Raw genomic sequence first — 230,686 nt, forward strand, 5'->3', positions numbered from 1 at the left:
CACAGGGTCTTGTCGCTGTCGAACAGGCCGCGCCCGGAGAAATGCTGCGCGGGCGTTGCGACGAAGCGCACGCCGTCGACGACGGTGCCCTGCCACCAATCGAACTGGCGCACCTTGGCCGGGTCGACGCCCCAGCCGATCAGGCGGTCGCCCACGCCGAGCGGCGTCAGGAACACCTCGGCGGTCTTCGCCAGGGTCAGCACGGCGTCGAAATCGAGATGGTCGAAGTGATCGTGCGAGAGGATCACCCCGCGCAGCGGCGGCAGATCGGCCAGGGCGATCGGCGGTGCGTGGAAGCGCTTGGGGCCGATCCACTGCACCGGCGAGGCGCGTTCGCTGAACACCGGGTCGGTGATCCACCAACCGCCGCGCAGCTTGATCAGCACGGTCGAGTGGCCGAGCCGGAACAGGCTGCGGTCCGGCGCCTGGGCCAAGTCCTCACGGGTCAGCGCGAGGACCGGCGGCGCGGCCGCCGGGACCGTGTCGGCCGGTTTGTTCCACAGGGCGTCGGCGATGATCCGCAGCATCTTGCGCAGCCCGGTGGCCGGGCGCGGGACCGGATTGCGGAAGCGGCCATCGGCGAACTGCGGCGAGGCGGCGTGTCCGTCGGCGGGGCGTTGGGGCTTGGCGAAGGAAAGCAGGCAGGCGCTCACGAGCGGGACTCCGGTGAACAGGCAGGTACAGCGGGGATGGGCAGCCGGACAGGCCGGCCTGAATGATTACACTGCCCAGTGTAGTGTACTTTTTGAAAAAGTAAACCCTGCGGTGTAACCTTGCCGCCATGAACCGCCCTGCCCCCGCCCGCCTGACCGACCGCAAGCGCGCGGCCATCCTCGACGCCGCCGAGGCCGAATTCCGCCAGGCCGGCTACGAAGCCACCAGCATGGACCGCATCGCGGCCAGCGCCGGCGTCTCCAAGCGCACCGTCTACAACCACTTCCCGAGCAAGGAAGTGCTGTTCGCGCAGATCCTGCAGCAGTTGTTCGAGCGCAGCCGCGAATCGCCGGAACTGGCCTATCGCGCCGACCGGCCGCTGCGTCAGCAATTGCTCGACCTGGTCCAGCAGAAGCTGCAACTGCTGCACGACGAAGCCTTCATCGACCTGGTCCGGGTCGCCGTCGCCGCGGTCATCCCCTCGCCCGAACGCGCGCAGCAGATCTTCAAGCGCGTCGGCGACAAGGAGGAAGGCCTGACCGTGTGGATCCGCGCCGCCGCCGCCGACGGCCGGCTCAAGACCGACGACCCGCAGTTCGCCTCGATGCTGCTGCAAGGCATGATCAAAGGCTTCGCGTTCTGGCCGCAGATCACCCTCGGCCATCCGATCCTGAGCGCGGACGAGCGCGAGCGCGTGGCGCATACGGCGACGGATATGTTCCTGGCGCATTTCGCCGCGCGCTGATTCGGCTGCGCGGCACGCATCGCCCGCATCGCGCCGGCCCGCAGACGATTCGCGCAACCGAGTCTTACGAACGCCGCGAAATGCCGATCTTCAGATTGTCGCGGATGTAGATCTCGACATACCCCGGCAGCCATCCCTCGAACGCCATGCGCACGAACGGTGCGAGCAGGCGGCTGTCCTGCTGCGGGGTCAGGAACACCACCGACCACAGGTTCAACGGCCGGGTTTCCTCGCCGCTGACGCCGTGGATCACATGGAAGATCGGTTGGCCTTCGCCGGCTTGCAGGGTAGCGCCGTCGGCACCGGGATACTCGGCGGCGCCGATGAAGGTCACCTTCTGCTGGATGTGATCGACCCGGGTCTGCTCAAGAATCAGTTCGTGCCGCTCCGGCTGCAGCCACAGGCGCTGGCGCGACTTGCGCACGAAACGCTCCACGCCCGCGTTTTCGCCGCGATCGTCCCACACTGCTGCGCTGCCGGGCTCGACCACGTAGGGAATGAAGAGGTCGGGCCGGCGCGCCTTGCGCGCTTCCATGTCCCACAGCTGCGCGCGGGTGAGTTGCAGCGGGCGTTCGAGCTCGTAACGTTCGGCCAGGATCCGGTTCACGTCCAGCGGCGGAATTTCGAAGCGGGTGTGGGCGGGGTCGTTCCAGGCCTGTTCGAAGAGCGGCTCGTGTTCGATGTTCGGGAAGGCGATGGCCATGCGTTTTCTCCTGGGGAGGTGGTAATGCGGCGGCGCTTGCGTTCGGTCGAGCGAAAGCGGCGGCGTGTGCGCAAACGCTATGACCTCAGCTTAGGTAGAGGTCAACGATTTCGCGGGCGAACGGACAGTTCCAGGCGGGCAACGCTGGGCGCGATGCGATCGCTGAACGATGTGAACGCTGGCGATGAATGAGGTGAACGCTGCACGCCGCGCCTGCGCATGAACGCGCGCGGAGCATCCCGGCATCGCGCTGTTCATGCGGATTCGCGCGCGAACGCACCCCGCTTTGTGCGTCGTGCCACGCACGCAGCGGCGCGGATGGGCGAGTATCGCGGCGTCGACAAGCGGTCGACGACGAATGAGGAAACGCGCATGAAGCGCAGCACCAAGACCCTGTGCCTGGCGATGACGCTGCTGTTGACGGCGGCCGCCAGCGGCCCGCTGCTGGCCAAGAACGACTATCTGCCCGCGCCGGGCGAGGTCCGCACCTATTTCGAAAACGGCGTCGAAGTCGGACGCGCGGTGCACAACCAGTGCACGGGCCAGATCAGCGTGCAGGGACGGGTCACGCCGCAGTACACCGGCTCGTTCACCGTCAGCTGTTGAGCCGGCGCCGCGGCGAGGCGCGCAGTGCGCGCCCCTCGCCGCGGTCTATGTCGCGACGCTCTCGGCGTATCGGCTAATCGCTGTCGTTGCAATCAGCGCGCACGAACGCCCTAAGCCCTGAGCTGCCAAAGCCCGCTGCGACGCGCTGCGATCCTCGGCAAGCGCGGAGCGCCGACATCGTCGCAACGAAAAATCGCGCGTCGCAACATTTGCGCTCGCATCGCGGATGCATAGCCTGCGCGGCTTCACGACCGCCGTCGCGCTTCGGCCGATTCGCCGCGCAATCTGTGTCCTCGTTCCATCCGCGTGCGCTCGCGCTGATCTAGCATCGCCCCGTCATTGCGGCTATCGCGCATCGCGCAGTCCGCATCGCCGACGCGGACACACCATCGTCCGCGCATTCCCGCCACCGCCCTGCTCGCCCGGTTCCGCTGCGCGGGACGCGGCGGAGCCTGCGCGGCGGCGCGCGACGCACCCGAGCTTCCCCACGCCTGAGGTAGTCATGACCGATCCGTCCCTGCCGGGTCCGCGCGTTGTCGGCGCGGCCTTGAGTCCGCTGCGCCTGAGCTTGATCCGCGGCTATTTCCTGCTCGATTTCGTCCTGCTCGGCGCTTACGCCTGGTCGACCATTCTCGGCCGCGACGCGCCCTGGCCGGCGCTGGACGGCGTCGCCTTCAGCTTCTGGGCCGCGGTGTCGCTGCTCAGCGGCCTGGGGCTGCGCTATCCGCAGAAGATGCTGCCGGTGCTGTTCGTGCAACTGGCCTACAAGCTGGTGTGGTTGCTGGCCGTGGCCGCGCCAATGGCCTTGCGCGGCCACGGCGGCGAGGTCGCGCCGATGGCGCGCGACATGGCGGTGGCGCTGGCGCTGCTGGTGGCGGCGATTCCGTGGCGTTACGCGCTGGACACGTATCTGCGCGCACCGGCCGAGCCGTGGCGCGGCACGCCTCGCGCGGCGCAGGCGGCCGAGCTGGAACCGGCCGCACGCCGCGGCGCTTGAAACCGACCGCGGCGGCGCGAGCGGCGCCGCGGTCCGTTGCCGGCGCGGCATCGACTGCGCGCCGGCGCTACGCCGCGCGCGCGGCTACAGCGCCGCGATCGCGTCGGCGTCGACTTCCACGCTGACGCAACTGCCGAGCATGTGCGCGTTGATGACCAGGTGCTCCTGGCTGCGCACCCGTACCAGTTCGCCGCACACGCCGGCGAACGGGCCGGCGATCACTTCCACGCGCTGGCCCGGCATCACCCGCGGCGCCACTTCCAAAGTCGCGCCGCTTTCGACCATGCGCTTGACCGCCTGCAGATCGCCTTCGGGCATGGTCGCCGGCTTGGTTCCCTGCAGCACCAGGCCGCAGGAACCGCGGATGTAGCGGATGTTCTCGTACTGCTCGGGACTGGGCTGGACGAACACATAGCCCGGAAACAGCGGCATCTCCACCACCGCCTTCTTGTCCTGGCGACGCGTGACCACGCTGCGCCGGGGCAGATACGCCTTGATGCTCTTCTGCTGCAGGCTGTCTTCCACCACGTTCTCGTGACGGCAGCGGGTGCGCAGCACCAGCCAGGGTTCGGAACTCGATTCGCTCACTCAACGGCCTCTTGGTCTCGTAGGACAGGCTCGCGTTGCGCCCGCAACGCGTATTGCCAAACGAACGACTGCCCTTCGCGCAACAGGCGCGGCCACGCGCCGGCGCCGGCGCAGGCCGGAACCGTTGGCGTGAGGGGAGCGCAGAGGGCTCGAGACGGCCTTGCGGCCGCGCGCGTCCCTGCCGTCCCCGTGCCGGCATCGATGCGGAAGTTGTGGTTGCTGCTGGATGTTGCGATACGGACACATCCGACGGTCCCAGCGCCGGTCGTGCCGAAGCCGATCCGTGCATCGACGAAACTACCGCGGCGGGCGATGCGAGTGGATTACCGCTTCGCCGCCGCCGTGCCCGTCGTGCCCGGTGGCATGTGCATACGGTGCCAGAATCGATTCGCAAGTAAACGAATCGTGGCGCGAATTGGGATGTGGAATCAGGAATTTAGTTTAGTTAATCGCGGCCGCGCGGAGCGATAAAGTTCCAATTTGACCGGAGTCACGACGCGGCGGTGATGTGTGGTGTGAATGCACCGAAATACCATGCTGAGCAGTACAAAAATTGCTCATTTCAGCTTATTTACAGGCACCTAATGCGCGCTAACCCAGGTCTGATGGGAATGTCATGACCGTTGGCCCAAAAATGCGTCCTGCACGCGTGTGAATACGCTTGTGCGGTCGATGGGCGACGGGCTCGGAAATCATCGGATACCCGCTCCCTGCTCGGCCGAGATTATCCGGCGCATTGCATCGACGACGTAGAACAGGCCGGAAAACGGCCATTAGCGACGCGCAGGGTCGCTTTTCACCGAAGTGAAAGCGCATCGAAACGGAATCGAAAAGAATGTAGCCGCGCGAAGGGCCGATATGGCGAAGATAATAGACAGCGCGATAAAGTATACCGGCGCGACTCGCACACGCCCGCTACCGATCACCGCGCGGCGGCCGCGCGGGCCGTTAAACTTGCGCTTCCAGGGCGCCTCCGGCGCCAGCCGAGACCGCCGATGCCGCCCGCCAGCACCGTTTTCATGTTCTCCGGGCAAGGCTCGCAGTACTTCCAGATGGGCCGACGGCTGTACCAGGACGACGACGTCTTCCGCCGCTGGATGATTCATCTGGACGATTTCGCGCGCGAGTGGTGCGGCGAATCTGTCATCGATGTCATCCATTCGCGCGGCAAGGCCGAGGCCTTCGACCGCACCGCCCACAGCCATCCCGCGATCTTCATGGTCGAGTACGCGCTGGCGCGTTGCCTGATCGAACGCGGCGTGCGCCCGGACTTGTGCCTGGGCGCGAGCCTGGGCTCGTTCGCCGCCGCGGCGGTGGCCGGGCACGTGTCGGTGGAGGATGCGATGCAGGCGGTGGTGGCCCAGGCAGAAGCCTTCGAAGGCCACTGCGAGCGCGGCGCGATGATCGCGATCCTGGCCGACCCGGCGCTGTACGCGCAGCCGTTCCTGAGCGAGCGCAGCGAACTGGCGGCGGTCAATTTCTCCAGCCATTTCGCCGTGGCCGCGCCGCAGGCCGCGCTGGCGCCGATCGAGGAGGAATTGCGCGCGCGCGCGATCAGCTTCCAGCGCCTGGCGGTCTCGTATGCGTTCCACTCGCGCTGGATCGAACCGGCGCAGGCGCCGTTCGCCGCGGCCACGTCTGTGCTGCCGCTGAGTCGCGGCGCGTTGCCGGTGGTGTGTTGCGAGCAGGCGGCGGTGCTGGACGAGCTGCCGCAGGATTTCTTCTGGCGCGTGGTGCGCCAGCCGATCCGCTTCGGCGAAGCGATCGCGCAGTTGGAGCGCAGCGGACCGCACCGCTATCTCGACCTCGGCCCGTCGGGCACGCTGGCGACCTTCGCCAAGTACCTGCTCCCGCAAGGCACGCGCTCCACTACGCAGGCGCTGATGACGCCTTACGGCCAGGACGAAAAACTGATGGCGGCGGTGCTGGCGCCGGCGCAGCCGGCCTGAAGTCTCCGCGGCGGTAGCGGCGCGGTCGCGCCTCAGCCTTCGTCCGAGCGCCGCGTAGGCGCCAGCGTCAACGCCTGCTCCTTCAGTCGCGCCGACAGCTCGCGCACGCACACCTGCGTGCCTGCCTCGCGGTGTGCGCACAGCGCCAGCAGGTATTCCGGCTGCGGCCGGTATTGCCACAGACTCCAGCGCGCCGCGTCTGCGTCGAGATCGGGCTGCGCGCTCAACCGCACCGAGCGCTCGCAGGGATAGTGGAAGCTGAAGCGCTCCAGCGGCAGCGACAGGCCCATGCCGCGCGCCTTGATGTAGGCCTCTTTGAAGGTCCAGTACTCGAAGAACCGGTCCTGCTGCCGATCGGCGGCGACCTGCGCCAGCGCCGCGACCTCGTCGGCGGCGAAGAACCGATGGGCAATGCCGAGCGACACGGCGCGGTGGCTTACGTGCTCCACGTCCACGCCGATCTCGCGATCTTGGGTCACCGCCAGCGCGATCAGGCCATGGGTGTGGGAGATATTGAAGCAGAGCCCCGGCGCAAACTGCGCCTGCTGCGCCGGATCGATATGCGGCCGGCCGTAAGCGTTGGCGCCGAAGCGCCATTGCGCCGGCGCCAGCGGCGCATAGCGCGACAGGGTGGCGCGGACCAGGGCGCGGGTCAGCAGATAGCGCTTGCGGTCGTCGGCGAAGTAGTAGCGCGGCTCCTGCGCCCGCTCGCCCGCATCCAGCGTCTCGCGCAGGCGCGCCAGCAAGGCTTCGTCGCCGACGCGGTCGTAGCGCAGCAGCCACAGGTCGATGCGGTCGCGGCGTGCGCGCAAGTCCGGCGCGGCGGCGCGTTGCGCGGCGAAGTCGTGGACGAAGCTGCTGCCGGCGTCGGCGGCCATGCTCAGATCTCCTCGACGCACAGCAGGCGCCGCGCGGCGATGCCCGTTTCCTGCGGATAGCCGAAGGCGTTGTTGACGTAGCGCACGCCGTCGAGCACGACGTCGCGGTTGATGTGGCTGTGGCCGTACACGTGCAGGTCGGCGCCGAGCGCGCGCAGCCGGCGTTCGATCCCGGCGCTGCCGAGCACCGGGTCGAGGATGCGGTGGCGCGCGGGCACGTAGTTTGGGATCAGGTCCAGGCGCGGCAGGAAGTGCGAGACGGTGATGGTACGTGTGATGCCCTCGCGCGGCGGCAACGGATCCAGCGCAGCCAGGTGCGCGGCGATCCGAGCGGCGTCGTAACCCGACGGCCAACGGCAGGCGCGGTAGTCCATCCACATTTGCTTGAGTTCTTCGCCGGGCTCGGCGAAGCCGTGGTCGTACCAGCCCAGCAGCGGCGCCACCAGGGTCGCGCCGTGGCGCCAGGCGCGGGTGGTGGCGCCGTGGTCGTGGGCCAGCCGGCGCACTTCGTCGAGCTTGTCCAGCGAGGTCTTGCCGGGATCTTCGCCGAGCACCCATAGGTCGTGGTTACCCGGCACGAACAGCACCCGGCCGAAACGCGCGGCCAGTTCGCCCAGACACGCGCCCAGCAACTGCGGGCGGTGGCTGATATCACCGGCAAGGATCAACGCGTCGTCGCGGTAATCCCAGCGCGACAGCGACTGCACCCACTGCGCGTTGTCCGGGTAGTCGACGTGCAGGTCGGAGACCGCGAACAAACGCATCAACGCGCGCCCCGGCGCAGGTGCGCCGCGTCCGCGCCGGCGCCGCTGCCGCCAAGCCGGTGCCCTGCTCTGCTGTTGGCTACGCTCAAGCCGGCACCACCTCGTCCAGATCGAAGTAGCCGTTATAACCCTTCATATAGACCGCTGCGCGATGGCCGAACAGCACCAGCGCCTCGCTGCGGGTCTCAAGGTCGGTGCGGTCGATCAGCAGCGAGCGCACCCGGGTGCCGACCGGGTGGGCGCGGTTCCAGGCCGCGACCTTGCCGGCGGCGTCGCCGCGGACCGCCTCGGCGGCCGCTGCGGCAGCGGGCTCGGCGGCGGGTGCCGCGCTCGCCTGCGCAGCCTCCGGCTCGGGCTTGCGGGTTTGCAGCTTGATCGTCTGCACCAGCCGGGTCAGCACGTCGCCGTGGCCGATCTCCTCGAACGTCATCTCCTCGCCGCGTTCGGCCGCGAGCCCGAGGAGGTACTGCACGCTCTCCGACCAGCGCACCGTGCTGGCGATCTGCGCCGACAAGGTCTGCGCCAGCTCGCCGGCCTCGTACTCGCGCGCGGTCACGTTGGAGATCACCGGGATCTTCGGCGCCGCCAGCTTGAAGGTCTTGAGGTATTTGGCGAACTTCTCCCGCGCCGGCAGCATGAACCTGGAATGGAACGCGCCGCTGGTGTTGAGCGGATAGAAGCGCATCTTGCCCTGGCGGAACAGCGGCTCGGCCTTGGCCAGTTGCTCGGCCGGGCCGGAGATCACGATCTGCGACGGCGTGTTGTAGTTGGCCAGACCGACATCGTCGAGCCCGTGCTCGGCCAGCAGCGCCTCGATCTGTTCCTTGCTGGCGTTGAGCACCGCCGCCATCGCCCCGCCGGACACCTGGCCCATCAGCGCGCCGCGCTTCTTGACCAGCTTCAGCCCGGTTTCGAAGTCGTAGCAGCCGGCGGCCATCAGCGCGTCGAACTCGCCCAGGCTGTGGCCGGCGAGGAAGTCCGGCGGCGCAGCGCCGTCGTCGATGCGGGCGAAATAGCTCAGCGCATTGACCACGTACAGCGCCGGCTGGGTGAACTGGGTGCGGCCGAGTTGGTCGTCGGGATCGTCCAGGCACAGCTGGCGGATCGAATAGCCGAGCACGGCGTCGGCCTGGCGCACCCGCTCGGGATAGCGCTCGAACAGCTCGCCGCCCATGCCCTTGGCCTGCGAGCCCTGGCCCGGAAACACGAAAGTCTTCATCGCTGGTTCTCCATCGTCGTTCGTAACGGCGGCGTGCGGCCGCCGGCGGCTAGTGGCGGCTCAGGCATACGGCGGTGTTGACGCCGCCGAAGCCCATGCTCAGGTTCAATGCGTGCTCGATGCGGTGGTCGAGCGCGCGTTCGCGCACCCACGACAGCGAGGGTTCCATGCAGTCGTCGAGATTGCGGCTGGGGTGCAGTTGCTCGGCGCGCATCTGCAACGCCACCGCGGCCAGTTCGACTGCGCCGGCGGCGCTGAGGCCGTGGCCGGTCACCGACTTGGTGGTGTTGAGCCAGGCATGGCCCAGGCCGCTGCGGCGCAACGCTTCGAGTTCGGTGACATCGCCGATGCCCGAGCCGGTGCCGTGCGGGTTGACGTAGTCGATCTGCGCCGCGTCCAGGCCGGCGCGCTGCAGCGCCTTGGCTATCGCCGCCATCTCGCCGTCGAGCGAGGGATTGGGATTGCGGTTGCCGTCCATGCCCATCGCCCATCCGGCGATGCGCGCATACGGCCGCACCCCGGCGTGGCCGGCGCTGGCTTCGCGCTCGATCACCAGCACCGCGCAGGCTTCGCCGTAGATGAAACCGTCGCGCTCGCGGTCGAACGGGCGGCAGGCGTACTCCGGGCGTTTGGCGTAGCGGTCCGACCCCATCGCGCCGAGCGAGCGCAGGCCCTGGCATTCCCAGTGCGACAGATCCATCAGCGTGCCGACCGCGACGCAGGCGTCGACGATGCCGGCCTGGACCGCAGCGATCGCCTGCACCACCGCGACCTGGCCGCTGGCCGAGGCGCCGCCGACGGTGTGGGCGAAACCGCGGATGCCGAACACTTCGGTGCACAGCCCGCACAGGTCGCTGTCCATGAACGACATCGCATAGGTCGGGCGCAGGAACTGCGGGCGCTCGCGATAGGCCTCGTGCAACTGCACGAGTTCGCGTTGCTGGAAGTTGGAGCCGCCGACCACCAGCCCGACCCGATCCGGGTCGAGCCGGTCGAGCGCGGCGTCGTGCCAGGCCTCGTAGACGCTGGCCAGCGCGACTTGAGACGAGAACGACGCGGTGCGCAGCAGGCTCGGCGGAATCTCCACCGGCAACCCGAGCGTGCCGATCTCGGCGCCGAGATACGCGGTGCCCTCGCCGCGTTCGTCGGCCTGACGCTGGCGCCCGGGTCGGCGCATGACCCCGAAACGATGGCGGCCCGCAAGCAAGGCGTCGAGAAAATCGGCCTTGCCCTGCCCGATCGCCGAGGTCACGCCGATGCCGCTGATGAGCAGGTCCGAGCGCATCGGATCGGCGCGCTCAGGCTTTGCCATGGATGATCGTGGCCAGTTCGCCGATGTTCTCGGCCTTGGCCATGTCCATCATCGGCAAGTTCAGGCCCAGCGATTCCAGGGTCATGATCAGGATGTCGGCGCGGTCGATCGAGTTGGCGCCGAGCGCGCGCAGCGAATCGGTGCGCTGGAACTCGTGGCGCTCCAGCTGCGGCAGCACTTCGCGGGTGTGCAGGACGATGGTGTCGAAGACGTGCTGCAGTTCGACGGCGGTCTGGCTCATGGGTCTCTCCCTGGGTGTGTGGCGTGGGTGGGTGACGACTGGGGCCCGCGGCGCGGGGCGATTGAAAGAACGAAAGAGCGATGCAGCGGTCGTGCGTAACTCAGCGCCCGAACGCGGCGTCGATGCGCGCGCGCACTTCGGGCTGGTGGAAGGTCAACTCGTGCAGGGCGACTTCCTGCTCGATATAGCGCGGCAGGCGCTGGCGCAGATCCGCGACCAGATGGTCCTTGAGCGCGACCAGCGACACCCGCGGTTTTTCGGCCAGGTTGCGCGCCAGTTCCAGCGCATGCGCCAGCACCTGTTCGCGCGGCAGCACCGGGAACGCGACGCCGCGGCGCTGCAATTCTTCGCCGCGGTAGGTCTGCGCGCCGAGCATCATCTCCGCGGCCAGCGCCGGGCCGAGCTTGTGCGGCAGGATCAGGGTCGAGCCCATGCCCGGGGTGAAGCCGTACTTCATGAAGTTGGCGGTGTACACGCTCTCGCGCGCCAGCACGACCAGATCGGCGAACAGGCCGAGCACGAAGCCGCCGCCGATGCCGTGGCCCTGCATCGCCGCGACCACCGGCACCGGGCAGTTCAAGGCCAGGCTGTAGAGGTCTTTGTCGGTGAACTTGAACCGGCCCTCGTACAGGTCGCGCAAGCCTTCCTGGGTGCCGCCGCTGGAAAAATAGGTGTCGTAGCCGGTCAGCACCACCGCCTTGCAATCCTGGCGTTGGCCGATGCGGGCGAAGACGTCGGTGAGGCCGGCGATCAGCGCGTCGCTGAAGGTGTTCTTGCTGGCGCGGTCCTGCATGCGCACCAGCAGCACGCCCTCGCCGGCTTCGCTGAGCGTTACCGGCGCGCCGTCGTCGATGCTTTCGGAGTTGGCGACAGTCGCGGACATCAGTCGGCCTCCCACGGGAACTTGCCGCTGCGAACAAAGCGGACGATCTTGGCGACGTTGTCGGCATCGCCGAACACCTCGCGGTTGGCCGCCAGCGCCTTGGGCTTGGCTGCGGCGAGGCTGTCGTCGAGCTCGGCCGCATAACGCTTGTAGCGGGCCACGCCGTCCTTGCCGAGCCGGCGCAGGCGCAGCAGGTGCTTGCGCAGCAGATTGGCGCTGTCGGCCTCGCAGGCGTCGACCAGGCCCCAGTCCAGCGCCTGCCGCGCCGATACGGGCTGGGTGGTCAGGGTCAGGTAGTTGGCGCGGGCGATGCCGGTGCGGCGGATCAGGAACGGCAGCACGCAGGCCGGCATCAGGCCGAACAACAGCTCGGACAGGCTGAAACTGGCGGCGTCCTCGGCCAGCACCAGATCGCAGGCGGCGACGAAGCCGATGCCGCCGGCGTTGGCGCGGCCGCGCACGTGGGCGACGCTGACGAAGGGGCCGCAGGCCAGGCGCCGCCACAGCTCGTACAGCGGCTCCGGGTCCTGGCCCTGGATGGTGCCGCGCTCGAAGCGCCCGCGGATCTCGTCGAAGTCGGCGCCGGAGCAGAACACCTCCGGCAGGCCTTCGAGCACCACCACCGTGGCCTGTGCTTCGCAAGCGCTCAGGGCGTCGCCGAGTTCGGCGATCAGGCGGTCGTCGATGGCGTTGTTGGCCTGCGGACGATGCATCTGCACGAAGACGATGCCGTCCTCGGCGCGGACCTTGATCGACTCGTAATGGCGGCTCATCAGACCCATTCGTACTCCCGATGGAATTCCTTGATCTGCTTGAGGAACAAGGTCTTGTGGCCGAGCGCGGCGCGGGCCTGCGGCACGAACGCGGTGTCGGCGTCGAGGTTGCGGGTGCCGAACTTCATGCTGCGGCTCTTTTCCAGCAGCGCGTCGTACTGCTCCATGCTGAGCTGGTGACGACGATCCAGGCGCTCGCCGATCTTCATCGCGCGCAGCCGCTCCTGGCCTTCCTTGCGCACGGTGCCGCTGAAGAATTCCGAGCAGCAGCCCGAGCCGTAGGAAAACACGCCGATACGCTGCGGCGCGTCGAAGTCGCCGTTGTCGATGGTGCTGGCCAGCGACAGCGCGGCGGTGGCGCCCATGATGTTGCCCACGCGCTGGCAGTGGACCAGGCCCGGATTGACCCGGCGCTGGAAGTCGACTTCGATCTCGTTCGGCTTGGCCTTGGCCAGCTTGCGCATCATGTTGCGGTGCGCGCCCTTGACCATGCCGCCGAACGGGGTGTGATACGCGATATAGCCGAAGGTGTCGGCGAAGCTCGCGCCGGCGACGCGCTTTTCGTATTCCAGGTACGCGTTTTCGCAGCAGTTGAGGTAGGACAGCAGCGACAGGTCGGTGTCGCCGGCGTCGGTGTCGGCCGAGGGCCGGCAGGTGTCCATCACCTCGTAGCCGTAATAGCCGTTGGCGCCGACGTCGATCTGGAACACGTGCGGGCGGTCGCTGATCAGCATCGCCACTGCGCCGGAGCCGCCGCTGGGCTCGGCGAACGACCAGTCCGCCGACAGCGCCTCGCCGCCCTCCTCGACCATGAAGCGCGACACGTCGGTGGCGATCACCAGCACCTTGGCCCCGGGCGAGACCTGCGAGAGCACGAAGTTGACCGCCATCTGCAGCCCGGCCACGCCCGAATAACAGGCGTTCTTGAGCTCGAACAGGCGGCAGTTGCGGTTGAGCCCGAGCAGGTCGTGGCAGTAGGTGCTCATCGACTTGCCGAAATCGAACGCCGACTCGGTGCAGGTGATGACCATCTCGATGCGGTCTTTCTCCTGCTCGCTGAGCGCGTCCACCAGCGGCTTGGCCGCGTTGACCGCGAAGGTGATCGGGTCTTCGTAGGGCAGCGCCACGCTCTTTTGCTTCATCAGCAGGTTCTCGAACCGGCTCATGTCCAGGCCGCGGTGGCGCGCCAGCTCGGTCACGTCCAGGCAGGCGGTGCCGGCGAATACGTTCATCGCTTCGATTCCAACAGGGCTCACGTTCTTTACCTCTGGCGATTGATGGGGCGCGCTGACGTCGGCGCGGGATGATGCGGCTGAGGCGCGGCGGCGCTCAGCGGAAGGCGACCAACTTGCGCGGGTCTTGGCCGCGCCGCAGGCGATAGGCGGCGAAGCTGCTCTGGTCGGGAAATTGCAGGTACATGTTCCAGCGCAGCAGCTCGGCGAACGGCACGCCGGGCCCACGCAGATAGGTATGGCCCGGATGGATGCGCGTGTCCGGCGCCAGTTCGCGCTTGAGCCGTTCCAGGCTGTCGAACATGGCGTGGGCGGCGGCTTCGTCGCGGCACAGGCCGCAGCCTTCGATGAACAGCACGTCGCCGGCGAACAGGTGCCCGCCGATGCGGTAGCACAGGCAGCCCGGGGTGTGACCCGGCGCCAGGATCGGCTCGATCCGCAGCGCGCCGAGCGTGCGCGGGGTCTCGTCGATGGCGAGCAGGCGCGGCAGGTCGAAGCCGCTGGTCTCGATCTCGCGCTGCGACATCCACACCGGGCAGTCGTGCGCGGCCGACAGTTCGCCGGCCAGATGCACGTGATCGAAATGGGCGTGGGTGATGGCGATCGCGCTCAAGGTCGCGCCGGCGCGCTGCAAGGCGGCTTCGAGCTTGTCGCGCTGCCAGGCCGGATCGACCAACAGCGCCTGGCGGGTGACCGGGTCCACGACCAGGTAGTTGTTGTTCTTCATCGCGCCGGCGGCGACTTCGATCAGGGTCACCTCCGGCGCGACCACGGCGTCGGCCTGCGCATGCGTCTGGGCGACGGCTGCGCTCATGCGTCCACCGCTTCGGTCGCCGCCGCCGCCGCGCCGGCGGCCGTCGCTGCCGTGCGCAAGGCACGCACGTAGAAGCCGTTCAACTCCACCAGCACCTCGCCGCCGAGGCTGAGCAGGCGCAGGTCGAAGCGACGCACGTCGCCGCCGGCCGGCGCGCCGCGGCTGGGCTCGGCGTAGGCGTAGCACTCCGGCAGCAGCGGGCGCCAGCGCTGGATCGAATCCAGCGCGAACGGCAGGTAAGGCACGTCGTCGCCGCCCTCGCCCGCCACGCCGAGCACGGTCTGCAGCGCCGCGTCGATCAGGCACGGATGCAGCAGGTACTGATCGAATTGCGCGCGCAACGACGGATCCAGGCCGATCCGGGCCAGGGCGTAGCCGGCGCCTTGATGCAGCGTACGCACGCCGCGGAAGCTCGGGCCGTAGTCGAAGCCGTAGCGGCGCAGGCGCTCGTAGCACTGCGCGCCGTCGACTGTGCGGGCGGCGGCGACGAGTTCGTCGACCGGCAGCGGCGCCGGCCGCGGCCGCGCGTGCGCCGGGCCGGTTTCGTGGAACAGGCGCGCTTCGCAATGCAGCACGCGCTCGCCGTGCGGGTCGAACGAGACCACCGCGCAATCCGTGCCGTGGCCGCTGGCGCGCAGCACCGTCTTGACCGGCTGCGGCACCGCACGCAGCTTCAGCGGCTGCGCCCAGACGATGTCCTCGATCCGCGCCACCGAACGCTCGCCGGCCAGGGTGCCGGCGATGCAGGCCAGTTCGACGAAGCCGGCACCGGGAAAGAACGGCTCGCCGTTGACGCGGTGGTCGCGGCCGTAGAACGCCTCGCCGGACAGGTGCGAGAGGAATCCGGTTTCGCGCAAGGTCGAGACGTTGCGGGTCAGCAGCGGGTGCAGCGCGGTTTGCGTCGCTGCGCTTTCCGCCGCGACGGCCAGCGCCGCGATGGGCCGCTGGCCGACCGCCGCATCCGAGACCCAATGGCGTTCGCGCGCGAAGCGGTAAGACGGCAGCGGCACACGCTGCGGGCGACGTTCGCCGTGCAGCGCGTCCCAGTCGGGTTCTTCGCCGCCGAGCCAGCGCTGCGCCAGTGCAGTCAAGTCGCCGCTAGCAAACAGGGCGCGGTGTTGCTCGCGCTGTTCGGGCTTGAGCGAACGCTGGCGCTGGTGCGGTTCGACCCGCGCCCGCAGCAGGCCCGATGCCTCGGCGCCGGCAGCGAGCGCATCCAGCAGTTCCAGCGCCTGGGCGCGGTCGGCGACGATCATCGCCGCGCGTTGTTCCATCGGTTCGCGGCCGCTTTGCAGGGTGTAGGCGATCGGGGCTAAATCGATGTGCTCGCGTTCGCGCAGATGCGCGGCCAAGGCTTGCGCGTTCTCGCCCAGGCGCTCGCCGTCGCGCGCCGACAGCACGATCAGCTGCGGCGCGGCGGTCGCTGCCACCGTAGCCGGCGCGACGTATTCCTCCAGCACCACGCAAGCATTGACCCCGCCCGCGCCGAACGAATTGACCAGCGCGCGGCGCGGCGCGCCGTCGGCCGCCGGCCACGGCGCCAGTTCGCGCTGCAGGCGGAACGGCGTGGCGGCGAAGTCGATGTCGGGATTGGGCTGGTCCGCATGCAGGCTCGGCGCCAACTGGCGATGGCGCAGCTGCAGAACCACCTTGGCCACGCCGCCGATGCCGGCGGCCGATTCGGCATGGCCGGCATTGCCCTTGACCGAACCGAGCGCGCACGACTGCCGCGCCGTCTCGCTGCCGAAAGCCTGGCTCAGCGAAAGCACTTCCAGGTTGTCGCCGAGCTGGGTGCCGGTGCCGTGGCCTTCGACATAGCCGATGCTGGCCGGCGCGGCGCCGGCACGCTGCAGCGCCTGCGCGATCAGCCGCGCCTGCGCCGCCGGATTCGGCGCCGAATAACCGTTGCTGCGGCCGCTGTGCTCGCAGGCGCTGGCGGCGACCACGGCGTGGATGTGGTCGCCGTCGGCGATCGCGCGCGACAGCGGCTTGAGCAGCACCGCGCCCACGCCCTCGCCCGGCACGAAGCCGTCGTCGCCGGCGCCGAAGCTGCGGCAGCGGCCGTGGCGGGCGAGCATGCGCTTGCGGCACAACGACTGGTACTTGGCCGGATGCAGGTACAAGTTGACGCCGCCGGCGACGGCGAGCTGGCACTCGCCGCGGCGCAGGCTTTCGCAGGCCAGGTGGATCGCCGCCAGCGACGAAGAGCAGGCGGTGTCGACCGGCAGGCTGGGGCCGACGAAGTCGAACATGTAGGACACGCGGTTGGCGATCGACCACGGCATCGCGCCGGGCGCGACCATGTTGCCGCGGCTCCATTCTTCCGGCGTGAGCAAATGATAGGAATTGGTGGTGACCCCGGCGAACACGCCGACGTCGCTGCCGCCGGCCTTGCCGTGGCGGCGCTTGAGCCGCTCACGGGTGTAGCCGGCGTCTTCCACCGCCGCCCACGCCGATTGCAGGAACAGCCGCTCCTGCGGGTCGATCAGGCGCGCGTCCTCGGCGGGGATGCCGAAGAACGCGGCGTCGAATTTGTCGTGGTCGTCGAGGAAACCGCCCTGATCGCAATAGATCTTGCCGGCCGCGGCCTGTTCGGGATCGGCGTCGTACAGCGCGGCCATGTCCCAGCGCTGCGCCGGCACCGGGCCGACCAGATCGTCGCCTGCGGCGAGATGGCGCCAGTACGCGTCGAGGTCCGGCGACTGCGGGAAGCGGCCGTGCAGGCCGATGATCGCGATGGGTTCGTCGGCGGCGAGCGGTGCTGCGGATGCGGATGCGACGACGGCCGGCGTCGCGGCGACATGGCGCAGCGGTGCGGGCGACTCAAGCGGTGCCTGCGGACGTAGATGCCGGCGCAATGCTGGCGCCGCTTCGCGCAGCAGGTACGCGGCCACCGCGGCTATGCTGGCGTGCTCGTAGAACAGCGTCTTCGGCAGCGCGCCGAGGTCGCGTTCCAGCGCGGCGTTGAGATGGCCGATCATGACCGAATCGACGCCGTAGGCTTCGAAGCGCTCTTCCGCGTCGATGCGCTCGGGCGGCAAGCGGATCTGTTCGCCAAGCAGCGCCTTGAGGTAGTCCAGCGCGGCGACGGCGAGCGCGTCGCCCGATTCGTGCGCGTCGTCGACGGCTTCGTCGTCGGTCTGCGCGAGCGCGCCCTCGCCCGCCGCGCCGAACTGCGCGCGCACGAACGCGGCGACCCTGCCCGGCGCGCCGTACAGCGGCAACACCGCGCCTTCCGCGCCGAACAACGCCTCGGCCAAGGCCAGTCCTTGCGCGTCGGGCAAGGGCTCCAGCCCCGACGCCCGACGCGCGCGCTCGATCTGATCCGCGTCCAGGCGCATGCCGCCCTCGGCCCAGTACGGCCACGCCAGCGACAAGCTGCGGCCGCTGCGTTCGCCGGCGCGCACGCGCTCGGCGCGGGCTTCGGCGAAGGCATCGAGGAAGGCGTTCGCATAGGCGTAGTCGCACTGGCCGGGATTGCCGAGCGCGCCGGCCACCGACGAGAACAGCACGAACAGATCGAGCGCGTCGCCCGCCAAAGCCGCGTCCAGGTTGAGCGCGCCGGCGACCTTGGCCGCGAGCACCGCCTCGATCTCGACGCCGCGCTTGTGCAGCGCATAGCCATCGCGATGGCTGCCGGCCGCGTGGATCAGGCCGTCGATGCGGCCGTGACGCGCACGCGCCGCTTCGGCCAGCGCCTGCGCCTGGACGGCGTCGGCGACATCGGCTTGCACGTACACGGCGTCGCCGCCGAGTTCGCGCAAACGCTGCAGGCGCGCGCCTTGCGCCGGGTCGGCCGGCGAACGCCCGCTCAGCACCAGACGCGCGTGATAGCGCAGCGCCAGGTGCTCGGCGAAGCGATAACCCAGGCCGCCAAGTCCGCCGGTGATCAGATAGACGCCTTGCTGCTTGATCGCACCGTCACCGGCCGGCGGCGCGAACACCGCGGCATCGCGCACTTGCCGCACGGAGCGTTCATCGCGCGTCAGGTAGCGCACTTCGCGCTCGCCGCCGGCCGGCTGCGCCAGTTCGGCGAGCACGCAGGCGGCGACCGCATCGGTTTCGGCGCCGGGCGCCAGGGCGAGGGTCTTGCCCTGGATCTTCGGGTTCTCCAGCGCCAGGGTGCGCAGGTAGCCGGCGAAACCGGCGTTGAGCGCGGTAGCGGTGTGTTCGTCTTGCCGCTGCAAGGCCAGCACGCGCAGCGCCCGGCTGTCGCCGTCGCCGAGCAGCGTCTTGAGCAGTCCGTGCAGCGCCAGCAGCGCTTGGGCCGGTTGCGCGGTATCGATGGCGTCCGCGCGCACCACTGCCTGCGGGCGGCGGCCTTGTTCGCTAAGGATCTGCAGCAGTTGCCGCGCTTGCGCTTCGTCGGCGAGGTCGGCGGCGAACAGATCGGCGTCGGGCTGGGCGAACGCCGCGCCTGCGGCGACCCGCACGACTTGATTCGAGCCGAGCCGGCGAACCAACGCTGCGCCTAGCGCCGGGTCGGAATCCAGCAACAACAGCGGGCCGCGCGGCGTTTCGGCCGATACCGGCAGCTCGCTGTCGCGCCATTGCAGGCGCAGCGACAGCGCATGCGCGGGTTCGGCCGGCGTTTGCATCGGCGACTGCGCCAGCGCGTGACCCGACGCGTCGATCGCCGCCGCTGGCAGCGACGCAGTGCGCACCCAGTAGCGCTCGCGCTGGAACGGATAGGTCGGCAACGATACCCGCCGCCCCGCGCCGGGCGCGTGCAACCGCGCCCAGTCGATCTCGACGCCGGCGATCCACAGCCGCGCCAGCTTGTCCAGGTCGCGCCGCTGCAAGGTCATTTCCAGGTAGGCCGCGCCGGCCTCGCCCTCGATCAGCGCCGCGGCGGCCTGCGCCTGGCGCGGATTGCCCTGGAACACCCCGTCTGTGTCGCCGTCCTGGCCCAGCCACTGCGCCAGACGCTCCGCCAGCATGGTCCGGTCGTCGACGATCAGCGCGAGCCGTTCGGCCAGCGGCGTGCGGCCGAGCTGGCTGGTATAGGCGATGTCGGCTAGCGTCTGCGCCGGCTCTCGGCGCAGGTGTTCGAGCATGCGCGCGCCGTACTCGCGCAGCGCGGTGCGGTCGCGCGCCGACAGCAGGAACAACTGCGGACCGGTCGCATCGTTGACCGGGCGCGCATCGTCGTATTCCTCGACGATCAGATGCGCGTTGGCGCCGCCGGCGCCGAACGAGCTGATGCCGGCGCGGCGCGGATGCGCGGTCGGCCGCGGCCATTCGCCCAGTTCGGTCTGGACCCTGAACGCGCTGGCGGCGAAGTCGATATGCGGGTTGGCCGGCTGCGCGTGCAGCGACGGCGCCAGCTGTGCGTGCTGGAGCTGCAGCAACACCTTGCTCAACGCGGCGATGCCGGCGGCCGATTCGAGGTGGCCGATATTGGATTTGACCGAGCCGATCGCGCACGGCGTGCGCTGCGCATCGGCGCCCGCGGCGAGGCCGAAGCCCTTGCTCAGACCGGCGATCTCGATCGGATCGCCGAGCGAGGTGCCGGTGCCGTGGGCCTCGACATAGCCGATGCTGTGCGCCGGCACGCCCGCCGCCGCCAGCGCTTCGCCGATCAGCTCGCCTTGCGCGAGCGGATTGGGCACGGTGTAGCCGTTGGTCTTGCCGCCGTGGTTGAGCGCGCCGCCGCGGATCAGCGCGAGGATCCGGTCGCCGTCAGCGAGCGCGCGCGACAGCGGCTTGAGCACGACTGCGCCGACGCCCTCGCCCGGCACGTAGCCGTCGCCGCCGGCACCGAAGCTGCGGCAGCGGCCGTCGCTGGCGGCGAAGTTGCCCTGGGCCAGGCTCAGGTACTTGTTCGGATGCGTGCACAGGTTGACGCCGCCGGCGATGGCCATCTCCACCGCGCTCTTGCGCACGTCCTCGGCAGCGAGCTGGATCGCGGTCAGCGACGATGAGCACATCGTGTCCAGGGCGAGACTGGGGCCGTGGAAGTCGAAGAAGTACGAGACCCGGTTGGCGATGGAGGCGAACGAAGAACTCGGCACGCCCTGCTCGCCGCCACCGACGCCGTAGAGCTCGTACTGGCCCCACATCGCGCCGACGTAGACGCCGACCTTGCGCCCGGCCACCGCTTCGCGGCGGTAACCGGCGTCTTCGAGCGCCTGCCACGCGGTTTCCAGGAACAGGCGTTCCTGCGGGTCCATCAACTCCGCTTCCTTCGGCGAGATGTTGAAGAACAGCGGGTCGAAGCGGTCGATCGCGTCGAGGAAGCCGCCCCACTTGCTGTAGGTCTTGCCGGGGCGGTTGCGCGCGGGATCGAAGTAGCGGGCGTGGTCCCAGCGGTCGGCCAGGATTTCGCCGATGCAGTCGCGGCCCTGACGCAGGTTGTCCCAGAACGCGTGCAGGTCGTCGGCCTGCGGATAGCGGCCGGCGAGGCCGACGATGGCGACCGGTTCGACGGCGTTTGCGCGCGCGGAGGGCGCGGCCAGACGCATCCGGCTGCGCGGCGACGCGGCGACGGTGGTCGTCGCGATGGTCGTCGCCGTTGCTGGCGTCGGCTGCACTGGCGCGGCGAGCTGTTCGGCCACCGCCTGCGGGAACGCGGCCAGCAGGTAATCGGCCACGCTGGCCAGGCTCTGGTGTTCGAACAGCAGCGTCTTCGACAGCGCGCCGAAGCGGCGCTCGAGCCGGTCGATCAACTTCAGGCTCTGCACCGAGTCGATGCCGTAGCGCTCCAGCGCCGCCTTGACCTCGACTTCCGCCAGCGGCAGCTTGAGCAGCGCGGCCAGTTCGCCGCGCAGGTAGCGGTGCAGCGGCTCCAGCAGTTGCGGCGCTTGAGCGTGCGATGTCTGCAGCTGCGGTGCGACGGCGCGCTCGTTCGGTGCGTTCGCCGCCGACTCAGCCCGCGCAGGCGAGACCGCCGGCTGCAGCGCCTGCGCCAGCCGCGCAGTGTCGCCATGCAGCACCAGCACGTGCGCGGCGCCGAGCGCCAGCGCGTGGTGGAACGCGCGCAGGCCAGCCTCGGTCGGCAACGGCGCCAGTCCCGACGCGGCGCGCAGCCGCCGCAGCGCTTCGTCTTCGATGCGCATGCCGCCGTCGCGCCACAGCGGCCAGCCCAGCGACAGGCTCAGGCCGTGACGTTCGCCGCGCGCCGCGCGCGCATGGCGTTCGCGTGCGAAGCGGTCCATGAAGCCGTTGCCGGCGGCGTAGTCGCCCTGCCCCGGATTGCCGAGCGCGGCGCTGAGCGAGGAGAACAGGACGAAGAAGTCCAGCGGCAGCGCGGCGGTCGCGGCGTCGAGCGCGCAGCAACCGGCGACCTTGGGCGTCAGCACCTGGGCGAAGTCGTCTGCCGACTTGCGCACCAGATAGGCGTCGCGGGTGGTACCCGCGCTGTGCAGCACGCCGTGCAGCGCACCGTGGCGGCGCAGCGTTTCGGCGACCGCGGCCTCGGCGCTGGCGCGGTCGGCCGGATCCAGTTGCAGATACTCCAGGCGCTTTGGCGCGACCGACCATTGCGCGCACAACTGCGCCAGTTCGGCCTCGCGCGCGGCGTCGGCAGCGGCGCGGCCGGTCAGCACCACGCGGGTGTCGGCGTGCGCGGCGAGGATCGCCTGCGCGAACGCGCGGCCAAGGCCGCCTAGCCCGCCGCTGATCAGGTACACACCGCCGGCCTTGAACGCCGGCGCGGCCGTGTCGGGCAACGCTTGCGGCAGCCAATGCAAGGCGGCGCCCGCACCGGCGGCGAAGCGCAGGCGCGTTTGCGCCGTATGCGCCGCGGCGGTGCGCAGGTGCGCGGCCAAGTTCGCGGCGTCGCTTGCGTCGCTGGCGATCAACTGAGCGCGCAGCAGCGGTTTTTCCTGGCGCGCGCTGGCGAGCAGGCCGGCCAGTCCTTCCAACAGGCTCGCATCGCCGTCGGCGATAACGCATTGCAGCAGCAGCGGCCGGGTCGACGCCGCGCTGAGCAAGGCCTGCAGCCTTGCGAACACCGCTTGCGCAGCGGCGGCGTAGCGTTCGGCCGGGTCGTTGTGTTCCCGCCAGTCGAGGCTTTCGATTTCGGCGCCCGGCAGCTGCGAACGCAACGCGTCGGCACCGAGACGCGACAGGTCCAGCAACATCACCGCATGGCGCGCTGCCGGCTCGGCATCCGCCACCGTAGCGTCCAGCGGCTGCCACTGCGGCAGCGCCAACAACGTACCCTCGCCCGCTTCGGCCTGCGCACGCGCCTGCCGCGACACCAGCCCGCGCAGCGCCACGCACACCTGGCCGAGCTCGTCGCACAGATCGATATCGAAGCGCGCCAGGCCCGCGCCGGCGCCGTCCACGCGCCGGGCCCAGGCGAACATGCGCGCCGAGCACGGCGCGTACAGCGTGGCGGATTCCAACGCGAACGGCACCAGCGCGGCCGTGGCGCCGGCATCGTCGCCGATGGTGCCGACAGCGGCCTGCAGCGCGCTGTCGAGCAATCCCGGATGCAGCCCATAAGCCGGATCGGCCGCGGCCGGCAGACGCAGCTCGGCCAGGGCTTCGCCGTCGCCGCGCAGCAAGCTCTCGATACAGCGGAAGCCGGCGCCGTAATGCAGGCCGAGCGCGGCGAAACCGGCGTAGACCTGCTCCGCCGAGCGCGGCTCGCGCTGCATGCGAGTGCGCAACGCGGCGAGATCCAGCGGCGCCGACGCGACCGGCGCGCCGAGCGCGATGAAGCCCTGGCAATGCGGCGCGGCCTCGGCATCCTCGCCGCTGCGCAGTTCGAATTGCAACGAATGCTCGTCGCAAGCTTGCAGCTCCAATTCCACCGTCACCGGTGCGGTCACTGCCAGCGGGCGGATCCAGGCGATATCGCGCAGTTCCAGCCCGCTGGACGGCGTCTGCGCCGGCAGCGCCAGCTCGGCCGCAGCGCGGGCCATTTCCAGGCAGGCCGCGGCCGGCAGCCACTTGCGCTCGCCCGCGCCGGCATCGACGCGGTGATGGTCGAGGAAGAATTCGTGGCCATCGAACTGCGAGCGATAGCGCTGGGCGTACAGGTCGGAGACGTTGGCGTGCAGCAGCGGATGCAAGACCGCACCCGTGCCCGCTCCGGCGACATGACCGCTGACGCGTTCGACCCAGTAGCGCTCGCGCGCGAACGGATACGCCGGCAGACTCAGCAGCGCCGGCCGCTGCGCGCCGTGCAGCGCGCGCCAATCCGGTTCCAGGCCCTTGACCCACAGTTCGGCCAGCTTGGCCAGCTTGCCGCGGGCGATCCAGCGCGCGATCGTTGCGGCCATGTCCTCGTCCTGGCCCAGCCGCGCCAGCCCGTCGGGGCCACCGTCGGCGTGGCCTTCGAAACAGACGGCTTCCACCGCTTCGCTGGCGCCGTAAGCACGCAGCGCCTGCGCCAACTGCGGCAGCGACTCGGCCAGCACGGCGAGACGATGCGGCATCGCCTCGCGGCCGCTTTGCAGCGTATGCGCGACCGCGCGCAAGTCGTGGTCCGCGCCGTCGCCGGCCAGGAACTCGCCGAGTTCGGCGGCCTTGCGCCGCAGTTGCGCGGCGGTGCGCGCCGACAGCGGGATCAGCGCCGCGCCGCTCGTCGCAGGTTCGATGGCCGCATCGTCGCGATATTCCTCGACAATCAGATGCGCATTGGCGCCGCCGGCGCCGAACGAGGACACGCCGGCCAGACGCGGGTGTTCGCGGCCGTCGAGCACCGGCGCGTCCCACTCGCGCAGGCTCTGGTTGACCACGAACGGCGTGGCGGCGAAATCGATATGCGGATTGAGCTTGGCCGAATGCAGCGACGGCGCGATCTGCTTATGCCGCAACTGCAGCAGAACCTTGGTAAGCCCGGCGATGCCGGCGGCCGATTCGCAATGGCCGATATTGGACTTGGCCGAGCCGATCGCGCAGAAGCCGCGCTCTTGCGTGTGCTGGCGGAACACCTGGGTCAGCGCGGCGATCTCGATCGGATCGCCGAGCTTGGTGCCGGTGCCGTGGGCTTCGATGTAGCCGATCCGGCGCGCATCCATGCCGCTTTCGGCCAGCGCCGCGGCGATCGCCGCGGCCTGCGCCTTCGGGCTCGGCACCGAGTAACCGTTGGTCTTGCCGCCATGATTGAGCGCGCTGCCGCGAATCAGGCCGTAGATGTGGTTGCCGTCGCGGCGCGCGTCGGACAAGCGCTTGAGCACCACCGCGCCGACGCCTTCGCCGGGGATATAGCCGTCGCCGCCTTCGCCGAAGCTCTGGCAATGGCCGTCGCCGGAAATGAACTGGCCGGCGCTGAGGATCAGGTACTTGTTCGGGTGGATGCTGACGTTGACGCCGCCGGCGATGGCGGCGTGGGTGCGACCCAGACGCAGATCCTGGCAGGCCAGGTGGATCGCAGTCAGCGACGAGGAACACATCGTGTCCAGAGTCATGCTCGGCCCGTGCAGGTTGAGCACGTACGAGACCCGATTGGCGACGCTGGCGTAGCTCAGCGGAATGCCCATGCGCTTGCCGCGCAGGCTGTTTTCCGCGCCGAACAACTGGTACTCGCCGTACATCACGCCGACGTAGACGCCGACCTGCCCGGCCGGGCCGCCGTCGCCGGCCTGCAACGCGGCGCGGGTGTAGCCGGCGTCCTCGACCGCCATCCAGGCGTGTTGCAGGAACAGCCGTTCCTGCGGGTCGATGAGTTCGGCGTCGACCGGAGGAATATTGAAGAACAGCGGGTCGAACTCGTCCACGCCTTCGATGAAGCCGCCCCACTTGCTGTAGTGGCGGCCCTCGGCGCTGCGGTCCTGGCTGTAGTAGTCGCGCCAGTCCCAACGCGAGGCCGGCACTTCGACGATGCAGTCGCGGCCGTCGCGCAGGTTGCGCCAGTAGGCAGCGACATCGATGGCTTCGGGATAGCGGCCGCTGAGGCCGACGATGGCGATGGGCTCGCGCGACGGCGGCGCGTCCGCGGCGCTCGCGGCGGCGCGGGCGCGGCGGCGGGCCGGGCGTAGCGAGGCCAGCGGCGCGGCGGCCGGCAGCGGCTGCGACGCGGGCACAGGTGCGGGCGCAGGCGTGGCGGCGGCCGACGCCGGCGCCAGCAGCGCGCCCAGCCGCGGGGCGTGGTCGCGGACGAAATAGCCGGCCAGTTCGGCGATGCTCTGGTACTCGAAGAACAAGGTCTTGGGCAGCGAGCCGAAACTGCGTTCGAGCTGGCCGGTCAGGTCCATCGCCAGGATCGAATCGATGCCGTAGCGCTCCAGCGGCGCTTGAGGATCGAGTCGATGCGCTGCCAGCTTGAGCACCTGGGCGAACTGGGCGCGCAGGAATTCGATGCAGCGCTCGTTGAGTTCGCCGGCGACCGGCGTCGCGGCGGCGGGAGCGGCCGCAGCAACGACTCGCGCAGTGCCCTCGCCGAACAGCCGCGCGCGCAGTTTCGCCGCATCGCCTTGCACGGCCAGCGCCTGCGCCGCATCCAGAGCCAACGCACGGTGGAACGCGCGCACGCCGTGCTCGCGGCTCATCGCACGCATGCCGACTTCGCGCTGCAGGCGCGCCTGGGTGGCCGCGTCCGGGGCCATGCCGCCGTCGCGCCACAGCGGCCACAGCAGCGACACGCAGCGACCGCGGCGCAGGCCTTGTCCGGCCAACGCGTTGCGGTGCGCGGCGAAGGCGTCGAGGAAGCCGTTGGCGGTGGCGTAGTCGCCCTGCCCGGCATTGCCGAACGCCGACACCGCCGAAGAGAACAGGACGAAGAAATCCAGATCGAACCCGGCGCTGGCGGCGTCGAGATGGACGGTGCCGGCGACTTTGGGTGCCAGCACCGCCGCAGCCTGCTCGGCGGTCTTCTTGAGCAGATAGTCGTCGGCGATGGCGCCGGCGCTGTGGACGATGCCGTCGAGGCGGCCGAAGCGTTCGCGCAGCGCCTGCAGTTGCGTGCTCACCTCGGTCGAATCTGCGAGATCGAGCGCGCAATAGTGCAAGCGCTCGCCGTGGCGCTCGCGCAGCGCGGCGAAACGCTCTGCGCGCTCGCCCGCCAGTGGTCCGCGGCCACTAAGCACGACTTGTGCGTGCGTGGTGGCGACAAGGATTTCGTCGGCGAACAAGCGGCCCAGGCCGCCGAGGCCGCCGGTGATGAGATAGACGCCGTGCTCCTTGAACGCCAGCGGCGCAGCGTCGGGCGCGTCGTCGAGCGCCTGCCAGCGCAGGGTTTCGCGGCGTCCGCCGAGGTAGCGCACTTGCGCGTCGGCGGCGCCGGAATCGGCTTCGGCGCGCAGGCGCGCGGCGAGCGCGACGGCGTCTAGACCCGCGCCGACCTGGATCAGTTGCACCGTCAGCGCCGGATTCTCTTGCGCAGCGGTGCGCAGCAGTCCGGCCAGGCCGGCGTTGAGTGCGCCCTCGCCTTCGCCCGCGACCACGCATTGCAGCAGCGCGCGGCCGCTGCGCTTGTCGCTGAGGATCGAACGCAGCCGTTCCAGGCAGGCCAAGGTCAGCGCGGTGTAGCGCTCAGCGGGGCCGCCGTCGGTGCGCAGCGCCTGCCAGTTCGCGCCATCGCCCGGATCCTGTTCGAAATCGGGCAGATCGCAGACCACCACGTGCCGCGCTGCGAACGCTTCGCCGTTGCCCGCGGGCAAGGCCTGCTCGCGCCAGTGCGGACGCGCAAGCAGGCAGGTCTCTTCGTCCTCAGCTAGGGCCTCGCTGTCGACGCCGCTGATCAGCTCGCGCGCCGACAGCCCGAGCAGGCGCACGCAGACGTCGCCGGCTTCGTCGCACAGGTCGATATCGAGCTTGGACACGCGCGCATCGGCGCCGCTGCCGGCGGCGTGACGAACCCAGGCGTACAACCGTTCGCCGGCGTCGCGATAGCGGCGCAGCGCATCCAGCGCGAACGGCAGCGCCGGGCGCCCGTCGCCGCGTTGCGCGATCAGCGCCATGCCCGCCTGCACCGCGCTGTCGAGCGCGGCCGGATGCAGCACGAAGCCTTCGCGTTCGCTCGCCTCGGGCAATTCGATGCGGGCCAGCAGTTCGCCGTCGCCGCACAGAACCTCGGCGACGCCGCGCAGGCTGGCGCCCAGTTCGATCCCGTGCGCGGCGATGGCGGCGTACAGGCGCTCGGCCGGCAGCGGCGCGGCGGTCATGCGCGCGCGCAACGCCGCCAAGTCCAGCGGCGCCGGCGCGGCATCGGCCAGCGGCGCCGCGTGGCCCTGAAAGTGCACGCGCTCGTCCTGGCTGTACAGCTCGAAGTCGATGCCCTCGCCCGCGGCGTTGGCGCCGTCGTCGTCGGGGTACAGCGCGAGCACCGCGGTGGTCGGCGCGTCCACCGTCAGCGGTTGCGCCCACACCAGATGGCGCAGTTCCCATTCGCGCGGCGCTTGCGGCGTAGCCCGCTCCAGCGCGGCTCGCGCCAGCTCCAGATAGGCCACGCCCGGCAGCACCCGCTGTCCGCGCACCCGGTGGTCGCGCAGGAAGAACTCGCTGCCGTCGAAGTCGCTGGCGAAGGCCAGCCGCTCCAGGTCGGAGACGTTGCGGTGCAGCAGCGGATGCAGCTTGGCCGCGCCGGCGCCGCGCGGGCGCGCGTACTGGCGGATCAGCGCCAGCGCGTCGGCGCGTGCGAGCTTCTTGCTCTTGAGCTGGGAAACCACGTACTCGACGAAATCGATCATGTCCAGTCCAGTGCGATCAGTGCGCCGGCGGCATGCGCCGGCATTGCGGTGGTGTGCGTGCGCAACCGCGGCCCGGTTCAGACCAGGGCACGCAACAGCTTCACGGCGTCGTCGGTGTCTAGCGCTTCGTCTTCGAGCCGGCCGAGGATGGCGTCGATGGAATCGGTGCCCGCGCTCGCTGGCCTCGCCGCGGCGGTGCTTGCGGCTACAGCGGTGCGGCTGCCGTCGCTTTCGAACGCCGAGTCGATCCAATAGCGCTCCTTAGCGAACGGATAGACCGGCAGGCGCATGCGCCGCGGCAAGTCGCCGCGCCACAAGCCCGTCCAATCCACCACCGCGCCCTGCGCCCAGGCCTGCAGCGTCGCGCCGGCCTCGGACGCTTCGACGCGAGCCGGTTGGCCGCGACGGGCGCGACCGCGCCAGCAACCTTCGGTGGCGCCGTCGCGCAGCCACTCGCGCAGGCGTGCGATCAGCTGCTGCGGGCTCGCGGCGAGAATGCCGAGCCGCTCCTCCATCGCCTCGCGTCCGCTCTGCAGGGTGTGCGCAGCGGCGCGCAGGTCGAAGCCGTCGCCGCGGGCCTCGACGAAGGCGAGCAGATCGCGCGCCTTGTGCAGCAACTGCTCCTCGCTGCGCGCCGACAGCGGCAGCGCCAGCGGCTCCTGCACCGGCCGCGGCGCGACGGCCTGCGCCACGTGTTCCTGCAGCACCAGGTGCGCGTTGGTGCCGCTGTGGCCGAACGAATTCAGCGCAGCCATGCGCGGCGCGCCGTCGAAGCCGCGCCAGTCGATGGCCTGGGTGTTAATGTAGAACGGCGAGCCGTCGAGTTCGATCAGCGGATTGAGCTCGCGGAAGTTCAGCAGCCCCGGCAGGCGGCCGTGGCGCATCGACAGCAGCACCTTGATCACGCCGATCACGCCGGCCGCCGCGGCAGCGTGGCCGACATGCGACTTGGCGCTGCCCAGCGCGCACCAGCCGGCGCGGCCGCCGCTGTCGCGGCCGAACGCGCGCACCAGCGCATTGGTCTCGACCGGATCGCCGAGGCGGGTGCCGGTGCCGTGGGCTTCGACATAGCCGATCTGACCGGCATCGATGCCGAAACGGCGGTACGTGTCGAGGATCAGCCGCTCCTGCGCGGCGCCGTTGGGCGCGGTGATGCCGTTGCTGGCGCCGTCCTGGTTCATGCCCGAGGCGCGCACGGTGGCGTAGATCGGGTCGCCGTCGGCGAGCGCGCGGTCCAGGCGCTTGAGCACCAGCATGCCCACGCCTTCGGAGATGATGGTGCCGTCGCCGGCGCGGTCGAAGGTGAAGCAGCGGCCGCTCGGCGACAGCATCTCGATCTCGTCCAGCCGCAGCAGCACCTTGCGGTTCATGCAGGCGTTGACGCCGCCGGCCAAGACCAGATCGCACTCGCCGTTGCGCAGGCTCTCGCAGGCCAGGTGGATCGCCACCGCCGAGGACGAGCAGCCGGTGTTGACGACGAATGCCGGGCCGTTGAAGTCCAGCGCGTAGGACAGGCGCGAGGCGATGATCGCATCCGACAACCCGGTGAAGCTGTCGCCGATGTAGCCGGCCGGTTCGGCACCGATGTAGATGCCGGTGCGGCTACCGGCCAGCGATTTGGGATCGTAGCCGGCGTCTTCCAGCGCCTTCCAGCTTTCCTGCATGACCAGGCGCTGGTGCGGATTCATCGACTCGGCCTCTTTGGGCGAGATATTGAAGAACAGCGGGTCGAAGCAGTCGCGCTCGGCCAGCACGCCGCCCCACTTGCAGCGGGTCTTGCCGCGGCGCTTGTCGGCGCTGAAATCCTCCGCGCGCAGATAGGCCGGCGGCAGTTCCTCGACGCCGTCGACGCCGCCGATCAGGTTGGCCCAGAACGTGTCGGCATCGCCGGCTTTAGGGAACTGGCCGGACAGGCCGATGATCGCGATAGGCATGTCGGCGGCCGGCGTGTCGGTGGACGACGCCGCAACGGGCGCTGCGACGACCGCAGACGGCGGCGCCACGACAGCGACCGATGTTTCGCTCGCGCTTGCTTCATTCGTCGCCTCGGCCTGCTGCGCCGTCGCCAGCGCAGCCTCGAGCTTGCCCGCATGCGCCTGCAACAGATGCGCGGCGAGGCGCTGGATCGAGGAGAACTCGAACACCACTGCGGTGTTGAGCGCGGTGCCGAAGCGCTGGTTGACCCGCTCGATGAAGGCCACGCCGAGGATGGAATCTATGCCGTAATCGGAGAAGGCGATATCGATTGCGACTTCGGCCGCGTCCATTTTCAGCGTGTGCGACAGGCATTCGACGATGCCATCGCGCACTGCAGTGGCGGGATCGCGCGGCGGCGAAGCCGTCCGCATCGTTGCCCGCGTCGGCGCCGCGGCGGCCACGGCCACCGACTGCGCCGGCGCCTCGGCCGCGCTCCAGACCCGGCGCACCGCGCCATCGCTGCGCGCAATCACGACCTGGTTTCCCAGCGCCTGCGCCTGCGGCGCCGGTAGTGCGACCTGGTCGAAACCTTCCTGTTCCAGCACTCGTTGCCAGGTCTCCGGCGCTAGCCCAGGACAGCCGGGCACACGCAGCTCGGCGTCGCGGAACAGCCACCAGCCATCGAGCAGACCGAAGCTGAGGTGGGTGGACAGCGATTTGTCGCTCATCTCGCTGACGATCAGTCGGCCGCCGGCGCGCAGCGCGGTCTTCGCGTGCCGCAAGGTGCGGCGGATGTCGCCGGTGGCGTGCAGCGCATTGGTGGCGATGACCAGATCGTAATCGAAGGCCGCGATGCCCTGCGCTTCCACCGGCTGCTCGATATCCAGACGCTGGCAGACGATGTAGGGATGCTCAGGCAGGTAGTTGCGCTGCGCGTGCAGGAAGAATGCCTTGGACAGGTCGGTGTAGCAATAGCGTTCCACCGCCTCGCGCAGCGGCCGCAGGCGTTCGAACACACGCTTGGAGGTGCCGCCGGTGCCGGCACCGATCTCCAGCAGGCGCAGGCGGAACGAAGGATCGCGCTCGCGACGGCGGCGCACGTAGGCGGCCACCGCCTCGGCGACCAGATCGTTGAAGGTGTCGGCGGTGGCGTTGTCGCGATAGAGCCCGGCGACCTTGTCCATCGAACCGTTCGGAAACAGCACGTCCGTGGCAAGCAGGCCACCGCGCAGTATCTCGGGCAGGCGCCGCAGGCATTCGTCGCTGAGCTCGGCCAGGGCGCGGCTTTGCGGATCGGCCAGATAGCCCGGCAGGCGCTCGCGCCACTGCGCCCACAGCGCGTCGGCGTCCAGCGGCGGGGACGGCAGCAGCGCGCCGTCGGCGTCCAACTCGGCCAGGTTGTGCGCGGCCAGCAGCTCCAGGCTGGCGCGCAGCCACGGCAGGTACTTGTCCTGGATCGCGCAGCGCCGCTGCAACTGCTCCGCGCTGTGCGCGGCCTCGGCCAGGGCTGGGCCTGCCATGCGCTCCAGCTGCGCCCGCAGCAGCCGCGCGAACCACGGCTCCAGCCCGCGCTCGGCGTGGGCGGCGACGGTCGCAGCGATCGCGCCGGCGTCGATCGCCAACGCGGCCTCATCCAGCGCCACTTCGCGCGCGGCCTGCGGCGCGTCAAGGCGCAGGTACTGGCTGGCGTCGCAGCGCATCAGCGCTTCCACCTCGGGCGAGGCGCGCATGCACAAGGCCTGATCGACGCGGCCGCGCTGCAGTTCGGCGATAAAGCGCTCGAAGCAGTCGAAGCCCTCGGCGTCGCCGAGCGCGTCGAGGCTGCGGGTGGAGACGCGCTCGAGCTTGCCAATGCGCTCGTCCACCGCGGCCTGCCAGAAGCCCCAGTTGAGGATGCCGACCGGGAAGCCGCATTCGCCGCGCACCGCGCGCACGAACGCATCGGCGTGGCCGATGCCGCTGGCGTAGGCGCTCAGCCGCGCCGCGCCGGAGAAGGCGTAGGCCTGGCCGGAGGAGAAGTAGCAGACGAAGTCCAGCGCCTCGCCGCGTACCGCGCGATGGAACGCGCGCACGCCCTGCGTCTTGACCGCGACGATGCGCGCGAACGCGTCTTCGTCGATGGCCTCGGCCGCGTCGTCGGCGCCGAACTCCATGCCGGAGAACACCGCGCCATCGATGCGCCCACATTCGCGCTGGATCCGCGCCAGCGCCGCGCGCAGCGCGGCCTCGTCGAGCGCGTCGGCCTGGACATAACTCAGCGCGGCGCCGAACTGATCGAACGCGGCACGGATGCGCGGCGCGTCGGCCGGGCTGCGGCCGATCCACACCACCTGGGCGCGATACCGACCAATCAGCTCGCGGGTGACGATGCGCCCGACGATGCCGCTGCCGCCGACGATCAGATAGACGCCGCCGTGCTTGAACGCAGCGCGCGCATCGCTTGCCGGCACGGCATCGCCCCAGTCCAGGCGCAGGAAGCCCTGGCGGTAGCGCTTGCCGGCCTGCAGGCGGATCAGTTCGCCGCGGTCGGAGGCCGGTTCGGCGAGGATTGCGGCGAGTGCGGCCGCACGCGTGGCGGGCGCGCCGGTGAGATCGTCGGACGACAAGTCGAGGTTGCGCACCCGCCAGCGATGCTGGCCCTGTGCCAGCGCATGCGCCAGCCCGGACGCACCGGCGCCCCAGCTGCGGCCCGCGTCGCCATGCGGCGGATGGTTGTCGAGGGTGAGCACGTACGCATCCAGCGAATCGCCGAGCTTGGCCTCGCTCCGCAGCGTCTGGCTCAACCGCAGCAGCGCGCGCTCATTGCGGCGCTGGCAGGTTTCGGCGTCGTCGTCGCTGTGCGCGGCGCGTTCGCTGGCGGCGAGGAAATACAGCGCATCGACTCGCGGCAGGTCGGCGAGCACGCGGGCGAAGCCCTGCGCGTCGTCGAGGCCGCACTGCCAATGTTCGGCGTCCAGCTGTGCGGTCTCGGCGCCGAAGCTGAGCAGGCGCACGCGTTCGGCGCCGTTGCGGCGATGGTGCTCGATCAGGTCGCGTTCCAGGCCGTGGCAAGCGTCGCTAAGCACGATCAGCACATTGGCCGCGGCGATAGCCGGCGCGGCCGAAGCAGCAGGCAATTCTTCCCATTGGCGCACGTAGCTCAGCGAATCGCGCGCCGGATGCGTCGCGGGCGGCGCAGCAACGGCCGGTGCGATGGCGGTTGCGGGACTGACGACGACCGGTGCGGCCACGGCTTCGGACTCCAGCCAATAGCGCTGGCGCGCGAACGGATACTCCGGCAGCTCGATCCGGCGCGGACGTTGCTCGCCGTACAGCGCATTCCAGTCGAGCTCCAGGCCCTTGCACCACAGCTCCAGCAGCTTGGACAGGCGGCCCTGCTCCAGCCATTTGCCGATCAACGTGGCGCGCAGATCGGCGTCCTGGCTGATCAGCTGCAAACCTTCGCGATGACGGCGGACCTGGGCCTGGAACAGGCCCGGGACATCGTCACGACCATCGAGGAAGGCCTCCAGCTTGGCGGCCAGCGCGTCGATCGAACCGGCCATGATCCCGAGCCGTTCGCCCATCGCCTCGCGCCCGGTCTGCAAGGTGTAGGCGATCTCCAACAGGTCCGGCGCCGGCGCGTCACTGCGACGCAGGAACCCAAGCAGATCGCGCGCGCGTTGGCGCAATTGTTCTTCGGTGCGAGCCGACAGCACCAGCGGATACTCGCCGCGCTCATCGAGCGCACGCGCTGGTGCGGCCGCACCAGCGACGTATTCAGACAGGACCAGATGCGCGTTGGTGCCGCTGAAACCGAACGAGCTGACCGCGCCGCGGCGCGGCGCCTCCGCCGCCGTGTCCCACTCGCGCAGGCGCTCGCTGACAAAGAACGGACTGCCATCCAGGCGGATGTGCTCGTTGCGCTGACGGAAGTTCGCGCTCGGCGGCAACTGCCGGTGGCGCAGCGCCAACGCCAGCTTGATCGCGCCTGCCGCGCCGGCCGCGGTCAGGCAGTGGCCGATATTGCTCTTGACCGAGCCCAGCGCGCAGTAACCGGCGCGCTGGGTGAACGGCGCGAACGCGGCCTTGAGCGCGGCCACTTCGATCGGATCGCCGAGCTTGGTGCCGGTGCCGTGCGCTTCGATCAGGCCGATGCTGCCGGGGTCGATGCCGAAACGACGGTACACCGATTGCAGCAGACGGGTCTGCGCGTCCTCGTTGGGCGCGGTGATGCCGTTGCTGCGGCCGTCCTGGTTGACGCCCCAGCCTTCGATCACCGCGTCGATGCGGTCGCCGTCGCGCTGCGCATCCTCCAGGCGCTTGAGCAGCAGCACGCCCACGCCTTCGCCGGGGACGAAACCGTTGGCGCGCTGGTCGAAACTGTAGCAACGCCCATCGGCCGAGAGCATGCCGGCCTGCGAGGTCATGATGTGCATCGACGGCCCGCCCATCACGTACACGCCGCCGGCCAGGGCCAGCTCGCTGTGGCCGGCGTTGAGGCTGTCGCAGGCGCTGGCGATGGCCACCAGCGACGACGAGCAAGCGGTGTCGACCGACAGGCACGGGCCGCGCAGATTGAGGAAATAGGCGATGCGCGCGGCCAGGATCGAAGTGGCCGCACCAGTAAAGCCTTGCGCGCTCAGGCGCTGGGCCTGCGATTGCTGGTGATAGTCGCTGGGACCGCAGCCGACGAACACGCCGCAATCGCGGCCGGCCAGGGTCTGCGGGTCGACGCCGGCGTTCTCCAGACTCTGCCAGCAGGCCTGCAGAAACAGGCGCTGCTGCGGATCCATGCTCTCGGCTTCGGTCGGCGAGATGTTGAAGAACAGCGGATCGAAGCGGTCGAAGTCGTCCAGCGCGCCGAGCCACTTGGCGTAGCTGTAGCCCGGCGTGGCCGCGCCGGGGCGGTAATGCGCGCCCAGGCTCCAGCGTTGCGCGCCGACTTCGCCGATGCAGTCGCGGCCTTCGGCGAGGTTGCGCCAGAACTGGGTGAGGTCGCGCGCCTGCGGGAACTGGCCCGCCATGCCGATCACTGCGATCGGGCGGGTCATCGGGTTCGCTGCGGGCGCCTTCGCGATTGCGGGGGCGACGGCGCTGCGGACGACGGCGCCGGTGCGGCGCCAGCTGACCAGTGCGTTGGACTTCGCGAACGCAGTGGCATCGCTACGCTGTGCAGCAACGGCCGCAGCAGGCGCGGCCATCGGCACCGTCGATACGGCCGGCGCGGCCAGCGTGCCAGCGCGCAAGGCCTCGGCCAGCACGTAGCGGCCGATGCCGGCCAGGGTCGGATGGCTGTAGACCTTGGTCGCTTCGATCTCGATGCCGTAGCGTTCGTTGATCTTGCGCACCCAGGTGACGCCGGTGATCGAATCCAGGCCCAGGTCGATGAAGGGCGTGGTTTCGCCGATCTCCTCGGCGTGCAGGTGCAGCTCGCGCGCAAGCAGGTCGCGCAGGCGTTCGATCACCTGCGCCAGCAAGGCGCCCTCGCCTTCGCCGCCTGCGGAGGCGGGCACAGCCGGCGCAACGGCCGCCGCAGCGGCCGGCGCGACGACCGACGCGGACACGGCAGCGCCTGCGCCGATGCCGGCGATCTCGGCGACGTGACCGGCGAGCGCGCGCAAGGTCGGCAGGCTGTAGACCTTGGTCGCCTCGATCTCGACGCCGTAGTGGGCGTTGATCTTGCGGATAAAGGTGACGCCGGTGATCGAGTCCAGGCCGAGATCGATGAACGGCGTGGTGTCGTCGATCTCCTGCGGTTGCAGGAACAGCTCCTGCGCCAACAACTGGCGCAGCCGTTCGACGACGGCGCCGATGTCGGTCGCCGCAACCTGCGCCGCGGCCGGTGCGGAAGCGGTCACTACGGCGGGCGGGGTTTGAGGCGCGGCCGCGCCGAACTTGCTTTCGATCAGGCCGAGCGTGCGCGCGTCGCCGACGAAGGTTGCCGCGTGCATGTCCAGCTCGCGCTGATAGACCGCTGCGCGTGCCGCGCGCAAGGCGCGGTTGGCGGCGCGCTTGACCGCGATCAAGCGCTCGCGCGGTTGCGCGGCCAGACGTTGCGCCAGCGCCAGCGCTTGGGCGACGGTGTCGCGCCGCGGCGCCACCGGCAGCGCCAGGCCGCGTTCGCGCAGTTCGCTGCCGGCGATTTCGCCGGCGCCGAGCAGGGTTTCGCGCGCCAGATCGTGGCCGATGCGCGCGGGGAACACCAGGGTCGAACCCGCGCCCGGGGTGAAGCCGTAGCCCATGTACGGGCTCAGGTAGCGGCTTTCCTCGCTGAGCACGGTGAGGTCGGCGAACATCGCGAACGCCCAGCCGCCGCCGATGGCGTGGCCCTGGACCGCGGCTACCACCGGCAGCGCGCACTCCAACGCCGCCTGGAACACGGTCTCGTCGGTGAAGCGGGCCTGGCCTTCCTGGATCGCCAGCAAGGTGTCGCGGGTGCCGCCGGTGGCGAAGTAGCTGTCGTAGCCGCACAGCACCACAGCGCGCGCTGAAGCGTCGGCGCCGATCGCGGCGACGGCGCGCTTGAGGCCGTCGACCAGCGCAGCCGAAAACATGTTGCGGGCCTCGCGGTCGTGCAGTTCGATCACGGCCACGCCGTCGGCGTGCAGGCGCGCGCTCAGCGCGGGCATGCTCAACGGCAGCGTGGGCGTCTCGCCCTGGGGCTTGCTCGGCTCGCCCGCCTCTTCGGTATCGCCTTCGGCATGCGCGCGCAACTCGGTCAAGCCGCGCAGCGTTGCGGCCGGCCAGCGGCTCCAGCGTTGCGCCAGTTCCAGCGCGAACGCGCGCGGATCCTCGGCGCAGGCCAGCGCCGGCTGGCGCTCGGCCAGGGTCGCGCCGGTCCAGGCCTCGCCGCTCAGACACAGTTCGCGGCCCGCCTGCGCGCCGAGCAAGCGCGGCGCGCGCTCGGCGACGGCATCGAGCAGGCTGTGGGCGAGCGTGCCGCAACCGTAGCGGCGCGCCGGCGCGAACACTGCACTGTCGCAATGCAGCGCCAGCCACCACGGCGCACCCTCGCCTTCGCCGTCGAGCGCGTACACGGTCGGGGCCGGGTAGTCGCGCAGCAGCGCGGCGATGCGCGCCCAGGTCTGTTCGTCGCCGCCGGCCTCGGCCTGCAGCGAACCGGTCAGCACCAACGCGCACGGCGTCTGGGTTGCGGCGTGGACCAGTTCGGCCTCGAGCGCGGCGTGCAGCGTCGCGGCGTCGGCAGCGTCCAATTGCAGGGTGCGCGGCGCGGCGGGCGGTTCAGACGCGGGCGCTGCGCTGCCGATCGCGGCCAGTGCGCCGGCGAAGTCGCGGCCGAGATGGCGCTTGAGCAGGCCGAGCGCCGGCTGACGGCCGCGTGCGAGGCGTTGCGCCAGTTCCAGCGTGCTGGTCGCGACTTCGTCCGAAGCGACCATGCGCGCGGCCAAGCCGTACGCCTTGAACTCCGCGCCGCGCAGCGTCGCCCCGCGGTACAGCAGTGCCTGCGCCAGCGCCGCGCCGAGTCGGGCCTGGAAGAAACGCGCTTCGGACGGCTGCGGAAAGATGTCCGCATCGGTTTGGGCATAGGCGTAGACCGCCTGTTCGCCGCCGACCATGAAATCGCAGGCCGCGGCCAGCAACAGTCCCGCGCCGGTCGCGCCGTCGCGCGGCATGGCGATTACGGGTGCGGCGCACTCTGCCAACGCAGTAAACACGCCGTGCTGGGCTAGCGCCCGCACGGCCGCATTGCCGCCGTGCCAGGCCGAACCCGCCGGCGTCTGCAGCAGCACGGCGCCCGCATCGGGTTCAGCGACGACTCGGCGCAACGCTTGCGTCAGCGCGGCAGCGGCGGCGCCAATATCGCCGTCTTGCAGTTCGATGCGGAACACGCCTTCGCCGAGCGCAAACAGGCGCACTCGCGCGGCGGCGACTGGGGCCGCCGTAACGGATGCAGCCGCCGCACCGGGTGCGGCCAATTCGATGCGCGCCTTGGTTCGCGGCGCGTCGGTCGCGACCGGCGCGCTGGCGAGCAGGATGATTCCAGTGGGCTTTTCCAGCGCTGCGGGCGCAGTAGCGACGGTCGTCTGAAGCGGCGATTCGGGCAGCAGTTCGGGCAGCAAAATCTCGCGTGGCTCGTCGGCGAGCATCGCGGCCGCAGGCAGCTTCTGTGGCACGGACGGCGTGTCGATAGTCGGCGCAGCTCGCGTCGGTGCAACGGACTCGGCGAGCGGCGCGAACGCGCACTCCAGGCCGAGGCAGCGCAGCGCGAGACGGCCTTCGGCGTCGCACAGGTCGAGATCGAAACGGCCCTCGCCGTCGCGCCGAAGCGACACGAATGCGAGCGGGCCACGGGCACGCCCGACGCGCAACGCACGCAGACGCAATGGCTGCGGCGCACCGCCGCCGATTCGCTGCAACGCCGTTTCCAGGGCCGCGGCAACTCGCGGCCCCAACAAGGTTCCATCGGCGTCGTGCGCCTGCAGTTCCAGCAGGCAACGGCCCTCGCCTTCGTGCCAGCGCGCGATGCCCTCGCCCGCCGCCTGCGGGTTCTCGCTCAAGCCGGCGCGCAGCGCGGCCGGATCGAGCGCATCGGTCACCGCCTCGACGCGGTGCGCCTGCGCCTGCGCATGCACGCGCTCGTCGTCGCCGTGGCGCTCGCTGTAGATCTCCACATCCACGCGCTGCGCATCGTGCGGCAGCAGCACCGTATGCAGGCGCCGCTCCGGACCGGCGGCCAGCGCTTCGCCCCAGGCGAACCCGCGCAGTTCCCAGTCCGCATCCGGCGCAGCCAGCGCCAGCGCTGCGCGCGCCATTTCCAGCGCCATCAACGTCGGAACCGCCGGCTCGCCATCGTCGCCGGCGCGCAACCAGGGCTCGCCAGCGAAACGCGAGCTGTAAGCGTGACGCTGCAGGTCGGAGGTATTGGCGTGCAGCAAGGGATGCAGCAACGTCGGTGCCGCGGACGGCGCAGCGGCGACCGGATCGTTCCAATAGCGTTCGCGCGCGAACGGGTAAGCCGGCAGGCTCAGCAGACGCGGCGTATCCGTGCTCGCGAACAGCGTCCAGTCGGCATCCAGGCCCTTGACCCACCATGACGCTAACGCAGCGAGATCGCGCTGCTGCGCCCATTCGCGCTGGCGCGCGGGCGCCTGTGCTTCGAAACCGGCTAACTGCTCGCGGTGCGCACGCACCTGCCCGCTGTAGACACCGGCAGCGTCGCGGCCATCGAGCCAAGCCTGCAACCGCTCGCGCAGTTGCGCTGCCGAGCCGGCCAGGATCGCCAGCCGCTCTTCCATCGCCTCGCGCCCGCTTCGCAGGGTATGCGCGAGCGCGGCCAGATCGACGCCGTCGCCGGCCTGCTCCAGCCACGCCGACAGCGCCTGCGCACGTTCGCGCAGTTGCGCCGGCGTGCGCGCGGACAACGGTGCGAGCACGTCGCCGGGCATTTGCGCCGGTGCTGCGGGCGCGATGTATTCCTCGATCAGCAGATGCGCGTTGGACCCGCCGGCGCCGAACGAGGACACCCCGGCGACGCGCGGGGCGGCGTATCCGTCGACCTGCGGCGCGGGCCAGTCGCGCAAGCTCTGGTTGACCACAAACGGCGTGCTGGCGAAATCGATATGCGGATTGAGCCGGGCCGAATGCAGCGACGGCACGATCTGCTTGTGGCGCAGCTGCAGCAGCACCTTGGTCACGCCGGCGACGCCGGCCGCGGATTCGCAATGGCCGATATTGGACTTGGCCGAGCCGATCAGGCAGTAGCCGGTGTCGCGTTCGTGCGCCGGCTTGTCGGCGTGGAACGCGCGGGTCAACGCAGCGATCTCGATCGGATCGCCGAGCTTGGTGCCGGTGCCGTGCGCTTCGATGTAACCGACCCGGCGCGGATCCACCCCGCCCTCGGCCAGCGCGCGGGCGATCGCGTCGGCCTGGGCCTGCGGATTGGGCACGGTGTAGCCGTTGGTCTTGCCGCCGTGATTGAGCGCACTGGCACGCACCAGGCCGTAGATGTGGTTGCCGTCGCGCTGCGCGTCGGACAGGCGCTTGAGCACGACCACGCCGACGCCTTCGCCCGGAATATAGCCGTCGCCGCCTTCGCCGAAGCTCTGGCAATGGCCGTCGCTGGACAGGAACTGGCCGCCGCTGAGCATGCGGTACTTGTTCGGGTGGATGCTCAGGTTGACGCCGCCGGCGATGGCGGCGCGGGTGCGGCCCAGGCGCAGATCCTGGCAGGCCAGATGGATCGCGGTCAGCGAGGACGAGCACATGGTGTCCAGGGTCAGGCTGGGCCCATGCAGATTGAGGAACCACGACACCCGGTTGGCGATGCTGGCCAGACTGCCGGAGAGGTTGTATTCGCCGTACATCACGCCGGCGTAAACGCCGACTTGTCCCGGTTGCCCGGACTGACCCGATGCCGGCGCCATCTGCAGGCTGGCGCGGGTGTAACCGGCGTCTTCGACCGCCATCCAGGCGTGCTGCAGGAACAATCGCTCCTGCGGATCGATCGATGCGGCTTCGCGCGGGGCGATGTTGAAGAAGCGCGGATCGAACTCGTCGGCACCTTCGATGAATCCGCCCCACTTGCTGCGGTGGGCGCCGTCGCGGGCGGGATCGTCGCTGTAGTGCTCGCGCCAGTTCCAGCGCGAGGCCGGGACTTCTTCGATGCAGTCGCGGCCGTCGCGCAGGTTGCGCCAGAACGCATCGAGATCGCGCGACTGCGGATAGCGGCCGCTGAGGCCGACGATGGCGATGGGTTCGTTGACCGGTGCAGGCGTGGCGGCCGCTTGCGCCGTACCGGCCGGCAACGGCAGGAAACGGCGGCGCTGGCGGCGCGAGAGCATCGTCGGCGCGGCCGGGGTAGCCGATGCAGCGATGGCGGCCGGCGCCGCGGATACGGCCCCAGCGGGCGCGAACATCGCGCGCAGCGTGGCCGCGTGGGCGCGCAGGAAATAGCCGCTGAGCTCGTCCAGGCTCAGGTATTCGAAGAACAAGGTCTTGGCGAGCGTGCCGAAGCTGGCTTCCAGGCGCGCGGTCAGGCTCATCGCCAGGATCGAGTCGATCCCGTATTTCTCCAGCGGCGCGCGCGCCTCGATGCGCTCGGCCGGCAGCTTGAGCACGGCAGCGAATTCGGCGCGCAGGAATTCGCGGGTGCGGCGTTCCAACTCGGCATCGTCTACGGCAGCGGCGTGCGGCAGTACAGGCACGGCGTGGGACGACGTCGCCACGGTCGGCGCCGCCGACTGCAAGGCCGCTCGCAACGCCGTCTCGTCGCCCGAAAGCACCAGCGCTTGTGCCGGTCCTGCAGTCAACAGGCGCGCGAACGCGCGCATCGCGTCGGCGGTGGCGAGCGACCCCAGCCCGGTGCGGCGGCGCAGCGCGGCCATGCTGGCGGCGTCGGTGCCCATGCCGCCATCGCGCCAGTGCGGCCAGGCGATGCTGAGGCTGCGGCCGTGGCGCTCGCCGGCCATCGCCAGCACGGCGCGGCGTTCGGCGTAAGCATCGAGAAAACCGTTGGCGGCTGCATAACCGCTCTGGCCGAGGTTTCCGGCCCAGCCCGCGATCGACGAACACAGGCAAAAGAAATCCAGATCCACGGCGCGGGTGGCGCTATCCAGCGCGACTGCGCCGGCGACTTTCGGCGCCAAGGTTTCGTCCAGCCGCTGCGCGCTGAGCTTGAGCGCGAAATCGTCGCGCAGCACGCCGGCCGCGTGGACGATGCCGCGCAGGCGGCTGCCGTCGGCCTGGATCTGCGCGACTAGACGCTCGCAGACGGCTTCGTCGGCGATGTCGGCCTGCAGATAATCGACGCGGGCGCCGCCCTCGCGCAGCTGCGCCAGCGCGCGTTCGCCGGCGGCATCAGGCTGCGAACGGCCGCACAGGACGATGCGCGCGGCCGGGCAATGCGACAGGATCTCGCGCGCGAACAAACGGCCGAGGCCGCCGAGGCCGCCGCTGATGAGATAGGTGCCGTCGTGCTTGAACACGCTATCGGCATGAGGCGCAGGCGCCGGATCGAGCACGCCCCAGCGCCGCACCCAGCGCTGGCCGCCGGCATGGCGCAGCAGCGGTTCCGGCGCGGCCTCGCGTTCGCTGCGCAGGATCGCTTCCAGCGCGGCGGCGTCGCTGTCCGCGGGCAACATCAGTACCTGGCCGATCAGGTTCGGATTCTCCAGGCCGACGCTGGCGAACAAGCCGCCCAGCCCGGTCGCCGTCGCCGCGTCGGCGCTGTCGGCCACGACCAACTGCACCCGCGTGCGCAGCATCGGCTTGCGCTGCAGCAGCGACTGCACCGCTTGCAGGCACCCACGTGCGAGCTGCGCGTAAGCCGCTCCCGCATCGCCTTGATCGCTACCCGCGCCGAGATCGATCCATTGCGTCCGCGGCCAACCCGCGCGCAGCGCCGCGACGATGGCCTGCGGCCAGCCGTACAGCAGCACCGCATGCTCATCCGCCGACGCCGATGCCGCGCGTACAGGCTGCGCAGTCCACACCGGTGCGGCCAGCAGCACGCAGTCGTGCGCGGCGGCGGTCGTCTCGCCCTTACCTGCTTCGGTCGCAGTTCCCATCCGTTCTTGGCTCATGTGCTCAACCCAGTTCCACGGCTTGTGCGGCGTTAAGTTCGTCGGCGGCAGGCGCGCCCGGCGGCAGCGGACGCGAGGCGAAGCCGCGCATCTGCACGCACACCGCGCCGTCGTCGCCGCACAGATCGATGTCGACCTTGATCACCCGGCCCGGGCCCGACTCGGACCCGCCGTCGGCGGCGTATCGCACCCAGGCGTGCATGCGCGGCGCGCACGGCGCGAACGCGCGCAGCGATTCCAGCGCGAACGGCAGCGCGGCGGCGCCGCCGGACGCGACCTCGATCAGCGGGATCGACGCCTGCAGCGCGCTGTCGAGCAGGCTGGGATGCAGCACGTAGCCCTCGCCAGCGGCCGCGGCAGGCAATCGCAGTTCGGCCAGGGTTTCGCCCACGCCGCGTTCGATCGCGACCACGCCCTGGAACGCCGGCCCATACTCCAGGCCCTTGCCGGCCAGGTGCGGATACAGCGCGGCAGCCTCGCTGCGGCCCTCGCGCATGCGCTGGCGCAACCCGACGAGGTCCAGCGGCGCCGGTGCGGGCGCGGCGATCGCCGCGCCGCGGCCCTGACAATGCAGGATCTCGTCGTCGGCATCCGCGTCGTGGCTGTAGATCTCGAAGCCCAGCGCGCCGTCGTCTTCAGCGTAAACAGCGATGCCGACCTCGCACGGCCCGTCCACGCTCAGCGGCTGCGCCCAGGCGACGTGGCGCAGTTCCAGCAGCGCGCCGTCTTCGCTGAGCGGCAAGGCGTCGGCGAAGGCCGCGCGCGCCATTTCCAGCTGCGCCACCGCCGGCAGCACCCGGCGACCGCGCACGCGATGGTCGGCGAGGAAGAATTCGCTGCCGTCGAAGCCGCTGCGGTAGCTCTGCAGGCTCAGGTCGGAGGTGTTCCGGTGCAGCAGCGGATGCAGCCGCGCCTGTGGCGACGCGGTCGCTGCGGACGTGGACGGCTGTACCCAGCAGCGTTCGCGTGCGAACGGATAATCCGGCAGCGACAGCCGCCGCGGCGCACGGCCGCGGTGCAGACGGTGCCAATCGATGTCCAGGCCGCGCACCCACAGTTCCAGCAGCTTGGGCAACTGGCCGCGCTCGAGCCATTGTTCGAACACCGCGCGCATGTCCTCGTCGGCGGCGAACACCGCCAGGGTGCGGTCCTCGCCGTCGGCGCGACCATGTTCCAGTCCGGGCACGCGAGGGCGGCCGTCGAGCCAGCCCTGCAACTGCGCGCGCAACTGCTCCGCCTCGGCGGCGATGCAGCCCAGTCGATGCTCCATCGCATCGCGGCCGACCTGCAGGGTGTAGGCCAGGCGGTGCAGATCCGGCGCCGGCTCGCGCTGCAACCAGGCCAGCAGGTCGGCGGCCTTGGCGCGCAACTGCGCCTGGCTGCGCGCCGACAGCGGCAGCAACACCGGCCCGGTTGCGGGCGCGGCGTCGTCGATGGCGAAGTGCTCGCCGATCACCACGTGCGCATTGGTGCCACTGAAGCCGAACGAGCTGACCGTAGCCAGTCGACGACCATCGCTACGCCAGTCGCGGCGCTCGGTGTTGACGTAGAACGGCGAATCCTCGAAACGGATATGCGGATTAGCCTTCGTGTAATGCACGGTCGGCACCAGCTCGCGGCGCTGCAAGCACAGCAGCACCTTGATCACCCCGGCGACGCCGGCGGCGAAGCCGGTGTGGCCGATATTGCTCTTGACCGAGCCCAGAGCGCAGCCGCCCGCCGCCGCGCCGGCGCGGTCGAACACCGTGCGCAGCGCATCGACTTCGATCGGGTCGCCGAGCGCGGTGGCGGTGCCGTGCGCTTCGACGTAGCCGATTCGCGCCGGGTCGATGCCGTGACGCGCGTAGACCTGGCTCAACAGCCGCTCCTGCGCCTGCGCGCTGGGCGCGGTGATGCCGTTGGTCTTGCCGTCCTGGTTGATGCCCGAGCCTTCGATCACGCCGAGGATGCGGTCGTTGTCGGCCTGCGCCTGCGCCAGCGACTTCAGCAGCACCACGCCGCAGCCTTCGGAGAACACGATGCCGCCGGCGGAAGCGTCGAACGCGGCGCAGCGGCCGTCGCGCGAGGGCATGCCGACTTGCGAGGTCAGCACGTGGCCGATCGGCGTGGTCAGCAGGTTGATGCCGCCGCACAGCGCCCAGCGGTTTTCGCCGCTGCGGATGCTCTCGCAGGCCAGGTGCAGCGCGACCAGCGACGATGAACACGCCGTGTCCACCGCCAGCGCCGCGCCCTTGAGGTTGAGGAAATAAGCGATGCGCGCGGCCAGGATCGCGCTGGAGGTGCCCATGAACGCCGCGCCCGCGCCATCCTGGCCGGCCGCGCCGAGCACCCGCGCGTAGTCGCCGGCGGCGCAGCCCACGTACACGCCGCAGGCCTGCCCGGACAGCGCGCCCGGCGCGTAGCCGGCGTGTTCGATCGCCTTCCAGCATTGCTCCAGGAAGATGCGCTGCTGCGGGTCGATCAGCTCGGCCTCGGCCGGCGAGATGCCGAAGAACAGCGGATCGAACGCGGCGATATCGTCGAGCAGGCCGGCCCACTTCGAGTACGAGGTGCGCGGATGGCGCGGGTCCGGATGGAACCACTCGCCCTGCCCGGCCCAGCGCTGCGGCGGGATCTCGCCGATGCAGTCGCGGCCCTGGGCGAGGTTGTCCCAGAACGCGTCCAGGTCTTCGCTCATCGGGAACCGGCAGGACATGCCGACGATGGCCACCTTGTCGGCGTGGCGCGCCTCGCCGACCGTTGCAACGGCGCGAGGCGCCGGCAACGCGGGTACGGCCTCGCGGCGCGCGGTGTCGCGACGCTGCAGCGCGGCGCGGCCGACCCGACGCAGCACCAGCCCGTCCAGGCGCGCGCGCACCCGGCCGGCGGCGTCGCTGAGTTCGACGTCGAACTCCAGCGCATCGGCTTCGGCGCGGCGCAGTTCGGCGTGGCTGTGCAACTCGCCCGCTTCGGCTGCGCCGGCTTCGACCGCGACGCGGCCGAGGCGGTGCGGCAGGAACTGGTCGTCGTGGGCGCCGTAGCGCTGCGCGGCGATGTGGCCGGCGGCGTTGATCGCGGTGCACAGTGCGCCGTACAGGGCGAACGGATCGGCACGGAAGCGGCCACCGACAGCGGCGCTCCGGATGCGGCCGGACGCGGCATCGGCGCCGAACGCGAGATCCTGCAGCGGCGCGTAGCAGTCGCCGGCGTTGGTGGCGATCTCGCTGTGCATCAGGCGCCGTTCGACCGCGAAGTCGCGGCGCAGCGAAATCGGCGCGGCCTCGTCCGTGGGCACCAGCAGCCCGCTCAGATGCAGGGTCTCGTCGCTGTCGTCCGCGCCGGCGGACGAACGCACGAAGCACTGCAGGCCTTCGGTGTGGCGGCGCAAGGTCAGGCGCAGGCGGCGTTCATTGCCGGGTTCGCCGAGCAGCGGGTTGGCCAACGCCAGATCGCGCAGCACCACCGGCGCATCGCCGAAGTGCTCGGCGAACGCGGCCAGCAGCAGTTCCACGTAGGCGTCGGTGGGCAACAGGTGGCGGCCGAACACCACATGTTCGCGCAGGCCGATGTTGCGTTCCGGGGCGATCCGATACAGCAACGACAGCTCGCCGTCGGCGGCGAAATCGCCGCGGCGTTCGCCCGCACCGAAATAGTCGGACTGCGGCGCGGCCGGGACCGCAAGCGGTGCGAACAGGTCGGCGATGGCCTCGGCGCTACGTGCCGGCGTGTGGGCGCGCAACGCCGCGGCCGGCGCCGCCGGCAGATGCTCAAGCAGATGTGCGGCCAGCGAACGGACGCTCGGGTAGTCGTAGACCCGCAGCGCCGCGATCTGGGTGCCGTAGCGCTGGTTGACCTGCTTCATCCATTCCACGCCGACGATGGAGTCCAGGCCCAGCTCGGTGAACGACTTGTCCAGGCCGATGTCGCCGGGGCGCATGTACAAGGCTTCGGCGAGGCTGTCGCGCAGCTCGCGCTGGAATTCGTCGGCGGCGCGGGCCTGCGGCTGCGGCGCAGCGGCCGGCGCGGCCGCTGCGGGCGCTTCGACGACGGCGGCGACACCGGCTGCGCCTGTCTGCTCGGCCAGATACGCCGCCAACAGGTCGATGCTCGGATAGTCGTAAACCCGGGTCGCGGACAGCGAGGTGCCGTAGCGGCGATTGATGTTCTTAACCCACTCCACGCCGACGATGGAATCCAGGCCCAACTCGGCGAAGCTCTTGTTCCAGCCGATGTCGGCCGGACGCATGAACAGCGCTTCGGCGAGGCTGTCGCGCAGTTCTTCGCGCAGCGCGGCTGGCGCGACTGCGGCCGCCTTCGCGGAGGGCGCGGCGGTATGCAGGTACGCCGCCAGGGCGCGCACGCTGGGATAGTCGTAAATGCGCGTAGCCGACAGTTCGCAGCCCAGTTGCTGGTTCAGGGCCTTGACCCATTCCACGCCGACGATGGAGTCCAGCCCGAGTTCGTTGAACGGCTTGTCCAGGCCGACTTCGGCCGCGCGCATGAACAAGGCCTCAGCCAGACTCTCGCGCAGCTGCGCTTGCAGGCGTTCGAGCGCGGCAGCGTCGTTGCGCGCCGCGTCGGCGACGACTTCCGACGCAACGGGGCGCATCGTCTGCGCGGCGGCCGGTGCGGCGAACGATTCGGCCACGACGACCGACGGCGTCGGCACGGCCGCTTCATCCTCGGCCTCGATCCAATACCGCTCGCGCGCGAACGGATGCAGCGGCAGCGCCATCCGCCGCGGCGTTCCGGCGGCGCGGAAGCGGCGCCAGTCCAGCGCCAGCCCCTTGGCCCACAGCTCGCCCAGGCGCACCAGTTCGCCACCGTCGATCCAGCGCTCCAGCATGCGCTGGAAATCCGGCTCGGCCGCGAACGCGGCCAGGGTGTCCTTGTCCGCGCCTGCTCGGCCGCGCAGCACGCCGGCGGTGCGCAACGCGGCCGGATCGTCGCTCTCGGCCAGCGCGCGCAATCCGCGCGCCAATCCCGCCGCATCGCTGGCGACCACGGCGGCGCGTTCGCCCATCGCTTCGCGCCCGACCTGCAGCGTGTATGCCAGCGACGCCAGGTCTTCGACCCCGACCTCGACCCGCGCCAGAAGCTCCCGCGCCTTGATCCGCAGTTGCTCCGACGTGGCCGCCGATAGCGGCGCCAGCACCGCGCCGCGCGCCGGCACGTCCGCCGGCCGCGGCTGGTACTCGGAGATCACCGCATGCGCATTGGTGCCGCTGAAGCCGAAGGCGTTGATCGCCGCGCGTCGACGAACGCCAGCCTCGACGTTCCACTCGCGCAAACGGTCGTTGACGTAGAACGGGCTGCCGTCGAGCGCGATGTGCGGGTTGAGCCTGGAAAAATGCAGGGTCGGCGGCAGCTGCCGGTGGCGCAGCGCCAGCAGCAGCTTGAGCACGCCCGACACGCCGGCTGCGGACAGGCAGTGGCCGATGTTGCTCTTGACCGAACCCAGCGCGCAGTAACCGCTGCGCGCGGTGTGCGCAGCGAACGCGGTCTTGAGCGCGGCCACCTCGATCGGATCGCCGAGCGCGGTGCCGGTGCCGTGCGCTTCGACCAACTGGATGCCGGCCGGATCGACGCCGAAGCGTCGGTACACATCGCCCTGCAGCCGCGCCTGGGCGTCGGCGTTCGGCGCGGTGATGCCGTTGCTGCGGCCGTCCTGATTGACGCCCCAGGCTTCGATCACGCCGTGGATGCAGTCGCCGTCGCGCTCGGCGTCGGCCAGGCGCTTGAGCACCACCACGCCGACGCCCTCGCCCAGGGCGATGCCGTCGGCGGCGGCATCGAAGGTGCGGCAACGTCCGCCGGCGCCGAGCATGCCGACCTGCGCGGTCATGATGTGCATGGCCGGACCGGCCATGACGTTGACGCCGCCGGCCAGGGCCAGGTCGGTCGCGCCGCTGGCGAGGCTGTCGCAAGCGTTGGCCAGCGCCACCAGCGACGACGAGCAAGCGGTGTCCACCGCCAGGCTGGGCCCGTGCAGGTCGAGGAAATAGGAAATGCGCGCGGCCAGGATCGACGGCGCCGCGCCGGTGAAGCCCTGCCCGCTCAAGCGTTCGCGACGCGAGAGCTGATGATAGTCGCCGGCCGCGCAGCCGACGAACACGCCGCAATTGCTGCCGGCCAGGGCTTTGGGGTTGTAGCCGGCGTGCTCGATGCCGTGCCAGCAGGCCTGCAGGAACAGGCGCTGTTGCGGATCCATGCTCCGCGCTTCGCGCGGGGAAATGTTGAAGAACGCCGGATCGAAGCGGTCGTAATCCTCCAACGCGCCGAGCCAGCGGCTGTTGGTCTTGCCGGGCACCGCATCGCCGGGCTGGTAGTAGCGGGCCAGATCCCAGCGCTGCGCCGGCACTTCGGCGATGCAGTCGCGGGCGTTGGCGAGGTTGTCCCAGAACTGCTCCAGATCGCGCGCCTGGGCGAACTGGCCGGACATGCCGATCACTGCGATGCCGTCGCCGGTGGGCGCGGTGGTACGGCGGGCGTTATGTCTCTGCGCGGTGAGGACGACGCGGGCGGGCTCGGCGTTCGACGCGATGTTCGCGGTCGGCGACGCCGGCATCGGCACGGGTTCTGCGGGCGACGCGGTAGCGCCGGCCTTCTCGGCGACGAAGGCGCTCAACCGCGCCAGGGTCGGATGGCTGTAGACCTGCACCGCTTCGATCGCGGTGCCGTAGCGCTCGTTGATGCGCCGCACCCAGGTCACGCCGGTGATCGAGTCCAGGCCGAGGTCGACGAACGGCTCGTCCGCGCCGATGTCCTGCTCGGACAGACGCAGCTCTTCGGCGAGCAGGCGCCGAAGGGTGGCTGCGACGTCGGCCGCGGCGATGCGGTTGTTTTCGGATGCGGGTGCGGGTGTCGACGCAACCGCGGGCGCAGCAGCGGCCAGCGACTGAACATGCCGCGCCAGGCGTTCCAAGGTCGGATGGCTGTAGACCTGGATCGCCTCGATCGCAGTGCCGTAGCGCTCGTTGACGCGGCGAATCCAGGTGACGCCGGTGATCGAATCCAGGCCCAGGGCGACGAATTCCTCGTCCGCGCCGATCTCCTCTTCCGGCAGGCGCAGCTCGTGCGCGAGCGAGCGGCGCAGTTCGGCGACGATGTCGGTGAGCGCGAGCGCAGCGCTGGCGACGGCCGGCGACGGCGCAACCGGAGCGGTGGCGAGCTCGCCGGCCGCGGCGAAACTGCGCTCGATCAAGGCCAGCGTGTCGGCCTGGCCCACGAACGTACGCTCGTGCATCGCCAGTTCGTGCGCATAGGCCTGCTCCAGGCCCGCCTCCAGCGCTCGGTTCCATTCGCGCTTGAGCGCGATCAGGCGCGCACGCGGCAAGCGGGCGATGCGCGCGGCCAGCGCCAGCGCCTCGGCCACAGTCTGCGCACGCGCGCTCAGCGGCTGGCGCAAGCCGCGCGCGACCAACTCATCGCCGGCGTATTCGCGCGCGCTCAGCAGGCTTTCGCGGGCGAGGTCGCGGCCGATGCGCTGAGCGAACAGCAAGGTCGAACCGGCGCCCGGAGTGAAGCCATAGCCCATGTACGGGCTGAAATAACGGCTTTCTCTGGAGAACAGCGACACATCGGCGTACATGCCCAGCGCCCAGCCGGCGCCGACCGCGTGGCCCTGCATCGCCGCGATCACCGGCACCGGGCAGCGCAACGGCAGTTCGAATACCTGGTCGTCGGTGAAACGGGCGCGGCCCTGATGGATCGCCAACAAGGTCTCGCGGGTGCCGCCGGCGGCGAAATAGCGTTCGAAGCCGCTCAGCACCACCGCGCGGCAGGCCGGCGATTCGGCGTGGGCGAACGCGGCGCGCAAACCGCGCGAGAACTCGGGCGAGAACATGTTGCGCGACTGGCGGTCGTGCATGCCGATTTCCAGCACGCCGCCGGCGTGCCATTGCGCGGAGATCGCTTGCGAATCGAGGTCGATGACGCCAGTGGCGGGTGCGACCGCATCGACCATCGCTTCGTCGGCTGTTGTCTGCATCGCCGCTTGCGCGAAAGGCGACGGTTCGACGCGCTTCCACAGCGCCAGTTCGGCCCGCGGCCACTGTGCCAGCTCGGCTGCGAGGCGCCCGGCTTCGGCAATGGTTTCGCTCGCCGGCGACACGCGCACGGCTTGGGCCTCGCGCGCGAGCGCGGCGCCGTCGAGGCGCAGCCCGCCCAGCAGCAGGCGCCGTGCGGGCGCTTCGCCGAGGCGGGCGGCGAACACGCTAAGCGCCGGCGCGGCGAGCGCGTCGTCGTCGAACAGGCCTTGCGCGTCGTAAGTGGCGTCCTGGGCGTACACCACGCCGTCGCAGAACAATGCCGCCAGCCACGCGGCCCCGTCTGCGCCGGCGGGCAAGGCCGCGATCACCGGGCAGTCGAGTGCGGCCAGGGTCTCGGCCAAGGCCTGCAACGAAGCGAGCGTGCCCTGCTCTCCCGCCGGCGCCGGCAAGGCGTCCGCGCAGGCAAGCACGATGCCGCGGCACCCGGCGTTGGTCGCGAGCTCGACGAGCATGCGGCGGACTTCGTCGGCCCAGGCCGCGCCGGCTTGCGCGCGCACTTCGAGCGAAAATATGTCAGCGTCGAGCGGATACGCGCGGGTGCCTTCCGCAGCAGCCGGAAGCTCGACCGCGGCCGTGGTCGCCAGTTTGGATTCGGAAGTAACCGGCGCTGCATCGACCGGCGCCAGTGCGCACACGGCGTCGAGCAAAGGCGCGGCGAGTTCCTGCTTGAGCAGGCTCAGTGCGCTCGCCGACTTGGCGGCGAGATCGCCGGCCACTGCGCGGGCTTGCGCCTCCACCGCGTCGGCGGCGAGCACGCTGCAGGTCCAGCCTACCTGCGCCAGCTCGCTGCCGCGGGCGCCGTGCGGGCGCAGCAGCAGATCGTCGGCCAGGGCGCGGCCGAAGCGCAGTCGCGCCAGATCGCGCGCGAATCGAGGCGGCAAGCCACGCTCGCTCGACGCCAGGGCGTAGCGGCCTTGCTCGGCGCAGACCGGCACGTCGGCCAGCGTGGCGAACAATAGGCCTGGGCCGTCGGCGTCGCCGCGCAGCGCCGCGATCAGCGGATACGGGAACTCCGCGGCGGCTCGATACAGCCCGGCGTCCAGCGCGGCCGCGTGCACGGCGGCGTCGCCGCCGGCGAGCGCGCCGGGCGCTGCCAGCAGCAACAAGGTCTTGAGCGAAGGTTCGGCGGCGGCGGCGCGCAGCGCCTGGGTCAGCGTCACCGCGGCTTCGGCGTCGAATCCGCCGCCGTGCAGATGCAGCGCGAACACGCCCTTCCCCTCGTCGAACAGCGCGATGTCCTCGCGCGACGACGGTTGAGGTGCGCTCGCTACAGCGTTAGCCGTGGCGACGGCCAGACTCACGCGCGGCTTGGCCGTCGTGGAAGCCGGCCAACCCGCTTCGGCGACTGCCGGCGCCAGCGCTATCTCACGCGGCTTGTCCAGACCCGCCGGTGCAGTATCGGTGGTGCTGGTAATGAAGGCGACGGACGCGGCCGCGGCGAACGCGATGCGGCGAGGCGCTGCTTTGGCCGTTGTAGCGGCTGCAATCGAAGAGATCGGAGCGAAAACCGTCTGCCCGGAGGCCGCCGCGCTCGAATTGGCTTGCGCAGCCGCCGCAGCGAAGCGCAGGCCGCGCAACTGCGCCCACACCCGGCCATCGGCCGCGCACAGATCCAGATCGAACGCCTGCGCATCGCCAACGCCCGCGCGCAACGCCAGCCGCGATGGCGTCGCGGCGGCGCCGAGAACGCTCAGCGAATCCAACTTGAGCGGCGCCTGCATCGAGGCAGAGGAAAACGCAGCCTGCAACAGCAACGGATGCAGAAAGTAATCGCCCAAGCTATCGGCAAGCACCGCCGGCAAAGTCAGTTCGCCCGGCCCCGGCGCGATGGAATCGGCCTGCACCGGCTCGGCGTAAACCGCGACACCTTGGCAATGCACGACTTCGTCCACGCCTTCGCCGCTGTGGATTTCGAAGCGCACGCGCTCGCCGCGCTGCTCGAACAGGCTGATGCGATAGCGGCCGTCGGCCGGCGCCTGGCGCGGCTGCGCCCAGGCCAGCTCGCGCAACTGCAGCTCCAAGCCCTGACGCGAGGGCGTCAGCGCGTGCGCGACTGCGGCGCGAGCCATTTCCAGGCAGGCCGCTTCGCTGAGCGCACCGTCGGCGAGGAAGAATTCGTTACCCTCGAAACGGGCCGCGTAGGCGCAGCGGTCGATACCCGATTCGTTGCTGTGCAGCAGCGGATGCAAGGCATCGACGCGTGTCGCGGCTTTCTCAGCCGTAAACGGTTCGATCCAATGACGCTGACGCGCGAAGGGGTACGCCGGCAGCGCCAGCATCCGACGCGTAGCCGCGCTCGGCGGCCGCAGCGCGGCCCAATCCAGCTCCAGGCCCAGCGCCCACAACCGCAGCGGCGCGGCGTGCTCGCCGCGCTCGCGCCATTGCGCCAGCTCCGCCGCCAGATCGAGCCCATTCAACGCTTCAGCCAGACGCTCGCGGCTGGCCTTGGCCTGACCACGGTAGACGCCGCGCTCATCGCCATCGAGCCAGGCGCGCAAGCGCTCGCGCAATTGTGCGGGCGAATCGGCGACCACGGCCAAGCGCTCGTCCATCGCCTCGCGGCCGCTCTGCAAGGTATGGGCCAGATCGGCCAGAACCACCTCGCGACCGGGCTGTTCCAGCCACGCCAGCAGATCGGCGGCCTTGCGCCGCAACTGTTCGGAGGTGCGCGCCGACAACGGCAGCATCTGCGCCGCGTCCGCGACCGGCGCCGACGCAGGCGCGAGGTACTCCTCGACAATCAGATGCGCATTGGAGCCGCCCGCGCCGAACGAGGAAATGCCGGCCACCCGCGGCAGCGCACGCCCTTCGTGCTGCGGCGCCGGCCACTCGCGCAGGCCCTGGTTGACCACGAACGGCGTGGCGGCGAAGTCGATATGCGGATTGAGCTTGGCCGAATGCAGCGACGGCACGATCTGCCCGTGCTGCAACTGCAGCAGCACCTTGGTCAAGCCGGCGATGCCGGCCGCCGCCTCGCAATGGCCGATATTGGACTTGGCCGAACCGATCAGGCAGAAACCGCTGTCGCCGCTGCTCTCGCGGAACACCTTGGTCAGCGCGGCGATCTCGATCGGATCGCCGAGTTTGGTGCCGGTGCCGTGCGCTTCGACATAGCCGATGCGCCGCGCCGGCAGGCCCGACTCGCGCAGCGCCTGGCGGATCGCGCTGGCCTGCGCCTGCGGGTTGGGCACGGTGTAGCCGTTGGTCTTGCCGCCGTGACTGAGCGCGCTGCCGCGGATCAGGCCGTAGATGCGGTTGCCGTCGCGTTGCGCATCGGACAGACGCTTGAGCACCACCGCGCCCACGCCCTCGCCCGGGACGTAACCGTCGCCGCCTTCGCCGAAGCTCTGGCAATGGCCGTCGCCGGAGATGAACTGCCCGGCGCTGAGCATCAGGTACTTGTTGGGATGGACGGTGACGTTGACGCCGCCGGCGATGGCCGCATCGGTGCGACCGAGCTTGAGGTCCTGGCAAGCCAGATGGATCGCGCTGAGCGAGGACGAGCACATCGTGTCCACGGTCATGCTCGGGCCGTGCAGGTTCAGCGCATAGGAAACTCGGTTGGCGACGCTGGCCGGATTGCTGGCGAAACCCATGCGCTTGCCGCGCAGGCTGTTTTCCGCGCCGATCAGCTGGTATTCGCCGTACATCACGCCGGCGTAGACGCCGACTTGTCCGGCCAGTTCCTGCACCGCGCGGGCGTCGCCGGCGGGGATCTGCAACGCGGCGCGGGTCAGGCCGGCGTCTTCGATCGCCATCCACGCGTGTTCCAGGAACAGGCGCTCCTGCGGGTCGAGCAGCTCGGCCTCGATCGGGGCGATGTTGAAGAAACGCGCGTCGAACTCGTCCACGCCCTCGATGAAGCCGCCCCACTTGCTGTAGTGGCGGCCGGGCACGCTGCGGTCTTCGCTGTAGTAGTCGCGCCAGTTCCAGCGCGAGGCCGGTACTTCTTCGATGCAGTCGCGGCCGTCGCGCAGGTTGCGCCAGAACGCATCGAGGTCGCGCGCCTGCGGGTAGCGTCCGCTGAGGCCGACGATGGCGATGGGCTCGTCCGCGTAGCGGTTTGCGCCCGCCGCATCGGCGGCGGCGCGCAGCGCGGGACGGCGCAGGCTGGTCGTGCTCGGGCGCGAGGCGGATTCGCTCGGAACGGGCTGCGTCGTCGTCGCGGCCGGCGTCTGCGCCATGCCGCCCGCATCGAGCCGGCGCAGCGTGTCGGCGTGCTCGCGGGCGAAGTAGCCGGCCAGCTCAGCGATGCTGAGATATTCGAAGAACAAGGTGCGCGGCAGCGCGCCGAAGCTGGCCTCGAGCAGACGGGTCAGGTCGAGCGCCAGGATCGAATCGATGCCGTAGTCTTCCAGCGGCGCGGCCGGGTCGAGGCGTTGCGCCGGCAGCTTGAGCAGGCCGGCCATGCGTTCGCACAGCAGGCGTTGCGCGAGCGCGTGCAGGTCGTCGACAGGCGCGGTGGCGACGACTGCGCTCGCATCGACCGCGGCGCCGCGCCGCGCGGGCGCGGCGTCCAGGCCGAGCGCGGCGCGCATGCGCGCGGTGTCGCCGTCCATCACCAGCACGCGCTCGCGGCCTTCGGCCAGGCTGCGGTGGAACAGGCGCAGGCCGGTGGCGTTGCGCAGCGGGCGTACGCCGGTGCTCGCGCTCAGGGCGGCTTCGCCGTCGGCGTCCAGGCGCATGCCGCCTTCGCGCCAGTACGGCCAGGCGATGGCCAGGGTGTGGCCGCGCCGCGCGCCGGCTTCGGCCATACGATTGCGCTGGCCGGCGAATTCGTCGAGGAAACCGTTCGCCGCGGCATAGCCGGCCTGGCCGGCGTTGCCCAGCGCCGACGACAGCGACGAGAACAGGGCGAGGAAATCCAGATCCAGGTCGGCGCTGGCGGCATCGAGGTTGAACGTGCCGCGTACCTTCGGCGCCAGCACCGCATCCAGCGCGTCCAGCGGCTGGGTCGCGATCAGCCCGTCGGCGATGACGCCGGCGCTGTGAATGACGCCGTCGATGCGGCCGTAGCGCGCGGCCAACGCGTGCAGGCGTTCGCGCAGCTCGGACGCGTCGTCGAGGTCGAGTTGGACGTATTCGATTTGCAAGCCTTCACCGCGCAGCGCGTCCAGCGCTGCTTGCCGCGGCGATTCGCGCACCGCGTCCGCGCTGGCGCGACCGGCCAGCAGGACGCGTACGCCGGGGCAGCGACGCAGCAGATCGCGGGCGAACACCAGGCCGAGGCCACCGAGGCCGCCGGTGATCAGATAGGTGCCGCCGTGCTTCAGCGCCAGCGCGGTGTCGGCGCCTGCCTCGGCCGGTTCCGGCAGCAGTTGCCAGCGCGCCGCTTCGCGCCGCCCGGCGCGCAGACGCAACAGCGGCTCGTGCGCGGATTCGCGCTCGCGCTGCAGCAGCTCCGCCAGGGCCGGCGCGTCGATGGCCGGATCGACGGCAATCAATTGCGCGCGCAGACGAGCATTCTCCGCGCCGGCGCTGAGCAGCATGCCCGACAAGCCGAGCAGTAAGGCGTCTTCGATGCGGTCGGGCACGACGACCTGGAACGCCGCTTCGCTGCGCGGCCGCGCGCTCAGCACGGCTTTGAGTTCGGCCAGGCAGTGCTGCGCCAACGCGGTGTAGCGCTGGGCTTGATCGTCCTGCGGATCGAACAGAACGGCATGCGCCTGCGGATCTATTGCGGCCGGGTCGATCTGCGGCAGGCCGAAAATCAGGGTGCGCAGCGCCTCACGCGCAGGCGCCGGTTGCGCCGTCGCGTCCTGCCAAACGCGGGTCGCGCGCAAGCTGGAGTGGGCGCTCTTGCCGAACGGCCGCGCGATGAAGCCGCGCAGGCTCGCGCACACCGCGCCGTCGCCGTCGCACAGGTCCAGGTCGAGCGCCCCGCCCTCGCCCGCCGCTCGTCGCGCGACGACGTAGAGCTCGCGCGGCAACGCCGAATACTGGCGTAGCGAGGTCAGCGCGAACGGTACCAGCGGCCGCTCGGGCGCGTCGTCGGGGTCGATCAGCAGCCAAGTCGCGGCTTGCAGCGCGCCGTCGACCAGGCTCGGATGCAGGCCGAACTGGCCGGCGTCGGCCTCTTGCGCGGCCGGCAGGCGCAGCCGCGCCAGCACTTCGCCGCCGCCGCGCTGCAGCTCGACGATAGGCCGGTGCGCCGGCCCGTATTCCAGGCCCATCGCGGCGAACGCGGCGTAGACCGCGTCGTGATCCCAACGCTGCTCCGCGCTGGCCGAGCGCGCAGCATCGAGATCCAGGCGCGGCGCGGCCGCGTCCGCGCAGGCCATCGCGCGGCCCTGGCAATGGATGGTGTCGGGCTCGCCGTAGGCTTCGAAATCCACGCGTCCTTCGCCGTGGGCGATCAGCGCCAAATCCAGGCGGCGCTCGCCGCTCACCGTCGCCGGCTGCAGCCAGACCACGTCGCGCAGTTCCCACGCCTGTGTGCCAGCACCGGCCTGGGCGAGAGCGGCGCGGGCCATTTCCAGGTAGGCCACACCGGGCAGCACCGGCGAGGCCTGCTCTTCGCCGCCGCGCACGCGATGATCGCGCAGGAAGAATTCGTCGCCGTGGAACAGCGAGCTGTAGCGGACTTCGGCGAGGTCGGAGGTATTGGCGTGCAGCAGCGGATGCAGCATCGACCGCGCCGGCGCCGCCGGCGTCTCGTCGATCCAGTGGCGCTCGCGCGCGAACACGTAGGTCGGCAGGCCGATCCGACGCGGACGCCCGGCGGGATACAGCGAATCCCAATCGGCGCTGCCCTCGGCCAGCCATTGCGCGGCCGGGGCCGGCAGATCGGCGGCCGCATCGCACTCGCCGCCCGCCGCGAACGCGTCCAGCCGTTCGCGCAGTTGCGCCAGCGACGACACCGCGAACGCGGCGCGCTGCGCCAGCGTCTCGCGGCCGGCCTGCAAAGTGAAAGCGAGTTCGGTCAAGTCCAGCGGCGTCTTGTCGGCTTGCGCGCGGGCGATGAATTTCGCCAGCCGCGCCGCGTATTCGCGCAAGCTGTCCTCGCTGCGTGCGGAGATCGGTACCAACGCCGGCGGCGCGCCGGCGCGGCGCTTGGCCGCGGGCTTGCGCGCCGGCGCTTGTTCCAGCACCACGAAGGCATTGGTGCCGCCCACGCCGAGGCTGTTGACCGCGGCGCGGCGCGGCCCCTTCTGCCGCCACGGCTGCGCCTGGGTGTTGACGAAGAACGGCGTGGCGTCGAACTTGATCCGCGGGTTGGCCTGCTGGAAATGCAGCAACGGCGGAATGACGCCGCGTTCGACCGCCAGCGCGGCCTTGATGAAGCCGACGATGCCAGCCGCCGCTTCCAGATGGCCGATGTTGGCCTTGACCGCGCCGAGCGCGCAGTAGCCCTTGGCGTCGGTGTCCTCGCGGAACGCCGCGGACAAGGCCTTGACCTCTTCCGGATCGCCCATCGCCGTGCCGGTGCCGTGCGCTTCGACCAGGCCGATGCTGGCCGCGTCCACGCCGGCGTCGGCCAGCGCCGCGCGGATGCAGGCGATCTGCCCGCGCGCGCTGCTGGCGGCGTAGCTCATCTTGCCCTTGCCGTCGTTGCCGATGGCCGAGCCCTTGATCACTGCGCGCACCGGGTCGCCGTCGCGCAGCGCGTCGCTCAGGCGCTTGATCAGCACCAGGCCCATGCCACTGCCGAACACCACGCCGTCGGCGCCGGCGTCGAAGCTGCGCACCCGGCCGCTGCGCGAGAAGATGTAGCCGTCCTTGTAGCGATAGCCGTGGCCGTTGGGCACGCGCACGCTGACGCCGCCGGCCAGGGCCATGTCGCACTCGCCCGCCATCAGGCTCAAACGCGCCTGGTGCAGCGCCACCAGCGAGGTCGAGCACGCCGTCTGCACGGTCATGCTCGGGCCGGTCAGGTTGAGCTTGTACGACAGATAGGTGGCGAGAAAATCCTTGTCGTTGCCCAGGTGGGTCGGGCTGGCGGTGATCTTCTCGAAGCGGCCCAATCGGTTGACGTAATGCGAGAAATAGCTGGTGCCCACGCCGCCGGCGCCGGCGAACACGCCGACCCGGCGCGGCTCGCGCCCGCCGTAGCCGGCGTCTTCCAGGGTTTCCCAGGCGCATTGCAGCAGCAGCCGGATCTGCGGATCCATCAGCTCCGCTTCCAGCGGCGACACCTTGAACAGGCCCGCGTCGAACAACTCCACCCCGTCCAGCGGCGCGCCGGCCTTGACGTAGTCCGGATCCGACAGCTCCGTCTCGGCCACGCCCGCGGCGCGCAAGGCTCGATCGTCGAGCGCGCGGATGGCGTCGCGGCCGGCGCACAGGCCGTCCCAGAACTCGGCCGTGTCGGCCGCGCCGGGGAAACGGCCGGACAGACCGATGACGGCGACATCCTCGCGATTGATCTTCATGCGTGCGTTTCTCAGGCGGATTCGGTCGCGCCGCGGCGCGGTACAGGCGGTAACTGAAGCGAAAGGCCGGGCGCGCTCAGCGCACGCGAGCCAGGGCGTTCTCGTAGACCCGGCACAGGTCGGCGACGGTGCGGATGTCGGTGATCATCACGTCCTCGTCCTGGAACGGGTCCACGCCCAGTTCTTCTTCAAGGTTGGCGATCAAGGCCGCGACCGCGAGCGAGGTGAAGCCCAGCTCGTCGACGATCTCGGCGTCCTCGCGCAGCGCCGGCAAGGCGATGCCGCGCTGTTCGGCCACGGTGCGCAGGGTGCGCAGGACGGTTTCTTTGCTGTCGTTGCTCATGCTGTCGTCTCCTCAGACGGTAAGGCCGCCGTCGACCACGAAGGTCTGGCCGGTCACGAATCGGGAAGCGTCGGAGAGCAGGAAGGCGACCACGCTGGACACGTCATCGACGGTGCCCAGGCGCCCCAGCGGGGTCTGCCGGATGATCCGGCTCTTCTGCTGCTCGGTGAGTTCGGAGGTCATCTCGGTTTCCATGAAGCCCGGCGCGACCGAGTTGACCCGGATGCCCATCGGCCCGAGTTCCTTGGACAGGCTGCGGGTGAGGCCGTCGAGCGCGGCCTTGGTCGCGCTGTACGCGCCGACGCCCTTGAAACCGCGCACGCCGACCACCGAGGACACGTTGACGATGACGCCGGCGCCGCCGACCATCATTTGCTTGGCGCAGCCCTGCGAGAGGTTGATCGCGCCGCCGAGGTTGACCTGCAGCATGCGTTCGACGTCGCGGCTCTTCATCATCGTCAGCAGGCCTTCGTGGGCCATGCCGGCGCTGTTGACCAGATACCCCACCCGGCCCAGGCGCTGGCGCACGCGCTGCAGGAAACCGGCCAGTTGCGCGTCTTGAGCGATGTCGACGGCTTCCCAGTGGAAGTCGTCGGGATGGCGCTGCGACAGCGCCTCGACTTCGGCAGTGGACTTGCGACTGAAGGTGGCGACGCGGTAGCCCAGCTCCAGCAGGGTGCGGCAGATGTTCAGCCCCAGGCCCTTGCTGCCGCCGCTGACCACCACGACCTTGCGCGGATTGATTTCGATCTGGCTCATGCGATGTCCTTGTGCGCGCTCAGGCCACGGCCTCGGCCGGCGCGGTGTCGTTGGGCGCCGCGCCCTCGCGCGCGGCATCGTTGGAAGCCGGCGCGGCCAGCTTGCGGATCTTCTTGAAGCGCGAACCGACCAGGCTGTCGGCGCTGGCGATGGTGATGAAGCCGGGCACCTTGAACGGCGCCAGCTGGCCCTGGCACTGGGCGATCACCCGGCGCTTGAAATCGGCCGGCTCCTCGGCGCGGTCGAGCACGAATTCGGCCCAGATCATCTGCCCCACCACCGGGCTGCGCTTCTCGCGCACGACCACGTCGCGCACGTTGTCCAGGGTCAGCAGGAAGCTCTCGACCTCGATCGGGAACACCTTCTCGCCGGCGACGTTGATGATTTCCGATTCGCGGCCGAGGATCTGGAAGTAATCGCCGTCGACCTCGACCCGGTCGCCGGTGTTGTACCAGCGCTCCTCGTCGAACGGGCTGGGCGCGTTGAGATAGCCGAGCATGGCCTGCTCGCTGCGGATCCACAGGGTGCCGTCGCGCACCTTCAGCTCGAAGCCGTCGCCGCCGATCTTCATCCACTTGGACGCGGAATCGCGCGACTGGGTGGCGAGGATGCCGAGCTCGGACAGGCCGTAGGTCTGCTTCAGCGCGATGTTCGGGAAGGTGCGGTGCAGGCTGGACAAGGTCGAGTTGGGCATGACCTCGGTGCCGTAGGTGACGACCTTGAGCGAGGACAGATCGTGCTCGCGATGGACCTGCGACATCAGCAGCATGGTCAGGAACGACGGCGTGGTCGGCAGCAGCTCGACCGCGTGGCGCTCGATCGTCGCGCAGATGTCCTTGGCCTGGCGGCTCGGGCTGGTGACGATGGTGCCGCCGTTGAAGATCACCGACAGCAGCGTGTTGAGCCCGCCGATGTGGTCGAGCTTGAGGAACAGCAGCGTGCGCATGCCGGCGCGGACCTTGTCGCGGAACTTCGCGGTCATGCGCTCGAAGTCCAGCAGCACCGCCTTGCCCTTGCCGGTGCTGCCGGAGGTGAAGATCACGAAGCCCGCGCGGCCGGCCGCGATCATCGGCTTGAGCAGCGCGTGCAGGGTCGAATCGCAGGCGCTGAGGTCGCGGCAGCGGGTCGTGGCCGGGGTGATCGGCCCTTCGCTCGCCACCGTCAGCAGCTTGGTCGCGCAGGCGGTGGCCAGGCGCTCGTCGAACTGGGCGCGGTCGTCCTCGGCCAGCGGGATCACGATGCAGCCCTGCAGCAGCAGCGCCTGTAACAGCGCGACCGTGTCGATGTGGTAGTCGGCGACCAGGCCGACCCGGTCGCCGGCGCGCACCTGCCAGCGCACCAAGGCCTGGCGCCAGCGCGCGATGCGCGAGACGAACTCGTCGTAGCCGACTTCGCCGTCCGCGTCGACCGCGATCGGGCGCGAACCGAAGTGTTGGAAGCGTTCGGTAATCCAGTCCATCTGTGTCTGCCTCGCAGCGGTGTGGGGAGCCGGTCGGATGCGGCCGGCGTCGCGCAAAAAGCGCGAATTCCGGCGGAAAAGCGGGTTTTCGGGCCGCAGGCGGCCGAAACCGCGGCGGCGAAGGCCGCGGCCTGGAGGTCGGTGCGGGGTTGCCGGCGCGCGGCGCGCCGGCGCGGGCTCAGCGCGCGGCGACGGCCGCTTGAGCGCCGGGTTCGTCGATGAAGTCGAACCGGGCGTTGCGGTAGCGGTCCTTCTCCACCAGGGCCGGCAACTGCTGGCTCAGCAACTGGTGGGTGGCCTGGGCCGTGGTCAGGTTCACCAGCAGCTCGGGGAAGAACCCGCCCATGCTGTTGTCCTGGGTCAGCTGGATCTCGATCTCGCCGTTGCCCTTGGGCGCGAGTTGCCAGCGGTTGTGGATGTGGACGATGCGCAGGCAGCAGTCGTCGAGCGGACGCTTGTGCGCATCGGCCATCACATCGATATAGACGTTCTTGTCGGCCGGATCCTGTTCGACATGGGTCTTGATCAGGAACTCGCGCTTGGTGAACGGGCCGGGCAAGGTCAGCGTCCACAGGATCGCGTCGCCCTGCATGCGCGGGTCGTAGCGCTCGACCACCTTCAGATCGGTGCAGATCGGGATCCAGGCGCGGCAGTTCTCCAGGCTGTCGTTGTCCAGCAGCAGCGCCGCGGCGATCTGGCTCTGGCTGTACTTGGCGGTGCGCACGCCCTTGAACTGCTTGAGGAACGAGCCCGGCGCCTTGTACGAGTAGACCTGCACGCCGTCCTTGTCGAGCTCCAGCTTCCACTGGTCGTCGCCCGAAGCGGTCCAGGCAGCGCTGGCGATCCAGCCCAGCGCGATCAGCGCGGCGAGAGCGAACAGCAGGAACTTCGCGGTTTTCTTCAGGGTGAAGCGGCGCGGCTTGGACGCGCTGGCGACGGTGGCGGCGGACATCATCGGGCCTCCTGGATGAAGTCGTAGCGCGCCTGCTTGACCGCGGGCATGTCCAGCAGCCCGGGCAACTGGTCGTGGATGAACATATAAGTCTGCTGCGCGCCGGCCAGATTCAGCAGGATCGCCGGGAAGAAACCGCCCATGTCGATGTCCTGCAGGAACTGGATCTCGACCTCGCCGTTGCCCAGCGGCGTATACAGCCACTGGTTCTGCATGTGGGTCAGACGCACCGCGCCGGGGTTGCGGGCGATGGCGTTGGGCGCGGCGATGACGTCGACGGTGACCGCCAGGGTCTTGGGATCCTGCGACACCTGAGAGCGGATCACCGACTCGCGCGGCGCGAACGGCGGCGGCATCTGCAGCTTCCACAGCACGGTGTCGGACATCGTGCGCGGGTTCCACGGCCGGATCACCTGCACCTGCAGGCAGCCGGGGATGTGCTGCTTGCAGTTCTCCTCGGTCGAGTTCTCGATCAGGCCGCCGACCAACTGGTTCAGCGTGTACTTGCCGCGCATCACCGCCTTGTACTGCTTGTTGTAGGCGCCCGGCGACTTCAGCGAGTACACCTTGACCCCGTTCTTCTCCAGCTCCAGCTGCCACTGGTTGGAACCGGACGCGCGCCAGGCCAGATTGGCGGCGAACACGCCAATCACCGCGATCGCGGCCAGGTACGGCGCGGCGCGCAGCAGGCGCCGCAGCTTGCCGTGCGGGCGCGCCTGGGCCTGCGCCTGCACGGCCGGAGCCGGCGTCGCCGCCAGCGGAATATCGGTAACCGCCATGATGCTCTCCCCTTTCGTTGGACGCCGCCGGCCGGTCGCGGCCGCGGCAGATGCGAGTGCGTCGCCGCCGCGCCTCAGGCGCGTTGCAGCAAGTGTTTGGACAAGTGCTTGGCCATGCTGAGCAAGGTCACCGTCGGGGTGCCGCGCATGGCGTCGGGGATGACCGAGCCGTCGCACACGTGCAGCCCGCGCAGGCGCGTTTCCAGGCGCGCATCGACGTGTTCGCCGATCGCGACCATGCCGCCGACCCGCCCGGCCACCGACAGGCCGAAGTTGAAGACGTCGCGCGCACCGGCTTTTTCCAGCACCCGGCGCGCCTCGCGCTCGCCGCGTTCGAGCCGGGCGCGGTCGCCGGCATCCAGCGTTTTTCGCAGGCGGCCGTCGGCGCGCAGCTCGCCGCCGTGGCCGTCCTTGATCTTGACCCCGATGCCGATGCTCTGCGGATAGTTGCGCAGGTGCTTGAACTTGCCCTTGCCCAGCATCATCAGCCGGTGCATGAAGCGCGAGACGTTGGCGTCGCCGAGCTCGACCCCGTCGCCGAGGTCGCAGCCCATGCTGCCGACGAAGTTGTCGCGCGCCTGCTGGCCCGGCACCAGGCCGTACAGCGCATAGCCGGGGCTGCAGTAGAAGCCGCGCCGGCCGATCTCGTCCAGGCCGCTGGCGCGCAGGATCTGCGGCGAGGCCAGCTCGCCGGCGGCGAGCACGATGCGCGGCGCATAGGCCTCGCGCGGCGGCGTCACGTACAAGGGCTTGCGGATGCGGTACTGCACGCCGATCGCCTGGCCGCCTTCGCTGAGCACACGGCCGACGGTGGCGCGCTGCACCAGTTGCGCGCCGCTTGCGACCGCGTCGTCGACATAGCGGCGCGCGCGCCACAAGGCGCAGTAGCTGTAGCCGTCGCCTTCGCACTGGGCGGGGTCGATCAGCATGTCGTGCTTGTTCCAGTCCAGGCCGAGCGCGCGCGCGCTTTCGCCCAGGCGCTGCGACTGCTCGCCGATCAGCCGGTCCGGCAGCGGCGCGATCGGCAGTTCGCGCTTGACCTCTTCCAGCTCGGCCGAGATGTCCAGGCCGAGCTTGCGGAATTCGTCCAGCGGCGGGTAGTTGACCACGCCGAAGTACATGCTCGACGAGCCGCCGGTGGTCAGCGCCCGCGCCGTGGTCAACTTGTCGCCGACCTTGACCTGGTCGGCGATGGCGACGAAACCCATCACGCTCTCGGTGGCCGGCGCCGGGCCGCCGCGTTCGAGCAGCAGCACGCGCTGGCCGGCGCCGCTGAGCTCGCGCGCGAGCGTCGCGCCGCAGGTGCCCGAGCCGATGACGATGGCGTCGTAGTGGTCTTGTTCGCGCATGCAGGCGCCGCTCCGTGGGCGGAAGGTCAGAACTGGTAGAGGAAGCGGAACACGGCGTTGTTCTGGCCGCGGTAGGGATACAGCTCGTTGCGGCGGTCGCGCACGCTCAGATAGAACGTGTCCAGGCTCAGGCTGACCCGGCCGTTGAGCTTGTAGGTCAGGAACAGCGAGTGCTGATAGCTGGTGTAGGTCTGGTTGTAGACGGTCAGCCAGTTCGCGGTCAGGGTTTCGTTGAGGAAGGCGTTGCTCCAGCCCAGCACCAGCGAGTTGTTGTCGCGCGGCGTCGGCGCCAGGCGCCGGTCCCAGTCGAGGATGCGTTTGTTGACCGCTTCCAGGCTGACCGAGTGGTTGCCGCCGTTGCCGAGCGAGTACTCGACCCGCAACGAGGTGTCGACTTCGTCCTTCTCCAGCGTCTGCAGCTGCGGGGTCAGGAAGGCGCGCGGCGACTTGCGCGCGATTTCGCCCGACAGCAGCAACGGCCCGGCGACGTGGTTGAAGGTCGCACCGATCATGTCGAAGCGCTGGTCGTCGCGCAGCAGATGCAGGCGGCCGTCCGGGTCGACGCCGCGCAGACGGTAGACGTAGTCGTTGTCGACCAACCGCGCCGCCATCAGGCCGACGTCGCTGCCGCCGAAGGTCTTCTTCCAGCGCAGACCATATTCGGCGCGGTCGAAGTCGCGCCGCTCGATCCGCGCCGCCGCGCCGAACCCGTCCAGAAAATAGGCCGTGCCCGGCTCGGGGTATTCGTTGTACTGCGCATCGGGAATGTAGAACGCGCTGAAGTCGCCGATGCGGGTGAACTGGTCCACAGTCAGCATGAACTGGCTGATCCGCGATTCCTCCAGCGAGATGAAGAACAACTCGGACAGATTGCGCGGCGCGATCACATCGGTGATGGCACCGGCGTCGGATTCGCCCCAGATCAGGATCTGGTTGCCGAGCTTGACGCTGGTGTTGCCGCTGCTGAACTGCAGGTAGGCATCGCGCAGGGTGCTCTCGGTGAAGCTGCCGCCGCGGCCGCGGGCGCGGTGGTCGCGGCCCCAGAACGCGGTTTCGATCAGGTCCAGGTGCAGGTAGAACTTGTCCCAGAAGTACTTTTCGTACTCGATCCTGAAAGAGGTGCGGTTGTTGACCAGCCCGTCCGTGTCGCGGATGCGCGCGGCCAGTTCGTGCTTGAACGTCAGCCGGCCACCGGGCAGCCAGGTCGCACTGGCCAGGGCCGCCTCGGTGCCGCCGTGGCGCTCGCCGAACTCGGAATCGTCGCCGTCGGCGCGGCTGGCGTCGGCGCGCACCGGCTGCGGCAGCTGCGCGCCCGGCGCGGACGCGGCGAGTTCGCCTTCCGCCGGCGCGGACAATCCGGCGATATCGTCGGCCGCCTGGGTCGCGCCCGGCTCCTCCGACGGCGCGCTATCGCCGATGCCGCCGATGCTGTCGATCGCCGGCGCATCCGTGTCCGCGGCGGCGCTCGCCGCCGTCGACGCAGCGGTCGCCGGCGTCGATGCCGCCGCGCCGCCGTTGTCGGACAAGCCGACGATGCTGTCGGCCATCGGCTCGACCGCGGCGGCGGCCGAACCGTCGCGCGCCTCGCCGCTAGCCGGCCGCGGCGAAGCCGCCGGCGCCGGCGCGGCCGCCAGCGGCGCGCTCAGGCCGGCGCCGATCAGCAGCGGCAGCAGCGCGCGCAGCGTCGGCCGCGCGACGCGGCGGTGGGAAGGAGAACGGCGCACTCACTCCCTCCAGAAGCTGCGGAACTTGGCCAGATAGCGCTCGCGATAGGCGTGATCGGTGAGCGTGCGCTGGGTCAGGTAATCGTCTTCCACGTCCAGGCCGATGGCGATGGCCAGGCGGTCCATCACCGTGACCCGGCGCGTGGTCATGTTGTCCATGGTCACCTGGCGCGGCATCCAGTTCTCGTTGACCAACTGCAGGTTCTTGATCGTGCGGCGCTTGAACAAGGTGCCGTCGTGGTCGTAGAACTCGCCCTTGAGCAGGATGAAGCGCTTCTTGTCGACCCAGAACACCATCCGTCCGTAGTTGGTGGTGTCGCGGCGCTGCGAGCTCGGGGTCCACTCCAGCACATAGGCCGGGCTTTCCACGTAGCCTTTGCCGACTTCCAGCACCTTGACCTTCTCCTCGCCGAGGATCTTGTAGCTGTAGTCGTCGATGCGCGGGTCTTCCAGGTCTTCGATGTAGAACTCAGAACCGAAGTAGCTGCCGCTGTCCTTGCTGTCCTTGATCGAGACCACGCGCTTGACCTTGTTCAGCGCCGGCAGGTACAGCCAGTTGTCGTTGACCTTGTTCTTGTCCCAGTACTGATAGCCGAGCATGCCGATGCCGCGGTCGGTGACCGGCTCGCTGAGGATGCTGATCGAGCGAATGTCGCGGCCGTAGGACTTGACCACGTTCTCCACCGCCTTCTCGCGCGGCTTCTCGGCGCAGCGCATCTGGCCCTGCTCGATCTTGTAGCGGCAGGTGCTGAGCTTGAACTTGACCGACAGCGTGGTGTGGGCGCGGCGCAGTTCCTCGTCGAACTTCTCGGCGACCTGGCGCGGGGTCAGCGCTTGTTGGGCGAAAGCGATGGGCGCGGACAGCAGCGCGCAGGCGGACAGCGACAACACGGCGAAGCTACGCAACAGGGTCATGGGAATCTCGTCGTGACGAAGGGAAAGGAGGCGCCGCCGCGCCGCGCGGGCGCGGCGGCGGATCGCGCAGCGCTCAGTGCGCCGCCTCGGTGGCGGCGTCGCCGGCGACGGCCGACGCAGCGCCGCGCTTTTCGAACTTGAGGCCGAAGATCAGCACCAGCGCCGGCAGGAACAGCAGTTCGCAGACCAGGCCGACCAGCACCGCCAGCGAACCGTAGATGCCGACGTTGGCGTTGCCGACGCTGGAGGAGAACGACAGCACGCTCAGGCCCAGGGCCAGGATCAGCGAGGTGAAGGTCACCGCCTGCCCCGCTTCCTCGATGGTCTGGATCAGCGCCCGGCGGATGTCGCCGTCGCGCGAGACCTCGTGCTTGTAATGGCTGAGGAAGTGGATGGTGTCGTCGACCGCGATGCCCAGCACGATCGGCGCGATCAGCACGGTGGTGAAGTCCAGCGGCACGTCCAGCAGTCCCATCAGGCCGAAGGTCAGCGTCACCGGCACCGCGTTGGAGACCACCGACACCAGACCGGCCTTGAGCGAGCCGAAGATCAGCAGCAGGATCACGCTGACGGTGAGAATCGCGGTGCCGAACTCGTTCAGCGAGGTCCACGACAGGTAGTCGGCGCCCTGCATCATCAGGGTGAACAGACCGGTCACCGAGGCCTTGGTGTCGGGATAGACGCGCTTGATGTCGGCGGTGGCCAGATCAATGTCGTGCTGGATGTCCTTGAAGATCTGGGTGTATTCGTAGGAGCCGCCGTTGCGCAGGTAGACGGTGATGTGCGACTCGCTGTAGTCGTCCGAGACCATCTTGCGGCGCTGGTCCGGATTGGAGTTGTCGAACAAGAACAAGGTATTGGCCAGCGCCTCGCGGGTGTCGGGCACGGCGTACATCTCCGGCCGGTCCTCGTTGAGGGTCTGGTAGGACTTCTTGGTCACGTCCACCAGCGACAGCGTGCGCACCACGTACTTGGGGTATTTGCGCTCGATGGTGCGCTGCAGCTCGTCGATGCGCTTTTGCACGAACGGGTCGTGCAGGGCGTACTCCTGGCCCAGATCGAGATAGATCTCCAGGGTCTGCGAGCCCATCATGTTGGCGTCGGCGACGTCGATGTTTTCGCGGATCTGCGCGCGCTTGGGGAACTGCGCCTTGACGTCGGTGTCGACCCGCACCTGGGTCATGCCGTACAGGCAGACCACGATCGCCGCGGTGAACAGGCCGGCGATCGCGTACTTGTACTTGTCGACGAAGGGGAACACGCCCTTGAGCATCTTCTGCACGAAGCCGGCCACGTTCGGCACCAGCTTGCCGACCGCGGCCGACAGCTTGCCGCGCAGGCCCGCCACCGGCTGGGCCCGGCGCGGCACCCACCACAGGTCGAGCATCAGCGGCAGCACGTAGATGCTGAACAAGAACGCCAGGCCGATGCCGACGGCGGTGGCGATGCCGAACACCTGGATCGGCACGATCGGGGTGAACACCACCGACAGCATCGCCACCATGCTGGTGATCGCGGTCAGGAAGCAGGCGTTGGCCGAGGAATGGAACGAGGCCCGCACCGCTTCCTTGTGCTCCAGCCCCTTGTTTCTGAAGTACTCGTAGCCCGAGAGAATGTGGATCGAGTCGGCGATGCCGATCACCAGGATCATCACCACGGTCAGGATCAAGAACGCGGTGAACGTCACCCCCAGCCAGCTGGCGAAGCCGATCGTCCACACCGCGCTGAGGATTACCACCAGCGACGGCCACAGCACGCCGCTGAAGGAGCGGAACAGGAACCACAGCACCGCGACCATGATGACCAGCATGGCCAGGTACAAGGTGCCCATCTCCTGCAGCACCTGCATGTTGTATTCGGTGGAGGCCGGGTTGCCGACCGGGTAATAGTCGAAGCGCGAGGCGAATTCGGGCTTGTTGAGGCTCAGCTTGACCTCGTTGATGAAGCCCAGGTAATCGCCCAGGTCGGTCGGCTTGAAGCGCACGCGCTCTTCCACGGCCTTGCCGTCGAAGCTCATGCTGAGGTTGTCGACGCCGGTTTCGGCGCCGGCCGCACCGGTCGCGCTGGCTTCGGCGGGCTTGGCGGTGCGCACTTCGAAGTCGACCGGGATCGCGCCGAAGTTGGTCTCGACCAGGATGCCGCCGTACTTGTGGTCCTTGGAGAAATACTGCAGCGGCAGCGAACGCTGTTGCAGCGCAGTGCTCGCCACTTCCGCCAGTTCTTCCGGCGAGCTGGGCACCTGCGCGCCGACCAGGTTGCGGCTGACCAGGGCATCTTCTTCGACCTTCAGCACCGGCGCGTTGGCCAGCGTGGTGATCTTGACGATGCGCTTGAGCGGCGAGCCGTCGGGCGCGTCGAGCGAGCGCTGCAACAGGTCTTCGCGCAGCTTGCGCACCGCGGCCAGCGAATCGTGCGAGAACACGTCGCCGTCCTTGGGCTTGTAGACGATGTAGAGGTGGTCGTCGCTGCCGAAGCGCGAGCGGAAGCCGTCCATGGCCACGATGGTCGGGTCGTTGTCGGCGAACCAGCCTTCGATGGTCATGTCGAAGCGGACGCGTCCCAGGCCGGCGATGGCGAAGGCGGTGGCGGCGATCACCGTCAGCCACACCAGCCATTTGTACTTGCGGACGTGGTCCGGGACGTTTTCGAAGTAATGCATCAGCGAATGGGCAGCGCTCACTGGCGTCTCCAAAGCGGCGGTGCGGACGACCCGGGCTGCGGGCCGGCGGAAGGACGGCGCGGTCGGCGCCAGGCGGGAATGCGGTGGAACGTGTCTGTGTACGGGTGCTTGTGCGGGTGTTTCAGTCGGCTTCGGCGGCGAGCGCGTCGTCGCCGCGTTGGCGGCGCTTGGCCGCGCCGCCGGAGCGCGCGGCCACCGCGCGTCCGCGCGGCGCCTTGGCCGGCGCTGCGGCTTGCAGGCAGCGGCGCACCGCGTTAGCGACCGCTTCGACCGCGCCGGCTTCGATCGCGGTGTAGTGATCGCAGTCGACATCGATGCGGCGCAGCGGCGCCGGCAGGTGCGCGTTCCAGCCGTAGTCGGCCGGCGCCTCGGGATAGCCCTGCAGCGCGCGCACCAGGCCGACCCGCACACCGGCCGCCAGCGCCGGCACGGCGTAGGCGCGGCACAGACGCTCGCTGGCGGCGGCGACGCGGTAGGTCGCCATGAAGTAATCGCGGCTCAGTTGCAGGCCCTGCGCTGCGATCAGCGCGTAGAGGTGCTCGCCGCGCGCCGCTTCGTCCATCGCCGCCAGCGCGTCCGCATCGATCGCGGCGCGGCCGCCGAGGCCGGCGAGCAGATGGGCGAAGGTCGCCGCGGTCAGCTCGGCTTCGCTGCGCGTGCGTTGCGGCGGGCACACGCTGTCGAGCAGCACCAGCGCTTCGGGCGGCTCGCCCTGCCCGAGCAGTTGCCGGGCCATTTCGAAGCCGAGCACGCCGCCGTTGGAATAACCCAGCAGGCGATACGGGCCGCGCAGGCCGGCGGCGCGCAGCGCGGCGAGGTTGTCGGCGGCGGCCTGTTCCAGGCTGGCCGGCAGCGCCGCGCCGTCGAGGCCCGCGGCGTCGAAACCGAACACCGGGCGGCCATCGTTGAGCGCCTGCGCAAGCAGACGCAGCGACAGCACGCTGCCGTCGGCGCCCGGCAACAGCAGCCACGGCGCGCCTTCGCCGGTGCGCATCGGCACCAGGCGCGCGGCGTGATCGGCGATGCGCGTTGCGCCGGTGGCTTCGCCGTTCGAATCGTCGGCGATGGGTTCGTTGGCCGCGGCCGGCGCCGCATCAGCCGGCCACATCGCCACGTCCGCCGCATGCGGATGCAGCTCGGCCAGATGCAGCGCCAACTGCCGCGGCTGCGGATAGCGGAACAACAGGCTCGGCGGCAAGGCCAGCCCGAGCAGATCGCCGAGGCCGGCGATCAATTCGGCGATGGCCATCGAATCCAGGCCCAGCGCGATCAGGTCGGCGCCAGCGTCGAGGCGCTCGGCGTCGGCGCCGGTGCGCGCGGCGATTTCCTGGCGCAGGAAGCGCTCCAGCTTGTCGGCCGGCGCCGCCGTCGCGCCCTCGCCCGCCGAGTCTTCGCTGCCGGCGCGGGCGAAGCGCCAGCGCGGCGCGGACGCGATCGCGGCGACTGCGGGCGTCGGAGCCGGTGCGGACGCGGCCTCGTCGGCGCTCGCGACGCCGGCTTCCGGCAGATCCATCCAATGCCGCTCGCGTGCGAACGCGTAGCCCGGCAGCGACAGCGTGCGCGGCGCGGCATCAGGCCACAGCCGCTGCCACGGCATCGCCACACCATGCGCCCACAGCTGCGCGGCCGCGCTCCAGTCGCCGTCGCTGCGGCCCTGCTGCAGCGCAAGCGCGGCCATGTCGGCGCCGATCAGGCCGCTGAGCGGATGCGCGCGCTCGTCGGCGGCATCGCCGCGGTACAGGCCTTCGCGCTGCAAGCCGGCCCAGGCCGCTGTGTGGTCCTCGCTGGAAGCGAAACGGCGCAGCAGCGCCGCCACCTGCGCAGTGTCGGCGGCCGCGAAGGCCAGACGGTGGCGCATCGCTTCGCGGCCGCATTGCAAGGTGCGCGCGACCGCGTCCAGCGCCGGCGCGGGTTCGCGCTCCAGGAACGCGGCGAGTTCGTCAGCGGCGGCGCGCAGGCGTTCGCCATCGCGCGCCGACAACACCAGCAGGTGCGCGGCGGCTACAGACGCGGCCGCCGGAACGGCCGACTCCAGATATTCCTCGACCAGCAGATGCACATTGACGCCGCTGTCGGCGAACGAGCTCAGTCCCGCGCGCACCGGCGTGCTTGGCGCGCGCCGGATCTCGTCGAAGCCGATCCGGCGTTCGGCCAGATACAGCGGATGCGCCGCGTCGTCGAGATCGATGAAGCTGCTCGGACGCTGGCGGGTGATGGTCGGCGGGAACGCGCGATGGTGCATCGACAGCGCCAGCTTGATCAGCCCGGCCACGCCGTTGGCCGGTTCCAGATGGCCGATATTGCCCTTCAGGCTGCCGAGCGCGCAGGTCTTGCCCGCCGGCGCCGCCGCGAACACTTGGCGCAGGCCTTCGAACTCGAACGAATCGGCCCACTTCTTGGCGTAGCCGTTGAGCTCGACGTAATCGATCTGCGCCGGGCTCAACCCGGCCTGGGCGTAGCAACCGCCGACCGCGTCGGCGATGGCATCGAACTTGACCTCCGACAACGAGGCGCCGCGGCCGCGGTTGCGCAGCCGGCTGGTCTTGATGGTGGCGTAGATGCGGTCGCCGTCGGCACGGGCGCGATCCAAGCGCTTGAGCACCACCACGCCCACGCCCTCGCCGCGGGTGAAGCCGTTGGCGCCGTCGTCGAACACCGCGCAACGGCCGTCCGGCGACAACAGGCCGTATTGCGAAGCGGTGACGTAGTCGTCGCCGAACAGATGCAGGCAGGCCGCGCCGGCGAGCGCCAGCTCGCTTTCGCCGTCGATCAGCGAGCGGCAGGCGCGATGGATCGCCAGCGCCGAGGACGCACAGTTGACGTTGACCGATTCGCTGGGGCCGCGCAGGTCGAACAGATACGACAAGCGGTTGGCGAGGTAATAGCTCGGGCTCGACGAGCTGCACACCAGGCCCGGCAGGCGCTCCATGTTGCGGCGCAGATATTGTTCGTACTCGGCGTATTCGTAGCCGACGAACACGCCGGTGGCGCTGCCGGCCAGCCGCGCCGGGTCGACGCCGGCGTCCTGCAGCGCGCGGTAGGCCTCTTGCAGCAGCAGGCGTTCCTGCGGATCGATCAGCCGCGCTTCCTGCGCGCTCAGGCCGAAGAAGGCGGCGTCGAAGCGGTCGGCGTCCTCGATCAGCGCGCCCCACTTGGAGATGCTCTTGCCGGGCGCGGGACGTTCGGCGTAGATCGCGCGCCAGTCCCAGCGCTCGGCCGGGATCTCGCGGATGCTGTTGCGGCCGGCGATCAGATTGTCCCAGAACGTCGCCGCATCGGGCGCGTCGGGGAAGCGGCAGCTCAGGCCGACGATGGCGACTTCGTCGGCGCCGGCGACGCTGTGCGCGGCAGGCTGCTCGGTGTGTTCCGGCAGGCGCGGCAGCCAGTGGTCGAGATGGTGTTCGACCATTTCGTCGACGATCTGGTCGAGCGTATCGAAGCGGCGGCCGGTCAGGTCGATGGCGTGGCGCTGCTTGACCGAATCGAGCAAGGCGCGCAGCGGATCGGCCGGCGCGGCGGCTTCGGCGACGCGCGGCGCTTCGACCGCCGGCGCGGCGGCGGCCGCGGGCGGCGCCAGGCCTTCGATATACGCCGCCAGCTCGCGCACCGTCGCCACGTTGAGGAACTGCGCCGGGGTGAAGTTGATCGCGAAGTGCCGCGACAGGCCTTCCATCAGCTCCATCGCGATGATCGAGTCGATGCCGAGTTCGACGAACTCGGCGTCCAGGTCGAGCCGTTCGGCGGAGATCTTGATGGTGTCCTGAACGATCCGGCGCACCTGGCCGAGCACATCGGCGTTGACTGCCACGCTCATGTCATTTCTCCGCCGCTTGCAGGCCCAGCAACTCGGCCTTGATGAGAGAACGCAGCGCCTGCAGCCGCTGCGCATCGAGCTCGCCGGCGCTGCGCGCGGGCGCGCTGCGGCTCAGCCCGCCGAGCAGCGCCTGCACTTCGCTGCGGCCGCCGTCGCCGCGCGCGCCCGGCGCCAGCCCGTAGAGCCGGTCGAGCAGCGCGCCGACCTTGCCCGGCTGCCCGGCCATGACCAAGGTCTGGCCGCGCTCTTCGCCCAGCAGCGCGCGCCAGATCGCCAGCCCGTCTTCGCTGCGCAGGGCTTCAAGGCCAGTGCGCTTCAAATAGGCCGCTGTCTGCGCCGGATCGGCCGCGCCCATGCCGCCTTGCGCCCACAGCGGCCAGTTGATCGCCAGGGTGCGGCCGGCCGCGCCGCTGCCGCGGCGATGTTCGGCGTAGGCCATCTGGTAGCGGTTGGCGATGGCGTAGTCGCAGGCGCCGAAGTCGCCGAGCATGGCCGAGGACGAGGAGAAGTAGCAGACGAAATCCAGCGGCTGTGCGGCCAGGGCGCGGTCGAGCGCCGCGCTGCCGACGGTCTTGGGCCGCAGCACCGCGTCGAGGTCGGCCGCGCTCTTTTCGAAGAACGCGCTGTGCGACTCCACCCCGGCGGCGTGCAGCACGCCGCACAGCGCGAACGGCAGCGTCTGCGGCCACGCCGCCATCGCCGCTTCGTCGCCGAGGTCGAGCGCGTGGTACACCGCATCGACAGCGCCGAGCGCGCGCAGCTCGTCGAGCTGGGCCTGGATGCGTTCGGACATCGGGCTGCGCCCGGTCAGCAGCAGACGCGCATTGGCTTCGCGCGCCAGATGCCGCGCGAACAGTTGGCCGAGCGCGCCGCAGCCGCCAGTGATCAGATAGCCGCCGCCGTGCTTGAGCAGCGGCGCGACCGGCTCGTCCGGCAGTTCGTGCGCGGCGTAGGACAGTTGCAGCCAGCGGCCGCCGCGGCGCCACAGCGCGCCGCCGCGCACGCCAGCGCGCCAGGCCTGGGCCGCATCGAGCGCGCCGTCGTCGGCATAGACCAGGGCGATCGCGGTGCGCGCCAGATGCAGCTTGAGCGAGCGCTCGAAGCCGATCCAGGCGTAATCCCAGCAGGTTTCGGCGCGGCGCGGGTCGTAGTCGCCGGCCAGCACCACCCGCGTTACCGTGCGGCCGCTGTGTTTGATCGCGGTGAACAGCGCGAACAGATCGCGCACGCCGGCTTCGCCGCGGCCGCGCGACCAGGCGTAGACGATCTCCAGCGCTTCGCCCTCGCCCGCCGGCAACGCGCGCAGCAAGGATTGCAGTTGTTCGGCGTCGCCTTCGCGGCATTCATAGCCGCGCTCCAGCGCGCGCATCGCTTCGCCGCGGCGCACCGGCACGGCGTGCGCCAGCTCGGCGTCGTTGGCGCAGGCGGCGAAGTCGGCGTCGTCGCCGAACACCAGCACGGTCGGCGCGGCGCGCGCCGGTTCGGCCGGCGCCGGGCCCAATGCCTGCCAGCGCTCGTGGAAGAACAAGTGCTGGGCCGGTTCCTGCGCGGGCTTGGCGGACGCCGCTTCGGGCGTCGACGCCGGCTTGGCCGGCTTGGCGCTGGTGTCGATCCAGTAGCGTTCGCGCGCGAACGGATACGTCGGCAGGCTCAGCCGCCGCGGCGCGAACGCGCCGAACGCGCCGGCCGCATGCAGCGTGGCCCAATCCGGATCCAGGCCCTTGACCCACAGCTCGAGCACGCGCTCCCACTTGCCGGCCGCGACCAGTTGCGCGATCACCGAACGACGGATGTCTTCGTCGTCGCCGAGCAACCCGGCCTCGTCCTTGCCGCGGGCGACGCGAGCGTGGCGCAGGCCGGCGGCCTCGCCGCCGTCGGCGAAGGCTTGCAGCTTCTGCGCCAGTTCCTCGCGCGACGCCGCCATCAACGCCAGGCGCTCGTTCATCGGGTCGCGGCCGATCTGCAAGGTATAGGCCAGGTCGCGCAAATCGCAGCGTTCGGCCGGCTCGCGGCGCAGATGCGCGGCGAGCTTGCCGGCGTAATCGCGCAAGCGTTCGCCGTCGCGCGCCGACAACAGCACCGGCACCGGCGCGTGCGCCTCGTCGCTGCGCTCGGACCGCGCGTGCTCTTCCAGCACCACATGCGCGTTGGCGCCGCCCCAGCCGAACGAGCTCACGCCCGCGCGGCGCGGCAACGGCGCACCACTGGCATCGCGCGGCGCCGGCCAGTCGACGGTGCGGTCGACGATGTAGAACGGGCTGCCCTTCAGATCGATGTAAGGATTGAGTTCTTCGAAATGCAGCAGCGCCGGGATCTTGCCGTGGCGCATCGCCAGCAGCGCCTTGAGCAGGCCGGCCATGCCCGCAGCCGGTTCGAGGTGGCCGATGTTGGTCTTGACCGAGCTCAAACCGCAGTGCGGCTGCGCCGGCGCGGCGCGGCCGTGGCGCGCGTACAGGTCGGCGAAGGATTTCTTCAGCGCCTGGATCTCGATCGGATCGCCCAGGCTGGTGCCGGTGCCGTGGCATTCGATGTAGCCGACCGTGGCCGGATCGATGCGCGCCTTGTCGTAGGCCTCCACCAGCAGCTCGGCCTGCGCCTTGGGGTTGGGTGCGGTGAGGTTGGTAACGCGGCCGCCGTGGTTCTCGGCGGTGGCGCGGATCACCGCATGGATCGGGTCGCCGTCGGCCAGCGCGCGCGCCAGCGGCTTGATCAGCACCGCGCCGACGCCTTCGCCGCGCACATAGCCGTTGGCGTCCTTGTTGAAGGTGCGGCAGCGGCCGTCGGGGCTGAGCATGCCGGCCGAACTCAGCGAAATGTGCGCGACCGAAGTCAGCATCACCTGCACGCCGGCGACGATGGCCATCTCGCTGCTGCCGGTGTGGATCGATTCGATCGCCCGGTGCAGCGCGACCAGCGAGCTGGAACACGCGGTGTCCAGCGGCGCGCTGGGGCCGCGCAGGTTGAACAGGTACGAGACGCGGTTGGCCAGGATCGAATGCGAATTTCCCGAGGCCGAATAGCCGTCGAGGGTGGACTGGTGCTCGGCCATCACGTCGATGTAGTCCTTGGCCGAGACGCCGACGAACAAGCCGGTGCGGGTGCCCGACAGGTCGGAGACCTTGTGCCCGGAGTCCTCGATCGCGCTCCACACCGCCTGGATCAGCAGGCGCTGCTGCGGATCCATCATCTCCGCCTCGCGCGGGGTGATGCCGAAGAACAGCGGGTCGAACTTGTCGACCTCGCGCATGAAGCCGCCCCACTTGGAGTAGGACTTGTTGGCTTCCTTGAGCGGATTGCCGTGCACGTCCTCCCAGATCCAGCGGTCGCGCGGGATCTCGGTGACCAGGTCGCGCTCTTGTTCCAGGTTGAGCCAGAACTCGTGCAGGTCGTCGGACTGCGGCAGGGTGCCGGCGATGCCGACGATGGCGATGGGTTCGCGGGCGAAACGCTCTTCGCGGGCGAAGCCCGGCGCAGCGGCGCTTTCCGCCGCGGCCTCGGCCGGCGCGCTCGGGGCTTGCCATTGCTTGCCCGCGAACGCAGACGTCGCCGCGGGTGCGGCTTCGTTGCGGACCGCAGCCGCAGCGGCCGGCGCGGCGACGGCGGGTGCGCCGGCCAGCGCATGGACCTTGCGCACCGCTTCGGCATGCTCGCTCGTCAACGCGCCGGCGATGGCGCGGATCGAGGGATATTCGAAGAACAGAACCGGGTTGATGTCGAGCGCGTAGCGCTCGTTAATAGCGTTGGCGAAGCCGGTCAGGCCGATCGAATCGAAGCCCAGGTCGAGCAGGATGCCGTCGAGGTCGAGCTCGTCGGCGCCGAGCTTGAGCATGTCCATGACCAAGGCCGACAGGGTCTTGACCACTTCGGCGGCCAGCGCATCGCCCTGCCCTGCGTTGCCGGTCGTCTGCGCCGGCGCCGCGGCGACGAGCGCAACCGCCGGCGCCGTCAGCGGCGCGACCGCGATCTCGCGGTTCAATCCCCACGCCTGCTCGATCTTGGCGCGCGCGCCTTCCAGCACCGCGACCTGGGCGCGGCCCAGGCTCAGCGCCTTGGCCAGCGCGGCCACGCCGACCGCCGCGTCCAGCGGCTTGATGCCGAGGTTCTTGCGGAAGAACAGTTCGGTCTGCGCGTCCAGCTTCATGCCGCCGTCGGCCCACAGCGACCAGTTCACGCTGAGGCTGCGGCCGTGGCGCAGGCCGGCCGCGCGCAAGCTGTCGCGCTGCGCGGCGAAGCTGTCCAGCCAGTGGTTGGCGTAGGCGTAGTCGCACTGGCCGGTGTTGCCGCCGAGCGCGGCCAGCGAGGAGAACAGCACGAAGCAGTCCAGCTCGTCGCCGGCGCTGAAGCGGTCCAGGTGCAGCGCGCCGCGGATCTTCGGCGCGAACACCGCGTCCAGGTCCTGCGCGCTCTTGTTGCGGGCGAAGCTGTCGCGCAGCACGCCGGCGGCGTGGACGATGCCGTCGATGCGGCCGTAGCGGTCGCGCGCCAGCGCCAACACACGCTCGGCCTCGTCGGCGCGCGACACGTCGGCGGCGGCGTAGATCACCTGCGCGCCGAGTTCGCGCAGCCGTTCGAGTTCGGCCTCGCGCTGCGCATCCAGCGCGCTTCGGCCGGTCAACAGCAGCCGCGCGCCGCCCTGGCGGGCGAAGTGCTCGGCGAACAGCAGGCCCAGGCCGCCGGCGCCGCCGGTGATGACGTAGACCGGGTTCTCGCGTGCGGCTGGCGCAACGTGCGCGGCCGGTTCGACCCGCGCCAGGCGGCGGATCTCGCGCGCGCCGTCGCGATAGCGCGCGCTCGGTTCGAGCTGGGCGCGCGCGTCCAGTTCGGCCAGCACCCGCAGCGCCACGCGTTCGGCCGGCGCCTCGTCCAGGGCCACGGTCTTGCAGTCGAATTTGGGATGCTCCAGCGCCAGGCTGCGCAGGAAGCCGTCGACCGCCTCGTTGTGCGGCTGCAGCGCCGCGCCGCCGCGATGCAGCCAGCAAAGCCGCACGCGCCCGGTCGGCTTGCTCTCGGCCAGCGCCTGCGCCAGCGCCAGCAGCGCGTAAGGTGCGTGCGCCAGCGCGGCGTCGAGCGCGGCGTCGTCCTGCGGCGCCTCAAACTTCGCCCAATGGCAGACGATGCGCTGCGGCGCGCGGCCCTGCGCGGCCAAGGCCGCCAGCGCGCGCGCGTAATGCTCGTGTTCGCGCGGATTCAGGCGGAAACGGCCGCCACCAAGATCGGCGTAGTCCTCGCCCGGCACTGCCAGCGCAGCATTGACGCCGCGCGCGCGCAGCGCTGCGTACAGGGTCTCGTCGCTGTCGAGCAACCACAGCGCGGTGCCGTCGTCAACGCCCTCGCCGAGTTCGGCGGCGCGCCATTCGTGGCTGTAGTAAAGCTCTTCGAAAACCTCTTCGCCGTCGGTGTGCGCGGCCGCCGCGGGCTTCTCGTGCACCTGCGTCAACGGCACGCCGACCGCCTCGCGGATGCGCGCCAGCACCCGGCCGTCGGCGTCGACGATGGTCACATCGTCGCGCGACACCGCCGAACCGGCATTACCGCCGCGGGTCACATAGCTGTAGCACTCCGCGCTCAGCGGATGGCGCAGTTCGACCTCGCCCAGCGAGTACGGCACCTTCATCTCGCCGCCGGCGTCGCCGAGCTGGGCGACCACGCCGGCCTGCATGGCCGCGTCGAGCAGACACGGGTGCAGCTCGAAGCCGGCATCGGCCTCGCGCAGCGCCGGCAGGCGCAGCCGCGCCAGCACTTCCTGTGGATTGCGCGCGACTTCCTGCAGCGCCTGGAAGCTGGCGCCGTAGCGCATGCCCAGGCCTTCGAACAGCGGATAGGCCTGCGGCCCCGACAGCGCTGGCGCGCAGCGCGCGCGGATCGCGTCGAGATCGACGAATTCGTCCGCGGGCGGCGCTTCGTCGGCGCCGCGGAACAACAGCCGGCCCTGGGCGTAAGAGCGCTTGCCGCCGTCGGCGGTTTCGCCGAACACCTCGAACTGCACGCTCTCGGCCGCCGGCTTGAGTTCGATCCAGGCCTCGGTGGCCGCGCCCGGCTCGGCGCTGAGCGGGCTGATCCAGGTGACGTTGCGGATCGCGCGCACCGCGCAGCCGGTGGCCAGTTCGCCGGCCTTGCGCGCCATCTCCAGATAAGCCGTGCCCGGCAGAGTCGGCCGACCCGAGACCAGATGATCGGCGAGCACGAACTCGTCGGCGCGGAAGCGCTTGGCGAACAACTGGCGCTGGAAGGTCGATTCGTTGCGGTCGAGCAGCGGATGCAGGCTCGCGCCCGCCGCGCCGGCCAGCGCCAGCGGTTCGTCGCCAGCGATCCAGTGGCGCTTGTCGGCGAACGGATAAGTCGGCAGCGACACGCGGCGGCCGGCATCGGCGGCGAGGCCGCGGCAATCCGGCAGCAGGCCTTCGATCCACAGTTGAGCGAGCTTGCGCGGGTCGCGATTGCGCGCCAGCAGGTCCAGCAGTTGTTCTCTTTCGCTGCGATCGAGCAGCTTGGTCAGCCCTTCGCCGCCGCGGGCATGGCCGCTGAGCGCGTCGGCATCGACGGCGCCGGACAGGAAGGCGTCGAGGCGCGCGATCAACTCGTCGCGGCTGCTGGCGATCAGCGCCAGCCGGTGTTCGAAGGTCTTGCGCCCGTGCTGCAGGGTATAGGCGATATCGACCGTACGGTGGGCGACGAAATCGCGCAGCAGGTGCGCGCGCAGGCGTTGGGCCATCTCGCGCAGTTGCTCGGGCGTGCGCGCCGACAGCGGGAACAGCAGCGGCGCCGGCACCGGTTCTTCGTCGACCGCCTGCCGGTACTGTTCGATCACCACATGTGCGTTGGCGCCGCCGGCACCGAACGAGCTGACGCCCGCGCGCAGCGGCACGGCGCCGCGCGGCGTCCAGTCCTGCAGCTCTCGCTGCACGTAGAACGGCGTGGCGTCGAAATCGATGTGCGGGTTGAGCTCGGCGCTGTGCAGCGACGGCACCAGTTGCCGGTGGCGCATCTGCAACAGCACCTTGCTCACGCCGACCACGCCGGCGGCGGCTTCCAGATGGCCGATGTTGGTCTTGACCGAGCCGACCGCGCACGCGCGCGCCGGCAAGCCGGCGCTGGCGAAAGCCTGGCTCAGGCCGGCGATCTCGATCGGATCGCCGAGCTCGGTGCCGGTACCGTGCGCTTCGATGTAGCCGACGCTGGCCGGATCGACGCCGGCCTTGGCCAGCGCCGCGGCCACCAGCTCGCCCTGGGCGCGCGGGTTGGGCACGGTGTAGCCGCTGGTGCGGCCGCCGTGGTTGACCACCGCGCCGCGGATCACGCCGTAGATCTGGTCGCGGTCGGCCAATGCCTGCGACAGCGGCTTGAGCAGCAGCGCGCCGACGCCCTCGCCGGCCACATAGCCGTTGGCGCTGGCGCCGAAGCTGCTGCACACGCCGTCGGGCGAGAGCGCGCCGCCAGCGTTATTGATGTCGAACTTGTGCTGGTGCAGGTCGAGGTTGACGCCGCCGACCAGGGCGGCCGTGCAATCGCCGTTGCGGATCGCCTCGCAAGCCAGGTGCAGCGCGGTCAGGCTGGAGGAACAGGCGGTGTCGACGCTGAGGCTGGGGCCGCTGAAGTTCATCCAATAGGACACGCGGTTGGCCACGCTCCACAAGAACGAGTTCGGCGTCAGCGGACGCCCGGCCAGTTTTTCCTCGACCCCGAGCATCTGGTACATCGCCCAGACCGCGCCGACGAACACGCCGACCTTGCGCGTGCGCGGATCCTGCGCGAGCAGTTCCGGGTAGTAGCCAGCGTCTTCCAGGGTTTCCCAGGCCACTTCCAGGAACAGGCGTTCCTGCGGGTCGAGCACTTCAGCTTCGCGCGGGGAGATGTTGAAGAACAGCGAATCGAAGCGGTCGACGCAGTCGAGGAAACCGCCGCGGTAGTCGCGGCTGGGCGCCTTGCGCTGGCGCCGCGCCAGCCGTTCGCGCGGCATCGGGCCGACGCTGTCGCGACCGCTGCGCAGGTTGTCCCAGAACTCGTCGAGCGAGGCGGCGCCGGGATAGCGGCCGCCCATGCCGACGACGGCGATGTCTTCGCGCACCGGCGCGGGCACAGCGATGGCGACGGCGGGAGTTTCCGCGGCGGGCGCCGCTTCATCGGCGTCGACGGCAACCTGCGCCGCACTCGAACGCAGGTAACGCCGCAGCGCGAAGCGCGCATACGGATCGGCCAGGCGTTCGTCGCCGCCGTGAAGTTCGGGAATGTCGCGCGGCTCGGCCAGCGCCGCGGCAATGCGCGCGCCGATCTGCGCCGCCTGCTCGGGCTTGAGCCCGACCGGCACCGCCAGGCGCACCAGCGCATCGAGCGCGTTGCCCTTCTGCATGCCCACGCTGTGGGCGCCGGCGCGCACGCCGGTCGCGAGGTACAGCCAGGCCAGGAACGAGGCCACCGACCGCTCCAGGCCGGCGAACGCGGCGATCGCCTTGACGTCGATCAGCACGCAGTGGCCGCCGGCCGGCGCCACCACCGGCACGCCGCCTTGCTTGAGGGTGCGCCACAGCTCCGCGGTGGCGGCGACGCGGCGCTGGATCCGCGCGGCGATGCCGTCGCGGTCGCTCAAGGCCAGGGCCAGCAGTTTGCGTTCGACCGCATCCAGCCCCTCGCCCTCGTGCGCGGCGGCCTCTTGCAGGCGGCGCAGCAACGCTTCGTCGTTGCAGGCGATCAAGCCGCCCTTGGCCACGCCGAAGTCCTTGGCCAGGCTGACCGTGGCCGCGTCGGCGCAGCTCAGCAGCTCGCGCAAGGCGTCCCAAATTTCGCGGCCGGCGAACTCGGGCGAATGCGCAGCGAGGTAGTGGGCGTTTTCCAGCGCGCGGGTGGCATCGAGCACCAGCGCGATGCCGCGCTCGGCCAGCGCCGCCTTGAGTTTGCGCAGATGCGCCAGCGACAGCGGCTGGCCGCCGCTGGCGTTGTCGCTCAGTTCGATCCAGCAAAACGCGAACGTCGCGCCGGGTTCGGCCAGCGCCTGCTGCAGCGCCGGCCAGTCGAGCTCGGCCTTGTACGGATACGGCGCGTCGAGCTGGAACAACTGCGGATGCGGCAGCTCGCGCGGGCTCAGGCCGTACTCGATCTGGTGGTAGATCGCGGTCGGGAACAGCAGGTTTTGCAGCACCGTGCCGGACGCGCCCCAGGCGCGGCACAGCAGGCGCTCGGCGTCGCGACCGGAGCCGGCGAGGACGAAATGGCGGAACGGGAACAGCCCGCGCAAGGCGCTGTCCAGCTCCGCCGGCTCGCCCAGACGCGCGCGCAGCGCGGCCAGCCCGGCCGCGACGTAATCGCTGTCCAACTGCGCCCAGGAGTCGGTCTTGAGATCGAATTCGACGTCGCAGGACGGCAGGTTGAGCGGATTGAAGCCGTGCCGCGCCAGCGCGAACGAGCGCGGCTGGCCTTGCAGGCCCTCAAAGGCGCCCTGGGTTTCGCTGCTCGCTTCGTTGCGAGCCGCGGCGGCAGGCGCCGGCGGCGTCGCTTGCGCAGGCGCCGCTTCGACGGCGCCCGGGCGATGGGTGTGGTTGTCCGCTTCGGAGGTCTGCGTCCGCGCCGGATCGGCGATCATCATGATCAGATCGAGCACGTTGTCGCCGCCGCTGCCCGCAGCCGGCCGGCACAGATAGATCGTGCGGTTCTCCGGGCGGAACTTGTTCTTGAACTGAAGATTGCCTTCGTCGTTGAAGATGCCCTGGCTGTGCAGGTCGTCGAGGATGCAGTCCACCGCCGGGTCGGCGTTGGCCGAAGTCTCCAGGCGGCAGCCGTAGGTGCCGCCGAGGCTCAGCAGGTCGCAGCCTTCCTCGCGCAGGGTGCGCATGATGTTGACGATGGCGTATTCCAGCCCGCCCAGCGGCATCTCGCGCGGATAGAACTCCAGGTCCATCAGATAGCCGTTGAGCGCCTGGCTCATCCGCGAAATCAGGATGACGTTCTGCAGGGCGCCGTCGAGCCAGGTCAGGAACAGCCGGTGCTGCGGATGCAGACGGCCCTGCACGATTTCCTCGCGGACCAGTTGGATCAGCGGATTGACCATGGTCTTGCCGTCGCACCAGCGGTCGACGATCGCAGCGATCTCGCGGTCCACCGCCGGGTCGCTGCCGCAGGCGTATTCGACCGTGCGGCAATCGCCGGCCTTTTCGAACTTGGCGATCTGGTAACGCAGGCGCTTCATCGCCCCGCCTTCCAGGCTGAACTCGCGCAGGCCGTGCACGCGCTGCAGCACGCCGAACGGCGTGGCGGTAAAGGCCGCATCGCCGATGCGCTCGAGCGCGTGATCGATGAACAGGTTGAACTGGAAACCGCGCTGCGCGCAGTAGGCGCTCATTTCCCCGGCGATTTCGGCGAAATACTCTTCCGGGCCGGTATATGCATATACCAGGACGGTATGACCGCTGCGCGCGTAATTGAAGTAGCCTCGCTGCGCCGCGCCGACGAACAGGTTCGGCGCGATGTTGCGGGTGCCGCGCGAGACGCAGCCTTCGTTCTTGTGCGCATCGAACAGTTCGCGCACGCGCGCTTCCAGCGCCGGGAAGTGCGGCAAGTCCTGTTCGAGCAGGCGGATCGGCTCGGCCGGGCGCTGCACCGGCGCTGCGACGGCGACCGTGGCGACCGTGGCGGCCGTGGCGGGCGCGGCTGCGCTGCGCGGCGCTGCTGGCGCGACCGGTTCGGCGACCGCGCCCGCTCCGGCGAACTTGGCCGCAGCGACAGCAGCGTGCTTCTCGGCAAAGTAGCGCGCCAGCGATTCGATGTTGAAGTTCTCGAACAACAGCGTCTTGGGCAGGACGCCGAAATCGCCTTCCAGCGCCTTGATGATCTTCAGCACGCGGAAGGAATCCACGCCGAGCTCGCCGAACGGCGCGGTCGCGTCCAATGCGCGGCCGCCATCGGCGAGGCCGGCGGCGTCGGCGATCAAGGCCTTGAGGTAGGACTCGGTGCGTTCGATCAGCTGTTCGTGGTTGAGCATGTCGGACGGGCGATATCGGCGCTGCGCGCGTGGGCGGCGCGCAGCGCTCAGCGGTGGCGAATGGCGCGCGTGGCTCGAATGCGGCGCGCAGGGCCGGACTCGATCGCGCGGAGAATTTCCTGAAAATCGGGGAGTTTCTTTCGCAGGCAAAGCGCTGCCATTGCTATCGATGTCTGCCATCGATAACAAGAAATCCTGCGGAAACTGCGCTGACTGACTCCCGCGCGGCGCACACGCGACGTCGCGGACAAGGCTCGGGTTTGAGGAGGGATTTACCGCCGAAACTGCGAAACCGCCGCGAACGCGACGGCCGACTTTCACCCTGGGCAGGCTCCGCCCCGTGACGCTTCGATCGCGTCACACTTTTGCTGGGGTCCTACTGAATTCCTGGCCTGATTCCCCGGTACGTCCGCGAACGCAGGACCGTCTTGCCGTCCATCGCCTCGCGTCGTGCAGCGCAGCCTACCGCCGCAATGTGGCAGGAAGATGCGATGCGCGAACGCCGTGCGGACACGGTCGCCTGCGGACCCGTCCCGGACGAAAAGCAACCGTTCGTGCCGGAACGTGCATGCACCTTAGCCGAATAAAATTTGCAGGTGCGTGAACAAAATGGAAGCCGTCACGATTCGCGATGAGGGCGCGTCACTTTGCTTACGGACTTATCGAATAAAGCTGTGATGCGTCACGGTATACGCTTGACCGATTGCGGGCGCGGCGCCGGCGCGGGCGCCGCGAAAGCGATTTTCCATCCGTTATTGCGCGACCGCCCGACCCGACGATTATTGGATATTCGTCGCACCGACCCGTTGCGTATTGGAGCGGCCCGATAGTCGACGATTGCGCGACAGCTTCAAGCGCCGGCGCCGTGTTGCGCGCCGCCGCGGCTCAGCACGGGCTGCGCGCGCACAGCGCGGCCTGGCCGTAGCGCGGTTGCAGGCGCTCGCCGCGGATGAAGTCCGCCATCAGCCGGAAGTAGCCGTCGGGTTGCCGGGTCGACAGGCGCTCGCCGTCGGCGGCGGTTTCGAATTCGTACATGCCGTGGTCGGCGTCGGCGAACAGCGCGGTGGCGATCGGCCGGCCGGCGCGTTGCAGCTCGCCGAGGCGTCGCAGCGTCTCGCGCGGCGGCGCGTCGCGGTCCTGGCCGCCGAACAGCCACAGCTGCGGCGTGTCCAGGTTGCGCAGCAGCGGCATCGGGTCGTAGTTCGCGGGGATGCCGGGCACGAGTTGCGGCGCGTCGCGGCGGATGATCGCTTCATCGTTGCCGAGCAGGTACCAGCTGAAGTTGCCGCGCACGGACGGATACCAGGCTTCCTTGGCGTACTGAGCCTTGAGCAGGGCCAGCCGTTCGTAGCCCTCGCTGAAACCGCTGTCGATCAGGCGCGCGGTGGCGTCGGCGATCTGCATCGCGCCGCGCATCGCCTCACTGTGTCCGCCGAAGCCGGCGCGCTCGAGATCGAAGGCGATCGCTTCGCGGTCTTCCTCCAGCGGCGATACCGCCAGCCCGAAGCTGACCACGACGAAATCGACCGGCGCGATGCGCGCGGCCAATGGTGCGACCCAACCGCCCTGGCTGCCGCCCTGGTAACCGACGCGGCCAACGCGGGCGCCGGCCAGACGCTTGGCTTCGCGCAGCGCGTGCACGGCGTCGGTGGCCAAGGTCAGATAATCCTGGGTGTAGCGGCCGCCGGAGGCGCCGGTGCCGCGCTTGTCGTACGCGAACACGCCGATGCCGGCCGCGGCGAACTGGCGTTGCAGCGAGTAGCTGCGCAGGGCCGATTCGCGTTCGGCGCCGTGGACCAGGATCACCAGCGGCACCGGGCCGTCGCCGGGCGGCAGGGTCAGGCGGCCGGCGAGTTCGACGCCGCTGCCCTGGAAGCGGGTGTCGGTCTGGACCAGGGCGATGCGCTGTCCGTGCAGACGGTCGAAGCGCAGACCGCCGCGGCCGCAATCGGCGAAGCGCACGCGGTGTCCGTCGGGGCGCGTCGTCCAGCCCAGCGTGCTGGTCCAGATGCCGTCGGCGCCCGCGGTCAGCGCGCCGCTGCGGCCGTCGTCGCGGCGCCAGCGCAACTGGCCTGCGGCGCCCGGGCCGATGTCGAGCGTACTGCCGTCGTCGAGACGATAAGCGCCGATCGGCGCCGGCTCGGCGCAGCGTGCGCCGGCGGTGCCGGTATCGGCGGCGTGCGCCGTGCCGGCGAACATCGAGGCCGCGAGCAGGATCTTGCGCGCCGTCGCCAGATAATCGGTCTCTATCATCATCGCCATCGCCCGCAGCCTGTGTGTGCGGGCACGTTGCCACCGCAGCGGCGGGCGCTGCCAGCGGCGCGCGACGAAGCCGCCGAAGCCGCGACGAAACCGCGCTGGGCCGGAACGAAACCGCCCCGCCCTGCCGCGCGCGGCCGCGCCGATCAGGCGCCCAGGGGCAGCTCCGCGCCGATCGCGCGCTGCGCGCGCCGATCGCGCAGCCGCTGCGCCCAGCGCTCCAGCGACAGGTAGATCACCGGCGTCGTATACAGCGTGACCAGCTGCGACAGCAGCAGGCCGCCGACGATGGCCACGCCCAGCGGCCGCCGCAGTTCCGCACCGATGCCGCTGCCCAACGCCAACGGCAACGCGCCCAGCAGCGCGGTCGCGGTGGTCATCAGGATCGGGCGCAGGCGCAGCAGGCAGGCGCGGCGGATCGCATCGTCCGCGTCCATGCCGCCGCGCTGCGCGCCGATGGCGAAGTCGATCATGATGATCGCGTTCTTCTTGACGATGCCGATCAGCAGGACGATGCCGACGATGCCTTCCACCGACAGGCTCATGCCGCAGGCCATCAGCGCCAGCAGCGCGCCGACGCCGGCCGGCGGCAGGGTCGAGACGATGGTGAGCGGGTGCAGATAGCTCTCGTAGAGCACGCCGAGCACGATGTAGATCACCACCACCGCCGCCAGCAGCAACCACACCTCGTCGGCCAGCGAGGCCGAGAACTCGGCGGCCTTGCCGACCAGTTGCCCGCGCACCCGCGGCGGCGGCGCGAGTTCGCGTTCGGCGCGCGCGATCGCCGCCACCGCCTGCGACAGCGAATATCCCGGGGCGACGTTGAAGCCCAGCGTCACCGCCGGCAGTTGCTGCTGATGGCTGACCACCAGCGGTTCGCTGCCGACCCGGGCGCTGGCCAGCGCGGCCAGCGGCACCACCCCGCCGGCGCCGACCTGGAAGCCGAGATTGCCGCTGCCGCCGATCCCGGCCGGCGTGGCCGAATTGCTCGACGCGGCCTGGCCGAACGCGGTGGCGGTGGCGCCGGTCAGCGCGCCGTCGCCGTTGGCGCGCACGCCGAGCTGGTTGAGCAGCGCGCCGGCGTTGCGGAACTGCGGCGCCACTTCCATCACCACCCGGTATTGGTTGAGCTGGGTGAAGATGGTCGAGATCTGGCGCTGGCCGAAGGCGTCGTACAAGGTGTCGTTGATTGTCTGCATCGGCACGCCCAGGCGGCTGGCCTTGGCCCGGTCGACGTTGAGCAGCAGCGCGTCGCCGCGCTCGGACAGGTTGTTGCCGACCTCGCTCAGTTCCGGTTGCAGGCGCAGGCGCTGGGTCAGGCGTTCGGCGTAATCGGCCAGAGCCTGGGTATCGACCGAGGACAGCGCGTATTGGTACTCGGTGGCGGCAACGCGGTTGTCCAGGGCCACGTCCTGCACCGGCTTGAGGTACAAGGCGACGCCGGGAACGTCGACGACCGCGCGGCGCAGGCGCGGCAACAGTTCGTCGAGTCCTTCGCGGCGGCCGCGTTCGGCCAGCACCAGGCTGAGCTGGGCCTGGTTGAGGGTCGGGTTGACCGGCCCGGCGCCGATGAAAGCCGCAACGCCGGCCACGCCTTCTTGTTTTTGCAGGATCGCCGCCACCGCCTGGGTGCGTTGTTGCATCTGCTCGAAGGCGACGTTCTGGTCGGCCTGGAGCACGCCGACGACCAGGCCGGTGTCCTGTTCCGGCAGCAATCCCTTGGGGATCACGATGTACAGCGCCACGGTCAGCGCGACGCTGGCGCTGGCGACCAGCAGCATCAGGCGTGGACGCGCGAGCACCCAGTCCAGCGTGCGCGCGTACACGGCGAGGATGCGCGCCCAGCGGTCCGGGCGGCCATCTTCGCCGCCGCCGTGCTCGAGCGGCAGCGCGTCGCGCTTGAGCAGGTAGGCGCACATCATCGGCGTCAGCGTCAGCGACACCAGCATCGAGATCGCGGTGGCGATGGTCAGCACCCAGGCGAACTCATGAAACAGGCGGCCGGTGACGCCGGGCATCAGCAGCAGCGGCAGGAACACCGCGATCAGCGACACCGTCAGCGAGACCACGGTGAAGCCGATCTCGCGCGCGCCGATCTCGGCCGCGCGCCGGCTGTCCTTGCCCTGCTCCATGTAGCGCACGATGTTCTCGACCATGACGATGGCGTCGTCGACCACGAAACCGGTCGCCACCGTCAGCGCCATCAGCGACAGGTTGTCCAGCGACAGGCCGGCGAAGGCCATCACTGCGAACGTACCCAGCAGCGACAGCGGCAGCGCCACCGACGGTATCAGCGTCGCCCACAGCCGGCGCAGGAATACGAAGATCACCGCCACCACCAGGCCCACGGTCAGCACCAGGGTGAACTGCACGTCCGCGACCGAGGCGCGAATGGTGGTGGTGCGGTCGGCGAACACCTCCAGGCGCACGCCGGCCGGCAGCACCGCGCGCAGCTCAGGCATCAAGCGATGGATGCGTTCGACCGTGTCGACGATGTTCGCGCCGGGCTGGCGGCGCACGTCCAGCAGCACCGCCGGGCGGCCGTCGGCCCAGGCGGCGAGCTGGTCGTTCTCCACGCCGTCGATCACCCGCGCCACGTCCTGCAGCAGCACCGGCGCGCCGTTGCGGTAGCTGATCACGGTGTTGCGGTATTCCACCGCGTCGCGCAGTTGGTCGTTGCTGCCGATGCTGTAGGACTGGGTCTTGCCGTTGAGCGTGCCCTTGGGCGCGTTGACGTTGGCCTGGGTCAGCGCGCTGCGCAGGTCTTCCAAAGTCAGGCCCAGATTCGACAACTGCGCCGGATCGACCTGCACCCGCACCGCCGGGCGCACGTTGCCGGCGATCGACACCAGGCCCACGCCCTGCACCTGCGAGAGCTTCTGCGCCAGGATCGAATCGGCGTAGTTGTTGACCTCGCGCAGCGGCACGCTGTCGGAGCTCAGCTTCAAGGTCAGGATCGGCGCGTCGGCCAGATTGACCCGGTTGTACACCGGCGGATACGGCAGGTTCGCCGGCAGCACGCCCTTGGCCTGGGCGATCGCCGACTGCACGTCCTGGGCGGCGACGTCGATGTCGCGGTCCAGGTCGAAGCGCAGCACGATGGTCGACAAACCCGCCGAGGAGTCGGACGTCATCATCGCCAACCCGGCGATCTGGCCGAACTGGCGCTCCAGCGGCGTGGTCACCAGCGCCGCCATCGTCGGCGCGCTGGCGCCGGGGTATTGGGTGGTGACGATCAGGCTGGGCGCATCGATCTCCGGCAGCGCCGACACCGGCAACTGGCGATAGCCGAGCACGCCGAGCAAGGCCACCGCCGCCATCAGCAGGCAGGTGGCGACCGGGCGGCGGATGAACAGCGTCGAGAAGGCCATGGCGCGCTCAACGCGCCGCTGCGGCGGGCGCCGCCGACGCGCCCGCGGCGGGCGCGTTCACGCTCGGCGCGCTGGCAGCCGGCATCGCCAGCGCGACCGTCGCGGTGGCCGCGACCGGCTTGACCTTGCTGCCGGGCTTGAGCCGGAACTGGCCTTCGACCACCACCCGCCCGCCTTCGCGCAGGCCCGCGCCGATCATCACCTGGCTGTCGCCGACCTCGCCGGCGACCTTGACCGGCTGCATCTTCACCGTCTGGTCGGGCTGTAGCAGATAGACGTAATCGCCGTCCGGGCTGCGCTGCAGCGCCTGCGCCGGAATCACCAGACCGCCGGCGACGGTGCGCAGCTTCAGCCGCACATTGACGAACTGCCCCGGCCACAGCGCGCGCGGATCGTTGCCGAACAGCGAGCGCAGCTTGAAGGTGCCGGTGGCCGGGTCGACCGCGTTGTCGATCACATCGAGACTGCCGCCGGCGGCGACGGTGTGCGCATCGACCCGGTCCAACGCTTCGACCTCCAGCGGCGCGCCGGCCTGCGTGGCGCGGTACACGCTGTCCAGGTTCTGCTCAGGCAGATTGAAGCTGACGTAGATCGGCCGCACCTGGGTGATGGTGACCAGATTGGTGCTGGTGGTGACGACGTTGCCCGGATCGACGCCGCGGATGCCGGCGATGCCGTCGATCGGCGCCAGCACCCGGGTGTAGTCCAGTTGCACCCGCGCGTTGTGGATCGCCGCTTCGTCGGCGGCGACCAAGGCCTCGGCCTGGGCGACTGCGTTGCGCTGGGTGTCGAGGTCGAGCTTGGACACGTACTGGCGATAGTGCGCGTCGGAGGAACGCAGGTAGTTGCTGCGCGCGGTCGCCAGCGCGGCCTGGTCCTGGCGCAGCTTGGCCGTCGCTTCATCGAAGCCGGCCTGGGCGTTGCGCGGATCGAGCTGGGCCAGCAGATCGCCGCGCTTGACCTCCTGGCCTTCCTTGAAGTGCAGCTCGACCAGGCGCACGCCGCCGATCTGCGGATTGACGGTAACGCTGTTGCGCGCCTGCACCGTGCCCTGCGCGATCAGATACACCGGCACGTCCTGGCGCGCGACCGGCGCCAGCGCGACCGGCACCGGCGCGTCGGCGCCCGCGGCGCCGGGGCCCTCGCCTTCGCTCTTGTCCTGGCCCTTGTTCTGGCCGGGATCGGCCGGCGCCTGGCTCAGCGCCGCCAAGCCGGCGCCGCCCAACACCACCGCCGCGACGGCGACCAGCGCGATCTTGCGAAAACGCGACATGCAACACTCCTGGAATGCGTGGGGCGGGCGCATCGCGCCCAACGTGGATCGAGCTTCGGATCGGGTCTTCTTAGCGAGGCCTTGCTACAACACATCGACGCTTGCGGCCGGCGGTTCGGCGAATCCGGACGGACTTGGTAAAACCACCGTTGCGGACGCATTCGACGCAACAGCGCTTCATGCCGGCCTCCCCACTGCAGCGCCCGCCCGCGCTGCGCGCTTGAGCGCGCGCCGCTCGCGCCGCGCGGCCTTGCGCAGCGAGCGGTCGTGGTGCCACAGATAGATCGCCGGCGTGCTCAGCAAGGTCAGCAACTGCGACACCAGCAGGCCGCCGACGATGGCGATGCCCAGCGGCTGGCGCATCTCCGCGCCGACGCCGAAACCGATCGCCAGCGGCAGCGCCGCGCCGATCGCCGCCAGCGTGGTCATCAGGATCGGGCGAAACCGCACCAGCGCCGCCTCGCGGATCGCCTGCGGCGGCGCGAGGCCGCGCTCGCGTTCGGCGGTCAGGGCGAAATCGACCATCAAGATCGCGTTCTTCTTGACGATGCCGATCAGCAGCAGCACCGCGATCACCGTCATCAGGGTCAGCGGCGTGTGCGTGACCAGCATCGCCACGAACGCGCCCAATGCAGCGGCCGGCAGGGTCGACAGGATCGTCAGCGGATGCAGCAGGCTCTCGTAGAGCACGCCGAGCACGATGTACATCGCCGCCACCGCCGCCAGCAGCAGGATCAGGCCGTTGGATTGCGCCGATTCCAGGCGCTGGCTGTCGCCGTCCAGGCTCAGGCGGATGCCGGCCGGCACGCCGGCCTTCGCCACTGCGCTGCGGATCAGCGCCGCGGCGCGGTCGGGAGTGACGTCGCCGGCGAGGTTGTAGCGGATCTTGGCCGATTCGAGCTGGTTGTAATGGCTGACGCTGGCCGGGGCCAGCCGCGGCTCGACCCGCGCCAGCGCCGACAGCGGCACCATCGCCCCGCCGGCGGCGCGCACACGCGTCTGCAGCAGGCCTTCGATGCTGAGCCGGCCTTCGTCGGACGAGGTCAGCACCACCCAGTACTGGGCGATGTCGGAGTAGATCACCGACACCGTGCGCTGGCCGAACGCGCTGGCCAGGGCCGAGTCCACATCGCCCATGCTGACGCCCAGGCGCCCGGCGAGCGCGCGATCCACCTGCAGGGTCTGCTGCTTGCCGAGCGCGTCGTAGTCGCTGGAAACATCGCGGAACTGCGGCATCGCCCGCAGCGCCGCCACCGTCTTCAAGGCCCACGGCTGCAGTTCGTCGCCGCCCAGGCCGTTGACCAACTGGAACGAGAACAGGCCGCCGCTGCGGCCTTCGTCGCCGCCGAGCAGTTGCAACGGGCTCAGCGCGACCGACACGCCGGCCAGCTCGCGGTAGCGGCGGTCGAGCCGTTCGATCACCTGCTTGAGGCCGTCGGCGCGCTGCCTGGGGCCGGCGCCCTTGGGCTTGAGGTCGACGAACATGGTGCCGGTGCTGCCGACCGCGCCGCCGCCGCTGTCGGCGCCGAGGATGGTGGTGACGTGCAGCACCGCCGGATCGGCGCGCATGATCCGGATCAGGCCTTGCGCGTGCTCGCCCAGGCGCTCCGGCGAGACGTTGGTATCGGCGCGGAAAGTCGCCTGGAGCATGCCGGTGTCCTCCTCCGGCATGAAGCCGCCGCCGGCGCTCAGCAGCGTCGCCCAGGCCACGGCCAGGGTCGCCAGCAGCAGCAAGGCCGGCTGCCAGCGCATCAGCCGGCGGTGGCGCATCGCCCAGTCGAGCGCGCGCTCGTAACGCGCGTGCAGAGCCTGGTCGAGGCGCTGCAGCGCCGCTTCCAGGCGCGAGGGCTGCGGCGGCACCGGTTCGGGCGCGAGAAAGCGCGCGCACAGCGCCGGGGTCAGGGTCAGCGAGACCAGCGCCGAGATCACCACCGCCGCGGCCAGGGTCGCGGAGAATTCGCGCAGCAGGATCACCAGTTCGTTGTCGCCCAGCAGCAGCGGCGCGAACACCGCGATCAGCGACAGGGTGATCGAAACGATGGTGAAGCCGATCTCGCCGACCGCCGCAGCCGCCGCGCGCGCCGGCGGCAGGCCGAGCTCCATGTGGCGGACGATGTTCTCGATCACCACGATGGCGTCGTCGACCACGAAGCCGATGCACAGCACCAGCGCCACCAGCGACAAGGTGTTGAGCGAATAGCCCAGCGCCCACATCGCCACGAACGCGCCGGCCAGCGACAGCGGCACGCTGAGCATGGCGATCAGGGTCGGGCGCAGGCGGCGCAGGAACGCCAGCATGACCGCGGCGACCATCGCCACGCTCAGCAGCAGCGCGATCTCGACCTCGTGCAGGCCCGAGCGCACGGTCTGGGTGAGGTCGAACATCGGCACCACCGCGACATCGGCCGGCAACGACGCGCGCAGCGCCGGCAGGCGCGCGCGGATCGCCGCGACCGTGGCCACCGCGTTGGCGTCGGCGCGCTTGCCGACCTGCAGGGTCACCGCGCGGTGCGCGCCGAACCACGCCGCCTGGTAGCGGTCCTGCTGGCCGCTCTCGACCCGGGCCACATCGCCCAGCCGCACCGAAGCGCCGTTACGCACGGCGATCAGCAAATCGGCGAACTCGCGCGGTTCGCGCAGGCCGCTGTCGACCGCCAGGCTCATGCGGCTGCGGCCGTCGCTGAGCTGGCCAAGCGGCGAGACCACGTTGGCCGCGACCAGCGCATTGGCGACATCGTTGGCGAGCAAGCCCTTGGCCGCCAGCGAGGCGTTGTCCAGTTCGATCCGCACCGCGTGCGGCGCGCCGCCGGACACCTGCACCTGGGCGACGCCGGGAATCTGCGCGATCGCCGGCTTGAGCACGGTGTCGGCCAGGTCGTACAGGCGCTCAGGCGGCTGCGTATCGGACGTCAGCGCCACCATCAGCACCGGAATGGCGTTGGTGTTGGCCTTGAAGTATTGCGGCGGCGCCGGCATGTCGGCCGGCAAGTCCGGCGCGGCGTCGTTGATCGCGGCCTGCACGTCGCGCGCGGCCTTGTCGGCGCCGCGGCCGAATTCGAACGAGAGCTGGATCAGCAGCGAGCCTTCGCTGCTTTGCGATTCCATCGAGCGCAGCCCGGCGATGCGGCCTAGCCGGCGCTCCAGCGGCGCAGCCACCGTGGTCGCCATGGTCTGCGCGCTGGCGCCAGGGATCTGCGCCAGCACGGTGACGCCGGGGAATTCCAGCGACGGCAGCGCGGCCACGCCGAGCAATGCGTAAGTCCACAACCCGGCCAGCACCAGACCGAGGCCGAGCAAGGACAAACCGATCGGGCGCCGGATCAGCGCCTCGAACACGGCCGCGCCGCCGCGCCGCGCGCGTGCGCGGCGCGCGGCGCGTGGCGAGGCCTCAGCCACCGGCGCTCCCCACCCACTCCGCCGGCGCTTCCACCGCCACCGGCTCCGGCTGCTTCTGGAAGTAACGCGCCACCAGCCGTGCGTAATACGGATGGGTGCGGTTGAGCTCCTCGTGGTTGCCCATGCCGGAGATCCGCCCGCCTTCCAGGAAATAGATGCAGTCGGCCTGCATCACCGTGGTCAGGCTGTGGGCGACGACGATGTTGGTGCGGCCCTTCATCAGCTCGGCCAGGGCCAGCTTGACCTGATGTTCGGTCTCGCTGTCCAGCGCCGAGGTGGCTTCGTCGAGGATCAGGATGTCGGGATTGCGCAGGAACATGCGCGCGATCGCGATGCGCTGGCGCTGCCCGCCGGACAGGTTGTTGCCCTGCTCGATCAGCGCGGTGTCCAAGCCTTCGGGCATGCGCTCGATGAAGCCCGCCGCGCCGGCGCGCTCGGCCGCCGCCCACACCATCGCGTCGCTGTACTGTCCGCTCAGGCCGTAGGTGATGTTGTCGCGCACGCTGCCGGGCATGACCGGCGCGCCCTGGGCGACGTAGCCGATGCGGCCGCGCCACGAGCCCAGACTGAAGCGCTCGATCGGCTCGCCGTCGTACTCGATCGCGCCGCCGCTGGGCCGGTAGAAGCGTTCGATCAGCGACAGGATCGTGGTCTTGCCGTTGCCGCTGGCGCCGACCAAAGCGGTCGTAGTACCCGGCCGGAACACCAGATCGATCCCGCGCAGCACCGGCATCTCCTCCCCGCCCGGATAGGCGAAGGACACGTCGCGGAACACCAGGTCGCCGCGCTCGCGCTGCGAGGCGTCGCTGCCCTGCCCGTCGTCCTCGGCCGGCTCCTGCAACAAGGCCGCGATGCGGGTCGAAGCGCCCTTGGCCTTGTGGAACTCGGCGGTGAAGTGGGTCAGCTGCACCACGGGCGTTGCGACGTTGAGGATGTACAGCACGAACGCGGTCAGGGTGCCGATGGTGATGTCGCCGCGGCTGACCCGGGTGGCGCCGTAGACCAGGATCGCGATCACCGCGGCCATCAGCGCCAGGGTCATCAGCGGTTCGATCCAGACGTTGATCCGCGCCTGCCGCAGCCCGATCCGGCGGATGCCCTCGATCTCCTCGTCGCTGCGCCCGTGCTCGCGCGCCTCGGCGGTGAACGCCTTGACCAGACGGATCTCGGCGAACACGTGGGTGAGGATGCCGCCCAGGCGCGCGGTGCGGTCCTGGGTGCCGCGGGCCAGGCCTTCGAGCAGCATGCCCAACGGAATCACCAGCAGGAACGCCGCGCCCAGGCTGCCCAGCAGCATCAAGGTCAGGCGCAGGTCGAGCAGGAACAGCACGGTGATCGAACCGGCCAGCAGCAGCGCGCTGGTCAGCAGGTTGATCGCCTCGCGGGTGACCAGGTCGGAAATCGACTGGCAATCGTTCAACACCCGGCTGACCCAGTCGCCGCTGCTGCTGCGGTCGAACGCGGCGATCGGCAGGCCGACCACCTTGCGCACCAACAGCCGGCGCAGGTTGGCGACCACGCCGTAGCCGACCCGCGACAGCAGGTAGGCGGTCAGCGCCGAGGCCAGCGCGGCACCGGTCAGCGCCAGCGCGAGCAAGGCGATGTTCTGCGCCTGCACGCCGCCGCCCGGGATCTGGTCGACCACCTGCTTGGTCAACATCGGGAACGCCAGCGTGCTGGCCACCGCCAGCACCGAACTGGCGGCGGCCGCGGACAGCAGCAGCCGCGGCGGCCGCGCCGCCCGGATCAGCTGCGCCAGCGGGCCGCCGAACGGCCCTCGCCTCGCGCGGTCGCGCTTCACAGAAGCAGTTCCATCTTGCCGAACAGCAACTCGGCCTCGCGGCCGCGCTCGCGCAGCGCCTTCTCGACCACGCGCGCTTCCTTGAACTGGGTGGTCTCTTCCGAGTACAGGATGCTGGTGATATGGGTCAGCCACGGCTCGGCGCCCATCGCGTAGATGAACAAGCGCTCGGGATTGAAGTACTCGTGCATCGCCAGCGCCTTGGCCGAATCGCAACCGTCCAGGCGCCGCGACTGGTCTTCGCCGCGGGTCAGCATCTTCTGCAGCAGCGGGCCGTACAGCCAGGTCGCCGGCGCGCCGACGCATTCCATGCCCAGGAACAGGCAGTCGATCTTCGGGAACATGGCCTTCAGCGGCGCGTAGAACTCCGGCGCCGGCGGGTTGGAGTCGGCGAAGAACAGGTTGACCGACTTATTCATTTCGATCGCGAACACCAGCTTGGCGCGGATGTCCAGGTCGGCGTGCTCGCCGTAGAACGGCGCGCCGAGGATGCGCCCGCCTTCGAAGCTCACGCTCTCGTATTCGCTCAGCTCCACCACGTTCTCGAAGCCGCAGCTTTCCAGCATCAGCTTCAGCGACACGTCGGCCAGGCCGCCGCCGCCGGCGCGGCCGACCACCACCTGGCCGACCTTGTGGCGCAGGCGCAGCAGGGTTTCGAACACCACGTGGTCCTGGTGCGGATGGGTGATCAGCACGTAGTCGATGTGCGCCGGCAGATCGTCGAAGGTGAAGTGCGGGATCTCGGCTTCGTTGGGATAGCTGATCAGCGGGTCGATCAGGATGCTGACGCCGGCGCACTGGATCATCGCGCAGGCGTGGCCGAAGTAGCGGATGCGCGGGGTGTCCTGGGTCCACTCGGCATCGGCGGCGGCGGCCTTGGGCGGCTCCAGCATGCCCTTGAGCAGCGGGATCTCGCGCTCGGGCTCGCGCATGTACGGACGCAGGCGCTCGGCCAGCCCGTCGGGATCGCGGGTGCCGGCGTAGAGCTCGTCCCACAGCGGGTCGCCGAACGGCAGGCTCAGGGTCACCGCGGTCTTGTCGTTCTTGATCTGCGGCGTGCTCAGCACGAAGGTGCGCGGTTCGTAGCTGGCCTTCTCCAGCACCACGGTCTGCAACTGCGGCGCGTTGAGCGGGCTGTTGTAGAAGATCGACTCGATGAAGCGCGCGCCCGGCTGCTTGCTGACGTCGTAGGCGATGTCCACGCCGTAGCGGATCAGCTCGTCGACCTGCGAGTACAGCGCCGGCACGCCGCTGCCCTTGGCCTGGCTGAACAGCATCTGGTACATGTCGTTGATCGCATCGGCGCAGCGCAGGTGCAGCGCGCAGCGCTCCATGGTTTCGTCGCGGAAGCGGGCCATGTCGGCCGGGTCGCCGGTGTAGTTGATGAACGGGCCGCCCAGCAGTTCGGGCGTGTTCGACGAGACCAGGTGCTGCTCGGGATCGTCGATGAACGAATCCAGCATCGCCAGGTGCGCGTGCTTGGTGTAGAGGCCCAGAGTCAGCGGCGACATCAGGTAGATGTGGGCGAACCAGTTGTTGACCAGCGGAACGCTGCGCACATCGGCGGACAGAGACTGAGTGGTATTCATGGCGACTCGGCTTGGGTGGAAAGGTCTTTGGCCTGGGCGCCGGCGTCGTGCTTGCCGGCGTCGCGCTGCAAGGCAGCGGCCAATACGTGCGCGGGCCAGGCCGCGGCCGCAGCGGCCGCGATCTGCCTGACGTGCGGGGACTTCAAAACGCTCATGTGATCGCCTTGCAGGGTCTGCTCGCGCAGGCGCACGGCGTAGCGGCTCCAGCCTTCGGCGGCTTCGGCCGGCGACATCAGCGACCGCCGCACGGTCGGCGGCTTGGCCTCGGCCTGGGCGTTCAACAGCACGACTTCGCCCGGGTAATCGGCCTGCGGCTGGTAGCTGGCGTTCAAGTTGGCGGCGAACACCCGCAGCAGCGCCTGGAACTGCGCCAGCGTGGCCCGCGCCGGCATCAGCCCGGCGGCGACCATCGCCGCCAGGGTGCGGCGGTCGCGCTCGTCGCCGAGTTGATCGGCCAGCGCCTGCGTGTCCAGCGGCAGACGCTTGCCCAGGTCCATCTCCAGCAACTCGACGAACTGGGTCAGCACTTCCAGATGATCGGAGTGGCGCACCCGCTGCGGCGGTTCGCAGTCGACCAGGATCAGTGGGGCGACGGTTTCGCCGGCCTGATGCAGGCGCCGCGCCAGTTCGAACGCGATCCAGCCGCCGAACGAGTGGCCGAGCAGGTGGTAAGGCCCGCCCTGCCCCAGCGCGCGCACTTCCGGCAGCAAGGCCTCGACCGCGGCCTCGACGCTGGCGTGCGGGACGCTGCGGCCGTCGTGGCCGCGCGCCTGCAGGCCGATGATCGGCGTGTGCGCGCCGCAGGCCTGGGTCAGCGGCAGGAAGCAGCTGACGTTGGCGCCGGCGCCGGGGATGCAGAACAGCGGCGCGGCGCCGGCCTTGCCGGCCTGCACGGTGATCGCAGCGGTGTGCGCGGGCGACGGCGGCGGCGGATCGCGTTCGCCGTCGTTCAACAACCCGGCGATGGCCGCGGCCAAGGTCGCCGCCAGCGGTTCCTCCATGATCGACTTGTGGGTGCCGCCGATGCGGCGGATGCGCAGGTTGTCGCCGAGCAGTTCGGCCCAGCCGTGCGACGCGTCCTTGTCGGCGGCGATGTCGGCGGTGAACAGATGCACCGCGATCGGCAGCGGCTGCGGGCGATAGCTCAGGCAGGCCACCGACAGCCGCTTCATCAGCGCCGCGCGCCAGGTCAGCTCGTCGGCGCCGAAGCTCGGCGGCAGCCAGCCGATGCTGCGCGCATGCGCCATCGCCGCTTCGATGCTGCCGCGCTGCTCCAGCGCTTCGACGGCGTCCTCGTCCAGACTCGGGTCCAGATAGCGGATGTGGCTGAACAGGAAATCCCAGCGGAAGCGCTGCTCGTCCTGCGGCATGTCTTCCGGCCGCAGATTGCCCGGGCGGCCGCTGTCGATCAGGCCGAGGAACTCCACGCCCTCGTCCTGGGCCAGCAACTGCTCGGCCATCTCGTAGGCCAGATGGCCGCCGCCGGACCAGCCGGCGAGCCGGTACGGGCCCTGCGGCTGCACGCTGCGAATCACTTCGAGATAGCGCCGGGCCAGACTCTGCGCGCTGACTTCGCGCTGCGCGTCGGCGCGGTCGGCCTGGATGCCGTAGATCGGCAAGTCGTCGTCGAAATGACGCGACAGCCGCTCGTAGGACAGCACTTCGCCGGTGGGCTCGTGGATGAAGAACAGCGGCCGGCGCGAGCGGTCGCCGAAGCGGATCGGCACCAGATGCTGCGACAGCGGCGCTTCGCCGATGCGCTGGGCGCGCGCGGCCACCGCCTGCAGGGTCGGCGTCTCCAGGATGGTGCGCATCTCCACCTGCAGCCCGGCCTTGCGCAAGCGCTCGACCACGTGCACGACCAGCAGCGAATGCCCACCCAGGTCGAAGAAGCTGTCGTGGCGGCCGATCGGCTCCACTTGCAGCAGCTCGCTCCAGATCCGCGCCAGCACCTGCTCGGTTTCGCCCTGCGGCGCCTCGAACGGACGCTGCGCATAGGCCTCGCCGTCCGGCGCCGGCAACGCGGCGCGGTCGACCTTGCCGTTGGGCGACAGCGGCAAGCGCTCCAGCACCACGCAGGCGGCCGGCACCATGTACTCGGGCAGCTCGCGCGCCAGTTCGGCGCGCAGCTCGGCGATGGCGGCGATGCCCTCGCCGGCCAGATACGCGACCAGGCGCCGGTCGCCCGGACGGTCTTCGCGTGCCAGCACCACCGCTTCGCGCACGCCGGGCTGGCGCAGCAGCTGCGCCTCGATCTCGCCCAGCTCGATGCGCTGGCCGCGGATCTTGACCTGATGGTCGTTGCGGCCGAGGTACAGCAGGCTGCCGTCGGCCTGCCAGCGCGCCAGATCGCCGGTCTTGTACATGCGCGCGCCGGGACGCAGCGAGAACGGGTCGTGGACGAAACGCTCCGCGCTCAGTTCCGGCCGGTTGAGATAACCGCGCGCCACCTGCACGCCGCCGATGTGCAGCTCGCCGGCGCTGCCGGCCGGTACCGGCTGGCCGTGGCGGTCGAGCAGATAGATCGCGGTGTTGGCGATCGGACGGCCGATCGGGATGTTGTCCGGCAGTTCGTCCGTGTCGCAGGCCCAGGCGGTGACGTCCACCGCCGCTTCGGTCGGGCCGTACAGGTTGTGCAACTGGGAGTGCGGCAACAGTTCGCGGAAGCGCCGCGCCAATGCGCCGGGCAGCGCTTCGCCGCTGCACATCACCCGCACCAGGCCGCGGCATTGCGCCGGGTCGGCCAGTTCCAGGAAGGCCTGCAGCATCGACGGCACGAAGTGCATCGTGGTGATGCACTCGCGCTGCACGGTTTCGGCCAGGTACTGCGGGTCCTTGTGCCCTTCCGGCCGGGCCATGAACAAGCGCGCGCCGGTCATCAGCGGCCAGAAGAATTCCCACACCGACACGTCGAAGCTCGACGGGGTCTTCTGCAGCACGCTGTCGCCGCCGTCCAGGCCGTAGGCCTCCTGCATCCAGCGCAGGCGGTTGACCACGCCGGCGTGCTCGTTCATCGCGCCCTTGGGGCGGCCGGTCGAGCCGGAGGTGTAGATGACGTAGGCCAGATGCGAATCGCGCAGGCCGGTTTCGGCCGGGGCCAGATCGCCGTCGGCGTAACCGCTCCATTGCGCGGCATCGGCGTCGACGTCCAGCACCGGCCATTGCGCTTCGGCCGGCAGACCGGCGCGCACCGCGCTATGGGTCAGCAGCGCCTGCGGCTGGCAGTCCTCGAGCATGTAGACCAGACGTTCGGCCGGATAAGCCGGATCCAGCGGCACATAAGCGCCGCCGGCCTTCAGCACCGCCAGCAGCGCGACCATCATCTCCAGCCCGCGCGGCATCGCCACCGCCACGCGCCGGTCCGCACCGACGCCGAGCGCGCGCAGATGCCGCGCCAGCCGGTTGGCCTGGGCGTTGAGTTCGGCGTAGCTCAGGGCGCGGCCGTCTTCCGCCACCGCCACCGCCTCGGGCGTGCGCGCGACCTGCTGCTCGAACAGCTGATGCACGCACTCGCCTTGCGGATAAGCGCGCTCGGTCGCGTTCCAGGTCTGCAACGCCTGCGTGCGTTCGGCCGGGGCCAGGATCGCGATGCGCTCCACCGGCTGCGCATCGTCTTCGACCATGCCGTGCAGCAGCGCCTTGAGGTAACCGACGTGGCGCTGCAACGTCGCACGGTCGTACAGGGCGGTGGCGTATTCGAAGTTGCCGACGATGCGGCCCTCGCGTTCCTGCAGGCCCAGCGACAGGTCGAACTGGGCCACGCGGCGCTCGCCTTCGTCGAGGTCGCGCAGTTGCAGGTCGCCGAACGCCGTCGCGTTTTCATCGGGCTGCGGCGTGTTCTGCCAGGTGAACATCAGCTGGAACAGCGGGCTGTGCGAGAGCGAGCGCACCGGCTTGACCGCTTCGACCACCTGCTCGAACGGCAGTGCCTGATGCGCCTGCGCTTGCAGCACTTGCTCGCGCACCCGCGCCAGCAGTTCGCCGACGCTGGGATCGCCGCTCAGGTCCAGACGCAGGGCCAGGGTGTTGACGAACAGGCCGATCAGCGGCTCGACCTCGACCTGGTCGCGGTTGGCCACCGGCGTGCCGATCACCACCTCGTCCTGCCCGGCCAGACGCGCGGCCAGCGCCGCCCACGCCGCGAGCACGGTCATGTACAAGGTCGCGCCGTGCTTGCGCGCCAGCGCGCGCAACGCGTCGCTGAGCGCTGCATCGAGCTCCAGCTCGACGCTGGCGCCGGCGTAGTCCTGCACCGGCGGACGCGGCCGGTCGGTCGGCAGCGCGATCAGCGCCGGCGCGCCGGCCAGGGTGCGGCGCCAGTACTCGCTGTGCTCTTGCTGGGCGTCGTTGTCGAACCACTGCCGCTGCCACAGCGCGTAGTCGGCGTACTGCACCGGCAACGCCGGCAGCGGGTCGCTGTCGGTCGCCGCGCCGTCGACGGCGTAGGTGCGGTAGAGCTCGCTGAGCTCGCGCGTCAGCACGCCCATCGACCAGCCGTCGGAGACGATGTGGTGCACGGTCAGCAGCAGCACGTGTTCCTGCTCGCCCACGCGCAGCAAGCGCGCACGCGCCAGCGGGCCGGCGGCGAGGTCGAACGGCGCGTCGAATTCGCGCTGGGTCGCCTCGGCCAGGACGCCGGCGCCGGCGTCGCGCAGATCCTCCTCGATCAGGGCGAAGCCCGCCGCCGCGTCGATCACCTGCACCGGCTGGCCTTCGCTGCGTTCGAAGCGGGTGCGCAGCGACTCGTGCCGTTGCGCGATCCGGTCCAGCGCCGCGCGCAGGGCGCGCCGGTCCAGTGCGCCGATCAGGCGCAGGCCGCCGGCCATGTGATAGGCCGCGCTGGCCGCCGCGTCGAGCTGGGCGATGAACCACAGACGCTGCTGCGCGAACGACAGCGGCAACGGCTGCGGCCGCACGCCGGCAACGATCGCCGGCAACGCCGCCCCGCCCTGCCGCGCCGCGGCTTCGGCGAAGTCGCTCAGCACCGGGTGGGCGAACAGTTCCGGCAGGGCCACGTCCAGGTTCAGGCGTTGGCGCAGGCGCGCGGTCATCTGCAAGGCGAGCAGCGAATGGCCGCCCAGGTCGAAGAACTGATCGCCGCGGCCGACCCGTTCGACCTGCAGCAGTTCCGCCCAGATCTGCGCGAGCGCGGTTTCCACCGCGCCGACCGGCGCTTCATACGCGCGCGGGCCGAAGGCATCGCCTTCCGGCGCCGGCAATGCGCGGCGGTCGAGCTTGCCGTTGACGGTCAGCGGCAGACGCTCCAGCGCCACATAGGCCGCCGGCACCATGTACTCGGGCAGCGAGGCCTGCAGCTTGGTGCGCAGCGACTGCGCGTCGGGCGCGCCGTCGCCGGCAACAAAGTACGCGACCAGACGCTTGTGGCCCGGCACGTCCTCGCGCGCGGTCACCGCCGCTTCGCGCACGCCGTGGCATTGCGCGAGCTTGGCCTCGACTTCGCCCAGTTCGATGCGGAAGCCGCGGATCTTGACCTGATCGTCGTTGCGGCCGAGGTAATCCAGGCTGCCGTCGGCGCGCCAGCGCGCCAGGTCGCCGCTCTTGTACATGCGCGCCTGCGGATCGCCGGCGAACGGATCGGACAGGAAGCGCTCGGCGGTGAGTTCGGCGCGGCCGTGATAGCCGCGGGCGACGCCGCTGCCGGCGATGTACAGCTCGCCGGTCGCGCCTTGCGGCACCGGTTCGCCGTGCGCGTCGAGCAGGTAGATGCGGGTGTTGGCGATCGGCCTGCCGATCGGGCAATAGCCGGCCTCCTCCAGGCACTGCGCGGCTTCGTGCACCACGCAGCCGACCACGGTCTCGGTCGGGCCGTATTCGTTGACCAGACGCGAATCCGGGCTGATCCGCCGCCACAGCGCCACCGTCGCCGCCGGCAGCGCTTCGCCGCCGACCACGAACAGCTGGCCGGCGCAGCGCTGGCCCAGCGTTTCCAGGCGCTCGCCGAGCGCGCGCAAATGCGAGGGCGTGATCTTGATCAGCTGCCCCGGCGCGGCCGCGACGATCCACTGCTCCAGGCCCGCGAGCTCGTCGCCTTCGCGCAGCAGATGCGCCGCGCCGCCGCCGATCAGCGGCAGGTAGACGCTGGTGACGGTGGCGTCGAAGGCCACCGGCGAGGACACCACCGAACCGATCGGCGCGCGCTCGGCGTAGTACTGCCACGCCCAATCCAGGTAATGCGCAAGCCCGGCGTGCTCAACCAGCACGCCCTTGGGCTTGCCGGTGGAACCGGAGGTGTAGATCACGTAAGCCAGATGGCGCTCGTTCAAGCCCAGCGCGGCCGGATCCGGATCGGCGTCGGACAGGCGTTGCCACGGCGCATCGGCCTCGTCCACCAGCACGATGCTGGCGGTCATCAGCGCGCGGCTCGACGGCAGCGTGTCTTCCAGCGAGGTCTGGGTCAGCACCGCCTTGGGCTTGCTGTCGTCGAGCATGAACGCCAGACGCTCGCCCGGATACTGCGGATCCAGCGGCACGTAGGCGCCGCCGGCCTTGAGCGTGGCCAGCATCGCCACGATCAACGCCGGCCCGCGCTCCAGCAGCAGCGCCACGCGCTGGTCCGGACGCACGCCCGAGGCGATCAGGTGATGGGCCAGACGATTGGCGCGCGCGTTGAGTTCGGCGTAGCTCAGCTCGCCGCCGTCCCAGCTCAGCGCGGTCGCCTGCGGCGTGGCCGCGGCCTGGCGTTCGAACCAGGCCTGCGCCAGCGGCTGCGCCGGCGCGGGCTGCGCGGTGGCGTTCCACTCGTGCAGCACCCGTTCGCGCTGCGGCGGCGACAGCAGCGGCAGACGCGCCAGGCTGGTCTGGTCGTGTTCGACCATCGCCCGCAGCAGGGTTTCCCAATGCCCGATCCAGCGCTCGATGGTGGCGCCGTCGAACAGCGCGCTGGCGAACACCACCTCGCACTCCAGCCGGTCTTCGGTTTCGGCCACCGACCACCACAGATCGTTCTGCGCGACCGCCTCGTCCACCGGCAGGGTGCCGATGCTCAGGCCCGGCAATTCCAGGCCGGCGTCGGCCATGTTGTGCATCACGAACACGACCTGATACAGCGGCGTGTAGGCGAGGCTGCGCACCGGCTTGAGCGCTTCCACCACCTGCTCGAACGGCAGGTCCTTGTGCGCCTGCGCGCCCAGGGCGATGTCGCGCACGCGGCCGAGGAACGCGGCCACGCTGGGGTCGCCGCCGAGGTCGAAACGCAGGGCGACGTTGTTGATGAACAAGCCGATCAGCGGTTCCAGCTCGGTGTGGTTGCGGTTGACCATCGGCGTACCGATCACCACCTCGCCCTGCCCCGACAAGCGGCCCAGCAGCGCCGCCCACGAGCCCAGCAGGGTCATGTACAGGGTGGTGCCGTGGCGCTGGCCGAGCTCGCGCAGGGCCCGCGCCAGTTGCGCGTCGAGGGTGAAGCGGCGGCGTTCGCCGGCGTGCTCCTGCACCGCCGGGCGCGGCCGGTCGGTCGGCAGCTCCAGCAAGGCCGGCGCGCCGCGCAGGTGCTCGGTCCAGTAGCGCTGCTGGCTGTGCAGCAGCGCGCCGTCGAGCCAGCGGCGCTGCCACAGCGCGTAGTCGGCGTACTGCACCGGCAGCGGCGGCAACGGATCGGCGTCGCGCGCGGCGGCGTCGGCCGCGTAGGCGCGGTACAGCGCGCCGAGTTCTTCCACCAGCACGCCCATCGACCAACCGTCGGAGACGATGTGGTGCATGGTCAGCAGCAGCGCGTGATCGTCGTCGGCCAGGCGCAGCAGGCGGCCGCGGATCAGCGGGCCGCGGCTGAGGTCGAACGGCGCGCGCGCCTCGCGCTCGCCGCACGCGGCCAGTTCGGCCTGCGCGTCGGCGCGGTCGCTGAGGTCTTCGTGCGCCAACGCGAAGCCGGCATCGGCGAGGATGCGCTGCACCGGCTGGCCGTCGACCGTGTCGAAGCGCGTGCGCAAGGCCTCGTGGCGCTGCACGATCCGGTCCAGCGCCGCCTGCAGTGCGGCGTGGTCGAGCGCGCCGCGCAGGCGCAGGCCGCCGGCCATGTGGTAGGCGCCGCTGGATTCGGCGCCCATCTGGGCGATGAACCACAGCCGCTGCTGGGCGAACGACAACGGCAGCTCGGCCGGACGCAGGCCGGCGCTGAGCGCCGGCAGCGCGGTCTGCGCCGATGCGGCGACGTGGCTGGCGAATCCGGACAGCACCGGATCCAGGAACAGCGTCGCCAGCGGCACCTCCACGCCGAGGCGTTCGCGCAAGCGCGAACCCATCTGCACGGCGAGCAGGGAATGGCCGCCGAGTTCGAAGAAGTGATCCTGTCGGCCGACCTTTTCGACCTGCAGCAGTTCCGCCCAGATCTGCGCCAGGGTCTTTTCGACCTCGCCCTGCGGCGGCTCGTAGCCGCGCTGCGCATAGGCCTCGCCGTCCGGCGCCGGCAACGCGGCGCGGTCGATCTTGCCGTTGGGCGTCAGCGGCAGCTTGTCGAGGACGACGTAGGCGGCCGGCAGCATGTAGTCGGGCAACTCGCGCGCCAGCGCGGCGCGCAGTTCCGCCGCCGACGGCAGCGCGTCGGCGGCGGTGCCGACCAGATAGGCGACCAGGCGCGGCGCACCCGGCTGATCCTCGCGGGCGTGCACCACCGCCTCGGCCACGCCGGGCTGTTGCGCGAGCCGCGCCTGGATCTCGCCCAGTTCGATGCGGAAACCGCGGATCTTGACCTGATGATCGTTGCGGCCGAGGAACTCGACGCTGCCATCGCCGCGACGGCGGCCGAGGTCGCCGGTGCGGTACATGCGCGCGCCTTCGCGCCCGGCGAACGGATCGGGCACGAAACGTTCGCGGGTGAGCTCTTCGCGCTCCAGATACCCGCGCGCCACGCCGTCGCCGCCAATGAAGATTTCGCCGGCGACGCCTTGCGGCACCGGTTCGCCGTGCGCATCGAGCAGATAGATCGCGGTGTTGGCGATCGGATGGCCGATGCCGCCGGGCGCGGCGTCGGCGCGGACCGGGTCGATCATCGACCACACCGTGGTCTCGGTCGGGCCGTACATGTTCCACAGCTCGCCGACGCGCGGCAGCAGTTGCGCGGCCAGATCCGGCGGCAGCGCTTCGCCGCCGATCAACGCCTTGAACTGCGCGCCGCCGCGCCAATCGGCTTCCAGCAACAGGCGCCAGGTCGCCGGCGTGGCCTGCAGCACGGTCGCGCCGCTGGTTTCGATCAGGTCTTTGAGGCGTGCGCCGTCCACGGCCTGCTCGCGCTCGGCCAGGACCACGCGCGCGCCGCGGATCAGCGGCAACCACAGTTCCAGCGCAGCGATGTCGAAGCTCAGCGTAGTCACCGCGAGCAGGCGGTCGCCGCCGTCCAGGCCGGGACGCTGGGCCATGCTGGCGAGGAAATTCGCCAGCGTGCGGTGCTCGATCATCACGCCCTTGGGCAGGCCGGTGGAGCCGGAGGTGTAGATGACGTAGGCCAGTTGCGAGGGATTTGCTTGCGCGGCTTCGGCCTCGACCGCATCGGACACAGCCGATTCGCCGGCCTGATCGCGATCGATCTCCAACACCGCCAACGACGCATCGAGCGGCAGCCGCTCGCGCACCGCGCTCGTGGTCAGCAACGCCTTGGGCGCGCTGTCCTTCAGCATGTAGGCCAGACGCTCGGCCGGATACGCCGGGTCCAGCGGCACATAAGCGCCGCCGGCCTTCCAGATCGCCAGCAGGCCGACCAGCATCAGCGGCTCGCGCGGCGTGGCGATGGCGACGCGGTCGTCCGCGCCCACGCCCAGCGCCCGCAGGCGCCGCGCCAGCGCTTCGGCGCGGGCGTCGAGTTCGGCGTAGCTCAGGCGTTGCGCGCCCTGCTCCACCGCTACTGCGTCGGGAGTCGCCGCGGCCTGGCGTTCGAACAGACGGTGCACGCACTCGTCGCCGGCGAACGCGGTCGCGGTGTCGTTCCAGGCGTGCAATTGCTCGTGGCGTTGCGCTTCGTCGAGCACGGCGATGCGCTCGACCGCGCGGCCGTCGTCCGCGGCCATGCCGCGCAGCAGCGCCTTGAGGTAGCCGACATGGCGCTGCAAGGTCGCGTGGTCGAACAAGGCAGTCGCGTATTCCAGGCTGCCGACGATGCGGCCGCCGTCTTCGCGCAGGCCCAGCGACAGGTCGAACTGCGAGCTGCGGTGCTCGCCGTCCTCCAGGTCGCGCAGTTGCAGTTCGCCCAGCGCCAGCTCCGGCTGCGGCGTGTTCTGCCAGCTGAACATCAGCTGGAACAGCGGGCTATGCGCGAGCGAACGCACCGGGCGCAGGGTTTCCACCACCTGCTCGAACGGCACGTCCTGGTGCGCCTGCGCCTGCAGCACCTGCTCGCGCACCCGCGCCAGCAGATCGCTCACCGTCGGCTGTCCGCTCAGATCCAGACGCAGCGCCAGGGTGTTGACGAAGAAACCGATCAGCGGTTCGACCTCGACCCGGGCGCGGTTGGCGACCGGGGTGCCGATCACCACCTCGTCCTGCCCGGCCAGGCGCGCGGTCAACGCCGCCCAGGCCGCGAGCACAGTCATGTACAAGGTGGTGCCGTGCTTGCGCGACAGCGCGCGCAGCGCGTCGCTGAGCTCGGCGTCGAACTCCAGGTCCAGGCTGGCGCCGGCGTAGTCCTGCACCGGCGGCCGCGGCCGGTCGGTCGGCAGCGCGATCAGCGCCGGCGCACCGCTCAAGTGGCCGCGCCAGTAATCGAGCTGGCGCTGCTGCACCTCGCCGCTGAGCCAGCGGCGCTGCCACAGCGCGTAGTCGGCGTACTGCACCGGCAGCGCCGGCAGCGGATCGATGTCGACCGCCACGCCGTCGAGCGCATAGGCGCGATACAGCTCGCTGAGCTCGCGCACCAGCACGCCCATCGACCAACCGTCGGAGACGATGTGGTGCACGGTCAGCAGCAGCACGTGCTCCTGCTCGCTCACGCGCAGCAGGCGGCCGCGCGCGAGCGGGCCGGTGGCCAGGTCGAACGAAGTCTCCGCCTCGACCCGGGTCCAGTGCGCGATCTGCGCCGGCGCGTCGGCCGGGTCGAGCGCGTGCTGCTGCAGTTCGAAGCGGCCCTGCGCATCGATGAGCTGCGCCGGCTGGCCGTCGATGGGTTCGAAGCGGGTGCGCAGCGCCTCGTGGCGTTGCGCGATGCGGCGCAGCGCGGCTTGCAGCGCCACTGCGTCCAGCGGGCCGTGCAGGCGCAGCCCGCCGGTCATGTGATAGGCCGCGCTGGCGGCCGAATCCATCTGCGCCAGGAACCACAGGCGCTGCTGGGCGAACGACAGCGGCAGCGGCTGCGGCCGCTCGCCGGCCGCGATCGGCGGCAGCGAACCGCCCTGCTTGAGCGCGGCGATGCGGGCGAAATCCTTCAGCAGCGGCTGGGCGAACAGATCGGCCAGGGCCACGTCCAGGCCCAGGCGCTGCTGCAGGCGCGCGGTCATCTGCAACGCCAGCAGCGAATGGCCGCCGAGTTCGAAGAAATGGTCCTGGCGTCCGACCCGCTCGACCTGCAGCAGTTCGGCCCAGATCGCCGCCAGTTCGCTCTCCACGCCGTCCTGCGGCGCTTCATAGCCGCGCTGGCCGTAGGCATCGCCTTCCGGCGCCGGCAAGGCGTTGCGGTCGAGCTTGCCGTTGGTCGTCAGCGGCAGCCGCGCCAGCATCACGTAGGCGGCAGGCACCATGTAGTCGGGCAGCTCCCGCGCCAGCGCTGCACGCAGCTCCGGCGTGTCGGGCACGTCGTCGCCGACCAGATACGCGACCAGACGCTGGTCGCCCGGAGTGTCCTCTCGTGCGATCACCGCCGCCTCGCGCACGCCCGGCAGACGCGCCAACTGCGCTTCGATCTCGCCGAGTTCCACGCGGAAGCCGCGCAGCTGCACTTGGTTGTCGATACGGCCGAGATAGATCATCTCGCCCGAATCCAGGGTTTTGGCCAGATCGCCGGAGCGGTACAAACGCCCGCCGGGCTGGAAGGGATCGGGCAGGAAGCGCTGGCGGGTCAGCTCGTCGCGGTTGAGATAGCCCTGGCCGACGCCGAGGCCGCCGACGTACAGCTCGCCCGGCACGCCCGGCGGCAGCAGCCGCTGGCGTTCGTCGAGCACATAGGTGCGCGTGGTCGGGATCGGCACGCCGATGTTGCAGGCGCCGCTGTCCAGATCCTCGCGCTCCAGCCGCTTGAAGGTGACGTGCACGCAGGTTTCGGTGATGCCGTACATGTTGACCAGGGCGACGTGCGGATGCGCGTCCTGGAACGCGGCGAGCCGCGACGGGCTCAGCGCCTCGCCGCCGAACACCACGTAGCGCAGCGCGCGCAGGCCCGGCGGATCCTGGCGCAATGCGGCGTCGGCGAGGTGGTAGAACGCGCTCGGGGTCTGGTTGAGTACGCTCACGCCTTCGCGTTCCAGCAGCGCCAGGAAGCGCTGCGGATCCTTGCGCTCGGCCTGCGCCACCATCGCCAGGCGGCCACCGTACAGCAGCGCGCCGTAGATCTCCCACACGGTGAAGTCGAACGCGTAGGAGTGGAACATCGACCACACGTCGTGTTCGTCGAAGCGGAACTGCAGGCGGTCGTTGATCAGCAGGCGGACCACGTTGCGGTGGCTCAGCAGCGCGCCCTTGGGCCGTCCGGTCGAGCCGGAGGTGTAGATCACATAGATCGGATCGTCGGCGCCGGCCAGCGGCGCCGGATCGGCCTCGCTGGCTGCGGCGAGAGCCTCGGTCTCGTTGTCCAGCGCGATCGCGGCGACGCCGCAGTCGGGCAGTTCGGCGGCGCGCGCGGCGCTGGTCAGCACATAACGGCAGCCGCTGTCCTCCAGGGTGAAGCGCACGCGGTCGGCCGGATAGTCCGGGTCGATCGGCACGTAGGCGGCGCCGGCCTTGGCCACCGCCAGCATCGCCACGATCATCTCCGGGCTGCGGTCCAGGCACAGCGCGACGCGCTCGCGCGGCGCGATGCCGCGCGAGCGCAGCAGGTGCGCGAGGCGGTTGGCGCGGCGGTTGAGTTCGGCGTAGCTCAGGCGCTCGTCGCCGAGGTTGACCGCGATGCGCTCGGGCGTGCGCGCGACCTGCTCCTCGAACAGCTGCGGCACGGTCTTGTCGCTGGGATAGCCGGCGTCGGTGTCGTTCCACGCCAGCAGGCGCGCGCGTTCGGCCTCGTCCAGCAGCGCCGCGTCGTCGATGCGCGCGGCCGGATCGTCGGCGCCGGCGCGCAGCAGGCGCACGAAGTGGCCCATCATCTGCTCGATCAGCCAGGCGTCGAAGAAGTCGGCGTTGTAGGCCAATCGCGCCTGGAAGCCCTCGCCTTCGGGGTAGAGCTGCAGGTGCAGGTCGTACTTGCCGTGGCCGAGGTTGGTCTCCAGCAAGGTCGCAGCGATCTCGCCGCTGCGCAGGCTGCGGCCGCTGCGCTCGTCGTACTGGAACAGCACGTCGAACAGCGCGGTGCGGCTCATGTCCTTGATCGGGTCCAGCGCCAGGGTCAGGCGTTCGAACGGCAGGTCCTGGTGCTGCAGCGCGCGCCGGCGCTGGTGCGCCAGCGCCTGCGACAGGCCGTCGAAGTCGGTGTGCGGGTCGATCCGGGTGCGCAGCACCAGCAGATTGGCCAACGGCCCGACCAGCCCGTCGAAACCGGGACGCGCGCGGCCGTCGGCGCTGACGCCGATCACCAGTTCGTCGTGGCCGGTGTAGCGGCGCAGGAAGGCGTGGAAGCCCGCCAGCAGCACGTCTTCGACTGCCAAACCGCGTTCTTGCGCGCGCCGGCGCAGGCGCGCGCCGAGTTCGCCGTCGATGGCGAAGGCGTGGCGCGCCGCGGTGTAGGTGTGCACCGCCGGGCGCGGCCGGTTCAGCGGCAGCTCCAGCGCCTGCAGGCGGTCGTGCAACTGCTGCTTCCAGTAACGCAGGCCGGTGTCGACGAACTCGGCCGGCTGCGCGGCCTGCCAGCGGGCGAAATCGCCGTATTGCAGCGGCGCGGGCGCAGATGCCGGCGTAGCGCCTGCGGCCAACGCGGCGCAGGCCTCGACCAGTTCCTGCGCCAGCGTCTGCAGCGACGCGCGGTCGGCCACGATGTGATGAACGACCACGCACAGCAGCGCGCGGCCGGCGCCGCGCCACAGCGCGGCGCGGACCAGACGGTCGCGGCCGAGCGCGAACGGCCGCGCGGCCTCGGCCAGCGCGGCCTCGAGCGGGTCCTGCTCGCGCAGGTCGATGCAGTCCAGCGCGATCGCGCTGTCGCGCTCGGGCTGGCTCCACACCGCCGTGCCGTCGCTGCGGATCGCGGTGCGCAAGGCTTCGTGGCGCGCGATCACCGCGTTCAGCGCGGCCTCGATGGTGCGCGCCGACAGGCCCGGATCGAATTCCAGCAGCAGCGGCAGGTTGTGGTAGACCGGCGAATGCGCATAGACCTTGCCGGTCTCGAACGCATCGATGAACCACATCCGGTTCTGATGGTACGAAAGCGCGCGGCGCTCGCTCTCCGGCTCGGCCGAGGATGCGACTTGCGGCTCAGACGCAGGCAACGCCGCGGGCAAGGCCAGCGTGCCCGGCAGCGCCAGTTCGTCCAGGCGCGTCTGCGGCGCCGCGGCCAGTTCGCCCAGCAGCGCGTTGAAATGCGCGGCCAGCCGCTCGATGGTGTCGGCGTGGAACAGCGCCTGCGCGTACTCGTACGCCAGGTGCAGCCCGCCGTCGCGCTCGGTCACATAGACGGTGAGATCGAACTTGGCGGTGTGCTCCGGCGCCGGCAGCGCCTGCATCGCCAGCCCGGACAGCTCCAGCCGCTCCATCGGCATGTTCTGCATCAGCAGCATGACCTGGAACAGCGGCGGCATGCCGGCCTTGCGCGCCGGCTTGACCGCATCGAGCACGCGCTCGAACGGCAGGCCCTGGTGGGCGTAGGCGCCGAGCAGGTTGGCGCGCACCTGGCGCAGCAAGTGTTCGAAACGCTGCTGGGGATCGATGCGGGTGCGGATCGCCAGGGTGTCGAGGAACAGGCCGATCATCGGCTCGAGCTCGGCGCGGTCGCGGTTGGCCACCACCGTGCCCAGGCAGATGTCGCTCTGCGCGTTGTAGCGCGACAGCAGCACGCTCAGCGCCGCGGTCAGCACCATGAACGGGGTGGCGTGCTCGCGCCGGGCCAGTTCGGCCAGCGCGGCGCTGGCCGCGGCCGGCAGCGCGGTTTCGAACATCCCGCCCTTGAAGTTCTGCTCGGCCGGGCGCGGCTTGTCGATCGGCAGCGCCGAGGTCGCCGGCGCGCCGGTCAGGTGCGAGCGCCAGTAATCCAGATGGCGGCGCTCGTTGTCGGCGTCCATCCCCTCGCGCTGGGCCAGGGCGTAGTCGGCGTATTGCAACGGCAACGCCGGCAGCGGATCGACCGAGTGCGCGACGCCTCCGGCGGCGTAGGCGCGGTACAGCGCGCCCAGCTCGTGGATCAGCACGCCCATCGACCAACCGTCGGAGACGATGTGGTGCATGGTCAGCAGCAGCGCATGCTCGTGCTCGCTCACCTTCAGCAGGCGGCCGCGCACCAGCGGGCCGGCGGTCAGGTCGAACGGTTCTTCGGCCTCGATCTCGCTCCAATACTCGATTTCCGCGGCGCTGTCGGCGGCCGCGCCGATGTCCTGGCGCAGCAGGGCGAAGCCGGCGGCGGCGCCGATGCGCTGCACCGGCTGCCCGTCGACCACGGCGAAGTGGGTGCGCAGCGCTTCGTGGCGCTGCACGATCCGGTCCAGCGCCGCCTGCAGCGCGTCCACGTCCAGCGGCCCGAGCAGGCGCAGCCCGCCGGGGATGTGGTAGGCCACGCTGGCCTGCGCGCCCATCTGCGCGATCATCCACATACGCTGCTGGGCGAACGACAGCGGCAGCGCCTGCGGGCGCTCGCCGGCGCGCAGCGGCGTCGACGCCGCCGCACCGCCCGGCCGCGAAGCCAGCGCGGCGAACGCGCTCAGCACCGGCTGGGCAAACAGATCCGACAACGCGATTTCCAGGCCGAGCCGCTCGCGCACCCGCGAGCTCATCTGCACCGCCAGCAACGAGTGGCCGCCGAGTTCGAAGAAGTGGTCCTGCCGCCCCACCCGCTCGACCTGCAGCAATTCTTCCCAGATCCGCGCCAGCGCGGTCTCGACCTCGCCCTGCGGCGCCTCGTAAGCGCGCTGCGCAAAGGACTCGCCCTCCGGCGCCGGCAGCGCGCGGCGGTCGAGCTTGCCGTTGCGGGTCAGCGGCAGCGCGTCGAGCGCGACGTAGGCCGCCGGCACCATGTACTCGGGCAGCTCGCGCGCCAGCGCGGCGCGCAGGCCGGCGCTGTCGGGCAAGGCGTCGCCGACCACGTAGGCGACCAGGCGCTTGTCGCCCGGGCTGTCCTCGCGCACGTGCACCACCGCCTCGCGCACGCCGGGCACGCGGCCCAGTTGCGCTTCGATTTCGCCCGGCTCGATGCGGAAGCCGCGGATCTTGACCTGCTGGTCGTTGCGGCCGACGAATTCGATGCTGCCGTCGGCGCGCCAGCGGCCGAGGTCGCCGGTGCGGTACATGCGCGCGCCTTCGCGTCCGGCGAACGGATCGTCGAGGAAACGCTCGGCGCTCAGTTCGGGGCGGTTGAGATAACCGCGCGCCACGCCGGCGCCGCCGATGTAGAGCTCGCCCGGCACGCCCGCCGGCACCGGCTGGCCGCGCGCGTCGAGCAGATAGACCGAGGTGCCGGCGATCGGCCGGCCGATCGGCACCGATGCGGCGTCGGCGGCGATGCGCACGATCTCGCAGGTGGTGGCGTAGGTGGTGGTCTCGGTCGGGCCGTAGCAATGGATCAGGTGGCGCGGGCCGCCCTGGGCCAGCACCGCGGCGAACTTGGAGGCGTCGGCGCGTTCGCCGCCGCACAACAGGTAACGCAGCCCGGCCAGCGCTTCGGGAATCGCCAGCGCGTACTGGTTGAACAAGGCGGTGGTGACGAACATCGCCGTCACCTGCTGTTCGCTCAGCGCCTGGGCCAGGCGCTGGGGCGCGATCAGCACGTCGGCGTCGATCACCACCAGAACGCCGCCGTTGAGCAGCGCGCCCCACACTTCCATGGTGGTGGCGTCGAAGGCCGGATTGGAGGCGAACGCGATCCGGTCGCTGGCGTCGAACGGCGCGTAGCCGTTGTCGCGCACGACCCGGCCGATGGCGCGGTGCGGCACCATCACGCCCTTGGGCTGTCCGGTCGAGCCGGAGGTGTACATCACATAGGCGATGGCCTCGCTGTCGATCCGGCGCTCGGGGTCGTGCTCGGGCTGCGCGCGCAGGTCGAGCGCGTCCAGGTCGATGCGGCGCGCGCCGTCCAGCGCCGGCGCGGCGTGGCCGCTGCGGCTCAGCACCAGCGCCGCGGCGCTGTCGGCGAGCAGGAAGGCCTGGCGCTCGGCCGGCGCGTTCTGATCGATCGGCACATAGAACGCGCCGCACTTGAGGATCGCAATCTGCGCGGCGACCAGGTCGATCGAGCGCTCCAGCAGCACCGCGACCGCATCGCCCGGGCTCACGCCCTCGGCGATCAGGCGATGCGCCAGCCGGTTGGCCGAACGGTTGAGTTCGTCGTAGCCGATCCGGCGGCTGCCGTGGACCACCGCGACCGCATCGGGCGTGCGCGCGGCCTGGCGTTCGAACAACTCGTGGATGCAGGCCTTCTGCGCGTACTCGGCGCCGGCGGCGCCCCAGGTGCGCAGCAGGCGCTGGCGTTCGGCCGGCGCGAGCGCGTCGATCCGCCACGACGGCGTCTGCGGCGCGTGTTCCAGCGCCTGCACCGCCTGCTCCAGCACGCGCTGCAGGTAGTCGCAGACGCGGCCGGCGTCGACCTCGGCCACGACTTGCAGGCCGAGATGGAAATCGCCGCCGAGGTCGTCGACCGACAGGCTCAGCGGATAGTTGTGGCGCTCCTGCGCGGCCAGCACTTCGATGCCGGCGCCGAGCGCAGCGGCATCGTCGTCGGCGTGTTCGAGCGAGCTGTGGCGGTAGTTGAGCAGTGCCGAGAACAGCGGCGTCGACGCCGGCAGCGCGCTGCAGCGCTGGGCCAGCGCCAGCGGCGCGTGTTCGTGCCAGACCAGTTCCGACAGGCTGGCGTGGGCGGCCAGCACGCCTTCGCGCACGCCGACCTCGCCCAGCCGCACCCGCACCGGCAAGGTGTTGATGAACAGACCCATCGCGCGGTCGGCGCGGGCGCCGCCGTGCATGCGGCCGAACAGCACCGTGCCGAACACGGCCTCGTCGCGGCCGGTGGCCTTGGCCAGCACCTGGCCCCAGGCCCAGTGGAAGACGCTCGCGGCGCTGACGCCCAGGGCCTTGGCCTGCTCGCGGATGCGCTGCGACAGCGCCGGGTCGAGCAGGCGCTGGGCCTCGCGGATGTCCTGGCCGGCGTTCTGCACGTCCTTGAGGCCGAACGGCGCGGTGGTCTCTTCGACATCGCCGAGGATGCGGCGGAAATAGTCCTCGTGTTCGGCCACGCTCACGCCCAGGCGCGCGCGGGCGACGAAGTCGCGGAACGGCACCGGCTCGGGCAGCTCGCTTTCGCGCCCGTCCTGGATCAGCGTCAGCTCCTGCATCAGCAGGTCGCTGGTGACGTGGTCCATGATCAGGTGGTGCTGCAACAGCACCAGCAGCCAACGCTGGCCGGCCGCGTCGAACGCGGCGAAGCCGCGCATCTGCGGCGCGCTGCGCACGTCGATGCGGTACTGCGCCGGGTCGGTGTAGGCGCGCAGTTGCGCGGCGATGTCGGGCCCGTCGAACACCAGGGTCTCGACTTCCAGCGCGGCGTTGCGCCACACCACCTGCACCGGTTCGTCCAGGCCTTCCCACAGCACCGCGGTGCGCAGCACGTCGTGGCGGTCGATCGCGGTCTGCAAGGCGCGCGCGAAACCGTCCAGACGCTCGCGCGAATCGAACGCGAGCGTGGTCGACAGCAGGTAGGGATCGCCCTGCGCCTGCAGCAGGTGATGGAACAGGATGCCTTCCTGCAACGGCGCCAGCGGGTAGATGTCCTGGATGTTGGCCGCGCCGCCGGGCACCGAATCGACGATGCGCGCCAGTTGCGCCTCGTCCAGCCGCACCAGCGGCAGCAGGTCCGGCGTCAGCGCGGTGGCGCCGGCCGGGATCAGGTTCGGCGGCACCGCCACTTCGCGCGTTTCGCGCTGGCGCGACTGTTCCACCGCGCGCGCCAGGCCGGCCAGGGTCGGCTGCGCGAACAGGGTGCGGATGTCGGCGTACAGGCCGCGCCCGCGCAGGCGCTCCATCAGTTGCACGGCCAGCAGCGAATGGCCGCCGGATTCGAAGAAGTGATCGTTGCGGCCGACCTGTTCGAGCTGCAGCAGCTCGGCCCAGATCTGCGCCAGCGCGATTTCGGTCGCGCCTTGCGGCGCTTCGAAATTGCGCTGCGCGTAGGCGTCCGCGTCCGGCGCCGGCAGGGCCAGACGGTCGAGCTTGCCGCTGGGCGTCAGCGGCAGGCGTTCGAGCGCGACGAAGGCCGACGGCAGCATGTACTCGGGCAGCTCGCGCGACAGCGCCGCGCGCAGTTCGGCCACCGGCGCGATCTCGGCGCCGACCAGATAGGCGACCAGGCGCTTGTCGCCGGGACGGTCCTCGCGTGCGTGCACCACCGCCTCGGCGATGCCCGGCAGGCGGCGCAGCAGCGCTTCGATCTCGCCCGGCTCGACCCGGAAGCCGCGGATCTTGAGCTGATGATCGTTGCGGCCGAGGAACTCGACCGTGCCGTCGGGCAGCCAGCGGCCGAGGTCGCCGCTGCGGTACATGCGCGCGCCATCAAAGCCGGCGAACGGATCGGCGAGGAAGCGCTCGGCGCTGAGCTCGGGGCGGTTGAGGTAGCCGCGGGCGACGCCGGCGCCGCCGATGTAGATCTCGCCGGGCGAGCCTTCCGGCACCGGCTCGCCGTGCGCGTCGAGCAGATAGATCGCGGTGTTGGCCAGCGGCCGGCCGACGCTGTGCGGGTTGGCCTGCGGCGCGCAGTCGGCGACGCTGGCGTTGATGGTGGTTTCGGTCGGGCCGTAGGCGTTGGACAGCGCCGGGCGGTGGCCGCCGCGCGACCACCACGCCGCCAGCGCGGCCGGGCTCACGGCGTCGCCGCCGATCACGATCTGGCGCAGCGCGGGCGGGATCGCCACGTCCGCGGCCTGGGCCAGCTGCTGCCAGAACAGGGTCGGCAGGTTGGCCACGGTCAGCGCGTGCTGCGCGCACAGCTCGCACCAGCGCGCGGGACCGGCGATCCACTCGTCGGTGCGCAGCACCAGGGTGGCGCCGCTGAGCAGCGCGGTGAAGATCTCCTCCACCGACACGTCGAAGGTCGGCGAAACGAACTGCAGCACGCGATCGGCCGCGCTCAGCGCGTAGTGCGCCTGCAGCGCCGCGATCTGGTTGATCAGGCCGGCGTGTTCGACCATCACGCCCTTGGGCTGGCCAGTGGAACCGGAGGTGTAGATCACATAGGCCAGCGCGTGGGCGTCGTCCGCGGTCTCATCGAGATCGGCAGCCGGCAGCGCGGCCCAGGCCGCGGCATCGGCGTCGATTTCCACCAGCGTCGCCGCAGCGGCCGGCAGACCTGCGCGCAGCTCGCGCTGGGTCAGCACCACCTTGGGCGCGCTGTCGCCGAGCAGATAGTTCAGGCGTTCGGCCGGATACGCCGGATCCAGCGGCACGTAAGCGCCGCCGGCCTTGAGCGTGGCCAGGATCGCCACGATCAGCTCGGCGCTGCGCGGCAGCGCGATAGCGACGCGTTCGTCGCGGCCGACGCCGAGCGCGCGCAAGTGCCGGGCCAGGCGATTGGCGCGGGCGTTGAGTTCGGCGTAGCTCAGCCTCTGCCCCGCCTGCTCCAGCGCGATCGCATCGGGCGTGCGCGCGGCCTGCTGCTCGAACAAACGATGGATGCCGCCGGCCTGCGGCACCGGCCGCGCGCTGGCGTTGCGGTCTTCCAGCACCCGCCGGCGCTCGTCGCGGCCGAGGATGCCGATGCGCGCGACCGCGCGGCCGTCGTCGCCGATCATGCCGCGCAGCAGCGCCTTGAAGTAATCGACATGGCGCGCGACGGTGGCGCGGTCGAACAGCGCGGTGGCGTATTCGAGCTGGCCGACGATGCGGCCGCCGACTTCCTGCAGCGCCAGCGACAGGTCGAACTGCGCGCTGCGGTGCTCGCCCGGGCCGAGTTCGCGCAGGCTCAGCGCGCCCAGGCTCAGTTCCGGCTGCGGCGTGTTCTGCCAGCTGAACATCAGCTGGAACAAGGGGCTGTGGGCGAGCGAACGCTCCGGCTTGACCGCCTCGACCACTTGCTCGAACGGCACGTCCTGATGCGCCTGCGCCTGCAGCACCTGCTCGCGCACCCGCGCCAGCAGTTCGCCGACGCCGGGGTCGCCGCCCAGGTCCAGGCGCAGCGCCAGGGTGTTGACGAAGAAGCCGATCAGCGGTTCCAGCTCGACCCGGGCGCGGTTGGCGACCGGCGTGCCGATCACCACTTCCTCCTGCCCGGCCAGGCGCGCGGCCAGCGCGCTCCACGCCGCCAGCAGGGTCATGTACAAGGTGGTGCCGTGCTTGCGCGACAGCGCGCGCAGCGCGTCGCTGGTGTCTTCGTCCAGCTCCAGGTCGAAGCTGGCGCCGGCGTAGTCCTGCACCGGCGGGCGCGGCCGGTCGGTCGGCAGTTCGATCAGCGCCGGCGCGCCGGCGAGGCGATCGCGCCAGTAGTCCAGTTGGCCGCGCTGGGCCGCGTCGGCCAGCCAGTCGCGCTGCCACAGCGCGTAATCGGCGTATTGCAGCGGCAGCGCCGGCAGCGGGTCGATATCCACCGCCACGCCGTCGAGCGCGTACGCGCGGTACAGCTCGCTGAGCTCGCGTACCAGCACGCCGACCGACCAGCCGTCGGAGACGATGTGGTGCAAGGTCAGCAGCAGGGCGTGGTCGTCCGCGCCGAAGCGCAGCAGGCGCCCGCGCGCCAGCGGGCCGGCGGCGAGGTCGAACGGCGCGTCTTTCTCGATCCGGCTCCAGCGCGCCAGTTCGGCGTCGATGTCCTCGGCGTCGCTGAGGTCCTGCTGGGCCAGGGCGAAGCCGGCGGCCTCGCCGATGCTCTGCACCGGCCGGCCCTCGTGCGAGGCGAAGCGGGTGCGCAGCGCTTCGTGACGGGCGACGATGCGGTCGAGCGCGGCCTGCAGCGCGGCCACGTCCAGCGGCCCGCGCAGGCGCAGCCCGCCGGCCATGTGATAGGCGGCGCTGGCGGCTTCGTCCATCTGCGCCAGGAACCACAGCCGCTGCTGCGCGAACGACATCGGCAGCGCCGGCGGCCGCGCCGCGGCGGCGATGGCCGGCAGGGCTTCGCCGCGCTGCGCCGAGGCGGCGCGGGCGAACTCTTCCAGCACCGGATGGGCGAACAACAGCGACAGCGCCACATTCAGGCCCAGGCGCTGTTGCAGCCGCGCGGTCGCCTGCAAGGCCAGCAGCGAATGGCCGCCGAGGTCGAAGAAATGATCGCGCCGCCCGACCCGCTCGACCTGCAGCAGCTCGGCCCAGATCTGCACCAGCGCGGTTTCGGTCTCGCCCTGCGGGGCTTCATAGGCGCGGTGGGCGAAGTGGTCGTCCTGCGGCGCCGGCAAGGCGCGGCGGTCGAGCTTGCCGTTCGGGGTCAGCGGCAGGCGCTCGAGGGTCACGAACGCCGACGGCAGCATGTATTCGGGCAGCTCGCGCGCCAGCGCGTCGCGCAGTTGCGCCGCCGGGGCCAGCGCGTCGCCGACCAGATACGCGACCAGGCGCTTGTCGCCGGCGCCGTCCTCGCGCGCGTGCACCGCCGCTTCGCGCACGCCGGGCAGGCGCGCCAGGCGCGCGTCGATCTCGCCCAGCTCGATGCGGAAGCCGCGGATCTTGAGCTGTTGGTCGTTGCGGCCGAGGAATTCGAGATTGCCGTCGGGACGCCAGCGGCCGAGGTCGCCGCTGCGGTACATGCGCGCGCCGACGCGGCCGGCGAAGGGATCGTCGAGGAAGCGCTCGCGGGTCAGTTCGGGGCGGTTGAAGTAACCGCTGGCGACGCCGGCGCCGCCGATATAGATCTCGCCCGCCACGCCTTCGGGCACCGGTTCGCCGAAAGCGTCGAGCAGGTAGATCGCGGCGTTGGCGATCGGTCGGCCGATGTGCGGCGCGGCGCCGTCCGCGCGCAGCGGCCCGGAGGTCGCCACCACCGTAGCTTCGGTCGGGCCGTAGTTGTTGATCAGTTCGAACGGCAGCGGCGCGGCGGGCACGCGGCTGAGGCGGTCGCCGCCGGTGAGCAGGCTGCGCAGCGCCCTGCCGGGCTGGGCCACGCTCGCATCGGACAGCGCGATCTCGGCCAGCGCGGTGACCAGGAAACCGCTGTGCAGCTCCTGCGCCTGCCACCACTGCAGCAACTGCAGCGGATCGCCGGCCGCGGCCTGCGGCGGCAGCGCCAGGGTCGCGCCCATGCTCAGCGCCGGCCAGATTTCCCAGGTGCAGGCGTCGAAGGCGACGCCGGCCATGGCCGCGGTGCGCTCGCCGGGTTGCAGCGGGAAGGTCTCGCAATGCCAGCCGACCAGATTGGTCAGGTTGGCGTGCTCCACCATTACGCCCTTGGGCTCGCCGGTGGAACCGGAGGTGTAGATCACATAGGCCAGATTGACCGCGCTGAGCCCGAGCGCGCCGGGATACGGATTCTCCGCCGGCGCCTGCGCCCAGGCCGCTTCGTCGTCCAGGCGCACCACCGCGGTGGTTTCGCCGACCGACAGCGCGGCGTGCAGCTCGCCCTGGGTCAGCAGCGCCTTGGGCGCGCTGTCGGCGAGCAGGTAATCCAGGCGTTGCGGCGGATAGGCCGGATCCATCGGCACGTAGGCGCCGCCGGCCTTGAGCGTGGCCAGCATCGCCACAACGAGCTCCGGGCTGCGTTCCAGCAGCAGCGCCACGCGCCGGTCCGGGCCGACGCCGAGTCCGCGCAGATGCGCCGCGAGCCGGTTGGCGCGCGCATTGAGTTCGGCGTAGCTCAGCCGCTGCCCGTCCTGCTCCACTGCGATCGCATCGGGCGTGCGCTGCGCCTGTTCCTCGAACAGTTGCTGCATGCACACGCCCTGGCGGTAGGCGCGACGCGGCGCCGCGCCGCGTTCCACCGCGGCGCGGCGTTGCTGAGCGTCGAGCAGCGCGATGCGCGCGACCGGCTGGGCGTCGTCGGCGGCCATGCCGCGCAGCAGCGCCTTGAGGTAATCCCAGTGCTGCGCGACGGTGGCGCGGTCGAACAAGGCGGTGGCGAAGCCGAGGCTGCCGACGATGCGGCCGTCGATCTCCTGCAGGCCCAGCGACAGATCGAACTGGGCGCTGCGGCGCTCGCCTTCGTCCATGGCCTGCAAACGCAGGCCGCCGATCTCCAGCGCCTCGCCTTCGTCGGCGTTGTGCCAGGTGAACATGAGCTGGAACAGCGGCGTATGCGCGAGCGAACGCGTCGGCTTGACCGCTTCGACCACCTGCTCGAACGGCACGTCCTGGTGCGCCTGCGCCTGCAGCACCTGCTCGCGCACGCGCGCCAGCAGTTCGCCGGCATTCGGCGCGCCGCTGAGGTCCAGGCGCAGCGCCAGGGTGTTGACGAAGAAACCGATCAGCGGTTCCAGCTCGACCCGGTTGCGGTTGGCCACCGGCGTGCCGATCACCACTTCGTCCTGGTTGGACAGGCGCGCGGCCAGCGCGGCCCAGGCCGCCAGCAGAGTCATGTACAAGGTGGTGCCGTGCTTGCGCGAGAGCGCGCGCAAGGACTCGCTGAGCTCGGCGTCGAATTCGAGGTCGAGGCTGGCGCCGGCGTAGTCCTGCACCGGCGGGCGCGGCCGGTCGCCGGGCAGCTCGATCAGCGCCGGCGCGCCGTCGAGGCGTTCGCGCCAGTACGCCTGTTGCTTGAGCTGGACCTCGCCGCTGAGCCATTCGCGCTGCCACAGCGCGTAATCGGCGTATTGCACCGGCAGTTCCGGCAGCGGATCGATCTGCGCGGCGACGCCGTCGACGGCGTAGGCGCGGTACAGCTCGGCCAGTTCGCGCATCAGCACGCCCATCGACCAGCCGTCGGAGACGATGTGGTGCAGGGTCAGCAACAGCACGTGCTCGCCCTCGCCCAGGCGCAGCAGGCGCCCGCGCGCGAGCGGGCCGGCGGCCAGGTCGAACGGCGCGTCTTCTTCGGTGCGGCTCCAGCGCGCGACTTCGGCGTCGATGTCGGCGGCCTGGCTCAGGTCGTGGCGCTGCAGCTCGAACCCGGCGCGCGCGAGGATGCGCTGCACCGGCTGGCCGTCGACCCAGTCGAACACCGTGCGCAGCGCTTCGTGGCGCTGCACGATCCGGTCCAGCGCCGCCTGCAGCGCGGACTCGTCGAGCGCGCCGCGCAGGGCGAAGCGCAGCGGCACGTGATAGGCCGCGCTGGCCTGCTCGCCCATGTTGGCGATCAGCCACAGCCGCTGCTGGGCGTAGGACGCCGGCCAATGCGCGGCGTCGCCGCCGCGGCGCTCGATCCGCTCGGCCGCGCGCGCGGCATCGCGCGCGGAACCGCCGCTGCGCGCCAGCTTGGCGGCCTTGGCGCGGGCCAGCAGGGCTTCGCGCTCGGCGCGGCTCAGACCATCCATCGAAGAGGTATTCATCAGGCGGAGCCTTTGACCAGTTCTTGCTCGGAAAGAAGAGAAGCGATGTCCTGCGGGTCGAACGCCGACAGTTCGTAGTCGACGATCACGCCCGACAGCGCGGCCAGGGTCGGATTGGAGAACACTTCGGCCAGCGGGATGTCCAGCTCCCACTCGCGGCGGATGCGCGAGACCAACTGCGTCGCCATCAGCGAATGGCCGCCGATTTCGAAGAAGTGGTCGTGGCGGCCGATGCGCGGCAGCTTGAGCAGTTCCATCCACACCGCGGCGAGCACGTTCTCGATCTCGCCCTGCGGTTCCTCGTAGGCCTGCAGCGCGTAGGCGTCGCCCTCCGGCGCCGGCAGCGCGCGGCGGTCGAGCTTGCCGTTGGGCGTCAGCGGCAGGCGCTCGAGGATCGCGAACGCGGCCGGCAGCATGTACTCGGGCAGTTCCTTGGCCAGCGCCTCGCGCAGCTGCGCGGCCGCCGGCACGTCGGCGCCGACCAGGTAGGCGACCAGGCGCGGCTCGCCCGGGCTGTCTTCGCGCGCATGCACCACCGCCTCGGCGACGCCGGGCTGGCGGGCCAGGCGCGCTTCGATCTCGCCCAGTTCGATGCGGAAGCCGCGGATCTTGACCTGATGGTCGTTGCGGCCGAGGAACTCGATGCGGCCGTCGCCGCGCCAGCGCGCCAGATCGCCGCTGCGGTACATGCGCGCGCCCTCGCGGCCGGCGAACGGGTCGTCGAGGAAACGCTCGGCGCTGAGCTCGGCGCGGTTGAGATAACCGCGGGCGACGCTGGCGCCGCCGATGTAGAGCTCGCCGGCCACGCCTTGCGGCACCGGTTCGCCGTGCGCGTCGAGCAGGTAGATCGCGGTGTTGGCGATCGGCCGGCCGATGTGCACCGCGCCGTCGTCGGCGCGCAGCGTGCCCGAGGTCGCCACCACCGTGGTTTCGGTCGGGCCGTAGTTGTTGACCAGTTCGAACGGCAGCGCCGCATCGGGCAGGCGGTTGAGGCGGTCGCCGCCGGTCAGCAGGCTGCGCAGCGCCCTGCCCGGCTGGGCCGCGGCCGCATCCTGCAACGCGATCTCGGCCAGCGCGGTGACCAGGAAGCCGCTGTGCAGCTCCTGCGCCTGCCACCACTGCAGCAACTGCGCCGGGTCGCCGGCGGCCGCGCGCGGCGGCAGCGCCAGGGTCGCGCCCATGCTCAACGCCGGCCAGATTTCCCAGGTGCAGGCGTCGAAGGCCATGCCGGCCATGCTCGCGGTGCGCTCGCCGGGCTGCAGCGGGAAGGTCTCGCAATGCCAGCCGACCAGATTGGCCAGATTGGCGCGCTCGACCATCACGCCCTTGGGCTGGCCGGTCGAGCCGGAGGTGTAGATCACATAGGCCAGATGCTGTTCGTCCAGGCCCAGCGCGGCCGGGTCCGGATCGGCGTCGGACAGCTGCAGCCACGAGGCCGCCGGATCGTCGATCACCACCACGCCGGCGGTCATCAGCGCGCGGCTGGACGGCAGCGCGTCTTCCAGCGAGGCCTGGGTCAGCACCACCTTGGGCCGGCTGTCGTCGAGCATGAACGCCAGGCGTTCGGACGGATACAGCGGATCCAGCGGCACGTAGGCGCCGCCGGCCTTGAGCGTGGCCAGCATCGCCACGATCAGGTCCGGCCCGCGTTCCAGCAGCAGCGCCACGCGCTGGTCCGGACGCACGCCCAGCGCGATCAGGCGATGGGCGAGACGGTTGGCGCGGGCGTTGAGTTCGGCGTAGCTCAGGCTCGCGCCTTCGTGCACCACCGCCGCAACTTGCGCGGCGTCGCGCGCGCGCGCCTGCACCCGCCGCACCACGCTGAGTTCGCGCGGGTACGGGCGCCGGGTCGCGTTCCAGGTTTCCAGCACCTGGCGCCGCTGCGGCGAGGACAGCAACGGCAGCCGGCTGACCGGCCGCGCATCGTTGGCCACCATCGCCGCCAGCAGGGTCTTCCAGTGGCCGCTCCAGCGCACGATGGTGTCGGCGTCGAACAAGGCCTTGGCGAACACCACCGAGCATTCGATGCGCTCGCCGGTTTCGGTGGCCGACCACCACAGGTCGATCTGCGCCGAGGTGGTGTCGGGCAGGATCGGCTCGATCTCCATCTGCGGCAGGTGCAGGGTTCCGTCGGGCGTGTTCTGCATGACGAAGGCGACCTGGTACAGCGGCGTGTGCGCGCGGCTGCGCGGCGGCTTGACCGCCTCGACCACCTGCTGGAACGGCACGTCGTTGTGCGCCTGCGCCGCCAGCGCGGTGGCGCGCACCCGCGCCAGCAGCTCGGCCGTGCTCGGCTCGCCGGACACGTCGATGCGCAGCGCCAGGGTGTTGACGAAGAAGCCGATCAGCGGCTCGACCTCGGCATGGCTGCGGTTGACGCCGGCGGTGCCGACGACCAGATCGTCCTGGCCGGACAGCCGGCTCAGCAGCGCGGCCCAGCCGGCCAGCAGGGTCATGTACAAGGTGGTGCCGTGGCGCTGGCTCAGCGCGCGCAGGCCCTGGCTCAGCTCGGCGTCGAGCTCGAAGGTCAGGGTGCCGCCGCTGAGGTCCTGCACCGCCGGTCGCGGCCGGTCGCCGGGCAGTTCCAGCAGCGCCGGCGCGCCGAGCAGATGCCCGCGCCAGAAGTCCAGCTGGCGCTGCAGCACCGCGCCGTCGAGCCACTGGCGCTGCCACAGCGCGTAGTCGGCGTACTGCACCGGCAGCGCCGGCAGCGGATCCTCGTCCGGCGACAAGCCGTCGACGGCGTAGGCGCGATACAGCTCGCCGAGCTCGCGCATCAGCACGCTCATCGACCAGCCGTCGGAGACCACGTGGTGCACGGTCAGCAGCAGGATGTGGTCCTGCGCGGCCAGCTTGAGCAAGCGGCCGCGGATCAGCGGGCCGGTGCCCAGGTCGAAGGTCTCGTGCGCCTCGATCCCGGTCCAGCGCTCCACCTCGGCATCGATATCGGCCGCGCCGCTGAGGTCGTGCCGGTTCAGCGCGAAGCGGCCGTCGGCGCGGATGCACTGCACCGGCTGGCCCTGTTCCAGACCGAAGCTGGTGCGCAGCACTTCATGGCGCTGGACGATGCGGTCGAGCGCGGCCTGCAGCGCAGCCTGGTCAAGCGCGCCGCGCAGGCGCAGGCCGCCGGGCACGTGATAGGCCGCGTTGGCTTCCTCGCCCATCTGCGCCAGGAACCACAGGCGCTGCTGGGCGAACGACAGCGGCAGCGCGGCCGGACGCTGGCCGGTGCGGATCGGCGGCAGAGTGCTGGCTTCGGCCTGGGCGACGCGTTCGGCCAGATCGCTCAGCACGGGGCTGGCGAACACGCTGGCCAGTTCCAGTTCCTGGCCCAGGCGCTGGCGCACGCGCGAGGTCAGCTGCATCGCCAGCAGCGAGTGGCCGCCGATCTCGAAGAAATGATCGCGCCGGCCGACCCGCTCGATCCGCAGCAGTTCGGTCCAGATATCGGCCAGCGCCTGTTCCACCGGCCCTTGCGGCGGTTCGTACTCGCGCTGCACGAAGGCCTCGCCGTCCGGCGAAGGCAGCGCGCGGCGGTCGAGCTTGCCGTTGGGGGTGAGCGGCCACGCCGCCAGGGTCACGAACGCCGCCGGCAGCATGTACTCGGGCAGCGCCTTGGCCAGCGCCGCGCGCAGGTGCTGCGCTTCGGGAATCTGCGGGCCGACCAGATACGCGACCAGACGGCGTTCGCCGCTGGCGTCCTCGCGCAGCGTCACCAGCGCTTCCTGCACGCCGGGCTGGCGGGTCAGCTGGTTCTCGATCTCGCCCAGCTCGATGCGGAAGCCGCGCAGTTTCACCTGGGCATCGTTGCGGCCCTGGAATTCCAGCACGCCGTCGCCGCGCCGCCGGGCCAGGTCGCCGGTGCGGTACATGCGCGCGCCATCAAGGCCGGCGAAGGGGTCGTCGAGGAAACGCTCGCGGCTGAGCTCGGCGCGGTTGAGATAACCGCGGGCGACGCCGGCGCCGCCGATGAAGATCTCGCCGGCGACGCCGGTCGGCACCGGTTCGCCGTGCGCGTCCAGCAGATAGATCGCGGTGTTGGCGATCGGCCGGCCGATCGGCGGTGCGCTCGGCGCATCGACGTCGCAGCGCTGATAGGTCGCCCAGATGGTCGATTCGGTCGGGCCGTAGGCGTTGACGAAGCGGCGCCCGCGCGCCCAGCGCCGCACCAGCGCCTGCGCGCAGGCGTCGCCGGCCACCACCATCGTGCGCACGCTGGCGAAGGCGGGTTCGTCTTCGACGCTGGTCAGCACCGCCGGGGTCAGGGTGAGATGGGTGATGCCGTGGCGGCGCACCGCGTCGGCCAGGGTCTGGCCGGCCAGCAGCGCGCCGGGCGCGGGCACGTACAAGGTCGAGGCGTGGCAGAGCGCCATCACCATCTCGAACACGCTGGCGTCGAAGCTGAAGGACGCGCACTGCAGCACGCGGCTGCCGGGCTCGACTTCGAGCGCGTCGGCCTGCGCGGCGACCAGGTTGCACAGGCCGCGGTGCGGCACCATCACGCCCTTGGGCTTGCCGGTGGAGCCGGAGGTGTAGATCACATAGGCCAGATGGTCCGGCGTCAGCCCGAGCGCGTCGGCGTCGGGATCGGCGTCGGAGAGTTGCGCCCACGGCGCCGCCGGGTCGTCGAGTTCGACCACGCTGGCGGTCATCAGCGCGCGGCTCGCCGGCAGGCGTTCCTGCACCGTGCTGTGGGTCAGCACCGCCTTGGGCCGGCTGTCGTCGAGCATGAAGGCCAGACGTTCGGACGGATACTGCGGATCCAGCGGTACGTACGCGGCGCCAGCCTTGAGCGTGGCCAGCATCGCGATCACGAACTCGGCGCCGCGTTCCAGCGCCAGGGCGACGCGGTGATCCGGGCGCACGCCCAGCGAAATCAGGTAATGGGCCAGGCGGTTGGCGCGGGCGTTGAGTTCGGCGTAGCTAAGGCGCTGGTCTTCGTGCACCAACGCCGGCACGTCGCCGGCCTGCGCGGCCTGCGCTTCGACCCAGGCGTGGACGTGGCGCTGCGGCGGCAAGGCGCGCTCGGTGCGGTTCCAAGCGCGCACCGCGTCTTCGCGCTGCGCCGCAGTCAGCAGCGGCAGCCGGCTCAGGGCCTGGGCGTCGTCGGCGATCATGCCGCGCAACAACACCTCCCAGTGGCCGATCCAGCGCTCGATGGTGTCGGCGTCGAACAAGGCGGTGGCGAACACGACTTCGCCGTGCAACTGCTCGCCCTGCTCGCTGATCGACCACCACAGGTCGGTCTGCGCGCGGGTCTGCGGCGCTTCCATCGCTTCGACCTGCAAACCGGGCAGATGCGGCACCGGATCGACCTGGTTCTGCATCACGAACACGACCTGGTACAGCGGCGTGTAGGCCAGGCTGCGCGCCGGCTTGAGCGTTTCCACCACTTGCTCGAACGGCAGGTCCTTGTTGGCCTGCGCGGCCAGCGCGGTGTCGCGCACCTGGGCCAGGAACGCGGCCGCGCTGGGGTCGGCGGACAGGTCGAAGCGCAGCGCCAGGGTGTTGAGGAACAGGCCGATCAGCGGTTCCAGGTCGGTGCGGTTGCGGTTGACCATCGGCGTGCCGACGACCAGATCCTGCTGCCCCGACAAGCGCCCCAACAGCGCCGCCCAGGCCGCCAGCAGGGTCATGTACAAGGTGGTGCCGTGGCGATGGCTGAAGGCGTGCAGCTCGCGGGTCAGCGCCGCGTCGAGCTGGAAGCGGCGGCGCTCGCCGGCGTGTTCCTGCAGCGCCGGGCGCGGCCGGTCGGTCGGCAGTTCCAGCAGGTCCGGCGCGGCGCGCAGGTGGTCGCGCCAATAGTCCTGCTGGTGCCGCAGCAGGTCGCCGTCGAGCCAGCCGCGCTGCCACAGCGCGTAGTCGGCGTACTGCACCGGCAGCGGCGGCAGCGGGTCGTCGTGCTGCGCCACGCCGTCGAGCGCGTACGCGCGGTACAGCGCGCTGAGCTCGTCGATCAACACGCCCATCGACCAACCGTCGGAGGCGATGTGGTGCTGGGTCAGCAGCAGGGCGTGGTCGCCCTCGCCCAGGCGCAGCAGGCGCCCGCGCACCGGCGCGGCGCGTTCCAGGTCGAACGGCGCGCGCGCTTCTTCCAGCGCCTGTCGCTGCAGTTCGGCCTGCGGGTCGGCGGCGGCGCTGAGGTCGTGGCGGCTCAGGGCGAAGCCGGAGGCGGCGTCGATGCGCTGCACCGGCTGCCCGTCGACGCGCTCGAAGCGGGTGCGCAGCGCTTCGTGGCGCTGCACGATCCGGGCCAGCGCCGCGTCCAGCGCGGCCTCGTCCAGCGCGCCGCGCAGGCGCAGGCCGAGCGGGATGTTGTGCGCGGCGTTGGCTTCCTCGCCCATTTGCGCGACGAACCACAGCCGTTGCTGGGCGAACGACAGCGGCAACGCCGCCGGACGCGGGCCCGCGCTCAGCGCCGGCAGCGCGTCGGCGTGGGCCTGGGCCAGCGCGGCGGCGAAGTCGGCCAGCACCGGCTGGGCGAACAACTGCGGCAGCGAGGCTTCCAGGTTCAAACGCTGGCCGATGCGCGAGAGCAGCCGCATCGCCAGCAACGAGTGGCCGCCGAGGTCGAAGAAGTGGTCGCGACGGCCGACCCGTTCGACCCGCAGCAGTTCGGCCCAGATCTGCGCCAGCGCGGTTTCGATCTCGCCCTGCGGCGCCTCATAGGCGCGGTGGGCGTAATGCTCGTCCTGCGGCGCCGGCAGCGCGCGGCGGTCGAGCTTGCCGTTGGGGGTCAGCGGCAGGCGTTCGAGGATCACGAACGCGGTCGGCACCATGTAGTCCGGCAGCTCGCGCGCGAGCGCCTCGCGCAGTTGCGCGGCCGGCGCCAGCCCGGCGCCGGCCAGATAGGCGACCAGGCGCTTGTCGCCGGCCGCGTCCTCGCGCACGTGCGCGGCGGCTTCGGCGACGCCGGGCAAGCGCGCCAGCTGCGCTTCGATCTCGCCCAGCTCGATGCGGAACCCGCGCAGCTTGATCTGATGGTCGTTGCGGCCGAGGAACTCGAGATTGCCGTCGGGCAGCCAGCGGCCGAGATCGCCGCTGCGGTACATGCGCGCGCCCTCGCGGCCGGCGAACGGGTCGTCGAGGAAACGTTCGGCGCTCAGCTCGGGACGGTTGAGATAGCCGCGGGCGACGCTGGCGCCGCCGATGTAGATCTCGCCGGCCACGCCTTCGGGCACCGGCTGGCCGTGCGCGTCGAGCAGATAGATCGCGGTGTTGGCGATCGGCCGGCCGATGTGCAGGGCGGCATCGTCGCCGCGCAGGCGGCCGGAGGTCGCCACCACCGTGGTTTCGGTCGGGCCGTAGTTGTTGATCAGGTGGAACGGCAGCTCGCGCTCGGGCAGACGGCTGAGGCGGTCGCCGCCGGTGAGCAGGCTGCGCAGCGCCCTGCCCGGCTGGGCCGCGGACTCGTTCGACAGCGCGCTGTCGGACAGCACGATCTCGGCCAGCGCGGTCACCAGGAAGCCGCTGTGCAGCTCCTGCGCCCGCCACCAGTGCAGCGCCTGCATCGGATCGCCGGCCGCGGCCTGCGGCGGCAGCGCCAAGGTCGCGCCCATGCTCAGCGCCGGCCAGATTTCCCAGGTGCAGGCGTCGAACGCGACGCCGGCCAGGCTGGCGGTGCGCTCGCCGGGCTGCAGCGGGAAGGTTTCGCAGTGCCAGCCGACCAGGTTGGCCAGATGGTCGTGCTCGACCATCACGCCCTTGGGCTGGCCGGTGGAACCGGAGGTGTAGATCACATAGGCCAGATCGCCGCCGTCGACGGCGATGCGCTCGCCGGCCTCGCTGTCGGCGGCGTCCGCGTGCGCGTCCTCGCCGTCGAGCTGCAGCACCGGCGCCGTCGCGTCCAGCGCGAACTGCGCGCACAGTTCGGCCACGCTCAGCACCGCCTTGGGCGCGCTGTCGGCGAGCAGGAACGCCAGGCGCTCGGCCGGATACGCCGGGTCCATCGGCACGTAGGCGCCGCCGGCCTTGAGCGCAGCGAGCATGCCCACCACCAGTTCGGCGCTGCGCGGCAGCACCAGCGCTACCCGATCGTTCGTGCCGACGCCCAGCGCGCGCAAACGCCGCGCCACGCGCTCAGCGCGGGCGTCGAGTTCGGCGTAGCTCAGTGTCTGCCCGTCCTGGTCCAGCGCCACCGCGTCGGGCGTATCGGCCGCACGGCTTTCGAACGCGCGGTGCACGCCGCCCTGGCGCGGGTAGTCGCGCCGGGTCGCGTTGCGCTCGCGCAGCAGCCGTTCGCGCTCGTCGCTTTCGAGCACGTCGATGGTCCAGGCTGCGGCGTCGGGCGCGCGTTCCAGCGCATCCGCCGCGCGCTCCAGCACGCGCTGCAGGTAATCGCAGACGCGCCCGCCATCGATGTCGGCGACGATCTGCAGGCCCAGGCCGAAGTCCTCGCCGCGGTCGTCGACCGAGAGATTGAAGGCGTAGTTGGTCCGCTCCTTGAACGCGAGCAACTGCACGCCCTTGCCCCAGCCCCGCTCCACATCGATGCCGAGCGAACCGGCGCTGTAGTGGTAGTTGAGCAAGGCCGAGAACAGCGGCGTCGACGCCGGCAGCGCGCTGCAGCGCTGGGCCAGCGCCAGCGGCGCGTGTTCGTGCCAGACCAGTTCCGACAGGCTGGCATGAGTGGCCAGCACGCCCTCGCGCACGCCGATCTCGCCCAGGCGCACGCGCACCGGCAACGTGTTGATGAACAGGCCGAGCGCGCGATCCGCGCGCGAACCGCCGTGCATGCGCCCGAACAGCACCGTGCCGAACACCGCCTCGTCCTGGCCGGTGGTCTTGGCCAGCACCTGGCCCCAGGCCCAATGGAACACGCTCGCCGCGCTGACGCCCAAGGCCTTGGCCTGGGCGCGCAGGCGCCGCGACAGCGCCGGGTCGAGCGTGCGCTGCAGCTCGACGATGTCCTGCCCCGCGCCCTGCACGTCCTTGCGACCGAACGGCGCGGTGGTCTCTTCGACATCGCCGAGGATGCCGCGGAAGTAGCTTTCGTGCTCTTCCACGCTCACGCCCAGGCGCGCCTGGGCGACGAAGTCGCGGAACGGGACCGGCGCGGGCAATTCGTTTTCGCGTCCGTCCTGGATCCACGCCAACTCCTGCATCAGCAGGTCGCTGGTGATGTGGTCCATGATCAGATGGTGCTGCAACAGCGTCAGCAGCCAGCGCTGGCCGGCCGCATCGAACGCAGCGTAACCGCGCATCTGCGGCGCGCTGCGCACGTCGATGCGGTTGTGCGACGGGTCGGTGTGGGCGAGCAGTTGCGCCTCGACATCGGCGCCGTCGAAGGCCAGGGTCTCGACCTGCAGCGTCGCCTTGCGCCACACCACCTGCACCGGCTCGCTGAGCCCTTCCCACAGCACCGCGGTGCGCAGCACGTCGTGGCGGTCGATGGCGATCTGCAGCGCACGCACGAAGCCGTCCAGGCGCTCGCGCGAGTCGAACTCGAGCGTGGTCGACAGCAGGTAGGGATCGCCCTGGGTCTGCAGCAGATGGTGGAACAGGATGCCTTCCTGCAGCGGCGCCAGCGGATAGACGTCCTGCAGGTTGGCCGCGCCGCCGGCCACCGAATCGACGATGCGCGCCAGTTGCGCCTCGTCCAGGTGCACCAGCGGCAGTTGGTCAGGGGTCAATGCGGTGGCGCCGGCCGGGATCAGGTTCGGCGGCACCGCCACTTCGCGCCAATCGCGCTCGCGCGCCTGCTCCACCGCCTGCGCCAGCGCCGCCAGGGTCGGCTGGGCGAACAGCGTGCGCACATCGGCGTAGAAGCCGCGGTCGCGCAAGCGCTCCATCAACTGCACGGCCAGCAGCGAATGGCCGCCGGATTCGAAGAAATGGTCGTCGCGGCCGACGCGTTCGAGTTGCAGCAGGTCGGCCCAGATCTGCGCCAGCGCGGTTTCGGTTTCGCCCTGCGGCGCGGTGTAGGCGCGCTGCGCGTAGGCCTCGTGGTCCGGCGCCGGCAAGGCCTGGCGGTCGAGCTTGCCGTTGGGCGTCAGCGGCAGGCGCTCCAGCGTCACGAACGCCGCGGGCACCATGTAGTCGGGCAATTCGCGCGACAGCGCCGCGCGCAATTCCGCCGCCGGCGCGATGTCGGCGCCGATCAGATAAGCAACCAGGCGCTTGTCGCCGGGACGGTCCTCGCGCGCGTGCACCACCGCCTCGTCGACGCCGGCCAGCTCGCGCAGGCGCGCTTCGATCTCGCCCGGCTCGACCCGGAAACCGCGGATCTTGATCTGCTGATCGTTGCGGCCGAGGAATTCCAGATTGCCGTCGGGCAACCAGCGGCCGAGGTCGCCGGTGCGGTACATGCGCGCCTCGCCGCCGCCCGCGAACGGATCGACGAGGAAGCGCTCAGCGGTAAGCTCGGGGCGGTTGAGGTAACCGCGCGCCACGCTCGCGCCGCCGATGAAGATCTCGCCGGGCGCACCGTCCGCGACCGGCTGGCCGTTCTCGTCGAGCAGATAGATCGAGGTGTTGGCGATGGGACGGCCGATATGCAGCGCGGCATCGTCCGCGCGCAGCCGTCCCGAGGTCGCCACCACCGTGGTTTCGGTCGGGCCGTAGTTGTTGATCAGCTCGAACGGCAGATGCGCGTCCGGCAAGCGGCTCAGTCGGTCGCCGCCGGTCAGCAGCCGGCGCAGCGGCCCGGTCGCGGGCGCGCGCTTGAGCGCGATTTCCGCCAGCGCGGTGACCAGGAAGCCGCTGTGCAGTTCCTGCGATTCCCACCAGCGCAGCAGCGCCAGCGGGTCGCCCGCCGCCGCGGCCGGCGCCAGCACCAAGGTCGCGCCCATGCACAGCGGCGGCCAGATTTCCCAGGTGCAGGCATCGAACGCCAAGCCGGCCGCGCACGAGCTGCGCTCGCCTTCGCCGAGCGCGAACGCATCGCAATGCCAATCGAGCAGATTGCGCAGGTTGCGGTGCTCGACCATCACGCCCTTGGGCTGGCCGGTCGAGCCGGAGGTGTAGATCACATAGGCCAGATGCTCCGGCGCCAGCCCGGTTTCGGCGCGGCTCAAGTCGCTGCCGTCGAGCCGATCCCACGGACGCTGCGGCGCGTCCAGCGCGATCCGCGGCGGCGATGCGGCCGCGTCGTCGCCCTCGCCCAAGCTCAGCAGCAGCCGCGCGCCACTGTCGGCGAGCATGTAGCTCTGGCGCTCCGGCGGATAGGCCGGATCCAGCGGCAGATACGCTGCGCCGGCCTTGGCGATGGCCAGCATCGCCACGATCAGCTCGGCGCTGCGCGGCAGGCGCAAGGCGACGCGGTCGTCCGCGCCGACGCCGAGCGCGCGCAGATGCCGCGCCAGGCGGTTGGCGCGCGCGTTGAGTTCGCCATAGCTCAGCTCGAATCCGTCCTGGCGGATCGCGACCGCCGACGGCGACAGCGCTGCGCGCTTCTCGAACAGTTCGTGCGCGCACAGCTGCGCGTCCAGGGAATGACGGTTGACGATCGGGGCGGCCGGAGCGTTGTCGCTGCGACGGTGGTGGTCCGTTCTCATCGATGTCCCTTTGAAGTGGTCGCGCCGCATTGCCGCACAGGTTGGAAGCGCGGAGTGCGACAGGTGGGTCGATCTGTTCGGGTTGCGGAATGCGGCGTTTTGAACGCGTTTTCGCGAAAAAACCGCGGCCCGGCCGAAAAGCGCGCGCACGAATCCAGGAGGCGATGCCCCCGGAGCGATGGCGATGGATGCGCGCGGGCCGCGCGAAGCGCGGCCTCAGTGGCGGTCAACAGTACATGACAGTGTCTTGTGCATAGAGCATGCGGATGCTGGCGATCGGTCCGTGATGAATCCGCGCTTGAGCGCGGCGCGCATGAAAACAACCGGTGGCTTCAGCCGAAGCGGCCCGGAAGATGAGACGTCTATCTAAGGTGCTTGTTATGACGGCGGGAACGCATTACCGAGAGTACGTATGAGGCGGGGGCGCGATGACGAATTCCCCGATCGAAGGACGCATTTCTATGCGGAACGTTGCGCGCTTCGGAATTAAATATAAAGCGATGGCATCGACTGTTGTGTGATGTCTCTCTGGTTTGGTTGTTCCATCCGATTTGCTCGTGTGATTTCGGTCAAGGAGTGAATGAAGTTCTTTTGGATCTTCGAACGAATGCTCGCTCGCGCTCGTCGCATGAATTGCGAAACGACAATAAGCGCACATCGATGCCGGCGAAAAAACCGGCTTTTCCTCGGGGAAAACCGCCATTCGCGCGAAGCCTGTCTGCGCGCAGAAAAACATCGAATGATGTTTGTCATGTTGCGAAAGTGTTTCGCGACGACGTCAACCAACCGCTTCATCGTGCAGTAATGAATCAAATGAACGAGCGCGCGCGGCGCGCTGTCGATAACCTGTCGCCGGAATCGATTGGCGATATTTTCGTCAACTGACGTTTGTCACTCGCAGCCCGATCCGCGCAGCGCATCGCGATACCGCGTGGCGTTCGTTTATCGATGTGGAAATTTGTTTTCGGTTTTACTGCGGGCTCGCGGATCTGCGACGCAGTTCCTTTCCGTCGCGCGCGGATGCGTGCGGGTCGCGCCGAAGCGCCTCATATCTACTGTCGCGTGCTATACGCACGCGCACGCGCGGCCGGCCGCGTTGCGCGCGGCGCCGTTTTGGTCCGAGTTTCGAATCGTCGTAGCGCTTCGCGGCCACGGCCGCGAGCGCAGCGAGGCGAGCCGCCGTCGCTGCGTCTGAGGCTTGGGTTTGCCAGTCGGCGCCGCAACGGGCGCCGGCCTAGGTCAAGGCCAGCGCCTGCGCATCGTCCTGCATCCGCGCGCGCAGCGCCGGCTGGCGCCGGCACTCGAGCAACAGCGGCGAAGCCAGATCGCACTGCGGATGCATGCGGATCAGCCCGTGCACCGCGCCGGCCAGGCCGGTCATCAGCCCCGGCGTGAACGCCTTGCGGGTGACGCCGCCGACGATGCCGTGCTCCTCGATCCCCGACACCACCTCCATCGTGGCCGCCTCGCGCTCGCCGGCGCAGCCCTGCGGATCCAGCGCGGCCGCGCGCACCAGCAATTCCCATTGCGAGAAATCGCCGTGGCACAAGGTGTGGGTGAGGCCCCACTGCCCGCGCGTCAACGCCACCGCGCGGCGCAGGTCGCGCAAGGCGCCGGCGTCGCCGTCGCGCGCGTACAGGTCGGCCGCGGCCAGGCCGATGCCGACGCCGCCGTTGCACCAGGTCGGGAAATTGACGCTGTCGACCATGCGCACGTCGTGCCAGTTGCCGCTGGCCGGATCGAACAGCGAATCCTGGAACGCGAACGCGGCCGCGGCCAGTTCGCGCCAGCGCTTGCGGTCGTCCTCGCTGCCGGCCTGGCTGCGCGCCAGCCGCGCCAGCGCCCAGCCCATGCCGAAGCCGCCGTGGCCGAAGCCGCCGATCGGGTCGGGAAACGCCGGCGACAGCCAGTACGCGCCGCGTTCGTCGCGGTGCGCGGTCGCTTCCAGCCGCCGCGCCGCGTCCGCGGCCAGCGCCAGCCAGCGCGGATCGGCGTCGGCGCGGGCCAGTTCCAGCAGCGGCACGATCGCGCCGGCGCTGCCGCCGGTGATGTCGAGGAAGGGTTCTTCGGCGAAGCCCACGCGTTCGAGCTGCTGCGCGCAGGCGCGCGCGTCGTCGAGCAATTGCGGCCGGCCGAGCAGATCGTGCAGGACCAGCCAGGCCCAGATCCGGCTGCCGTCGCCGTTGAAACCGCCGACCACCGCCGAGGCTTCGACCTGGGTCTGCCGCCGCATCGCCAGCAGCGCGCCTTCCAGCGCGTCGTCGACGCCGTCGACCGGGTCCGCGCGGCCGTGCTCGGTCTCGTGGCGATAACCGGCCAGCGCCACCGCCACGCCGCCGAGGCCGAAGTAAGCGTCGGCGCCGAGCGGCTGCACATGCCAGCCGTCGCCGCCGAAACTCTCCGGCGAAATCCAGGTGGTCGAGCCGTCGTCCGCGCGCACCGACAGCCGCAGCAGGCGCTGCACGGTGTCGGCGGCGAGCGCGCGCCGGCGCTGGTCGAGGCGTTCGCGATGCGGCTGGCGGGCGTAGTGCGAACGGCTGTCGCGCTCGCTCGGCCCGTCGGTTTCGTTGTTGAGCTGGGTGACCACCAGCGAGCTGCGCACGATCATTTCCTCCAGCTCGATGCGCATGCCGCGCCACTCTTCGACCGTGGCCTGGATGCGCTGCGCGCTGAGCGGTTCGACGAAGGCCGGAATATCGCCGTAGCGCAGGTCGTCGATCTCGACCGCGATCTGCTCGGGCGACGGCGCCTGCGCCGACGGGCTGCGCGCGAACAGCGCGTGCGCACGCTCGATCGCCTTGTCTTCTTCGTGCAGCGAGGCCGGATGCCAGAGCATGCGGCCGACCTCGACATAGGCCTGGGTGGTGCGGCGCACATCGCGCGCGCGGCAGCCTTCGAACGCGGCCAGCAGCGGCGCCAGCGCGCCGTCGGCGTCGAGCGCGCGCAGGTGGCGCGAGGCGTCGAGGAAGCCGTCGCTGATCTGGTCCCAATAGCGCGAGACCTCGGGCTTGGGGCTGGGATGGTTCTGCGAGGCCGACAGTTCGGCCTCGACCATCTCGACCCGGGCCTGGGTGGTGCCGTCGTCGACGATCACCGGCACCTGCAGCTGCGGCTGCTCGCCCGGCAGCGAGCCGGCCGCGGACAGATCGGCGCGGCCGAAGCCCAGCACCGGCGAACGGAACGGCACGATGCCGGTGCGCAGCACCGAGTTCTGGATCAGTTCCTGGGCCAGGTCGTAAGCCGGGCCGTAGCGCGAGGGCGCGGCCGGACGCTGCGGCGCGAACAGGCTTTCGACATCGACCACATACGGCACCGGCCCGGCCGCGACCAGGTTTTCCAGATGGATGTCGGTGCCGCCGAGCAGGCGCAGCACCGCCAGCCAATGGCCGAGGCGGCGATAGAACTCGCGCAGTTGCTCGTCGCCGTCGCAATAGCGGTGTTCGACGAACGCGGCCCAGCCGTAATCGCCGCGGTCGAGCACCTGCGGCACGCGGATGCGTTCGTCCGCACCGAACACCTGGGCGAGGAAGCCGTCCAGCGCCGCGTCGATGCGCAGCGAGCGCGGCTTGTACATCAGCTTGCCGCCCGCGAACCCGACCCGGGCGACGGTCTGGCCGCCATCGTGCAGGTCGCCCTCGCCCAGGCCGATGCTGAGCAAGCGGCCGAGCGGGCGGCCTGTCCACTGCGAGAGCTGCGCGCGGTCGGCGGCGATGCGCGCGACCAGGGTCTGGATGGCCGCGCTCTGCTGGTCCAGCGCGCGCTGCAACCGCGGCAGCAGCGGCGGATAGCGGCGCTGCAAGTGGGCGGCGAATTCAGGGCTCTGCGCGGCCTCGACGAAGCGGGCGAAACGCTGCGCATCGTCGCCTTCGCCGAGTTCGCCGCTGTGGCGGGCGGCGTGCAGTTCCAGCACCAGCACGCGATTGAGCTTGAGCCGCGCATTGGCGTACAGCGCCTGCGCGGCGGTGGCGCGGATCAAGGCGGATTCTTCGGCGTCCCAGTCCTGGGCCGCGGCGGCCAGGCGCGCGGCGAAAGCCGCGTCGGCGCCGGCGGTGAAGCGATCGATGATCGGGCCGAAGCCCTCGTCCATGCGGCTTGCGGCCATCGTGTGCGACCTCGGTACGGGCTGGGTGCGATTGAGAGAAAGATGCGGCGGCCGCAAGAGCGGCGCGGCAAAGCTACGCAGGCGCTGGCGGCTGCGCAGGCGGTTTCATCGGGGATTGCGGCGGGCGGCGATGGGCCCGAGCGGGCCGCGCCGCCCGCCGCGAGGCGGCATTACATGCAGCAGATGCAACGGCCGCTAGGACAGGTCGATACCGACGTGGAGTGGGTGATGGGCGCCCTCATCGCGTCTTCGACCGCGTTCTCGCCTTCCAGGAACAGCGGGCCGGCCGGATTGTCGAAACCGGCGACGTTGCCGGTACCGGTGAGCCAGCCTTTGATCAGATCGTTGTCTTGCATTGAGAATCCTCCCTGACTACTGGATGTCGCCCAGCAAACGGCCGTTCCCTGTTTCGAAATCCCGCCGCACCCGGGCACCGATTTCTACTGCTTTGGCTTGTACTGCATGGTCGTCCGCCGCAGCGAATCTAGATCGGCGACGCAACGCCGGAACGACCACCGCCGCACTCTAGGCAGTGGCTCGATCAACTGTCAAATCCACGTAACCTGCGCACGCAGACGGCTTTGCGCGGCGGCGTGCGCGAAGGCGAGCCGCAGCCTTACGGGGCGCGCGTTGCGCGGGATTGTCCGGCTATGCGCAGCCGCAGTTCGCTTCGCTGCCGCCGTACGCCGGCGCGAGGCCACGTGCGCGATGCGGCATCGCACCACACTGCCCGCCTCGCGCGGTTGGCGATATCCTCGCCGTTGCGGCGATGCGCGGCGTCGCGCCTGCGCGTCGCCGATGCCGCCCCGTTACCGATGCCGATGCCGACCCTCCCTGGAGCTTCGCGATGTCCTCGTTCGCCCGCTTGATCGAAGAGTTCGACCCCGCTGCCGGGATCCTGCCGCCGCCGCACTGGTTCCAGGGGCGCACGGTCTACGGCGGCCTGACCGCGGCGCTGGCGCTGCAGGCCGCGATCGGCAGCGCGCCTGCGGGCCTGCCGCCGCTGCGCGCAGCGCAAGTCGCCTTCGTCGGCCCGGCCTCCGGCGCGCTGCGCTTCCGGCCGCGCCTGCTGCGCCAGGGCAAATCCTCGCTGTCGATCGATGTCGACGCCGACAGCGACGGCGACCCCGCGCTGCGCGCGCTGTTCGTGTTCGCCGCCGCGCGCGCCAGCCGCATCGCCCACGATTTTTCCCAGCGCCCGCAAGTGCGGCCGGCCGGCAAATGCCCGCGCCTGCCGATGCACGAACTGGCGCCGCGCTTTCTCGGCAACTTCGACGTGCGCCTGGCCGGCGGATCGGCGCCGGTGTCGGGCGCGGCGAACCCGGAGTTCATCGCCTGGGTGCGGCATCTGGACGACGAAGGCGTAGCGCCGGCCGTGGCCCTGGTCGCGCTGGCCGACGCGCTGCCGCCGGCGGCGCTGGCGAGCTTCACCGAAATGGCGCCGGTCAGCTCGATTACCTGGAGCCTGGACTTGTTCGACCCGCCGGCCGGCCGCGGCTGGTTCCTGCTGCGCTCTTTCGGCCAGCAGGCCGCGCACGGTTATTCGTTGCAGGACATGGAAATCTGGGACGAATCCGGGCGGCGGGTGCTGGCCGGCCGGCAATCGGTGGCGCTGTACCAATAACGCCGCGAGCGTGGACGAAAACGACGCGGCCGCCCGGATCGCCCGGGCGGCCGCGTCGGTGGCGAACGAATGCGCGGCTTAGATGACGCAGCCGGCGACCACCTTGTACTTCTTGGTCACCGTGCCATAACCGGTGTCGCCGCAGCTGGCCGGCTGGCGCACGCCGACCGTGTCGCCGGCGTCGTTGTAGTAGATCGTCGAGCAGAAGCAACCCTGCGATTGGGTGGCGGCGCCGGTGCTGGCGGATGCGGCCAGCAGGACGCCCAACGCGATCAGCTTGATGCGGTGCATCGAATCTCTCCTTCGACAGGTGCGCGGCGCTACTGCCGCGGACGCACCATACACCCGGCGATTCGCAGCGCCTGAAACATGCCGGCGCGAAGTGTGTCGAGCTTCCCATGCGCGCAGCGCGGCGCAGATGAACTGTGAGCGGCATCGTGAATATACGTCTCGGTGCGGTTGCGCGCGGCGCGCCTCAGGCGCTCGCCTGCGCGGTGCTTTGGCCGCGGCGCCCGATCCGCCATCGCACAGCGCCGGCGTATAGTGCTTCGCGCCACGCCGCGCGAACGCGCGAGCCGCGCCCTATCCCACTGCGAGCGCCATCATGCCGCCGAACGACCGCGACAACGTCCGACTCGTCGAAGTCCGCACCTACCAGCTCAAGCCCGGCCACGGCGAACGCTTCGTCGCGGCGATGGCGGACGCGCTGCCGATGGTGCGCGCCAGCGGCATGGACGTGGTCGCCTTCGTCCGCTCCGAGCACGAGCACGAAAGCTACTGCCTGATCCGCGCCTACGCCGACCGCGAGCAACTGGTCGCGCAGCAGGATGCGTTCTACGGCTCCGACGCTTGGCGACAAGGCCCGCGCCAGGCCTTGGTCGATTGCCTGCAGGACTACCTCAACACCTTGCTGTGGCTGTCGCCGCAAAGCATCGAGGACTTGCGTTCGCGCAATCACCTGGAAAACGACTGATCCGACAACTTCGGCGGCCGGCCCCTGCCTGCCGCCGTTCGCAGCTCAGGCCCGCCGCCACGGCCGCAGGCGCGCGAACCAGCGCCGTCCCTGCGGCGCCGCCCCGCTCTCGCGCCGCGCCCGCTTCGCCGCCTTGCGTTCGGCGCGATCGTGCAGCCAAAGGTAGATCGCCGGCGTGCTCAACAACGTCAGCAACTGCGAAACCAGCAACCCGCCGAGGATCGCGATGCCCAGCGGCTGGCGCATTTCCGAGCCCACGCCGAAGCCGATCGCCAGCGGCAGCGCCGCGCCCATCGCCGCCAGCGTGGTCATCACGATCGGACGGAAGCGCACCAGCGCCGCCTCGGTGATCGCCTCGACCGGGTTCATGCCGCGCTCGCGCTCGGCGACCAGGGCGAAGTCGACCATCATGATCGCGTTCTTCTTGACGATGCCGATCAGCATCAGCACCGCGATCACCGACATCAAGGTCAGCTGGGTCTGGGTCACCAGCATCGCCAGGAACGCGCCCATGCCGGCCGCCGGCAGGGTCGAGAGGATCACCAGCGGGTGGAACAGGCTGTTGTAGAGCATGCCCAGCAGCACGTACATCAACACGATCACGCTGACCAGCATCAGCGCCGCGCCGCCGGCGGCTTCCATCAGTTGCTGGTTGCTGCCCGAATATTCCTTCTGCACGCCCGGCGGCAGCGGCGTGCGGCCGATCAGTTGGTCGACCGCGCGGATGCCGTCGACCTGGCTCACCCCGGGCTTGAGGTTGTAGCTGATCGTCGCCGATTCGAGCTGGTTGTAGTGCGAGACCTTTGTCGGCGTGATCGCCGGGGCGATGGTGGCGATGGCCGACAGCGGCACCATCTCGCCCTGGCCGGTGCGCAGGTAGGTGTCGAGCAGTTGCTCCGGGCCCGAGTTGCGCGCGCGCGCCGAGGTCAGCACCACCCGGTACTGGTTGATGTCCGAATAGATCAGCGACACCGGGCGCTGGCCGAAGGCGTTGTACAGCGCGTCGTCGACGTCGGCCACCGACAGGCCCAGGCGCGCGGCGGCTTCGCGGTCGACAGTGATCGCCTGCTGCTTGCCGACGCTGTCGAAGCTGGTGCCGACGTCGCGCAGCTGCGGCAGCGCGCGCAGGCGCTGGGCCAGGCGCAGGGTCACGTCCTGCAGGCTGCTGCCGCTGGAGCTGGTCAGTTGCAGCTTGTACTTGCCGCCGCTGCCGCCGCCGCGTTCGCCGCCGCCGAAGAACTGCACCGAGTTCAGCACCACCTCGACATCGGCCAGCGGCTTGTACTGCTTGTTGAGCCGGTCCACCACTTCGGCCGTAGTGGCCTTGCGCTCGCGCAGCGGGCGCAGGTCGACGAACAGGCTGGCGGTGCCGCTTTCGCCCGCGCCCAGGTCGCCGCCGCCGAGGATGGTGGTGACGTTGGCCACCGCCGGGTCGGCGCGCAAGGTGGTCGCGACTTCGCGCACGCGCCGAGCGAACAGTTCGGGGGCGACGTTGGCGTCGGTGCGCACGCTCACGTCCATCATGCCCAGGTCTTCGTCCGGCATGACCGAGCCGCCGGCGGTCATCGCCACCGCCGCGGCCAGCGCGCCGGTCAGCACGATCAGGCTCAACGGCTGCCAGCGCATCAGCCGGCGGTGATGCATCGACCACACCAGCATGCGCCGGTACAGCTCCAGCGCGGCGTCGTCCCAACGGTGCAGGCGGCGCTCCAGGCGGGCGAAGAAGCCGGGGGCGTCGGCGGCCGGCGCCGGGTCGTGGCGCAGGTATTTGCCGCACAACGCCGGCGTCACCGTCAGCGACACCACCGCGCTGACCACGATCGCCACCACCAAGGTCACCGCGAACTCGCGCACCAGGGTCACGAACATGTTGTTGCCGAACACCATCGGCGCGAACACCGCCACCAGCGACAAGGTGATCGAGACCACGGTGAAGCCGATCTCGCGGGTGCCGTTGAGCGACGCCTCCAGCGGCTTCTGCCCGAACTCCATGTGCCGCACCACGTTCTCGATCACCACGATGGCGTCATCGACGACGAAGCCGATCGCCAGCACCAGCGCGATCAGCGAGAAGGTGTTGAGCGAGAAATCCATGAAGTACATGGCGATGAACGCGCCGGCCAGCGACAGCGGCACGCTGGCCATGGCGATCAGGGTCGGGCCGATCCGGCGCAGGAACAGCAGCATCACCATCGCCACCATCACCACGCTCAGCATCAGGGTGAACTCGACCTCGTGCAGGGCCGACTTGGTGGTTTCGGTGAGGTCGAAGATCGGATGGATGCCGACGTCGGCCGGAACGATCCGGCTCAGGCCCGGCAGCGCCGCGCGGATCGCCTCCACCGTCGCCACCGCGTTGGCGTCGGGGCGCTTGCTGATCTGCAGCACCACCGCGCGCTCGCCGTTGAACGAGGCGCTCTGGTGCTCGTCCTCCTGGCCGTCGAACACCCGCGCCACGTCCGCCAGCCGCACCGGCGCGCGGTCGCGCACGGCGATCACCAGCCCGGCGAAATCGGTGGCGCGGTGCAGCGAGGCGGTGGTGGTCAGCAGCAGGCGCTGCGGCCCGTCGCGCACTTCGCCCAGCGCCGAGGTGACGTTGGCGGCGGTCAGCGCGTTCTGCACTTCGTTGGCGGTCAGGCCCTTGGCGGCCAGGGCGCGGTCGTCGAGTTCCACCCGCACCGCGCGCGGCGAGCCGCCGGACAACTGCACCGTCGCCACGCCCGACACTCGCGCGATCACCGGCTTGGCCAGGTTGTCGGCGACTTCGAACAGCTGATCGGCGGACAAGGTGCTGGAGGTCATCGTCACCAGCAGCACCGGCAGCTGCGAGGTGTCGAACTTGAAGTATTGCGGCGGCGACGGCATGCCCGCGGGCAGGTCGGACATCGAGGCGTTGATCGCCGCCTGCACGTCGCGCGCGGCCGAGTCGGCGTTGATGCCGAACTCGAACAGGATCTGCACCTGGGCGCTGTTCTCGTTGGCGGTGCCGGAGATGTCCTTGACCCCGGGGATGCGGCCCAGGTGGCGCTCCAGCGGCGTCATCACCGTCGCCGCCATCGTCTGCGCGTTGGCGCCGGGCATCTGCGCGAACACCACCACCGCCGGGAAATCCAGCGCCGGCAGCGCGGCCACGCCGAGCATGACGAACGACCACAGCCCGGCCAGGATCAGGCCCAGCCCCATCAGCGAGGCGCCGATCGGGCGGCGGATGACCGGCGCGAACAGGTTCCAGCCGCTGCCTTCGCGCTCTCCGGCGTTGCCGTCCGCGCCCTCGCCGCCTACGCCCTCGCCAGACACGCCCTCGCCAGACACGCCCCCGCCGGCCGCGCTCATGCCGGCGCCACCGCGCGGCGGGCCTCGCGCGCTTCGCGCCGGCGCCGCAGCCATTCCTGATAGCGCTCCATGTACAGGTAGATCACCGGCGTGGTGTACAGCGTCACCAACTGCGACAGCAGCAGGCCGCCGACGATCGACAGGCCCAGGGGCCGGCGCAGCTCCGAGCCGATGCCGGTGCCCAGCGCCAGCGGCAGCGCGCCCAGCAGCGCGGCCAGGGTGGTCATCATGATCGGGCGGAAACGCAGCAGGCAGGCGCGGCGGATCGCCTCGTGCGCGCTGGCGCCGGCGCGCTGCGCCTCGATCGCGAAGTCGACCATCATGATGCCGTTCTTCTTGACGATGCCGATCAGCAGCACGATGCCGACGATGCCGTCCACCGACAGGCTCAGCCCGCACACCATCAGCGCCAGCAGCGCGCCGACGCCGGCCGGCGGCAGGGTCGAGATGATCGTGATCGGATGGATGTAGCTCTCGTACAGCACGCCCAGCACGATGTAGATCACCACCAGCGAGGCCAGCAGCAGCCACACCACGTCGGTCTGGCTGCCGGTGAACTCGGCCGCCTTGCCGACGAACTGGCCGCGCACCTGCAGCGGCAGGTCGAGCTGCGCGCGGGCGCGCTCGATCGCTTCGACCGCCTGCGACAGCGAATAGCCGGGCGCGACGTTGAACAGGATCGTCGCCGCCGGCAGCTGCTGCTGATGGCTGACCACCAGCGGGGTGTTGACGACCTTGGCCTCGACCAGGGTCGACAGCGGAATGATCCCCGCCGCGCCGACCCGGATGCCGGTGTCGCGGTTGCCGATGCCGGTGGCGGTGGCCGAGTTGCTGGAGGCAAGCTGGCCGAACGCGGTGGCGTTGCTGCCGGTCAGCGCGCCGGAGCCGTTCGAGGCCACCGCCAGCTGTTCCAGCAGCGCGTCCTTGGTGCGGAACTGCGGCGCCACTTCCAGCACCACGCGGTATTGGTTGATCTCGGTGAAGATGGTCGAGATCTGGCGCTGGCCGAAGGCGTCGTAAAGGGTGTCGTCGATGGACTGCATCGGCACCCCGAGCACGCTGGCCTTGTCGCGGTCGACGCTCAGCTGCAGGGCGCGGCCTTGACTGGACAGATTGTTGTCGACGTCGACCAGTTCCGGCAGCTCGCGCAGCGCCTGGGTCATGCGCTCGGCCTGCTCGGCGACCTGGGCCGGATCCACGCCGGACAGCGAGTACTGGTATTCGGTAGCGGCCACCCGGGTGTCGAGGGTCACGTCCTGCACCGGCTTGAGGTACAGCGCCACGCCGGGAATGCCGGCGGCGGCTTTCTGCAGGCGCGGCAGGATCTCGTCGAGGCCGTCGCGATCGCCGCGCGGCTTGAGCACGATCGACAGCTGGCCCTGGTTCAAGGTCGGGTTCATGCTGCCGGCGCCGATGAAGGCCGACACGCCGGTCACGTCCGGATCGTGGCGCAGCGCCTCGGCCACTGCCAGGGTGCGCTGCTGCATCTGCGGGAACGCCACGCTCTGGTCGGCCTGGACCACGCCGGTGATCAGGCCGGTGTCCTGTTCGGGCAGCAGGCCCTTGGGAATGGCGATGTACAACACCACGGTCAGCGCCACCGCCGCCGCGGCCACCGCCAGGGTCAGCGCCTGCCGCGCCAGCACCCAGTCCAGGCTGCGTTCGTACAGGCCGACCGTGCGCGCCCACAGCGTGCGCTTGCCGTCGCCGCGCTCGTGCGCGTCTTCGCTCTCCGGCAGCGCGTCGGGCTTGAGCAGATAGGCGCACATCATCGGCGTCAGCGTCAGCGACACCAGCATCGACAGCACCACCGCCGTGCTCAGCACCCAGGCGAATTCGTGGAACAGGCGGCCGGTGACGCCGGGCATCAGCAGCAGCGGCAGGAACACCGCCACCAGCGACACGGTCAGCGACAGCACAGTGAAGCCGATCTGGCGCGCGCCGATCTCGGCCGCTTCCTTGCCGCTCTTGCCCTGCTCGATGTAGCGCACGATGTTCTCGATCATCACGATCGCATCGTCGACCACGAAGCCGGTGGCCACCACCAGCGCCATCAGCGACAGGTTGTCCAGCGACATGCCGGCGAAGGCCATCACCGCGAAGGTGCCGGCCAGCGACAGCGGCACCGCCACCGACGGGATCACCGTCGCCCACAGCCGGCGCAGGAACACGAAGATCACCGCCACCACCAAGCCGATGGTCAGCAGCAGGGTGAACTGCACCTCGTGCACCGAGGCGCGGATGGTTTCGGTGCGGTCGGAGAAGATGTCCAGATGCACGTCGGCCGGCAGCACGCTGCGCAGCTGCGGCAGCAGGTTGCGGATGGCGGCCACGGTCTGGACGATGTTGGCGCCGGGCTGGCGCCGCACTTCCAGCAGCACCGCCGCCTTGCCGTCGGCCCAGGCCGCGAGCTGGTCGTTCTCGATGCCGTCGATGACCTCGGCCACGTCCGACAGCCGCACCGGCGCGCCGTTCTTGTAGCTGACGATGGTCTGGCGGTATTCGGCGGCGTTGGCGAGCTGGTCGTTGGTGCCGATGCTGTAGGACTGGGTGGCGCCGTTCAGCGAGCCCTTGGGCGCGTTGACGTTGGCGCGGGTCAGCGCGGCGCGCAGGTCTTCCAGGGTCATGCCCATGTTCGACAGCTGCGCCGGGTTGACCTGGATGCGCACCGCCGGGCGCACGTTGCCGGCGATCGACACCAGGCCCACGCCCTTCACCTGGGCCAGGCGCTGGGCCAGGATCGAGTCGGCGTAGTTGTTGACCTCGCGCAGCGGCCGCGTGTCGGAGGTCAGCTTGAGGGTCAGGATGGCCGCGTCGGCCGGGTTCACCCGGTTGTACACCGGCTGGTACGGCAGCGACTGCGGCAAGGTGGCCTGGCGGATCGCCGCCTGCACGTCCTGGGCGGCGATGTCGATGTCGCGGTCCATCGCGAACTGCAGGGTGATCGTCGACAGGCCGGCCGACGAATCGGAGGTCATCAGCTCCAGTCCGGAGATCTGCCCGAACTGGCGCTCCAGCGGCGTGGTCACCAGCGCCGCCATGGTGGTGGCGTTGGCGCCGGGGTACTGGGTGGTCACCACCAGGCTGGGCGCGTCGATTTCCGGCAGCGCCGCCACCGGCAACTGGCGGTAGCCGAGGATGCCTAGCAACAACAGGCCCGCCATCAGCAGCGCAGTGGCCACCGGGCGGCGGATGAACAACGTCGAGAAGCCCACGTGCGGATCCTTGCGGAGGCGCCGGCGCTCAGCGCGCGGCGGCCGGCGCCGGCGTGGCGGCGGCGGTTTGAGCGGCGGGCGCAGCGGCGGCGGACTTCGCATCCGTGGCCGGCTTGGTTACGGCCGGCTTGGCAGCGCCCGGCTTGGTCGCGGCGGGCGCCGGACGGCCGGCCTGCTCCGGCGCGAGCGCGGTGACCTTGCTGCCGGGCTTGAGCCGGAACTGGCCTTCGGTCACCACCCGCTCGCCGGCCTTGAGGCCCGAGGCGATCAGGATCCGGTTGTCGTCGGCTTCCACGCCGGTCTTGACCGGACGTATCGCCACCGTGCTGTCGGCCTGCACGACGTAGACGTATTCGCTGTCGGTGCCGCGCATCACCGCCTGCACCGGCACCACCACGCCGCTTTCGATCGTGCGCAGGCGCAGGCGCACGTTGACGAACTGGCCCGGCCACAGCGCGTTGTCGGTGTTGTCGAACACGGCGCGGGCACGGAAGGTGCCGCTGTCGGCGCTGATCTGGTTGTCGACCACGTCGAGCTTGCCGTCGGCGGTGAGCGGATGGGCGTCGTTGCGGTCCAGCGCGCCGACCATCACCGGCCCGGCGCGCTGCGCCTCGCGCACGCCCTGCAACTGGCGCTCGGGCAGATTGAACAGCACGTGGATGGGATGCACCTGGGTCAGGGTGACCAGCGCGGTGCCGGCGTTGAGCACGTTGCCGACATCGACGCTGCGCAGGCCGGCGATGCCGGAAATCGGCGCGGTGACGCGGGTGTATTGCAGTTGCACCTGGGCCGAGCGCATCGCCGCATCGTTGGCGGCGACCGCGCTTTCGAGCTGGGCGACCTGGTTGCGCTGGGTGTCCAGGTCGGTCTTGGACACGTACTGGCGGTACTCCGGCGCGTTGGAGCGCTGGTAGTTGGAGCGCGCGGTCGCCAGCTGCGCCTGGTTCTGGCGCTTGGACGCGGAGGCCTGGTCGTAGCTGGCCTGCGCGGTGCGCGGGTCGATCCGCGCCAGCAGGTCGCCCTGCTTCACTTCCTGGCCTTCGCGGAAATCGATGCTGAGCAGTTCGCCGCCGATCTGCGGCGCCACCGTCACCTTGTTGAGCGCGTTGACCGTGCCCAGCGCGCTTACGAACACCGGCACGGCCTGGGAGCCTGCGGCGACAACGGTGACCGGGACCGGCGCATCAGCGCCGTCGGCTTCGCCGTCCTTGCGGCCCTTGCCGCGTCCGAATATCGCTGCCGCCAGGGCCAGCACGACGAGCGCTGCGAGCACCCACACCACCACCTTTACCCAACTGCGCATCCGGTCGGTTCCCTCAGACGAAAATGTGCCGATCACTTCGATTGTCCGTGCGAATGCTTGCCCGGTCGCCTGCGCGACGAGCTGCGCGACGACCCGCACGGCGGCGAACGCGTCGGCCGCCGGCCATCATAGCCGCGGCGCAAGACAGCATGACGCGCTGCGGCATCGGCGAGCGGGCCGGAAGTCCATTGCGCCGTTAGCTCGGTCCGCAACCGCGGGTGACGTCGCTCACGCTTCGCAATCCCAGCGCGCAACGGTTCATTATCGCCGCCGCCGCGCGGGCGCCGCTGTTGCATCGATGTAACGGCGATGGCGCTCGTGTGACCGCCGGTGACGCCGGCTTTGCCGAATACGGCCGCACGGCCGCAGCGCTCAAGCGCGGCCGGCCCGCGCCAGCGCGTCTTCGTGCAGCGATTCGTTGAGCTGATCGACCACGATGGCCCAGGCCGCGTCGGCGTAGAGCTGCTCGCTCAGCAACTGGCGCTGGGCGTCGTTCCAATACGGCGCCTCGGCCAGCGCCACGCCGGCCGGCAACTGGTGATCGCGGATGAAGGCGCCGATCGCGTCCTCGCCGGCGTCCAGGCCCAGTTGCAGGAACAGATTGGTCATGCGCGGTTCGCTGGTGTTCATGGCGTCGGTCCTGGCTTGAGGTTTGCGCGTGGCCGGGCGGTCGCGAAGAGCGGCCGCAGATCGCGCCGGCCGCGCGGACGCTGGTGCCACGCGGGTTTGCCCGATCGGCCGGCGCGCGCGGCGCGGGTTGGGAAGGCCGGCACGGCGGACGTCCTTCATATAATCACACCCTGCCCCGCGCGGCGCCCGCCGCCGCGCCGACCGAGCGCATGAACGCACCCGAGCCCACTCCCTCGCCCAGCGACACCCCGACCGCCACCGCGGCCGGCCCCGACACCCGCAGCGCGCGCCTCAAGGCCGCGACCCGCGCCACCCACGAGCGGCTCGACCAGCGCATCATGGCCGGCGATATTTTCGCCAGCCGCGAACGCTTCGCCCGCTTCCTGCGCGTGCAGTACCGCTTCCACCGCGATGTCGACGCGCTCTACGCCGATCCCGGGCTGGACGCGCTGCTGCCCGGCCTGGCCGCGCGCCAGCGGCTGGCGCAGATCGCCCGCGACCTCGACGACCTCGGCCAAACGCTGCCGTCGGCGTGCGCGCCGGCCGCGCAGGCGCTGCCGCTGGCGCAAGCGCTGGGTTGGCTGTACGTGGCCGAAGGCTCCAACCTCGGCGGCAGCGTGCTGTACAAGCTGGCCGCGCGGCTCGGCCTGGACCGCGGCTTCGGCGCGCGCCATCTGGCCGCGCACCCCGACGGCGTGGCCCGGCATTGGCGCCGCTTCACCGCCGCGCTCGACGGCGCCGCGCTCAGCGCCGCGCAGGAAGCCGACGTGGTCGCCGGCGCCGAAGCGGCGTTCCGCCGCGTGCGTGGCCATGTCGAGGAAGAGTTCGCATGAGCGTGGGCGGCCGCGCCGAGGCAGTGCTCGCTGTCGCCCACCGGAGCCCGCGCTGATGCGCTGGCTGTGGTTCGCCCTGGGCTGGCTGATGCTCGCGCTCGGCGCGATCGGCGCGCTGCTGCCGGTGATGCCGACCACGATCTTCCTGATCCTCGCCGTCGCCTGCTTCGCGCGCAGTTCGCCGCGGCTGGAACAGCGCCTGCTCGCGCATCCGCGTTACGGCCCGACGCTGCGGCTGTGGCGCGAACAGGGCGCGATCTCGCGCCGCGGCAAGCTGCTGGCCGGCGCCGGCATGGCCGCCGGCTTCGCGATGTTCTGGTGGGGCGCGCATCCCTCGTGGAAGCTCGCGCTCGGCGTCGGCCTGGTGTTCGCAGCCAGCGCCGCGTATGTGCTGTCGCGGCCCGCGCCGCGCGCGCAGCCGTTGGCGTAGCGGCCCGCACCGCGCCGGCGGCGCCGATGCGATGCGGGCCTGCAACGCGGCGCCGACGGCGCCGCGCTGCGGATCAACGCGACAGCGAACCGCGGCTGGGCGCTTCCTGTTCGCCCTGCGCCTGCTGCTGGGCCGGTTCCGGCGCCCGCGCCTGCTGCTCTTTCTGCTGCCGGGTAGCGGTTTCCAGCTTTTCCAGATTCGCCTGCAGCGGCTGCTGCGCCGCTTCGCCGCGGTCGACGTGGGCGCGCAGCAGGTCGGCCTCGTTGCCCGGGTTCTTCCAGGTCGCGAACACGTTGCCGTTGGTCTGGCTCGGCACGACTTCCTGGATCTCCGGCAACCCAGCCTTGCGCGCCTGCAGCGCCAACGCACCGGCGACGCGTTCCTTGTCCTGCTGGTTGTCGTAGACGCCGGCGTTCGGGCCGATCTTGTCCAGGCCGGTCAGCGCCTGCTGGAACATCGGATCGGCGCGCAGCTGGCCTTCGCGCTGCGGATCGGGCTTGGCGTCGCTGGCGCTGAAGGTGCGGCCGGAATTGCCCAGGCCCGGCTCGCTGGGCTTGATCGACTCGTCCAGCGCGCGGCCCGAGGCCGGCGCCCAATGGCCGAAGAAGCCGTCCTGGGTCGGCTCCTTCAACTTGGCGTCGCGCAGCACGCTGTCGGCCAGGGTGTTGGAGTTCTGCACCTGCGGGTCGTAGGGGTATTTATCGCTCTTGCTCTGCGCGTCGGCGACCATCTTGTCCCAGGTCTTGGACAGGTCCGGGCCGGTGACGATCTCCTCGCGATACTGCTTCTGGCCCTTGGCGTTGAGGTTGTCGGGATGGTCCGGATTGGTGCTGTCGTAGGGCAGATTGCTCTCCACGTGCATCCGCCCGTACGGCAGCCCGGGCTTTTCCTCGCCGGTCCAACCGCTGATGGTGTGCTGCTCGCCGTTCTTGTCGGTGTAGAGCAGGAACTTGTGGTGATAGTCCTTGCCCGCGACCGAGCCGATGTTGCGGTAGCCGACTTCGATTTTCTCGTCCATGTGCGGCCGGTTCCCTTACTGGTTCTTGAGGTGGACGGCGGCGACCTTGACCAGCTTGCCGGCGGCGTCGAAGGAGAAGGTCATCACCACCGAACGCGCGTCCGGGTCGAGCATGGCCTGGCCCTTGTTGTCGCGCACCACCAGCTCGGCGGCGCTGTCCTCGACGATCTTGGCGCCGGGCGCGGCCTTGAACTGCGCTTCCACCGCGGCCTTGTCGGTGCCCAGCGGAATATGCCGCAGCACGATCTCGCTGACGTCGAGCTGTTCGAACCGCACCGGCTTTCGAGACGAATAGATTTCTTCCAGCATCGGTCCCACTCCTGTTTTCATGGTTTCATCCCGGGTCGACACGCTAGTTTGCGCGCCCGCCGTCGCGCACGACGAGAGCGGCAAGACTGCGGCGGCCAGCAACGCGGCGGCGAATGCCGCGGGCATCGCCGCGGCGGTGAATCGGCTGCGTGCTTGGGTCCGTGTTCGGGTCATCCTGCTTTCTCCTGGCGCGTCGGCCCCGCGGGGGCCGACGACGGTGCGCGGCGTCCAGTATCGCCGCCGCGAAGCGATTTGCGCAGGCCCGCTAGCCGAACTGCGGGCGGCGATCCCGGTTCAGACGTCCGGCACCCAGACGAAATGGTCGCCCTCGGCCTTGACCCGGCCCAGCCCCGGAAACGGGAAATGCACCGCGTAAACATGCACTTTTCCGTCGGCGGCGCGCTTGAGCAGGGCGCGGCGGCTGGCCTCGGCCTTGGGTGCGTCGCGGTCGAACTGGATCGTCCATTCCGGGTGCTGCACCGAAACGATCGAACTGTGCGCTGCGTCGCCGATATACAGCAGGCGATCGTCGCCGGAGGAAATCTCGTAGGCGCTGTGGCCCGGGGTATGGCCTTCGATCGCCACCGCCTTGACCGTGCCCGGCACCAGTTCGGCGTTCGGCGCGAAGGCCTGCACCTTCGGCGCGATCGCCGCGACCAGCTTGGCGCTGTCTTTGTCGGCCTGCAGCGCAGCCCACTCCGGCGCCGACAGGTGGATCGCGGCGTTGGCGAAGGCCAGCGCGCCGGCCGGCGTCAGCAGGCCGCCGATGTGGTCGGGATGGGCGTGGGAAATGAAGATGTCGGTGACCTGGTCCGGGGTCGTGCCGCTGGCCGTCAGCGCGGCCGGCAAGCGGCCGGCGCGGGCGAAGGAGGCGTTGCCGGCGCCGGTGTCGAACAGCAACACCCGCTCGCCGCTGCGCACCAACAGCGGCTGGATGCTCAGGTGCACGACGTCGGTGGGCTGGCCGTTGGCGCTGAGCAGGACCGCCACATCAGCGGGCGGACGGCCGACGCCGAAGGTCTTGCCGTCGTTGGCGACGTCGATGTCGCCGTCCTTGACCGCCGCGGCGGCGAGCTTGCCGATGCTGAAAGCGAAGAATTGCGGCGCCTGGGCCGGGTCTGCGGGCGCGGGTTCGGCCGGCTTGGCGGTTTCGGCCGCGGCGGGCTGGGCAGCAGGCGCGGCGGCCGATGCGGCGTCGGCCGGCGGGCGCGAACAAGCCGCGAGCGCTGCGCTGGCCAGCACGGCGGCGATGAGCACGGAAAGCGAATGGCGGGTCATGGGGATTCCAATGGGGGAGCCGGAAGCCGCGCAAGCGCGAGCGGCCGCCTGCGGGTCCGGCGAGCTTATGCCTGCGCGTGGGCACCAACAAGCCGGCCTGCGCCGCGCTTCAGCGTTCCATCGGCGCGGCCGATTCGCCGCTTTCGGCCGCGCAGGCTTGCGCCGGATCGGCCGCCAACGCCAGCGCCGCCGCGCGCACCGAGGCGCGCAGCATCGGGCCGTGGCCGAGTTCGGCGAACTCGCGATAACACGCCGTCACCCCGGGCTTGGCCTGCAATCGCGAAGCCAGTTGCCGGGCGGCGTCGGCCGGCACTGCGGCGATGCGCGCGCGCTGCGCGGCGGCGCGCGCCTCGTCGCCTGGTTTGGCCGGCGCGCGCGCCTCGCGTTCGCGTCCGCCCTGCAGGATCGTCACCTGCGCGGGCCGCCGCAACGGTTCGCGCAGGAAGCGCTGCTCGGGTTCGCCCAGCTCGCGCCCGCCGTCCCACCATAGCGACGGGCTGGCGGAAAACCACTGCACGAACGCATCGCCGCGGGTGTAGAGCAGGTCCAGCACGAACAGTCCGCCGAGCGAATGGCCCCACAGCGCCTCATGCGAGCGGTCGATGCGCGCGCGCCGCCGCACTTGCGGCTGGATGCGTTCGACCAGGACGCGGGCGAAGGCCTCGGCGCCGCCGCCGCGCGGGCCGGCGCCGGCCGGGTCTTCGACCGCGCTTGGCGTGTAGTCGCGGGTGCGCGCGGCGCTGTCGATGCGCAGGTCGTTGTCGTAGCCGACGAAGGCCAGCACCGGCGCCCGGCCGCGCGCCAGTTGTGCGAGCAGTTCGGCGTCGAACTCCATCAGCGCGGCGTTGCCGTCGAGCAGGTACAGCGCGGCGAAGCCGTGCGTGGGCGCACGCTGGCGCGGGATGCCGAGGCGGACCCGCCAGCGCTGCCGGCCGTCGGCCGAACTCACCACGAAGCTGTCGAAGCGGTAATGCGGCGACGGCGCATCGGCCACGGTCGTGCCGGTGCGTTGATTCGGATCGGGCTGCGTGAACGTAGGCGCGGCGAACGCGCACAGCGCGAACGCGGCCGCGAAAGCCAGCATGCGCAAGCGCGCAACCTTGGGTTGGTTCGACATCTGATCAGGCCTGTGCATGCTGCACCTCTTCCGAGCGCACCGCCGCGGTCCCCGCCCCGCCCGCCGCCCACACGCTGTCGGCGTGTCCGCGCGCCATGCGCCGGCGCGTGCGCAGCGCGATCAGCGCGAACGCCGGCACCGCGGCCAACGCCGCGACATCGACGACCGCGCCCATGCCGCCGTGATTCCACGCCCCGCCCAGGCCCCACACGCCGGCCAGGCTCGACAGCGGAATCGCCAGGGTCAGCGCTGCGCACAGCCACGCCAGTTCGACCGCGCCGCGCGCCGCGCCGCGCACGCAGGCCCAGCCGAGCGCGGCGACGAACACCGCGTAGTAGATGCCCTGGTGCCACTCGGCCAGGTCGTCGACCCGCGCCGGCAGCCACTTGGTCGCCGCCAGCGTCGCCGAGATGCCGGCCACGCACCCTAGGCTCACGCCGATGGTGAGACACGACAAGGCGCGCGCCGCGCGGGTCTGGGTCGCGCCGCCCTGGCCGCGGTCTTTCTTGCGCCGCGATTCGATCCACAACAGGTTGCCGGTATAGAACAGCGCCGCGCCGGCCAGGCCGAGCAGCAGATACATCCAGCGCACCGTGTTGCCGCCGAAGCTGCCGAAGTGAAGCATGAAGAAGGTATTGACCGCCGCATCCCAGCCGCCCTGGTGGCCGGGCAGATCGTGCGGATCGACCGTGCCGGTGTACGGATCCAGATGGCTCGAAGCGTAGGTGCGCGCGCGGGTGCCGTAGCGCGTATCCAGGCCGGTGACGGTGGCCTGCAATACCCCGTCGCGCTGTTCGAATTCGAAGCCGAACACGCGAAAACCCGGCAGTTGCCGTTCGACCCGGCGCAGCAGTTCGGCGGCCGGCAACGGCGCGGCGCCCGGCGCCGGCGCGGCGGAGCCCTCCGCGCTGCCCCATTGGATGCCTTGCGCGTAGACTGCCTTGTCCTGCGCGTCGTAGAACTCGTCGTGGAAAGCGAACACCACGCAGGTCAAGGCCATGATCAGATGGAACGGCAGGCTGACGATGCCCAGCGCGTTGTGCACGTCCAGCCACAATCGCTTGATGTTCTTGCCGATGCGCAGCGCGAACAGATCCTTGGCCAGGGTCGGCAGCACCACGATCAGGCCGGAGACCAGGGCCAGCGCATACAGCAGCGATACCGCGCCCATCAGCCAGCGCGCCAGCGGATCGGCGAACGGCAGGCCGACGCGCTGGTGCAAGGTGTCGATCCACTGCGCGACGGGCGCCTTGCTCAGGCGCTGGGTCTGCAGTTCGCCGCCGGGGCCGAAGCTGGCGCCGTGCTCGACGAACTCGCGGCGCTTGGCGCCGGGCTCGCGCCACACCACCCGCGCCGGCAGGTCGGCCGAGGTCTCCACCATCAGCAGATAGCGCCGCGCCGCCTGCGGATGCGCGGCGATCGTCGCCTGCAGCAACTCCTCGGCGCGCTCCAGCGGCACCGGCGGCGTCAAGGCCGCGGGCGGCGTCGCCCAGCGCTCCAGCGGCTTTTCGAACATGGTGATGGCGCCGGCGTAGAAGGCCACGAACAGCATCAGCCCGGCCACGATGCCGGCCCAGATGTGCACGTCCTTGTAGACCTTGACGATATCGCTGCGGATCTTCATCGCCCGTCCCTGCCCGTCTAAACCATCGCCGCCCGCGTCAGCGCCAGCGCGCCGAACGCCAGCGCGTTCGCCAGCCCCAGCCACAGCCACGCGCGCGCGCTGCTGCGGAACAGGAACACCAGCGAAAACACCGCGCACCACAGCGGCGCGATCAGCCACATCACGAACTGGATGCGGCCGCCGTCGCCATCGACCGCGCCCGGCCCCCACCACGCGAACAACCCCGACAGCGCCAGGGCCAGGCCGAAACCGAGGAGCAACCCGGCCGAGCCCTTACCGAACCAATGCCGGCTCTGCAGCCGTTCGCGTTCGCCGCTCATCGCCCGCCCCCGCACCGACGCGCGCGCCAGGCCCCGAGAAACGGCGCCAAGGTCGCGACCAGCATCAACACCGTCAGCCACATCGCCACCGCCGCGGCCGCCCCCAGCGCCGGCCACAACAACGCCAGCGACAGCAACGCGCACCCTGCCCCAAGCCATGCCCGCACCGGCGTAGCGCGCCACTGCTGTTGCGGCGAAGCCAGATACAACCCCCACGCACCCAGTACGCCGAATGCCATCGCCGGCACCACCCACCAAGGATTCATCGCACCGCTCCCTGTAGGAGCGGCGCGAGCCGCGACGCGGTAGACGCAAACGCCGAGGAAATGCACGCGGGCGATTGCCCTATCCACCGCACACCGACGCTTCCGCCGCGAGCGGACGCCCCGCGGTCGCGGCTTGCGCCGCTCCTACAGGTAATCATCGTCGCTGCGGCCGCGCCCTGTAGGAGCGGCGCGAGCCGCGACGCGGCAATCGCAGGCGCCGAGGAAACGCACGCAGGCCATTGCCGCAACCGCCACCCGCCGGAGCCTTCGCCGCGAACGGACGCCCCGCTGTCGTGGCTTGCGCCGCTCCTACAGGTAGTCATCGTCGCTGCGGTCGCGCCCTGTAGGAGCGGCGCGAGCCGCGACGCGGTAATCGCAGCCGCCGAGGAAACGCACGCAGGCCATTGCCGCACCCGCCACACGCCGGCGCTTCCGCCGCGAACGGACGCCCCGCGGTCGCGGCTTGCGCCGCTCCTACAGGTAGGCATCGGGGCGTTCGCGGCGGTGTGCATCACCAGCTCAGGCGTACGCTGGCGACCACGGTGCGGCCGCTGCCGTAGTAGCACGAAGCCACGCTGCCGCAGGTGGAGATGTAGGTCTTGTCGCTGAAGTTGCCGATGTTGAGCGCGAACTGGGTCGCCGGGCCGTTGCCGGTGTCGACACGGTAGCGGATCGCCGCGTCGAACACGGTGTAGGACGGGATGCGGTAGAGATTGGCGCTGTCGCCGTAGCTCTCGCCGCTGTAGCGCACGCCCGCGGCCAGGCCCAGGCCTTCCAGCGCGCCGGCGTGGAAGGTGTAGTCCAGCCATGCGGTCGCGGTCCATTCCGGCACCTGCGCCAACTGCTTGCCGCGCAGTTCGGGCGCGCCGCGGGTGAGTTCGGAATCCATGCGCGAGGCCGCGCCGATGATGCTGAAGCCTTCCAGCGGAGTCACCCGCGCTTCCAGCTCGACGCCGCGCACGCGGCCTTCGCCGCTCTGCGCCTGGCAGCGCAGCGCGCCGCTGGCGCCGCAGTTGACGTGGGTCGGGTCGGGATCGTCGACCAGGATATTTTCCTGGCGCAGGTCGTAGGCCGACAGCGTGATCAGGCCGTCGAAGCTCGACGGCTGGAACTTCACCCCGCCCTCCCATTGCTTGCCGGTGATCGGGTCGAACGGCGTGCGCGTGTAGCTCTGGTTGATGTCGGTGGTCGCCGGCTGGAACGACTCGGCATAGCTCAGGTACGGCGACCAGCCGTTCGGCGCGGCGTACAGCACGCCGGCGCGGCCGGTGAAGGCGTCGTTCTTCAGCCGCGTGCGCACCCACGGCGTAACCGCGCCGGTGGCGACGGTGCGGGTCGCGGTGGCGGTGTCGTCGTCGGTGCGGTCGTAACGGCCGCCGAGCAGCACGCGCCAGTTGCCGAACGCCATCTGGTCTTGCAGGTAGGCGCCGGTCTGCTCGTTGGTGCCGCGCGACAGGCCGACCGAACGCACCACCGGGGTGTAGCCGGTGTAGACCGGATGGAAGATGTCGATCGGCGCCGGATTGTTCATCGACCCGCGCCCGCCGACCCAATCGGCCTTCTGCCAGTCCACGCCGAACAGCAGCGTGTGCGCGATCGCGCCGGTGACGAACTTGCCCTGGATCCGGGTATCGATGGTGTCGCCGTCGGAATCGCCGTCGCCGTAGGTGGCGCGGCGGTTCTGGGTACGGCCGTCGGCGTTCAGCGCGCCCAGGGTGATGACGCCGCGATACAGCGAATCGACGTGGGTGCGGCGCGCGCTCTGGCTCAGCGTCCAGTTCTCGTTGAAGCCGTGCTCGAACAGCCAGCCCGCGGTCCACAGGGTGCGGTCGTAGGTGTTCCAGCTCGGCTCGCCGATGAAGGTGGTGTTCTTCATCCGGCCGTAGCGGGTGGGCCGCAGGGTGCCGTCCATCGGCAGGAACTGATAGGTCGAGCCGCCGTCGTCCTTCTGGTACAGGCCCAGCAAGGTCAGGCGGGTGCGCTCGGCGATCTGCCAGGTGTAGCTGGGCGCGAGGAACCAGTGCTTCTGCTCGGTGTGGTCGATCTGGGTGTCGCCGTCGCGGTACAGGCCGACCAGCCGCACCAGGTGCGCGTCGCCGCCGCTGCCGGTGCCGACATCGAAGGCCGCGCTGTACTGGCCGTGGCCGTCCAGGCCCAGTTGCAGCACCTGCTGCTGGCCGGGCGTGGGCGTCTTGCTGACCTGGTTGACCATGCCGCCGGGCGCGACCTGGCCGTACATCACCGCCGACGGGCCCTTGAGCACTTCGACCCGTTCCAGGTTCCAGGTATCGAACATGGTCCGGTTCCACTGCCCGCCCTGCGGCGCGCGCAGACCGTCGAGGGTGACGTTGTTGCTCCAGCTGCCGGCGTCGTAGCCGCGGATGCGGAAATCGTCGACGCGGTTGTCGATGCCGCTGCTTTCCAGCGACACGCCGGCGACGTAGCGCATGGCCTCGTTGAGGTTCTGCACGCCGCGCGCGTCGAGCTCTTCGCGCGCGATCACCGCGATCGACTGCGGCGTCTGCGCGATCGGCGCGTCGGTCTTGGTCGCGCCCTGGGAATGGGTGGTGGTGCGGTAGGCGTTGACCCGGACGGTGTCGAGGGTCTGCGCGTCGGCGGCTTCGGCCGGCGCGGCCTCTGCAGCCGCGAGCTCGGCCGCCTGCGCCGCGAACGGCAGCGCCAGCACCACAGCGAGGGAAAGGGAAAGCGGAGAACGCGCGAAAGCGCGCAGAGATCCTTCTGCGTACACGAGAGTCGGCCCGTTGAAAACGATTGGCTGACTGCAGGTGCAGCGGCTGACGCGGCGCATCATAGCAAATGAGAACGGATCGCAATAGCAGGCTTGCGCGAGTCCGCAATCCCGCCTAAACGCGAAGCCGGTCGCGACGCCATCGCGGATTTTCTTGTTGCTGCGTTGACGCGGCGCCCCGTATCACTGGCGCATGGCCTCGCCTCCTCCCAGCGACCGCAACGCCCGCCGCAGCGCGCGCGGCGCCGGGCTGCGCTACGTCGACGACGGCGAGCCCGGCTTCAGCCGCCGCCGCGCCGGCCGCGGCTTCGCCTACCGCGATGCTCGCGGCCGGCCGTTGCGCTCGCCGCGCCAGCTCGAGCGCATCCGCACACTGGCGATCCCGCCGGCCTACACCGACGTGTGGATCTGCGCCGATCCGCGCGGCCACCTGCAGGCGACCGGACGCGACGCGCGCGGGCGCAAGCAATACCGCTACCACCCGCGCTGGCGCGAACAACGCGACCTGGGCAAGTTCGAACGCATGCTCGCCTTCGCCGCCGCCCTGCCCGCGCTGCGCCGGCGGGTGCGCGCCGATCTGGCGCGGCCCGGGCTGCCGCGCGAACGGGTGCTGGCGATCGTGGTGGCGGTGATGGCGCATACCCTGATCCGGGTCGGCAACGACGAGTACCAGCGCAGCAACGGCTCGTTCGGCCTGACCACGCTGCGCAACCGCCACATCCGCTTCCTGCGCGGCGGCCGCGCCCACTTGAGCTTCCGCGGCAAGGGCGGGCAGCGCCAGCAGATCGAACTCGACGACGCCAACCTGGTGCGGCTGGTGCGGCGCTGCCAGCAGTTGCCCGGACAGGCGCTGTTCCAATATCTCGACGACGACGGCCGGCGCCAGGCGGTGGATTCGGGCGACGTCAACGACTACTTGCGCGAGATCATGGGCGCGGAATTCACCGCCAAGGATTTCCGCACCTGGGGCGCGACCGCGAGCGCGTTCCGCCGGCTCGCGTTGACCGAATTGCCGCCGCCGCACCGCGACGGCCGTCCCAACGCGCGCGCGATCGCGCGGATCGAGAATCAGGCGGTGGCCGAAGTCGCGCAGATGCTGCGCAATACGCCGGCGGTCTGCCGCGCATCCTACCTGCATCCGGCGGTGCTGCAGGCCTGGCGCGAAGGCCGCCTGCGCCTGCCGGCGCGCACGCCGTCCAGCGATCGCCAGTGGGAGCGCGCGACGCTGGCGTTCCTGCGCCGACGCCGGCCTTGAGCGTCAGCGGCGTTAGTCTTCGGGCGCTGCCTCGCTCGCGGACTTGGCCGCGAACCCAAGCCGCCGCTCGGCCGCCTTGAGCGCCGCAAGCACCAGCAAGGTCAGCGCGGCGGCGGCCAGCGCCAGCACGTGATAGCGCAAGCCGGTGCAGGCGCCGATCACCGCGGCCATCAGCAACGACGCCGCGGTGGTGATGCCGGCGACGTCGCGCCCGCCGCGCCAGGCGAAGATGGTGCCGGCGCCGATGAACGACACGCCCGCCACCACCGCCTCGACCAGGCGCATCGGGTCCATGTTGATCAGGAACGGCGCGCGGAAACGAGGATCGCCGATCGCCAGCAGGCCCATGCCGATCAACAACGAGGACGCGCCCGCCACCAGCATGTGGGTGCGGAAACCCGCGGGCCGGTTCCTGAGTTCGCGTTCGAAGCCGATGGCGCCGCCGAGCAACATCGCATAGGCCGCGCCGCCGACCACCCACAACTGGGCCATCCAGTGCATGTGTGCAGGTCCGTTCGGGTTCGCGTCCTGTGTAGCCGCCGCCGCGTAAGCGGCCGGTGATGCGGCCGCGCTCTGCGTGCAGACGCAGTAAACCCGTTGTTAGCGCGCGATGACGAAGGCGCGATGCGCTCTCGCGCGTCCTCACTCGCAGGTCACGGCTGTTTAATGCCGCGGCTCGGATAGTGGACTCAACCGATGCGCACAGCGTCGGCCTCTTTCCCAGCCTCCACAGGAGACGGCGATGACCGACAAGAAGACCGAGCACAGCCTCAACGATCTGATCCAGATCGCCCGCGACGGCGAGCATTTCTACGCCGAGGCGGCGAAGAAGGTCGGCGACACCGAACTGGCCGGCACGTTCCTGCGCATGTCCACCGCCAAGGGCGCGATCGTCCAGCAACTCAGCACCGAGGTCGCCGCGGTCGGCGGCGAGCCCGCCAGTAGCGGCACCTTCGTCGGCTCGATGCAGGAAGTCTACGGCCGCGTGCGCGCCGCGCTCGGCGACACTCGCTACGGCTACGTAGCCGAACTGGAGGAATCCGAGGATCGCCTGCTCAAGGCCTTCAACGAGGTCCAGGGCGATCCCAACGTCGCGCCGTCGGCGCGGGCCGCCGTCGAACGGCTGCTGCCGCAGGTGCGCGAAAGCCATCGCGAGATGAGCCAGCGCAAGCATGCGATGAAGCACTGACCTTCAACGCGGCAATCGCGATCTGGAAACGCCGGCGCTAGGCCGGCGTTTCCGTATCCGACCCTGTGTCGGATCGCGACCTAGCGTTTAGACCGCCCTCGCCCGCCCGCGCGGCGGCGCGCGCCCCCGCGCTGCGGCTTCAGCCCGCCGCAGGATGCGCAGCGTAAAGATTGGCCACTTCGACGCGTCCGTCGGCGAAGCGCACCGGCACCAGCATGCGCAGGTATTGCTCGCCCTCGAACTCGTCCAGTCTCGGCCAATGCGCGGGCAGTTCCTTCGAGACGAACAACTGCACCCCGACCTCGGCGCCGTCCGGCGACCAGCGCAGCGCCGGAAAACCCATGTCCGCGCCCCAGCCCAGCGCCTCCAGCGTCCCGGTGACCGCGCCGCCGCCGATCCACTCGCCGGCCAGATCGCTGAGGTGATGGTGATTGGGTTGGCCCGGCGCCAGCGTGCCGTACACCGCCAGCCGATGACCGGCCGCGTAGGCGCGGGCGAACTGCGCTTCCAGTTCGTCGACCTGCGCGCCCGCTGCGGCTTGCGCGCGCAAGTCGTTGAGGCGCGCCAGCGCGGCCAGTTCGTTCGCAGACAGTTCGCTCATCGTGCGGATCCTTTGGAAAAGTCGGTCGTTCGCAAGCGTTTCACCACGCCAGCCAGCGGCGCAGCAGTTCGGTGGCGAGCTGCGGCGTTTCCAGGGTCGGCAAATGCCCGCAGTCGGGGATGCGTTCGAGCACCGAGCCGGCGATGCCGCGATGCATCTCCTCGGCCGCGGCCGGCGGCGTCAGTTGATCGTCTTCGCCGACCGCGATTAAGGTTGGCACGTCGATGGCGGCCAGCAGCGGCCGCGAGTCCGGCCGCTGCAGGATCGCGGTCTGCTGGCGCCGATAGGCCTGCGCGCCGACGCGCTGGGCCATCGCCCGCACCTGCGCGCCGACCGGGCCGTCGACATGCCGAGCATGCACCAGGGTCGGCAGCAGTTGCTGGGTCACGCCGGCGAAACGGCCGCGGTCGAGCAGGCGCAGGCCGGCGCGGCGCTGCATCGCGCGCAGCGGCGAGTCCGGCGCGGCGCTGGTGTCGAACAACGCCAGCTTGCTCACCCGTTCTGGCTGCTGGCGCAGGATTTCGAACGCGACGTAGCCGCCCATCGACAGCCCCGCCAAGGCGAAGCGCGGCGGCGCCGCGGCCAGCACCCGCGCGGCCATGCCGGCGACGCTGTCGTCCTGGGTCAGGTCGGCCACGCCGATGTCGGCCACAGCGGCCAGGTCGCGCACCTGCTCGCGCCACAGTTCCTCGTCGCACAGCAATCCCGGCAGCAACAGCAGCGGCGGCCGTCCGGACGATTCATACCCCACGCGCTTGCCCTCTGCCTTCGACCTGGATCGCCAACACGATACCCAGCAAAGCCAGCGTCGCGGTCAAAGCGACCTCGCCGCCCCAACCGCCGTGCTGCCAGGCCCAGCCGCCAAGCGGGCCGGTGATGCTGGAGCCGAAGTAATAGAACAGCAGGTACAGCGAAGAGGCATGGCCCTTGTCGGCACCGGCCAGACGCCCGACCCAGGCGCTGGCGACGCTGTGGCCGACGAAGAAACCGAACGTGACCAGGCTGATGCCGGCGACGATCGCCACCAACGACGAACCCAACGTGACCAGCGCGCCGAGCGCCATCAGCGCCATGCCCGCCGCCAGCGGCCAACGCCCGCCGTAGCGGTCGGCCAGGCGCCCGGCCAGCGGCGAGGAGAACATGCCGAACACATAGGCCAGGAAGATCAGGCTGATCCGGCCCGGGCCCAGGAGGTAAGGCGCGCCGGCCAGACGGAAGCCGACGTAGTTGAACAAGGCCACGAACACGCTGGTCAGCACGAAACCGACCGCGAACAGCCGCAGCAGTCCCGGATGGCGCAGTTGCGCGCCCCAGGCGCGCAGGTGCCGCTGCAGCACGAAACCGCGCTGCGGCACGAACCGGCGCGACTGCGGCAGCAGCGCGGCGAAACCGAACGCCGCGACCAGGCCGACCGCGCCGATCGCGGCCATCGCCGTGCGCCAGTCGGCGGATTCGACCAGCAGGCCCATGCCGACCCGCCCCATCATCCCGCCGAACGCGGTGCCGGCCACGTACAAGCCCATCGCGCCGCTGAGATGGCGCGCGTCCATTTCCTCGGCCAAGTAGGCCATCGCCACCGCCGGCACGCCGCCGAGCAAGGCGCCTTCGGCCAACCGCGCCAACAGCAGCAGCGGCCAATTCGGCGCGGCTGCGGCGAGCAGGTTGCAGACCGCCGCCAACACCATCGAGGCGAACATCAGCCGCCGCCGCGCGACCTGCTGCGACAGCGCACCGACGGCGAAGATCGCCACCGCCAGCGCCGCGGTGCTCAGCGACAGCGCCAGCGAACTGCTGGCCGGGCTCAGGCCGAAGTCGCGGGCGAATTCCGGCAGCAACGGCTGCACGCAATACAGCAGCGAAAAAGTCGAGCAACCGGCCAGGAACAGGGCGAGGTTGGCGCGGCGGTACGCCGCGCTGCCGCGTTCGATGCCGGGATGCGGCGGCGCCGCGGAACCAGGGGCCGCGGTGCATGGGGCCATGACGGGAGTCGTGCTCATGGGCGCCAGGATGGCGCTGCGCGCTTCATTCGTCCAATATATGAAACAGCGGTCTCTGATACTTTTTACAGATACCAACGCTTTTACCGGACCGTCACCGCCGACTGCGCCCGAGGCCCCGATGGAACTGCGCCATATCCGCTACTTCCTTGCCGTCGCCGAGGAAGGCAATTTCACCCGCGCCGCCGAGCGCCTGGGCATCGCCCAGCCGCCGCTGAGCCAGCAGATCCGCGATCTGGAAAACGAGATCGGCGCGCGCCTGTTCCACCGCGTCCCGCACGGCGCCGAACTCACCGAAGCCGGCCGCGCCTTCCTCGAACGCGCGCGCAGCCTGCCCGAGCAGGCCGCCGCGGCGGTGCGTCAGGCCCAACGCGCCGCGCGCGGCGAAACCGGCGCGCTGCGCCTGGGCTTCACCTCCTCGGCGATCCTCACCCCGCTCACCACCCAGGCGATCCGCGAGTTCCGCCGCCGCTACGGCGAAGTGGAACTGACCCTGGAGGAAGACAACAGCGCGCACCTGTCGGCCAAGCTGCGCGACGGCAGCCTGGATCTGGCCTTCCTGCGCCACGACGGCAGCGAGAACGAAGGCGTGCTGCTGCACGCGCTGCTGGACGAACCGATGATCGCCGCGCTGCCGCTCAGCCACGCGGCGGTGCGCGACGGCCGGCGCAAGTCGATCCGGCTGACCGAGCTGCGCGACGACGCGTTGATCCTGACCCCGCGCAACGTCGGCCCGACCCTGCACGAGGCGATCCTCGGCGCCTGCCGCCGCGCCGGTTTCGAGCCGCGCATCGGCCAGCACGCGCCGCAGCTGGCCTCGTCGCTGGCGCTGGTGGCGGCCGAGCTGGGCGTGGCGATCGTGCCCGAGGCGATGCGCCGCTTCGCCCTGCCCGGCATCGTCTATCGCGACATCGCCGGGTTGCAGCCGATCGCGCGGCTGGCGCTGGCGCAGTTGCCGGAGCTGGATTCGGCGCCGGCGCGCAACTTCGTCGAGTTGGTCAAGCAACTGCCGCGTTGAGGCATCGGGCGGTGCGTCGAAGCGATGGGCGCTGCGTCGGCGCCTTGGCGGTTCGGCGCGCTCAGACCAATCGCTCGGAGCCGACCGCATGCACGCCCGGCTGCGCGCGCAGCGCGGCATCGAGCAAGGCCTGGGCGATGTGCGGCGCCGGGTTGATCCGCCAGCGCCGCGGCAGCAGCGGCCCGAGCGTGCGCAACACCGCGCTCGCGGCGGCCTCGCCGGGGCGCGATTGCGCGCGCTCGCCGCCGATCAGGCCCGGCCGCACATAGGTCAGCGAGTCGAAGCCGACCCCGGCCAGCGCCTGCTCCAGTTCGCCCTTGACCCGGTTGTAGAACACCCGCGAGCCGGCATCGGCGCCGAGCGCGGAGTTGAGCGCGTAAGTTCGGGCGCCAGCGCGGTGCGCGGCCTGCGCGAGCGCCAACGGGTAATCGAAGTCGACCTTGCGGAAGGCCTCGCGCGAACCGGCCGCGCGCATCGTCGTGCCGAGCGCACAGACCACCGCGTCGACCCGCCACCACGGCGCGTCGGGCGGCAGCGCGTCCCAGTCGATCTGCGGCGCGTCCAGCTTGGGATGCGGCGGCAGCGCGCGGCGCGTGGGCGCGATCACCCGTTCGATCGCCGGATCGGCCAGCGCCAGCCGCAGCGCGTGGCTTCCGACCAGGCCGGTCGCGCCGGCCAGCAGCAGTTTCATGGGCGTGTCCTCGGTCCGGCGTGGTCAGGCCGCGATGATGGCAGATCGGCGCGTGCGGCTGTCGCGCGCCGGGTCTGCGTCCGCATTAAGCGGATGCGAACCGCTACGCATTGGGCGAGAAACACGCGCGTATCACCTCACGCACACGCCGCCGCGGTTTAGCTGGCCTTCCCTTCCCGTCCGGCGACGTCATGGATCTCAAAAGCGGCTATCCGTTCTGGGCGATCCGCAACGGCCTGATGCACGCCTTCCCGCGTCTGCAGCAAGACCTGGACTGCGAGATCGCAGTGATCGGCGGCGGCATCAGCGGCGCGCTGATCGCCGACGAGCTGGCCGCGCACGGCCACGAGGTGGCGGTGCTGGAACAGCGCGACATCGCCTGGGGCAGCACCGCGGCGAGCACGGCGCTGCTGCAGTACGAGATCGACACCCATCTGATCGAACTGAGCCAGCGCTTTGGTGAGCGCAACGCGGCCCTGGCCTATCGCGCCTGCGCCGCGGCGGTGGAGCGCCTGGGCGAGGTCGCCGCCGAACTGCGCGATGTCGATTTCCGCCGCCAACGCAGCCTGTACTACGCCAGCCGCAGCAGTCATCTGCCGCTGCTGCGCGAGGAGGCCGCATTGCGCGTTCGCCACGGTCTGGCGCTGCGCTGGCTGGAAGCCGACGAGCTGGCCGCCGACTACGGCCTGCGCGCGCCCGGCGCGATGCTCAGCGAATGCGCGGCGGCGGTGGACCCTTATCGCATGACCTCGCGCCTGCTCGCGCGCCTGCGCCGGCGCGGCGGCCAGGTCTACGACCGCACCTGCGTCGAGCATCTTCAGGCCAAGTCTCGCGGCGTCGAACTGCGCACCGCCGACGGCATGCGCGTGCGCGCCGGCCATGTCGTCGTCGCGGCCGGTTATGCCGGCCAGCGCTGGATCGACCAGCCGCTGGCGCGCAACCGCAGCAGCTACGCCTTCGTCACCGATCCGCTGCACGAGGACGAGTTGCAGGCGCTGCGCGCGACCATGGTGTGGGAATCGGCGCGTCCATATCTGTATCTGCGCAGCACCGGCGACGGCCGCCTGGTGGTCGGCGGCTGCGACGACGCGATCGACCTGCCGGCGCGCCGCGACCGCCGCGTGCAATCGCGCGCCAACCGTCTGGTCCGCCAGGTACAGCAACGCTTCGAACGCCTGCGTCTGCAACCGGCGTTCGCCTGGGCCGGCACCTTCGCCGAAACCGCCGACGGCCTGCCCTGGTTCGGCGCGCATGCGCAGTACGGCCCGCGCGTGCTGTTCGCCATGGCCTACGGCGGCAACGGCATCACCTACAGCATGATCGGCGCCGGGCTGCTGCGGGCGCGGATCGAACGGCGCGCGCATCCGCTGGCGCGGTTGTTTTCGTTCGAGCGTTCGCCTCGCTAGCGGATCCGTTGCGCCGCCGCGCCGGCGCATGAGCGCGACCCGCACATGAACACAGGTTGACTCATTCAGCTTCGACTGCGACGATAATCACAGCGAGCAACAAGGGGCTCTCGCAGTTCTCACGCCAGCAGACCGACTTCCGACCGGAAGCCGGCAAACCTACCGTGAGAACTCGATGAATCGCCTGACCCTGGCCATCGGCCTGGCGCTGTCGGCCGGATCGCTGCGCGCCGCAGAAACCCCACAAGCCCCCGTCGCCGCTGTCGCGCCCACTGCGGCCCCCGACGACGCCGCACCGGCGCCGTCCATCTACACCTACGATCCACTCAAGGTCATCGGCCAACGCCTGTTCCCGTACCAGGAAGGCATGAGCCTGGACCGCCGCTACATCGACGAACAGATCCGCGGCAACGGCGACATCGGCACCCTGCTGCGGATCAATCCCAGCGTGCAGTTCGACGACACCGCCGCGACCTCGCGCAACATGGGCGAGATCCGCCCGGCCGACATCAGCATCAACGGCGGGCTGTACTACCAGAACGCGTTCGTGCTCGACGGCGCCAGCTTCAACAACGACACCGCGCCGGGCGGCTCGACCCTGGCCGCCAGCATCATCGACGTGCCCAGCCACAGCCAGGGCATCGCCCTGGACGCCAGCCAGATCGGCACGCTGACCGTCTACGACAGCAATGTGCCGGCGTCCTACGGCGGCTTCAGCGGCGGCGTGGTCGAGGCCGAGAGCCGGCGCGCGCGCGACGCGTTCTCCGGCAGCGTGGTCGCGCGCATGCAGCGTTCGGTCTGGAACGAAACCCACATCGTCGCGCCGGCCGTGCAGAATTTCGAGCAGTCCTCGACCGAATCGCTGCAGCCGCGCTACGACAAATACCAACTGCGCGCCACTCTGGAAGGCCGCACCCGCAACGGCCTGGGCCTGTCCGGCACGGTCTCGCGCCTGCGTTCGGTGATTCCGCTGCGCGGCTACACCGCCGGCCGCAACAGTCCGACCGACGAAAACGAGAAGGAGCAGGTGCGCGAGAACACCAGCGCCAGCCTGCGCGCCGACTGGAACGACGGCGACGGTCTGGAGATCAGCGCCAGCGTCAACTACGCCCCGACCGACGAGCGCTATTTCATCGTCAACGCCAAGAACGGGTATTACGACCTCAAGCAAGGCGGCCCGGTCGCCAGCGCGCGCGTCAACTACCAGCGCGGCGACTGGACTTGGCGCAACACCCTGAGCTACAGCGACCTGGACAGTTCGCGCCGGAGCCAGACCGATTACTGGAAGTCCTGGGCGCGGTCCAGCGAGATGGACTGGGGCGTGACCACGCTCAGCGCCGAGGGCAGTTGGGGCAATATCGACCAGCGCAACCGCAACCTGGGTTACAAGCTCGTGCTCGAGCGCGAGCCGCTGCGTCTGGGCCGCGGCGAGCACCGCCTGCAGTTCGGCCTGGAATACCGCGACCGCAACGCCGAGTACCACCGCCTCAACGATCATTACAGTTACCTCACGCCCGTCGCGACCTTGACCTGCACCGCGGCCAACGGCGGCGTCGATCGCGACGGCTGTTCGCTGGCGCCGGTGGACGCCACCGGCAGCGGCGTGATCAAGGGCCGCGGCCAGTACTTCACCCGCCGCAACCTCTATCGCGAGGGCGCTTTCAGCGTCGACAACCGCGAATGGGCGGTGTTCGCCCAGGACGACCTGCGCCTGGGCCGCTGGAGCCTGCGCCCGGGCGTGCGCGTGGACGGCGACAGCCTGATGGGCCGCACCACCGTCGCGCCGCGGCTGGCGGCGTCCTGGGACGTGTTCGGCGACCGCGACACCTTGCTGACCGCCGGCGTCAACCGTTACTACGGCCGCAACATCTTCGCCTACAAGTTGCGCGAAGGCCGCGAGCGCCTGCAACTGGAACAGCGGCGCGGCGCCGACCTGATCTGGCGCGATGTGCGCGTGTCCCCAGCCGATTACCGCTTCGACCGCCTGCGCGTGCCTTACGGCGACGAACTGGCGCTGGGCTGGAATCAGCGCTGGGCCGGGCTGGACCTGAGCCTGAAGTACGTGCGCCGCGACAACCGCGACGAAGTGTTGCGCCAGACCATCGTCAACACCGACGACAGCGGCTTCTACGACACCCGCGTCAATCGCTACGACAACCGCGGCCGCAGCCGCAGCCAGACCTATACCGCCAGCCTGGCGCCGGCGCAGCCGCTGCGCTGGGGCCCCGCCGTCACCACCGCCGAGGCCGCGTTCGACTACACCGACGTTCGCCGCAACTACACCGACTACGAGACCGTCTACAGCGAAACCTTCGAAACCTGGGTGCGCTACCAGGGCAAGCTGATGCGCACCTGGGAGCTGCCGGCGACCTCGTTCAACCGTCCCTGGACCGCACGCCTGGCGACCCAGACCCGCTGGGAGGCGGCCGGGCTGCTGTGGAGCAACTTCCTGCGCTATCGCAGCGGTTACCGCGGCAAGCGCACCGTCGGCAACGAGAGCTATCAGGGCGAGGCCATCGCGGTGATCGAAGAGGTCGCCTATCCCGCGACCTGGACCTGGGACAGCGCCGTGGAATGGACCCTGCGCCTGCCGCGCGATCAGCAGGCCTACGCGCGGGTGGAGGCGCAGAACCTCACGAACCGCTCCAACCTGATCAGCAGCGCCACGACGGCCACCACCGTCTACGAACCCGGCCGCTCGTACTGGCTGGAACTGGGCTACCGATTCTGACCGCGATGCGCACGACCCAACGATGGGCCAATCTGGCCGTGGCGGCGGCCTCGGCGCTGACGTTCGCGACCGTCTTCGCCGGCCTGCTGTGGGCCAGCGCGACCGCGGCGCAGTCGGCGCCGCAACGCGAGCTGGAGCCGGAGCCGACGCCCGACCCCGTGTCCGACCCCGTGGCCGCGCCGACCGACAAGCCGGTCGCGCAAGCGGCGGCAAGCCGCGTCGCGGCGTCGGCATCCGCCCCCGTCGCCGTCGATCTGGACGAATGCCGCCGGCGCCTCGACGCCGGCGGCGCGCAGATTGATCGCGACTGCCTGCGCCGGGTGTACGCGCTGCCGATCGGCCGGTGGCCGCAGCCGCTGACCGATCCCGGCGCGCGCTGGTCGGAACTGGCGCCGCTGCCGAAACAGGCGCCCTACCCGCCCGACAACCCGCCGAGCCCGGCCAAGACCGCGCTCGGCAAGCGTCTGTTCGAAGACCCGCGCCTGTCGGGCTCGGGCCAGATCGCCTGCGCCAGCTGTCACGACTCCGAACTGGGCTGGGGCGACGGACGCAGCGTGCCGTTCGGTCACGACCGCCAGCGCGGCCGCCGCAATGCCCTGCCGGTGGCGATGAGCGGGTTCGCCGCGCATCTGTTCTGGGACGGGCGCGCCTCCAGCCTGGAGGCGCAAGTGCTGCATCCGCTCACCGATCCGCGCGAGATGGCCGCGCGCCCGGCCGCGGTGCTGCGCCGGCTGCGCAGCCAAGCGGACTATCGCCGCGCCTACGCCGACGCCTTCGGTTCGCCCGGCATCGACCTGGCCCGCACCAGCCAGGCGCTGGCCAGTTTCCAGCGCAGCCTGGTGCCGCGCTTCAACCGTTTCGACCGCTTCCTCGAAGGCAGCCGCAACGCGCTCGACGACCGCCAGCTGTGGGGCCTGCATCTGTTCCGCACCCGTGCGCGCTGCATGAACTGCCACAGCGGCGCGACCCTCAGCGACGACGGGTTCCACAACCTGGGCCTGCATTTCTACGGGCGCGCGCTGCAGGACCTGGGGCGTTACGAGGTCACCGGCGATCGCGCCGACGCGGGCAAGTTCAAGACGCCGTCGCTGCGCAACGTGGCCAAGACCGGGCCGTGGATGCACAACGGCCGCTTCGCCACGCTGCGCGGGGTGGTCAATCTCTACAACGCCGGCATGCCGCGTCCGCAGCCGACGCCGCAGCAGATCGGCGATCCGCTGTTCCCGCAGCCCGATCCGCTGCTGCATCCGCTGGACCTGCACCGCACCGAGCTGGAAGCGATCACCGCGTTCCTGGAGACTCTGTAGCCCCTCCGCCGCCTTGCCCGCCCTGCCGATGTCGCCGTGGACCGGAACCCTGCGCATCCACGAAGAGTTCGCCCTGGCCTGGGCGGCGCCGGGCGATACCGCGCCGCACCGCCACTACTGCCATCAGATCGTGCGCGCCGCGCACGGCGTGGCGACGGCGACGATCGACGGCGAGCTGCTCCGCGAGCCGGTGCTGGCCATCGCTTCGCAGCGCGAGCACCGGTTGCAGGCCGACGAGCGTCCCTGCTTCCTGCTGTTCGCCGAGCCCTCCAGCTTCCAGCTGCAGGCGCTGGCCGATGCGATCACCGCCGCGCCGGCGCAGGCCGACGCGATCGCGCTCGCCGCCGCGCGCTGCCGGCGGCCGCAGACGCTGGATCCGCGCGTCGCCCACTGCCTGCAGCGCATCGACGGCCTGCTCGCCGACAAGATCCCTGCCGCCTCGCTCGCCGCCGGCGTGCGGCTGTCGCTGAGCCAGTTGGAGCGCCTGTGCGGCGCCCAGTTGAACCTGTCGGTGCGGCGCCTGGTGCTGTGGCGCCGGCTGCGGCTGGCCGCGGCCGAAGCGCTGCGCGAGCGCAGCCTGACCGTGGCCGCGCACGCCGCCGGCTTCGCCGACTCGGCGCATCTGTCGCGCGCGTTCCGCCGTTTCTTCGGCGTGCGCGGCAGCGATCTGGTGCGCGCGATGCGGCTTCAGTCCTGAGCCAGCGCCGCGCGCAGCGCCGGCGGCAACGCCGGCTCGGCTTGCGCGGGGCGGGTACGGAACGGCTCCAGCAACTGGCCGGCGTAGTCGCGCGGATAGTCCGGATGGCTGCCGATGCCCAGGTCCTCGCTGCCGACGCGATAGCCCGGCGCCTGCGCGGCGGTACCGAGCAAGCGGTCCCAGACGCTGAAAAACAAGGCGAAATTGACGTCGCCGGCGCGGCCGTAGCGCAGATGGTGCAGACGATGCACCGGCGCCCAGGCGAACACGTGGCGCAGCGGGCCGATGCGCATGTCGACGTTGGAGTGCTGCAACTGCAGCTGGATCGCGATGGCGAAGGCGAGCACGCAGGTCGCCTCCAGCGGCAGCCCCAGCGCGATCAGCGGGCCGACCCCGGCGGCGGCTTCGACCGCCTGATGCAGCGGGTGCTTCATCAGCCCGTTGAAGCCATACATGCGGGTCACGCTGTGGTGCACGGCGTGGAAACGCCACAGCAGCGGCCAGCGATGGCTGGCGTAATGGGCCAGGGTCAGTCCCAGGTCGGCCAACACGATCGCCGCCGCCAGCTGCAGCGCCAGCGGCCACGACTGCGGCCACAGCACCGGCCACGGCCGCCACGCCGCGGCCAGCGGCAGCAGCGCCAGGCCGGCGAGGTTCAGGCCCTCGTTGACGACGAAGTGGATCGCATCGCGCCCGCGTTCGCCCGGGCCGCGGTTCCACTCGCGCCGGTAAGGCAAGGCGCGCTCGCTGGCGAACGACACCGCCAGCGACAAGGCCAGCAGCGGCGGCAGCGCCCAGTGCGGGCGCAGGCCGAGGCCGTCGACGGCGTACAGCGCGGCGAGGATGAAACCGAAGAAGAACGCGGGGGCGTACAGACGCTGGAACCATGCGGACATGCGCGGGGCCTGGGGAGGAGGTGCCGGCACGATGCCGCGCCGGCGCCGCCGCGCGCTTGTAGAAACCGCGCATGGCTGCCGCGGGTGCCTCGGTCGGGCGCTGCCGGGCGCGGTTCCGCCCGAAGCGGACAGGCGCGCGCCCCCGCTGGAGCAAATGGCATGCCCCCGCGCCGTGGTGGCGCCCGCATGCATACGCCGCAAGCCGGCCGCGGCCGCTCCCGCCCGCACGGGCCCGGCACCACGCGGCCTCCACTCCAAGCGCCTTATCCTGCCCGTCCCTTTGGCCCGATGCCCGGTTCGCCCAGGAAGGCGCCGCAAGGATGGATCCGCCGGCCGCCGCGCATCGCCTCACCGCGATCGGTCCCCCGCCATGAAAAAATTCCGCAAAGTCCTGTTGCTGCTGATCGCCGTCGCGGCCGTCGGCGGCGCGCTGTTCCTGTACTGGCCGCTGTACCAGCGCTCGGTGCCCGCGGCGCAGAACGATCAGCCGGTGGATGTGGTGCTGGTCGGCGCCGGCATCATGAGCGTCACCCTGGCCACCTACCTGCAAGAGCTGCAGCCGGACTGGAAACTGCAGATCTACGAGCGCCGCGACGGCGTCGCCGAGGAAAGCTCGGACGGCTGGAACAACGCCGGCACCGGCCACTCGGGCTTCGCCGAACTCAACTACACCCCGCAACTGGCCGACGGCAGCGTCGAGACCAAGCGCGCGGTGGAGATCGCCGAACAGTTCGAGATCTCGCGCCAGTTCTGGTCGCACCAGGTGCGCGAAGGGCGGCTGGGCACGCCGAGCGACTTCATCAACCCGACCCCGCACATGAGCTTCGTCTGGGGCGAGGACAACATCGACTACCTGCGCAAGCGCCGCGACGCGCTGGTCAAGAACCCGCTGTTCTACGGCATGCAGTTCTCCGACGATGCGGCCCAGATCAAGCAGTGGGCGCCGCTGCTGATGGAGGGACGCGATCCCAAGCAGCACGTCGCGGCCACCTACATGCCGCTGGGCACCGACGTCAATTTCGGCGTCATCACCCGCCAGCTGACCCAGGGCCTGCAGCGCAGCCCGAACTTCGCCTTGAACCTCGGCCACGAAGTCACCGCGCTGCGCCGCAACGCCGACAAGACCTGGAACGTCACCGTCAAAGACCTCAAGTCCGGCCAGGAAAGCACGGTCAAGAGCCGCTTCGTGTTCATCGGCGCCGGCGGCGCCGCGCTCAAGCTGCTGCAGCTGTCGGGCATTCCCGAGGCCGACGATTACGCCGGCTTCCCGGTCGGCGGCCAGTTCCTCGCCTTCACCGCGCCGGCCATCGCCGACCGCCACCGCGTCAAGGCCTACGGCATGGCCGAGACCGGCTCGCCGCCGATGTCGGTGCCGCACCTGGACGCGCGCAAGCTCGACGGCAAGCCGGTGATCCTGTTCGGGCCGTTCGCGCTGTACAGCACCAAGTTCCTCAAGCACGGTTCGTGGTTCGACCTGTATTCCTCGGTCAATCACGACAACGTCGGCGAGATGCTCAGCGTCGGCGCCGAGAACCTGGACCTGGTCAAGTACCTGATGAGCCAGGCGCAGCTCAACGACAACGACCGCCACGCCGAGCTGCTGAAGTACTTCCCCACCGCCAAGCGCAGCGACTGGACCCTGGTCACCGCCGGCCAGCGCGTGCAGGTGATCAAGCGCGATCCGGTCAAGGGCCCGGTGCTGCAGTTCGGCACCGAGATCGTCATCGACAAGGACCGCAGCATCGCCGCATTGCTGGGCGCCTCGCCGGGCGCCTCGACCTCGCCGCCGATCATGCTCGACCTGATGGCCAAGGCCTTCCCGCAGCAGGTCGCGGCCGGCTGGGGCGAGAAGCTGCGCCAGATCGTGCCGTCCTACGGCCGCAAGCTCAACGACAGCCCGGCGCTGACCAACGAGATCCGGCGCATGACCAGCCAGACGCTGCAGCTGCCGTATCTGGAAGTGCCGGTGGCCGGCGCGCAGCCGGCGCAGACGCCGCCGCCGGCACCGACGCCCGCGCCGGCGAAGGACGCGCGCAACCAGAACCCGGAACTGCAGGCGATGTGAACGCCGCGCCCGTTCCGCCGCCACGCGGCGGGACGGGTTCTCGCCCGCCGCAGCGGCGCGGCGCGCCGGCGAACCGTCGCAAAAATCAGCGGCGCGCACGCTGCCGAACGACCCACTGCGCGCAATCGCAGCGACCCGCATCACACATCCGCGCTTCGCCGAATCTCCCGCAACCGCGGCGATTTTCGCCCGCCGCGCCGCGCGCCGGCATATTTGTGATGCACCGCGCCCAAGGATGCGAAACGCATCGCTACTTCGACGGGCGACACGCAACTCGCGTTGACCGTGCCGACCACACGACGTAACACTGTCGCGTCAGTTTTCGTCCTGTCGGTTCAGCGCGCACACCCGAAGCCTCGATGGCGGTGCGCACGCGAGCCGCGTCGGCCGGCGCGCGCGTGCTCGGCCCTTCGCCGATCCCATGCCAGCGCGCCGCCGCGCCGGCATCGCCCCTGAACCGCTTCCCGCCACACCCCGGAGCCGGCCGAGTGAACAGGCGCAACGCAATCCGTACCGCAGCCTTCGGTGCCGCATGAGCCGGCCCCATCCTTCCGACGAACCTGCGAACAAACCCGCCTCGTCTTCGCGCGACCTGTGGCGGCTGATCCGCACCGGCCGGCCCTCGCCGGTCGCCTTGTCGGTCGCCGCGCTGGCGGCGATCGCCTCGGTCGCCGGCACCTTGTGGTTTCCGGTCCAGACCAAGCAGATGATCGACGGCTTCGGCCGCGGCCAGATCGATGTGTGGGCGATGGTCGGGCTGGTCGCGATCCTGGCCGCCGCGGCGCTGCTCAACGCCGCGTCCGCTTATCTGCTGGCGCGGGTCGGTTACCAACTGGTCGCGCGCCTGCGCCAGAGCCTGATCGACAAGCTGCTGCGCCTGCCGGTGTCCTCGTTCGACCGCGAAAGCAGCGGCGAACGGGTCAGCCGAGTGGTGCGCGACTGCGAATCGATTTCCGAACTGATCGCGCGCCAGGCCGTCAACCTGCTGACCGGCGTGCTGCTGCTGGCCGGCTCGATCGTGGTGCTGTTGCTGCTGGACGTGCGCTTGACCCTGGCCCTGATCGGCTCGATCGGCGCCGCCTTCGCGATCATGATCCCGATCGCGTTCCTGCTCGACGGCCTGTCGCGCCGCATCCAGGACCGCACCGCGCGCTTCAGCGGCATCCTCACCCACATCTTCCAGGAAATCCGCCTGGTCAAGGCCTTCACCGCCGAACCGCGCGAGCGCGAGCGCAGCCGCGGCGAGATCGACGGCCTGATGCGGCTGGGCCTGCGCGTGGCGCGGGTCAACGTGTTGCTGGAGCCGCTGATGAGCCTGGCGATGACCCTGGCGATCATCGTCATCCTGGTCTACGGCGCCGCGCGCGTGGCCGCCGGCGAGATCACCGTCGGCACCCTGACCGCGTTCATCCTCTACATCTTCAACGTCGCCACGCCGTTGATGCAGCTCACCCATTTCACCGCCGAGCTGCAGAAGGCCAAGGGCGCCTCGGCGCGGATCGCGGCGATCCTGCTGGAAGACGAGGAACAAGCCCGCCCCGGCACCGCCGAGCGTCTGCCCGGGCAGGCGCTGGAATTCCACGGCGTGTCCTTCGCCTACGACGGCCGCGACGCCGCCGTGCTGCGCGGCATCGACCTTCGCTTCGAACCGGGCCGGACCGTGGCCCTGGTCGGCACCAGCGGCAGCGGCAAGACCACCTTGCTGTCGCTGATCGAGCGTTTCTACGAACCCAGCGGCGGCCGCATCCTCTACGGCGGCCGGCCGATCGGCGAGTTCGACCTGCGCCAGTGGCGCGGCAGCATCGGCTATGTCGCCCAGAGCGCGCCGGTGATGCCCGGCAGCGTGCGCGACAACATCGCCTACGGCCTGGACGGCGAGTTCGACGACGAACAGCTGCGCTCGGCCGCGCGGCGCGCCGGCGCGCTGGAGTTCATCGAGAAGATGCCGCAGGGCTTCGACACCCAGCTGATCGAACAAGGCAACAATCTCTCCGGCGGCCAGCGCCAGCGCATCGCCATCGCGCGCATGTTCCTGCGCGACCCGGACATTCTGATCCTCGACGAAGCCACCTCCGCGCTCGACAGCGAGACCGAGCATCAGGTCAAGCTGGCGCTGGACGAGCTGATGCGCGGGCGCACCAACATCATCGTCGCCCACCGCCTGTCGACGGTGATGCACGCCGACCGGATCTGCTTCCTCGACGCCGGGCGCATCTCCGGCATGGGCAGCCATGTCGAACTGCTGGCCACCCATCCGCATTACGCGCGATTGGTCGAACGCCAATTCCGGCATCCGGCCGAGGCCGAGTCCGCCTCCGAGCTGGCGCTCGCCACGTGAACGGCGCGCGCCGATCGCGCCGATTGGGCCCGGCCGCGCAACGCACTTGTGCGCCGCGGCGGTTGTTTCCGCTGCCGCATCCGGCCTAGCCTGGGCCGTCCCCCGCCGTGCCAGGAAACCCGCCCATGTCCGCCACCCCCACCCTGCGCCTGTCGCTCGCCTTCGGCCTCGTCGCCGCATTCGCGGCGTTCGCCGCGCAATCGGCTCCGGCCAAGGCCGCCGAGCCGCTGCGCATCGAGGTCTACAACCCCGGCGAAAACGGCGTGTTCCCGGTCTCGTCCGAACTCGTCGTCGGCGAGCGCGAGGTGCTGCTGATCGACGCGCAGTTCCAGCGCTCCGACGCGCAGGCGCTGGTCGAGAAGATCCGCGCCACCGGCAAGACCCTCGGCACGGTCTACATCAGCCAGAGCGATCCGGATTATTACTTCGGCCTCGACACGATCCGCGCCGCCTTCCCCGATGCGCGCATCCTCGCCACGCCGCAGACGGTGGCGGCGATCCGCGAGAGCATGCAGGGCAAGCTCGCCTACTGGGGGCCGATCCTCAAGGACAACGCGCCGCGGCAATTGATCGTGCCCGAGGCGCTGCAGGGCGACACGCTGACCTTGGAAGGCCGCACGCTCAAGATCCAGGGCCTGCGCGGCCCCGACCCGGCGCGCACCTATCTGTGGATCCCTTCGCTCAAGACCGTGGCCGGCGGCGTGGTGGTGTCCAGCGGCGGCCACGTGTTCATGGCCGATACGCAGACACCGGCCTCGCGCCAGGGCTGGTTGAAGACGCTGCGCGGCATCCAGGCGCTCAAGCCGGCGCGGGTGATTCCCGGCCATTACCTCGGCCCGGAACCCAAGGGCCTGGACGCGGTGAAGTTCACCGCCGCCTACATCGCACGCTTCGAACGCGAAGCCGCGCGCGCCGCCGATTCGGCCCAGCTCATCGCCGCGATGCAGGCCGCATATCCCAAGCTCGGCGAGGCGTCTTCGCTGGAGCTCAGCGCCAAGGTGATCAAGGGCGAAATGCCGTGGCCGGCGCCGGCGCCGGACGCGGCCAAGCCGTGAGGGCGCGCGGGCCGTCGCCGGCCCGCCGCTGCTGCGTTCAGAACCGGTACGTCACCGACGCGCGCAGGTTGCGCGGCTCGCCCCAGGTGTAGGTGCTGTAGACGTCGAAGATCGTGTAGTAGCGCTTGTCGAGCAGGTTGTCGAGGTTGAGCGCGGCCGAGACGTGCTCGTCGAAGCGATACGCGAGCATCGCATCGAGCAGCCAGTACGGCCGGGTGCGATGTTCGACCGTGCCGCCGCCGGGCGCGCCGACCGGTCCGAAGCTGCTGCTCTGCCAGCGCGCGCCGCCGCCGACGGTCAGGCCGTCCAGGGCGCCATCGAAGCGATAGCTAGTGTGCGCGCTGAACTGATCTTCGGGTTCCAGCGTCGACACCTTGACGCCGCGCTGGCGCGCGACCTTGTGCGCATAGCCGCCCTGGATTTGCCAGCCCGGGCGCAACTGGCCGGACAGTTCCAGCTCATAACCTTCGGTGCGCACGCCTTGCAGCGCGCGATACGCATCGCCGCCGGTCGGCGTCTTGCCGCCGCTGGGCACCGGGTAATTGTCCTGGTTCAAACGGAACGCCGCGGCGCTGGCGTTCAAGCGGCCGTCGAAGAATTCGCCCTTTAAGCCCAGCTCGTAGTTCTCGCCTTCGCGCGGATCGAGCGCGCGCCCGCGCTCGTCCTGCTCGACCTGCGGCTTGAAGATCGTGCTGTAGCTGGCATAGGCCGACAGATAAGCGTTGAGGTCGTAGACCGCGCCCGCATACGGCACCACCACGCCGCTTTCGTCGATGCCATCGGTCTTGTAGTTGGCGATGCGGCTGCCGAGGATCAGCTTGAACGGATCGGCCAGATCGAAACGGCCGACCAGATACGCGCCGCTCTCGCGGGTGGTCTGATCGTTGTCGAAGCCGCGCTGCCAGGCCGGTTCGGGGATGGCGCCGTTCCATTGCCGGTAGTCGGGCACCTGCGTCGGATAGTCCGGCGGCGCGAAATAGCCGACGTTGGTCCAGCGCTTGCGCGAGGCGCTGGCGCCGAACACCAGCTCGTGCTCGCGTCCGAACCATTGGAAATGGCCGCTGACGTAAGCATCGGCGGCGTTGGCCACGGTCTTGCCGACGTACTGGCCCAGCCACAGGCCGACGCCGCTGCCGTCGCGAGGATCGGGATGGCCCGCCGCCGCCGCGCCGAGCGCGGCGTCGTAGCCGTTGACCTGATGATTGAGCTGGAGCTTGGCGACCCAGCCGTCGCCGAAGCGATGCTCCAGCGTGGCGAAGCCGGTGCGGGTGTACTGCCGCCAGCGGCTCCAGTCGGCGCCGTTGTTGAACGAGCGCGGCACGCGATAGAACTGGCCGTCGGCGTCGAGCAAGGGAATGCCGCCCCAACTGGAGCCGCGCGGATCGCTGTCCTGGGAGTCCGCGCCGAGGGTCAGCAAGGTGTCGGGGGTCAGATCGGCTTCGACGATGCCGTAGAACACCTCGGTGCTGCGCTGGTAGCGCTGGCTGTAGCCGTGCTTGTCCTGGCGCACCGCGACCGCGCGGCCGCGCACCCGGCCGTCGTCGCTCAAGGGCCCGGACACGTCGACTTCGCCGCGGTATTCGTCCCAGGAACCCGCGCCGAGCGTCGCCTGGCCCTTGAACTCGCGCGTGGGCTTCTTGCGGATCAGGTTGATCGTCGCGCCGGGATCGCCGATGCCGGTCAGCAGGCCGGTGGCGCCCTTGAGCACTTCGATGCGGTCGTAGATCGCGGTGTCGCTGAGCGTGTTGCCGGCCGAGTAGCCCGAATCGCGCTGCATCGGGATGCCGTCGTACTGGAAGTTCTGGATCGCGAAGCCGCGCGCGTAATACTCGGTGCGCTCGCTGTCGTAGGTGACGATGCTGATGCCGGGGGTGACGCGCATGACATCGTCGATGCCGGTCAGGCCGAAATCGTCCATTTCCTGGCGCCCGATCACGCTGATCGACTGCGGCGTCTGGCGCGGGGTCAGCACCAGCCGGGTCGCGGTCGCGATGCTGCCCGGCGTATACGAGCCGCTGCCTTCGGTGACGGTGCCGAGCTGGTTGGCGACGACTTCGACCCGGTCGAGCTCGGTCGGATCGGTGGCGGCAGCCGCGCCGTCGCGCGCGGGTGCGGCGGTCTGGGCGACGGCGAGGATCGGCGCGGACCACGCCAGCGCGCCGGCCAGGGCAAGCGCCAACGGCGCACGGCGCAGGCCGCGCGGACGCGGTGCGGGGAGATGAGCAACGCAGGGATCGAAGGACACGGCGAACGCTTCCGGCAGAAGGAGGATGACTCCTCTGGCGGCGGCTCGAGGTGCGAACGCGCGCAGCGGTGGCGCGCGCGGGCGCTCAGTATAGGCCGGATCCGGCGGGGCGCCGGGGCGCGGGAAGGATCGTCCTGCTATGCGGCCGGACAGGCTGGGCGAGCGGGCCTGCGCGACCGATGCCCGCCGATCGGTCAGACCATCTGCGCAAAGCGAACCCGACCGTCACGCCCGCCACGCGACCGCTAAGACCTGGGCCGGAAACGAAAAGGGAGAGAGCCGCGCCCTCTCCCTTTCTCTGCGCCGCCGCGGCGCCCGCGCCTTAACCCTGCGCGGCCAGCAACTCGAACTGCACCGCCTCGCCGGCCGTGGCCGACGGCGCCAGCCACAGGTCGAACAGGCCCGGCTCGGCGACGGCGCGGTTGTCGACGCCGCGGAACTCCAGGTCGGCGCGGCTCAGCGCGAACTCGACTTCGCGGCTTTCGCCCGGCGCCAGCGCGATCTTGGCGAAACGCTTGAGCTCGCGCACCGGGCGCACCCGGCTGGCGACGCGGTCGCGCACGTACAGCTGCACCACTTCTTCGGCCGCGCGTTCGCCGACGTTGGTGATGCGCACGCGCGCGCGCAACTCGCCGTCCCAGGCCAGCGCCGGCGCGTCCAGCGTCGCCGCGCCGTATTCGATGCGGCCATAGCTCAAGCCGTGGCCGAACGGATACAGCGCGGTGTGGTCGGTTTCGCGCCAACGCGTGCGGAACGCCTCCAGCCCGCCGGGAACGTACGGCCGGCCGGTGGCGGGATGGTTGTAGTAGTACGGCTGCTGGCCCGACTCGTGCGGAAAGCTGACCGGCAGGCGGCCGCCGGGGCTGTGCTCGCCGAACACCAGATCGGCCACGGCGTGGCCGGTCTGGCTACCCAGGAACCAGGTCACCAGCACCGCGTCGGCGCGCTGCAACGGCCCCAGCGCCAGCGCGCGGCCGCAACGCAGCAGCACGATCACCGGCGTGCCGGCGGCGAGCACCGCTTCGGCCAGCGCCTGCTGCGCGGCCGGCAACACGATCTGGGTGCGCGACTGCGCTTCGCCGGAAAAAACGCTGGGTTCGCCGAGCGCGAGCAGCACCGCGTCGGCGCCGCGCGCGGCGGCCACCGCGGCGTCGATGCCGCCGTCGATGGCGCTCTCGAAGTCGCAGCCTTCCACCACCTCCAGCGCGTCGCCGTCGGCGAGCGCGGCGCGCAGGCCGGTTTCCAGGTCGACCTCGCGCGAGGGGTCGCCGAAGATGTTCCAGCAGCCGGCGAGGTTGGCGCGGTCGCGCGCGAACGGGCCGATCAGGGCGATGCGCTGGCCGGATTTGCGCAGCGGCAGCACCTCGCCGTCGTTCTTGAGCATCACCACGCTGCGCCGCGCGGCTTCGCGCGCGAGTTCGTCGTGCGCGGCCAGATACGGCGCCGGGCCGGGCGGCGCCTCGTTCAACGAGCGATAGGGATTGTCGAACAAGCCCATCCGCGCCTTGACGGTGAGGATGCGGCGCACCGCGGTGTCGATGGCCTGCACCGACACCTTGCCCTCGCCCACCAGCGCGGCCAGGTGGTCCATGAACACGCCGCTTTGCATGCTCATGTCCAGGCCGGCGCCGATGCTCAGCTCGGCGGCGTGCTTCTCGTCGGCGGCGTAGCCGTGCGCGATCAGTTCGAAATCGGAGGTGTAGTCGGAGACCACGAAGCCTTCGAAGCCCCACTGCTCGCGCAGCACGCCGGTCAGCAGCTCGCGGTTGGCAGTGGCGGGCACGCCGTTGATGTCGTTGAACGAACTCATCACCGTCAGCGCGCCGGCCTCGATGGCGGCCTTGAACGGCGGCAGGTGCACGTCGAACAGGGTCTGCGGCGACAGGTCGACGGTGTTGTAGTCCAGGCCCGCACTGACCGCGCCGTAGGCGGCGAAATGCTTGGGCGTGGCCAGCAGCGAATCGTCGGCGGTCAGGTCCGGGCCCTGGAAGCCGCGCACGCGGGCGCGGGCGAAGGCGCAGGCCAGCACGGTGTCTTCGCCGGTGGTTTCGGCGACCCGGCCCCAGCGCTGGTCGCGGGCGATGTCGACCACCGGCGCAAAGGTCCAGTGCAGGCCTTCGCGGGTCGCTTCCACCGCCGCCGCGCGCGCGGTGCGCTCGGCCAGCTCGGGCTCGAAACTGGCCGCTTCGCCGAGCGGGATCGGGAACACGGTGCGCATGCCGTGGATGACGTCGGCGCCGAGCAGGATCGGGATGCCGAGCCGGCTTTGCTCGACCGCGATGCGCTGCAGTTCGCGCCCTTCCTTGGCGCCGACGCCGTTGAACAGCGCGCCTACCTGGCCGGCCCGGATCATCTCGCGGGTGCGATCGGGTCCCCACTGGAACGAGTCCGGATTGACGTCGAAAGCGAAGGGGCGGATGGAATCGGCCAGGATCGACAGCTGACCGATTTTCTCCTCCAGCGTCATCCGATCGATCAGTGCCTCGATATCAACGCGGCCGGTCATTTAGTAACGCTGCCCTGCATGGAAATATGGTCTATTCATCATATGTAACCGATTACATGAGTGTCAACGCACAGGCCGCCGGTCCATCCCGGACCGGCCCGATGGCCGCGCGAAAGCATCGCCGCCCGGCGCGCCTGGGGCGGCGCCGGGGAGCGGAGAGTAGACGATTCGCCGGGGCCGCGCTGCACGGGGCGGCCCTAGGGGTTGGGCGGGGCTGGACCTGCGCGCTTCGCCCTGCCCGGCGGACACGGTGGGGCCCGGCCGGTAAACGGGTTTGCGTCGTAATCCGACTAGCGCGGTCGCAGCTTGCGCAGCTCCTACAGTCGGCATTGCCGCAACGCAGCCCCTGTAGGAGCGACGCGAGTCGCGACCGCGAAACCGCGCTTGCGTCGAAAACCGACTATCGCGGTCGCAGCTTGCGCAGCTCCTACAGTCGGCAATGCCGCAGCGCAGCCCTTGTAGGAGCGACGCGAGTCGCGACCGCGAAACCGCGCTTGCGGCGCAGGCCGGTCAACGCTGCCTGCACCGGCGCAACGCCTACGTCATTTGGCCGCCGGCTTGACCGCCTTGCGGATCTCGCCGGACACCCGGGTCGCGATGCGTTGCGGCTCCGTCAGGTTCGGGCCGGAGTAGTCGAAGGCCTGCACCACCCAGGCCGTGTAGGTGCCGGCGGCGATGCAGTAGGCGATCAGCGCGCGGCCGTCCTGCGGCGGCCCGGACACGTGGGTGATCAGGGTCTTCTGGTCGCGGTTCACCCGCGTCGCATAGCCCAGCGCGGCCGCGCCGCGCGCGATCGCCGCGTTGCAGGCCGGCAGGCTCAACTGCGCGGTCGGCACGCGGTCGACGTCCAGGCCCAGGCTGAAATCGTTGGCCAGGCCGCTCATCGGCAGCGTCAGGCCGATACCCAAGATCGTTACCCACGCGATTTTCATCAATGCCTCTCCTTGCTTAGCTCTGCGCAACACCGCCCAGCGCGCGCGATCACGTGCGCAGGAAGATCTCGACCCGGCGATTGAGCTGACGCCCGCCCGGATTGTCCTGACCTGCGATCTCGTTCGGCGCCACCGGTTGCGCTTCGCCGTAACCGCGCGCCTGCGCCTGTTGCGCGGCGCCGCGCTCGCGCAGCGCCGCGGCCACCGCCAGCGCGCGCCGCTGCGACAGCGCCAGGTTGTAGTCGTCGCTGCCCTTGGCGTCGGTGTGGCCGCCGATTTCCATGGCCGAGGCGCGCACGTCCTTGAGCGCGGCGGCGAGCGTGTCGAGCACCTTGGCCGCGTCGGTGCGGATCTCGGACTTGTCGAAGTCGAACAGCACCCGGTCGTTGAGGGTGATGAGGTAGCCGCACGGCGCGCCCGGCGGCGCGAATTTCTTCAGCGGCGGGAAGCGCCCGGCCGGCGGCACCTTCGGCAATGCCGGCAACCGCACCGGACGCGCGGGCGTGTCGACCAGGCCGGTGCCGTCGCCATTGACCACGACCAGGCCGAGCGGACCGTTCCAGCGGCCGGAGCCGTCGTTGTTGATCGTCACCAGGCCGAGCGGCCCGTTCCAACTGCCGCTGCCGTCGCCGTTGTTGCGGATCAGGCCGCTGTCGCCGTTCCAGGTGCCGGCGCCCTTGCCGTCCAGGGCGATCACCCCGGCCGGGCCGTTGTACGAGCCCGAACCGTCGGCCTCGACCCGCACCAGCGCGCCCTCGCGGTCTTCGTCGTCTCCGCCGCCGGCATCGCCGTTGATGCTGCCGCTGCCGTCGGCGTTGACCGTGATCAGGCCGCCCTCGTAATTGGCGGTGCCGCTGCCGTCGGCACCGATCTTGAAGATGCCGTCCTCGCCGATGCGGCTCAACTGGCCCTGCGCGTCGACGCTGGTCAAACCGGCGTCGCGCAGCAGCGCGCCGCCGCCGTCGCAACGCGCGGGCGACACGCTGACGCCGGCGATGGGATCCAGCGCCGGCGCCATCGCCGACTCCAGCGCGCGCTGCGCGGGAGTGACGCCGACGATCTCGGGCACGACGATCAATGGAATCGCCGGGAACTGCGCGGCGACGGCGTCGGCGAGCTTTTGCGCGTCGGGATCGGCATCCGGCTCAGCTTCGGCGACGGCCGCAGCGGCCGTGCGCGCCGCAGCGGCGGGCGCAGGCGCTGCGTCCTCGCGCCCACAGGCGGCGAGCGCGGCGGCGGACAACAACAACCAGGGAAATACGTGGGGGCGCATGCGGAACTCCCTCTCCGAAGACGGACATCCATAAGAACGATGGCGCGGCGCTGCGACCCGAAGATCGCGGCGCCCCCCTGCGCGCCCGCTGTGGTGTCTTTTACCCGATGACGGCGACGAGGAAAAGACCAAGGCCGCCGGCATCGCCCGATGGCGCATCCGCGCACGCTGCGTTCATGCGCGCTTCGACGCAGCGAACGCCTGCGTCCTACGCGGCCAATTGCTCGTCGCTCGGCCCGAAAAATTCATAGTGCACGCGCTCGCCGGCCACGCCCGCGCTTGCCAGCGCCGGCACCAGCGCGCGCAGGAACGGGCGCGGGCCGCACAGGTAGATGTCCGCATCCAGCAGCGGCACGTTGGCGCGCAGCCAATCGGTGTCGATCAACCCGGCGCGGTGCGGCTCGCCGCGCGCGGCTTCATCGGCAAGCGGCTGCGCGTAGAACGTGCTCACGCGGATGCGTCCGTGCGCCTGCGCGAGCGCGCGCACATGCGCGGCCATCGCGTGGCTGGCGCCGTCGGCGGTGCCGTGCACGTAGTGCGTGTCCAGATCCGGATGACGCGCGGCGATGGCTTCGAGCATGCTCACCATCGGCGTCAGCCCGACGCCGCCGGACAGCAGCACCACCGGGCGCGGCGGCGCATCGGGCAGGAAGAAGTCGCCGGCCGGCGGGGTCAGCTCGATCCGGTCGCCCGGCTTCACCGCATCGTGCAGATGGCGCGAACCGCCGTGGCCGCGCGCCTCGCGCTTGACCGTGATGCGGTAGCCCTCGCGGTTGGGCCCGCAGGAGATCGAGTAATTGCGCTTGACCGCGCCCTGCCCCGGCACCGGATAACGCAAGGTCAGGTATTGCCCGGGCCGGTGCGCGATCACCGCGCCGCCGTCGGCCGGGCGCAGTTCGAAGGAAACGATGGCGGCGTCGCGCGAGGCGTTCTCGGTGCGCTTCGCCGCGACGACGAACTCGCGCCAGCCGCTCCAGCCGCCGACCGCCTGGGCCAGTTCGCCGCGCAGTTCGGCTTCGCGCCGCTGCAGCAGATCGGCCAGAAACCAGTACGCCTCGCCCCACGCCGCAAGCACCTGCGGCGTGGCGGCCTCGCCGAGGGTTTCCTCGATCGCGCCGAGCAAGGCGCGGGCGACGAAGGGATAGTGCTCGGGCAGGATGTGGTAGCCCACATGCTTCTGCGCGATGCGCTCCAATGCGCCGGCCAGCGCGGGCAGATCGTCGATGTGCTGCGCGTAGGCCAGGATCGCGCCGGCCAGCGCATGCGCCTGGGCGTTGTCGCCGCCCTGGTTGGCGTGGTTGAACAGCGCGGCGATGCGTTCGTCGCGGAACAGCCGGCGGTACATCGCGGTGGTGACGGCGTGGCCGTGCGCGGCCAGCGCGGGCACGGTGGCGCGGACGACGGCCGCGGCGGCCTCGTTGAGTGCGGTGGTCATTGCGGTGGAATCCTTGCGTGGGGAGAGAGTCGTTTCGGGCCGGGCTCAGGCCTGCGCCAGCAGGCGCTGCAGGTGTTCGGCGATGCGGCCGGCGCGCGCCTGCACCGCGGCGGCCTGCGCCGGCGGCAATGTGTGTTCGCTGCAGCGGCGCCATAGCACCAGCCAATGCGCGAACAGTTCCGGCTGGATGCGCCCGGCGTGGCGCAGATGCATTTGCGCCGGATTGCCGCGGTAGCGGCCGCTGCCGAGCATCAGCGAGGTCCAGAAATCGACCAGCCGGCGCTCGTGCGCGTCCCAGTCGTCGATCGCGGCGGCGAACACCGGGCCGAGCCGGTCGTCTTCGCGCACCGCGGCGTAGAAGCGGCGGACCAGCGCCGCCAGGGCGGCTTCGTCCAGATCATGAGAGCTGCGCATGGCGCCCCTCTTAAACATTCATTACGAATGAATGATATTGCGCGCACCTAAAACATGCAAACAAAATGACTGTTATGATGCCGCGACCCGATGCCGCACCCCGGCTGCGCACCCGCCTTCCGCCGATGAAACTGAGCCTGTACACCGACTATTCCCTGCGCGTGCTGATCCACCTGGGCACGCACCCGGGCGAACTGGCGTCGATCGCGCAGATCGCCCAGGCTTACGGCATTTCCCACAGCCACCTGACCAAGGTGGTGCAGGATCTGGGCGCGGCCGGCTACATCGAGACCGTGCGCGGCCGCAACGGCGGCATCCGCCTGGGGCGCGCGCCGGCGAAGATCGGGCTGGGCGAGGTGGTGCGCCACACCGAAGCGCATTTCGATCTGGTCGATTGCAGCGGTTGCCTGATCGCGCCGGCCTGCGGCCTGCCGCCGATCCTGGCCGAGGCGACGCGGGCGTTCTTCGCGGTGCTCGATGGTTATACGGTGGCGGATCTGCTGGGCAAGCAGCGGGCGTTGCAGCGGTTGTTCGCTGTCGGCGGGTAGCGTTGGGCTTTTATGCGGGAGCGGTGCGAGCCGCGGATGCGACATCGTGCTTGCGGCGTAGGCCGATTCTCGCGGTCGCGACTTGCGTCGCTCCTACAGGGGCTTCGTTGCGACATTCCCGACTGTAGGAGCGACGCGAGTCGCGACCGCGACACCTCGCTTGCGACGCAAGCCCCCTACTCGCGGCCAGCCGACAACCGCTTGCGGATCGGTTCGAACACCGGCGTGGCCTTGCGCGGCACCGGGTCGGGCTTGCCCTGCTCCATCGCCTCCCAGTAACGCCAGTCGACTTTGCCTTTGCCCAGTTCGTAGTCCATCGCGTCCCAGGCGTCTTCGCGGAAGGCGTAGAAGGCCCAGTGCGCGCCGGCGCGGTCGAGCGCGGCGAGCACGTCGTCGAGGTAGCGCGCGCAGTCGTTCAACTGGCGCACGCAGCCGAATTCGCCGGCGACCAGTCGCGTGGCCGGCACCTCATGCGTCTTGGCCCAGTCGAAGGCCTGCGCCAGGTGCGCGGCGACGCGTTCGCGGTTCCAGGTCTGCTCGCCGTCGCCGTACGGGGCCGGGCCGGGATAGACGTAGGGCTTCGCGCGCTTGAGGTTGGGCGCGCTGGTGACCTGGTAGGGCTCGTACATGTGCACGCTGTAGAGCGTCTTGGCGTCGGCCAGCGGCGCCGGCCAGTAGTCGAAGCCGCCGGCCGAGGCGTACCAGCCGGCGTCGAGCATGATCGGGGTGTCGGGGTCGACTTCGCGGATCGCTTGCACGATGCGCTGGTAGAACGCCGGCAGGTCGCGCGCGCCGCCGCGCTGCGCTGCGTACCAGTCGCGGCGCTGCTGCGCGCTCGCGTATTCGCTGAGCCCGGCCTGTTTCTCCGGCGCCGGCTCGTTGATGAGGTTGTAAGCGGCGATGCCGGGCTGGTCCTTGAGTTCGCGCGCCAGATCGCGCCAGAACCGCGCGGCTGCCTCCCAATGTTCGCGGTCCTGCCACAGCCGGTCGTCGAAGCGGCCGCCGTTGTTCTGCGCCCAGCGCGAGTACGGCAGCGACAGCGGCGCGACCACGGTCTTCAGGCCGGCCGCGTCGGCGCGCGCCAGCGCCGCCTTCAGCGTCTTCAGGTCGGCCGGCGCCAGGCGCTGGTAGTCGTCGGCGTCGCCGATCAGGAAGTCGCGGCCTCCGGGCTTCCATTTATCGTAGGACAACCGCACCCAGCTCGCGCCGTAGCCGCGCAGCGCGGCGAAATAGGCCGCGTCCGGCGGCAAGCGGTTGAAGCTGTTGCCGCCGTGGCGCGGCGCGTCCCAAAAGCCGATCAGGTCGGCGGCCGCGGCCGGGCGCGGCGCGTTCAGGGCCACCAAGGCCAGGGCCAGCACAGGCAACGACAGACGGCGCATAGGCGATTTCGAGCGATCCCGGAAACAGCGCTGCAGGCTAAGAACGCGCGGATGAACCTCGGGTGAGACCCGGCGGCGCGACAGATCCGGCAAAAGCGTGACCGCGTTAAAAGCGCTACTGCGTCGCGGAACCGGCTCAAGTCACATCGATTGTCACGAAGCCGTTCTATACGGCTGCAATTTTGTGCGCATCCAGCACGGACCGGACCCGCCCCGATGAAATTCGCCGCCTGCCTCGCCGCTGTGGGTCTCGCCCTGGCCGCGCCCGCCGCCTTCGCTGCCGCCTGCACCAGCGCCCACAACGAGCAATACCCCAGCGGCCGCAAGCCGGTGCTGAGCAACGCCGACCTCAACGAGCAGACCCTGTCGATCTGCTACCAGGACTACAACCTGTACGCCTCCAAGGTCACCGGCACCAACCTGTGGTCGGCCCAGCATCTGACCCGGGCCAAGGTGATCGGCGCCGAATCGATCAACCGCATCGATTCCAATTTCTTCAGCGAGACCGGCTTCCCGACCAAGCACGCCAGCTACACCAACAGCGGCTACGACCGCGGCCACATGATGCCGGCCGGCGACGCCTCGACCACGCCGGCGCAGAAGGAAACCTTCTCGGTCGCCAACATCGTGCCGCAGGCGCCCAAGCTCAACCGCGGCACCTGGGCGAGGATCGAGAGCCTGGTGCGCACCGTGGCCAAGGAATGGGACGAGGCCTACATCGTCACCGGCCCCGACTTCGACGACATGAACACCACCATCGCCAGCGGCGCGGTGGTGGTGCCGAGCCAGACCTGGAAGGCGGTGTACGTGCCGTCGGCCAAGGTCGCCGGCGCCTATTGGTGCGTCAACAGCGACGCGTCGAGCTGCTCGCTGATTTCGCTGAACGAGCTCAAGCGCCGCGCCTTCGTCGATCCGTTCCCGAGCCTGGGCACGGCGTTGCGCGCGCAGACCTCCGCGGATTGGACCGACATTCTGGTTCTGCCCTGAGCTTGCGGCTGCGCGCTCGATCGCGCGGCCGCGTCGCGGCTGCGGCTTCGGATCGGGCCGCTGCGGATCGGTGCGCTTCGACAGCGGCGCTAAGCTCGCGTCGCGACCCCACCGATTCTGGCGGCCGTCGCGAAGCATGCTTGGCATCACGAAAACGCCGCGCCCTCCGGCGCGGCCGCTGCACGCCTGGGAGCGCCGTCGCGCTGTACTGGGTGCGTCGCTATCGCCGCTTTCCGGCACGCCCCCGGCGCGCCGGCGGATCGCGACGCCCCTCCCCCAGGAGTTGTCGATCATGAAGTTGCACACCCACCTGCTCGCCGCCGCGCTGGCCGCGGCGGTGCTGCCGGCGGCGACCGCCTGCGCCAGCAGCCGGCCGCTCATCGTCGCCCACCGCGCCGGCACCGCCGACTATCCCGAGAACACCCTGCTGGCGATCCGCGGCGCGCTGGCCAACCGCGCCCAGGCGCTGTGGCTGAGCGTGCAGCTCAGCGCCGACGGCGTGCCGGTGCTGTACCGCCCGCAGGATCTGGCGACGCTGACCGATGCGCGCGGACCGGTGTCGCAGTACACCGCGGCGCAACTGGCCGGATTCAACGCCGGCTACCTGTTCCCCAACCCGGACCCGGCCGCGCCCAATCCCTACCCGTACCGCGACCGCCCGCAGCCGCTGCCGAGCCTGGACTCGGCGCTGCAACTGATCGCCGGCCGGGTGCCGGTGATGCTGGACCTCAAGACCGCGCCGGACCAACGCCTGGTCGACGCGGTGGCGGCGGTGCTGGAACGGCGCCAGGCCTGGAACAACGTCCAGTTCTATTCCACCGAGTCGGGCTTCGACCCGATGCTGGCGCGGCATCCCAAGGCGCGCCGCTTCGAAACCCGCGACGCCACCCGCGGCCGCCTGCTGCAGGTGGCGCTGGAGCAACGCTGCGAGCCGCCGGCCGCGCCGGTGTGGACCGCGTTCGAACTGCGCCGCCGGCTGGAAGTGGAGGAAACCTTCACCCTCGGCGTCGGCGCCACCACGATTCCCGCGGCGACCCTGTGGACGCCGCAATCGGTGGCCTGCTTCCGCGAGCGCAGCGCGGCGGTGGGCATCCTGGTCATCGGCGTGAATTCATCCGACGACTACCGCCGCGCGGCCATGCTCGGCGCCGATGCGGTGCTGGTGGATTCGCCGGCCGCGGCGCGGCGCTGGAGCTTGCCGGCGCGGCGCCCTTAAGCCCCGGCCTCAACCTCCGGCGCCGCGCGATTTCCCGCCACGCCGGAGGCCTTGCGCATGAACGCTCCCCTGATCGCCCATTTCGCCCGCCACTGGTGGGTGCTGCTGGTCTACGGCCTGATCGGGCTGGGCTTCGGCATCGCCTGCTTCGTCGCGCCCGCGGCCAGCGTGGTCGCGCTGGTGTGGTCGTTCGGCCTGATGGCCTTGCTGGAGGGCGCGCTCAGCGCGGTGGCGCTGTTGTCCGGCCCGTCCGCGCTCGGCAAGGGCTGGCTAGCGCTGTATGCGCTGGCCTCGCTGGCGTTCGGTGCGCTGGCGCTGGTGCGGCCGCTGGCGATCGCCGATGCGCTCATCCTGCTGCTCGGGCTATGGCTGGTCGTCGGCGGCGTGCTGCGCGTGTTCTGGTCGGTCGCATTGCGCAAGGCCATCGACCACGAGTGGTTCCTGGCGCTGAGCGGGCTGCTGGTGCTGGCGCTGGGCGCGCTGTTGCTGCTGTATCCGCGCGTGGCGCTGGTCGGCGTGGTGTGGTGGATCGGCCTGGGCGCGCTGGTGTTCGGGCTGTTGCAGGTGTTCGTCGCGCTGCGCGTGCGCAGGCTTTCGCGCCTGCGGGTCTGAGCGTTGCGCGGCGCGGGCCCGGACGCGCCGGGCCCGGGCCGGGCTCAGCCCTTGCCGGCCAGACGATAGGCGACCAGGGCGTTGGCATGGCCGTGGCCGAGGCCGTGCTTGCTCTTGAGCTCGGCCACCAGGTCCATGTGCTTGCGCGCGCCGAGCGCGTCGATGATCGCGAACCAATGCGCGACCAGTTTGCCGTAGGTCTTCTCGATCGAGGGGAAGTACGAGGCCGGGCCTTTGACCTTGTCCGCGCTGGCGGCGGGCGCGGCGGCGGATTTGGCCGGTTTCGCGGCGGCCGACGGCTTCGCGGCGACGGCGGTTTTCTTCGCGGCCTTGGCCGGCGCGCTGCGCGGGGCAGCGGATGCGGCGCTCGCGGTCTTCTTGCCGGCCGGCTTCTCGCTCGCGACCTTCTTGCTGGCGACTTTCTTGCTCGCGGTCTTGGCCGCAGGTTTCGCGGCGGGCGTCTTGGCTTTGCTGGCGGTGGCCATGCGGACTCTCCTGAGGGAAGCCCGATAGTGCGGCAAACGCGGACGCGGCGGAGGTGACAAATGTTAGATCGACTGCGCTGTGTCGGTGCTCGCTGCGGACGTATCGAATCGGACACGCACGCCCCGCTCCTTCGCGCTAACGCGGCGCCGCTTCGACGATGTCGAAACTCAGGCTGGTGAAGGTGGTTTCGAAATCGACTTCCGCGCCGGCCGGCAGCGGCCGGGTCCAGATCGCGTTCAACAGCCAGGTGCCGGCGCCCGGGGCTGCGAACTCGGCGCGGCCGGCACCGTCGGTACGGCGCGCGTCCAGCGGTTGCGCGTCGTCTTCCAGCCGGGTCAGCTTGACGAGCGCGCCGGGCAGCGGCCGGCCCTGCCACAGCACCCGCACCGGCAGCCGCGCGGCGCGCGCCTGCGGATCGGCGTCGAGCAGGATCTCCAGCGGCAGGCCCAGCGGCTGCGCCAGCAAGGCCGCGACCCCGGCCGGCGCCGGGCCGGCGCGCAGCAGCGCCTTGCTGCGGCGGCTGTAGCGCTCGGCGCCGTCGGCGTTCTCGCGGCCTTGCGCGCGGCGTTGCTCCAGCGCCGGGGTCAGGCCCTCGGCGCGCAGATAGTCGTTGAAGCGCGGCGCCGGCAGGCGGCTCTGCGCACCGGCATCGGTTTCCAACACCAACATCCAGGCGCCGGCCGGCACGGCGATGCGCGCATCGGCCGGCGCGCGCGGGTCGGGACGCAGTTGCGCGCGCAGGTCGAGACGGCGGCCGTCGCCGCCGACCGCTTCGAAGCGCTGGATCCGCCGCGCCGGAATCGCCGAGCGCTGGCGGTCGCGGCCGTGGCCCACCTGCAAGGTCAGCGCGATCGCGGCTGCTGCGTCGCTGCGATAAGGCTCGGGCTGGATCCAGAAATCGTGCGCGGCGGCCGGCGCGGCGCAGGCCGACATCAACAAGGCGCTCGTGAGTAAAGACCAGATACGCGGCATCGCAGTGCGTCCTATTCCAGATGATCGGGAAGATTGCCGGGCAAGGCCGGCGACCCGGTCGAAACCAGCATCAGCAGCGCCACCGCCAGCAGCCACGCGCCGCCGATGCGGACCGCGATGCCGCCGCCGCGCGCGGCCAACCAGTGCGCCGGCAACGCCAGCGCGAGGCAAACCGGCGACCACGGCGAAGGCGCGGACGCGGCCGGCGCTAAGCTCGCCCACGCCACGCAGACGCCGGCCGCGCAGGCGAGCATCCACGTCGCGCACTCGCGCACAGCCGGCGGCGCGTACAGCGCGCCTGCGACCGCCGCCGCGACGATCCAGCACGCCAGGGTCGGATACCGCGTCGAAGCCAACACAGCCGTCGCCGCGCCACAACCTGCGACCAACGCCCAGGCCGCAGCGAACGCCATCGCCGCATACCAGCCGACACGCGCCGGCACCAACCCCAACAGCAAGCCCAGCGCCGCGCACAACACCGCCGGCGCCCACACCGCGCCGCTCATGCGCGCAGCGCCGAAACCACGAATGCGACGCCGACCGCCGCCACCGCCGCGCCGAACCCACGCAACGCAACGGGACTGGCGCGCAGGCCGAGTTCGCCCAAGCCGATGCCGAACACATGCAGCAAGCCAGTGGCGAGCACGAAGCCCAGGCTGTAGCCGGCCGGATCGGCCGCGACCGGCAGCTCGCGGCCGTGCGCATAGCCGTGCAGCAGCGCGAAGCCCGCCACCAGCGCGCACGCCGCCCACACCGGCGCGCGCCAGCGCCAGGCGATGCACGCGCCCAGGGCGAACACCGACAAGGCCACCCCGCCCTCCACCGCCGGCAACGGCAGGCCCCACAGCGCCAGCGCCGCGCCGGCGACCATCATCAGCGGGAAGGTGGTCGGCAGCGCCAGACGCAACGGCGATCCCAACTGCGCGCCCCAGGCGCCGACGCAGACCATCGCCAGCAGATGATCGCCGCCGCCGAACGGATGGGCGAAGCCGGCCGCGAATCCGGCGCCCGGCCCGCCGCCCGAGTGCGCGGCGGCCGCGCCGGCGTACAGGCACAGCGCCGAAGCGACGACCGCGCGCGTAGCGATCCGCGCACGCAAGAACGCGCAGCGACGCGCGACGCTCACGGCCGGTACTCCCGCTCGGCTGGCACCAGGAACGGAAACCGCGACACCGACGGCGTCTTCTCGTCGCGCAGCAAACCGTCGCTGACGCTGTCGGTGCGCCCGTCGACCAGCAGCGAGCGATAGACGTTGATCGCCGCCTGCAACGGCGTGCGCCCGCCGCAGTCGCGGCGATAGGCGCGGCGGCCAGCGGCCTGGGCCAGTTCAACTGCGAACGGCTGCTCGCAGCGCCGGCGCCGGCTGTCGATCCACAAACGGTCGTCGGCCAGCAACTGCGCCAGCGCGCGATAGCGCTGCGCACCCGGCGCGGCCAGCAGCGAATTGCCGCAACGGCCGTCGAAGCCGTCGTACAGCGCTAGGCCCTTTTCGATTTCGGGAACGAACTCGCCGCCCTGCGCCGGCGCGATGGCGTTGTAGCGCTCCTTGAGCCGGTCGCTGATTTCCTCGCCGTCGAGCGTGCCGAGCAAAGCGTTACCGGTCAGCACCCGGCCGGCGCGGTCGATGCGGCGTTCGGAGGATTCGGTCGCCGCCCACACCGCCAGCAGCGGGCCGCCGCGGTCGGCGGCTTTCAGATCGATCTGCACCACCAGCGCCGCCGGCGTCCAGCCGGCGAGCAGGTTGCTCGCCGCGCCGCCGTCGGTGTGGCGCCACTGCTCGGCGATGGCGCGCACGGTGTCCGCGTCGAGGCGGGCGCAACCGCTCGCATCGCGCGGTGCGCCCGAACGCAGCGCGGCGTCGGCGACGTTGTAGGCGGCGCGGGTGCCGCGCACGTTGTTGTAGAACGGGTCGTCGCGCAGCCCGGCGAACACGCGCAGGCGGCGCTTTTCGCCCCACAGCCCGTCCTCGCCGCGGGCGTCGCCGCGCGCGGCATCGACACCGTCGGCGACGCACTCCGCGCGTTCGGCGGCAGGGAAACGGCAAACGATCTCCAGGCTGCGCTCGGCGCCGCCGAAGCGGTGCGCGCTGTCGATCCGGAACACATAGCGCAGGCGGTCGGAGAAGCTGTGGCCGACTACGGTCATCGCGAGGTTCAAGCGGCGGCCGTCGGGCTGCATCCACGCGTAAAGATCGCCGATGTCGGCGCGCGGGTCGGCGATGACACTGGGCGAATCCAGGTGATCGGAAGCCCGCGCCGGCGTCGGCGCGACGGCCAGCGCGGCGGCGAGCGCGAGCGGAGCGGCCAGCGCGATGCGGCGGGGGCGCGGCGGGTAGGAAACGGACATGGCGGCGGCGTCTGGCGAAGGAGCCGTCAGTACACCGCCGCGGCCACGACCGCGCTGTCGGAATCTTTAGCGACCGCGGCGTTAGCGACCGCAGCGCGGCCGCGCCCACCGCTTACATCGCCATCGGCCGCCCATCGCGCTGCTGCACGTCCATCGCCTGCGCGCCGGGCTGCGCCTGCTGCGGGTCGTGCCGCAACTGGTGCAATTCCCGGCCGCTGTCGTTGGCCGGCTGCGCGCGCCCCTGCTGCAGGCCCACCTCGGTGTACACCCAGGCGTCGGGCTGGCCGGTGTAGGCGTAGAAGGCGCGCTGCTGCGGGTTGTAGGCCACCCCGCTGGTCTCGGCCCAACCTTCGTTGCGCACCGCCAGGGTCAGCGCGGCGGCGACGTTGGCGGTTTCGTCCGCGCTCAATCCCAGGCCGTGCTGGCGGTTGTGGCCGGCGACCTCGGCATAAGCGGCGTTGTACAGCGGCGTGTCCGGGTTGCGCGGATTGCCCAGCGCATAGCGCGGTTGCAGCACCTGCACCGGCTCGTCGTCGTCCTGCACCGGCTGCGGTTGCGGGTGGCGGTCGAGCCAGACGTGCAGATCGTCCATCGCCTGACGCTCCTCCAGCGATTCCGGGCCGATCTCGACGAAGGCGCGGTCGAGCTCGTTCTCCGGCTCCTCGTGTTCGCGGTCGCCGCGGTCGAGGTACTCGCCGTGGATGTCCAGCTCCCACTCGTGCGAGCAGTTGGCGGCGCGGCTGACCAGGCGCAGGTTGCTCGTGTCGTTGTACAGGTCCAGCGCCTCGGCCTTGGTGATGACGCCGCCGCGCGCTTCCAGCGTCGCCCGGGCGACGTCTTCGAACGGACGGATGTGGTCGATGTCGAAGGCGTCGCGGGTGACCAGTTGCCGGGTCACCGGGCACTCGAACAGCGGGATCTCACGGTGGTAGTCCGGGTCGGCGTCCATCGAAACGGTGCCGCGGTACTGCTGCGAGAGCTGGTGCTCGAACCACTTGCCCTCGACCCGGGTGTCGAAGCTCAGCGCCGAGCGTCCGTCTTCCAAGGCCCAGTCCTGGAAGCGCGTGGTGGTGCGGCGGGCGGCGTCGCGGACCGGGTCGAACGGCGCGTGCTCGGCATCGGGATCGAAACGGAAGTGACGGTCCGACCAGTCCCTCCACGCGTCCGAGCCGACGCCTTGCTCGAGCGCGCGCTCGGCCGCGGTGCGGCCGCGGTTGATCGCGCTGGGCAGCGCGCGCAGGTTGCCGACGTCGTTGTAGCCGATGTGCGCGTCGGCCTGGCTGCGCGCGCCCAGGTCGGTCAGGTGCTGCTTCCACGGCTGCACGTGGTCGATGTCCAGCGCCTCGGCGGTATGCCAGGTGTCGGACTCGCGGTTGCGGAACAGCAGCACGTCGCTCTCGCCGAGCCTGACCGGCACCACGTCCATATGCTCGCGGGCCCAGTCGTTGCGCATGTAGTGCACGGTGGAATCGTAGAACGCCAGGCCGGTGCGGCTGGCGTTGGGGTTCCAGGCGCGCGCCTGCAGTTCCGGGCCGTGCGCGGTCGGGCGCAGATCGTCCCAGGTGGCCAGGTTCACGTAGCCGCCGCCGCTCAAGCGCTGTTGTTCGATGCCCATGATCCGTCCCGCTCGCTATGCAATGCCTGCAACAACGTTCAAAGGCGGGGGCACAGGCCAAACCGAAGGCGTCGGGCCGCGCGCGCAGCTCGGGCCTACCCGCCTGCGGTCGCGGCTGCCGGGTACGCTCGACCCGAGCGTGCGTCCGCGCCGCAGCGCCCGCGCGCAAGCCGCCGCGCGCCGAAAATCCCTCGCCGCGCACAGCCGGCCGCACGGCCGATGCCGCATGATCGGGGTTTCGCCCCGCCCCTCGCCCGCATGCCCTCCTTGCGCGATCTGTCCTTATCCGCCGTCGTTGCCGGCTTCGTCGCTGTCTTGGTCGGCTTCACCAGTTCGGCCGCGATCGTGTTCTCCGCGGCCCGCGCCAGCGGCGCCGACCAGGCCGAAATCGCCTCGTGGATGTGGGCGCTGGGCCTAGGGATGGGCGCGACCTGCATCGGCCTGTCGCTGCGCTACAAGGTGCCGGTGGTGACGGCGTGGTCGACGCCCGGCGCGGCGATGCTGATCACCGCCGCGGCCGGCCTGCCGCTGGCGCAGGCGATCGGCGCGTTCGTGATCAGCGCCGCGCTGACCGTCGCGCTGGGCTTCAGCGGCTGGCTCGAACGCGCGCTGGCGCGGCTACCGGCGAGCCTGGCCGCGGGCATGCTCGCCGGCGTGCTGCTGCGCTTCGGCCTGGACGTGTTCGTCTCGATGCAGAGCCACTTCGCCCTGGTGTTCGCGATGCTGCTGAGCTTCCTGCTGGCGCGGCGCTGGCTGCCGCGCTACGCGGTGCTGGTCGCGCTGGCCGTCGGCGTCGGCGTGGCCGGCGCGCAGGGCGGGCTGCACCTGGAGAAGCTCGAACTGGCGGTGGCGATGCCGGTGTGGACCACGCCGCAGTTCTCGCTGGCCGCCACCGTCGGCGTGGCGATCCCGCTGTTCGTGGTGACGATGGCCTCGCAGAACGTGCCCGGCATCGCGATCCTGCGCGCGCACGGCTACCGCGAGGTGCCGGCCTCGCCGCTGGTCGGCTGGACCGGCGTGGCGACCTTGCTGCTGGCGCCGTTCGGCGCGTTCTCGCTGAGCCTGGCGGCGATCACCGCGGCGATCTGCATGGGCGAGGACGCCCACGAAGACCCGCGCAAGCGCTACATGGCCGCGGTCGCCGCCGGCGCGTTCTACCTGCTCACCGGCGTGTTCGGCGCCACGGTGGCGGCCGCGTTCGCGGCGTTTCCGCAGGCGCTGGTGATGGCCATCGCCGGCATCGCCCTGCTCGCCACCATCGGCAACGGCCTGGCCTCGGCGCTGCACGATCCGCAGGAACGCGAGCCGGCGCTGATCACCTTCCTGGTCACCGCCTCGGGCTTCACCGTGTTCCAGGTCGGCTCGGTGTTCTGGGGCATGGTCGCCGGCGTGCTCGCCACCCTCGTGCTGCGCTGGCGCAAGCCGAAGCCGGCGGCGACCGATCCGGCGCGCTGAGCGCCGCGCGGGCCGGCGGCGCCGGTCCGCGGCCGACGCCAGCGCCCACAGCGCGCGCCCGAAAGCGGCCCGACGCCTGCCATTCCGGGGTCCGTACGGACGATGCCGCCGCGCCCGCACCGGGAGTATGCTCGGCCGTCATCCCCACGGAAGCGCCGCATGGAAGCCCGCCGCGAATCGGCCCTGGACTCGCCCGGCCTGCGCGCCCTGCTCAGCCCCAGCGTGATCGTCAGCCTGGCCCTGGCGCTGACCGCCGCGGCGTTGGCGCTGCTGTACTTCCTGCGCGGCGGCGCCGACCTGCCCGCGCCCGTCGCCAGCGCGACCGCAGCGGCGGCCGTGTCCGCCCCGGCCGCACCCGCCGGCGCCACCGCCGCGACGCCCCCACCGGCGCCGGAGCCGGTCGAGTTCCGCTGCGTCAACGGCCTGCGCGTACGCAAGCAGGGCAGCAGCTATTCCAGCGACGGCCGCTGCTGAGCGCGCGGCCGCCGGCGCCGCCATGACGCGGTCGCGCCTTTGAGCTAGCGTAGGCGCCCTGTTCTCCGCTTCATCCGGATCGCCGCTCCGATGCGCATCGCCGACGCCAGCTACGGTTCCAACGAAGACGGCCTGATCTGGGGCTACCGCTTCGTCCCCGGCCAGCCGGCGCAACCGATCAGCACCGACGCGGTCGCCGCCTTCCTGTCGGCGCCCGCCGACGGCGACGGCGGCGGGTTCCTGTGGCTGCACTTCTCGCTGTCCAACACCGGCAGCGAGCGCTACCTGCGCCGCGCCCTGCTGATGCCCGACGCGTTCTACGACAGCCTGCGCAGCGAAGTCGGCTCGACCCGGCTCGAGCTGGACGACAACGCCCTGATCGCGGTCGTCCACGACGTGCTGTTCGACTCCAGCTTCGACGCCTCCGAAGTCGGCACCACCACCTTGTGCATCGGCCCGCGCCTGCTGGTCAGCGCGCGCCTGCGGCCGCTGCGCTCGGTCGACCAGCTGCGCGCGGCGGTGCGCTCGGGCCAGCTGTTCCGCTCGCCGGTGGAGCTGCTCGCGCATTTGCTGCGCGACCAGGCCAGCGTGCTCGGCGAGATCCTGCGCAAGTGCACCCAGCAGGTCGACCGCATCGAGGACCGCCTGCTCGACAACCGCATCGCCAGCGACCGCACCCAACTGGGCTCGCTGCGCCGCAGCCTGGTGCGCCTGCAGCGGCTGCTGGCGCCCGAGCCGACCGCGCTGTTCCGCCTGCTCAGCCGGCCGCCCGAGTGGATCGGCCGCGACGACATCGGCGAGCTGCAACAGGCCGCCGAGGAGTTCTCCACCGCGATCGGCGATTCGGTGGCGCTGGTGGAACGGGTCAAGCTGATCCAGGAAGAACTGGCGGCGCTGGTCAACGAGCAGACCGGGCGGACCTTGTTCGTGCTGACCGTGGTCACCGTGGTGGCCTTGCCGATCAACCTGGTCGCCGGCCTGTTCGGCATGAACGTCGGCGGCATGCCGCTGGCCGAGAACCCGCACGGGTTCTGGGCGGTGGTGCTGGGCCTGTGCGTGCTGACCGGGGTGCTGGCCTACGCCGCGTTCGGCCGGCGCCGCGACTGACATCGCAACCACAGCGCGGCTGAATGCGCGCCGCGTTCACGCGCTTGGTCGCTGCATCACAAATTCAAACAATTCGCCGCACGCCGCCGGGCGGCTTTGCTATAGAGGAACGGCAGCCGCCGGGAGGGCGCAGGCCCGCGTCGGTACGCTGCGCCATCGCACGACTAACCATATGAGGGACTATATGAAGAAGGCAATCGATATGCCGCTGATCATCAAGAGCGGCCCGCGTCTGATCGAACCGCTGTCGACCCTGGAAGCCCATGACGTCCAGCCGGAAGTGACTTCCGACGAACTGGACTTCCTGGAAGCGCACGCCAAGTAAGGGCGCCACAAGCGCGTCCGGTGTCTGCCGGCGCGGCGACGGCACGGAGCCCGCCTCCGTGCCGCCGCATCCGCGGCGCCGCGGCGCGCCGCATCCAGCGCAAGGGAGAGCGCTCCGCATGATTCCTCTGGAACGAGAACGCAGCCTCGAGCAGGCCGAACGCGCGCTGCGCGGCTTTCTCGATGCGCAAGGCTGGCGCGCCGAACTGCAGCGCGCCGGCGCGCCGTTCGCGGCGACCATCTGCACGCTCTACGACGAGGCCGACGGGCGCCAGCTCGGCAACGGCTTCGGCAAGGGCGAAGCCGAGCCGGCGCGGGTCGGCGCGCTGTTCGAAGCGGTCGAGCATTTGTTCACCGGCAAGGCGCCCGCCGACGCCGAACTGAGCCTGCGCAGCGGCGCCGATTGCCTGGCCGATCCGCTGCTGGCCGCGCTGCCGTTCCGCGCCGCGTTCGTCCAACAACCCGAGCGCAAGCTCGCCTGCCGCACGTATCGCTCCTTCGACCCGCGCGAACCGGAAGCGACGCTGCCGCTGTTCCTGTCCTACCCCACCTACCTCGACTGGCGTCCGCCGCAGGACGACTTCGATTACGCCGCCGCGCTGCGCTTTGGTTCCAACAACGGCACCGCGATCGGCAGCAGCCTGGAAGAAGCCGCGGTGCACGCGATCGGCGAATTGATCGAGCGCGATGCCTGGTCGCTGTTCCTGGCCGCGCATTACCTCGGCGACCCGGCCGCCCACGGCTACCGCCTGGCGCCGGACGACCTGCCCGCGCCGCTGGCCCGGCGCCTGAGCGACGCCAGCGCGCAATTGCAGCGCGAGATCCTGCTGATCGACGCGCGCAGCGACCTCGGCGTGCCCTGCTTCATCGCCACCGCCGCCGACCTGCACGACGGCGAGCTGCTGCACCCGTGCGGCTACGGCGCCTCGCTGTATCCCGAACACGCCGCCACCCGCGCGATCACCGAACTGGTGCAGACGCTGGAACTGCCGCGGCTGCAGCCGCGGCTGAGCGGCTACCCGCAGGCGGTGCTCGACGCCTTGTCCGCGTATCCGAAGCTGCGCGACTGCGCGGTGTTCGCGATCGACCGCGCGCGCCTGCGCCGCGGCCGCTGGGACTACCCGGCGCCGGCGCCGATGCCGCCGGCCGAGTTGCTGCCGCAATTGGTCGCGCGTCTGCGCGCGCGCGGCATCGACCTGCATTACGCGATCAACCACGAAGAACCCGGATGCTTCTGCGTGGTCAACGTGGTGTCGATGGCGCTGGAGCGCTTCTTCCTGGTGTGCTCGGGCATCGTCATGGCGCCGGGGCAGCGCGGGCGCGAGCTGCTGGCCGGACGCTTGCCGGTGCCCGGCAGCGCGGCGGCGCGCGAGGCGGAGGCTGTTCTGGCCTGAGTTCGTCGCCGCTGTCCGCGCTCGGTTGGGCGCGGCGCGGTTTCGCGGTCGCGCACCGAATTCAATCGTCCCTGCGCAACAGGCTCAGACCACTGCGATCCGTAGCAGGCGCTTCAGCGCGCGGGCCCGTTTCAGCGAAGTGGCGTCCTCGGGTTCCGCTACTGACGCAGATCGGATAGATGCGGCAGTCCGCTCAACGCGGAAATTCGATCACCGAACTGGCCTCGGGCAATTCGTTGCGGCGCTCGGCAGCGACCCCGTCGGCGCGCGGCTGCCACCGCCGTTCGCCCAGCCCTTTCGCGCCAGGGTAATAGCCGAGCAAGCGGAAGCCGTCAAAGCCGTAGCCCACTCCTTCGCCGAGCAGCGGCACCGCTGCGTCGGCGACGTGGAAATGCAGGTGCGGCCCGGTCGAATCGCCGGTGAAGCCGAGTTCGCCGATCGGCTGGCCGCGGCGCACGCGCTGGCCCGGCTTCACTTTCACGCTGCCCGGCCGCAGGTGCTCGTACACCGCGTAACGGCCGTCGCCGAGCGCCAGCGACACGTAGTTGCCGGCAGCGCGGTCGAAATCGTTGCGGGTCTGCTGCGACACCCGCTCGTTCTCGGCGATGCCGTCGCGCGCCGCGGCGATGGTGCCGTCGGCCACCGCCAGCACCGGCTCGCCGTAGCCCAGCGCGTTGGCGGCGATGTCGGCGTCGCCGCGGGTGGTGCGGCCTTGCGCGTCGACGCGGACGAAGTCGATGGCGTAGCGCCCGGGCAGGCGCGCGCGGCCGTCGAGGGTGTAGAACACCCGCCGATGCCCGCGCGGCCACTGCGGCGCGTAGATCGCCGCCCACGGGCCGCCGCGCAACGGCGGCGCCAGTTGCAGCGTCGGCGCCGGGCGCGGAACCAGTTGCGCGCCCTCGACCTGCCCCGGCTCGGCGCCGGGCACGGAGAATTCGACCTTGTGCCGCAGCGCGCGCGGCATCGCCGCAGGCAGATCCAGTTCCAGGTACAGCACCGCGCGCTCGCCCGGCTGCAGCGCGCCGTCCAGCGCCGCATTCTGCGCGCCGATCACCCGGCCGCGCGCGGCCAAGGCCTCGCCGCGCCAGGCCGCCAGCGCCGCGCCGCTGTCGGCGTCGAGCACGCTGAGCCCGTCCAGGCGCAGCGGCGCCGCGCCGAAGTTGGTGAGGTGCAGTTCGTACAGCAAGCGCTCGTGGCCTTCGACCGCGATCGGCGCGGGCGCTTGCGGCACGGCCAGATCGAGCGTGTCCGCGGGCGCGGCGGAGGCGGCGCCGCAGGCGAAGGCGGCGAGGACGAGAGCGGACGCGAACAGGCGGCGCAGCATGCGGCGATTCCGGGCCGGAGGGATGGGCGAGCGGGAGCGGTTCGGCGAAGACGCGAGCCAGGCCCGCAGCTTCGGCCAAGCCGGCGGCCGCGTCCCCTGCCGTTTGTCATCAACCCCGACTGCAACGCACCGGTCGCGGGGCGAGCACGAACGTGCGAACTCCGATTCGGATCAGCGGCTTCAGCGTGGTCCAAAGCGCGAAGCAGCGGGGTTGCGATTGCCTTGGCGTTGCGAAGCGGCGACACGTACGCGTGGATCGTCGCCTGCCTGTCTGTCGTTGCTGCGGCGCCGCGGCGGCGGCGCCCGTGAAACGCGAACGGGTGTGGGTTCCGGCCGTGGGTTTTGGTGCTTGCGTTCGCATCGCCAGTGGAGAATCATCCCACCTCCCGCGGCCAAGGAGGCCGCCTGCCCGCCCCGCCCCGACATGGACCGTCGTCTTCTGCGCGCCCCGCGCCGCCCGTTCCCGCTTGTGTTCGCCGCGCTGCTGGCGACGACGCTGGCCGCCTGCTCCAGCTCGGTGCCCGAGCGCCAGGTGCGCGAAGACTTCGCCACCTTGCAGCAGACCGGCGCGATTCCGGCCAAGGCGCGGCTGGAACGCATCGAGCTCCACGACGGCTGGAGCGACGGCGCCGAAATCGAGGTGTATTTCTGCCTGCCCGCCGCCGAGGGCCCGACCCGCGGCTGCGAACCACGCAATGCCGGGTTGTCGTACCAGAAGCTCGGGGAACGCTGGCAGTTGTTTTCGGTGGACGCTGAGCAGTTGGTGCAGTGAGCGGGGCGTGGCGGCTTGAGGCCTTGCGACAAGCATCGTGCGCGGGCGCCGAACGCTCCCGCCGCCGTCGCCGCGAGATCGCGCACGGACGCCGAACTCTCCAACCGTCATCCCCGCGAACGCGGGGATCCAGGGCTTTATCCAGGCATGACTCTGAAGTCTCTGGATCCCCGCGTTCGCGGGGATGACGGCTTGAGAGAGACGCGGCGAAACCTACCTACCGTCATTCCCGCGAAAGCGGGCTCCGGTTTGCTTCGGCGGAGCCGAATATCCAGGGCTTAATCCAGGCATGACGCTGAAGTCTCTGGATCCCCGCCTTCGCGGGGATGACGGCTTGGAGGGACGCGGGAAATTCAGCGACGCGGTTGATCGGGACGAATGGCCTAGGCGAGTCAATCACCACGCCTGCGACAAACGCTACGCACGCAGTACGACACAACGTTCAGGCCGGCTGCGCCTGCTCGCCGTCACCCTCGCCGACCCCACCCGACCGCGCCAGCCACGCCTCGTTCTTCCCCGGCCGACGCAGCTTGTCCAGGTAGTAGTACACCACCGGCGTCGTCAGCAAGGTCAGCACCTGGCTGGCCATCAGACCGCCGATGATCGCCACGCCCAACGGCTGGCGCAGTTCGGCGCCTTCGCCGAAGCCGATCGCCAGCGGCAGCGCGCCCAGGGCGGCGGCCAGGGTGGTCATCAGGATCGGCCGGAAGCGCAGCATCGAGGCCTCGTAGATCGCCTCGCGCGCGCCGATGCCGCGCGAGCGCTCGGCCTCCAGGGCGAAGTCGATGATCAAGATCGCGTTCTTCTTGACGATGCCGATCAGCAGCACCAGCCCGATCAGCGCGATCACCGAGAACTCCATGCGCAGCAGCATCAGCGCCAGCACCGCGCCGATCCCGGCCGAGGGCAGCGTCGACAGCACGGTCAGCGGATGGATCAGGCTTTCGTAGAGGATGCCCAGCACGATGTAGATCGCCACGATCGCCGCCAGGATCAGCAACGGCTGGCTCTTGGTCGTGTCCTGGAACGCCTTGGCGGTTCCCTGGAAACTGCCGTGCACGTTGGCCGGCAGGCCGATCTGCGCCTGCGCGCGGGCGATGGCGTCCTGGGCGTCGCTGAGCGAGCGGTCCGGCGCGAGGTTGAACGAGATGGTGGTCGCCAGCTGCGCGTCCTGATGGTTGATCGAGGTCGGCGCAGCCGCGTCGGCGAAGCGCGCGATCGCCGCCAGCGGCACCATCTGCCGCGGGCTCTGGGTCAGCGCGCTGCCTTGCGAAGCGCCGCGCACCGGCGAGGCGGTCGGGCCCGACTGGGCCTGGCCTACGGCCGGCGTCGCCTTGGCCGGCACGTACAGGTCGTTGAGCGCGGACGGGTCGCGTGCGTAGACCGGGTCGACCTCCTGGATCACGTGGTACTGGTTGAGGTTCTTGTAGATGGTCGACACCTGGCGCTGGCCGAACGCATCGTAGAGCGCGTTGTCGATATCGACCGGGGCGATGCCCAGGCGCGAGGCGCTGGAGCGGTCGATGGTGACGTAGCTTTCCACCCCGTGCGGCTGGGTGTCGGAATCCACGTCGGTCAGTTCCGGCTGCTGCTTCATCGCCGCGGTCAGCTGGTCGGCCCAGCGCCTTAGGTCGTCGCTGCTGTCGCTCTTGAGCGTGTACTGATACGTCGAATTGCTCTGCCGCCCGCCCAGGCGCACGTCCTGCACCGGGTTGAGGAACAAGGTCGCGCCGCTGATGCGCATCAGCTTGGGCCGCAGCCGCGCGATCACCTGCTCGCTGCTGTCGCGGCGCTGCGGCTTGGGCTTGAGGGTCACGAACACGAAGCCGCCGCCGGCGCGCGAGCCGCCGGTAAAGCCGACCACGGTGGCCACCGCCGGATCGTGGCGCACCACCTCGACGATCTCCTGCAGCTTGCCCTGCATGGCCTGGAACGAAATGCTCTGGTCCGCGCGCAGGCCGCCGGTCATCTGGCCGGTGTCCTGTTCGGGGAAGAAGCCCTTGGGAATCTTGACGAACAACCAGGCGTTGAGTGCGACGGTCAGCGCCAGCAGGGCCAGCATCAGCGCGGCGTGGTCGAGCGCCCAGCGCAGGCTGGCGCCGTAGGTCTGGCGTAGCCGCTCCAGGCCGCGCTCCAGCCACGCGCCGATCCGGCCCGGCGGCCGTTCCTGCGAATGCGGGCGCAGCAGCCAGGCGCACATCATCGGCGTGGTGGTCAGCGACACCAGCAGCGAGATCAGCACCGCCGCCGACAAGGTCACCGCGAACTCGCGGAACAGCCGGCCGACGATGCCGCCCATGAACAGCAGCGGGATGAACACCGCCACCAACGACAAGCTGATCGAAACCACGGTGAAACCGACTTCGCGCGCGCCCAGCAGCGCGGCCTGGAAGCGCTCCATGCCGCGTTCCAGATGGCGGCTGGTGTTCTCCACCACCACGATCGCGTCGTCGACGACGAAGCCGGTGGCGATGGTCAGCGCCATCAGGCTGAGGTTGTTGAGGCTGAAGCCGAGCAGGTACATCACCGCGACCGCGCCGAGGATCGACACGGTGACCGCCACGCCCGGCACCAAGGTCGCGCGCCAGCTCCGCAGGAACACGCTGACCACCAGGATCACCAGCACCAGGGCGATGGCCAGGGTGGCGCCGACTTCGTCGAGCGAGGCGCGGATGGTGTTGGTGCGGTCGGAGGCGATCGACAGCTTGATGTCGGCCGGCAACTGCTTGGCCAGGGTCGGCAGCGCCGCGCGCACACCGTCGACGGTGCGGATGATGTTGGCGCCGGGCTGGCGGCTGATCACCGCCACCACCGCCGGCTGGCCGTTGAACAGGCCCATCGTGTGCACGTCCTCGACGCTGTCGACGACCCGCGCCACATCGTGCAGGCGCACCGCGGCGTTGTCGCGCCAGGCCACCACCAGGTCGCGGAAATCCGCCGCGCTCTGGCCGGTGTCGTTGGTGTAGATCTGCAGCGCGCGCTCGCCGTCTTCGACCACGCCCTTGGGCCGGTTGGCGTTGGCCGCCGAGATCGCCGCGCGCACGTCTTCCAGGCCGATGCCGTAGCGGTTGAGCGCATAGGGATTGATCTCCACCCGCACCGCCGGCAGCGAGCCGCCGCCGATCTCGACATCGCCCACGCCGTCGACCTGCGACAAGGTCTGCTGGACGATGTTGGTCGCCGCTTCGTAGATCTGCCCGGGCGTGCGGCTGGGCGAGGTCATCGCCACGATCATGATCGGCGCGTCGGCCGGGTTGACCTTGCGGTAGCTCGGGTTGCTCTTGAGCGTGGCCGGCAGGTCGCCGCGGGCGGCGTTGATTGCCGCCATCACGTCGCGCGCGGCGCCGTCGATGCTGCGGCTGAGGTCGAACTGCAAGGTCACCCGCGCCTGCCCGATCGAGCTTTGCGAGGTCATCTCGGTGACGTCGCTGATCGTGCCCAGGCGCCGCTCCAGCGGCGTGGCCACGTTCGCCGCCATCGTCTCCGGGCTGGCGCCGGGCAGGTTGGCGCTGACCGAGACGGTCGGGAAATCCACCTGCGGCAACGGCGACACCGGCAGGCTGAAGAACGCCGCCACCCCGCTCAGCGCCAGGCCCACGGTCAGCAGCACCGTGCCGATGGGCTTGCGCACGAACGGCGCCGACAGGTTCATGCGCGCGGTTCCGGTTCCGCGAGCGTTGCGGTCGGCCCCGCGGGCGCTGCGCCGCGCTTGCGGCCGAGCCGGTCGAAGGCCAGGTACACCACCGGCGTAGTGAACAGGGTCAGGATCTGGCTCAGGATCAGGCCGCCGAAGATCGCGATGCCCAGCGGCCGGCGCAGCTCCGAACCTTCGCCCCAGCCCAGCATCAGCGGCACCGCGGCGAACAAGGCCGCCAGCGTGGTCATCAGGATCGGGCGGAAGCGCAGCAGCGCCGCCTGCCGGATCGCCGCCAGCGGTTCCATGCCTTGTTCGCGCTCGGCGTCGATGGCGAAGTCGATCATCATGATCGCGTTCTTCTTGACGATGCCGATCAGCAGGATGATGCCGATGATGCCGATCACGCCCAGGTCCGAGCCGCTCAGCATCAGCGCCAGCAGCGCGCCGACGCCGGCCGAAGGCAGGGTCGACAGGATCGTCAGCGGATGGATGTAGCTCTCGTAGAGCACGCCGAGCACGATGTACACGCACACCACCGCGGCCAGGATCAGCCACAGCTCGTTCTGCAGCGAGGCCTCGTAGGCGTTGGCGGCGCCGAGGAAGGACAGGCTCACTCCGGCCGGCAGCTGCGCTTGCTGCGCAGCGGCGCGGATCGCATCGACCGCGGTGCCCAGCGACACGCCCGGCGCGGTGTCGAAGCCGACCGTGGCGGCCGGGAACTGGGCGACGTGGTTGACCTGCAGCGGCGCGGGGCGCTCGCCGATGGTGGCGATCGCCGACAGCGGCGTCGGCGCGGTCGCGGTCGGCAGGTGCAGGCGGCCGAGATCGGCCGGACTCGCAGCCAGGCCCGGCGCGGCTTCCAGGATCACCCGATATTGCGAAGTCTCGTCGAAGATCGTCGAGACGATGCGCTGGCCGAACGCGCTGTACAGCGCTTCGTCCACGGTCGAGGCGCTGATGTTCATGCGCGCGGCGCTGTCGCGGTCGATCGCCACATACGCCGAGGCGCCGGTGGCGCCGGCGTCGGTGATCACGTTGCGCAGCTGCGGCAGTTCGCGCAGTTTCGCCGCCAGCGCCTGGGCGGTGCGGTCGACCGCGGCCTGATCGGAACCCTGGATCGAGAACCGGTTCTGGGTCGGCCCGGTCTCCGCGTCGATGGTCAGGTCCTGCACCGGCTGCACGTACAGGCTCGCGCCGGGCACCGCCAGCGCGCGCTCGCGCAAGCGCTGCATGATGGCTTCCTGCGACGCGCTGCGTTGGTCCTTGAGGTTGATCAGCATGCGCCCGGCCGACAGCAGCGTGGTGTTGGCGCCGTCCACGCCGATGTAGGAGCTCAGCGAGGCCACGTCCGGATCGGCCAGCAGCGCCTTGGCCACCGCCTGCTGCGCGCGCGCCATGCCGGCGTAGGACACCTCGCGGTTGTAGCGCACCTCGGCCTGCAGTTGGCCGGTGTCCTGGACCGGAAACAGGCCCTTGGGAATGACGACGTACAGCACGACCGTCAGCGCCAGCGTCGCCGCCGCCACCAGCAAGGTCGCGCCCTGCCGCGCCAGCACCCAGTCCAGGGCGACGCCGTAGCGCTCGACGGTGCGGGCGATGAAATCGTCGTGCGGGCCGTGCTCGTCGTGGCCCTGCGGCTTGATCCAGCGCGCCGCCAGCATCGGCGTGAGGGTCAGCGACACCACCGCCGAAATCACGATGGTGATGGCCAGGGTGATCGCGAATTCGCGGAACAGCCGCCCGACCACGTCGCCCATGAACAACAGCGGGATCAGCACCGCGATCAGCGACACGGTCAGCGAGATGATGGTGAAGCCGATCTGGCGCGCGCCCTTGAGCGCGGCCTGGAACGGCGGCTCGCCGCGCTCGATGTAGCGCGAGATGTTCTCGATCATCACGATCGCATCGTCGACCACGAAGCCGGTGGCGATGGTCAGCGCCATCAGGCTGAGGTTGTCGAGGCTGAAGCCGAGCAGGTACATCGCGCCGAAGGTGCCGATCAGTGAGATCGGCACCGCCAGGCTGGCGATCACCGTGGCCGCCAGGCTGCGCAGGAACGCCAGGATCACCGCCACCACCAGCGCGATCGCCAGCACCAGTTCGAACTCGACGTCGCGCACCGAGGCGCGGATGCCGGCGGTGCGGTCGCTGAGCACCGCGACCTTGAGCCCGGCCGGCAGGCCCGCCTGCAGGTCCGGCAGGCGCTGCTTGATCGCATCGACGGTGGCGATGACGTTGGCGCCGGGCTGGCGCTGGACGTTGACGATGATCGCCGGGGTCAGCCCGGACCACGCGCCCAGGCGCACGTTCTCGGCGCTTTCGATGACGTTGGCCACGTCGCGCAAACGGATCGGCGCGCCGTCGCGCCAGGCCACGATCAGTTCCTTGTACTGCGCGGCGCTGGTGAGCTGGTCGTTGGCGTCGATGGCGTAGGACCGGCTGGGCCCGTCGAAGCTGCCCTTGGCGCCGCTGGCGTTGCCATTGGCGATGACCGTGCGCAGGCTGTCGATGCCCAGGCCGTAGGAGGCCAGCAACTGCGGATCGGCCTGGATCCGCACCGCCGGCCGGTTGCCGCCGCTGAGCGAGACCAGGCCGACGCCGCCGACCTGCGAGATGCCCTGGGCCAGGCGCGTATTGACCAAGTCCTGCACCTTGGTCAGCGCCAGCGTGTCGGAGGTCACCGCCAGCGTCAGCACCGGCGCGTCGGCCGGATTGACCTTGGCGTAGACCGGCGGCGCCGGCAGATCGGCCGGCAGCAGGTTGCCGCCGGCGTTGATCGCCGCCTGCACTTCCTGCTCGGCCACGTCCAGGGTCTGGTCGAGATCGAACTGCAAGGTGATGACCGAGGCGCCGGCGGCGCTGGTCGAACTCATCCGGCGCAGGCCCGACATCTGCCCGAACTGGCGCTCCAGCGGCGCGGTCACGGTGTGCGCCATGACCTCCGGGCTGGCGCCGGGATAGGCGGTCTGCACCTGGATGGTCGGGTAATCGACTTCCGGCAGCGCCGACAGCGGCAGCAGGCGGAAGCCGGCCAGTCCCGCGAGCACGATCGCCGCCATCAGCAGCGAGGTCGCGACCGGGCGCAGGATGAAGGGACGCGAGGGATTCATGGCGCGCGGCTGCGCTGCCCGTCGCCGCCGGCCGTAGCGCCCTGCGCGCGTCCGCCGCGGTGGTGGCCGCCTGCGCCCGCGGCCGCGTTGCCCTCGCCGCTCGCGCCGCCTGCGCCGTTCGCGGCGCCGGGCCCGCCGGCATCGCCCGGCAGGCGCACCGCGGCGCCATCGTTGAGCTGGTCGCCGCCGGAGATCACCACCTGCTCGCCGAGCTTGAGCCCTTGCGTCACCGACACCGTATCGCCCGCGGCCGGCCCGCGCGTCACCTTGCGCAGCTGCGCCTTGCGGTCGGCGCCGACGACATAGACGAAGTCGCCGTTCGGCCCGGTGCGCAGCGCGGCCGCCGGCACCGTGATCGCATCGCTCAAGCTATCCAGCAGCACGCGCACGTTGACGAACTGGCTTGGGAACAGCCGCGCATCGGCGTTGTCGAAACGCGCCTTGGCCTTGACTGTGCCGGTGCCCGGGTCGATGACGTTGTCCAGGGTCAGGAACCGGCCCTGGCCGAGCACCTGGGTGCGGGTGCGGTCGAGCGCGGTCACCGCCGGCGGGTCGCCATGCGCCAGCCGCGCCTGGATCCGCGGCAGTTCGTCCTGCGGCGCGGTGAACTCGACATCGATCGGCGTCACCGCCGAGATCACCGCCACGCCGGCGGCATCGCCCGGGGTCACGTAGTTGCCGAGGTCGACCACGCGCAGGCCGACCCGTCCGGCGATCGGCGCGCGCACCTGGGTGTAGTCGAGATTGAGCTGGGCGGTGCCGACCGCGGCTTGGTCGGTGGCGACCACGCCGGTGAGCTGGCGCACGGTCGCGGCCTGGGTGTCGTAATCCTGCTGCGCGATGGTCTGGTCGTGGGCCAGCGGCGCGTAGCGCTTGAGCGTGAGCTGGGCCACCTGCAACTGCGCCTGATCGCGCGCCAGCGCGCCGCGCGCTTGATCCAGCGCGAGCTGGAACGGGCGCGGGTCGATCCGCAGCAGCACCTCGCCCTTGGCGACCTGCTGGCCTTCCTTGAACGCGATGTCGACGATGTTGCCCGCGACCTGCGCGCGCACCGTCGCGGTCGCCAGCGGCGTCACCGTGCCCAATGCTTCGAGCGTGATCGGAATCGTGCCGGAAGCGGCGGTGGCGATGCCGACGGTGGCGGTCGGGCGACGGTTGCCGCGCTCGTTGGCGGCGCGGCCGTGCACCAGCCACCACGCCAACGCCAGCAGCGCGGCGACGCCGAGCAGGGTCAACAGCAGGCCGCGATGGCGGCGCAGCCACGATCCGCGTTCGGCGGCCGGCGGCGGCGGTGCGGGACTGGCGTTCGGCGTCGAGCCCATGGCCTGCGTCCGAGAGTTGGAAGGAGTCGATCTACGCTAACGCGCCAGGTCGCGCGCGGTTGTCCGCATTACAAGACCGTAATCCCGCGATCATCTTCGGCCGGCGGTGTGAACGCGGTGTGGTGGGCGCCAGCGCGGCTTCGGCGGCTTGTGTGCAAGGGACTTCAGGCTTGTGTGGGAGGGACTTCAGTCCCGACGCCTTTCGGCCGGATCGCCGCGAACTGAGCCAGAAGCGTCGGGACTGAAGTCCCTCCCACAACAAGTTCCTGCCACAGCGAGTCCCTTCCACACCAAGCCACGGCAGCGAAAGCGAAGCCGCCGTCACGAATCGCGGCCACACCGCTGCCATGCGCGAACGCTAGCCTGCCGATTCCCCCACGCAGAGCCATCGCCATGCACGACCACGACGCCTCCCGTCGCCGTTTCCTGCTGCGCTCCGGCGGCGCCCTGAGCCTGGGCGCGCTCGGCGGCGCCCTGCCCGCGCTGGCCGCGCCGGCGCTGATCGCCGCCGAGTCGGCGCGGCCGACGTTGCCGTCCGGCCTGCAATTCGGCGATGTCGGCGACGGCCGGGCCACGGTGTGGGCGCGCGCCGACCGCGCCGCGCGGCTGTGGGTCGAGGTCGGCGACGAAGACGGCTTCCGCCGCGCGCTGCGCCTGCGCGGCCCGCTGGCGACCGCGGCCAGCGACTTCACCGCGCGCCTGGACCTGCCGCTGCCGCCCGGCCCGATGCGGCGCGTGCGCGTCGCCTTCGAAGACGCGCGCAGCGGCGTGCGCAGCGACTGGTGCGAAGGCCGCCTGCGTCCGGCGCCGGAGGGCCCGCTCGCGCATGCGCGGCCGGTGCGCTTCGTCTGGGGCGGCGACGTCGCCGGACAGGGCTGGGGCATCAATCCCGAGATCGGCGGCATGCGCATCTTCGAAGCCATGCGCCAGCGCGACCCGGACTTCTTCCTGCATTCGGGCGACACCATCTACGCCGACGGCCCGATCGCCGCCGAAGCCACGGCCGAAGACGGCCGGGTGTGGCGCAACCTGGTCGCCGAGGGCGTGCACAAGGTCGCCGAAACCCTGGACGAATACCGCGGCCGCTACCGCTACAACCTGCTCGACGACCACCTGCGCCGCTTCGCCGCGCAGGTGCCGCAGATCTGGCAATGGGACGATCACGAAGTGGTCAACAACTGGTCGCTGGGCAAAGACCTCGCGGCCGATCCGCGCTACACGGTCAAGGACATCGACGTGCTGGTGCGGCGCGCGCGGCAGGCGTTTCTGGAGTACTCGCCGCAGCGCCGCGGCCACGACCCGGACGGGCGGCGCACGCGGATCGAACGCGTGGTGCGTTACGGCCCGTTGCTCGACGTGTTCGTGCTCGACATGCGCAGCTATCGCGGCAGCAACAGCGACAACCTGCAGACCGCGCCGGGCGCCGACAGCTCGTTCCTCGGCCGGCGACAGTTGCGCGAGCTGGCCGACAACCTGCGCCGCTCGCGCGCGGTGTGGAAGATCGTCGCGGCCGACATGCCGCTGGGCCTGCAAGTGCCCGACGGCGTCGACGCGCAGGGCCGGCCGCGCTGGGAAGCGGTGGCCAACGGCGATCCCGGCCTGCCGCGCGGGCGCGAACTGGAGTTCGCCGAACTGCTGCGCGCGATCCGTGGCGTCGACAACGTGGTCTGGCTGACCGCCGATGTGCACTACTGCGCGGCGCATCACTACGATCCCGCGCGCGCCGCGTTCCAGGAGTTCTCGCCGTTCTGGGAATTCGTCGCCGGCCCGCTCAACGCCGGTTCGTTCGGCCCCAACGCACTGGATGCGACTTTCGGCCCGCAAGTGGTGTTCCAGAAAGCGCCGCCGCACCCCAACGCGTCGCCGCTGGCCGGCTTCCAGTTCTTCGGCGAGGTCAACATCGATCCCGACAGCCGCGCCTTGAGCGTGGACCTGCGCGACCTCGACGGCCGCAGCGTGTTCGCCAAGACGCTCGCGGCGGCGTGACGCCGCGGCGCGGCGTTCATCGAATTCACCCAAGCCGTCCGCCTGCGCGCGCCGAACCGATCGGCGCGGTTATCGAATAACGTTCGATTTTCCGCTGCGCGCGGGGTTTTGCCCCGCGTTCGCGCGATTCTGTGATCGTCCCCGTGACGCAGTGCGATAGACATCGCTACTTGCGCAGCGCATCGCGCGTGAGCGTTGACCGCGCCGACACCGCGACGTAACACTGTCGGCGTCCGTCCCTCCACCGCACGCTACGCGGCGCGCGCTGTCCGCCCTGAACGAGCGGCGCGACGGGAACGGCCGCTGCCACTCCGCTGCACCCTAGCCCGCTGCACCAAAGCCAGACCCATTACATCCAGATCCACCACGCGGCCTCCCGCCGCGGCGCATCGCGCAGCGCGCGCTTCGGCCGCCCGCTCGCGCGACGCGCTTTCGCACGACATGTTTCTTCGCGACACGGAGCCAGTCCCTTGAAGAACCCGTCCCCGCCGAGCGCGCGCACGCGCCGCAACCCCGCAGCCGCCGCGCCGCCCAGGCCTTCGGCCGCCACGCTTTCGTCGGTCGCACTTTCGCCCGCTGCGCTTTCGCCTATCGCTGCGTCGTCGCCGCGCTGCGCGCTGCGCGCGCGCTGACTGCGCCGCCGTGCGCGCGCAGCCGCGACGCGGCGCCGCCCGCGCGCGCCGCACTGCCACGCGCGCGCCTGCGCGCGTTCGCGCCGTGCTGCCGTTCCTACTCCCCCCGTCATGAGAACCGCGCCGATGATGTCCTCGTTGCCACCGCCAGGACGCAAGACCCTGCCCGCCCGCGGCCGTCCCTGGAACGAACTGCACGAAGCGCTGTCGGCGCTGCGCAGCGCCGACACCGACTGGCGCCACGGCCGCGATTCGCTCGAGGTCTACTACGCCGGCGAGGACGTGCTCGACGTCGCCCGCCGCGCCTACACCATGTTCATCAGCGAAAACGCGCGCGCGCCGCAGTTCCCGAGCCTGCAGCGCATGCAGGACGACCTGATCGACATCTCGCTGTCGCTGCTCGGCGGCGGGCCGCGCGCTTGCGGCACGATCACCTGCGGCGGCGCCGAGAGCGCGCTGCTGGCGGTGCGCAGCGCCTACCGCTCGTTCCGCGCGCGCCGCCCGCAGGTGCGCCGGCCGCATCTGCTGGTGCCCTCCAGCGTCCATCCGGTGTACGAGCAGGCCGCCGAGATGATGGGGCTGGAACTGATCCGGGTCGCCATCGGCGGCGATTACCGCGCCAGCGTGCAGACCCTGAGCCAGTGCATCGAAGCCGAAACGATGATGATCGTGGCCTCGGCGCCGTCGCTGCCGTTCGGCGCGATCGATCCGATCGAAGCGCTGGGCCGGATCGCCTGCGAACGCGAGGTGTGGCTGCACGTGGACGCCTGCATCGGCGGCTTCCTCGCCCCGCACGTGACCCGCAGCGCGGCCGGCGTGCCGCGCTTCGATCTGGCCGTGCCCGGCGTGCGCTCGCTCGCCGCCGACCTGCACAAGTTCGGCTACGCCGCCAACGGCGTGTCGGTGCTGCTCTACGCCGACGCCGACGACCACACCCATCAGGCCTTCGAATACGACCAATGGCCCAAGGGCCTGTGGCGCAGCCAGACCCTGTCGGGCACGCTCGCCGGCGGCGCGGTCGCCGCGGCCTGGGCGGTGATGCATTACCTCGGCGAATCCGGCTACCGCAGCCTGGCGCAGCGGGTCATGCACCTGCGCGACCGCTATCTGGAAGGGATCGACCGCATCGGCGGCCTGCACGTGCTCGGCCAGCCGGACTTGAGCGTGATCGCGTTCGGCTCCGACGAATTCGACATCCACGCCGTCGGCGACACGATGCAGGCGCGCGGCTGGCATATCAGCCGCCTGTCGACACCGGCCGCGCTGCATATGACGGTGACGCCGGTGCACGATCAGGCGGTGGAGGCGTATCTGGACGATCTGGCGCGCTGCGTGCACCAGTACCGTTAGAGGCGCGCAGCCGCAAGCCAGGCGTTCGCCGGGCGCAAACGAAACGGGGAACGGGCTTTCGCCCGCTCCCCGTTTCTCATCTACGTGTCGCTGGTCTTGTCAGCTGCGCAGCTTCAGCGCCCGGTTCACGCCCAGCGCCGCCATCGTGCACACCGCGCCCGACAGCAGGTACACGCCGACGAAGGCCAGGCCGAAGTGCGCGCACAGGCCCAGCGCCACCAGCGGCGCGAACGCGGCGCCGATCAGCCAGGCCAGATCGGAGGTCAGCGCGGCGCCGGTGTAGCGGTACTTGGCGCCGAAGTTGGCGGTCACCGAGCCGGCGGCCTGGCCGTAGGACAGGCCGAGCAGGACGAAGCCGACCAGGATGAACACGTCCTGGCCCACGTTGCCGCCGCCCAGCAGGGTCGGGGCGAAGCCGCTGAACATCGCGATCGCCGCGGCCAGCGCGGCCAGGGTGCGCGGACGGCCGAATTTGTCGGCGATCCAACCCGAAGCCACCACCGCGCCGGCGGCGAGCGTGGCGCCGATGATCTGCACGATCAGGAACTGGGTCACCGACTGGTCGGAATACAGCACGATCCACGACAGCGGGAAGATGGTGACGATGTGGAACAGCGCATAGCTGGCCAGCGCGGCGAACGCGCCGATGACCACGTGTCGGCCCTTGGCGTTGAACAGCTCCATCACCGGGGTCGGCTCGAGTTGCTGCTCGCCGAGCTCGCGCTCGTACTCGTGGGTCACCACCAGGCGCAGGCGTGCGAACAGCGCCACCACGTTCAGCGCGAACGCGGCGAAGAACGGATAGCGCCAGCCCCAGTCGAGGAAGTCCTGGCGCGACAGCGCGGTGCTCAGATAGGCGAACAGCGCCGCGGCGATGATGAAGCCGACCGGCGCGCCGAGCTGGCCGAGCATGGCGTACCAGCCGCGGCGTTCCTTCGGCGCGTTGAGCGCCAGCAGCGACGGCAGGCCGTCCCAGCTGCCGCCCAGGGCCACGCCCTGGCCGAGGCGGAACACCGACAGCAGCACCAGCGACAGCGCGCCGATCTTGGCGAAGCCCGGCAGGAAGGCGATGCCGGCGGTGCAGGTGCCGAGCAGGAACAAGGCGATGGTGAGCTTGGTGCTGCGGTCCCAGCGGCGCTGGATCCACATGAACAAGATCGTGCCGAACGGACGCGAGATGAAGGCCAGGGCGAAGATCGCGAACGACCACAGCGTGCCTTCGAGCTTGCCCAGGTGCGGGAAGAACACCGACGGGAACACCAGCGCCGAGGCGATGCCGTAGACGAAGAAGTCGAAGTATTCCGAAGCGCGGCCGATCACCACGCCGACCGCGATGTCGCCCGGCGCGACCTCGGCGTGCGAATCGGTGCCGTGCACCGAGACGGTCATGGACTCTGCCGCGGAAGCGGGATTTGCGTGATTTGGCGTTTGCATCGTCGGCTGCAGCTCGGTGCGTGGTTCGATAAAGAATGCGGAATGTCGCGGGGCGCTGCGCGGTGTGCCGGATCGGGCGGATCGGTTCATCCGGCCGCGTCGATACCTTACTCCTGACCGCGCCGCCGCGCCGTTCGCGAACCGGCGGAAACTCCCGACGAACGGGCTGCGAGGCCCGAAAACCCAGGATTTCCGCGTTTTCGCGCCACCGGCGCCGCGGCCGGCCGCGCCGGAAGGCGCGCGCAGGCTTGCGCCCCGAAGATCGGGACGGCGTAAGCTTCCCACCCGGATTGCTGCACTGCCATAGGACAAAACGTCCAATCGTCCCGGCCGTCGCTGCGGCGCACAATTGCGCGGTCGCCGCGAGCCTCGCGGCCTTGTCGTGCTTAAGCGTCAGGTTGATGAACGCAATCAAGTCCCTCCTCCGTCCCCTGCTCCTGACCGGCGCGCTGCTGCCGCTGGCGGGCTGCAATACGCTCCTTCTGAACGCGCCCGGCGACGTGGCCCGCCAGCAAGGCGATCTGATCATCGTCTCCACCGTGCTGATGCTGTTGATCATCGTGCCGGTGATCGCGCTGACCCTGTTCTTCGCCTGGCGCTACCGCGCCTCCAACGCCAAGGCGACCTACAAGCCCGACTGGGATCACTCGACCCAGCTCGAGCTGCTGATCTGGGCCGCGCCGCTGCTGATCATCATCGTGCTCGGCGCGATCACCTGGGTCAGCACCCACACCCTGGATCCCTACCGCCCGCTCGACCGGATCAAGCCCGGCCAGCCGGTCGCAGCGGAGGTCAAGCCGCTGGAGATCGAAGTGGTGGCGCTGGACTGGAAGTGGCTGTTCCTCTATCCCGAATACAACATCGCCACGATCAACGAGATCGCAGCGCCGGTGGATCGCCCGATCAAGTTCAAGATCACTGCCTCTTCGGTGATGAACTCGTTCTACATCCCCGCCCTGGCCGGCCAGATCTACGCCATGCCCGGCATGGAGACCCAGTTGCACGCGGTGATGAACCACCCGGGCGAGTACCAGGGCTTCTCCGCCAACTACAGCGGCGCCGGCTTCTCGCACATGCGCTTCAAGTTCCACGGCCTGGACCAGGCCGGCTTCGACCAGTGGGTCGAAAGCAACCGCGCCGGCGGCCAGACCCTGGAGCGCGCCGGCTACCTGGAGCTGGAAAAGCCCAGCGAGAAGGAGCCGGTGCGCCGTTACGCTGCGGTCGCGCCGGGCCTGTACAAGGCCATCCTCAACCGCTGCGTAGACTCGTCGAAGATGTGCATGGACGAGATGATGATGATCGACGCCAACGGCGGCCTGGGCAACAGCGCCAACGCCCTGGCGCCGCGCCGCCGCGGCGATCTGCGCGGCGGGCCGGTGGTGCTCTCGGCGATGTGCGTCACCGAGCCCTCGGCCACCCCCAGCTGGGGCGTCGCCAGCCTGGCCCCCTGAGCGTTTAGCGCAAGCATTCAACCGCGCGCCTCGCGCGCGCAGGTCCGCACGCGGACTTCGGAGCGAAGATGTCTGACCAATCCAACCTCGCCAAGCTGATCTTCGGCCGGCTCTCGTGGGAATCGATCCCGCTGCATGAGCCGATCCTGCTCGGCACTTTCGCCATGGTCGCGCTCGGCGGCATCGCCGTGCTCGGCCTGCTGACCCGCTACAAGCTCTGGGGCTATCTCTGGAACGAGTGGTTCACCAGCATCGACCACAAGAAGATCGGCATCATGTACATCGTGCTGGGGCTGGTCATGCTCATGCGCGGTTTCGCCGACGCGATCATGATGCGCATGCAGCAGGCGATGGCCTTCGGCGACAACGCCGGCTTCCTGCCGCCGCACCACTACGACCAGATCTTCACCGCCCACGGCGTGATCATGATCTTCTTCGTGGCGATGCCGCTGGTGACGGGCTTCATGAACTACGTGGTGCCGCTGCAGATCGGCGCGCGCGACGTGGCCTTCCCGTTCCTCAACAACTTCAGCTTCTGGATGACCGCCTGCGGCGCGGGCCTGGTGATGGTCTCGCTGTTCGTCGGCGAGTTCTCCACCGCCGGCTGGCTGGCGTATCCGCCGCTGTCGGGCATCGCCTACAGCCCCAGCGTCGGCGTCGACTACTACATATGGGCGCTGCAGATCGCAGGCGTCGGCACCTTGCTGTCGGGCGTCAACCTGATCGCGACCATCGTCAAGATGCGCGCGCCGGGCATGGGCCTGATGAAGATGCCGGTGTTCACCTGGACCTCGCTGTGCACCAACGTGCTGATCGTGGCCGCGTTCCCGGTGCTGACCGCGGTGCTGGTGCTGCTCTCGCTCGACCGCTACGCGGGCACCAACTTCTTCACGAACGATCTGGGCGGCAACCCCATGATGTACGTGAACCTGATCTGGATCTGGGGCCACCCGGAGGTCTACATCCTGATCCTGCCGTGCTTCGGCATCTTCTCCGAGATCGTCTCCACCTACAGCGGCAAGCGCCTGTTCGGCTACGCCTCGATGGTGTACGCGACGGTGGTGATCACGATCCTGTCCTACCTGGTGTGGCTGCACCACTTCTTCACCATGGGCTCGGGCGCCAGCGTCAACTCGTTCTTCGGCATCACCACGATGATCATCTCGATCCCGACGGGCGCGAAGATCTTCAACTGGCTGTTCACCATGTACCGCGGCCGCATCCGCTTCGAGGTGCCGATGCTGTGGACGGTGGGCTTCATGGTCACCTTCACCATCGGCGGCATGACCGGCGTGCTGCTGGCGGTGCCGCCGGCCGACTTCGTCCTGCACAACAGCCTGTTCCTGATCGCCCACTTCCATAACGTGATCATCGGCGGCGTGCTGTTCGGCCTGTTCGCCGGCATCAACTTCTGGTGGCCCAAGGCCTTCGGCTTCAAGCTCGATCCGTTCTGGGGCAAGTGCTCGTTCTGGTTCTGGCAGATCGGCTTCTTCTTCGCCTTCATGCCGCTGTACGTGCTCGGCCTGATGGGCGTGACCCGGCGCATGAGCCACTTCGACGATCCCTCGATCCAGATCTGGTTCATCATCGCCGCCTTCGGCGCCGCGCTGATCGCGATCGGCATCGCCTGCATGCTGATCCAGATCTTCGTCAGCATCCGCAACCGCGAGAAGCTGCGCGACCCGACCGGCGACCCGTGGCAGGGCCGCACCCTGGAGTGGTCGACCTCTTCGCCGCCGCCGGCCTACAACTTCGCCTTCACCCCGGTGGTGCACGACAACGACGCCTGGCACGACATGAAGCAGAACGGTTTCCAGCGTCCGACCTCGGGCTTCCTGGCGATCCACATGCCCAAGAACACCGCCGCCGGCCTGATCATCGCCCTGCTCAGCACCGTCTGCGCGTTCGCCCTGATCTGGCAGATGTGGCTGGTGGCCGGCGTGTTCTTCGCCGCGATGCTGGTCGCCGCGATCGTCCACACCTTCAACTACAAGCGCGACTACTACATCCCGGCGGACGAAGTCACCGCCACCGAGAACCAGCGCACGCAACAACTGGCCGCCGCCCATGTCTGACGCCACCGCCATCCTCACCCACGCCCAGGCGCAGCCGCCCTCCTCGGCCGCGCGCTTCCTGGACCTCAAGGGCAAGCACCATCCGGAGAACGGCACCCTGCTCGGGTTCTGGCTCTACCTGATGAGCGACTGCCTGGTGTTCGCCGTGCTGTTCGCCACCTACGGCGTGCTCGGCCGCAGCTACGCGGCCGGCCCGTCGGGCGCGGACCTGTTCGACCTGCAGTTGGTGGCGATCAACACCTCGATGCTGCTGCTGTCGTCGATCACCTACGGCTTCGCCATGATCGCGATGACCAAGCGCAAGCTGGCCGCGGTGCAGGGCTGGCTGGCGATCACCGGCGTGTTCGGCCTGGCCTTCATCGGCCTGGAGCTGTACGAGTTCGCCCACCTGATCCACGAAGGCGCCGGCCCGCAGCGCAGCGCGTTCCTGTCCTCGTTCTTCGCCCTGGTCGCCACCCACGGCCTGCACGTCACCTTCGGCATCGTCTGGCTGGTGGTGCTGATGGTGCAGTTGAACAAGCACGGCCTGACCGCGCCGAACCGCCGCCGCCTGCTGTGCCTGTCGATGTTCTGGCACTTCCTCGACGTCGTCTGGATCGGCGTCTTCACCTTCGTCTACCTGATGGGAGTGCTGCCGTGACCCAGTCCGCGCACCACGACAACGCACACGACAACGCACACGATCACGCTCACGACGACCACGGTCACGAAGAGCACGACGACTACCACGGCACCGTCAAGGGCTACACCATCGGCTTCCTGCTGTCGGTGGTGCTGACCGCGATCCCGTTCTGGCTGGTCATGGCCAAGGTGCTCCCGTCCTCGGGCGCCACCGCCGCGGTGATCCTCGGCTTCGCCGTGGTCCAGATCGTCGTGCACATGGTCTACTTCCTGCACATGAACACGAAGTCGGAAGGCGGCTGGAACATGCTGGCGCTGATCTTCACCCTGGTGATCGTGGTCATCACCCTGGCCGGTTCGTTGTGGGTCATGCATCACTTGAACGTGAACATGATGCCGATGCCGCATGAGATGCGGAACATGCCTTGAGGCCAGGAGATGGCGCGCAGGAGTGAGCAGATAGCGCTCCTCTTCGCGGTTTGCGCGGCGAACGGCCTCAAGGCGTTCGCCGCGTTCTCTCCAGTACGCCGTCCCCGCGCAGGCGGGGATCCGGAGACTTCGGCCGGCCCTTTCCGGCAGCCTGCGCCGGCTACGCGCGCAGCCGCACCCCGCCCCGGTCCACGCAGGGCTATCATCCCCACGCAACCGGCTCGCCCCACTCGTCTTCCGCACGAGGCCCGCTCATGGCGACCAGCGTCAAACCGCCGCGCAGTACCTTCGTCCTCGGCCTGATCGGCGCCGTGTTCCTGGCGATGTTCGCCGGCCTGATCGCGCTCGGCGCCTGGCAGGTGCAGCGCCTGGGCTGGAAACGCGACCTGATCCAGCGGGTGGAATCGCGCGTGCACGCCGAACCCGGCGCCGCGCCGGGCCCCAGCGACTGGCCCGCGGTGAGCGCAGCGCGCGAGGAATACCGCCACGTGCGCCTGCGCGGGCGCTACCTGCCCGGCGCCGACACCCGGGTGCAGGCGGTGACCGAACTCGGCCCCGGTTTCTGGCTGCTGAGCCCGCTGCGCAGCGACGCCGGCTATACCGTGCTGGTCAACCGCGGCTATGTGCCCGACGCGCGCACCGCGCAATCGACGCCGCCGCCGGCGGGCGAAATCGAAGTGACCGGCCTGCTGCGCCTGAGCGAGCCCGGCGGCGGCTTCCTGCGCCGCAACCAGCCGGCGCAGCAGCGCTGGTTCTCGCGCGACGTCGCCGCGATCGCCGCCGCGCACCGGCTCGACGGCGCCACCGCGCCGTATTTCGTCGACGCCGAGCGCGCCGCGCCGCTGCCCGGCGACTTGCGCCAGGCCCCGCAATGGCCGGTCGGCGGCCTCACGGTGATAAAGTTCCCCAACAACCACTTGCAGTACGCGCTGACCTGGTTCGTGCTGGCGCTGATGGTGGCGTGGGCGGGCTGGCGGGTGTGGCGGGAGGAAAGCCGGCGGCGCGCGGCGCACAAAACGCCTTGATTCCCGTCGTTCGCAATCCCCGCTTCGCCTCCCCCGCTTCGCGCTTACGCTCCAGATGGCCGCCGTACTCCAGCAGTTCCTGTCCCCCTTCCACTCGTTCCTGGCCCTGACCATGCAGCCCGACCAGCCCCTCCCGGCCTCGCGCGACGGCACCGGAGTCAAGAACATGCATCAGCTGATCCAGTTGCGCTGGATCGCGGTGATCGGCCAGGTCGCCACCATCGTCTTCGTCCACTACGGCTTCGGCATCGCCCTGCCGCTGATGCCGATGGCGATCGTGCTGGCCTGCCTGGCCGCGTTCAATCTGGTCAGCACGCTGCGCTGGCGCAAGCGCGAGGAAGTCACCAACGGCGCGCTGTTCCTGGCCTTGCTGGTCGACATCCTCACCCTGACCGCGCAGCTCTACCTCAGCGGCGGCGCGGCCAATCCGTTCGTATTCCTGTACCTGCTGCAGGTGGCGCTGGCCTGCGTGCTGCTGCGCACCTGGGCCAGCTGCGCGGTGGTGGTGGTGACCACCGCCTGCTTCATCGCCCTGACCGCGTTCGCCGGGCCCGTGGTGATTCCGGCCGACCCGACCCGCGGCCTGCGCGATCCCTACGTGCAGGGCCTGCTGCTGTGCTTCGCGCTCAACGCGACCTTGCTGGTGGTGTTCATCACCCGCATCGGCCGCAACCTGCGCGCGCGCGACCAGCGCCTGGCCGACCTGCGCCAGCGCGCCGCCGAGGAAGAACACATCGTGCGCATGGGCCTGCTCGCCTCCGGCGCTGCGCACGAGCTGGGCACGCCGCTGGCGACGCTGTCGGTGATCCTCGGCGACTGGCGGCGGATGCCGCCGTTCACCCAGCAGCCCGAGCTGCTGCAGGAACTCGACGAAATGCAGACCCAGCTGACCCGCTGCAAGAGCATCGTCACCGGCATCCTGCTCTCGGCCGGCGAAGCGCGCGGCGAAGCGCCGGCCATCACCACGGTGACGGCGTTCCTCGACGACTTGGTCGGCGAGTGGCGCACCACCCGCCCGGTGCGCGGATTCGACTACGAAAACGGCTTCGGCGAGGATGAGCCGATCATTTCCGACTCCGGCCTCAAGCAGATGATCTGCAACGTGCTCGACAACGCGCTGGAAGCCTCGCCCGGCTGGGTCGGGCTGGAATCCTGGCGCGACGAAGACCGGCTGGTGCTGCGCGTCAGCGACGCCGGCCCCGGCTTCGCCCCGGCGATGCTGTCGCATTTCGGCAAGCCCTATCAGTCCAGCAAGGGCCGTCCGGGCGGCGGACTGGGCCTGTTCCTCGCCCTCAACGTGGCGCGCCAGCTCGGCGGCAGCATGGTCGCGCGCAACCGCGAACCCAGCGGCGCGGTGGTGACCATGAGCCTGCCGCTGGCCGCGCTGACGCCGCCGGAGACCTCGGATGAGTGACGACTTGCCGCTGCCGCACGACGACGAAGACGACGACGAGCCGCGCCGGCTGCTGATCGTCGAGGACGACGCCGCCTTCGCGCGCACGCTCAGCCGTTCGTTCGAGCGCCGCGGCTACCTCGTCCACCACGCCAGCAACCTGGCCGAAGTCGAGGCGCTGCTCGTGCAGCACACGCCCGGCTACGCCGTGGTCGACCTCAAGCTCGCCGGCGGCGACTCGGGCCTGGCCTGCGTGCAGGCGCTGCACGCCCACGACGAAGACATGCTGATCGTGGTGCTGACCGGCTACGCCAGCATCGCCACCGCGGTCGAAGCGATCAAGCTCGGCGCCCTGCACTACCTCGCCAAGCCGTCCAACACCGACGACATCGAAGCCGCGTTCGGCCGCGCCGAAGGCGACGTCACCGTCGAGCTGACCGAACGCCAGACCTCGATCAAGACGCTGGAGTGGGAGCGCATCCACGAGATGCTCGCCGCCACCGACTTCAACATCTCCGAGACCGCGCGGCGGCTGGGCATGCATCGCCGGACGCTGGCGCGCAAGTTGGGCAAGCATCGGATCAAGTGAGCACGCGAATCGGATGCGAGGCTTCACGCTGAAGTCTTGGGATCCCCGCTTTCGCGGGGATGACGATCTGGAAGAAACGCGACGAAACCCACCTACCGTCATTCCCGCGAAGGCGGGAATCCAGGGCTTTATCGAAGCATGACTCTGAAGTCTCTGGATCCCCGCCTTCGCGGGGATGACGGCCTGGAAGAGGCGCGACGAAACCCACCTACCGTCATTCCCGCGAAGGCGGGCTTCGCTTTACTTCGGCGAAGCCGAACATCCAGGGCTTCATACGGGCATCACTCTGAAGCCTCTGCCCCCGTCGCGAGGATCACCGCCGGACATCCGCGCGTCATGTGACCCGCATCGCCCCTCCCGCGCTGAATACGATTGCAGACCGTCATGCTGCAATGCGACCGCCTTCTAAAGTCGTAGCGTACGCCCGCGACCGTCGCGGCGCGTCGACCAGGGAGAGCGGCGACGATGGGCGAACAAGGATTTGCGAACCGACGATCGATCCGCGCTCAACTGCGCGCGCTCGCCCTGGCCGCGCTGGCCTGCGCGCTGAGCCCGGCGCACGCCGCCATCGACTCGCAACAGCTCGGCGCGCGTTACGACGCGACCCAGGCCAACCTTGCCTTCCGCGTCTATTCCTCGCGCGCGACCCGCATCGAAGTGTTCCTGTACAAGAACCCGACCGGTTCGCAGGAAGTCGCGCGGCTGGCGCTGAGCAAGGATCCGGCGACGCAAATCTGGTCGCTGTCGCTGCCGACCAGCACGATCAAGACCACCTACGGCATCACCGGCGCGGTCTACTACGGCTATCGCGCCTGGGGTCCGAACTGGACGTACGACCCGGCCTGGAGCAAAGGCAGCGCCACCGGCTTCGTCAGCGACGTCGACAACGCCGGCAACCGCTTCAATCCCAACAAGCTGCTGATCGACCCCTACGCGCGCGAGATCAGCCAGGATCCCAACACCGCCGCCTGCCCCGACGGCACGATCTACGCCAGCGGCGCCGCCCATCGCAATAAGGACAGCGGCCTGTGCGCGAGCAAGAGCATCGCGCTGGCGGCCGATGCCACCTCTATCGGCAGCAAGCCGACGCGCGCGCTCAAGGACGAGGTGATCTATGAGGTCCACGTACGCGGCCTGACCCGCAGCGACGACAGCGTGCCCGCGGCCGAGCGCGGCACCTACAAGGGCGCCGCGCGCAAGGCCGCGGCGCTGGCCGCGCTGGGCGTCACCGCGGTCGAGTTCCTGCCGGTGCAGGAGGCGCAGAACGACCAGAACGACGTCGACCCGAATTCGACCGTGGGCGACAACTACTGGGGCTACATGACCCTCAACTACTTCGCCCCGGACCGCCGCTACGCCTTCGATAAAACCCCCGGCGGGCCGACCCGCGAATGGAAGGCGATGGTCAAGGCCTTCCACGACGCCGGCATCAAGGTCTATATCGACGTGGTCTACAACCACACCGGCGAAGGCGGCCCCTGGGGCGGCAGCGACGGGCTCAGCGTCTACAACCTGCTGTCGTTCCGCGGCCTCGACAACCCGGCCTATTACTCGCTGACCAGCGACTACAAATACCCGTGGGACAACACCGGCGTCGGCGGCAACTACAACACCCGCCATCCGATCGCGCAGAACCTGATCGTCGATTCGCTGGCCTACTGGCGCGACGCGCTCGGCGTCGACGGCTTCCGTTTCGATCTGGCCTCGGTGCTCGGCAACAGCTGCCAGCACGGCTGCTTCAACTTCGACAAGAACGACAGCGGCAATGCGCTCAACCGCATCGTCGCCGAACTGCCGCCGCGTCCGGCCGCGGGCGGCGCCGGCGCGGACCTGATCGCCGAGCCCTGGGCGATCGGCGGCAATTCCTATCAGGTCGGCGGCTTCCCCGCCGGCTGGGCCGAATGGAACGGGCTCTATCGCGACGCGCTGCGCAAGAAGCAGAACAAGCTCGGCATGGAGACGGTGACGCCCGGCACCCTGGCCAGCCGCTTCGCCGGCTCCAGCGACCTGTACGGCGACGACGGCCGCAAGCCCTGGCATTCGATCAACTTCGTCGTCGCCCACGACGGCTTCACCCTCAACGACCTGTATGCCTACAACGACAAGCAGAACAGCCAGCCGTGGCCCTACGGCCCGTCCGACGGCGGCGAAGACCACAATCTGAGCTGGGACCAGGGCGGCATCGTCGCCGACCAGCGCAAGGCCGCGCGCACCGGGCTGGCCCTGCTGATGCTCAGCGCCGGCGTGCCGATGATCACCGGCGGCGACGAAGCGCTGCGCACCCAGTTCGGCAACAACAACACCTACAACCTGGATTCGGCGGCCAACTGGCTGTACTGGACCCGCAGCGCGGTCGAGGCCGACCACGAAACCTTCACCAAGCGCTTGATCGCGTTCCGCAAGGCGCACCCGGCGCTGCGCCCGGCCGGGTTCTATTCCGGCAGCGACGGCAACGGCAACGTGATGGAGCAATTGCGCTGGTTCAAGCCCGACGGCGCCCAGGCCGACAGCGCCTACTTCAACGGCGCCGACAACCACGCCCTGGCCTGGCGCATCGACGGCAGCGAATTCGGCGACAGCGCCAGCGCGATCTACGTCGCCTACAACGGCTGGTCGGGCCCGGTGAACTTCGTGCTGCCGTGGCCGGGCACCGGCAAGCAGTGGTACCGCGTGGCCGACACCGCGACCTGGAACGAAGGCCCCAACGCCTTCGCTGCGCCCGGCAGCGAGACCCTGATCGGCGACGAAAACACCACCTACGGCGCGCAAGCCCGCTCGCTGTTCCTGCTGATCGCCAAATGACCCAACGCGCCGCTCCCGCCACCGCTTCGCCGTAACGGCAAGCCCCCTGTAGGAGCGGCGCGAGCCGCGACCGCGACAACGCAACTGCGGCGAAACTTCCGTCGCAAGCGAAGTGCCACAACCGCTTCGCCACAGCGACAAGCCCCCTGTAGGAGCGGCGCAAGCCGCGACCGCGACAACGCAACTGCGGCGACACTTCCGTCGCAAGCGCTGTGTCGCGGTCGCGGCTTGCGCCGCTCCTACAGGGGCTTCGGCCGGTTTCGTCGGGCGGCACGCGGCGTCTGTCCATCGCTACGCCGCGCCCTCGACGCGCTCGCTCGCCTGCGCCCGATACTGGCTCGGCGACACGCCGAACTCGCGCCGGAAGCTGCGCGCCAGCGCCGCCTCCGACGCATAGCCCACGCGCTCGGCGACCTGCGCCACCAACAGCTCGGTGCGCGCCAGCAGATCCGCCGCCAACTGCATGCGCCAACGTCCCAGATAGCGCATCGGCGGCTCGCCGACCGCGCGGGCGAAACGCTGGCCGAGGCTGGAACGCGATTGGTGCAGCCGCGCCGCCAGCGTCTGCACGCTCCAGGCCCGCGCCGGCTCGGCGTGCAGCAGGGCCAGGGCGCGGCCGACCAAGGGGTCGCGCAGCGCGGTCAGCCAGCCGCTCTGGCGCGGCGGCGCCGACGCCAGCCAATGCCGCACCGACCAGATGAACACCATGTCGATCAGTCGCGCCAGCATGATCCGGCTGCCGATGCTCGGCTCGCGCGTTTCCTTGCGCATCGCCTCGAAGGTCATCGCCAGCCATTGCGCCGCTTCGCTCGCGCCGGATTCGTCGCAAGCGGCGGTGCGCGCGTGCAGCACTTCCGGCAAGGCCCGCATCAGCGCCGCGCCGCTCATCGCCTCGAAACCGAACGCGCCGCTGGTGAGTTCAGGCGCGCGGCCGCGCGCCGCGGCCTCGATCCGGTGCGCGTTGCCGTGCGGCAGGATCAGCAACTCGCCGGGCTGCACACGCAAGCGGGTCGCCCGCGCGCGCGGGCCGGACGCCGATTCGATCGCGAACTCGCACGCCGCGCCGCGCACGAAATGGAACATCGCGCGGCCGTCGGCGTAGCGCTGCGGCGTGCCGGCGCGCAGCGGCCCTTCGCGCAGCAGTTCGCCGTGCACGCGCGCCAGCCGGAACGCATCGAAGAACACCTCGTCCTGCAGCGAGGCGAAGGCGGCGGCGGTACGTGCGCTGTGGCGTCTGGGCATTGGATTGCGGCGTCCGGGCAGGGTCGGGGGCGAAGGCGGAGCCTAAGGTAGCGATGCGTCCGGTTCGCGGCCGCGGCGGAAAAT

114 protein-coding genes and 1 pseudogene (1 of these 115 running past the window's edge) are annotated in these 230,686 nt (G+C 70.4%); 39 read left to right on the forward strand and 76 right to left on the reverse strand.

Annotation, left to right across the window (positions count from 1 at the left end):
* Window positions 1-653, reverse strand: partial view of an MBL fold metallo-hydrolase gene (locus BLU84_RS14325; protein WP_233431143.1) — the 5' portion only. Its footprint begins 475 nt before the window's first position; only the first 653 of its 1,128 coding nucleotides appear in the window; it begins with the start codon at window positions 651-653; its stop codon lies off the left edge, out of view.
* Window positions 654-781: 128 nt separating this feature from the next.
* On the opposite strand from BLU84_RS14325, the gene BLU84_RS14330 reads away from it, so the two are divergent.
* On the forward strand, window positions 782-1,399 hold the full coding sequence (locus tag BLU84_RS14330; protein WP_074868338.1) for a TetR/AcrR family transcriptional regulator: 618 nt from the start codon (window positions 782-784) through the stop codon (window positions 1,397-1,399).
* A 64-nt stretch (window positions 1,400-1,463) separates the two neighbouring features.
* On the opposite strand, the gene BLU84_RS14335 is transcribed toward BLU84_RS14330, so the two are convergent.
* Window positions 1,464-2,102, reverse strand: a complete 639-nt coding sequence (locus BLU84_RS14335) for a hypothetical protein (RefSeq protein ID WP_074868341.1) — start codon at window positions 2,100-2,102, stop codon at window positions 1,464-1,466.
* 372 nt (window positions 2,103-2,474) lie between these two features.
* Between BLU84_RS14335 and BLU84_RS14340 the strand changes: the two genes are divergently transcribed.
* Window positions 2,475-2,708 (forward strand): hypothetical protein, encoded by a 234-nt coding sequence (locus BLU84_RS14340; protein ID WP_139175006.1) that lies wholly within the window; start codon window positions 2,475-2,477, stop codon window positions 2,706-2,708.
* A gap of 502 nt (window positions 2,709-3,210) precedes the next feature.
* On the forward strand, window positions 3,211-3,705 hold the full coding sequence (locus BLU84_RS14345; RefSeq protein ID WP_074868348.1) for a hypothetical protein: 495 nt from the start codon (window positions 3,211-3,213) through the stop codon (window positions 3,703-3,705).
* Window positions 3,706-3,789: 84 nt separating this feature from the next.
* Here BLU84_RS14345 and BLU84_RS14350 read toward each other — a convergent pair whose 3' ends face one another.
* Entirely contained in the window at window positions 3,790-4,293 is a 504-nt protein-coding gene (locus BLU84_RS14350; protein ID WP_074868352.1) for a UpxY family transcription antiterminator, read from the reverse strand.
* A gap of 995 nt (window positions 4,294-5,288) precedes the next feature.
* On the opposite strand from BLU84_RS14350, the gene BLU84_RS14355 reads away from it, so the two are divergent.
* Window positions 5,289-6,242, forward strand: coding sequence for an acyltransferase domain-containing protein (locus BLU84_RS14355; RefSeq protein ID WP_074868356.1), 954 nt, complete (start codon window positions 5,289-5,291; stop codon window positions 6,240-6,242).
* A 32-nt stretch (window positions 6,243-6,274) separates the two neighbouring features.
* Here BLU84_RS14355 and BLU84_RS14360 read toward each other — a convergent pair whose 3' ends face one another.
* The 31 genes from BLU84_RS14360 to BLU84_RS14510 form a co-directional block, all read right to left on the reverse strand.
* Window positions 6,275-7,120: a 4'-phosphopantetheinyl transferase family protein gene (locus BLU84_RS14360; protein WP_074868359.1), complete on the reverse strand. Its 846-nt coding sequence runs from the start codon at window positions 7,118-7,120 to the stop codon at window positions 6,275-6,277.
* A gap of 2 nt (window positions 7,121-7,122) precedes the next feature.
* Entirely contained in the window at window positions 7,123-7,884 is a 762-nt protein-coding gene (locus BLU84_RS14365; protein WP_074868362.1) for a metallophosphoesterase, read from the reverse strand.
* A gap of 85 nt (window positions 7,885-7,969) precedes the next feature.
* Window positions 7,970-9,103, reverse strand: coding sequence for an ACP S-malonyltransferase (fabD, locus tag BLU84_RS14370; protein WP_074868365.1), 1,134 nt, complete (start codon window positions 9,101-9,103; stop codon window positions 7,970-7,972).
* Window positions 9,104-9,152: 49 nt separating this feature from the next.
* Window positions 9,153-10,415 (reverse strand): beta-ketoacyl synthase N-terminal-like domain-containing protein, encoded by a 1,263-nt coding sequence (locus tag BLU84_RS14375; RefSeq protein ID WP_233431144.1) that lies wholly within the window; start codon window positions 10,413-10,415, stop codon window positions 9,153-9,155.
* Window positions 10,402-10,656 (reverse strand): acyl carrier protein, encoded by a 255-nt coding sequence (locus BLU84_RS14380; RefSeq protein WP_074868371.1) that lies wholly within the window; start codon window positions 10,654-10,656, stop codon window positions 10,402-10,404. The genes BLU84_RS14375 and BLU84_RS14380 overlap by 14 nt, the downstream gene beginning before the upstream one ends.
* Before the next feature lie 100 nt (window positions 10,657-10,756).
* A complete protein-coding gene (locus BLU84_RS14385; RefSeq protein WP_074868375.1) occupies window positions 10,757-11,539 on the reverse strand; it encodes a polyketide synthase in 783 nt (260 codons plus the stop codon).
* A complete protein-coding gene (locus tag BLU84_RS14390) occupies window positions 11,539-12,312 on the reverse strand; it encodes an enoyl-CoA hydratase/isomerase (RefSeq protein ID WP_211664545.1) in 774 nt (257 codons plus the stop codon). Before BLU84_RS14390 ends, BLU84_RS14385 begins: the two co-directional genes overlap by 1 nt.
* The gene (locus BLU84_RS14395; protein ID WP_074868379.1) at window positions 12,312-13,568 is read right to left on the reverse strand and encodes a hydroxymethylglutaryl-CoA synthase family protein; all 1,257 of its coding nucleotides are present in this window, start codon (window positions 13,566-13,568) and stop codon (window positions 12,312-12,314) included. Before BLU84_RS14395 ends, BLU84_RS14390 begins: the two co-directional genes overlap by 1 nt.
* Window positions 13,569-13,641: 73 nt before the next feature.
* Window positions 13,642-14,358 carry an MBL fold metallo-hydrolase gene (locus BLU84_RS14400; RefSeq protein WP_074868382.1) on the reverse strand — a complete coding sequence of 239 codons (717 nt, stop codon included), beginning with the start codon at window positions 14,356-14,358 and terminating at the stop codon, window positions 13,642-13,644.
* Window positions 14,355-27,941, reverse strand: coding sequence for an SDR family NAD(P)-dependent oxidoreductase (locus tag BLU84_RS14405; RefSeq protein ID WP_074868385.1), 13,587 nt, complete (start codon window positions 27,939-27,941; stop codon window positions 14,355-14,357). Before BLU84_RS14405 ends, BLU84_RS14400 begins: the two co-directional genes overlap by 4 nt.
* Before the next feature lie 77 nt (window positions 27,942-28,018).
* A complete protein-coding gene (locus tag BLU84_RS26560; RefSeq protein ID WP_139175007.1) occupies window positions 28,019-42,382 on the reverse strand; it encodes an SDR family NAD(P)-dependent oxidoreductase in 14,364 nt (4,787 codons plus the stop codon).
* Window positions 42,383-42,386: 4 nt separating this feature from the next.
* On the reverse strand, window positions 42,387-58,784 hold the full coding sequence (locus BLU84_RS26565) for an SDR family NAD(P)-dependent oxidoreductase (RefSeq protein ID WP_074868391.1): 16,398 nt from the start codon (window positions 58,782-58,784) through the stop codon (window positions 42,387-42,389).
* A 76-nt stretch (window positions 58,785-58,860) separates the two neighbouring features.
* A complete protein-coding gene (locus tag BLU84_RS14420) occupies window positions 58,861-59,127 on the reverse strand; it encodes an acyl carrier protein (RefSeq protein ID WP_074868397.1) in 267 nt (88 codons plus the stop codon).
* Between the two features lie 12 nt (window positions 59,128-59,139).
* Entirely contained in the window at window positions 59,140-59,886 is a 747-nt protein-coding gene (locus tag BLU84_RS14425; RefSeq protein ID WP_074868400.1) for an SDR family NAD(P)-dependent oxidoreductase, read from the reverse strand.
* Window positions 59,887-59,905: 19 nt separating this feature from the next.
* Complete coding sequence (locus tag BLU84_RS14430; protein ID WP_074868403.1) at window positions 59,906-61,345, reverse strand: long-chain fatty acid--CoA ligase; 1,440 nt, start codon at window positions 61,343-61,345, stop codon at window positions 59,906-59,908.
* Between the two features lie 178 nt (window positions 61,346-61,523).
* Window positions 61,524-62,297 (reverse strand): SRPBCC family protein, encoded by a 774-nt coding sequence (locus BLU84_RS14435; RefSeq protein ID WP_074868406.1) that lies wholly within the window; start codon window positions 62,295-62,297, stop codon window positions 61,524-61,526.
* Complete coding sequence (locus BLU84_RS14440; RefSeq protein ID WP_074868409.1) at window positions 62,297-63,076, reverse strand: SRPBCC family protein; 780 nt, start codon at window positions 63,074-63,076, stop codon at window positions 62,297-62,299. The genes BLU84_RS14435 and BLU84_RS14440 overlap by 1 nt, the downstream gene beginning before the upstream one ends.
* Before the next feature lie 74 nt (window positions 63,077-63,150).
* Window positions 63,151-64,425, reverse strand: a complete 1,275-nt coding sequence (locus BLU84_RS14445; RefSeq protein WP_074868412.1) for an FAD-dependent oxidoreductase — start codon at window positions 64,423-64,425, stop codon at window positions 63,151-63,153.
* 26 nt (window positions 64,426-64,451) lie between these two features.
* A complete protein-coding gene (locus BLU84_RS14450; RefSeq protein WP_074868415.1) occupies window positions 64,452-66,149 on the reverse strand; it encodes a DUF1302 family protein in 1,698 nt (565 codons plus the stop codon).
* Window positions 66,150-67,064, reverse strand: coding sequence for an outer membrane lipoprotein-sorting protein (locus BLU84_RS14455; RefSeq protein ID WP_074868418.1), 915 nt, complete (start codon window positions 67,062-67,064; stop codon window positions 66,150-66,152). It lies immediately after the preceding gene.
* Window positions 67,065-67,137: 73 nt separating this feature from the next.
* A complete protein-coding gene (locus BLU84_RS14460) occupies window positions 67,138-69,744 on the reverse strand; it encodes an efflux RND transporter permease subunit (protein ID WP_170849172.1) in 2,607 nt (868 codons plus the stop codon).
* Between the two features lie 121 nt (window positions 69,745-69,865).
* The gene (locus tag BLU84_RS14465) at window positions 69,866-73,558 is read right to left on the reverse strand and encodes a beta-ketoacyl synthase N-terminal-like domain-containing protein (protein ID WP_074868425.1); all 3,693 of its coding nucleotides are present in this window, start codon (window positions 73,556-73,558) and stop codon (window positions 69,866-69,868) included.
* A 1-nt stretch (window position 73,559) separates the two neighbouring features.
* Window positions 73,560-84,527, reverse strand: a complete 10,968-nt coding sequence (locus tag BLU84_RS14470; RefSeq protein WP_074868428.1) for an SDR family NAD(P)-dependent oxidoreductase — start codon at window positions 84,525-84,527, stop codon at window positions 73,560-73,562.
* A gap of 885 nt (window positions 84,528-85,412) precedes the next feature.
* Window positions 85,413-86,789 (reverse strand): alpha/beta hydrolase family protein, encoded by a 1,377-nt coding sequence (locus tag BLU84_RS14475; protein ID WP_233431146.1) that lies wholly within the window; start codon window positions 86,787-86,789, stop codon window positions 85,413-85,415.
* Between the two features lie 143 nt (window positions 86,790-86,932).
* On the reverse strand, window positions 86,933-90,157 hold the full coding sequence (locus BLU84_RS14480; protein ID WP_074868429.1) for an efflux RND transporter permease subunit: 3,225 nt from the start codon (window positions 90,155-90,157) through the stop codon (window positions 86,933-86,935).
* Between the two features lie 7 nt (window positions 90,158-90,164).
* Complete coding sequence (locus tag BLU84_RS14485; RefSeq protein WP_074868432.1) at window positions 90,165-91,430, reverse strand: efflux RND transporter periplasmic adaptor subunit; 1,266 nt, start codon at window positions 91,428-91,430, stop codon at window positions 90,165-90,167.
* Window positions 91,431-91,607: 177 nt separating this feature from the next.
* Entirely contained in the window at window positions 91,608-94,826 is a 3,219-nt protein-coding gene (locus tag BLU84_RS14490) for an efflux RND transporter permease subunit (RefSeq protein ID WP_233431148.1), read from the reverse strand.
* Window positions 94,819-96,627: an ABC transporter ATP-binding protein gene (locus tag BLU84_RS14495; protein ID WP_074868435.1), complete on the reverse strand. Its 1,809-nt coding sequence runs from the start codon at window positions 96,625-96,627 to the stop codon at window positions 94,819-94,821. The genes BLU84_RS14490 and BLU84_RS14495 overlap by 8 nt, the downstream gene beginning before the upstream one ends.
* Window positions 96,624-98,216 carry an MBL fold metallo-hydrolase gene (locus tag BLU84_RS14500; RefSeq protein WP_139175009.1) on the reverse strand — a complete coding sequence of 531 codons (1,593 nt, stop codon included), beginning with the start codon at window positions 98,214-98,216 and terminating at the stop codon, window positions 96,624-96,626. The genes BLU84_RS14495 and BLU84_RS14500 overlap by 4 nt, the downstream gene beginning before the upstream one ends.
* Complete coding sequence (locus BLU84_RS14505) at window positions 98,213-123,823, reverse strand: non-ribosomal peptide synthetase (RefSeq protein ID WP_074868438.1); 25,611 nt, start codon at window positions 123,821-123,823, stop codon at window positions 98,213-98,215. Before BLU84_RS14505 ends, BLU84_RS14500 begins: the two co-directional genes overlap by 4 nt.
* Entirely contained in the window at window positions 123,823-135,318 is an 11,496-nt protein-coding gene (locus tag BLU84_RS14510; protein WP_074868441.1) for a non-ribosomal peptide synthetase, read from the reverse strand. Before BLU84_RS14510 ends, BLU84_RS14505 begins: the two co-directional genes overlap by 1 nt.
* 576 nt (window positions 135,319-135,894) lie before the next feature.
* On the opposite strand from BLU84_RS14510, the gene BLU84_RS26570 reads away from it, so the two are divergent.
* Window positions 135,895-136,203 (forward strand): hypothetical protein, encoded by a 309-nt coding sequence (locus tag BLU84_RS26570; RefSeq protein ID WP_139175010.1) that lies wholly within the window; start codon window positions 135,895-135,897, stop codon window positions 136,201-136,203.
* A gap of 349 nt (window positions 136,204-136,552) precedes the next feature.
* On the opposite strand, the gene BLU84_RS14515 is transcribed toward BLU84_RS26570, so the two are convergent.
* Both BLU84_RS14515 and BLU84_RS14520 read right to left on the reverse strand, forming a co-directional pair.
* Window positions 136,553-139,420, reverse strand: a complete 2,868-nt coding sequence (locus tag BLU84_RS14515; RefSeq protein ID WP_074868444.1) for a type 2 lanthipeptide synthetase LanM family protein — start codon at window positions 139,418-139,420, stop codon at window positions 136,553-136,555.
* A gap of 170 nt (window positions 139,421-139,590) precedes the next feature.
* The gene (locus tag BLU84_RS14520; RefSeq protein ID WP_074868447.1) at window positions 139,591-139,776 is read right to left on the reverse strand and encodes a DUF6229 family protein; all 186 of its coding nucleotides are present in this window, start codon (window positions 139,774-139,776) and stop codon (window positions 139,591-139,593) included.
* Window positions 139,777-140,267: 491 nt separating this feature from the next.
* On the opposite strand from BLU84_RS14520, the gene BLU84_RS14525 reads away from it, so the two are divergent.
* The gene (locus BLU84_RS14525) at window positions 140,268-141,044 is read left to right on the forward strand and encodes a thioesterase family protein (protein ID WP_074868449.1); all 777 of its coding nucleotides are present in this window, start codon (window positions 140,268-140,270) and stop codon (window positions 141,042-141,044) included.
* A gap of 78 nt (window positions 141,045-141,122) precedes the next feature.
* Here BLU84_RS14525 and BLU84_RS14530 read toward each other — a convergent pair whose 3' ends face one another.
* Window positions 141,123-141,335: a DUF6289 family protein gene (locus BLU84_RS14530; RefSeq protein WP_074868451.1), complete on the reverse strand. Its 213-nt coding sequence runs from the start codon at window positions 141,333-141,335 to the stop codon at window positions 141,123-141,125.
* 313 nt (window positions 141,336-141,648) lie between these two features.
* Here BLU84_RS14530 and BLU84_RS14535 point away from each other — a divergent pair, with 313 nt between their 5' ends.
* A complete protein-coding gene (locus BLU84_RS14535; protein WP_074868455.1) occupies window positions 141,649-142,017 on the forward strand; it encodes an antibiotic biosynthesis monooxygenase in 369 nt (122 codons plus the stop codon).
* Window positions 142,018-142,062: 45 nt separating this feature from the next.
* Here the strand turns inward: BLU84_RS14535 and BLU84_RS14540 are convergent, their stop codons facing one another.
* The 4 genes from BLU84_RS14540 to BLU84_RS14555 form a co-directional block, all read right to left on the reverse strand.
* Window positions 142,063-145,350, reverse strand: coding sequence for an efflux RND transporter permease subunit (locus tag BLU84_RS14540; protein ID WP_083382659.1), 3,288 nt, complete (start codon window positions 145,348-145,350; stop codon window positions 142,063-142,065).
* Entirely contained in the window at window positions 145,347-148,565 is a 3,219-nt protein-coding gene (locus tag BLU84_RS14545; RefSeq protein ID WP_074868991.1) for an efflux RND transporter permease subunit, read from the reverse strand. The genes BLU84_RS14540 and BLU84_RS14545 overlap by 4 nt, the downstream gene beginning before the upstream one ends.
* A 28-nt stretch (window positions 148,566-148,593) precedes the next feature.
* Window positions 148,594-149,868, reverse strand: coding sequence for an efflux RND transporter periplasmic adaptor subunit (locus BLU84_RS14550; protein WP_083382599.1), 1,275 nt, complete (start codon window positions 149,866-149,868; stop codon window positions 148,594-148,596).
* Window positions 149,869-150,240: 372 nt separating this feature from the next.
* On the reverse strand, window positions 150,241-150,498 hold the full coding sequence (locus tag BLU84_RS14555) for a DUF2789 domain-containing protein (protein WP_074868463.1): 258 nt from the start codon (window positions 150,496-150,498) through the stop codon (window positions 150,241-150,243).
* A 209-nt stretch (window positions 150,499-150,707) separates the two neighbouring features.
* Here BLU84_RS14555 and BLU84_RS14560 point away from each other — a divergent pair, with 209 nt between their 5' ends.
* Together BLU84_RS14560 and BLU84_RS14565 are read left to right on the forward strand one after the other, a co-directional pair.
* The gene (locus BLU84_RS14560; RefSeq protein ID WP_074868467.1) at window positions 150,708-151,331 is read left to right on the forward strand and encodes a biliverdin-producing heme oxygenase; all 624 of its coding nucleotides are present in this window, start codon (window positions 150,708-150,710) and stop codon (window positions 151,329-151,331) included.
* 55 nt (window positions 151,332-151,386) lie between these two features.
* Window positions 151,387-151,761, forward strand: a complete 375-nt coding sequence (locus tag BLU84_RS14565) for a YbaN family protein (protein WP_074868471.1) — start codon at window positions 151,387-151,389, stop codon at window positions 151,759-151,761.
* A gap of 73 nt (window positions 151,762-151,834) precedes the next feature.
* Here the strand turns inward: BLU84_RS14565 and BLU84_RS14570 are convergent, their stop codons facing one another.
* The 8 genes from BLU84_RS14570 to BLU84_RS14605 all read right to left on the reverse strand — a co-directional run bounded on the left by BLU84_RS14570 (window position 151,835) and on the right by BLU84_RS14605 (window position 160,379).
* Window positions 151,835-152,779, reverse strand: coding sequence for an XVIPCD domain-containing protein (locus BLU84_RS14570; RefSeq protein ID WP_074868474.1), 945 nt, complete (start codon window positions 152,777-152,779; stop codon window positions 151,835-151,837).
* 15 nt (window positions 152,780-152,794) lie between these two features.
* Window positions 152,795-153,088 (reverse strand): DUF6393 family protein, encoded by a 294-nt coding sequence (locus BLU84_RS14575; protein WP_074868477.1) that lies wholly within the window; start codon window positions 153,086-153,088, stop codon window positions 152,795-152,797.
* A gap of 294 nt (window positions 153,089-153,382) precedes the next feature.
* Entirely contained in the window at window positions 153,383-154,366 is a 984-nt protein-coding gene (locus BLU84_RS14580; protein ID WP_074868480.1) for an MBL fold metallo-hydrolase, read from the reverse strand.
* 109 nt (window positions 154,367-154,475) lie between these two features.
* Window positions 154,476-155,483: an alpha/beta hydrolase gene (locus tag BLU84_RS14585; protein ID WP_074868483.1), complete on the reverse strand. Its 1,008-nt coding sequence runs from the start codon at window positions 155,481-155,483 to the stop codon at window positions 154,476-154,478.
* Window positions 155,484-155,487: 4 nt separating this feature from the next.
* Entirely contained in the window at window positions 155,488-157,107 is a 1,620-nt protein-coding gene (locus tag BLU84_RS14590) for a PepSY-associated TM helix domain-containing protein (RefSeq protein WP_074868487.1), read from the reverse strand.
* A 17-nt stretch (window positions 157,108-157,124) separates the two neighbouring features.
* A complete protein-coding gene (locus BLU84_RS14595; RefSeq protein WP_074868490.1) occupies window positions 157,125-157,427 on the reverse strand; it encodes a hypothetical protein in 303 nt (100 codons plus the stop codon).
* Window positions 157,424-157,693, reverse strand: coding sequence for a hypothetical protein (locus BLU84_RS14600; protein WP_074868493.1), 270 nt, complete (start codon window positions 157,691-157,693; stop codon window positions 157,424-157,426). Before BLU84_RS14600 ends, BLU84_RS14595 begins: the two co-directional genes overlap by 4 nt.
* 511 nt (window positions 157,694-158,204) lie before the next feature.
* Window positions 158,205-160,379, reverse strand: a complete 2,175-nt coding sequence (locus BLU84_RS14605) for a TonB-dependent siderophore receptor (RefSeq protein ID WP_233431149.1) — start codon at window positions 160,377-160,379, stop codon at window positions 158,205-158,207.
* A gap of 256 nt (window positions 160,380-160,635) precedes the next feature.
* On the opposite strand from BLU84_RS14605, the gene BLU84_RS14610 reads away from it, so the two are divergent.
* Window positions 160,636-161,697 (forward strand): DNA topoisomerase IB, encoded by a 1,062-nt coding sequence (locus tag BLU84_RS14610; protein ID WP_074868497.1) that lies wholly within the window; start codon window positions 160,636-160,638, stop codon window positions 161,695-161,697.
* A 12-nt stretch (window positions 161,698-161,709) separates the two neighbouring features.
* Here the strand turns inward: BLU84_RS14610 and BLU84_RS14615 are convergent, their stop codons facing one another.
* On the reverse strand, window positions 161,710-162,198 hold the full coding sequence (locus tag BLU84_RS14615; RefSeq protein ID WP_074868500.1) for an MgtC/SapB family protein: 489 nt from the start codon (window positions 162,196-162,198) through the stop codon (window positions 161,710-161,712).
* Window positions 162,199-162,439: 241 nt separating this feature from the next.
* Here BLU84_RS14615 and BLU84_RS14620 point away from each other — a divergent pair, with 241 nt between their 5' ends.
* Window positions 162,440-162,886 (forward strand): PA2169 family four-helix-bundle protein, encoded by a 447-nt coding sequence (locus BLU84_RS14620; protein WP_074868503.1) that lies wholly within the window; start codon window positions 162,440-162,442, stop codon window positions 162,884-162,886.
* Window positions 162,887-163,025: 139 nt separating this feature from the next.
* On the opposite strand, the gene BLU84_RS14625 is transcribed toward BLU84_RS14620, so the two are convergent.
* From BLU84_RS14625 to BLU84_RS14635, 3 genes are read right to left on the reverse strand one after another with little or no spacing between them, the layout of a single operon-like run.
* The gene (locus tag BLU84_RS14625; protein ID WP_083382603.1) at window positions 163,026-163,487 is read right to left on the reverse strand and encodes a gamma-glutamylcyclotransferase family protein; all 462 of its coding nucleotides are present in this window, start codon (window positions 163,485-163,487) and stop codon (window positions 163,026-163,028) included.
* A 40-nt stretch (window positions 163,488-163,527) separates the two neighbouring features.
* A complete protein-coding gene (locus BLU84_RS14630; protein WP_074868506.1) occupies window positions 163,528-164,238 on the reverse strand; it encodes an alpha/beta fold hydrolase in 711 nt (236 codons plus the stop codon).
* Entirely contained in the window at window positions 164,228-165,484 is a 1,257-nt protein-coding gene (locus BLU84_RS14635; protein ID WP_083382604.1) for an MFS transporter, read from the reverse strand. The genes BLU84_RS14630 and BLU84_RS14635 overlap by 11 nt, the downstream gene beginning before the upstream one ends.
* Before the next feature lie 121 nt (window positions 165,485-165,605).
* On the opposite strand from BLU84_RS14635, the gene BLU84_RS14640 reads away from it, so the two are divergent.
* A complete protein-coding gene (locus BLU84_RS14640; protein ID WP_074868512.1) occupies window positions 165,606-166,502 on the forward strand; it encodes a LysR family transcriptional regulator in 897 nt (298 codons plus the stop codon).
* A 61-nt stretch (window positions 166,503-166,563) separates the two neighbouring features.
* Here BLU84_RS14640 and BLU84_RS14645 read toward each other — a convergent pair whose 3' ends face one another.
* Window positions 166,564-167,193 carry an NAD-dependent epimerase/dehydratase family protein gene (locus BLU84_RS14645; protein WP_074868515.1) on the reverse strand — a complete coding sequence of 210 codons (630 nt, stop codon included), beginning with the start codon at window positions 167,191-167,193 and terminating at the stop codon, window positions 166,564-166,566.
* A gap of 191 nt (window positions 167,194-167,384) precedes the next feature.
* On the opposite strand from BLU84_RS14645, the gene BLU84_RS14650 reads away from it, so the two are divergent.
* The 4 genes from BLU84_RS14650 (at window position 167,385) to BLU84_RS14665 (ending at window position 173,334) form a co-directional block, all read left to right on the forward strand.
* Window positions 167,385-168,599 carry an NAD(P)/FAD-dependent oxidoreductase gene (locus BLU84_RS14650; RefSeq protein WP_074868518.1) on the forward strand — a complete coding sequence of 405 codons (1,215 nt, stop codon included), beginning with the start codon at window positions 167,385-167,387 and terminating at the stop codon, window positions 168,597-168,599.
* Between the two features lie 175 nt (window positions 168,600-168,774).
* Window positions 168,775-171,330, forward strand: a complete 2,556-nt coding sequence (locus tag BLU84_RS14655; RefSeq protein ID WP_074868521.1) for a TonB-dependent receptor plug domain-containing protein — start codon at window positions 168,775-168,777, stop codon at window positions 171,328-171,330.
* Window positions 171,331-171,335: 5 nt separating this feature from the next.
* Window positions 171,336-172,637 carry a cytochrome-c peroxidase gene (locus BLU84_RS14660; protein WP_139175012.1) on the forward strand — a complete coding sequence of 434 codons (1,302 nt, stop codon included), beginning with the start codon at window positions 171,336-171,338 and terminating at the stop codon, window positions 172,635-172,637.
* 28 nt (window positions 172,638-172,665) lie between these two features.
* Window positions 172,666-173,334, forward strand: a complete 669-nt coding sequence (locus BLU84_RS14665; protein ID WP_074869005.1) for an AraC family transcriptional regulator — start codon at window positions 172,666-172,668, stop codon at window positions 173,332-173,334.
* Here BLU84_RS14665 and BLU84_RS14670 read toward each other — a convergent pair.
* On the reverse strand, window positions 173,325-174,230 hold the full coding sequence (locus BLU84_RS14670; protein WP_074868524.1) for a sterol desaturase family protein: 906 nt from the start codon (window positions 174,228-174,230) through the stop codon (window positions 173,325-173,327). The genes BLU84_RS14665 and BLU84_RS14670 overlap by 10 nt on opposite strands.
* Before the next feature lie 370 nt (window positions 174,231-174,600).
* Between BLU84_RS14670 and mqo the strand changes: the two genes are divergently transcribed.
* The 3 genes from mqo to BLU84_RS14685 all read left to right on the forward strand — a co-directional run bounded on the left by mqo (window position 174,601) and on the right by BLU84_RS14685 (window position 179,688).
* Window positions 174,601-176,295 (forward strand): malate dehydrogenase (quinone), encoded by a 1,695-nt coding sequence (mqo, locus tag BLU84_RS14675; RefSeq protein ID WP_074868527.1) that lies wholly within the window; start codon window positions 174,601-174,603, stop codon window positions 176,293-176,295.
* Window positions 176,296-176,827: 532 nt separating this feature from the next.
* Window positions 176,828-178,633 (forward strand): ABC transporter ATP-binding protein, encoded by a 1,806-nt coding sequence (locus BLU84_RS14680; protein WP_074868530.1) that lies wholly within the window; start codon window positions 176,828-176,830, stop codon window positions 178,631-178,633.
* Between the two features lie 125 nt (window positions 178,634-178,758).
* Entirely contained in the window at window positions 178,759-179,688 is a 930-nt protein-coding gene (locus tag BLU84_RS14685; protein ID WP_074868533.1) for an MBL fold metallo-hydrolase, read from the forward strand.
* Between the two features lie 37 nt (window positions 179,689-179,725).
* On the opposite strand, the gene BLU84_RS14690 is transcribed toward BLU84_RS14685, so the two are convergent.
* From BLU84_RS14690 to BLU84_RS14715, 6 genes are all read right to left on the reverse strand, one after another.
* On the reverse strand, window positions 179,726-181,933 hold the full coding sequence (locus BLU84_RS14690; RefSeq protein ID WP_074868536.1) for a TonB-dependent siderophore receptor: 2,208 nt from the start codon (window positions 181,931-181,933) through the stop codon (window positions 179,726-179,728).
* A 322-nt stretch (window positions 181,934-182,255) separates the two neighbouring features.
* Window positions 182,256-184,439 carry a glycoside hydrolase family 3 N-terminal domain-containing protein gene (locus tag BLU84_RS14695; RefSeq protein WP_074868539.1) on the reverse strand — a complete coding sequence of 728 codons (2,184 nt, stop codon included), beginning with the start codon at window positions 184,437-184,439 and terminating at the stop codon, window positions 182,256-182,258.
* 542 nt (window positions 184,440-184,981) lie between these two features.
* The gene (locus tag BLU84_RS14700) at window positions 184,982-185,371 is read right to left on the reverse strand and encodes a DUF6180 family protein (protein WP_139175013.1); all 390 of its coding nucleotides are present in this window, start codon (window positions 185,369-185,371) and stop codon (window positions 184,982-184,984) included.
* A 49-nt stretch (window positions 185,372-185,420) separates the two neighbouring features.
* Window positions 185,421-186,644: an OmpA family protein gene (locus BLU84_RS14705; RefSeq protein ID WP_074868544.1), complete on the reverse strand. Its 1,224-nt coding sequence runs from the start codon at window positions 186,642-186,644 to the stop codon at window positions 185,421-185,423.
* Window positions 186,645-186,852: 208 nt separating this feature from the next.
* Window positions 186,853-188,079, reverse strand: coding sequence for an NO-inducible flavohemoprotein (gene hmpA, locus BLU84_RS14710; protein ID WP_074868547.1), 1,227 nt, complete (start codon window positions 188,077-188,079; stop codon window positions 186,853-186,855).
* A gap of 45 nt (window positions 188,080-188,124) precedes the next feature.
* A complete protein-coding gene (locus BLU84_RS14715; RefSeq protein ID WP_074868548.1) occupies window positions 188,125-188,493 on the reverse strand; it encodes a group III truncated hemoglobin in 369 nt (122 codons plus the stop codon).
* Between the two features lie 125 nt (window positions 188,494-188,618).
* Between BLU84_RS14715 and BLU84_RS14720 the strand changes: the two genes are divergently transcribed.
* Complete coding sequence (locus BLU84_RS14720; protein WP_074868553.1) at window positions 188,619-189,041, forward strand: Rrf2 family transcriptional regulator; 423 nt, start codon at window positions 188,619-188,621, stop codon at window positions 189,039-189,041.
* A gap of 176 nt (window positions 189,042-189,217) precedes the next feature.
* Here the strand turns inward: BLU84_RS14720 and BLU84_RS14725 are convergent, their stop codons facing one another.
* Complete coding sequence (locus BLU84_RS14725) at window positions 189,218-190,420, reverse strand: glycoside hydrolase family 5 protein (protein ID WP_074868559.1); 1,203 nt, start codon at window positions 190,418-190,420, stop codon at window positions 189,218-189,220.
* A 216-nt stretch (window positions 190,421-190,636) separates the two neighbouring features.
* Here BLU84_RS14725 and BLU84_RS14730 point away from each other — a divergent pair, with 216 nt between their 5' ends.
* From BLU84_RS14730 to BLU84_RS14740, 3 genes are all read left to right on the forward strand, one after another.
* Complete coding sequence (locus BLU84_RS14730; RefSeq protein ID WP_074868562.1) at window positions 190,637-191,407, forward strand: DNA/RNA non-specific endonuclease; 771 nt, start codon at window positions 190,637-190,639, stop codon at window positions 191,405-191,407.
* Between the two features lie 292 nt (window positions 191,408-191,699).
* Window positions 191,700-192,623 (forward strand): glycerophosphodiester phosphodiesterase family protein, encoded by a 924-nt coding sequence (locus tag BLU84_RS14735; protein ID WP_074869008.1) that lies wholly within the window; start codon window positions 191,700-191,702, stop codon window positions 192,621-192,623.
* Between the two features lie 57 nt (window positions 192,624-192,680).
* Entirely contained in the window at window positions 192,681-193,235 is a 555-nt protein-coding gene (locus BLU84_RS14740; RefSeq protein WP_074868564.1) for an HdeD family acid-resistance protein, read from the forward strand.
* A 44-nt stretch (window positions 193,236-193,279) separates the two neighbouring features.
* Here BLU84_RS14740 and BLU84_RS27785 read toward each other — a convergent pair.
* From BLU84_RS27785 to BLU84_RS14770, 6 genes and pseudogenes are all read right to left on the reverse strand, one after another.
* Window positions 193,280-193,477 (reverse strand): annotated as a pseudogene (locus tag BLU84_RS27785) (DUF4287 domain-containing protein); the annotation flags it as partial.
* A 379-nt stretch (window positions 193,478-193,856) separates the two neighbouring features.
* Window positions 193,857-194,654, reverse strand: coding sequence for a DUF4198 domain-containing protein (locus BLU84_RS26575; RefSeq protein ID WP_170849173.1), 798 nt, complete (start codon window positions 194,652-194,654; stop codon window positions 193,857-193,859).
* 50 nt (window positions 194,655-194,704) lie between these two features.
* Window positions 194,705-195,199, reverse strand: a complete 495-nt coding sequence (locus BLU84_RS26580) for a hypothetical protein (protein WP_074868566.1) — start codon at window positions 195,197-195,199, stop codon at window positions 194,705-194,707.
* On the reverse strand, window positions 195,196-195,819 hold the full coding sequence (locus BLU84_RS14760) for a HupE/UreJ family protein (RefSeq protein ID WP_211664546.1): 624 nt from the start codon (window positions 195,817-195,819) through the stop codon (window positions 195,196-195,198). The genes BLU84_RS26580 and BLU84_RS14760 overlap by 4 nt, the downstream gene beginning before the upstream one ends.
* A complete protein-coding gene (locus BLU84_RS14765; RefSeq protein WP_074868569.1) occupies window positions 195,816-197,039 on the reverse strand; it encodes a hypothetical protein in 1,224 nt (407 codons plus the stop codon). The genes BLU84_RS14760 and BLU84_RS14765 overlap by 4 nt, the downstream gene beginning before the upstream one ends.
* Before the next feature lie 112 nt (window positions 197,040-197,151).
* A complete protein-coding gene (locus tag BLU84_RS14770; protein WP_074868571.1) occupies window positions 197,152-198,654 on the reverse strand; it encodes a GH-E family nuclease in 1,503 nt (500 codons plus the stop codon).
* Between the two features lie 258 nt (window positions 198,655-198,912).
* Here BLU84_RS14770 and BLU84_RS14775 point away from each other — a divergent pair, with 258 nt between their 5' ends.
* The 5 genes from BLU84_RS14775 (at window position 198,913) to BLU84_RS14790 (ending at window position 203,408) form a co-directional block, all read left to right on the forward strand.
* Complete coding sequence (locus BLU84_RS14775) at window positions 198,913-200,109, forward strand: benzoate/H(+) symporter BenE family transporter (protein WP_083382613.1); 1,197 nt, start codon at window positions 198,913-198,915, stop codon at window positions 200,107-200,109.
* A gap of 159 nt (window positions 200,110-200,268) precedes the next feature.
* Window positions 200,269-200,583, forward strand: coding sequence for a hypothetical protein (locus tag BLU84_RS14780; RefSeq protein ID WP_074868576.1), 315 nt, complete (start codon window positions 200,269-200,271; stop codon window positions 200,581-200,583).
* 90 nt (window positions 200,584-200,673) lie between these two features.
* On the forward strand, window positions 200,674-201,690 hold the full coding sequence (locus BLU84_RS14785; RefSeq protein ID WP_074868579.1) for a transporter: 1,017 nt from the start codon (window positions 200,674-200,676) through the stop codon (window positions 201,688-201,690).
* Between the two features lie 184 nt (window positions 201,691-201,874).
* Window positions 201,875-202,015: a hypothetical protein gene (locus BLU84_RS27220; RefSeq protein WP_170849174.1), complete on the forward strand. Its 141-nt coding sequence runs from the start codon at window positions 201,875-201,877 to the stop codon at window positions 202,013-202,015.
* Window positions 202,016-202,133: 118 nt separating this feature from the next.
* The gene (locus tag BLU84_RS14790; RefSeq protein ID WP_074868582.1) at window positions 202,134-203,408 is read left to right on the forward strand and encodes a YcaO-like family protein; all 1,275 of its coding nucleotides are present in this window, start codon (window positions 202,134-202,136) and stop codon (window positions 203,406-203,408) included.
* Window positions 203,409-203,601: 193 nt separating this feature from the next.
* On the opposite strand, the gene BLU84_RS14795 is transcribed toward BLU84_RS14790, so the two are convergent.
* A complete protein-coding gene (locus BLU84_RS14795; RefSeq protein ID WP_074868587.1) occupies window positions 203,602-204,732 on the reverse strand; it encodes a M23 family metallopeptidase in 1,131 nt (376 codons plus the stop codon).
* A gap of 424 nt (window positions 204,733-205,156) precedes the next feature.
* Between BLU84_RS14795 and BLU84_RS14800 the strand changes: the two genes are divergently transcribed.
* Window positions 205,157-205,504: a hypothetical protein gene (locus BLU84_RS14800; protein ID WP_139175015.1), complete on the forward strand. Its 348-nt coding sequence runs from the start codon at window positions 205,157-205,159 to the stop codon at window positions 205,502-205,504.
* A 442-nt stretch (window positions 205,505-205,946) separates the two neighbouring features.
* Here the strand turns inward: BLU84_RS14800 and BLU84_RS14805 are convergent, their stop codons facing one another.
* The 4 genes from BLU84_RS14805 to BLU84_RS28695 all read right to left on the reverse strand — a co-directional run bounded on the left by BLU84_RS14805 (window position 205,947) and on the right by BLU84_RS28695 (window position 213,968).
* Window positions 205,947-209,156, reverse strand: coding sequence for an efflux RND transporter permease subunit (locus BLU84_RS14805; protein WP_074868594.1), 3,210 nt, complete (start codon window positions 209,154-209,156; stop codon window positions 205,947-205,949).
* Complete coding sequence (locus BLU84_RS14810) at window positions 209,153-212,251, reverse strand: efflux RND transporter permease subunit (protein WP_074868596.1); 3,099 nt, start codon at window positions 212,249-212,251, stop codon at window positions 209,153-209,155. The genes BLU84_RS14805 and BLU84_RS14810 overlap by 4 nt, the downstream gene beginning before the upstream one ends.
* Complete coding sequence (locus BLU84_RS14815) at window positions 212,248-213,573, reverse strand: efflux RND transporter periplasmic adaptor subunit (protein WP_074868599.1); 1,326 nt, start codon at window positions 213,571-213,573, stop codon at window positions 212,248-212,250. Before BLU84_RS14815 ends, BLU84_RS14810 begins: the two co-directional genes overlap by 4 nt.
* Window positions 213,574-213,737: 164 nt before the next feature.
* The gene (locus BLU84_RS28695) at window positions 213,738-213,968 is read right to left on the reverse strand and encodes a DUF6053 domain-containing protein (RefSeq protein WP_425479391.1); all 231 of its coding nucleotides are present in this window, start codon (window positions 213,966-213,968) and stop codon (window positions 213,738-213,740) included.
* Here BLU84_RS28695 and BLU84_RS14820 point away from each other — a divergent pair.
* A complete protein-coding gene (locus tag BLU84_RS14820) occupies window positions 213,967-215,559 on the forward strand; it encodes an alkaline phosphatase D family protein (RefSeq protein ID WP_074868602.1) in 1,593 nt (530 codons plus the stop codon). The two genes, BLU84_RS28695 and BLU84_RS14820, sit on opposite strands and share 2 nt — an antisense overlap.
* Before the next feature lie 349 nt (window positions 215,560-215,908).
* On the opposite strand, the gene BLU84_RS26590 is transcribed toward BLU84_RS14820, so the two are convergent.
* Window positions 215,909-216,304 (reverse strand): hypothetical protein, encoded by a 396-nt coding sequence (locus BLU84_RS26590; protein ID WP_139175017.1) that lies wholly within the window; start codon window positions 216,302-216,304, stop codon window positions 215,909-215,911.
* Between the two features lie 16 nt (window positions 216,305-216,320).
* On the opposite strand from BLU84_RS26590, the gene BLU84_RS14825 reads away from it, so the two are divergent.
* Window positions 216,321-217,541, forward strand: a complete 1,221-nt coding sequence (locus BLU84_RS14825) for a pyridoxal phosphate-dependent decarboxylase family protein (protein ID WP_074869020.1) — start codon at window positions 216,321-216,323, stop codon at window positions 217,539-217,541.
* 99 nt (window positions 217,542-217,640) lie between these two features.
* Here BLU84_RS14825 and BLU84_RS14830 read toward each other — a convergent pair whose 3' ends face one another.
* Window positions 217,641-218,930 (reverse strand): MFS transporter, encoded by a 1,290-nt coding sequence (locus BLU84_RS14830; protein WP_074868607.1) that lies wholly within the window; start codon window positions 218,928-218,930, stop codon window positions 217,641-217,643.
* Between the two features lie 446 nt (window positions 218,931-219,376).
* Here BLU84_RS14830 and cyoA point away from each other — a divergent pair, with 446 nt between their 5' ends.
* From cyoA to BLU84_RS14870, 8 genes are all read left to right on the forward strand, one after another.
* A complete protein-coding gene (gene cyoA, locus BLU84_RS14835) occupies window positions 219,377-220,426 on the forward strand; it encodes a ubiquinol oxidase subunit II (RefSeq protein WP_074868610.1) in 1,050 nt (349 codons plus the stop codon).
* Window positions 220,427-220,494: 68 nt separating this feature from the next.
* The gene (gene cyoB, locus BLU84_RS14840; protein ID WP_074868613.1) at window positions 220,495-222,501 is read left to right on the forward strand and encodes a cytochrome o ubiquinol oxidase subunit I; all 2,007 of its coding nucleotides are present in this window, start codon (window positions 220,495-220,497) and stop codon (window positions 222,499-222,501) included.
* Window positions 222,494-223,141, forward strand: coding sequence for a cytochrome o ubiquinol oxidase subunit III (cyoC, locus tag BLU84_RS14845; RefSeq protein ID WP_074868618.1), 648 nt, complete (start codon window positions 222,494-222,496; stop codon window positions 223,139-223,141). Before cyoB ends, cyoC begins: the two co-directional genes overlap by 8 nt.
* Window positions 223,138-223,551 (forward strand): cytochrome o ubiquinol oxidase subunit IV, encoded by a 414-nt coding sequence (cyoD, locus tag BLU84_RS14850; RefSeq protein ID WP_074868621.1) that lies wholly within the window; start codon window positions 223,138-223,140, stop codon window positions 223,549-223,551. Before cyoC ends, cyoD begins: the two co-directional genes overlap by 4 nt.
* Before the next feature lie 254 nt (window positions 223,552-223,805).
* A complete protein-coding gene (locus BLU84_RS14855) occupies window positions 223,806-224,576 on the forward strand; it encodes an SURF1 family protein (RefSeq protein WP_074868624.1) in 771 nt (256 codons plus the stop codon).
* Between the two features lie 55 nt (window positions 224,577-224,631).
* A complete protein-coding gene (locus tag BLU84_RS14860; protein WP_083382617.1) occupies window positions 224,632-225,990 on the forward strand; it encodes an ATP-binding protein in 1,359 nt (452 codons plus the stop codon).
* Window positions 225,983-226,558: a response regulator transcription factor gene (locus BLU84_RS14865; protein WP_074868627.1), complete on the forward strand. Its 576-nt coding sequence runs from the start codon at window positions 225,983-225,985 to the stop codon at window positions 226,556-226,558. The genes BLU84_RS14860 and BLU84_RS14865 overlap by 8 nt, the downstream gene beginning before the upstream one ends.
* 465 nt (window positions 226,559-227,023) lie before the next feature.
* Window positions 227,024-229,360 (forward strand): glycogen debranching protein, encoded by a 2,337-nt coding sequence (locus BLU84_RS14870; RefSeq protein WP_074868630.1) that lies wholly within the window; start codon window positions 227,024-227,026, stop codon window positions 229,358-229,360.
* A 291-nt stretch (window positions 229,361-229,651) separates the two neighbouring features.
* Here the strand turns inward: BLU84_RS14870 and BLU84_RS14875 are convergent, their stop codons facing one another.
* Window positions 229,652-230,602 (reverse strand): helix-turn-helix transcriptional regulator, encoded by a 951-nt coding sequence (locus BLU84_RS14875; protein ID WP_074868633.1) that lies wholly within the window; start codon window positions 230,600-230,602, stop codon window positions 229,652-229,654.
* Window positions 230,603-230,686 lie beyond the last annotated feature (84 nt).

The organism is Lysobacter enzymogenes (assembly GCF_900106525.1).
Classification (GTDB): domain Bacteria; phylum Pseudomonadota; class Gammaproteobacteria; order Xanthomonadales; family Xanthomonadaceae; genus Lysobacter; species Lysobacter enzymogenes.

Bases quoted from the DNA above. Each gene is read 5' to 3' on its own strand.
- mqo (WP_074868527.1), top strand. From the start codon at position 174,601: ATGAAAAAATTCCGCAAAGTCCTGTTGCTGCTGATCGCCGTCGCGGCC.
- BLU84_RS14515 (WP_074868444.1), bottom strand. From the start codon at position 139,420: ATGGCCGCAAGCCGCATGGACGAGGGCTTCGGCCCGATCATCGATCGC.
- BLU84_RS14685 (WP_074868533.1), top strand. From the start codon at position 178,759: ATGTCCGCCACCCCCACCCTGCGCCTGTCGCTCGCCTTCGGCCTCGTC.
- BLU84_RS14335 (WP_074868341.1), bottom strand. From the start codon at position 2,102: ATGGCCATCGCCTTCCCGAACATCGAACACGAGCCGCTCTTCGAACAG.
- BLU84_RS14590 (WP_074868487.1), bottom strand. From the start codon at position 157,107: ATGAAGATCCGCAGCGATATCGTCAAGGTCTACAAGGACGTGCACATC.
- BLU84_RS14660 (WP_139175012.1), top strand. From the start codon at position 171,336: ATGCGCACGACCCAACGATGGGCCAATCTGGCCGTGGCGGCGGCCTCG.
- BLU84_RS14830 (WP_074868607.1), bottom strand. From the start codon at position 218,930: ATGACCGTCTCGGTGCACGGCACCGATTCGCACGCCGAGGTCGCGCCG.
- BLU84_RS14385 (WP_074868375.1), bottom strand. From the start codon at position 11,539: ATGTCCGCGACTGTCGCCAACTCCGAAAGCATCGACGACGGCGCGCCG.
- BLU84_RS14480 (WP_074868429.1), bottom strand. From the start codon at position 90,157: ATGGCCTTCTCGACGCTGTTCATCCGCCGCCCGGTCGCCACCTGCCTG.
- BLU84_RS14665 (WP_074869005.1), top strand. From the start codon at position 172,666: ATGTCGCCGTGGACCGGAACCCTGCGCATCCACGAAGAGTTCGCCCTG.
- BLU84_RS14815 (WP_074868599.1), bottom strand. From the start codon at position 213,573: ATGGGCTCGACGCCGAACGCCAGTCCCGCACCGCCGCCGCCGGCCGCC.
- BLU84_RS28695 (WP_425479391.1), bottom strand. From the start codon at position 213,968: ATGGCGATGGCTCTGCGTGGGGGAATCGGCAGGCTAGCGTTCGCGCAT.
- cyoA (WP_074868610.1), top strand. From the start codon at position 219,377: ATGAACGCAATCAAGTCCCTCCTCCGTCCCCTGCTCCTGACCGGCGCG.
- BLU84_RS26565 (WP_074868391.1), bottom strand. From the start codon at position 58,784: ATGAAGATCAATCGCGAGGATGTCGCCGTCATCGGTCTGTCCGGCCGT.
- BLU84_RS14595 (WP_074868490.1), bottom strand. From the start codon at position 157,427: ATGAGCGGCGAACGCGAACGGCTGCAGAGCCGGCATTGGTTCGGTAAG.
- BLU84_RS14610 (WP_074868497.1), top strand. From the start codon at position 160,636: ATGGCCTCGCCTCCTCCCAGCGACCGCAACGCCCGCCGCAGCGCGCGC.
- BLU84_RS26580 (WP_074868566.1), bottom strand. From the start codon at position 195,199: ATGAGCGGCGCGGTGTGGGCGCCGGCGGTGTTGTGCGCGGCGCTGGGC.
- BLU84_RS14550 (WP_083382599.1), bottom strand. From the start codon at position 149,868: ATGCGCAGTTGGGTAAAGGTGGTGGTGTGGGTGCTCGCAGCGCTCGTC.
- BLU84_RS14875 (WP_074868633.1), bottom strand. From the start codon at position 230,602: ATGCCCAGACGCCACAGCGCACGTACCGCCGCCGCCTTCGCCTCGCTG.
- BLU84_RS14580 (WP_074868480.1), bottom strand. From the start codon at position 154,366: ATGACCCGCCATTCGCTTTCCGTGCTCATCGCCGCCGTGCTGGCCAGC.
- BLU84_RS14805 (WP_074868594.1), bottom strand. From the start codon at position 209,156: ATGAACCTGTCGGCGCCGTTCGTGCGCAAGCCCATCGGCACGGTGCTG.
- cyoC (WP_074868618.1), top strand. From the start codon at position 222,494: ATGTCTGACGCCACCGCCATCCTCACCCACGCCCAGGCGCAGCCGCCC.
- BLU84_RS14435 (WP_074868406.1), bottom strand. From the start codon at position 62,297: ATGTCCGCCGCCACCGTCGCCAGCGCGTCCAAGCCGCGCCGCTTCACC.
- BLU84_RS14470 (WP_074868428.1), bottom strand. From the start codon at position 84,527: ATGCTCAACCACGAACAGCTGATCGAACGCACCGAGTCCTACCTCAAG.
- BLU84_RS14360 (WP_074868359.1), bottom strand. From the start codon at position 7,120: ATGGCCGCCGACGCCGGCAGCAGCTTCGTCCACGACTTCGCCGCGCAA.
- BLU84_RS14795 (WP_074868587.1), bottom strand. From the start codon at position 204,732: ATGCTGCGCCGCCTGTTCGCGTCCGCTCTCGTCCTCGCCGCCTTCGCC.
- hmpA (WP_074868547.1), bottom strand. From the start codon at position 188,079: ATGACCACCGCACTCAACGAGGCCGCCGCGGCCGTCGTCCGCGCCACC.
- BLU84_RS14860 (WP_083382617.1), top strand. From the start codon at position 224,632: ATGGCCGCCGTACTCCAGCAGTTCCTGTCCCCCTTCCACTCGTTCCTG.
- cyoB (WP_074868613.1), top strand. From the start codon at position 220,495: ATGTCTGACCAATCCAACCTCGCCAAGCTGATCTTCGGCCGGCTCTCG.
- BLU84_RS14500 (WP_139175009.1), bottom strand. From the start codon at position 98,216: ATGAATACCACTCAGTCTCTGTCCGCCGATGTGCGCAGCGTTCCGCTG.
- BLU84_RS14870 (WP_074868630.1), top strand. From the start codon at position 227,024: ATGGGCGAACAAGGATTTGCGAACCGACGATCGATCCGCGCTCAACTG.
- BLU84_RS14440 (WP_074868409.1), bottom strand. From the start codon at position 63,076: ATGGCGGTTACCGATATTCCGCTGGCGGCGACGCCGGCTCCGGCCGTG.
- BLU84_RS14765 (WP_074868569.1), bottom strand. From the start codon at position 197,039: ATGTCCGTTTCCTACCCGCCGCGCCCCCGCCGCATCGCGCTGGCCGCT.
- BLU84_RS14340 (WP_139175006.1), top strand. From the start codon at position 2,475: ATGAAGCGCAGCACCAAGACCCTGTGCCTGGCGATGACGCTGCTGTTG.
- BLU84_RS14655 (WP_074868521.1), top strand. From the start codon at position 168,775: ATGAATCGCCTGACCCTGGCCATCGGCCTGGCGCTGTCGGCCGGATCG.
- BLU84_RS14785 (WP_074868579.1), top strand. From the start codon at position 200,674: ATGCGCATCGCCGACGCCAGCTACGGTTCCAACGAAGACGGCCTGATC.
- BLU84_RS14570 (WP_074868474.1), bottom strand. From the start codon at position 152,779: ATGGACGAGAAAATCGAAGTCGGCTACCGCAACATCGGCTCGGTCGCG.
- BLU84_RS14780 (WP_074868576.1), top strand. From the start codon at position 200,269: ATGGAAGCCCGCCGCGAATCGGCCCTGGACTCGCCCGGCCTGCGCGCC.
- BLU84_RS26575 (WP_170849173.1), bottom strand. From the start codon at position 194,654: ATGTCGGCCTGCGCCGCGCCGGCCGCCGCGCACGATTTCTGGATCCAG.
- BLU84_RS14445 (WP_074868412.1), bottom strand. From the start codon at position 64,425: ATGCGCGAACAAGACCACTACGACGCCATCGTCATCGGCTCGGGCACC.
- BLU84_RS14585 (WP_074868483.1), bottom strand. From the start codon at position 155,483: ATGTCGAACCAACCCAAGGTTGCGCGCTTGCGCATGCTGGCTTTCGCG.
- BLU84_RS14670 (WP_074868524.1), bottom strand. From the start codon at position 174,230: ATGTCCGCATGGTTCCAGCGTCTGTACGCCCCCGCGTTCTTCTTCGGT.
- BLU84_RS14530 (WP_074868451.1), bottom strand. From the start codon at position 141,335: ATGCACCGCATCAAGCTGATCGCGTTGGGCGTCCTGCTGGCCGCATCC.
- BLU84_RS14355 (WP_074868356.1), top strand. From the start codon at position 5,289: ATGCCGCCCGCCAGCACCGTTTTCATGTTCTCCGGGCAAGGCTCGCAG.
- BLU84_RS26590 (WP_139175017.1), bottom strand. From the start codon at position 216,304: ATGACGGGGGGAGTAGGAACGGCAGCACGGCGCGAACGCGCGCAGGCG.
- BLU84_RS14555 (WP_074868463.1), bottom strand. From the start codon at position 150,498: ATGAACACCAGCGAACCGCGCATGACCAATCTGTTCCTGCAACTGGGC.
- BLU84_RS14740 (WP_074868564.1), top strand. From the start codon at position 192,681: ATGAACGCTCCCCTGATCGCCCATTTCGCCCGCCACTGGTGGGTGCTG.
- BLU84_RS14695 (WP_074868539.1), bottom strand. From the start codon at position 184,439: ATGACCGGCCGCGTTGATATCGAGGCACTGATCGATCGGATGACGCTG.
- BLU84_RS14645 (WP_074868515.1), bottom strand. From the start codon at position 167,193: ATGAAACTGCTGCTGGCCGGCGCGACCGGCCTGGTCGGAAGCCACGCG.
- BLU84_RS27220 (WP_170849174.1), top strand. From the start codon at position 201,875: ATGAAGAAGGCAATCGATATGCCGCTGATCATCAAGAGCGGCCCGCGT.
- BLU84_RS14375 (WP_233431144.1), bottom strand. From the start codon at position 10,415: ATGGCAAAGCCTGAGCGCGCCGATCCGATGCGCTCGGACCTGCTCATC.
- BLU84_RS14520 (WP_074868447.1), bottom strand. From the start codon at position 139,776: ATGCAAGACAACGATCTGATCAAAGGCTGGCTCACCGGTACCGGCAAC.
- BLU84_RS14465 (WP_074868425.1), bottom strand. From the start codon at position 73,558: ATGAGCGTGGCAGTCAACGCCGATGTGCTCGGCCAGGTGCGCCGGATC.
- BLU84_RS14865 (WP_074868627.1), top strand. From the start codon at position 225,983: ATGAGTGACGACTTGCCGCTGCCGCACGACGACGAAGACGACGACGAG.
- BLU84_RS14475 (WP_233431146.1), bottom strand. From the start codon at position 86,789: ATGGCGATGATGATAGAGACCGATTATCTGGCGACGGCGCGCAAGATC.
- BLU84_RS14380 (WP_074868371.1), bottom strand. From the start codon at position 10,656: ATGAGCCAGACCGCCGTCGAACTGCAGCACGTCTTCGACACCATCGTC.
- BLU84_RS14820 (WP_074868602.1), top strand. From the start codon at position 213,967: ATGCACGACCACGACGCCTCCCGTCGCCGTTTCCTGCTGCGCTCCGGC.
- BLU84_RS14535 (WP_074868455.1), top strand. From the start codon at position 141,649: ATGCCGCCGAACGACCGCGACAACGTCCGACTCGTCGAAGTCCGCACC.
- BLU84_RS14510 (WP_074868441.1), bottom strand. From the start codon at position 135,318: ATGAGAACGGACCACCACCGTCGCAGCGACAACGCTCCGGCCGCCCCG.
- BLU84_RS14640 (WP_074868512.1), top strand. From the start codon at position 165,606: ATGGAACTGCGCCATATCCGCTACTTCCTTGCCGTCGCCGAGGAAGGC.
- BLU84_RS14565 (WP_074868471.1), top strand. From the start codon at position 151,387: ATGCGCTGGCTGTGGTTCGCCCTGGGCTGGCTGATGCTCGCGCTCGGC.
- BLU84_RS14455 (WP_074868418.1), bottom strand. From the start codon at position 67,064: ATGACCCTGTTGCGTAGCTTCGCCGTGTTGTCGCTGTCCGCCTGCGCG.
- BLU84_RS14625 (WP_083382603.1), bottom strand. From the start codon at position 163,487: ATGAGCGAACTGTCTGCGAACGAACTGGCCGCGCTGGCGCGCCTCAAC.
- BLU84_RS14405 (WP_074868385.1), bottom strand. From the start codon at position 27,941: ATGATCGATTTCGTCGAGTACGTGGTTTCCCAGCTCAAGAGCAAGAAG.
- BLU84_RS14735 (WP_074869008.1), top strand. From the start codon at position 191,700: ATGAAGTTGCACACCCACCTGCTCGCCGCCGCGCTGGCCGCGGCGGTG.
- BLU84_RS14715 (WP_074868548.1), bottom strand. From the start codon at position 188,493: ATGCGCAGCTCTCATGATCTGGACGAAGCCGCCCTGGCGGCGCTGGTC.
- BLU84_RS14680 (WP_074868530.1), top strand. From the start codon at position 176,828: ATGAGCCGGCCCCATCCTTCCGACGAACCTGCGAACAAACCCGCCTCG.
- BLU84_RS14790 (WP_074868582.1), top strand. From the start codon at position 202,134: ATGATTCCTCTGGAACGAGAACGCAGCCTCGAGCAGGCCGAACGCGCG.
- BLU84_RS14525 (WP_074868449.1), top strand. From the start codon at position 140,268: ATGTCCTCGTTCGCCCGCTTGATCGAAGAGTTCGACCCCGCTGCCGGG.
- BLU84_RS14345 (WP_074868348.1), top strand. From the start codon at position 3,211: ATGACCGATCCGTCCCTGCCGGGTCCGCGCGTTGTCGGCGCGGCCTTG.
- BLU84_RS14730 (WP_074868562.1), top strand. From the start codon at position 190,637: ATGAAATTCGCCGCCTGCCTCGCCGCTGTGGGTCTCGCCCTGGCCGCG.
- BLU84_RS14725 (WP_074868559.1), bottom strand. From the start codon at position 190,420: ATGCGCCGTCTGTCGTTGCCTGTGCTGGCCCTGGCCTTGGTGGCCCTG.
- BLU84_RS14540 (WP_083382659.1), bottom strand. From the start codon at position 145,350: ATGAGCGCGGCCGGCGGGGGCGTGTCTGGCGAGGGCGTGTCTGGCGAG.
- BLU84_RS14560 (WP_074868467.1), top strand. From the start codon at position 150,708: ATGAACGCACCCGAGCCCACTCCCTCGCCCAGCGACACCCCGACCGCC.
- BLU84_RS14400 (WP_074868382.1), bottom strand. From the start codon at position 14,358: ATGAGCGCAGCCGTCGCCCAGACGCATGCGCAGGCCGACGCCGTGGTC.
- BLU84_RS14425 (WP_074868400.1), bottom strand. From the start codon at position 59,886: ATGAGCCAGATCGAAATCAATCCGCGCAAGGTCGTGGTGGTCAGCGGC.
- BLU84_RS14615 (WP_074868500.1), bottom strand. From the start codon at position 162,198: ATGCACTGGATGGCCCAGTTGTGGGTGGTCGGCGGCGCGGCCTATGCG.
- BLU84_RS14800 (WP_139175015.1), top strand. From the start codon at position 205,157: ATGGACCGTCGTCTTCTGCGCGCCCCGCGCCGCCCGTTCCCGCTTGTG.
- BLU84_RS14825 (WP_074869020.1), top strand. From the start codon at position 216,321: ATGTCCTCGTTGCCACCGCCAGGACGCAAGACCCTGCCCGCCCGCGGC.
- BLU84_RS14430 (WP_074868403.1), bottom strand. From the start codon at position 61,345: ATGGACTGGATTACCGAACGCTTCCAACACTTCGGTTCGCGCCCGATC.
- BLU84_RS14575 (WP_074868477.1), bottom strand. From the start codon at position 153,088: ATGCTGGAAGAAATCTATTCGTCTCGAAAGCCGGTGCGGTTCGAACAG.
- BLU84_RS14420 (WP_074868397.1), bottom strand. From the start codon at position 59,127: ATGAGCAACGACAGCAAAGAAACCGTCCTGCGCACCCTGCGCACCGTG.
- BLU84_RS14620 (WP_074868503.1), top strand. From the start codon at position 162,440: ATGACCGACAAGAAGACCGAGCACAGCCTCAACGATCTGATCCAGATC.
- BLU84_RS14635 (WP_083382604.1), bottom strand. From the start codon at position 165,484: ATGAGCACGACTCCCGTCATGGCCCCATGCACCGCGGCCCCTGGTTCC.
- BLU84_RS14700 (WP_139175013.1), bottom strand. From the start codon at position 185,371: ATGAAAATCGCGTGGGTAACGATCTTGGGTATCGGCCTGACGCTGCCG.
- BLU84_RS14650 (WP_074868518.1), top strand. From the start codon at position 167,385: ATGGATCTCAAAAGCGGCTATCCGTTCTGGGCGATCCGCAACGGCCTG.
- BLU84_RS14330 (WP_074868338.1), top strand. From the start codon at position 782: ATGAACCGCCCTGCCCCCGCCCGCCTGACCGACCGCAAGCGCGCGGCC.
- BLU84_RS14365 (WP_074868362.1), bottom strand. From the start codon at position 7,884: ATGCGTTTGTTCGCGGTCTCCGACCTGCACGTCGACTACCCGGACAAC.
- BLU84_RS14720 (WP_074868553.1), top strand. From the start codon at position 188,619: ATGAAACTGAGCCTGTACACCGACTATTCCCTGCGCGTGCTGATCCAC.
- BLU84_RS14855 (WP_074868624.1), top strand. From the start codon at position 223,806: ATGGCGACCAGCGTCAAACCGCCGCGCAGTACCTTCGTCCTCGGCCTG.
- BLU84_RS14705 (WP_074868544.1), bottom strand. From the start codon at position 186,644: ATGCGCCCCCACGTATTTCCCTGGTTGTTGTTGTCCGCCGCCGCGCTC.
- BLU84_RS14390 (WP_211664545.1), bottom strand. From the start codon at position 12,312: ATGAGCCGCCATTACGAGTCGATCAAGGTCCGCGCCGAGGACGGCATC.
- BLU84_RS14775 (WP_083382613.1), top strand. From the start codon at position 198,913: ATGCCCTCCTTGCGCGATCTGTCCTTATCCGCCGTCGTTGCCGGCTTC.
- BLU84_RS14485 (WP_074868432.1), bottom strand. From the start codon at position 91,430: ATGTCGCGTTTTCGCAAGATCGCGCTGGTCGCCGTCGCGGCGGTGGTG.
- BLU84_RS14770 (WP_074868571.1), bottom strand. From the start codon at position 198,654: ATGGGCATCGAACAACAGCGCTTGAGCGGCGGCGGCTACGTGAACCTG.
- BLU84_RS14600 (WP_074868493.1), bottom strand. From the start codon at position 157,693: ATGAATCCTTGGTGGGTGGTGCCGGCGATGGCATTCGGCGTACTGGGT.
- fabD (WP_074868365.1), bottom strand. From the start codon at position 9,103: ATGAAGACTTTCGTGTTTCCGGGCCAGGGCTCGCAGGCCAAGGGCATG.
- BLU84_RS14810 (WP_074868596.1), bottom strand. From the start codon at position 212,251: ATGAATCCCTCGCGTCCCTTCATCCTGCGCCCGGTCGCGACCTCGCTG.
- BLU84_RS26560 (WP_139175007.1), bottom strand. From the start codon at position 42,382: ATGAGCCAAGAACGGATGGGAACTGCGACCGAAGCAGGTAAGGGCGAG.
- BLU84_RS14505 (WP_074868438.1), bottom strand. From the start codon at position 123,823: ATGAATACCTCTTCGATGGATGGTCTGAGCCGCGCCGAGCGCGAAGCC.